The organism is Pseudomonas sp. FP2300 (genome assembly GCF_030687595.1).
Lineage (GTDB): Bacteria > Pseudomonadota > Gammaproteobacteria > Pseudomonadales > Pseudomonadaceae > Aquipseudomonas > Aquipseudomonas bijieensis.
This window is the reverse complement of sequence record NZ_CP117440.1, coordinates 691406-922091: the sequence shown is the minus strand read 5'-3', so window position 1 is coordinate 922091 and position 230686 is coordinate 691406. Positions and strand designations below refer to the sequence as shown.

Genomic DNA, 230686 nt, shown 5'->3' with positions numbered 1-230686 from the left:
CGTACATCAATATTTCGCGCAAGAACATCGAGCACTTCCAACAAAACCCACTGGGGCGCTTCTCTCTTGAGGAAACGGTGAAGCGCTAGCGAGCAGTGGCTTTCATCCGAGTCGGATAGGGCCAGTGGCAACGCCTTGATTACGAGTCGAGGCTTGCCACTTGATGGCCAAGCGACATCGGTCGCTCCCCGGTCATCTCGCACAACAGGGCCGTCACGACGTTGCCTTCGACCATGCCGCGCGCCTGCAGAAGATCCGCCACCGCACACACGGCGGGCCAGTATCGGTGCATCAAGCGGCGGCAACGGGCGATGGCCAGCGCTTGGGCGTCGAGCAGCTTGCGCGGTGGCAGCAGGCTGATCAATTCCTGCCCACGGTCAAGGTCCCCTCGACCGCTGCCCCTGATCAGCCGGTCGGACCTGCGGTGCCGGTAGACCGCTTCGGCCACGGGCCCCGCGAAGCAATGGAGCAGGTCACGCTCAATGGCATCGACCATCGAGGGCAGGTATTCAGCGATCCCCGGCGCGTCGAAGGCCGGGCGTGGGACAAGGTAGTCCGCTTCAACCAATCCTTCTGCGTATTGCGGGTTGCCGCGCAAGTCGAACAGGGGCCCCGTGCAGGCCTCGACCTTGGTACGCACAGTGATGCGTTTTATCGGTTGACCGTTCCACCAAAAGGCCAGGGCATGCCCCGCTTCGTGGAAGGCCGTGCTGCGCGGGCATTTGTTCATTATTGGGTCCGTCACGGCAGGCGCCATTCATATCATCTGCCTCGCCGTTGGGCCTCGATAAAAGATTATCCCTATCGACCGTTAATACTGCGCCTATTAGCTATCTGCCAAAGCGGGACTAGCCTGAATTCAGGCTGGTGTAATCCGGCCCGTGAAACCTGACAAAGAGATACGAAGCGTTCAGAACGTACCGGGCTTGCCGTGGGCCACCGTACTGGCAGCTAGACCGCTCTCTCGCGTTGCCGCGTGGTCATGACGATCAGTTGAGCGAACTGTGAGCCCTGCGCCCTGTGTCATTTATTTCGCCTGTCGCTATTCGGGTCCCGGCCGGGCTGGATAGCTGGATGAATACGACCAAAGGTAGCTTCTCATGGCAAATGAATCGAAATGTCCGTTCAATCACGCCGCTGGCGGTGGCACAACGAACCGTGACTGGTGGCCGAACCAACTGAATCTGAAGATCCTGCACCAGCACTCCTCGCTGTCCGACCCCATGGGCGAGGACTTCAACTACACCCAAGCCTTCAAAAGCCTGGATTTTCAAGCCCTGAAGGAAGATCTGCGGGCGCTGATGACCGACTCCCAGGACTGGTGGCCGGCGGATTTCGGCCACTATGGACCGCTCTTTGTCCGCATGGCCTGGCACAGTGCCGGCACCTATCGCACCGGTGACGGGCGCGGTGGCGCAGGCTCCGGCCAGCAGCGGTTTGCCCCGCTCAACAGCTGGCCCGACAACGTCAGCCTCGACAAGGCCCGTCGGCTGCTGTGGCCGATCAAGCAGAAGTATGGCCGCAACATTTCCTGGGCCGACCTGATCGTCCTTACCGGTAACGTCGCGCTGGAGTCCATGGGCTTCAAGACCTTCGGTTTTTCCGGTGGTCGTCCGGACGTCTGGGAACCGGATGAAGATGTCTATTGGGGGTCCGAAAACAAATGGCTGGGGGGCGATGTCCGCTACGGCAAGCCCGACAAAGCCGCCATGCAGGAGCCCGGCGAAGGCCAATTGGTGGCCGAACCTGGCAATGAAGAAAGCCGTACCGACCTGGGGCGCAACCTGGAGAACCCGCTGGCCGCCGTGCAGATGGGGCTGATCTACGTCAACCCGGAAGGCCCCGAGGGCCAGCCGGACCCGGTTGCCGCCGGGCTGGATATCCGCGAAACCTTCGGCCGCATGGCGATGAACGACGAAGAAACCGTAGCATTGATCGCTGGGGGCCACGCCTTCGGCAAGACCCACGGCGCCGGCCCCGCCGACAATGTCGGTGCCGAGCCCGAAGCCGCTGGCCTGGAGCTGCAAGGCTTGGGCTGGAAGAGCACCTTCGGCACCGGCAAGGGGCCCGACACCATCACCAGTGGCCTGGAAGTCACCTGGACCACCACGCCCACCCGCTGGAGCAACAACTATCTGGAGAACCTGTTTGGCTTTGAGTGGGAACTGACCAAGAGCCCGGCCGGTGCGCACCAGTGGACACCGAAAAACGGCGCCGGCGCGGGCATCATCCCCGATGCCCATGACCCGGCCAAACGGCGCAACCCGACGATGCTGACCACCGACCTGGCGCTGCGCTTCGACCCGATCTACGAGAAGATCTCGCGGCGCTTCCTGGAGAATCCGGACCAATTGGCCGACGCCTTCGCACGCGCCTGGTTCAAGCTGATCCACCGCGACATGGGTCCACTCTCGCGCTATCTGGGCCCGGAACTGCCCAACGAAGAGCTGCTGTGGCAAGACCCTATCCCGGCGGTCGACCATGCCCTAGTCAACGACAGCGACATCGCCGCCCTCAAGGGCAAGCTGTTGGCCTCGGGCCTGTCGGTTTCACAGCTGGTGTCCACTGCGTGGGCTGCGGCATCCACCTTCCGCGGTTCCGACAAGCGCGGCGGTGCCAACGGCGGCCGCCTGCGCCTGGCCCCGCAGAAGGACTGGCCGGCCAACCAGCCGGACCAACTGGCTCAAGTGCTGGCGACCCTGGAAAAGGTCCGGAACGAGTTCAACAGTGCCCAGTCCGGAGGCAAGAAAATCTCCCTGGCGGACCTGATCGTGCTGGGCGGCAGTGCCGGCATCGAACAGGCGGCGAAAAATGCCGGGGTCAACGTGACGGTACCGTTCTCGCCGGGGCGCATGGACGCGAGCCAGGAGCAGACGGATGTCGAGTCGTTCGGTTTTCTCGAGCCCATCGCCGATGGCTTTCGCAACTACCTCAAGGGCCGGTACCGCGTGTCCGCCGAAGCACTATTAATCGACAAGGCACAATTGCTGACCCTCAGCGCACCGCAAATGACGGCGTTGATTGGCGGTCTGCGGGTACTGGATACCAACGTCGGCCACTCGGCGCACGGTGTCTTTACTCAACGGCCCGGGGCATTGACCAATGACTTCTTCGTCAACCTGCTCGACATGGGCGTGGAATGGAAACCGCTCTCCGACACCCAGGAAACCTTCGAAGTCCGTGACCGCAAGACCGGCCAGGTCAAATGGACCGGCACCCGCGTCGACCTGGTCTTCGGCTCCAACGCCCAGCTCCGGGCCTTGGCCGAAGTCTATGCCAGCGCGGATGCGAAGGAGCAGTTCGTCAACGACTTCATCGCGGCGTGGGTCAAGGTGATGAACCTGGATCGGTTTGATCTCAGGTGAGAAGAATCCAGGCATGAGGTCTGGCAAGGAAGCGACCTCATGAACTTTTCTTCACCCCACGCCCCCGCGTGATTGGGTACAGTCGCCTCGCTCATTCAAGAAACTAAGGTTTTAGCCCGCTCTCCCAGCGGGCTTTTTTTTGCCCGGCATTCAGGTTGATGAACGTGCGTTGCCCAACGCAGGCAAAACGGGCGCCAGCGTCTCTTGCGCTGGTTTCGACACCGGTTGTTCCAGGGCCGCTCGCCCATAAAACAGCAGCGCCATCAGCCAACAGCTCAACCAGACGAAAATCCCCGCCCAGAATGTATGGGACATGTAGTGCCAGCCCTGCAGGACTCGCGTGGTGCCATAGACAAACCCCAAGGCCAGCGCCCCATGCATCAAGGCTTTGGAATGACGCCAGCGGTAGCGGCGGGCGACGAAATACAGCGCCAGCATCGTGAACCCGCCGGAGGCATGACCGCCGGGCCAGCAACGACCGTCACCGGCGACATTCAGCAGGTCGAAATTCTGGAACCATTCCTTGTGCTCGATCTTGCCAGCGTACTGGGTGGTTTCCACCGGGCAATACACGCTGGTATGGCCCTTGAGGTAATGGATCACCCCGGTGCTGAGGGAAAAAGCGAAGACCACGTAGAGAAAATCGCGACGGTGCTCGTGGGCAAAACGTAGAGGCTTGCTCAGTCGGGTCCTATCCAGCAGGCGAAGCAGCCCAGGGCGCTTTTGCGGTTTGAAGACCGGCCAGAAAAACGACAACAGCGCACCGACGATGGCCGCCTCGCCGGTCCAGTTCGGAATGACCCGCGCCCATTTGTGGGTGATTTGCTCGAATAGCCGCACGTGTTCCAACGGAAACACTTGGTGCAGCGGATCGTAGAAAAGATTGCTGATGGCGATGTCGATGCGGGTCATGTCGAACAGCAAGAACACCACGGCCGCACAGACCAGCGGAATTCCGAGGTTGAATCCGTAGAAACGGGCGCGAGCAGACGTCAGCATGGGCGGTCCTAATCGTGGGAAAAGTTACGGAAAAGTCATCGAACGCCAGTCAGACGCTTCGATAAAGCCAAGCAGCCGTGGCGCTTGTGGCTGGGCGGTGGAAACGAACAACGAAGCCCCATAGCCAAACGCCGAGGTCGGGCGCTGGAGCGCGGTTTCCATCGCTTGCATGCATTCGCTGTGGGTGACCAGGATCAGGTTGCGCCCGACCACTTTATGGGCCAGGGCATTGCGCAGCAGGTCATGCCGGCAATTGATCAGCCAATCGTCACCGCTGCTCACCTTGTTGAACATGTACCCCGCCGTCTGGGTCGCACGCACCAACGGGCTGTTGTAGAGGTCGGCGTTGTCCAGGCCCAGTTGTTCGAAGCGGGCACCGAGGCCCACCGCGACGGCGCGGGCCCGGTCAGTGATGCCTTCGCGATCGTTCAGGCACGCAGCCTTGGAGTGATCGCAGCGTTCGACATGGCGCACCAGCACAATCATCTCGCCCTTGGCCCAGCCATCGGCCAAGGCCCGGGCGCCAGCGATGTTGCCATGGGCCAGGTCCGGCACCGCCGCCGGGCTGAGCAGCCAGAGGGTCAACGGGATGACCAGCAGCGCCGACGCCAGCACGACTACGGCGTTTCGGTAACGGGCAAACCGGCGCGTATCGATCGAACGCGTCAGGCCGAAAAGGCTCAGTCTCAGTTCCACATCAAGCCGCCCCGACGGCATCCACCCAGTCATTCGATGGCGCGACAGTAGAGAGGCCGACGTGGGCAGGCAGTGAAACCGATGTGAAAAAAAGCTTGGGGTGAACGCGAAGCAGGCACCTCGATGCCCTGAAAGACCGCATCGCCTTTATCGCGGGCAAGCCTTGCTCCCACAGATACCCGGAAAAAAACTTACAGATCTTGAACCCGCCGCCGATATAGCCCTGCTACATGCTCTTGCTGGCTCTTAACAACAACAATCTTCCAGCGTACCGACGATAAGCAGCACAACGTTCCTGGAGGAATTGATGAACAGCTGGTTTGGCAACATTAGCGTCAACATGAAATTGGGTCTGGGCTTCGGCCTGGTGCTGGTATTGACCTGCCTGCTGGCCCTGACCGGCTGGACGAGCCTGGACGGGCTGATCAATCGCAGCAACTGGATGAGCGACATCACCCAGCTCAACGCCGGCCTGACCAAACTGCGTGTCACGCGTCTGCAATACATGCTGACCAACGGTGACGAGACCGCCGCACAAAATGTGCAGACCACCCTCGATGGTTTCGTGGCGCAACAGAACGCCCTGCTCAGCAGCTTCAAGAGCCCGGAAAACGTCAAGCTGCTCAAGGAGCAGAGCGCGGTCATCGGCGCCTATCAGGTGTCCCTGAACAAAATGCGCAGCGCCTACCGCACTGGCAACACCGCCCGCGACACCATGGGCACGAACGCCGACATCGCCTACAAGCTGATCGAGACCATCGACGCCGACGTACGGCAGATGGCCCTCAGCGATGAGCGTTTCGCGCAGTTCCAGGCCATCACCCAGGCCAAGCAAGCCTTCATGCTGGCCCGCTATGAAGTGCGCGGCTACACCGCCAACAGCAACGCCGATACCGAACGCAAGGCCGTCGCCCAACTGGACGCCGCCATCGCTTCGCTCAAGCCGCTGAACGAACACTTCTCCAGCACCCGCCAGGATGAACTGCGCCAACTGGAAAACGCCCTGACCCAATACCGCAGCGCCGTGCAGGCCTTCAAGCTAGCCACTGCCGATGTGGTGCAGGCGCGCAAGGAAATGACCGACCAGGGCGCGACCATCGTGACCTTGAGCGAGCAGCTGTACCAGATCCAACTCGACCGCCGTGACGCCGAAAGCGCCCAGGCGCGCACCCTGCAACTGGTCAGCACCCTGCTGGCGTTGCTGGTGGGGATCATTGCGGCCGTGATCATCACGCGCCAGATTACCCGTCCGCTGCGCGAAACCCTGGCCGTGGTCGAACGCATCGCCAGCGGCGACCTGTCGCACACGGTCATCGTCACCCGCCGCGATGAACTGGGCGTGCTGCAACAAGGCATCGCGCGCATGGGCGTGACGCTGCGCGACCTGATCAGCGGCATCCGCGATGGCGTGACCCAGATCGCCAGCGCCGCCGAAGAACTGTCCGCCGTGACCGAGCAGACCAGCGCCGGGGTCAACAACCAGAAAGTCGAGACCGACCAGGTTGCGACCGCCATGCACGAGATGACCGCCACGGTCCAGGAAGTGGCCCGCAACGCCGAAGAGGCCTCCCAGGCCGCGGCCGCCGCCGACGGCGAAGCCCGTGCCGGCGACCAAGTGGTCAGCGAAGCCATCGCCCAGATCGAACGCCTGGCCAGCGAAGTGGTTCGCTCCACCGACGCCATGACCGTGCTGCAACAGGAAAGCGACAAGATCGGCAGCGTCATGGACGTGATCAAGGCCGTGGCCGAGCAGACCAACCTATTGGCTCTCAACGCCGCCATCGAAGCGGCCCGCGCCGGTGAAGCCGGGCGTGGTTTCGCCGTGGTGGCCGACGAGGTCCGTGGCCTGGCCCAACGCACGCAGAAATCCACCGAAGAAATCGAAGGACTGGTGGCCGGGTTGCAGAACGGCACCCAACAAGTGGCCGCCGTGATGAACAACAGCCGCAGCCTCACCGACAGCAGCGTGGCCCTGACCCGCAAGGCCGGCGCGTCACTGGAAAACATCACCCGCACGGTGTCGAACATCCAGTCGATGAACCAGCAGATCGCGGCCGCCGCCGAGCAGCAAAGCGCCGTGGCCGAGGAGATCAGCCGCAGCATCATCAACGTGCGCGACGTGTCCGAACAGACCGCCGCCGCCAGCGAAGAAACCGCTGCGTCCAGCGTCGAACTGGCGCGGCTGGGTAATCAGTTGCAGATGATGGTGAGCCACTTCCGCGTCTAACGTCCGACGCAATTTTGCATGACCTACTGTGGGAGCGAGCTTGCTCGCGAAGGCGCCGGATCAGCCAGCATTGAAGTTGACTGACCCACCACCTTCGCGAGCAAGCCCTCTCCCACAGGATTTGCATCAGCGCAGCCCACGAATCGCTCTTTCGTACAAATCCCCCGCCCCCAGTCCTACCGCCTTTCTCTGCACGCTCCTGTACGGTTTTCGCTTGAACAAGCACATTGCGCTCGAACAGGAGATGACAACACATGGACGTAAGCAACGACTCGCTGTTGAAAAGGCTCGTTACCTCCCCAGACGGTGAGGACGCCACAAAAGCCGAACTGAAAACCGCCATGCTACGAATGGGGGTGACGTCGGTATTCGACATTGTGCGCATGAGCAAGACGCAGTTCACCGAGAAACTCGCCAGGCATAGCGACGCGGACGGTGAACAGGCCTACGACAATGCTTCGAGCCATGCCCGGCAAATCAGTCGCTTGTACCAGGAACATCAAATATCGTCCGGCGCCAACAAGTCACGTATCAAGCACAGCCTGAAGGCAGGCTCAACGTCAGTGCCCACCGGCTATCAAGCGCTGTTCGAAGAGAATTGGGAGCTGTTCTGCAATGAGGGTGATATCGCCGCAATCGACTCGCCCGTAGCGTATCTGCGGGCGCTGTATCTGTTTGCCGGGGAGCTGGAAAACCTGTCACCGCACGCCAGCAGAGTCACCTTGGCGCAACGGCGCCCGGACCTCGAGACACTCGCGCTCGATCGGCAGAGTGCCTTCGTTACCCGTCCGATGCTCGACATCATCAACGACACCCTGCGCAGGAACATCAAGGCGCACCTGGTCAAAACCGGTGAAAAAAAGACCGTGCGCCAGGTACTCGCCAGCGCACATTTCCCTTTCTCGCTGCCCTACGATCTGCACCATCATCAATGCGTGCTCGGGTTGGGCACGGGCAAGCCGGCGCTGGGCGAACTGAATTATCGGGTCAGCCTGAACCTGCCGTTTTCAGAGGGCCGGAAACATTACGGACAGATATCCGTCAATCCTGAAGAGGCGCAAAAGCTTCTGTCCGGGCTGAGTCCGGCGCAACAGGCGCTGCTCATCGCGCCGACCGCCTCACAAGGCAACCTCGCCACGCTGAAAAAGAGCTACGGCACCGAGGACCTCTTGAGCCTGAGTGAGCTCGAGTTCTTCATGGCGCGCACCGGGCTCACCACGGAACAGGTCGAGCAGTTGCTGGCACAAGGCAAATACAGCCCACGAACGTCAATCAACAGCCCCGCTTCTTCCCTGAACCGTTACGGCGCGGGCTACATCAACGGCGGCGGGGCGATCCCGGCCCTGGCGATCGAAACCCAAGGGAACCGGAAGGTCTTTGCCAACGACGCCCCTGAGCGAATCGACCGTTTGCAACGAATGATCCGCCTGCATCGCTGGACCGGTATTCCCGTTGCCGAACTGGACACGTTGATCACCAATGCCCAGCGCTCGGAGAGGGTCGAGACGTTCAGTGCCAACACCTTGCGCGCCCTGGGCGTCTATCGGTACCTGAACCAGCGCCATGGCATCGCCCCTGAAGAATTCGCTTCATTGCTGCACGACATGCCCATCCATGCGTGCGGTGATCGAGTGCCACTGTTCGATCAAGTGTTCAATCGCACCCGACTGCTCAAAGGTCCCGACTGGAGCACTCAAAAGGGGAACCTGACCGCTACGGACGAGCGGACTTTCAGTTACCTCAGTGCCGGCCTTGGGCTTCCCGTTGCGCCAGATTCACTGTTGCTGCTGGCCAGGCAAGCCAGCCAGCATTTGTCGCAGGGGTACGACCTGCCCACGGTTTCGGCTCTCTATCGCCAGGCCCGTATCGCCCGGATGTTCAAACTCTCCCCTCTTGAATGCATCGAGCTGGCCCGGTCGCTCGGCGGAGAGGATTTTTGCAAGGCGTTGGTGACAGGGGAGCTGAGAACCGCCGGCTCCGCAGAGCTCGACATTCTCGATGTGCTGATGGCAATGGACTGGGCTGTCGACTGGCTCAGGCAAAACGATCGGGACGTGCTGCAATGGTGTCGCCTGTTCGAAGCAAGCAGCAATGACGGGCCGCTGAATCACAACCTGGCAAAGCGATTGGAGAAATTCCAGACGGACATCCACACCACCCACGACCCTCAGCATCGGGTGGAGGTGCTGCTGCATGACATTGCGGACCTGCCTGCCGAATACGTCCCTTGCGTCTTGCAGATGGCCGGCACCGATGCAACGGCGGTCGTCGCGGCCATCGAGGCGGCCCCGGGGGAAATGCCCCGGTTGCTGGCGACGGTATTGCGCACTGCCGAGGCTTGCCAACATCTGCACCTGAGCAGCAGCACGCTGAAGGTCCTGCTGGAAAACCCGACATGGCTGGCCTCGCAACCACCCCGAACATTGACGCCCCAGATGCTGTATCTGCTCGAATGCTTCAGTCATTGCGCCCGCCATCAGGCCCAGTCGGAAGAGAACCTGTTGCACTACCTGCAAGTGGCCAATCAGGGCACGCCTCAATCGAAAGAAGAAGCCAATCGCCTGCTGGCCAAGCTGTTGGATTGGAGCGTCGAAGAGGTGAGTTTCCTGCGGGCGCAACTGCTAACAGGGCAAGACTCAATGGGAACCGTGGATTGGGTCATCCGTTGCCAGGCCTGCTGCCAGAGCACGGGACTGTCGGCGAACCTGCTGATCAAGGCGACCGCACTGAATACCCGAAGCCCCACATCGGATTGGCAAACCGTGGGTGATGCGCTGATCGCCGCCTGCCATTGAGCGGACACCCACTTCAACATTCAAGGACAGAATATGACCGTTGCCCTGAAAAAGCAGCTCGATGAACGCCTGCGCGATGCGCTGCTGGCGTTCTACCTGAACACTGTCGCACCCGACAATGCCACGCCGCTCAAGAGTGCCCAGGATCTCTATGAATACTGGTTGCTCGACGTACTGATCAGCCAGGATGTGCCTACCACGCAGGTGGCCTGTGCCATTGCCAGCCTGCAGCAATACATCAACCGTATCCTGATGAACATGGAGCCCGGTTACGACCCGCAAGACGTTAGCGCCAAGCACCGGCAGACATGGCGCAATGAACTGCACCAGTACGCCACCTGGGCCGCCCATCAAAAGCTGCTGTATTTCCCCTCGACCTATCTGGACCCGACCCTGAGGGCGAACAAGAGCGACAACTTCCAGCAACTGGAAAACGCCCTCAGCCAGAATCGGATTGAACCTCATGCGGTTCAATCGGCGGTCCTGGCCTACCTGGCCCGATTCGAAGAAGTGGCCAACCTGACGATTCTCAACGGCTATATCGATGGCGAGGACTTTGCCAACAGCACCTACTACCTCATCGCCAAATCCCGTACCGAAAACACTTACTTCTGGCGCTCGCTGGACATGGCGCAACGTCCACTGGACGGTCCCTCATCGTCCCCCACCAAACTGGATCAGCCGGATCCGTATGCCTGGTCGGACTGGGAAAAAGCCGACGTACCGATCCCCGAAAGCGCGGTCGAACACTCGATCCGTCCGGTCTGGTTCAACAACCGCCTGTTCGTGGTCTGGGCCGAATGCATCCATCAGGATAAGTCGGCCGCCAGCGCGCACTCGAGCGACGACGCCTCGCCGCCAAGGGCGAGTCATCCGCTGCTGCGTTTGAGCTATTGCTTCAAAAAACAGGATGGCATCTGGAGTACGCCGCGATTGGGCCTGCAAGGGTATTGCGAGGATCAGGCGCTTGCCAGTCAGGGTCTGGAGACGATCATGCCGTTGATAGGTACCGTTGCGGCGCAACATCGCAAGGGCTCGCGAGACTCACTGTATCTTGCCTTATGTGCGCGAAAGCCCAACGCCGGCTCGGGGTCTGCGTCGACCAATACCTTTAGTTTCATCAGAACAATCTACATCGACAAAAATCTTGCCCATAAGCCTGACAGTGCAACGACGATTGAACAGGCGGAAGAACAAAAACCAAAAAAAAAGGAACACACCCTCCTTGATACGACGCTCATCGAACCTCACGACCAGCGCTTTCAAACAAGATTGGCTTTTCTGGAAATCGAGGGTGCTTCAATCCCGCGCCCCAAGAATATTACTAACAGCCTTTTGAATTTCGATGACTATTTCAACGGAGCAATTTACAAACCCGTCGATTCGACACACATACTATCCTTCCATGCCGACGATACGTACCTCCCCCCTGCCGTGAGTGAAATTCGCATCGTATTTCCACGGCTTCAGCTCATGCTGCCTCCAGTCGACGAACACCTGCCCTCCTCTTCTTACATAAAACTTCGTGACAATTCCAAAATCAGCGCCATAACTTTGGTCGACCCCACCAATATGACTTACCAGTTGTCGTTCGATGACCTGAACAACGTGGTCCTGGACAGTGAGGATTCACCTGGATTCACGACTTCAGCAACAAAAAGTCTGGCTGGAAAGCTGATCTCAGTAGCGGCAGTACGCCACTTGATCAAAACCTACAACGACCGCTTCACCGGAGCCCCTCGAGGGAAGGTTACCGTGGCGTTACAAGAGCCTCACGGCCGCAGTCATATCCGGACTCCCTTCTCGTATGAAGAAGAGCTGCTCTACCGAAAATATGTAATTTTGCGCCAACCCGCCGGCATAGAAACCGACTCGTTAACGTATGACAAACTGGAGCCTGTCGCCGCATCCCCCCTGGTGAAACAGCTACCCAGTCGCCATGAGCACCCCTTGCGGGCGGAAGACCTTAATGGGGACGGAGATACGTTATTTTATGGTGTTGCGCTGGCCCGCCCAGACAAACCGGATGAAATAATTTCCTTCGCGCTCAAAGCGTTCAAACTGAGCCTGACGCCCAGGTTCCTCGAACAGCCGAGTATTAGCGCCGTACCGACATCCAACCTGGGCACCACCCAATTCATCGACTTCACCAATTCCTCCATCAAGCACAGCGACAGCAAAAGCCAAAAGCGCCAACCGATCCGATTGAACACCGTATTTGCCGCAGAACTGATCCGGCGAACCGAAAACAGCCTCGACGAACTGTTCGACCGGACCACTCAACAACTGCCGGAACCCGCCCTGCCCGACGCCCCAAACAACAGGATGGACTTCCACGGACCTTACGGCCGCTACTTCACCGAACTGTTTCTTTACTTGCCATGGCTGGTTGCCCACCGCTTGAACGCCGAGCATCGGTATGAGGACGCTGAACGCTGGTTGCACTATGTCTTCGACCCGAGCCGCAGGAAAGCCGAATGCTGGAGAAGCGTCCCTCTGCTCGACGGTGACACACCTTCGTATTCCGCCCAGGCGCCCCATGATCCGCATCAAATTGCCCTCAGTCATCCGGTGCACTTTCGCAAGGCGCTGTATTTCCTCTACCTCGACATCCTGACCAACCGAGGCGATGCCGCGTACCGCGAGCTGACACCGGACAGCCTCAGCGAAGCAAAGCTTTGGTACGTCCGGACCCTGGACTTGTTGGGGCCACGCCCGGCCGTTCAACCGGTCGATCATTGGACGGCTATCAGCCTTCGAGCCCTCAGCCACACGAACAATGATGACCTGCGCACCTTTGAAAACTTGCTGCCCCTGCCTGCCACCAGCCCCCCATCACTTATGCAAGACGGCATTTCGCAAGGGACCCTGGCGGCCATCGATAGCCCATATCTACGCGTGCCGTTCAATCCGCAGTTGCTCAAGTGCTGGGACGTTGCCGAAAGTCGCCTGTACAACTTGCGGCACAACCTCGACATGGCTGGCAAGCCGTTGCATTTGCCGGTATTCGCGGCTGCGTTGGACCCACGCGCCGTGCTCGGCATCAGCGCCCCGAACACCCGCGACGGTGCTACGGCCCCCTTGCCGGCGGTGCACATTCCCAACTATCGCTTCACGGTCATGCACAGTCAGGCTCAGAACGCCGTTGAAAGCATCAGCCAGTTCGGCGCCACGCTGCTGTCGTTGATCGAGCGCAAGGAACAGGCCCAGTTGCAGGAGCTGCAGCAACAACAGGCCTGGGACCTGGCGAAAGTCTCCGTTGACCTGCAACGCCAGGCCCTGAACGTCGACCGTCAAAACCGCCAGGCGCTGCTGGCCAGCCAGGCCATTGTTCAAAACCGCATCACCCATTACCAAAAACTGCTGGACGATGATCTCAGTGCCGTCGAGACAAAAGCCAATTACTTCTACGTGACCAGCGGCACCTTGGAAGCCGGGGCAATGACCTGCCAAATCGTGGCAGGTGGGCTGATGATGGCTCCGAACGTTTTTGGCTTCAGCAATGGCGGCAGCCGTTGGGAGGGCCCGGCGCTCGCATCTTCTGCAGCCTTCCATAGCGCCGCGATCATAAGCCGCACGGTAGCGGCCCAACTCGACCGTCAGGCCACATTCGATCGTCGCCGGGATGAATGGCATCACGCCTACGATCAGTCACGGCTCGAACTGGCCCAGATCGACGCACAACTGACGCAATTCGCCGAGCAGGAAGCCGCCACTCGCCTGCAACTGCGTCTGGCCGAATCAACCCTGAGCCAAGCCAAGGCCAACTACGATTTTCTCAGCAAGCGCTTTACCAAGGCACAACTGTACCAATGGCTGAACAGCCAATTTGCCGCGCTCTATCGCCAGGCCTACGACGCGACACTGGCGCTGTGCCTGGCGGCCGAAGCCGGTTGGCAGTATGAAATTGCCGACTTCGACACGCGTTTCGTCCAGCCCGGTGCCTGGCATACGACCTATCGCGGACTGGGCGCGGGCGAGCTGTTGAAGATGAACCTGTTGAAGATGCACGCCGAGTACCTGCGGCGTCACGAGCGGGAACTGGAGATACGCAAGACAGTGTCGCTGCGCCAGCTCAAACGCCACACCCCGACCAGTACCCTCAACAAGGAATGGCCGCAAATCCATGCCGACTTGAAAAAAGGCACCTACGAATTCGAGCTGACCCAGCAATTGTTCGAAGACGACTACAAGGATCAGCAACATTACCTGCGGCGGATCAAGACCATCAGCGTGTCCTTGCCGGCCCTCGTCGGCCCGTACGAAAACGTTCGAGCCACGCTGACCCAGACCGCCAGCAAGGTATTCCTCTCCCCGGGTGACCGGGGCAAAACCCTGCAGAGCCTGCGCGCCAACCAGCAGATTGCCCTGTCTACGGGCGTCGACGACAACGGCCTGTTCACGCTGAATTTCAATGATGACCGCTACCTGCCTTTCGAACACACCGGCGCCATCTCCACGTGGCAGTTGACCTTCCCAAACCCCGAAGCACAAAAAGACCTGCTTGACTCACTGACTGACGTCATCGTGCATGTGAGCTACACGGCCAGGGTCGGCGGAGGTGCGCAATGACTGAACAACCCCTCCTGCCTGTCACCGCGCCGTCACTGCCCAAGGGCGGTGGCGCCATTCAAAATATCGGCAAAGGATGGGCCGCCATCGGCGCCCACGGTACGGCCTCCTATGAAATTGTCCTGCCGATTTCACCGGGGCGCGGCTTTGCTCCGCCCTTGTCCCTGAGCTATGCCAGCTCGCTCGGCAACGGTGTGTTCGGCATCGGTTGGGGGCTGTCGCTGCCCTGCGTGGCGCGACGCACCGGCAAGGGTGTGCCGGCCTATACCGAAGATGACGAAATCATCGGCCCCAGCGGGGTGGTCTGGCTGCCCGAGCGCGACGCGCAAGGCGTCATCGTCACAACCCGCATCGATCACTACAATGATCTGCACCTGGGGACGACCTACACCGTCACCCGGTATTTGCCCAGAATCGAAAGCCGCTTCGACCGCATCGAACACTGGTCCTCGCCCGACGACAAACCGGGCTTCTGGCTGGTGCACGGTGCCGATGGCAGCCTGCATCTGTTCGGAAAGAACCCTGCGTCCCGTCGAGCCGATTCCCTGGATACGCGCCGTGTCGGCGAGTGGTTGCTGGAGGAGAGCCTGAACCCTTACGGCGAGCACATCCTCTACCAATACAAGGCCGACGCAACGGCCCAACGCTATTTGAGCCGGGTGAGCTATGGCAATTTCAAAGCCGATCCACACCTGTACTTATGGAAAACAGACCGGCTCGCGCCCGTGCAATGGCACTTCGAATTGGTGTTCGACTACGGTGAACGGACCACAGCCTACGAACAGAAACCGCCGTATGAAGGCCAGCAGTGGGCAACCCGTAGCGATGGTTTTGCAAGCTTCGCCTACGGTTTTGAATTACGCACCGAACGCCTGTGCCGCCAGGTCCTGATGTTTCACCGTTTTCCCGAAGAACTGGGGGCTGCCCCCATCCTGGTGAGACGCCTGTTACTCGCTTATCGCCAGACATCCCTGGGTTTGCACCAACTGAGCGCCGCCCATGACCAGGCATTCGGCGATGGGACAACCGTCGACGGCCGGCCCCCCGTCGAGTTCAGCTACAGCGAATTCAAGCCCCGGTTGCAAGCCCGCGCCTGGCAACGCTTTGACGACTTGCCGGGGCTCAACGATGGTCACCGTTATCAACTGGTGGATTTGTACGGCGAAGGCCTGCCGGGCGTGCTCTATCAAAGCGACGCAGGTTGGCTTTACCGCGAACCCGTGCGGGCCAAGGCCAAAAGCGACAAAGTGGCTTATGCCCCGTGGCGGGAGCTGCCCCATATCCCGGTTGCCGACCATGGGAAACCGATGCGTCAGTCATTGAACGACCTGACCGGTGATGGTCGTTTGGACTGGCTCGTTGCCCAACCGGGGCTGAGCGGTTTTTTCTCCCTCGGCGCCGATCGGAGCTGGGCGGATTTCGCCACGTTCAACGCGTTTCCAACAGAGTTTTTCAGCCCACAAGGGCAGTTGGCCGACCTGACGGGCGAAGGGCTCGGCGATCTGGTCTTGATCGGCCCGCGCAGCGTTCGCCTGTACGTCAACCAGCGGGAACACGGTTTTGCCGCCCCGCTGGAAGTCGCCCGCGACGAGCATGAAGATGCCCTGGCGGTATTCAACGCCTCACCCGGCGAACTGGTGGCGTTCAGCGATGTGCTGGGCAGCGGCCAGCAGCACTTGGTGCGCATTCGCCACAACGAAGTGACGTGCTGGCCAAACCTGGGCCACGGGCGTTTTGGCAAGGGCATCGTGCTGGACTTTCCCGGACTTGCCTACGAAACCTTCGATGCCTCGCGTATTCGCCTGGCGGATCTGGATGGCTCCGGCGCCGTCGACCTGATTTATCTGCAAGCAGACCAGGCACTGATCTTCATGAACCGCTGCGGCCAGGGTTTTCGCCCAGCGGTCGCACTGCCCTGGCCTCCCGGACTGCGTTGCGACAACTTATGCCAGGTGAGCATCGCCGACCTGCGGGGGCTCGGCTGCTCCAGCCTGATCCTGAGCGTGCCGCACATCACACCGCAACACTGGCGCTACGATTTCGTCGAGTCGAAACCGTATCTGCTCACTGGCACACACAACAACATGGGTGCCAGCGAAACCATCAGCTACCGCAGCTCGGCGCAGGAATGGCTGGATGAAAAAGCCGCCCATACCAAGGCCGGCACGCCTGCGGTCTGTCATGTGCCCATGGCACTGCATCTGGTTTCGAGCCAGACCCGGGAGGATGAAATCACCGGCAATCGACTGACCCGCAAGTTTGCCTATCGCCAAGGCTACTACGACGGCGTCGAGCGCGAGTTTCGCGGCTTCGGCCTGTTGCTGGAAACCGACAATGAAACCAACCCCGACGATGCCGACGCCCAGGGCTTCACCATGCCCAGCCTGAAGAAGACCTGGTTCCACACCGGAAAAACGGTGGACATGCCCCGTATCGGCTACAACGACGACCCGCAAGCCGTGGCGCTGGGCAAAGCGCTGCTTTGCCAATACCAGGGCGAGGCCGGGCACGACATCCCCGTGGCCGCGCCAACCCCAGCCACCCGCATTGAAATGGCCCGCGCGTTGAGTGGCCATGTGCTGCGAAGCGAAACATTCGGGGTCGACAGGCGCCGGAAAACCCGGACCCTGTACTCGGTCCAGGAACACCGCTATCGCATACGCCTGCTGCAAGCGCCCGACAGCCATCGGTCCTACGCCCGGATGCTACCGCTGCCGCTGGAATCCATCACGTATCAATACGAAGGCACCGTCGATGACCCGCAATGCCAGCACACCTTGAACCTGCAACACGACCAGTACGGCGCGCTCACCCACAGCCTGGACATCCATTACGCCCGCAGGAAAACCGCCGACGATAACCCACCGTTCAGCGATGTCGACCAACAACGATGGTGGCGCGATGCGCATGATCCGGCGCAGCAGTTTTACTACCTGAACGAAACCCGGGCCGAATTCATCCACCTGCAAGCGCCTCAGGCGTGGCGGTTGGGCCTGCCTTATCGCCAGCGTACCCAAGCGTTGCGATGCCCCAAGGCTCCCGAAGCCGGTGGGCTGGCGCCGCAGGACATGACCTTCGAAACCTTCAGCGAACGCGTGAAGCAAATAACCTGGACGAACCAGAGCACGCTGACCGGCCTGACCGTGCAGCGCTACAAAGACGCTTTGAGCCCAGCCACCCTCGCGGATGGCGTCGCGGACTTCCAGGCCCTGGCCGACCATCTGGAAACGGCCGAGCTGGACGAAAACGCCCTCAAGGCCTTCCGTTTGCTGCCCCAGGAAACACGCCCCAAGGGAAGAATGCTCGAACGCAATCACTACCACCGCATGGTCGATTTTCTTCCGGCGAGCAGCCGCCCCGTACGCCTCTGGTCAGTCAAAAGCGGCTTCGCGACCTATGCCCCGTGGGACGGGTTCTACAAAATCCGCACCCTACAGCCGAGCGAAAGCCATGGCGTGATCGAGATCAGCCGCGACAACCGTCACTGTGTGCTCACCCGGTTCCAACTGCCTGATGGTTGTGCCACCGAGGCGACCTATGATTACCGTTCACTCCAGCCCCGGCGCGTCACCGACCCCAACGGCAATGTGCAGGAAGGCCTGCTCGATGCTTTCGGCCAAGTGTTGGCCACCTCCTTTTATGGCAACGAGCACCACGGGCCACGGGGTTTCAAACCGCTTGCGCAGTTCAAACCTCCACCGTTCAGCAGCCCGACAGCGGCCATCAGCCAAAGCCGGGACGCCCTGCAGGACGCCGCCACGGCGCTCTATTACGCGCCCTTCAGCTGGATGGGTTGCGTATCCACGGCGGCCCTGGCGGACACCGACTGGCTGGCGCGTTGCGTGAACAACGGCGACCTGCTTCCTGGCGGGCATATCTGCGCGTCGGCTCGAAACCGGCTGGCGGAGCTTCAGGCACTCTCGGCCGATGACCTCAAGCTGAAAAACGAACTTGAGGCCGCGCTGCGTGAACCGGTGCACATCGCCACACTGGTCGCCGACCGCTACCCCGATGACGACCGAAAACAAATCCGCATCGCCGTCACCTGTTTCGATGGCTTCGGGCGAACCCTGCAAAGCAAGCAACTCGTCGAACCGGGCATGGCTTACGTCGTCGACGCCAGGGGCGACCTGACGCTGACGGATGGAACGCCCAAGGAGCAGATTGCCGCAAGGCGCTGGCGTGTCAGTGAACGGGTGGAATACAACAGCAAAGGCTTGGCGGTGCGCATCTACCGCCCTTACTTTGCCGATCAACATCGCTGCATCAACGACGAGTCCTTGCGTCAATTCGGCCATTACGACCGGCAGTTCTACGACGCCCTCGGACGCCCCACCCTCACGCGCCTGGTCAGGCAAGCCGGCGTCTCCTACATGCGGCGACACACCCGCCATCCTTGGTACACCGTGGACGAAGACGAGAATGACACGCTGCAGGAAGTCGTGTCCGAACACGCCGCCACTGTTGGAGGTGAAGCATGAGCGCACGCCTTCATCACAAGACGCCCTCGATCAACGCCTTCGACAGCCGGGGCCTGGCCGTGCGGCAAGTCGCTTACTACCGGCGCGACGCCCAGGAACAGTCCCTGGCGCGCGTGACCCAGCAAGACTATGACGCGGCGGGACGACAGGTGGCGCAACGCGATCCCCGACTGTTTGCCAGTGCTACGGGGGGCGCCAATCTGCAGACTGTCTACAGCCTGTCCGGCAAGACGCTGTTGCTCGACAGTATCGATGCCGGGTGGCGCCTGTACCTGCCAGGGGATGCCGGGCAGATATTGCACTGCTGGGATCAGCGAGGCAGCTATTGGCAGACCACCTACGACACGCAACTGCGCATGACGGCCGTCCATGAACAAGCGGCAGGCGACGTGCCGCGCAGGGTCGAATGCCTGCAATACGGCGACAATTCGCCGAAGTCCGCGGTGCGCAATCGGTGCGGTGCGTTGATCCGTCACGATGACAGCGCCGGTACCCTGCTGATCCATGACTATGCGCTTTGCGCCAAACCCCTCAGCCAGACCAGACATCTGCTGACCGTCACCGACCGACTGGACTGGCCAGCGGAGGAGAAAGACCGCGATCGCTTGCTGGAAAAGGGCGACGGCTACACGACAAGCTGGCGCTACGACGCACTCGCCGAGTGTATCCAGCAGACCGATGCCGCCCAGCACCAGCAGCGCTACTCGTTCGATGTCGCGGGTCAGCTCAAGTCCGTGGGCCTGCTGATAAGAAACACCTCGACCGAAAAATCCATCGTGAGCGATCTCGTCTACAACCCGTCCGGCCAGATCGAGTCCCAGACGGCCGGCAACGGTGTCGTCAGCCACGCCGTGTACGATCCGGCCAACGGTAGACTGACCGCCCTGCGCACATCGCTGGCTGCCATGACCTTGCAGAATCTGCGCTACACCTGCGACCCGGTGGGTAACGTGACGCACCTCGAGGACAAGGCCCAACCGGTGCAGTTCGGCAGTAACCAACGGGTCGAAGCCAGCAGCACGTTCACTTACGACAGTTTGCATCAATTGATCAGCGCGACGGGGCGCGAGGCCGCTGGATTGACCAGCCCCGCGGACCTTCCAGCCCTCGGCAAACTACCCATCGACCCCGGGCAGTTGTTCAATTTTACCGAACACTACGAGTACGACGCTGGCGGCAACCTGATCGAATTGCGCCATCGTCGCGACGGCAATCACTACACCCGCACACTGGAGGTGGCCGCCGCGAGCAATCGCCTGCGTGCCTGGAACAAAGGCCAGTCTACGTCCGACGTAGCCGTGGACTTCGATGCCAACGGCAACCAGCAGGCGCTCTCCCCGGGCCAGGCGCTGACCTGGAACCTGCGCAATCTGCTCGACAACGTGGTTTTGGTACGGCGCGAAAACGCGCCCGATGACATCGAGCGCTATTACTACGACAGCGGCGGCCAACGCGTACGCAAGATCCAGACAACCCAGGGCGCGGCGAGGGTCCACACCCGGGACGTGCGTTATTTGCCTGGCCTTGAAATTCACACGCGGGATAACGAACGCCTGGAAGTCATTACCCTGCAGGCGGGGCGCTGCAATGTGCGTTATCTGCATTGGACTCAAGGCCGACCGGCCACCATTGCCGCCAACCCACTGCGCTACAGCTTCGGCGACCACCTGGGCTCAAGCTCATTGGAACTGGACGATCAGGGCAACCTGATCAGCCAGGAAAGCTACCTGCCTTACGGGGCCACCGCTTGGGCGGCGTCCCGTTCGGCCGTGGAGGCCGATTACCGGACCCTGCGCTACTCCGGCAAGGAGCGCGATGCCAGTGGCCTGTATTACTACGGGCAGCGCTATTACGCGCCGTGGCTGCAACGCTGGATCAGCCCCGATCCGGCGGGGGCGATCGATGGGTTGAACCTGTATTGCATGGTGGGGAACAATCCGCTGCGGTTCGTCGACCACCAAGGACTGGGAAAAGAGGACGTCATCCAATGGATGAAAGCTGATGGTCACGCCCGCTCCCAGACGATGATGCAGCCCCCACCGGCAAAAAAGGCCCGCCAATCTGCCGGGGATCATCGAGCAGCCGTCAGTTCCGGACCCGCCCCCAGCCCAAGCTTCAGCAAAACGAAACGCAAGGACCTGGTCGTTCACTCCTACGGCGTCGTCCTGGATCGCAAGGGCAACAACGATGTGGGTCTCAACGAGTACTACAACCTTGCCGGGCCCAAATCCGGCCCGGCGGGATACCGCGGCGTGGACAAGGATTATGACGGTACCGCCAAAAGCGACAGGTTCTACCTGGATTTCGGAAGCTACAAGATCGGCAATACCGATGAATACCTGACGGACCTGGCCGAACGGTACAGCGCGACGAAAAACGATCCGGTCCACCAATTTGAGGTAGATCCTGAGGTGCTGAAACTCGAACCGACGCTGAGCAGGACGCTCGAGACCCTCCACGAACTCCAGCAACCCACCCAGAAACTCATTGCAACGCACATCGAGAAATCCAACGGGATCATTCCGGTGCGCACCGGAGGGCCTGGGGCTCATGGAGAAGTGCGTGCGCTCAACTCAGTCGTTGCGCTCTACCCGGGTCAAGTTGAAAGGGTACTTTCGGATACGCATCTGTTCACCGAAAAGTTGACCAGCGTGACGCAACCGGAGCCTTTCATCGCCTGCTTCAACTGCAGCGGCATTATCCCCGAGGAGGTCAACATCCCGACTGGTCGCAACCCTAGAAACTATGGGTTGTACAACTTTCACGTATCGGAAATAAATCGGCCCCGGCGTTCTGGCAGTGCGTCTTGAGTGGGAGTCTTGATGCAGAACTTGATCGGTTCATATCAGGTATATGAACCGAGCATTGACGATCATCCCCTGGATTTCAGGGTATGACCTGAAACGCGTGAATGATCAGATAAAACTCGCTACTCGGACTGCCAAGGATTAATCATCTCGACCCCGGAAAACTCAAAATTCCGAACATTTCGAGTCGCAATCGAAGTGCCGTGGGCTCGGCAAATAGCAGCAATCTGCGCGTCGGCCATCGACATCGCCCGCCCCCTTGCTTCGCAGTTCTCCACCAGCGTCGCGTACTCAACGGCGGCATGGGCGTCAAACGGAAATATTCGCCCGACAAAGTCCTCTTCGAACATCGCCATCGCATGGGCTTCAAATTTCTGTTTACGCTTACCGGATGGGAGTCGGGCAATGCCATGGAGAATTTCCGCCACGGTCACCGCAGTGATCGCAAGATCCATCGCCGGCAGCTCGTCGACCCAAGCCAACACTCTAGGATCGGGCTCAAACCGCATGAACTCTGACAGGACATTGGTATCAAGCACGATCATTCGGAAAGATCCGCCGCCTTCGCCTTCTCCTGCCGCGAAGGCAAATCGAGCTCAACCCCGCCGCTTGCGCTGAACCTGTTGCGGATCCGGCTGCCAAGACCTCCTGCTTGATTAACAGAGGCCAATGCCTTTCCCAAGATCAACCGAGCCTCTTCTTCCATCGAATGCCCATTATGGGCAGCGGCTATTCGCAGTTGTTCTTTGATCTGGTCGTCAAGGTTTCGAATGGTGATGCTGGCCACGATGCCTCCTGCAATCAATGAAATCATTGATTGCAGGCTAACACATCCTGCGTTATCAGGAGGACGGGGTGCCAAACGGTTCAGACATTAATCGCATTGGTAAACACCAACCGATTCCCGAACGGATCACTGATCGCCATGTCCTGGCTACCCCAGGGCATGGCCTGGATCTGTGGGTGGGCATAGCGGTATTGCTTGGCCTGCAATTGCTGCTGGAAGGCTTCCAGCTCATCGGTCTCGATCCGCAACGCCGAGCCCGGTGTGCAATCGCCATGGTGCTCGGACAGGTGCAGCACGCAGTCGCCGCGGGAGACTTGCAGGTACAGCGGGAAGTCGTTACCGAAGCGGTGTTGCCAGTCGACGGTAAAGCCCAGGAAGTCGACGTAGAACGCCAACGCCTTGGCTTCATCGAAGATCCGCAGGATCGGAGTGGTTTTACCGAAGCTCATGGGTTGCTCCCTGGCTGAAAAGACCCAGTGTAGATGGGTTGACTCCAATGCTTCGGCTTTAAACCCGGCTTCTTTAGTGTCGCAGTGCCATTATTGTGACGTCAATTTACACATTTTCAGCCGCTTACATGCCATGGGATGGCCTGAACCCCTGGCGCAGATCGCCCTCGCGCGCCAGGAACCGCCCTTCCCGACGCCCGTTTGCCTGCCCTTCGCGATAGCTCAAGACACCATTGACCCACACGCCATCAATCCCTTCGGCAGCCCGTTGAGGTTCGTTGAAATCGGCCACGTCGCGAACGGTGTGTGGATTGAACAACACCAGGTCCGCCCAATGCCCTTCACGAATTTCGCCACGATCCCTCAGGCCGAAGCGCGCCGCTGAAAGGCCGGTCATTTTGTGCACAGCGGTGTGCAAAGGAAAGAGCCCGATGTCGCGACTGAAATGTCCCAGCACCCGTGGAAATGCGCCCCACAAGCGCGGATGGGGAAACGGGTCCTCGGGCAAGCCGTCGGAGCCGACCATGGACAGCGGGTGGGCAAGGATGCGTCGTACGTCGCCTTCGTCCATGCCGTAGTACACCGCGCCGGCCGGTTGCAAACGACGCGCTGCGTCCAGCAACGACACGCCCCAATCGCTGGCAATGTCGGCGAGATCGCGACCACCCACGTGCGGATGCGGGGTCGACCAGGTGATGGTGATGCGATGGGCGTCGGTCACCTGCTTGAGATCCAGGGTCGAGGAGCTGGCCGCGTAGGGATAACAGTCGCAACCGACCGGATGGTTTTTTGCAGCGTTTTCCAGCGCTGCCAACACCTGTGGACTACGCCCCCAGTTACCGGCACCCGCGCACTTGAGGTGGGAAATGATCACTGGGCTTTGGGCGTGACGGCCAATGCGGAACGCCTCGTCCATGGCTCCGAGCACCGGCTCGAATTCGCTGCGCAGGTGGGTGGTGTAGATCGCACCGAAGGCCTTCAACTCTTCGCTCAGTTGCATGACTTCGTCGGTGGATGCCGAAAACGCGTTGGCATAGGCCAGGCCGGTGGACAGGCCAAGTGCGCCGGCTTCCAGGCTTTCGCGCAGTTGCTGGCGCATGGCGGCGATTTCTCCGACGCTGGCAGTGCGCAACAAATCGTCCATGTGGTTACTGCGCAACGCCGTGTGGCCCACCAGCGCCGCTACGTTGACCGTCGGCATGGCCGCTTCCACCGCCCCGCGATAATCCGCGAAGCGCGGGTAGGCGAACGCCTGGGCCGTGCCGAGCAGGTTCATCGGGTCCGGCGGGTCGCCCCGCAAGCTGACCGGCGCGGCACTGATGCCGCAGTTGCCGACGATGACCGTGGTCACGCCCTGGCTGAGCTTGGGCAGCATTTGCGGTTGGCGAATGACCACCGTGTCGTCGTGGGTGTGCACATCGATAAAACCTGGCGCCAGTACGCGGCCGGCGGCGTCGACTTCTTCAAGCGCCGGGGCATCGCCCAGGTCACCAATGCGCTCGATGCGCCCGGCGCGAATCGCCACGTCGGCGTTGTAGCCGGGGCGGTCGCTGCCATCGATGACCAATGCGTTGCGGATAAGGGTGTCGTAGGGCATGTCAGTCTCCCAGCGGCAAGTCATCGTCGCCGCCGCGGTAATCGTCCAGGGCGAGCTTGACCCGCCGCAGGCGCTCTTGATTGTCTTCAGGGTGAGTCAATGCCAGTTCGGTGGCGAGCACATCGATGGCCAGCAGCATGCCGTAGCGCGCCGCTGTAGGTTTATAGATGAACGAGGTTTCAGCGCCTTGCAGGGGCAACACCACATCCGCCAGGCGGGCCAGCGGCGAGTCGGCACGGGTGATGGCCAGGATCGCCGCGCCGTAGCTGCGAGCCAATTCCACCGCGCCGAGCAATTCCGGAGTGATGCCGGTGAGCGAGCAGGCAATGACCAGGTGATGTTCACTCAGGGATGTGGCCGTGATGCGCATCATCACCGGGTCGCGGCACGCGGAGATCGGGTAGCCGAAACGCACCAGCCGCACCTGCAACTCCTCACTGCACAAGGCCGACCAACCACCGAGGCCGAATGCATGAACCATCCGTGCCTTGCCGATCATCCGTACGGCATCGCCAAACCGTGACTCTACGAACCCCGACAGATGCTGGCGCAAGGTCGACTCGATATCGCCGACGATCTGCCCATAGAACGCCGACTGTTCTGGCGCCCCGGCCGGGTCGAGAAAACGACTGCCGACGCCACTGGCCTGGGCCAGTTGCAGGCGCAAGTCGCGAAGGTCGCGGCAACCGACGGTGCGGGCAAAACGCGACAGCGTGGCACTGCTGACTTCGGCCCGTTGGGCCAGTTCATCGAGGCTGGCGGAGGCGGCAAAGCCTACGTCGTCGAGCATCAGCCGGGCGATTCTTCCTTCGCCAGCGCTGAAAGAATCCTGGCGGGAGCGGATCTGGTAGAGGATGTCCATGGCGGCTCCTGTGGCGTTACGGTGCGCTCAGAGCAAGCGCGAAAGCCCGAGGGTCAAGGCGAACGCGACCACGGAGATCAGCGTTTCCAATACCGTCCAGGTCTTGAAGGTTTGGGCAACGGTCATATTGAAGTATTCCTTGATCAGCCAGAAGCCGCCGTCGTTGACGTGGGAAAAGATCACCGAGCCGGCCCCGGTGGCCAGTACCAGCAGTTCGGGATGGGGATAACCCAGGCCGATCGCCACCGGCGCAACGATGCCCGAGGCCGTGGTCATCGCCACCGTGGCCGAGCCTGTGGCGACGCGCATCAGGGCGGCGAACAGCCAGCCCATGACCAGTGGCGACAGCTGGAATTCCTGGGCCAGGCCGACGATCTGTTGCGTGACACCGGCGTCCACCAGGATCCGATTCAAACCGCCACCGGCGCCCACCAGCAAAGTGATGCTGGCGGTCGGGGCCAGGCATTCGTTGGTGAACTTGAGGATCGATTCACGGCTGAAGCCTTGGGCCAGGCCGAGGGTCCAGAAGCTCAGGATGGTCGCCAGCAGCAAGGCGATCACCGAGTTGCCGATGAACAACAGGAACTGGTTGAAACCGCTGCCCGGCGTGGAGATCAGGTTGGCCCAGCCACCGATCAGCATCAGGATCACCGGCAGCAGGATCGTCCCCAGGGTCACGCCGAAACCTGGCAAGTCGGCACGCGGCTCGCGCTCGAGAAATTGTCGTTCCAGCGGATTGTCGGCCGGTAACTGGATGCGCGGCACGATGAATTTGGCGTACAGGGGCCCGGCGATGATCGCGGTGGGAATGCCAATCAGGATCGCGTACAGCAAGGTCTGCCCCACCGAGGCCTGGAACGCCTGCACCGCCAGCATCGCCGCCGGATGCGGCGGTACCAGCGCATGGACCACCGAAAGCCCGGCGACCATCGGCAGCCCGACCATGAGGATCGACACGCCAACGCGGCGGGCAATGGTGAACGCGATGGGCACCAGCAGCACAAAACCGACTTCGAAGAACAACGGCAGCCCGACCAGGAACGCGATGCACACCATTGCCCAATGGGCGTTGCGCTCGCCAAAACGCTCGATCAGCGTCTGCGCCATTCGCTCCGCCCCGCCGGACTCGGCCATCATCTTGCCGAGCATCGTGCCCAAGGCCACCACCAGCGCGATGTGCCCCAGGGTCTTGCCGACACCGGCCTCGTATGCGCCCACCACACCTGAGGGCGGCATCCCGGCCAGCAACGCCAGGCCAATGGACACCAGGGTGATCACGATGAACGGATTGAGCCGATACCGGGCGATCAGAACGATCAGCGCAATGATCGCGATGGCCGCGTAGACCAGTAGCCAGTAACCGAAAGCAGGTGCCATGCGTTACTCCTCGAATGGGGTCACGTCGATGTGTTGTGAAACTCATAAATCATTTCGACGACGAATCTTCAAACCCACTGAAAGTAATTTTCGCGCACAGATAAAATTTGTCGCTGACGGACATCGCGAAGCAGCGGCTATGAAAATTCACCCCCGGACTTTCATCCCGCAATTGACCTCCTGTGGCGAGGGGATTTATCCCCTCGCCACAGACCGCTGGCCGCTCCGCACTCAATTCCGTACCATCGCCCCCTGTTTTTTTGCACCACTCCCCGGCAGCCGACGCTCCACCGGCGCCCAGTCAGGAAAACCATGAAACCAGCACGCCTTCGCGCCGACGCCCTCGCCGGCCTCACCACTTCTTTCGCCTTGCTCCCCGAGTGCATAGCCTTCGCCCTGGTGGCCCATCTCAACCCATTGATGGGGCTGTACGGCGCGTTCATCCTCTGCACGCTGACCGCGTTGTTTGGCGGTCGGCCCGGGATGGTGTCGGGCGCGGCGGGGTCGATGGCCGTGGTGATCGTCGCGCTGGTGGTGCAGCACGGCGTGCAGTACCTGTTGGCGACCGTGTTGCTGGGTGGGCTGATCATGATGGCGTTCGGGTTGTTGCGGCTGGGCAAACTGGTGCGCATGGTGCCGCACCCGGTGATGCTCGGCTTCGTCAACGGCCTGGCGATCATCATTGCCCTGGCCCAGTTGGAACACTTCAAGAATGGCGAGGCCTGGCTGAGCGGCCCGCCGCTGTACCTGATGGCCGGCCTGGTGGCGCTGACCATGGCCATCGTCTACCTGCTGCCGCGCCTGACCCGCAGCGTGCCGCCGGCGCTGGTGGCCATCCTCGGCGTGGGCCTGGCGGTCGACCTGCTCGGCCTGCCGACCCGGACCCTGGGCGACATGGCCCACATCGCTGGCGGCTTGCCAGCCTTTGCCCTGCCGGACATTCCCTGGAACCTTCAGACTTTGCAGATCGTCGCGCCCTACGCGGTGATCATGGCGATGGTCGGTTTGCTGGAAACCCTGCTGACCCTGAACCTGACCGATGAAATCACCGAAAGCCGTGGTTACCCGGACCGTGAATGCGTGGCGTTGGGCGCGGCCAACATCGCCTCTGGCCTGTTCGGTGGCATGGGCGGTTGCGCCATGATCGGCCAGACGATGATCAACCTCAGTTCGGGCGGGCGCGGGCGGCTGTCGGGTGTGGTGGCCGGGGTGATGGTGTTGCTGTTCGTGTTGTTCCTGTCGCCGCTGATCGAGCGTATCCCGCTGGCGGCGCTGGTGGGTGTGATGTTCGTGGTGTCACAGCAGACCTTTGCCTGGGCTTCGTTGCGGGTGCTCAACAAAGTGCCGGCGAACGACGTGCTAGTCATCATCGCGGTGACTGTCATCACGGTATTCACCGACCTGGCCGTGGCCGTGCTCTGCGGCATCGTGATCGCGGCGCTCAACTTCGCCTGGCAACAGGCACGGGAGCTGTACGCCGACGTGCACCTGGAAGCCGATGGCAGCAAACTCTATCGCTTGCACGGCACGCTGTTCTTCGCCTCGACGACGCCGTTCCTCAACCTGTTCGACCCAGCCAACGACCCGGCCCTGGTGACCCTCGATTGCCGTCACTTGCGCTTCGTCGACTACTCGGCCATTGCCGCGCTCAAGACTCTGCGCGAGCGCTACGGCAAAGCGGGCAAACACCTGCGGGTGTTTCACCTGTCCGAGCGTTGCAAGCAAATGCTCAAGCGGGCGGGCGTGCAGCACGACTGAAGTTGCCACCGACTTTGTAAGACCGCATAAGACCTTGTGGGAGCGAGCCTGCTCGCGATAGCGGTGTGTCGATCGACATCAATACTGACTGATCCGATGCCATCGCGAGCAGGCTCGCTCCCACAAGTCGATGTCTGCCTCACACCATTTCGTCAAGAATCCACTCCACCACCGAAGTGCGCTTGGGCGCCCAACCGAGCAACTCACGGGCATTCTTGCCTCGTACCCGGCTGTTGGAGCCCAGGCCATAGTTGGCCATTTCATAGCCCCACTCGGCTTCGGCATCGGCCAACGGCCAATCCTGCGGTTCGCCAAGCTTCAAGGCGCGGGCCATGGCCGTGGTCATGTCGATGAACGAAGCCTCGCCGCTTTCAACGAAATAGAACGTGCCGGGTACGTTGCGGGTCAGGGCCAATTTGTACAGCTCGACCACGTCTTCGATGTGCACGTTGGACCAGATGTTCTGCCCCGCCCCCACATGCCGCACCACCCCACTTTTACGCGCCTGCTTGAGCAGCCGCGGCAACTGCACACTGTCACGCTTGACGCCCAGGCTGTGGCCGTAGATCAGAGTGTTGCAGATCACCGCCGAGTTCACGCCTTGCTTCGCCGCCGCCAGGACCAGGTTGTCGATCGCGACGCGGGCAGCCTTGTCGACGGTCGGTTGCGGCAGCTTGTTTTCGTAGTAGATGTCCTCGCTGGAACGACCGCCCGAAGCGTCGCCGACGATGCTCGAACCGCTGGTGTGCAACAACACTTTGTTCGAGCCTTTGAGCCCTTCGATCAAGGCTTCGACCGCACCGCGATGGTCGCTGCTGGCGGCATTGATCACGGCGTCGGCGGCACGCGCCTGGGCGGTGAGCAGCGCGCTGTCTTCCAGGGTGCCGATGACCGGCTGGATACCCAGCGCGGTCAGTTCGCTCGCCTGTTCGGGGTTGCGCACCAGACCGGTGACGTGATGCCCGGCGCGTACCAGGCCGGTGGCGATGGAACCGCCGATAAAACCGGCAGCGCCGGTGACGAATACGTTCATGGAAAACCTCTTGGCTGCATCAGTGATTGAACCGAGTATCGAGGACCGCTCCTTGACGAAACAGCCCACATTGCCCAAATCACTCTTGCCTTGAAGTCAAGAATCAGCCTTTGAATTCCCGCGAGGCGTATTCGGCGAGCTTGCCCTGGATGAAGTCCAGGAAGCACTGGATCCGCAGGGCCAGTTGCGAGTTGCGGTAGTACACCGCATTGATCGGTTGGCGATATCCGCTGTTGGCGTCGGCCAGCAGCACCTTCAGCCGACCGGCCTGGATGTCTTCGCGAGTCATGAAATCCGACAGGCAGGCAATGCCTTGCCCTTGCAACACCAAGTGACGCACGGTCTCGCCGCTGGAGGCACTGATGGCCGGCTGGATCGCCCAGCGATCGCCGTGCACATGACGCAGCGGCCACTGGTTGAGCCCTTCGTTCTGAGCAAAGCCCAGCAACGCATGGTCCGCCAGTTCGGCGACACTTGTGGGTGTGCCGTGCTGCTTCAAATAGGCCGGACTGGCGAGGATGTGCAACGGACTGCAGCCCAGAGCGCGGGCATGGAGGGTCGAGTCGGAGAGGGTGCCGATGCGAATGGCGATGTCGGTGCTTTGCTCCAGCAGGTCGATGATCAGGTCGTTGCTGTTGAGTTCGAGCTGGATGTCCGGGTAGAGCCTGCGGAATTCTTCGATGTGCGGGACGATGGCGTGCAGCATGAACGGCGAGGCCGCGTTGATCCGCAACCGTCCTGCGGGGTTCTCCTGGCGGGACGACAGGCGCTCTTCCAGCTCGTCCATCTGATCGAGGATACCCTTGGCCTGCTCGAAGAAATACTTGCCCTCTTCGGTCAGGTCCATGCGCCGCGTGGTGCGGTTGATCAGCGTGGTCTCGAGCTTGGCCTCCAGCCGCGACAACGTGCGGCTGACGGCCGACGGTGTCTGCCCGACCTGCTCGGCGGCAGCGGAGATTGATCCGCATTCGATCACGCAGACGAAAATCTGCAATTCGTCGGATCTGGCTTTCACGCATCCCCCTGTCGACTGAGCTTTTGTGGCGAGGGGATTTATCCCCGCTGTGTGGAAGCAGGTTTCCCCACTCGCCACAGGATAGTATCGGGATACGTAGCAAAAGACAGGTCACGCCTTCAGGCCGAACACCTCAATCAAATGCTGCTCATAGCGCGCCACATCGGCTTCGATGTTCGGGCGCTTCATCACGTCCACGCACAGGAAGCTCGGCAGGCCGGTCATGCCCAGGAACTGGTTGGCCTTGTGGAACGGGAAATACACCGCATCCACGCCCTTGGCTTCGAAGAAGTCGGTCGGGTCGTCGAAGGCTTGCTGCGGGGCGTTCCAGGTCAGCGACAACATGTACTGCTTGCCGTGGATCAGGCCGCCGCTGCCGTATTTCTGCGATGCATCGGAACGGGTCCGACCGTCGCTGGCATAGAGGCTGCCGTGGCCTTCGGTGAAGACTTCGTCGATGTATTTCTTCACGGTCCAGGGCGCGCCCATCCACCAACCTGGCATCTGGTAAATGACCACATCGGCCCAGAGGAACTTGGCGACCTCCTCCTTGATGTCGTAGCCGCCGTCGATGAAGGTGGTTTTTACATCGAAACCGCCACGGTCCAGCACGCTGGCCGCCGTGTCGTGGAGGGTGGCGTTGTAGCGACCGTCGGAGTGGGCGAATTGTTTGCCGCCATTGAGCAACAGGACTTTTTTCATGGGGAGCCTCATCGGGTTCCACGGCGCGGGCCATTTGAATGGCGGCCGAATGGAAAGGTTGAAAACGATGGCGGCAGCGTAACGATGAGCGTCGCGCGGAATAAGCACCGCAGCGGCAAAACTCATTTGACCTATACGCACGAATGATCGACCGATTATTGCCGTAGGCTCTTGGCACTTTTATTTCAGGAGCCAGCTCATGAGTGAACTGCACGGTTTCATCCTGCATGCCAAGACCCGTCCGAAAAAAGCCGAAGCCTTCGAAGCACTGTTTCGCGCCTACGTCGAACCGAGCCGCGCCGAGCCCGGTTGCATCGAGTACCACATGCTGCGGGACCAGCAAGATCCGACACTGTTTATCTTTTACGAGATTTGGGCCTCCCAGGCGCACTTGGATGTGCATTCGAACCTGCCGCACATGAAGCAGTTCTTCGAGCGACGCATGGATTACCTGGAGCGCGACTTCGAGATCCGCCGCGTCGACATGCTCAGCCCGTCCTCGGCTAGCCGCTGATCAGCAAATGGCCGCCGAGCACGCCGAGGCCAATGAAAAACACCCGCTTGAACAGCACGGCGCTGATCCGCTGCCGCAGCCATTGCCCCAGCCACATCCCCAGCAGCGCCGGTGCCAGCGCCAGCAACGAAGCGCTCAATTCGCCCCCGCCCAGCTCGCCGCGCCACAACAGGCCGGCGGCCAGGGCCAATGTGGATACGGTGAATGACAGGCCCAAGGCCTGCACCAGTTCATCCTTACTCAAGCCCAGTGCTTGCAGATAGGGCACCGCCGGAATGACGAACACTCCGGTGGCAGACGTGATGAGCCCGGTCAGCAACCCGCAGAGCGGAGCACCCCATGACTCGACGTCGGCGCCGACCCGCAGCGTCGGCAGCAACAGCCCGCTCAACGCATACAGCAGCAGCGCCCCGCCCAAGGCTCGTACCACCCAAGCGCCTCCCGTCATGCCGATCCACAACGTACCGAGACCGGTGCCGAGGAATATCGCCAGCAGCAACGGCCACAGGCGCCGGATCAGGGCTTGCAGATGGCCGCCAAAAGCCAATTGCCAGAGATTGGTCAAGGTTGCCGGAACGATGAGCAACGCCGCAGCCTGCGCCGGAGCCATAGCCAGCCCGAGCAAGCCCATGGAAATGGTCGGCAGGCCGAGGCCGATCACGCCCTTGATGGTGCCGGCCAGCAGGAAGGTGCCGACAACCAGCAGGGAAAGGGCCAGGCCGAGGTTTTGATAGAAAGCGCTGAGTGTGTCCATAGGGGTATCGTGCGCCCCGGGACCTGACTTGAAAATCTGCCATATACTGAGGATGCCTATTGCCTGGCAAGAGGCAGGAATGCGTCGATGCTTCTGGCCCTATCGCGAGCAGGCTCGCTCCCACAGGAGGGTGCACTCTTTCTGGAGAAACTCGGCCCACTGTGGGAGCGAGCCTGCTCGCGATAGCAATGCACCAGCCACCCCAGACCCGGACAGGATCACATCGCCCATGCACTTCGACCTCACCGATCTGCGCCTCTACCTGAACATCCTCGACACCGGCAACATCACCGCCGGTGCGGTCCGCAGCCATTTGTCCCTGGCCGCGGCCAGTGCGCGAGTCCGTGCCATGGAAGCCTCCGTGGGCATCGACCTGCTTGAACGCGGACGGCGAGGTGTAACCCCCACTCCGGCCGGCAAGGCCCTGGCCGAGCACGCCCGGGTCCTGCTGCAACAGGCCGAACGCCTGCAACAGGACATGGCCGAATATGCCAAGGGCGTCAAAGGCCGGGTGCGGCTGCTGTGCAACACCAGCGCCATGACCGAGTACCTGCCCGAACTGCTGGCCGGTTTCCTCTGCACCCATCCCAACCTCGACATCGACCTGCAGGAACTGCCCAGCTCACGAATCACTCATGCCCTGCGCCAGGGCGCGGCGGACCTGGGCATCGTTTCCGACGCCGTGGACACCGATGGCCTTCAGGCCTGGCCGTTTCGCGACGATCCGCTGGTATTGATCCTACCGACCGGGCACCCGCTGGCTGACGGGCGAGCCGTACGGTTCAGCGAGACCCTCAGCCACGACTATGTCGGCCTGAACGCATCCAGTGCCTTGGCGATTTACCTGGAAGAGCAGGCGCTGCACATCGGCTCGCGCATGCAAATCCGTATTCGCGCCGATGGTTTCGACGGGATGATTCGCATGGTGGCCCATGGTGCAGGCGTAGCCATCGTGCCGAAGGCGGCCGTCGAACGGCGCCCGCCCGAACCTTCGTATCAATGTGTGTCGCTGCAAGAGTCCTGGACCCATCGGGCGTTGCTGTTATGCGCCCGCAACTTCGAAGGTTTGCCGGCCTACGCCAGGGCCCTGGCCCGGCATCTTGCCGACTGATGCGCGCTTCTGGATAGGCCGGTGTCGACCACAGGCATCTCCTCGCTCATGTCGCGCGGTAGGGTGCTGTTCTCTTCTGCCCCCTTTCGGAGCTCACATGACCGCACCCATCACCGTCCTGCGCGACACCCATCCGCTGCCCGTCCTCGATGCCTGCAAATGGGAAAAGCTCGAGGGCGACCCGCACACCGTCAACCTCAACGCCTACACCAGCGAAGACGGCAGCAAGATCATGGGCACCTGGATCTGCACACCTGGCAAATGGTATGTGGAGTATGTGAAATGGGAGTACTGCCATTTCCAGGAAGGCTACTGCATCATCACCCCGGAAGGCATGGAGCCGATCCATCTGCGGGCCGGTGATATCTTCGTCATCGAGCCAGGCATGAAAGGCACGTGGGAAGTGGTCGAGACCGTGCGCAAATATTTCGTGTTTGCCTGAAGCAAAAAACCGAGAGACCACCCGACATGGTCTCTCGGAAAACAACCTAGATTGCACAACCTCTGTAGCGAGGAAGTCATCTGTGGGAGCAAGGCTTGCCCGCGATGCAGGCACCTCGTTACCTCAGAGACAGCATCGCCTGTAATCGCGGGCAAGCCTTGCTCCCACAATTCCCCTCGCCATAAAAGCTCGTCGATATCGTCGCGCTTATTGCGGCTTGCGATAGCTGTTAACAATCGCCGAAAAGTCCTTGCCGCCCTCGCCCCGCTGGCTCATAGCCTGATACAACTGTTGCGCCACCGCCCCCAGCACCACCGGCTGATGGGCCTGCCGCGCGGCTTCGGTCGCCAGGCCCAGGTCCTTGAGCATCAGGTCGGCGCCAAAGCCACCCGTGTAGCCACGGGACGCCGGCGCCGTTTCGATCACGCCGGGCCATGGGTTGTAGGTGTCCGAACTCCAGCAACGGCCCGTTGAACTGTTGATGATGCCGGCCAGCACCTGGGTGTCGATCCCCAAGGCATCGCCCAGGGCCATGGCTTCGCTGACGCCGACCATGGAAATCCCCAGCAGCAGGTTGTTGCAGATCTTGGCGATCTGCCCGGTGCCCACTTCACCGCAGTGCACGATGTTACGGCCCATTTGCGCCAGCACCGGTTGCAAGGTGGCGAACAGCTCAGCCGTGGCGCCAACCATGAACGTCAACGTGCCCGCCGCCGCACCGCCGGTGCCGCCGGAGACTGGCGCATCGGCCATCGCCACCCCTTGCTTCGCAGCGGCAGCCGCCACGTCGCGGGCGGTTTGCGGATCGATGGTGCTGCAATCCACAGCCGGCGTACCGGCGGCAATGCCGGCCAGCACGCCGTCCTCACCCAGCCAGACACTGCGCACATGGGCAGCGGCCGGCAACATGGTGATCACCAACCCGGCGCCCTGGGCCGCATCGCGCGGCGATGCGCTGATCGTGCCGCCCAGCGCCGCCAGCTCGGCCAATACCGTCTGGTTCAGGTCGAACAGATTCAACGAATGGCCAGCCTTGAGCAGGTTGCGCGCCATGGGCGCGCCCATGTTGCCCAGGCCGATAAATGCGATCTTCATGTCCGGCTCCTTAACGCAGGTTGATGGTGGTGTTCACACCGTCATTGACGCTGTCATCATCGAACCAGCGCGCGGTCACGGTCTTGGTTTGAGTGTAGAACTGCACCACCTGTTTGCCGTACGGACCGAGGTCGCCGAGTTTCGAACCGCGGGAACCGGTGAAGCTGAAAAACGGCACGGGTACCGGGATCGGGATGTTGATGCCCACCTGGCCGACGTCGATTTCGCTCTGGAACTTGCGCGCCGCCGCGCCACTCTGGGTGAACAGGCCAGTGCCGTTGCCAAACGGGTTGGCATTGACCAGGGCAATCGCCTGGTCCAGGGTGTCGACTTCCAGCACCACCAGCACCGGGCCGAAGATTTCTTCGGTGTAGATGCGCATGTCGGTAGTCACGCCGGAAAACAGGGTCGGGCCGACGAAGTTGCCTTGCTCGAAGCCCGGCACGCTGACGCCACGGCCATCGAGCTCCAGCTTCGCACCTTGCTGCACGCCACTCTCGATCAACTCGAGAATCCGCGCCTTGGCCCGCTTGGAAATCACCGGGCCGACGTCCGTGCCCGGCTCGCTGCCGGCATTGACCTTGAGCTTCTGTGCCAGGGCCTTGAGCTCCGGCAGCCACTGCCTGGCCGCGCCCACCATCACCACCACGGAAGTGGCCATGCAACGCTGGCCCGCCGCGCCGAAACCGGCCCCGACCAGAGCGTTGAGGGTCTGTTCACGATTGGCGTCGGGCAGCACCACCGCGTGGTTCTTGGCGCCCATCATCGATTGCACGCGCTTGCCATGGCGACCCGCCAGGTCATACACGTGGGTGCCGACGGCCGTCGAGCCGACGAAGGAAACCGCCTTGATGTCCTTGTGGGTGCAGAGCGCATCCACCACGTCCTTGCCACCGTGCACCACGTTGAGCACACCGGCTGGTACGCCGGCCTCGATGGCCAGTTCCACCAGCAGCATGGTCGACAATGGGTCCTGTTCCGAGGGCTTGAGCACGAAGGTGTTGCCGCAGGCGATGGCCATCGGGAACATCCACAGCGGAATCATCGCCGGGAAATTGAACGGGGTAATGCCCGCACACACACCGATCGGCTGGCGCAGCGTGTAGGTGTCGACGCCACCGGCAACGTTCTCGGCGAACTCACCCATCTGCAGGGTGCCGATGGAGCAGGCGTGCTCGACCACTTCCAGGCCACGGAAAATATCACCCTCGGCGTCCGCGATGGTCTTGCCCTGCTCGGCGCTCAGTACGGCGGCGATGCGCTTGGAATGCTCGCGGATCAACGCCTGGAGCTTGAGCATGATGCGCATCCGCGCGCCGATGGGGGTCAGTTTCCAGGTCTGGAAAGCACGCTGGGCAGCGGCAATGGCGGCATCGACTTCCGAGGCTGTGGCGAACGGAACCTTTGCCAGCACTTGCTGGGTAGCCGGGTTGACGATGTCGTGCCATTCGCTGGATTGGGACTCGACCCACTCGCCATCGATCAGCAGTCTGACGGTTTGCAGGGTGGTGTCGCTGGGCGTAAGGGAAACGTTCATGCTGGCCTCCGGGATTGTTCTTATAGAGAGCGCTGGTTCAGCAAAGACCAAGATGCAGGAGCACGTTGGTGATGAGACGGTTTTTGGAGTATAGATGTGCAAACTTCTAATAAGAATGCACATAAAAGCCGGTCCATCATGCAAAAAAACATCACCTCCCTGGGGTCGCTGAATTGGGACGACCTCAAGTTCTTCCTCGAAGTGGCCCGCACCCGCAAGGCCAGCACGGCGGCCAAGCGCCTGGCCGTCGACTACACCACGGTGTCGCGCCGCATCAGTTCGCTGGAGGCTTCGTTGGGCACGTTGCTGTTCGAAAAGTCCCGGACCAACGGCTTTGTCCTGACCGCCGAAGGCCAGCGCCTGCTGGGTTACGCCGAATCGATCGAGAGCACCCTGCACATGGCCTGCGAACAGGTTTCAGGATCGGGGGTCGCGCTGTCCGGCCACGTGCGCATGGGTTGCACCGAAGGCTTCGGCAGCTTCTTCATCACTCCGCAGCTGAGCCACTTCGTCGACGCCTACCCGGCCATTTCAGTAGACATCCTGCCGCTGCCGCACTTCATCAGCCTGTCCAAGCGCGAGGCCGACATCGTCATCGCCCTCGAACGCCCCGAACATGGTCCATACGTGTGCTGCAAACTGTGCGACTACCGACTGCAGCTCTACGCCACCCAGCCATACCTGGACAACCACCCGCCCATCCAGCACCCGGCCGATCTGAGCCAGCACTCATTCATCAGCTACGTAGACGACCTGGCGTTCAGTTCCGAGCTGCTCTACCTGGCCAACGTCCTGCCCGGCGCCCACGCCCACCTGCGCAGTACCAGCGTGATCGCGCAATTCGTCGCAGCCCAGCAAGGCCGCTCGCTGGCGATCCTGCCGTGCTTCCTCGCCGCCCAGGATCCACGGCTGCTGCCGGTGTTGCCGGAGGAAATCACCGTCACCCGGCAGTTCTGGATGTATTGCCGGGAGGACTTGAGGAAGCTCAAGCGGATTACGTTGTTGTGGGATTACATTCGCGAGGTGACTGAACAGAATCAGCCACTGCTGATGGGCGAAAGCCGGGAGATGGTGTTCGCCGATTAATCGGCGATGACCACGATGGCGACGCGGCGGTTTTCGGTGCGGCCGCTGGCAGTGTCGTTGGAGGCGACGGGTTTGCTGCTGCCCAGGCCGCGCAGTTGGACGTTTTCTTCGCGCATGCCAACGCCGGTCAGCACCTTGCCGACGCTGGCGGCCCGGCGCATCGACAGTTGTTCGTTGTAGGCCTGGGAGCCCGACGCATCGGTATGGCCATCGACGCGTACCCGTTGGATTCCCGCACCCAGCAGCGCCTTGCCAATGCGCTCGACGATTTCGGTGCTGGCCGGGTTGAGATTTTCCACATCGCTGCCAAACAACACCTTGCCCGACAGACCAAAGGCCCAGCCATCGTCAGTCAATTCGAAGCCTTGCTGTTTGAGCACAGTAATCTGCGCCGGCGTCAGGCCTTTCTGCGGTGCCGTCTGGCAACCGCCCAGTGCCAGGAGGGCGAGCAAGAAAAACGCCGCGAACCAGCGCAGGGAAAATTGAGGATATGAACGCACGAGTCAGCTCCTGGTTTGAAGATCAGCGACGGGATGATCCGAGCCCGCCGTATGTTGTCCGCCTCGGGCGAGGCGTTTGGCTTGGTACATCGCCGCATCGGCGGCGTGGAGCAAGGTACCCGGGGTGGCACCATGATCGGGATAAACGGCAATGCCGATACTGAGGGAGGTCAGCACTGAAGCATTACCGGGCAATTGAATCGGCATTTCCATGCTGGCGATGATCTTTTCAGCGATCAGCTCGGCGTCCTCGGCCTTGTGCAAGGGCGCCAGCAACACGGCGAATTCATCGCCCCCCAGGCGCGCGACCAAGTCGTCTTCACGCAACTGTGCCCGGACTCGGGTCGCCACGGCCGTCAACACCGCGTCACCGGCGGCGTGACCGAAGTTGTCATTGATCCCCTTGAACCGGTCGCTGTCCAGGTAAAGCACGGCCACTTGCTCGTTGAGCTTGCTGGCATTGCGCAAGGCGCGAATCAGCCGGCCCTCGAAAAACGCCCGGTTCGGCAAGCCGGTCAAGCTGTCGTGACTGGCCTGGTGGGCCAGGCTTTCATTTTCACTTTGCAGGTGGGTCTGCCAGGACTCCAGTTCATCGAGCAGGGCGTTGAAGTCATTGGCCAGGTTATCCAGTTCGGCGATCGCGGCCGGCGGCACGCGCCGTTCCAGGGCTCGCTCGCTGCGTGCCGCGTGGGCCACCTCGGCCAGGCTGCGCAGCGGCCCGGTGATCGCACGCAACTGGCGCCGCGCCAGATAAAGCGCCACCCAGGCACTCACCGCCGTGCACAGGATGATCCCCGCCAGGCCACTGAGCAAAAAGCGCAACAGGCTGCCGCCATGGCCGGCCAACACGATGCGACCTATGCTCTGCCCTTGGTGGACGATCGGCAGGCTGATGGGCTTTTCCAGGAATGCCTTGGCAATGTGCACTTCCAGTTCCGACAACAAGCCGGTTTCCGGTCGTTGCCAGCGCGCCAACAGACGGCCATGTTCATTGAACACCTGGGCATCGGCGACTTCTTCGGTGGTAGCGATCAAGGCCAGAGCTTCGGTGGCCGCGGCCGAGTCATCGAAGACCACGGCGGCTTCCACGGTGTAGTTGATCGAACGGGCGATCAGGTGCAGGTTGTGATCGGCATAGACCCGCAACGCCAGCAGGCCGAGCAAAGTCAGGGAAACACTGGCCATGGTAATGGCCACCAAGGCGACGATCAGATGACCGCGACCGATGACCGAACCCAGGGTGGGACGGACCTTTGGTTTGCGCTGTTTCATGGCGCTGCGGGCCTGCGGCGGGAAAGCTGCAGCACACTCGGATGGATGCGCACGCCACTGCGTGCCACCGAGTCGAGGTTGACCTCGAAAGACACTTGTTCATCGCCGACCCGTAGACAGAACAGGCTCCCCACTGTGCACTGGTCGCCGCCTTCGCTGATGCTCAGCACCGGCTTGCCGATCAAGGACGCAAACAGACGGGTGTGTTCATCGTTGGTCAGCCGGCCGATGTAGACCGCGTTGCACTCAGTGGCGATATCGGGATGATCGGCCAGCAGCCGCTGCACAGTCACCGGCCGCCCCGTGGCCTGGGTAGTGCCCTTGACCAGATCGTCGGTGTATTGGGTGGGTCCGACAATGCACAGTTGCAGCTGGGTTGGCTCCACAGGCCAACGGGCGTAGCTGAGGATTCCCAACACAACCTGGGTTACCGCTTCGGCCCGCTGCTCAGCCTGGGTCGTGGTTGCCTGTTCCTGGGTAAGTGCGACAGGCGACAGCAGACACAAAAGGCCGGCAAGCAGAAAATGCCCCCAGCCCTTGCTGCGCGCTGCCTCCCGTACAGGCACCTTCATGGAAAGTCTCTTGATCCAAGCGATAAGTGCCGGAACGATAGCACAGTGCCAAAAAGCCAGCGAGACAGCGTGTTACGTAGACTTCGGAACGGTACAGCCGAAATTGCGACGGGGGCATGAATCAATAAAAGCTGATGGTTCAGTCAGCCTGCTCCAGCTCCAGCATCAACCCGCTCAAGCGCTTGACCTTGCGCCGGACCGCCTCCTCGAATACACCCGCTCGCGGCTCGATCAGACTGAACCATTGCTTGCCCCGAGTAATGGCGGTGTACACCAGTTCCTTGGTCAATACCGGGTTCAGCGCATCCGGGAGAATCAGCGCAGTATGGGTGAATTCCGAGCCCTGGGATTTGTGCACCGTCATGGCATACACGGTTTCCACATCATTCAGGCGGCTGGGCAGGACGAAACGCACACCGCCCTGGCCGTCGTTGCGCGGGAACGCGACCCGCAAGACCTGTTTGCCGGCATCGGGGCCGTCACGCTCGGGCAACTTGAGGGCAATACCGATATCGCCGTTCATCAATCCCAGCCCATAGTCGTTACGGGTCATCAGCACCGGGCGTCCTTCGTACCACTGGTGATCGCTATCGATAAGACGGGCCTTGAGCAATGCGGCGGTAATGCGCTGGTTCAGTCCTTCGACGCCCCACGGGCCTTTACGCACCGCGCAGAGCAATTGGAATTCGTCGAAAGCCGCCAGGACTTCCCGGGCCCAATCGGCCCAGCAACTGTCTTCCAGCGGGCGAGAATTCGCCGGGCGTCGCTGCCGTAGCAGGCTCAGGTAATGCCGATAGCCTTGCGGCCCTTCTGGCCGGCCTCCGAGCAACAGATTTTCCAGCTTCGCGTCGTGTTCGCCCGTTAACGCCAGGGAAAACAGATCGGCATGCTGCCCCTGCTTGAGCAACTGACGGGCCTTTTCAGGCTGCTGCTGATTGACCCAGCGAGCCAGTTGGCCGATCCCGCTGCCTTCGCCGAAGCGCCGGGAATGCCTGAGCATGACCACTTGCTGTGCCAGGGGATGAGTGCCATCAAGATCCTGCTGCAGGTCACTGGTCGCCAGGTTTTCACCACTGACCGACTCAAGCCAGGCTCGGGTCTGGAGGCTGTACCAGCCGTCCTCGGCGTCTCGACACAAATCCCCCAGCACCGCACCGGCCTCCACAGAGGCCAACTGGTCCTTGTCCCCCAGCAACACCAACCGTGCGTGGGCCGGCAATGCATCCAGCAGATTGGCCATCATCTCCAGGTCGATCATCGACGCCTCATCGACCACCAGCACATCCAATGGCAACCGATTGCCCGCATGGTGGCGAAAATGTCGGGTACCAGGCCGACTGCCCAACAAACGATGGACCGTCGTCACATCACAAGGAATCCGTTCGCGCACAGCGTCGTCCACATCCAGGGTCCGGACCTGCTGGCTGATGGACTCGGTCAGGCGTGCCGCTGCCTTGCCAGTCGGCGCGGCCAGGCGAATCCGCAGCGGCTTCCCGGCCTCGACGGCCGGTGCCTGCAGCAGCGCCAGCAGACGCACCACGGTAGTGGTCTTGCCGGTGCCCGGGCCACCAGTCACGATGCTGAAGGCCCCACGGGTTGCCAGCGCGCAGGCCAGTTTCTGCCAATCGATCGGACCATTGGCATTGGCCGGTCCGAACAGCCCGTCCAAACGCTCGCGCAGGTCACCGGGCGCCGCCTCATTTTCGCTAAGCCGCTGGCGCAACGCCTCATCGATCCGCCGCTCATAACCCCAGTAACGACGTAGATAAAGACGTTTTCCGGACAGCACCAATGGCCGCTGCTGCGCCTCTTCGCTCCCATCCGCAGCCAGGGCCACCAGCCGGCTGGAGGCCAAGGCCTTGCACCAATGGGCGCCGTCCAGGGTCTGCAATATTTGCGACGGCAACAGCATCACGCCAGTCTGCAGGTCACCCTCGGGGGGCAGCGACAGGGCGAAGTCCGGCTCCTTGAGGGTTTCGAACACGTCCAGGCAAACATGCCCGTGGCCCAGTTGATGACTGGTCAGCGCAGCGGCGAGCAGGACCAATGGATCATCGTCAGGCGCCAGCTCATGGAGGAACGCCACGAACGCCTTGTCCAGGGCACGCAACCAGCCGCGCTCGACCCAGCGCGTCAGTAACAACAGCAGGTCGTCTGCGCGGCTCAAGGGCGCCAGCGCCACCAGGCTCTCGTCGTCGGACGACTTGGGGAGCAGGTCGGCAAAAGAACGACTCATAGCAATTCCCCCTGTACCCACGCCGGCTCGGCCTTGGGTTCGGGCGCGCCCTGGAACAGGCGATCCAGTTGTTCGATCAATGCCCGTGGCGGCTTGGTGAAATACACACCCTGGCTGGTTGAGCGGGTGCCGCGAAGGAACAGGTACAACGCGCCGCCGACATGTCGGTCGTAGTCGTAATCGGGAAGCCGCGCCTTGAGCTGGCGATGCAGGGCCAACAGGTAGAGCACGTATTGCAGGTCGTAGCGGTGGTCCAGGATCGACTGTTCCATAGCCTGTACGGTGTAGGCCATGTCATCGACACCCAGCCAGTTGGATTTGTAATCGGCCACGTAATACCGACCGTCGTGCTCGAACGTCAAATCGATGAAGCCCTTGAACATGCCATTGAGCAACACCGGTTCCGCAGCGACGCGAGCCACACCGCCATGGGTGAATCGGCAAACCAGTTGATCGAGCTTTTGCACATCGACCTTGTGGCTGGCGAACCAGAACTCCATCTCGACCTGGAAACGGGTCAGTTGTTCGAGCGCCACTGGCGCCTGGTCGCTGCCGATGTGCATGGGCATTTTGATCAAGTGCTGCAGCCAGTCGCTCAACGTCGGGATCCAGCCTTTCCAGCCTCGGCGATTACAGCGTCGGGCAATGGCATCCTCGATATCCGCCGGCGCAGATGAAAACCCTTCCCCGGCGGCCCACTCCAGCAGGCCATGGAGGAACGTCCCGGGGTTGGGGCCACGGGGGAAACGGTGGATATCGCCACCGACGGCGAGGGTCTCCCTGGGCGCGTCCGGGTCCAGTCGTTCATCGTCGAACAGCTTCTGGGCCTGCGGACTCTCTGGCGCGGTATCGCTGCCTTCGCTCAGGCTTTCGCCGATGCGCAAGGCACTGTAGGAGGCGATCCACCAGTTTTCGCTGGCTTTTCGCAAGGGCACCAAGGGCTCGCGCAACACTGCTTCGTTGCGCGGCGGCCGATAGTGCTCGTCGGTGGCTGCGGGCATTGGCTGGCAACTTACCGCGACGCAACCTTGTTGCAGGTCGGCCAACCAACGCCCCAGTTCCATCGACTCGGCCAACGGCGCACCACCTCCCAACAGATAACCCAGCGCGGACACATGCAGGATCGAGCGGTTGTTGCTGCCCCGCTTGAGATCCGCGACACCTAGCCAGCAGGCATGCTGTGCGCGAGTCAGGGCCACATAGAGAAGCCGCAGATCCTCGGCCAGACGCTCGTCATCGGCCTTGGCGATCAATTCGGCGGTGGGCTTGAGACTGATCTGCGCCTTGCCGGTCTCATCGTGGTAATGCAACGGCAATCGGCTGCCGTCCACCGGTTTCGTCGAACAGATGAAAGGCAAAAAGACCAACGGATACTCAAGCCCCTTGGACTTGTGGATCGTGACCACCTTGACCAGTTGCTCATCGCTTTCCAGGCGCAGGATCTGCTCTTCTCCCGCCTGCCCGGACAAGGCCAGGTGCTCGGACAAATGCCGGATCAAGGCTTGCTCGCCATCCAATTCACCGGCGGCCTGCTGCAACAGTTCGCAAAGGTGCAGCAAGTTGGTCAGCACTCGCTCGCCATCACTGCGTGCCATCAGGGCCTGGGGCAGCTCAAAGTCATGCAACAGGCGCCGCAACATGGGCAACACGCCCTGGCTGCGCCAGACCGTACGATAGCCGCGAAATTGCATGACCCTGGCTTCCCAGGCCAACTCATCCTGATTGAGACGCTCCAGTTCCATCAGCGACAGGTTCAACGTAATGCTGGCCAGGGCTGCCCGGAGCGGTCGTTCGGCATCCGGTTCAGCGCAGGCCCTGAGCCAGATCAGCAGATCCCGCGCTTCCTGCGAGGCAAAGACCGAATCCTTGTCGGACAGATAGACACTGCGTACGCCCCGCGCGGACAACTCGTCTCGCACGGCCTGCGCTTCTTTACCATCGCGCACCAGGATGGCGATATCCGCCGGGCGCAAACCTCGCAGCGTTTCTCCATCGACCGTAAAGCCGTCGCGTCCCGACTGGCCGCCGTTGAGCAACGTCGTGATCTCACTGGCGCAGGCGGCCGCCATCGACTGTCGATACACCGCACCGGAAAGCGGCTGGTCCGACGACAGGTGCCAGATGTTCAGTGCCGCCACCGCCTGTCCCGCAATCTGCAAGGTCTCCTTGCGCCCCTGGGATTCAACGGACAGGAACGGCACCGGGTTCTCGCCCGAAGGTTCACGGAACAGGAAGGCCCCGCGCCCCTTTGGACGGGACTCGGCATTCTGGAAAATATGGTTTACCGCACCCACCATGGCGTGGCTGGAACGGAAATTCCTGCCCAGCGTATGCAGCCTGCCAGCAGTAGCTTCGCGAGCGCGCAGGTAGGTGTAGATGTCGGCACCGCGAAAAGCGTAGATCGCCTGCTTCGGATCGCCGATCAGGAACAGCCCGGTCTCCGGGTCATTGTCTTCGATGCGGTAGATGCTTTCGAAGATCCGGTACTGAACCGGGTCGGTGTCCTGGAACTCATCGATCAGCGCCACCGGAAACTGCTCGCGGATCAGGCTCGCCAGACGCTCGCCACCGTCGGCCTGCAGAGCCGTGTCGAGGCGCAGGAGCATGTCATCGAAGCCCATCTCGGCGCGGCGCCGTTTCTCGGCCTCGAAGCGCGCCCCGACCCATTGCGCGGCATGCTGCAACACCGCGGCATCCGGCGTGGGCAACGCCTCCAGGCTGGCCTTGAGACCGGCCATGGCGTCCAGCCCGGGATGATTGGGCACTTCACCTTTCCAGGCTTCGGCCATGCCCTCGGGGGTCAGCCGTGTGAACCCGGTGCCGATATCCAGCAGTTCAAGGCTTTCGTCATCCACCCAGGCAGTGATCTTCTGAAACCACGGTTCGAAGTAACGCGCCTGCATCTTGCGCCCATCGACAGACTTGCTGGCGACGCCTTGCTGGCAGATCTCCAGCAGTTCCACCGCCCATTGCCGCCACGGCGCCTTGAGATCAAGCAAGGCGGCACTACGTTCCTGCAGGGAGGCAGCGATGAGTTCGGCAGGCTCAAGCTCGTCAGCGTCGCCACGCTCGCTGGAAAACAACCCCCTCACCCGTGGCAACAGCGCCGCCGGCCCGCCCCAATGGGTACGCACCCAGTTCAGCGCCTCGCCTTGCATCGAATAGCAGAACAGCCGCCAATAATCGCGCAACACCTCGCCCAGTAACTCGCTGTGATCGGTTTCCAAGGTCTGGGTGAACAGGCTACCGCTGTCGAAGGCATGCTCACGCAACATGCGCTGGCACCAACTGTGGATGGTCGAGACAGCGGCCTCGTCCATCCATTGCGCGGCGATATCCAACCGATTCGCACAACCGGGCCATTGCCCTGCATCGAATTCGTCACGCAGCTCGGCGATCAGCAAATCCGGGGCTGGAATTTCTTCACGAAAGTAACGTGCAGCTTCGGCCAGACGGGTGCGAATTCGTTCACGCAGCTCTTTGGTGGCGGCGTCCGTAAAGGTCACGACCAGGATTTGCGGTGGAAGCAGCTCGCGGCCAAAACCGGCCGCCGAACCGCCATGCCCCAGTACCAGTCGCAAGTACAGCGCCGAGATGGTAAAGGTCTTGCCGGTCCCGGCGCTGGCCTCGATCAGTTGGCTGCCTCGTAGCGGGAACGCCAGTGCCAATGGTGTCTGCCGGCTCATGAACGGGCCTCCTCGCCGACCAAAGAACGCCATGGAGCTTCGAGCAAGGGTCGGTAAAGCGCATCGCACCAATCGGGGAATGTTTCGTCAGCCATCAAGGCATCGAAATCAGGAAACTGTCGAGCCAGGGCCGGACTTTCCCGCCGCTCGCCTTCAAACGTCTGGCCATCGCCTTCATAGGCTTTGCGAGCCGCCGCTCCGGCCTTGACCGGATCACTCTGGCCGAGCCAGGCGAAAGCCGTCTTCACTGCGATCGGTAGCGGCTGGCGCATACCGGCCTGCCAGGCCTGCAGCATGTCGCCCAACAACTTTTGTGCGACAGGCTCTTCAAAAGGTGCCAGCAGCAAGCTGTCATCACTGGCCACCAGCGCCGTCGTCAACGACAAGCCGTTAGCGCAGGCCACGAGATGATTGACCCAGGGTCGTATCAGGCGATGCCATTTACGGGTCTTGGTAGAACCGATGCTGTTGGGTATGGCGGTGATGGCGAGGACCGCACCGTCGGAGCGTTGGTGCAAGCCGCTGAGCCAACCTTCGACATTCACGCCCTGCAATTGCAGGCTGACTGGCACAGCGCTGGCCGAGGGTGTCGGCCATAACGCCAAAAGCTGCTGGTAACGTTGGAGCAGATCCGGCAAGGGCTCGATCAACTCGCGTTGCAGGCACTCACCAAAACCGGCCATAGGCAACAAGCCACTGTTCTGCAGCCTTTGGGCGTGGGCGGTGAGGGCAAGATCCGGCTGGTCCAGGCGTATCAGGGCCGCTTCAAGCAAGCTGTCACTCAGGCTGTAGCGTTGCAGCGCATCGAGCACAAAAGGTTCGTCATCGGCCAGAGGCGCTTCGATGGCCTCGAAGAACACCTTCAGTCGCTGACTGAAGAAATGGCGGACTGGATTGCGCAGGAAATCCTGCAACTGTCCGAGGCCCAAAGGTTCTTCCTGAACGTAGGGTTCCAGCACCTGGTTCTTGTCGGTGTGATCGCAAGCGTCATGGAGCATCCGCCATTCGCTGGCGTAACTGAACAGCTCATCGCCTTGATGGAAATAACGCGCACTGAACGGTTGCAGCGGGTGCTGCTGGGTCAGGGCATCGAGAAGACTCTTACTGTCATCTGCCAGCCGCCAACCACTGGCGAGATGGTCCCGAAGTTGGCCAATCAACACCGATGCCGGTCGCTCACTGTTGTCGCGAATGCTGCGCCCAACCCAACTGATATACAGTTTTTCCCGGGCCGAAAGCAGGGCCTCCAGCAACAGATAACGATCATCTTCGCGCCGGGAACGATCGCCCGGGCGATAATCGCCGCCCATCAGATCGAAATCCAGGGGTGGCTGGGCGCGTGGGTAATCCCCATCATTCATCCCCAGCAAGCACACCAGTTTGAAGGGGATCGCGCGCATCGGCATCAAGGTACAGAAGTTGACTGCCCCGGCCAGGAAACGTTGGGACAGTCGCCCCTGATCCAGCCCGGCCAACCATGCCTCACGCACCACCGTCAGCGGCAATTCATCGTGCAGCCCCACCGACTCACAGGTTTCCAGCCAGGTTTCACGCAAGTCTTCAAGTTGGGCCAGCAGATAGTCGTCATGCTCGTTGCTCGCCTGGAAAAACAACTGCATCAGGTCTTGCAGGCGTGCCCCCCATTGCTGCGGTGAAGCCGGCCGGGTGAGTTCCTGATGGGCGACTTCCAAGGCATCCAGCAAAGCTACCAGGGGACCGATCAACGCCGCATCCAGGCCTCCGATCTCGTCATAGGGCTCAATGCCTTCATAAGCGTTTGAACTGCCGACGGCATACCCCAGCAACATACGACGCAGGCCGAAATGCCAGCTGTTCTGCTCAAGTTCTGCGGGCAGGCCCAACCCGGCACGGTGTTCGGCGCTCATCCCCCAGCGAATGCCTGCCCCTTCGATCCAACGATGCAGAGTCGGCAGGTCGGCCTCATCAATGCCAAACCGTTCGCGCAACGCGGGGACATCCAGCAGATCAAGGATTTCGCTGACCGGGAAACGACTGTCCGGCAGCTTGAGCAAATGCTCGACGGCGATCAACAGCGGATCACGTCCACGTTGGCCCTGGTCGGTCAGCGTGAATGGAATGAAACGAGGGTCGTTCCTGTCGAGCTGGCCGAACACCGCGCGAATGTGCGGCGCATAACTGTCGATGTCCGGCACCATGACGATGATGTCCCGTGGGCGCAGGGTCGGATCCGCGCTGAAGTGGGCCAGCAATTGGTCGTGGAGAATTTCAACTTCACGCTGGGCACCGTGAGCCACATGAAAACGGATCGAGCCGTCCCGCTCCGTATCGACGACAGGCCAGTGTTCCCGGGTTTCGTTCAGGGGGCGTAGCTCCAGGATGTCATCCTGCAACTGGCTGAGAAGGGTCGTGGGGGTCCCATCAGTGAACAGGTCGATTCGCCCATCGCGAAATACAGAGCGATAACTGTTGGGATCATCGTAGCTGTCGAGCAGGTTGATATAGTCGCGTCCCTGTTTGCCCCAGGCAGCCAGTAACGGATGGGCATGTTGATGCAGGGTTTGCGGATCGAGGACGACGGGCATGCCAGCCTTGCGTGCCTGGCGCTTGTATTGATGACGCAGCAAGTCCTTGTCGGCGACGATGTCGGCCCAATGATGACGACATGGGTTATGCACGCATAGCAGAACCTGGCTGAACCGGGAAAGACCGGCGAGCGCCTCGAGGACTTGGGCAGGCAATGAAGAAATACCAAACACGATGACCCGCGCGGGGAGGCCTTTTGGAGCGACTTCCAGGCTGTTGATACGTTCGATGTAGCGCTGATGAACACCGGCACGACTTTGCGCCATGCCCTGCTCTCCCACATCAAGCAACAAGGCTCGCCACAGTTCCGCTTGCCAGCAATTTGCCGGCGCGAGCGGTTTGATTTCGCCTCGGACATTTCTTGTCTGGTGTCGCCCCTCAGCCCAATCCTCAAGCCAGTCGGCCCGGTACACCTGGTATTGGTCAAACAGATCGGCAAGACGCTCGGACAGTTGATAACGCTTGCGCAAGTCAGTGTCGTGGGTGAGGAATCGTCGCAGAGGTTCGAAATGAGGCTGCTCGATCAACTGCGGCAGCAGCCGCATCAGGCGCCAGGTTAGCGGGGCCTTATCCAGCAGGGACTTGGCCGGAATTTCATCACGTCCCAGGACTGTTCGATAAAGCTGCCACATGAAACTGCCCGGCAGTTGCACATCAATGGCAGCCGCAATACCGCAGCCGCCTGAATCGTCGTCTTCCGGGTCTTCAGCCAGCGCGAGCTTGAGCCATTGAGCAATGCCGTTGCTCTGTACCAGTGCGATTTCATTTTCAAGGGGGGCCAGCGGATAGCGCCGCATCAAGCTGATCACCAGGCTGCGCAATTCATCAAGGCGATTCCCGTGAACCACCATGAAAGCTGGGCTAAGGGACGTTGCGTCCGGCATGAAAGGCATCCTTGAAAATGCAAAAAGCTAGGGCAGAACCTTAGCACTGTCGGTGGGCTATGACAGCCGGGAACTGTCCGCGATGCTCGTACGAACTTTCCTGCGGGCAAAACAAAACCCCTACCTGCGTCAGCAGATAGGGGTTTCGGAATTTAATCTTGACGATGACCTACTCTCACATGGGGAAACCCCACACTACCATCGGCGATGCATCGTTTCACTGCTGAGTTCGGGATGGGATCAGGTGGTTCCAATGCTCTATGGTCGTCAAGAAATTCGGTAGCCGGTGCGTGCCTTGCGGTCACGTGCCAGCGAATGGGTATGCGATAGATTTGTGTGTTGCGTTCGTGAGCGATGCGAACTTTCGGTTCGTGTCGTCTTCACACACCGCAATCTGGTCTCTTGGCCTTTGGCCTGGAGGATACAAATTGCTTGGGTGTTATATGGTCAAGCCTCACGGGCAATTAGTACAGGTTAGCTCAACGCCTCACAGCGCTTACACACCCTGCCTATCAACGTCGTAGTCTTCGACGGCCCTTCAGGGGACTCAAGGTCCCAGTGAGATCTCATCTTGAGGCAAGTTTCCCGCTTAGATGCTTTCAGCGGTTATCTTTTCCGAACATAGCTACCCGGCAATGCCACTGGCGTGACAACCGGAACACCAGAGGTTCGTCCACTCCGGTCCTCTCGTACTAGGAGCAGCCCCTCTCAAATCTCAAACGTCCACGGCAGATAGGGACCGAACTGTCTCACGACGTTCTAAACCCAGCTCGCGTACCACTTTAAATGGCGAACAGCCATACCCTTGGGACCGGCTTCAGCCCCAGGATGTGATGAGCCGACATCGAGGTGCCAAACACCGCCGTCGATATGAACTCTTGGGCGGTATCAGCCTGTTATCCCCGGAGTACCTTTTATCCGTTGAGCGATGGCCCTTCCATACAGAACCACCGGATCACTAAGACCTACTTTCGTACCTGCTCGACGTGTCTGTCTCGCAGTCAAGCGCGCTTTTGCCTTTATACTCTACGACCGATTTCCGACCGGTCTGAGCGCACCTTCGTACTCCTCCGTTACTCTTTAGGAGGAGACCGCCCCAGTCAAACTACCCACCATACACTGTCCTCGATCCGGATAACGGACCTGAGTTAGAACCTCAAAGTTGCCAGGGTGGTATTTCAAGGATGGCTCCACGCGAACTGGCGTCCACGCTTCAAAGCCTCCCACCTATCCTACACAAGCAAATTCAAAGTCCAGTGCAAAGCTATAGTAAAGGTTCACGGGGTCTTTCCGTCTAGCCGCGGATACACTGCATCTTCACAGCGATTTCAATTTCACTGAGTCTCGGGTGGAGACAGCGCCGCCATCGTTACGCCATTCGTGCAGGTCGGAACTTACCCGACAAGGAATTTCGCTACCTTAGGACCGTTATAGTTACGGCCGCCGTTTACCGGGGCTTCGATCAAGAGCTTCGCGTTAGCTAACCCCATCAATTAACCTTCCGGCACCGGGCAGGCGTCACACCCTATACGTCCACTTTCGTGTTTGCAGAGTGCTGTGTTTTTAATAAACAGTCGCAGCGGCCTGGTATCTTCGACCGGCGTGGGCTTACGCAGCAAGTGCTTCACCCTCACCGGCGCACCTTCTCCCGAAGTTACGGTGCCATTTTGCCTAGTTCCTTCACCCGAGTTCTCTCAAGCGCCTTGGTATTCTCTACCCAACCACCTGTGTCGGTTTGGGGTACGGTTCCTGGTTACCTGAAGCTTAGAAGCTTTTCTTGGAAGCATGGCATCAACCACTTCGTCACCCAAAGGGTAACTCGTCATCAGCTCTCGGCCTTAGAATCCCGGATTTACCTAAGATTCCAGCCTACCACCTTAAACTTGGACAACCAACGCCAAGCTGGCCTAGCCTTCTCCGTCCCTCCATCGCAATAACCAGAAGTACAGGAATATTAACCTGTTTTCCATCGACTACGCTTTTCAGCCTCGCCTTAGGGACCGACTAACCCTGCGTCGATTAACGTTGCGCAGGAAACCTTGGTCTTTCGGCGTGGGTGTTTTTCACACCCATTGTCGTTACTCATGTCAGCATTCGCACTTCTGATACCTCCAGCAAGCTTCTCAACTCACCTTCACAGGCTTACAGAACGCTCCTCTACCGCATCACTTGCGTGATACCCGTAGCTTCGGTGTATGGTTTGAGCCCCGTTACATCTTCCGCGCAGGCCGACTCGACTAGTGAGCTATTACGCTTTCTTTAAAGGGTGGCTGCTTCTAAGCCAACCTCCTAGCTGTCTAAGCCTTCCCACATCGTTTCCCACTTAACCATAACTTTGGGACCTTAGCTGACGGTCTGGGTTGTTTCCCTTTTCACGACGGACGTTAGCACCCGCCGTGTGTCTCCCATGCTCGGCACTTGTAGGTATTCGGAGTTTGCATCGGTTTGGTAAGTCGGGATGACCCCCTAGCCGAAACAGTGCTCTACCCCCTACAGTGATACATGAGGCGCTACCTAAATAGCTTTCGAGGAGAACCAGCTATCTCCGAGCTTGATTAGCCTTTCACTCCGATCCACAGGTCATCCGCTAACTTTTCAACGGTAGTCGGTTCGGTCCTCCAGTCAGTGTTACCTAACCTTCAACCTGCCCATGGATAGATCGCCCGGTTTCGGGTCTATTCCCAGCGACTAGACGCCCTATTAAGACTCGCTTTCGCTACGCCTCCCCTATTCGGTTAAGCTCGCCACTGAAAATAAGTCGCTGACCCATTATACAAAAGGTACGCAGTCACCCAACAAAGTGGGCTCCCACTGCTTGTACGCATACGGTTTCAGGATCTATTTCACTCCCCTCTCCGGGGTTCTTTTCGCCTTTCCCTCACGGTACTAGTTCACTATCGGTCAGTCAGTAGTATTTAGCCTTGGAGGATGGTCCCCCCATATTCAGACAAAGTTTCTCGTGCTCCGTCCTACTCGATTTCACTTCTAAGATCCTTTCGCGTACAGGGCTATCACCCACTATGGCCGCACTTTCCAGAGCGTTCCGCTAAAATCAAAGAAGCTTAAGGGCTAGTCCCCGTTCGCTCGCCACTACTAAGGGAATCTCGGTTGATTTCTTTTCCTCAGGGTACTTAGATGTTTCAGTTCCCCTGGTTCGCCTCTTGCACCTATGTATTCAGTACAAGATAACCATCTTATGATGGCTGGGTTCCCCCATTCAGACATCTCCGGATCAAAGTCTGTTTGCCGACTCCCCGAAGCTTTTCGCAGGCTACCACGTCTTTCATCGCCTCTGACTGCCAAGGCATCCACCGTATGCGCTTCTTCACTTGACCATATAACCCCAAGCAATCTGGTTATACTGTGAAGACGACATTCGCCGAAAATTCGATCTTGCTCATGAGAGCAACTCACAAATTTTACCTTAGCCTGAGCCGTTACCAGTGAAAGTAACGTTCAGTCTATCTTTCTATCACATACCCAAATTTTTAAAGAACGATCTAATCAAAAGACTAGAAATCAACATTCATCACCCTGGGGTGGAATGCTCATTTCTAAGCTTTAAACGTTGTGCCAATCTGTAATGGTGGAGCCAAGCGGGATCGAACCGCTGACCTCCTGCGTGCAAGGCAGGCGCTCTCCCAGCTGAGCTATGGCCCCGTATCTTTACCGGGGACACCATGAAATTGGTGGGTCTGGGCAGATTCGAACTGCCGACCTCACCCTTATCAGGGGTGCGCTCTAACCAACTGAGCTACAGACCCAATCGTCTTCTTCAATGAATCAAGCAATTCGTGTGGGAGCTCATGGAGCAGCTGAGTCGTCGATTAAGGAGGTGATCCAGCCGCAGGTTCCCCTACGGCTACCTTGTTACGACTTCACCCCAGTCATGAATCACACCGTGGTAACCGTCCCCCCGAAGGTTAGACTAGCTACTTCTGGTGCAACCCACTCCCATGGTGTGACGGGCGGTGTGTACAAGGCCCGGGAACGTATTCACCGCGACATTCTGATTCGCGATTACTAGCGATTCCGACTTCACGCAGTCGAGTTGCAGACTGCGATCCGGACTACGATCGGTTTTGTGGGATTAGCTCCACCTCGCGGCTTGGCAACCCTCTGTACCGACCATTGTAGCACGTGTGTAGCCCAGGCCGTAAGGGCCATGATGACTTGACGTCATCCCCACCTTCCTCCGGTTTGTCACCGGCAGTCTCCTTAGAGTGCCCACCATAACGTGCTGGTAACTAAGGACAAGGGTTGCGCTCGTTACGGGACTTAACCCAACATCTCACGACACGAGCTGACGACAGCCATGCAGCACCTGTCTCAATGCTCCCGAAGGCACCAATCCATCTCTGGAAAGTTCATTGGATGTCAAGGCCTGGTAAGGTTCTTCGCGTTGCTTCGAATTAAACCACATGCTCCACCGCTTGTGCGGGCCCCCGTCAATTCATTTGAGTTTTAACCTTGCGGCCGTACTCCCCAGGCGGTCAACTTAATGCGTTAGCTGCGCCACTAAGAGCTCAAGGCTCCCAACGGCTAGTTGACATCGTTTACGGCGTGGACTACCAGGGTATCTAATCCTGTTTGCTCCCCACGCTTTCGCACCTCAGTGTCAGTATCAGTCCAGGTGGTCGCCTTCGCCACTGGTGTTCCTTCCTATATCTACGCATTTCACCGCTACACAGGAAATTCCACCACCCTCTACCATACTCTAGCTCGACAGTTTTGAATGCAGTTCCCAGGTTGAGCCCGGGGCTTTCACATCCAACTTAACGAACCACCTACGCGCGCTTTACGCCCAGTAATTCCGATTAACGCTTGCACCCTCTGTATTACCGCGGCTGCTGGCACAGAGTTAGCCGGTGCTTATTCTGTCGGTAACGTCAAAACACTAACGTATTAGGTTAATGCCCTTCCTCCCAACTTAAAGTGCTTTACAATCCGAAGACCTTCTTCACACACGCGGCATGGCTGGATCAGGCTTTCGCCCATTGTCCAATATTCCCCACTGCTGCCTCCCGTAGGAGTCTGGACCGTGTCTCAGTTCCAGTGTGACTGATCATCCTCTCAGACCAGTTACGGATCGTCGCCTTGGTGAGCCATTACCTCACCAACTAGCTAATCCGACCTAGGCTCATCTGATAGCGCAAGGCCCGAAGGTCCCCTGCTTTCTCCCGTAGGACGTATGCGGTATTAGCGTCCGTTTCCGAGCGTTATCCCCCACTACCAGGCAGATTCCTAGGCATTACTCACCCGTCCGCCGCTCTCAAGAGGTGCAAGCACCTCTCTACCGCTCGACTTGCATGTGTTAGGCCTGCCGCCAGCGTTCAATCTGAGCCATGATCAAACTCTTCAGTTCAAACATCTTTGGGTTTTGAGAAAACCCTAAACTTGGCTCAGCAATCGTTGGTTACATCTTTGATTTCTCGCGGAGTAACTTGTGATGCTGATAATCTGTTGACTAGCAGTCTGACTCCACAAGCACCCACACGAATTGCTTGATTCAGTTGTTAAAGAGCGGTTGGTTAAGAGCTTTCGTCTCAACCGAGGCGCGCATTCTACAGCGCCCGGTGTATCTGTCAAGCGGTTATTTTCAGAAGTTTTCAAAGTTTCGCTTGGGAAACATCAACAACTTCAACCACTTGCGCTTCCGATCTCTCGTTAGCGGGAGGCGAATTATACAGCGTTACTCGCTGCTGTCAACACCTCTTTTTCACCGCTTTCGACCGAGAAGATCGAACCGCTGAAAAGACCAAACCCACACTGCCTTATCAGCTACTTCCTGGCTTCGATGACCTGAAGCCAGACCCCTTCGAAACCTACTTAACTCATTGAATCTCAAGGAGTTTTCCGTTTCGACTGCGCCGGAAGTGGGGCGAATTATAGACGTCCAGAATCTGCCGTCAACACCTATTTTCACAATTCTGTCACATCAGTCAAAAAGCCCCGCAAAAGCAGAGGCCGGCGCCCCAGGGCGCCGGCCTCTTCTATTACCCGTTACAAGCTGGGGAACGCAAACTGCGAAGCCTCATGGCTTGCACGCTGCGGCCAGCGCTGGGTAATGGCCTTGCGACGGGTGTAGAAACGCACCCCATCCGGGCCATAGGCATGCAGGTCGCCGAACAGCGAACGCTTCCAGCCGCCAAAGCTGTGATAGGCAACCGGCACCGGCAATGGAACGTTGACGCCCACCATGCCGACCTCGATCTCGTCGCAGAACAACCGCGCCGCCTCGCCATCACGGGTAAAGATGCAAGTACCGTTGCCATACTCGTGATCGTTGATCAGTTGCATGGCCTCTTCCAGGCTGTTGACCCGGACGATGCACAGCACCGGCCCGAAGATCTCTTCCTTATAGATGCGCATCTCGGGGGTCACGCGATCGAACAGGCAACCACCCAGGAAGAAGCCCTCCTCGTGCCCTGCCACACTCAAGCCGCGACCATCGACGATCAGCGAAGCACCTGCCGCCACACCGTCTTCTATATAGCCACTGACCTTATCCCGATGCTGCCCCGTCACCAACGGCCCCATGTCCAGTCCGCAAGATGTACCAGCGCCGATCTTCAGCGCCTTGATCTGCGGCACCAGCTTGGCCACCAGCGCATCCGCGACCTGGTCACCGACACACACCGCCACCGAAATCGCCATGCAACGCTCACCGCACGAACCGTACGCCGCGCCCATCAGTGCGCTGACGGCGTTGTCCAGGTCGGCATCGGGCATCAGCACCGCATGGTTCTTCGCACCACCCAGTGCCTGGACGCGCTTGCCACGCCGGGTGCCCTCGGCATAGATGTACTCGGCAATCGGCGTCGAACCAACAAAACTCAGCGCCTTCACTTCCGGCGCCTCGATCAATGCGTCCACAGCAGTCTTGTCGCCATGCACCACGCTCAATACGCCCTTGGGCAAGCCGGCTTCCAACAGTAACTGGGCGATCAGCAATGTCGAACTTGGGTCCCGCTCGGATGGTTTGAGGATGAAGCAGTTGCCGCAAACGATCGCCAGCGGATACATCCACAGCGGCACCATCGCCGGGAAGTTGAACGGTGTGATACCTGCGACCACGCCCAAAGGCTGAAAGTCTGACCAAGCATCGATGTTCGGTCCGACGTTACGGCTGTATTCGCCCTTCAGAATCTCCGGTGCCGCGCAGGCGAACTCGACGTTCTCGATCCCGCGCTTGAGTTCACCGGCCGCGTCCTCCAAGGTCTTGCCGTGTTCTTCGCTGATCAACTGGGCGATTCGCGATTCGTTCTGCTCCAGCAATTGCTTGAAACGAAACATCACCTGCGCACGCTTGGCCGCAGGTGTGCTGCGCCAGGCAGGGAAAGCCGCCTTGGCGGCGTCGATAGCCTGCTGGATGGTCGCGCGATCAGCCAATGGCACCTTATGAATCGCCTGGCCAGTGGACGGGTTGAACACATCGGCGGTGCGAGCGCTGTCGCTCAGCAGTTCGCCGTTGATCAAATGCGGGATGAGGCTCATGGGGACTCCAGAATTATCCACAGGCGCCCATGACCGAACGCCTGTAATTGAAAGCTATATAGAAGAACGGATCAGTCGAGCTTGTTCAGCACTTCACCGACCGCGTCGAACAGACGATCCAGATCCTGCGGCTTGCTGTTGAACGTTGGCCCGAACTGCAAGGTGTCGCCGCCGAACCGCACATAGAACCCGGCTTTCCACAACGCCATGCCGGCCTCGAACGGACGCACGATGGCATCGCCATCCCGCCCGGCGATCTGGATCGCGCCGGCCAGGCCATAGTTGCGAATGTCGATGACGTTCTTCGATCCCTTCAAACCGTGCAGCGCATTCTCGAAATGCGGGGCGATCTCGGCCACGCTCTGCACCAGGTTTTCCTTCTGCAGCAGGTCCAGCGCTGCCAGGCCAGCCGCGCACGCCACCGGGTGCGCCGAGTAGGTGTAGCCGTGGGGAAATTCCACTGCATACTCGGGGGTCGGCTGGTTCATGAAGGTCTGGTAGATCTCGGAACTGGCAATCACCGCGCCCATGGGAATCGCGCCATTGGTGACTTGCTTGGCGATGCACATCAGGTCCGGCGTCACGCCAAAGCTGTCGGCACCGAACATCGAACCGGTGCGACCGAAACCGGTGATCACTTCGTCGAACACCAACAGGATGCTGTGCTGGTCGCAGATTTCCCGCAGACGCTTGAGGTAACCCTCTGGCGGCACCAGCACACCGGCCGACCCAGCCATTGGTTCGACGAACACCGCCGCGATGTTGGACGCGTCGTGCAATTCGATCAGCTTCAACAACTCATCGGCCAGTGCCACCCCGCCCTCCTTCGGCATGCCACGGGAATAGGCATTGCTGGCCAGCAAGGTGTGGGGCAAGTGGTCGACATCCATCATGGCCTGGCCGAACAGCTTGCGGTTGCCGCTGACGCCGCCGAGGCTGGTGCCGGCGATGTTCACACCGTGATAGCCACGGGCACGACCGATCATCTTGGTCTTGGTCGCCTGGCCCTTGAGACGCCAGTAGGCGCGGACCATCTTCACCGCGGTATCGGCGCACTCGGAGCCCGAGTCGGTGAAGAACACATGATTGAGATTGCCCGGGGTCAGGCTGGTGATTTTTTCCGCCAGTTGGAACGACAACGGATGGCCGTACTGGAAACCTGGCGAGTAATCGAGGGTGCCTAACTGCTTGGCGACCGCTTCCTGGATTTCCTTGCGCGTGTGCCCGGCGCCGCAGGTCCACAAGCCCGACAGCGAGTCATAGACCTTGCGCCCCTTGTCATCCGTCAACCAGCTGCCTTCGGCGGCGACGATCAGGCGCGGATCGCGCTGGAAATTGCGGTTGGCGGTGTAAGGCATCCAGTGGGCATCCAGCTTGAGCTGGCTGGCCAGGGAACCGGCAGCGTGTTCGGGCATGTTCATCGACAAAACCTCGCAGGTCATAGGCGGCAGGGATCGAAAGCGTTCTTGCAGCTAAGTTGCCACGGCGATAAAGTCGGTGAAATCCAACTTTTGTAACCTTCAGTCGGTGGATCACTAAACTTATGAGCGCTCGTCGTCCCGATCCACTGGCCCAGGTCAGCGACTTTGATATTCGCCTGCTGCGCATTTTCCGCAGTGTCGTGGAGTGTGGTGGATTCTCCGCCGCTGAAACCGTGCTTGGCATCGGTCGCTCGGCCATCAGCCAGCAGATGAGCGACCTTGAGCAACGCCTCGGCCTGCGTCTGTGCCAGCGTGGGCGCGCGGGCTTTTCCCTGACCGAGGAAGGTCGCGAGGTGTATCAATCAGCATTGCAACTATTGAGCGCACTGGAAAGCTTCCGCACCGAGGTCAACGGCCTGCACCAGCATTTGCGTGGTGAATTGACCATCGGCCTGACCGACAACCTGGTCACCCTGCCCCACATGCGCATCACCCATGCCTTGGCGCAATTGAAAGAACGCGGGCCCGACGTGCAGATCCAGATTCGCATGATCGCCCCCAACGAAGTCGAGCAAGGTGTGCTCGACGGACGCCTGCATGTCGGCGTAGTCCCCCAGGCCAGTGCCCTGTCCGGGCTGGAGTATCAACCGCTGTACAGTGAGCGATCGCTACTGTACTGCGCGGTCGGACATCCGCTGTTCTATGTGGATGACCAGCAACTCGAAGACGCTCGTCTCAATAGCCAGGACGCCATCGCGCCGACCTTCCGGCTGCCAGCCGAGATCCAGGCCCACTACCAGGCACTCAATTGCACCGCGAGCGCATCGGACCGCGAAGGCATGGCGTTCCTGATTCTCACCGGGCGCTACATCGGTTACCTGCCCGATCATTACGCCAGCCTGTGGGTGCAGCAAGGTCGGTTGCGGGCCCTGAAACCTGCGGCACGGTTCTATGATTTGAGCCTGGCATCGGTCACGCGCAAGGGCCGCCGGCCTCACCTGGTGCTGGAGAGTTTTCTCGAGAGCCTTGCGGCGACTCGCTGACCCCTTGTGGGAGCGAGCCTGGCTCCTCCCACATTGGTTGGGGTTGGCCAGACCACTCGCGAAAAGCTTTTAGTGTGATGGCACTTGTCGGATCGTTGCCGGTGCGCTATCAACGCAGTTGCTCGCCCCACAGACCAGCCCGGAAACGTCCATGACCTTTGAAGTCCCTGCCCACGGTGGCAAGCCCACCAGTCGCATTCGTCAGAAGAACGAAGAGACCATCCTCAAGGCCGCCGAAGATGAATTCGCCCGTCACGGATTCAAAGGCACCAGCATGAACACCATCGCCCTGAAGGCCGGTCTGCCCAAGGCGAACCTGCATTACTACTTCACCAATAAACTCGGGTTGTACGTGGCGGTGCTGAGCAACATCATCGAATTGTGGGACAGCACCTTCAATACCCTCACCGCCGAGGATGATCCGGCCGAAGCCTTGACCCGCTATATCCGCGCCAAAATGGAGTTCTCTCGTCGCCAGCCCCAGGCCTCGCGACTGTTTGCCATGGAAGTGATCAGCGGGGGCGAATGCCTGACCGAGTATTTCAACCAGGACTACCGCACCTGGTTCAACGGTCGGGCGGCCGTATTCCAGGCCTGGATCGAGGCTGGCAAGATGGACCCGATCGACCCGGTGCACCTCATTTTCCTGTTGTGGGGCAGTACCCAGCATTACGCCGACTTCGCCACCCAGATCTGTCGTGTGACCGGTCGCAGCAAGTTGACCAAGCAGGACATGGTCGAGGCTGGCGACAACCTGATCCGTATCATTCTCAAGGGCTGCGGCCTGACACCAACCCTCTAAGATCGCCATGCCCTTTACCCTTGCCGGCTTTTGCGAATACCGCGAAGAAATTCGCAAAAGCCGCTTCATCACTTTCGCCGCGCCCATCACCAGCCCCGCTGACGCCCAGGCCTTTATCGAACAGCACAGCGACCTGAATGCCTCGCACAATTGCTGGGCCTGGAAACTCGGTGATCAATACCGCAGCAACGACGATGGCGAGCCGGGGGGCACCGCCGGGCGACCGATCCTGGCAGCGATCGAAGCGCAGGCTTGCGATCAGGTCGCAGTGCTGGTGATCCGCTGGTACGGCGGAATCCAACTGGGCACGGGCGGGTTGGCCCGGGCTTATGGTGGCGGCGCAAACAAATGCCTGCAAAACGCCGAGAAAATCGAACTGATCAGCCGCGTGGCGCTGCACTGCAGCTGTGGGTTCGCCGAACTGGCCCTGGTAAAACTGCGGGTCGCCGAATGTGGCGGACTGGTCAATGAAGAACGCTTTACGGCCAATGGTGTCGACCTGCAGTTGGCCGTGGGTGAAGCGCAGATCGAAACGTTGCAAACGCAACTGGCCGACCTGAGCCGTGGACGGATTCTGTTAGGGCGTTGAGCTCCAACGCTTGCAACCTTTCAGGGCGCCTCGCAATCGTTCAACTTGCCCACATCCACTGTGCACCCGACTGTGGATAACCTGAGCACATCCCCCTGTAACCCTTCTGTCATGCGGGTTTGAGAGGGTTGCTCATTTTTCATCCAAAGTCCTGCCAAAGCGACAAATCCATCCACAAAACAAACGCTTGCGACGGTTTATCACCTTTAGAAGAAAGCCCCGCAGTGCTTATGCCCGAGTTTTCGGCTTGCGCACAATAACTGTGGAGCAACCTGTGGATAACCCGTTCATGGCTCCTTCCACCCCAAGAAAGGCATGGCTCGCAGCCGCTTGTTCAATTTTTAACCACCCATTTCAGGGCAAACCGGTGCCTGCGTCCAACTCTCGCGCTCCAAGCCGGTGCGAAATGTTTCTATGGCCGGTGCCCAGACTTCACGTAGAGCGCTCTAGCGAAAGGGCCAAGGTAATTTCCTGACCTTATGGCCAGGAAATTGCTTTATCCACAGGCATTCCTGTCCTTCGGCCCGAGCTTGTCATGTCCAACCCCGACTCCATCGCGCGCCTGCAATTGCGCAGTATCAGCAAACGCTATCCCGGTTGCCTGGCGAACGACGCCATCGACCTGAGTATCCAGCCCGGCGAGATCCACGCCCTGCTTGGGGAAAACGGCGCGGGTAAAAGTACCCTGATGAAGATTATCTACGGCGTCACCGCTGCCGATTCGGGCGAAGTGATCTGGCAAGGCCAGCGCGTCAACCTGCGCAATCCGGCCCAAGCCCGCAGCCTGGGAATCGGCATGGTGTTCCAGCATTTCTCGCTATTCGAAACTCTCACCGTTGCACAGAACATTGCCCTGGCAATGGGCGCGGCGGCCGGTTCGCCGGCGCAGTTGGGACCGCGGATCCGCGACGTTTCCCAACGCTACGGCATGGCGCTGGAACCGCAGCGGCTGGTTCACAGCCTGTCGATTGGCGAGCGCCAGCGGGTGGAGATCATTCGCTGCCTGATGCAGGACATTCGCTTGCTGATTCTCGATGAACCGACCTCGGTGCTCACCCCTCAGGAAGCCGAAGAACTGTTCGTGACCCTGCGTCGCCTGGCGAGCGAGGGCTGCAGTATTTTGTTCATCAGCCACAAGCTCGGGGAGGTGCGAGCGTTGTGCCACAGCGCCACGGTGCTGCGCGGCGGGCGGGTGTCCGGGCATTGCACTCCGGCGCACTGCTCGGATCGGGAGCTGGCGCAGTTGATGGTTGGCCAAGCGGCCGGATTGATCACGGACTACCCGAAAGTCAGCGCAAACAAGGCCTTCCTGCAAATCGACAAGTTGTCCTGGCATAACCCGGACCCGTTCGGCTGCTCGTTGCGGGACATTGACCTTGAGGTACGCAGCGGCGAAATCGTTGGTATCGCCGGGGTCGCGGGCAATGGGCAGGACGAGTGGCTGGCATTGCTCAGCGGAGAAACGCCACTTCCCCGCCAGCAAGGCGAAACGATCCGATTCGACGGGCAACCCGTGGCGCACCTGCGCCCCGACGCCCGGCGCCGGCTCGGGCTGGCATTTGTCCCCGCCGAACGCCTGGGCCATGGCGCCGTGCCGCAATTGAGCCTGGCGGATAACGCCTTGCTCACTGCTTTCCAACAGGGCCTGGTCAGTCACGGGCTGATTCGACGTGGCAAGGTCGAGCACTTGGCCGAGGAGATCATCCGTCGTTTCGGCGTGAAGACACCTGACACTCGAACCCCGGCACGCAGCCTTTCGGGGGGCAACTTGCAGAAATTCATTCTCGGCCGAGAAATCCTGCAACAGCCGAAGCTGCTGGTGGCCGCTCACCCGACCTGGGGCGTGGACGTCGGCGCGGCCGCGACTATCCATCGCGCACTGATTGCCCTGCGCGATGCCGGCGCGGCCATTCTGGTGATTTCCGAAGACCTCGACGAACTGTTCCAAATCAGCGATCGCCTCGGTGCCTTGTGCGGTGGACGCCTGTCCGCCTTGAGGCCCACGCTCGAGACCCGCCTCAGCGACGTCGGCGGCTGGATGGCCGGCCAGTTCGACGCCCCTCAATCCCCCGCCCCCGCGTCGGCGTAACGGAGTCCTACATGCTGCTTTCTCTCGAACCTCGCGGCCAGCAATCGCGCCTGATGCTCTGGTGCTCGCCGCTGCTGGCCGCCGTGTTGACTCTGGCCTGTGGCTCGCTGCTGTTTATCGCCCTGGGGCACGACCCGTTGCAAACCTTGTACACCTTGTTGATCGCGCCGATCAGCGACCTGTACGGCGTGTCCGAGTGGTTGGTCAAGACCCTGCCGATCCTGCTCTGTGCCCTCGGCCTGGCAGTGGCCTATCAGGCGCGAATCTGGAACATCGGCGCTGAAGGCCAACTGCTGTTGGGCGCCCTGGCCGGCAGCGCCTTGGCGGTGAACATCATCGGCATGCAAAGTCGCTGGGCATTGGTGCTGATCCTGCTGACCGGCACCCTGGCCGGTGCGGCTTGGGCCGGACTGACGGCGTGGCTGCGCACGCGCTTCAATGCCAATGAAATTCTCACAAGCATCATGCTCAATTACATTGCGTTGAACCTGCTGCTGTTTTGCGTTCACGGGCCGTTGAAAGACCCGGCAGGGTTCAACTTTCCGGAGTCGGCGATGTTCGGCGAGGCCAGTCGCCTGCCGTTGTTGCTGGAGGATGGCCGGGTACATGCCGGGTTGTATTTCGCCCTGCTGGCGTTGGTGGCGGTGTGGGTATTGCTGCAGAAAAGCTTTGTCGGCTTTCAGATCAAGGTGCTGGGCCTCGACGCCCGCGCCGCCGGTTTCGCTGGTTTTCGCCAGAAGCCGCTGGTATGGCTGGCGCTGTTGATCAGCGGGGCCCTGGCCGGGCTGGCCGGTGTCTGCGAAGTGACCGGGCCGATCGGCCAACTGGTGCCGCAGGTGTCGCCGGGCTACGGCTATGCGGCAATTACCGTGGCATTCCTGGGACGCCTCAACCCCATCGGCATTCTGTTCTCCAGCCTGTTGATGGCGCTGTTGTACATCGGCGGCGAGAGCGCGCAGATGTCGCTGAACCTTCCCCAAGCGATCACCCAACTGTTCCAGGGGATGATGCTGTTTTTCCTGTTGGCCTGCGACGTACTGATCCTGTACCGGCCACGCCTGAACCTGCGCTGGGCCCGGCGCACCCAGACCACCGCCGTACAGGCAGGAGCGCTGTGATGGATATCGACCTGTTGAGCAACATTTTCTACGCCATGGTCCGCTGCGGCACGCCTTTGCTGCTGGTGGCCCTGGGGGAATTGGTCTGCGAGAAAAGTGGCGTCCTCAATCTGGGCCAGGAAGGCATGATGCTGTTCGGCGCGGTGATCGGTTTCATCGTCGCGTTCAACAGCGGCAACCTGTGGCTCGGCGTACTGCTGGCGATGGCCGCCGGGATGCTGTTGTCGGCGCTGTTCGCCATGGTGGCGCTGGTGTTCAACGCCAATCAGGTGGCCACCGGGTTGGCGCTGACGATTTTCGGCGTGGGCCTGTCGAGTTTTGTAGGGGCGGCCTGGGTCGGCAAACCGCTGGCGGGCTTCGAGCCGCTGGCCATTCCCTACCTGAGTGACATCCCATTGATCGGGCGGATGCTGTTTGCCCAGGATCTGCTGGTTTACCTGTCCTTCGCGCTGTTTGCCCTGGTGGCCTGGGTGATCGTGAAAAGTCGCGCCGGGTTGATCATCCAGGCCGTCGGCGAGAATCCCGATGCCGCCAGCGCCATGGGCCTGCCAGTGTTGCGGGTGCGAACCCTGGCGGTGCTGTTCGGCGGCGCCATGGCCGGGTTGGCCGGCGCCTACCTGTCGCTGGCCTACACGCCGATGTGGGCCGAGAACATGAGCGCCGGACGCGGCTGGATCGCCCTGGCGCTGGTGGTGTTCGCCAGTTGGCGAGTGTGGCGCCTGCTGCTGGGCGCCTACCTGTTCGGCCTCGCCAGCATCCTGCACCTGGTGGCCCAGGGGTTGGGGCTGGCGATTCCATCGAGTCTGCTGGCGATGCTGCCGTACGCCGCGACCATCGTGGTGCTGGTGCTGCTGTCGCGGGATGCCGTGCGCACCCGGCTGTATGCGCCGGTGTCGCTGGGGCAGCCTTGGCAGGCAGGGCATTGAGGTAGACCGCGGCGAGCCTATCGCGAGCAGGCTCGCTCCCACACTTGACCAGAGGCTCAGGTTCGACTCAGGTCCCCCTGTGGAAGCGAGCTTGCTCGTGATGAGTCCCGAACAGGCAATACCTGAACCAAACCCCACGCCAACTCGAGAAACAGGAAAACCCACAACACCGCATTGGCCCCATGAAGCAATGCATACAGCATCCAGGTCGAAAACAAAAACCGCCCCGCCGCGTCATAGCGCCCATACAGCGGCTGCGGATCCCGAATCCGCAGCACCGACCACACGCAGACTATCGAGCCCAGCAAATTCACCATCAGCAGATGCGCCGGCGCAAACGGCGGCAATTCTCCAGGCAGGTCAAGCAGCTGAGTCAGGCTCATCAACACACCATGCAACGCCGCAAAGCTCCACGGCGTCGCCAGCACGGCCGACACGATAAGGTCGTACCAGGCGCTGCCGCGCACCACCCGGCGATATTGCATCGAAGTCCACATACACTTTGCTCCAGATAATTGGGGGGAGCGAAGAGGCTAAAGCCTGGGGTATGCTCCAAGGTCAAGTCCTCTGGAGCTCCACAATGCGCATCGGTGAATTAGCCCAGGCCTGCGCCGTCAGTCGAGACACCCTGCGCTTCTACGAACAGCGCGGCCTGATCGCGGCGCAGCGTAGCGCCAACGGCTATCGCCACTACCCCGCCGATATGGTGCAACTGGTGCTCTACATCAAGACGGCCCAGCGCCTGGGCTTTACCCTGAGCGAAATCGGCGCCAGCGTCGCCGCCCTGTGGCAGGCGCAGGACCCTGACTGCGCCGTGACGCAACTGCTGCAAGACAAGCTGAACCTGATCGAAACCCGCATCACCGAACTCGACGCGTTGCGTCACGAGCTGAAACAACGGCTCGGGCAACGTTGTCCATTAAATCCGTGACCTTTTCACTCAAGGATGCCTTCATGAATTCGGCAAGAAACGCATTGATCATCGGCGCCTCCCGGGGCCTGGGCCTCGGCCTGGTGAAGACACTGCTCAGCGACGGCTGGAACGTGACCGCCACCGTGCGCAACCCGCAGAACGCAGAAACGTTGAAGGCACTGGGCCCGGTGCGGATCGAAAAACTCGACATGGACGACCAGCAAGCCGTCATCGCCCTGAGCCAGCAGCTCAAGGGTGAAACCTTCGACCTGCTGTTCGTCAACGCTGGTGTCAAAGGCCCGGACAACCAAAGCCCGGGCGGCGCGACGCTGGCCGAAGTCGGTCAGTTGTTCTTCACCAACGCCGTGGCTCCGATCAACCTGGCCCAGCGCTTCATCGGCCAGATCCGCGACGGCAGCGGCGTGCTGGCGTTCATGAGTTCGGTGCTGGGCAGCGTGACCATGCCCGACGCGCCGGAACTGGCGCTGTACAAGGCCAGCAAGGCGGCGCTCAACTCCATGACCAACAGCTTTGTCAGCCAACTGGGCGAGCAGGCATTGACCGTGCTGTCGCTGCATCCGGGCTGGGTGAAAACCGACATGGGCGGTGAAGGCGCGGATATCGATGTCGAGACCAGCACCCGCGGGTTGATCGATCAAGTCAACGCCTTCGCCGGCAAGGGCGGGCATCACTTCGTCAACTACAGGGGCGAAACGATTCCCTGGTAACCCAGCCTTCCCCTTGTAGGAGCGAGCCTGCTCGCGATTGCGGTCTAACATTCACCATGACGTTGACTGACACACCGCTATCGCGAGCAGGCTCGCTCCCACATTGAGCCTCAGCGAACTCTGGAAATGTGCCAGGCAACCTGAGTAAACTCCGCACCTCGCCCCCCAACGGGCGACCCTGGATCAGCAGACAGGGCATCACTGAGCTGGCTAACCTGAACCCACTTTCAGAGGAGCCGGCCACCATGCCTGCGACCCGTACCTGGTTAAAAAACCCCCTCGCCATTTTCACCGCCAACGACCTCGACGCCCATGGCGGTCTCGTCCTGCAGGACGGTGTGATCGTCGAGCTGCTGAGCGCCGGCCAGCAACCCGCCCAGCCTTGCGACAACATCTTCGACGCGCGCGAACATGTGATCCTGCCGGGGTTGATCAACACCCATCATCACTTCTACCAGACCCTGACGCGTGCCTGGGCACCGGTGGTGAACCAACCGTTGTTCCCTTGGCTGAAGACCCTCTACCCGGTGTGGGCGCGACTGACCCCGGAGAAACTTGCCCTGGCAAGCAAAGTGGCCTTGGCCGAGTTGTTGCTGTCGGGCTGCACCACGGCGGCCGACCACCATTACCTGTTTCCCCAGGGCCTGGAAAACGCCATCGATGTGCAAGTGCAAAGCGTCCGCGAGCTGGGCATGCGCGCGATGCTGACTCGCGGCTCCATGAGCCTGGGCGAGGCCGACGGTGGCTTGCCGCCGCAGCAGACCGTTCAGCAGGGCGAGGTGATTCTCGCCGACAGCCAGCGCTTGATCGCCGAGTACCACGAGCGCGGCGACGGCGCCCGGATCCAGATTGCCCTGGCGCCCTGCTCGCCGTTTTCGGTCACGCCCCAGATCATGAGCGCCAGTGCCGAACTGGCGGAGAAACTCGACGTACGCTTGCACACGCACCTGGCCGAAACCCTTGATGAAGAAGACTTCTGCCTGCAACGTTTTGGCCTGCGCACGGTGGAATATCTGGACAGCGTCGGCTGGCTCGGCCCGCGCACTTGGCTGGCTCATGGCATCCATTTCAACCCGGATGAAATCACCCGTCTCGGTGCCGCAGGCACCGGCATCTGTCATTGCCCGAGCTCCAACATGCGCCTGGCCTCGGGCATTTGCCCGACCCTGGAACTGAGCACTGCCGGGGCTCCCGTGGGCCTGGGCGTTGACGGTTCTGCGTCCAACGATGCCTCGAACATGATCCTCGAAACCCGCCAGGCGCTGTACATCCAGCGCCTGCGCTATGGCGCGCAAGCGATCACCCCGGAGCGCGTATTAGGCTGGGCGACCCGGGGCTCGGCGCAACTGCTCGGGCGCAGCGATATTGGTGAACTGGCGGTGGGCAAGCAGGCAGACCTGGCGCTGTTCAAGCTCGATGAGCTGCGTTTCTCCGGCAGTCACGACCCGATTTCAGCCCTGCTGCTGTGCGGGGCGGACCGGGCGGATCGGGTGATGGTCGGCGGACAATGGCGGGTGATCGACGGGCAGGTCGAGGGCTTGGACTTGAAGGGCTTGATTGCCGATCACAGCCAGGCGGCGCGGGAACTGATCGCCGGCGCCTGACCGGACGCCATCGCGGGCAAGCCTTGCTCCCACAGGCTCGCGGCGAGGCTGCCTGCATAAACACCCACCCTTCACTGTGGGAGCAAGGCTTGCCCGCGATGCTCTTCTAGAGGCCTAACAGCGACAACATGATAAACGTCGCAAACAGCACAAAGTGGGTCATGCCTTCGATGGCGTTGGTTTCGCCATCGTTGAGGTTGATGGCGCTGACGATCAGGGTGATGAAGATCATCACCGTCTGTACCGGGGTCATTGCCATCTGGAACGGTTGGCCGGTATAGAGCGCCATGGCCTCCATCACCGGCACCGTGAGGATCACGGTCGATAGCGAAGCACCCAGCGCGATGTTCACCACCGATTGCATGCGATTCGCCAGGGCGGCGCGCAGGGCGGTGAGGATTTCCGGTGCCGCGGAGATGGCCGCCACCAGAATCGCAGTGACCACCGGCGGCGCACCCGAACCCTCCAAGCCCAGGTCGATGGCCTTGGACATGACTTCGGCCAGCGCGCCGATCACCACCACGCCAAACACCAGCGCACTGATGGAGAATGTCAGGCTGATGGGTTTCGGCTCGTTTTCCACCGGTTCTTTCTTGCGGCGTTTTTCCGGGTAGCTGTAGCTGAAAAAGTAACTGTGGGGCCCGACCTGCATGCGCAGGAACAGGGTGTACAACACGATCATCGCGCCGATGGTAAATGCCGAATACATTTTCCAGCTCTCGCGGGGAATGAACTCCGGCACCACCATCGATACGCCCATGGCGGTGAGGATCATCACGCTGTAGGTGCGCGCCGAATCGTCGTTGTAAGCCTGCTCGCCATGCTTGATCCCGCCCATCAGCGCCGCGAGCCCGAGAATCCCGTTGATGTCGAGCATCACCGCCGAGTAGATCGTGTCCCGCACCAGGGTCGGCGACGCTTCGTTGCTCATCATGATCGCCAGGATCACTACTTCGACCAGCACCGCCGACAAGGTCAGGATCATGGTGCCGTAGGGATCACCGACTTTTTCCGCGAGCAGTTCGGCGTGATGGGCCACGCGCATGGAAGCCGCGACGATAAAACCGATCAGGACCAAACCGCCAAGCAACGCCACGATCTGCCCGCTGCCCAACAGCCAGTGCTCCAGCGGATAGGCAACAAGCGCGGCGATCAGCGCCAGCAACAGCAGTTTTTCTTGCTTGATCAAAGTGAGCATCGCGGGCCTATCACCGTGGGCGGGGTCATGAGCTACTGACTATGGGGGGACGCGAACGTTTCGTTCGGTGTGATGCACCAGGGGGTGGCAAGCGGAAAGCAGGCGCACCTTAATCGTTCTCAGCGGCCTCGTCGCGGGCAAGCCTTGCTCCCACAAGTGCAAGGCCAAACCCACTCAGTATCTGTGGGAGCAAGGCTTGCCCGCGATGGCGGCATCAGGACATCGAGCATTTGTTGTCCTATTGGTCAGCATTTTGCATTGAAGCCGTACAGCCAACCTCACAACAACACGGAGTTCGAGTTCATGCACAAACGCCCCTTGAAGAAGTTGCTTTGCGCCGTCGTCGCAGCCGTCGGCCTGGGTGCCGGCCTGAATGCCAGTGCCGCCGATCCACTGAAGGTCGGCTTCGTCTACATCGGCCCGATCGGCGACCACGGCTGGACCTATCAGCATGAACAAGGGCGCAAGGAGCTGGCGGCGAAGTTCGGCGAGCAGATCACCACCAACTACGTGGAAAACGTACCGGAAGGCGCCGACGCCGAGCGGGTGATCCGCAACATGGCCAAGGACAACTACGACCTGATCTTCACCACCTCCTTCGGCTACATGAACCCGACGCTGAAGGTCGCCAAGCAATTTCCCAAGGTGATCTTCGAACACGCCACCGGCTACAAGCAGGACAAGAACCTGGGCACCTACCTGGCTCGCACCTACGAGGGCCGCTACGTCGGCGGCTTCCTCGCGGCCAAGATGACCAAGACCAAGAAGATCGGCTACGTTGCCTCCTTTCCGATCCCGGAAGTCATCCGCGACATCAACGCCATCCAACTGGCCCTGAACAAATACAACCCCGGCAGCGAGATCAAAGTGGTGTGGGTCAATTCCTGGTTCGACCCGGGCAAGGAAGCCGATGCCGCCAACGCGCTGATCGACCAGGGCGTGGACGTGGTGTTCCAGCACACCGACAGCCCGGCACCAATCCAGGCCGCCGAGCGTCGCGGCGTCTATGCGGTGGGTTACGCTTCGGACATGGCTCACTTCGGTCCCAAGGCGGTGCTGACCTCCATCGTCAATGACTGGGGCCCGCATTACATCCAGGCGACCCAGAGCGTGATCGACCACAGTTGGAAATCCCAGGACTACTGGGGCGGCCTGAAGGAAGGCACCGTAAAACTGCCGATCAGCGACCTGGTGCCGGCGGCGGTCAAGGGCGAGGCCGAGCAGATCATCGCCGACATCGAGAGCGGCGTGTTCCACCCGTTCACCGGTCCGATCAAGGATCAGGCCGGCGTCGAGAAAATCCCGGCGGGCGTGAGCGCCACCAATGCGGAACTGGCGTCGATGAACTATTACGTCGAAGGCATGAAGGCTGAGATTCCGAAGTAATCCCGGCCTCAACACATGATCCAATGTGGGAGCGAGCCTGCTCGCGATAGCGGACCGACATTCAACAGGCATGTCGACTGACAGATCGCTATCGCGAGCAGGCTCGCTCCCACAGGGATCTTCATTCTTAAGTCAGGAAAGCCGCATGAACAGCCTGCCCATCATCGACATCAGCCCTCTCTACGGCGATGAGCCCAGCGCCTGGCAAACCGTCGCCGAGCAGATCGACAGCGCCTGCCGCCAGTGGGGCTTTTTCTACATCAAGGGTCATCCGATCAGCCCGGCGCGCATCGCCGAGGTACTGGACAACGCCCAACGCTTCTTCGCCCTGCCCGTGGAAGAAAAACTCAAGATCGACATCACCCAGACCCGCCATCATCGTGGCTACGGCGCCGTCGCCACCGAACAACTGGACCCGACCAAGCCCAGCGACCTGAAGGAAACCTTCGACATGGGCCTGCACCTGCCGGCCGATCACCCTGATGTGCTGGCGGAAAAACCTCTGCGTGGTCCCAACCGCCACCCGGACCTGATGGGCTGGGAAAACTTGATGGAGGAGCACTACCGCGACATGCAGGCACTCGCTCAAACCCTGCTAAGGGCCATGACTTTGGCCCTTGGCATCGAGCGGGACTTCTTCGACACACGCTTCAACGCACCAGTGAGCGTACTGCGCCTGATCCACTACCCACCACGCCAGACCGCCAGTAGCGCCGAGCAGCAAGGTGCCGGCGCCCATACCGACTACGGTTGCATCACCCTGCTCTACCAGGACGCCGCCGGCGGCCTGCAAGTGCGCAACGTCAACGGCCAGTGGATCGACGCGCCCCCCATCGACGGCACCTTCGTGGTCAACCTCGGCGACATGATGGCGCGCTGGAGCAACGACCGCTACCTGTCCACGCCGCATCGGGTGATCAGCCCGCTGGGGGTAGACCGGTATTCGATGCCGTTCTTTGCCGAACCACACCCCGACACACTGATCCAGTGCCTGCCCGGTTGCCAGGATGACGCCCATCCGCCGAAGTACCCGACCACCACCTGCGCACAATTCCTGTTGTCACGCTTCGCCGACACCTATGCTTATCGGCGGGAGCAACAGGCGGTGTAGTGGATCAGCCGGTCAGGTTTTACCAGACATTGCGGCCAGCCCCTGTAGAATGCCCGCCATCGATTCGCTGATGAGAAAAGACCATGTACGACTGGCTGAACGCCCTGCCCAAGGCTGAACTGCACCTGCACCTGGAGGGTTCGCTGGAGCCCGAGCTGCTGTTCGCCCTGGCCGAACGCAACAAGATCGCCCTGCCGTGGAGCGACGTCGACACCCTGCGCAAGGCCTATGCCTTCAACAATCTGCAGGAATTTCTCGACCTCTATTATCAAGGCGCCGATGTGCTGCGCACGTCCCAGGACTTCTACGACCTGACCTGGGCCTACCTGCTGCGTTGCAAGGCGCAGAACGTGATCCACACCGAACCGTTCTTCGACCCACAAACCCACACCGACCGTGGCATCCCGTTCGAAGTGGTACTCAACGGCATCGCCGCCGCCCTCAAGGACGGTGAGCAGCAACTGGGTATCACCAGCGGTTTGATCCTGAGCTTCTTGCGTCACTTGAGCGAAGAACAAGCCGAGAAAACCCTCGACCAGGCGCTGCCGTTCCGCGATGCCTTCGTGGCTGTGGGCCTGGACAGTTCGGAAATGGGTCACCCACCGAGCAAGTTCCAGCGCGTATTCGACCGGGCGCGCAACGAAGGCTTCCTGACCGTCGCCCACGCCGGTGAAGAAGGTCCGCCCGAATACATCTGGGAAGCCCTCGACCTGCTGAAAATCCAGCGCATCGACCACGGCGTGCGGGCCATCGAAGATGAGCGACTGATGCAGCGGATCATCGACGAGCAGATTCCGCTGACCGTCTGCCCGTTGTCCAACACCAAGCTGTGCGTGTTCGACGACATGTCGCAGCACAACATCCTCGACATGCTTGAGCGCGGTGTGAAGGTGACAGTGAACTCTGATGACCCTGCGTACTTCGGCGGCTACGTTACCGAGAACTTCCACGCGCTATACACCCACCTGGGCATGACCCAGGACCAGGCCAAGCGCTTGGCGCAGAACAGCCTGGATGCGCGGCTAGTAAAACCCTAAGACTCGTGATGAACCCTTGTGGGAGCGAGCCTGCTCGCGATAGCGGTATGACACTCAACATTGATGTCGACTGACTCATCGCCATCGCGAGCAGGCTCGCTCCCACAAGGGGTTGGTGTTTAACCGGCCACCGTGCCCTCACTCAACTCCTCCAACGTCCTGCCCCGCGTCTCCATCCCGAACAACCAGACCACCCCCGCCGCCACGGCGAAGCACAGCGCGCCGAGGGCGAACACACCGCCCTGCCCAGTGATGGGGAATACCAACCCGGTCACCAGCGGACCGAGCAAAGAGCCGATGCGACCGACCGCCGAAGCAAACCCCGATCCCGTGGCTCGGGCCGAAGTCGGGTACAGCTCCGGCGTGTAGGTGTAGAGCACCGCCCACATGCCGAACAGGAAAAACTGCATCAGCAGCCCGGTGCCGATCAGCAGGCCGACGTTGCCGCCAAACACCGCGCTCTGCCCATACAGAAACGCCATCGCCCCGCCGCCCAGCAACGTGATAATGCACACCGGCTTGCGCCCCCAGCGCTCCACCAGCCAGGCCGCCATCAGGAAACCAGGAATCCCGCCCAGGGAAATCAACACGGTGTAGTACACCGACTGGGTCACGGCGAACCCCGACTGCTGCAGCAGCGCACTGAGCCAGGACGTCAGGCCATAGAAACCGAGCAAGGCAAAGAACCAGACGCTCCAGATCATCATCGTGCGCTGGCGATACAGCGGCGACCAGATCTGCGCCAGGGCCGAAAAGAAATTGCCCGGCGTGCTCTCGACCCTCGGCAAACGGATTGGCTCCGGCAGGTTCTGCTGCCCCAGCGAGGCTCGGACCTTGTCTTCGATTCGCTTGAGCACCGTGTCCGCTTCGTCACCTCGACCGGCCTGTTCGAGCCAGCGCGGCGACTCGGGAATGAAGAAGCGAATCGCCAGGACAAACACCGCCGGCACCGCCAGCACCAGGAAGATGTCGCGCCAGCCGATCACCGGCAGCAGGAAATACGACAGCACCCCCGCCGCCACGAAACCCAGCGGCCAGAAACCATCCATCAAGGCGATGTAGCGGCCACGACGCTTGGCCGGGATCAGCTCCGAGAGCATCGACTGGGCAATCGGAAACTCCATGCCCATGCCGATCCCCAGCAGGATGCGAAACAGCGTCAAGGTCTCGATGTCCTGGGCCGTGGAGCACAGGTAGCTGGCAATGCCCCACAACACGATGCTCCACTGGAACACCGGTTTACGCCCGAAACGATCGGCGAGCATGCCCGACAGTGACGCCCCCACCACCATGCCGAAGAAGCTGGAACTGGCGAGCAAACCGGCCTGGGCGCTGCTCAGGCCGAACTCGGCTTTGATCGATCCCAACAGGAACGTCATCATCGCCAGGTCCATGGAGTCGAAGAAAAACGCCAAGGCGATGATAATGAAGATGACCCGGTGATAACCGCTGATGGGTAACCGTTCCAGGCGTTCCGCCGCGCTGTAGCCGTGAGTGTCCATGCCGCCTCCCCAATCCGATAATTCCCCGGACTGAGTGTGCGCGAACCTTGCAGGTGGCTATTGCTGATTACGACCTGTCGACAGCCCTGAGCGACGCATCGGGAACGTTCCCTAGATCGCCATCTCCACGGTGTCCTGCCGGGCGAACCGGTGGATTTCCTGCTGGCCGAGCGTCGTCACCTGCAGCGCTCGCGAATCGTTGGGCAAGCTCAGCCATCCCGACTGCATGAACAGTTGCAGCAAGGCCGCCCCCAGCGCGCCCCCCAGGTGCGGACGACGCTCGCTCCAGTCCGGGCAGGCGCAGGCGACACGGGCGTTGCGATGGGCCAGGGCCTGGATGAACAGGCCACGCTCGGCCAGTTGATTGGCGCCCTTGTGGGTGACGATCACCCGTTGTTCGAACTGCTCGATCCACCCGGCGTCCAGCAGACGTTGGTAGAGCTCGGCCGCCAGGGTTCCTCCCAGGTGGTCGTCGCAAAGCCTGGCCCGCATCAACGAAGCGGGGGCCGATGGGGCCTTGGTCGGCATGACCCTGCGCCTGAACACGTCCGGAATCTGCCGTGGCGTACTGACCAGCGTCGCGCTGGCCAGCGCTTCGACGGCAGCGCCGATTTCAGGCGCTGCCAGACGGAAAAACCGCTTGCGGCCCCGGGCTTCGATTTTCAACAGGCCACCGGCGGAAAGGCGTCCCAGATGTGCGTTGGCCGAGGACGGCGACAACCCGGCGAGCAACGCCAACTCGTCGGCCTGTCGGGCCGTGCCGTCCATCAAGGCCCACATCATTGCGCTGCGCTTGGGGTCAGCCAGCAACGTGGCGATCTGGCTGATGCAAGGTGCATGTTCCATGTATTCACTCCCTGTTGAATCATTCGTCTACTGCTCTGGCGCAGCCGGTCGCTAGTATAAGCGCGGCGATCGAGCTTTCCTGTCCTCCGGAAACCTTTGGAGGCGATTGTTCATGAGGGAAAAGTCTCTATTTGCCGGCGACTAATGGCCGGCCCCTGTCGAGAATGGAAATCGGGCCGTCAACTGGCCGCAGCGGGCCTGGAGCATGTCCCGCAAAAGGTTGATGGGCTTGCTCAATTGCGCCCGATGGGCGCACAGCAGATTGAGGGGCGCGCGTTCGCATTGCAGGTGCGGCAAGAGGATTTTCAAGCGCCCGGCCAGCACGTCGGTGGACACATCCAGCCACGATTTGTAGGCAATCCCGGCACCCGCCACCGCCCAGCGTCGCACCACATCGGCGTCGTCACTGAAGCGGTCGCCACTGACGGTGAGGCTCACCTCCCGTTTGCCATCATGAAAGCCCCATCGGTCATGGACCCGGCTGCCCAGCATGTACAACAGGCAGTTGTGCTGGGCCAGTTGCTCCAGTTGATGGGGTTCACCCCGACGAGCCAGATAGTCTGGCGATGCGCACAACACCCGGCGGTTATCAGCGGCAATGGGCAGGGCGACCAGGCTCGAATCTTCCGGTTCGCCATAACGCAAGGCAATGTCCACCGGCTGCTTGAACAGATCGGCAATGCGATCGCCCAGCAACAGCCGCACCGTCAGCCCGGGATGCTCGCGCTGGAACGCATCCAGCCAGGGCAGCAGCAGGTTGCGTCCCAGGTCCGACGGTGCGGACAACTGCAACACCCCGCTGACCTGGTCCTGGCCGCTGGTCAATAACCGCCGGCCTTCATCGAGACTGCTCAACGCGGCACGGGCATATTCGAGAAAGCCCTCCCCTTCGGCCGTCAGGCGCAGGCTACGGGTGGAACGGGCCAACAGCCGCGCGCCGAGGTGCTGCTCGATGCGTTTCAACGCGGCACTGGCCACCGCCGCCGACAGGTCCATGACCCTGGCCGCAGCCGAGAGGCTGCCCAGGTCTGCCGCCCGGACAAACAATTGCAAGTCATCGAAGCGAAGCATGACGGCCCCATTATCAAAAAATTATTGAAAGAGCCTGTTCTTTTAGCCGGTTTTATCTCGGTGATAAATAGCTAAACATGGCCTCCATCGAACTCACCTAACGGAGCCGCTTCATGAAAGCCATTGCCTACTACCACTCGTTGCCCATTACCGATCCACAATCGCTCCAGGACGTCGAGCTGCCGGAACCGGTCGCCGGCCCCAGGGACCTGCTGGTAGAGGTCAAGGCCATCTCGGTCAACCCGGTGGACACCAAGGTCCGTCAGAACGTCCAGCCCGAAGGCGGCGTAGCCAAGGTGCTGGGCTGGGACGTGGCCGGCGTGGTCAAGGCGGTGGGCAGCGAGGTCACGCTGTTCAAGGCCGGGGACAAGGTGTTCTACGCCGGCTCCATCGCTCGCGCCGGCGGTAACAGCGAGTTGCACGTGGTGGATGAGCGCATCGTCGGCCACATGCCCAAGACCCTTGGTTTCGCCGAAGCAGCGGCGCTGCCGCTGACGGCGATCACCGCCTGGGAATTGTTGTTCGAGCGCTTGCAAATCCAGGAAGGCCAGGGCGACCAGGGCCAGAGCCTGTTGATCGTCGGCGCGGCGGGAGGCGTGGGTTCGATCCTGACGCAACTGGCCAGCCAACTCACCGGGCTGAAGGTGATTGGTACCGCGTCCCGCGCGCAGACCCAGGATTGGGTGCGCAGCCTGGGTGCGGACTTGGTGATCGACCATAGCCAGCCACTGAGCAAGGTATTGAAAGAATCGGGTCAGCCCCAGGTGACTCACGTCGCCAGCCTGACCCAGACCGACCAGCATCTGGATGAACTCGTCGAAGCCCTTGCGCCCCAAGGCAAACTGGCGCTGATCGACGATCCCAAGGCACTGGACGTGACCAAGCTCAAGCGCAAGAGCCTGTCGTTGCATTGGGAATTCATGTACACCCGCTCACTGTTCGAGACAGCCGACATGCTTGAACAGCACAAGCTGCTCAACCGCGTGGCCGCCCTGATCGATGCCGGCACGCTGAAGACCACCGTCGGCGAGCATTTCGGCGCCATCAACGCCGAGAACCTGCGCCGGGCCCATGCCTTGCTCGAAAGCGGGAAGTCCAAGGGCAAGATTGTGCTCGAAGGCTTCTGACCAGGGCTGAGAGCCAGGCTCTTGTGGGGGCAAAGCTTGCTGCGATAGAGGTAGCGCGGTTCTCTATAGGACCGCGTCATCGTTTATCGCGAGCAAGCTTTGCTCCTACAAGAAAAATCCCGTGCCGTCAGTCTGAGAATTGACTCTTGTCACAATTGCGATCGCATTCGGGTCTACACTCGAGGCCTTTGCAACGTAATCTTTTCGTGAGGAGGTCAGCAATGAAGATCCTGATAAAAGAAGTGGCAAAATCCCAATGGCAAGTGCGTCTTGACCAGCACGTCGTCACCTTCCGTACCGAGGCCGAAGCCCAGGCTTTCGCCACGACCTTGCAAGCGCGGATCCACGCGCCCCATCACTTCCCCGAACAACAACAGCAACGCGCGGCCGGCTGAATCAGCCCTCGCGACTGGCCTGGGCCAGTGCCCGGGCATTTTGCAGGCGACGGGTCAGCATCGCTGCACCCACCACCAACAGCCCGCAAAGGCTGATGACCAGCGCCATCGGCACGGCGGTGCCGTCATGCAGCGCCGCCACCAACGCGGCGGCCCCGGCGGCCACGGAAAACTGCAGGCATCCCAGCATCGCCGAAGCGCTACCGGCGCGGGCGCCCTGCCCGCTCATGGCGCAAGCCGACGCGTTGGGAAGGATGCAACCCAGGCTGGCGATGCAGATGAACAGCGGGACCAGCAGCGGCCACAACTGCACAGGCTGCAATGAACTGACCGCCAACAGGCTCAGGCCGGCGCCCAGGTAGACCCATACCGCGCGGGTCAGCAGGAACGCCGGGCCGCGCTTGGACAGCAGCCGGGCGTTGACCTGGGCAACCAGGATGAAGCCCGCCGCGTTGGTGCCGAACAGCCAACCGAAATGCTCGGCCGGGACACCGTAGAGCTTGATGAAGACGAAAGGCGAACCGGCGATGTAGGCAAACATCCCAGCGATGGCGATGCCCCCCGTCAGCGCATGGCCAAGGTAGACGGCGTCGGTCAATAACCGGCCATATTGGCGCAACGCCCCCGACAAGGGTTGCCGAGGCACATAGTCCGGCAAGCTTTCCGGCAGCCACAAGGCCACTGCCGTCGACGCCAATGCGCTGAACACGGTCAGGGCAATGAAGATCGACTGCCAGCCATGCAGGTTTACCAGCAACCCGCCCAGCATCGGCGCGAGAATCGGCGCCAGGCCCATCACCAGCATCAACTGCGAAAACACCTTGGCCGAACCCACCGCGTCGCATTTATCGCTGACCACCGCCCGGGAAATCACCATCCCGGCGCATCCGCCCAGGGCCTGGATGAAGCGGGCGCCGATCAGCCATTCCAGGCTCGGCGCATAAGCGCAGGCCAGTGAGGCCAGGGTGAACAAGCCGACGCCCGTCAGCAACGGAATGCGCCGCCCGAATCGATCCGCCACCGGCCCGTAGGCCAGTTGCCCGATGGATAAGCCGAGGAAATAAGCCGCCAGGGTCAGTTGGATGTGCTTTTCGTCAGTACCGAAGGCCGAGGCCATCGCCGGAAAGGCCGGCAGGTAGAAGTCGATCGCCAAGGGACCGAAAGCGCTCAAGGCGCCAAGAATCAGAATGGTACGGAGGTTCATCGGGCGTCCAGCTCAGGCGTCGTTCGACAGCCCGACAGTCTAGCCGGGCCGGGCGCTCTTGAACATTCCGATAGGTCGCTAACGATTAAAAAATTTCAAGAGACACTGACCTCATAGCCCTCCTCCTTGATGGCCGCGATCACGGCATCGGCCGGCAACGAACTCTGGACCTGGACGGTCCTGGTGCCCAGGTCGACGTGCACGTCGGCCGCCGGATCCTTGGCCTGGACCGCCTGGGTGATGGCCTTGACGCAATGACCGCAAGACATGCCCTGGACATTGAAAGTTTGCATGAGATGACTCCTTTGGTTGAGGTTGCCGATAGCTTCAAGCTTGCCATCATGACAAGGTCAAGTTCTGACAAAAACTGCCGGGCTGGCAATCGGCATCGCGCTCAGCCAAGCTGCACACATCAAGGATTTCACACCGGAGGTTCAGCCATGCGCTGGTCAGCGTTCAGCCTGTTTTGCATGCTCGGTTTTTCAGCGGTGGCGCCCCAGGCATCGGCCGCCGGCGAAGACTACGGCGTGCTGATCATTTCTCGCGAGCGCCTGGAAGTGGCGACCTCATGCGAAATCGGCATCTACATCCAGGATCAGCTCTCGGCCAGGCTGTTCCAGGAGCAAAGCACCTCCTTCAACCTGCCCCCAGGCCAGTTTTCCTTGCGCCTGAAATTGCTGCCGGGACAGGCGCCGGGTTGCAACCCGGGCATGCTCGCGCCTGGGTCGCAGAACATCACCCTCAAGGCCGGTGACATCTTGAAGTTCCGCATCGCCATGACCCAGGAAGGTATGTACCTCAAGCAGGCTGGGCTCGGTTACTGACACGCCACTTCCCCACCGTGTGAGCGAGCTTTGTGGGAGCAAGGCTTGCCCACGATGAAAGCACCACGGATTTGCGGATGACCGCAGCGCCTGGATCGCGAGCAAGCTTTGCTCCCACAAAACCAGCTCTCATATCAGAGATGCGTTCAAGCTTTTCGATTGGCGCTTGACCTTGCCAGCATGGCAAGGTTGATCCTGTAGGCATTCACTACAGGGAGCCTGACCGATGTCCGAATCCACCACGTTCGATCTACCGATTGCCGGCATGACCTGCGCCAGTTGCGCCGGGCGGGTCGAGCGGGCCTTGAGCAAAGTCACCGGGGCCAGCGCCGTCAGCGTCAACCTGGCTACTGAAGTGGCGCGCGTGCAGGCTCCTGGAGACAGCCTGCCAGCCTTGATGCAGGCCGTCGAACAGGCGGGCTATAGCGTTCCCGTGCAAACCCTGGAGTTGAACATCGAAGGGATGACCTGCGCCTCCTGCGTCGGCCGGGTCGAACGGGCCCTGGGCAAGGTCGACGGCGTGAACAGTGTCAGCGTCAACCTTGCCAACGAGCGCGCCCACCTCGAACTGCTCGGCCAGGTGAATCCACAAACCCTGATCGATGCGGTCAAGCGCGCCGGCTATGACGCCACTGTCTGGCAGGCCGAGCAGCCCGTTGATACGCAGGTCAATCGCCTGAACCGTGAACGCCTGGTACTGGTGCTGGCGATCCTGCTGTCCGTGCCGCTGGTGTTGCCCATGCTGCTGCAGCCGTTCGGCGTGCATTGGATGCTCCCGGCCTGGGTGCAATTCGCCCTGGCGACGCCGGTGCAATTCATCTTCGGCGCGCGCTTTTATGTCGCCGCCTTCAAGGCCGTGCGTGCCGGGGCCGGGAACATGGACCTGCTGGTCGCCCTGGGCACCAGCGCCGGCTACGGCTTGAGCCTTTATGAATGGGTGATCGCCCGTCCCGGCAGCATGCCGCACCTGTATTTCGAGGCCTCGGCCGTAGTGATTGCCCTGGTCTTGCTGGGCAAATACCTGGAAAGCCGCGCCAAACGCCAGACCGCCAGCGCCATCCGCGCCCTCGAAGCCTTGCGACCGGAGCGGGCGATCCAGATGATCGATGGCCAGGAGCGGGACGTTGCCATCAGTGCACTGCGCTTGAATGACCTCGTCCTGGTCAAGCCCGGCGAACGCTTCCCGGTGGACGGCGAAGTGCTGGAAGGCCAGAGCCACGCCGACGAAGCGCTGATCAGCGGCGAGAGCCTGCCGGTCCCCAAACAGCCCGGCGACAAAGTCACCGGCGGCGCCATCAACGGCGAAGGCCGGCTGCTGGTACGCACGCAAGCCCTGGGCACCGAAACCGTCCTGGCGCGCATCATCCGCCTGGTGGAGGACGCCCAGGCCGCCAAGGCCCCGATCCAGAAACTGGTGGATAAAGTCAGCCAGGTTTTCGTTCCGGTCGTGCTGGTGCTGGCCCTGGCGACATTGATCGGCTGGTGGCTGTACGGCGCGCCACTGGAAACCGCGCTGATCAACGCCGTCGCCGTGCTGGTGATCGCCTGCCCCTGCGCCCTGGGCCTGGCGACGCCCACGGCGATCATGGCCGGCACCGGCGTGGCCGCGCGCCACGGGATCCTGATCAAGGACGCAGAGGCCCTGGAACGCGCCCATGAGGTCAAGACCGTAGTGTTCGACAAGACCGGCACCCTGACCTCCGGTACGCCACGCATCGCCCACTTGACGGCCTTGGAGGGTGATGAAGATGCGCTGCTGAAAATGGCCGGCGCATTGCAACGCGGCAGTGAGCACCCTCTCGCCAAAGCCGTGTTGGATACCTGCGCCGAGCGCGGCCTGGACGTGCCGGATATCAGCGACAGCCAGGCCCTGGCCGGACGCGGTATCGCCGGCAGCCTCGGCGGGCGTCACCTGGCCCTGGGCAATCGGCGCCTGCTGGACGAACTGGGCCTGCACCCCGGCTCGCTGGCCGAATCGGCCCAGGCTTGGGAAACCGAAGGCCGCACGTTGTCCTGGCTGATCGAGCAAGGCGCGGCGCCTCGGGTGCTGGGCCTGTTCGCCTTCGGTGACACCCTCAAGCCCGGCGCCCTCGCCGCCGTACAAGCCTTGAATGAACAGCACATCGCCAGCCACCTGCTCACCGGCGACAACCAGGGCAGCGCCCGGGTGGTAGCCCAGGCACTGGGGATCTCCAATGTCCATGCCGAGGTATTGCCCGCGGATAAATCCGCCATCGTCCAGCAATTGAAGCGCGATTCGGTGGTAGCGATGGTGGGCGACGGCATCAACGACGCCCCAGCCCTGGCCGCCGCCGACATCGGCATTGCCATGGGCGGCGGCACCGACGTGGCGATGCACGCCGCGGGCATTACCCTCATGCGCGGCGATCCGCGACTGGTGCCGGCGGCACTGGACATCAGCCGCAAGACCTACGCCAAGATCCGCCAAAACCTGTTCTGGGCGTTCGTCTATAACCTGATCGGTATTCCCCTGGCGGCGTTCGGCTTGCTCAACCCGGTGCTGGCCGGCGCGGCCATGGCCCTGTCGAGCGTCAGCGTGGTGAGCAATGCGTTACTGTTGAAGTTCTGGACACCCCAGCACCTGGAGGACAAGCGATGAACATCGGCCAAGCGGCCCGTCAGAGCGGCCTGAGCGCGAAGATGATCCGTTATTACGAATCCATCGGCCTGCTCAAGGCCGCCCATCGCACCGACAGCGGCTACCGTATCTATGGCACCGACGATCTGCACACCCTGGCGTTCATCAAGCGCTCCCGGGACTTGGGGTTTTCCCTGGAAGAGGTCGGCAAACTGCTGACCCTCTGGCAAGACCGTCAACGCGCCAGCGCCGACGTCAAGGCCCTGGCCCGGCAACACATCGACGAACTGAACCAGAAAATCCGCGAACTGGCCGAACTGCGCGACACCTTGCAAGACCTGGTAGAGCACTGCCACGGCGACCACCGCCCGGATTGTCCGATCCTCAAGGAACTGGCGTCGGGGTGTTGCAAGAATTGATGCCCACCGCCCCCCTGTGGGGTTGAGGGTTTTGGCAGGCACAAGAAACCCGGCCATGGCCGGGTTTCTGGTCAACCGATCACTGCATCCAGGGCGGAGGCGGTTCTTCGGTCTTGCCGGGCGGGGCATCGTCGGCGGCGCGTACGGCCTGGCGACGTTCCTCATCCAGGCGCGCGGCCTCGATCTCGCGCATGATCCCGCCGACATCCGCCAGTTCTTCCGGCTCGTCGAACTCGCCGGTCAGCAGGCTGGCCGGGTGCAAGGTACCGGCTTCATACAGCGCCCACATTTCCTTCGCGTACTTGGTGCGCTTGAGCTCCGGGGCAAACCGGCCGAAGTAGGAGGCCATGTTGCCCACGTCCCGCTCCAGCATGCTGAAAGCATGGTTGTTACCGGCAGCGTCCACCGCTTGCGGCAGGTCGATGATCACAGGTCCCGTCGGCGTGAGCAGGACGTTGAACTCGGACAGGTCGCCGTGCACCAGACCGGTACACAACATCAGCACGATCTGGGAAATCAGATAAGTGTGATATTCACGGGCCTGGTCCGGCTCCAGTACCACATCGTTCAGACGCGGCGCGGCATCGCCATACTCGTCGGCAACCAGTTCCATCAGCAGCACGCCTTCAAGGAAGTCGTACGGCTTGGGCACGCGTACACCGGCGCTAGCCAAGCGGAACAGCGCCGCCACTTCGGCGTTCTGCCAGGCGTCTTCGGTTTCCTTGCGCCCGAACTTCGAGCCCTTGGCCATGGCCCGGGCCTGGCGGCTATTGCGGACCTTGCGGCCTTCCTGGTATTCGGCCGCCTGACGAAAACTTCGCTTGTTCGCCTCCTTGTAGACCTTCGCGCAACGTAGCTCGTTGCCGCAGCGCACCACATAAACAGCTGCTTCTTTACCACTCATGAGTGGGCGCAGCACCTCGTCGACCAGACCGTCCTCGATCAGGGGTTCAATGCGTTTTGGAGTCTTCATCAGCTTTTATTGTGGGTCCTTTATTACCAAACACGCGAATGACAGTCGTTATACGGCAATCCTTCCTCCACGGGGAGGGGTTGCCGACCTATGAACCTGCAATGCACACAATGTGCCGGATTAATCGACCGAGCCGAATCATAGCCGAGACCGGACTTGGCGTTGCCCATTGAATGCACGGGTATTTGCGACAAGAGCTGACAGCCGTGCCTACCGTTGGTTGTAGGCAGTGCGACGACTCAATGCTTGAACAGTTCCCCCGGCGTAAAGCCGAACATTCCCTTGAACGCGGCAATGAACGCCGATGTTGAGTCATACCCACAGGACAACGCGGCGCTGGTGACGCTGTCGCCCTTCTCCAGCGATCCCAGGGACGACAACAAGCGCATGCGTTGGCGCCAGGCGCGAAAGCTCAGGCCGGTCTCGCGCTGGAACAGGCGCATCAGGGTTTTTTCCGACGTACCCAAGCGTTCGGCCCAGGCTTGCAGGGTGACGTTCTGCTCCGGCTGCTCGATCAACTCGTTACACAATCCCAGCAAACGGGCATGCCTAGGCAGCGGCAGGGAGAAGCCCACTTCCGGCAGGGTTGCCAGTTGATCCAGCAACACCTGCACCAGCCGTTCTTCCTGCGTATCGCCCTGTGGGTAATCGACCGGAAGCTGGCAGAACACCTTGATCAACTCACGGGCCAGTGGCGTGACTTCCAGGACCCGACAGCGTTCGTCGGCCCATGGGCAGGCGTGGCGATGCACGTACAGGCTGCGCATTTCCGCCCGGGTGGAGGTGACGACATGGTGCTCCAGGTCGGCCGGGATCCAGATGCCCCGTTGTGGCGGGGCAAAGAAGCTGCCCGCGGCGGTGTGTACACCGAGGACGCCGCTGATGGCGTAGGAAAACTGCACCCAGTCATGCCGATGGGCTTGCGTCCAGGAACCGGCACTCAAGCTTTCGACACGGGCATAAAGCGGCCTGGGCAATTGCACCAGGTCGGGAATGCGGCGTTCTAGCTGTTGGTGTCCGTTAGGCGGCATTGATTGGCCTTATGTCGCAAGACGACTAGTAGGGACGACGTTAGGCTAAGTCGACTTTTCTTACAACTTGCGGTGCCCTATGCACATCTTCAGACACCTCAAACGCATGGCGACCGACTGGTTCCTGTGCGGCATGTTGCTCGCCACGCTGCTGGCGTACTTCTTTCCAACCTTTGGCGCCACGGGCGGGGCCATGCATGCCGAATGGGTGGTCCACATCGGCATCTTCGTGGTGTTCTTCCTGCACGGAGTCAACCTGTCCGGCGAACAGATCCGCCACGGCTTGAAGAACATCCGGCTGCACGTGATGGTGCAGGGCTTCACGTTTGGCGTATTTCCGTTGCTCTGGCTGCTCAGCAACTGGCTCCTGGGCAGCCATGTGCCGGCGCTGCTGATGCTGGGGTTCTTCTACCTGTGCGCCCTACCCTCGACCATTTCTTCCTCGGTGGCCCTGACCGGCAGTGCCGGCGGTAACGTGCCAGCGGCGATTCTCAATGCGAGCCTGTCCAGTGTAATGGGGGTTGTCCTGACGCCATTGCTGGTCAGTTTCGTGGTCGGCAGCGGTGCCGGTGGCATCGACCTGGGTTCGACCTTGCTCGACCTGTGCATGATGTTGCTGCTGCCGCTGGTGCTGGGGCAGTTCCTGCGGCGTTGGCTGGCCGGTTTTTTCGGTCGGTACAAACGCTACACCAGCGTCATCGACAAGCTGGTGATCCTGTTGCTGGTCTACGCGGCGTTCTGCAATTCGATGGTGTCGGGGATCTGGCAGCAGCAGGGCCACGGCGTGTTGCTCAGCGCCGTGATTGGCAGTGCCGTGCTGCTGGCGATCATCTTGTGGGCGACCACCCGCACCGCCCGAGCCCTGGGATTCAACAGTGCCGATGAAGTTGCCGCCGTGTTCTGTGCCAGCAAGAAATCCCTCGCCGCCGGGGTGCCGATGGCGGCGTTGATTTTCGGCAACCATCCCGGCCTGGGGCTGATCCTGCTGCCAATCATGATCTATCACCCGCTGCAGTTGATCGTCTGCTCGATCCTGGCCGAGCGCTACGCCAGCCGTCACCGGGAACTGGCGTCTGGCCAGAACGGCGTCCTCCTCAACGCTCGATAATCGCCGTCACGCCCTGGCCGGCGGCGGCGCAGATGGAAATCAACCCACGACCTCGCCCGGCCGCATCCAGCAACTTGGCGAGGTTGGCGACAATTCGCCCGCCCGTGGCGGCAAACGGGTGCCCGGCGGCCAGGGAACTGCCCTTGACGTTCAACCGGCTGCGGTCGATGGCCCCCAGCGGCGCGTCGAGGCCCAGGCGGGTCTTGCAGTAGTCCGGGTCTTCCCAGGCCTTCAGCGTGCATAACACTTGGGCGGCGAACGCTTCGTGGATTTCGTAGTAATCGAAGTCCTGCAAGGTCAAACCGTTGCGCGCCAGCAAGCGCGGCACGGCATAGACCGGAGCCATCAGCAGCCCTTCGGCGCCATTGACGAAATCCACCGCCGCCGTTTCACCGTCGCGCAGGTACGCCAGGATCGGCAAGCCCCGGGCCTTGGCCCACTCTTCACTGCCTAGCAGCACCAACGAGGCACCATCGGTCAGTGGCGTGGAATTGCCCGCGGTCATCGTGCCCTTGGCGCTTTTTTCGAAGGCGGGCTTGAGGGAGGCGAGTTTTTCCAGGGTCAGGTCCGGGCGCAGGTTGTTGTCCCGGGTCAGGCCGAGAAACGGTGTCATCAGATCGTTCTGCCAGCCTTCGGCGTAGGACGCGGCCAATTTCTGATGGCTTTCCAAGGCCAACTGGTCTTGCGCTTCCCGGGGGATCTGCCAGGTCTGGGCCATCAATTCGCAGTGCTCGCCCATGCTCAGGCCGGTGCGCGGCTCGTTGATGCGCGGTAAGTCCGGCAGCAAGTGCTGGGGGCGCAATTGCAGGAAGACTTTGATTTTCTCGGCAGTGGTCTTGGCGCGATTGGCTTGCAGCAAGATCCTGCGCAACCCTTCATTGACCGCGATCGGCGCATCCGACGTGGTGTCGACGCCGCCGGCAATGCCGCTGTCGATCTGGCCCAGGGCGATTTTGTTGGCCACCAGCAGCACCGTCTCCAGCCCGGTGCCACAGGCCTGTTGCACGTCATAGGCCGGCGTCATCGGTGACAGCCGCGAACCGAGCACGCATTCGCGGGTCATGTTCATATCCCGGGAGTGCTTGAGCACCGCTCCGGCGGCCACTTCGCCGATGTGCAAGCCATGCAGGTCGTAGCGTTCGATCAGCCCCTCGAGGGCAGCCGTCAACATCGCCTTGTTGCTGGCGGTGGCATAGGCGCCGTTGGAACGGGCAAAGGGAATGCGGTTACCACCGATGATCGCGACGCGACGTAGCTGTGCCATGAAGAACTCCCCGTGTAAGTCTGAAGGCGCCAAAGGGCCTGAAAAAGACGCTGTTCCTGCCCAAGCTTAGGCTTTATCTGGCCGATCGAACGACTGATTGCCAATCATGGTCCACACTTGGAACCTCATCAGCCGGAGTGTGTTCCATGTCTGACCGTTATATCGACTTCGCCAATTCGCCCATTGGCCGGCGCATGGTCGGGTCCCTCGGCCTGCCATCGCCGGTACGCCTGGAACGCTGGCAGGCCGGGCGGCTGCGGCCGATCGAAGGCGCATTGCTGCTGGGCGGCGGGCCGTTGATCGAACAGATCGGCACGTTTGCCAAGCGCCTGACCGACAGCATTTTCATCTACGGCGGCGAGCCGACCCTGGCCACCGAGTGGATCCCCGGCCATGGCCCGAAAATCAAGGCGGTGGTGTACGACGCCAGCCATTTGCTGCAGGCCGACCAGCTCAAGCAGCTGCGGGAATTTTTCCAGCCACTGATGAAAAACCTCGATCACAGCGCCCATGTCGTCATCCTCGGTCGCGCGCCAGAGCGTCTTGCCGACCCGTTCGCCGCCAGTGCCCAGCGGGCGTTGGAGGGTTTCAGCCGTTCCCTGGCCAAAGAGCTGCGCCACGGTGGGACGCTGCAACTGCTGTACGTCGGCGACGGCGCCGAAGCTCAGTTGGAAGGCGCATTGCGGTTTTTCCTGTCGCCCAAGAGCGCCTTCATCTCCGGGCAGGTCATTCGCCTCAACGCCTGTGACACCCAGGTCCAGGACTGGACCCGACCGCTGACCGGGCTCAAGGCACTGGTCACCGGTGCCGCCCGCGGGATCGGCGCTTCCATCGCCGAAACCCTGGCCCGTGATGGCGCCGACGTGATCCTGCTGGACGTGCCGCAGGCCAAGACCGACCTCGACGCCCTGGCCGCACGCTTGAGCGGGCGCAGCGTCACGCTGGATATCTGCGCCCAGGACGCCGCCGCACAACTGATCGAGCACCTCCCCGACGGCATCGACATCGTGGTGCACAACGCTGGCATCACTCGGGACAAGACCCTCGCCAACATGACCCCGGAATTCTGGGACGCGGTGCTGGCCGTCAACCTCAATGCCCCGCAAGTGCTGACCAAGGCCCTGCTCGACAGCGGCACCCTGCGCGACAACGGCCGGGTCGTTCTGCTGGCCTCCATCAGCGGCATTGCCGGCAACCGTGGGCAAACCAACTATGCAGCGAGCAAGGCCGGGCTGATCGGCCTGGCCCAGGCCTGGGCGCCGCTGCTGCAACCACGGGGCATCAGCATCAATGCCGTGGCGCCGGGTTTCATCGAAACGCGCATGACCGCCGAGATTCCCTTCGCCTTGCGCGAAGCCGGGCGGCGCATGAGTTCCCTGGGCCAGGGCGGCCTGCCCCAGGATGTCGCCGAAGCCGTGGCCTGGCTCGCGCAACCGGGCACAGGCGCGGTGACAGGACAGGCCCTGCGGGTATGCGGGCAAAGCCTTTTGGGAGCATGAGCATGACGATCCAATGGCATGAGGTCAGCAGCCCGCCATCCATGTCCGGGCTCTATTCAAAAGCGGCGACACGGCGCAAGGTCACTGGAACGACCTTGCCCGAGAAAGGCTTGCGCCAGGTGCTTCAGGTCGACCCGCAACGCCTGGCGGCCTATCGCAAAGTGTGCGGTTTCGTCGATAACGGACTGCTGCCGCCGACCTATCCCCACGTTTTGGCATTTGCCCTGCAGATGCAATTGCTTACGGATCGGGACTTTCCATTTCCGCTGCTGGGGCTGATCCACTTGAGCAACCGCATCCGTGTATTGCGGCCCATGGGCGGGGTCGGCCAGGTGCGGGCCAGCGTCAATGTCGAGAACCTGCAGGCCCACCCCAAGGGCGCGGTATTCGACCTGGTGACAGGCCTCGATGATCAACTGGGGCCGCTGTGGGAGGCCCGCAGCCAGATGCTTTGCAAAGGTGTCCAGCTCGACGGAGCACTCGTGGAGGATTCACCGCAGGCCAGTCTGCCCTTGATCGAAGTCGCCCGCTGGACGGCACCGGCCGACATCGGCCGGCAATATGCCAAGGTGTCCGGCGACTACAACCCGATCCACCTGAGCGGCCTCAGTGCCCGCTTGTTCGGCTTCCCCACTGCCATCGCCCATGGCCTGTGGAACAAGGCCAGGACTCTTGCAGCGTTGGATGATCACTTGCCCGAGGCCAACATCGAGATCGATGTGACCTTCAAGAAACCGGTACGCCTGCCCAGCGAGGTGACGCTGCTGGCGAGTGCGGCGGGGTCCAGTGGGCAACTGCAACTGGTGGGGGCCGGGGCGCTGGAGCATATGGTGGGAGAGTGGCGGCCGGTGGCCTGAGCAGGTCGATGGTGTTCACAGCGAATTCCTGTGGGAGCGAGCCTGCTCGCGATAGCGGTGGATCAGCTTGCCCCAGGGTTGAATGGGCCGCCGTCATCGCGAGCAGGCTCGCTCCCACAGTTTTGTTCCGGGGTGTTCACGGGTCGAGTGTTCGCCACAAAATCCTTGTGGGAGCGAGCCTGCTCGCCTCCATCTTGAATGCACCCTGGTCAGCGCGGTGGATAGTTGGCCAGGATCCGCCCCACTGTCTCGCGCACGGCCGTGTTGCGGTCCGTCGGGTTGGGAGAGTTGCTGAGCAGTTGTTCGTCGCTGCCACGCCACACCAGCTTGCCATCCTTGCCATCGAGCAGGTCGATCTGCACGGTGGCGACCTTGTAGCTGATGTTGCGGGTTTCGTTGTACATCGGCCCACCCCAATAGCCATTCCAAGGGCCGCCCCAACCGCCGCCATAATTAGTCGTGACCTGCTGCTGGCGATCCTCGACGATCAAATAGGTCTGGACCAGCACATCGCCGCGCCCGCCAGCCGCAGCCGGGCGCAGGCCGCGTTGATCGAGTTGATCGGTAACCGCCTGGCGGATTCGCTGCTCGGTCAGGTCGCTCTTGATGCGTGGGTCATCAGGGCGATATTGCAGCGCCGGCTCTTTCCAGCTCCAGCTGCGGTACGCCGCGAAATCGCGGCTGGTGTCGAAGTCATGGTTGACCTGGTTAGAGGCACAAGCGCCCAACAGCAGGGTGAAGGCCAGTAGAGCAAGACGGCGAAACATGGTTTTTCTCCGTTGAGCAATCAACTTGGGGGATACGCCGACAGGGCTTTTTCCACCGCTTCGCGAATGGCGTCGGTACGCTCGCTCTGGCTGCCACGCTGGCCGGTCTCGGCGCTGGCGCTCCACACCGGCTGCCCGGTGCGGGCATCGAACAAGTCCACCCGAACCACCACGACCTGCTCCTGATACGTGCGCACCATCGGCACCGGATGGTACACGCCATACCCCGGGCCATAGCGGTCATAACGGTTATAGCCGCCGTAGTAACCGGCATCGTAGTCGTCCCGGACCTGGCGTACGCGGGTCTCCAGGCGCAGGTCGGCGCTGACGAACAAGTCGGCGGGCCGGTTGTCATGCAGCGGGCGCAGGCCACGCTGGTCCAGGGCATTGCTCACCGCTTCGGCCACCTGGGCCGAATCCGCCCAGGCGGTACCCGAGGGCAGGCGCCCGTCGCGCCAGGCCCAACTGCGATAGCGCCCATAATCACGGGGTGGCGCCGGGTAGGCGCTGCGGTCGAACACCGTGGCGGCCTCGGGCGGCGCCGGTGGCAGCGGGTTGGAAGTGGCGACATAGGGGTTGCTGCCCTGGCAGGCCACCAGCCCCAGGCACAGCACCAACAACCCTGAACGACCTTTCATTTCGCTCTCCGATTGCCCCCTCCGATCAGAGGGGACGGCAGATCCAGTGCAGGTAACGCCCCAACCCGGCAAACGCCGGGTGGCGACGGTGGGCCAGCTCCATTTCCAGCAACTGCGCAAGCTCCACGCGGCCCTGGAATTCCACCGGCATGTAGTCATGGAAAACCCGCACGCCACTCTGGCTTTCGACCTGCCACAGGCCTTCAAGTTGCGCCGCCAATGCTCGCGGATCAAGGGGTTGTTGCGGCGTCAGGCTCTGTTTTTCGCCGGCCATGTCGTTCTTGCGCAACTTGCGGAAATGCCCCTTGAGCAAATTGCGATAGATCAGCGCGTCGCGGTTGTAGAACGCCAGGGACAGCCAACCGCCAGGCGCCGTGAGTTGATGCAGCACCGGCAGGATCGCATGGGGCTCGGCCAGCCACTCCAGCACCGCGTGACACAGCACCAAGTCGTACGGTTCAGTGAGCTGGCCGAGCAGGTCCTGCCACGGCGCCTGGATGAACGTGGCGCTCTGGCCCGCATCGGCAAAGCGCTGGCGGGCGCCTTCGAGCATGGGCTCGGCCGGCTCGGCCAGGGTCACCTGGTGGCCACGCTCGGCCAGCCACAACGACATATGGCCCAGGCCAGCGCCGATATCCAGCACCCGCAGCGGACGTTGGGGCAAGGTTTCCAGCAGATCGGCCTGAAGCACCGCCAGACGGATCGCGCCCTTGGCCCCACCATAGATTTTTTCCGCAAAGCGCGTGGCGAGTTGATCGAAATGCCGGTCGCTCATTGGCCGAACCGCCGCTCGCTGTCGGCCAGTTTGCTGCGCACCACGGCGTCCATGTCCAGGCCCAGCTCGCTGCACAGCAGCAACAGGTACAACACGATGTCACCGACCTCCTGCCCGGCGTGGGCCAGTTTGTCCGCTGGCAACTGGCGCGACTGGTCCTCGGTCAGCCACTGGAAAATTTCCACCAGTTCGGCCATTTCCACACTGGCGGCCATGGCGAGGTTTTTCGGGCTGTGGAATTGCCGCCAGTCGTTACGGTCACGAATGGCATGCAGGCGTTCGGTCAGTTCAACAAGGTTCATCGGGTTCTCCTGAATACGCATAGCTTCAGGGGGATGACCGGGGAAGGCAAGAGTCTCGGTAGGAAGCGACGGTTTACCCCATAATCGAACCAACTCGGCCGCCACAGCTCCTACAATCAGGAGCCAACGGCTCGGCTCAAACTCCCTCCCATCAGGATGCACATATGCAGGTAGAAAGCTTTTTCGAATGGCTCGGCCAGGCGCTCGGTTCGGTGATCCGGTTCATCGTCGACCTGCTCAGCGGTCTCTTCAACACCCTGGCCAATGCCGGCGGCAACTTCGTCGATGGGCTGTCACGCACCCTGGGCATGGACACCTCGATCATCAGCATCATCGCGCTGATCCTCGGGCTGATGCTGCTGTACTCGGCCATCCGCGCCTTCATGCGGGCCTCGATCGTCATGGGCATCATCTGGCTGGTGCTGGGGTTGTGGCTGTTGAGTTGGATCATTCACTAAGGCTGGGATCGATACTGCGCCAACCCCCTTGTGGCGAGGATGCTCTGTGGGAGCAAGGCTTGCCCGCGATGAATATGACGCGGTTTCCCAGGGAACCGAGGCGCCTGGATCGCGAGCAAGCTTTGCTCCCACAGAATGGGGATAAATCCCCTCGCCACAAGGAGTCCAGGATCCCCTGGAGAACGATCAGACCATAACCCGCTACAATCGCGCTCCATCAAGGAGCCCGCATGTCCAACCTGATCACCGACTGGCGCGACCGCCTGACCCATCGTCGGGTCTGGGCGCTGGCTGCGCCGATGATTCTCTCCAACATTTCCGTGCCGCTGGTGGCGCTGGTGGACAGCACCGTCATCGGCCATTTGCCCCATGCTCATCAGTTGGGCGCGGTGGCGGTCGGGGCGAGTCTGTATACGGTGTTGGCCTGGGCCATGGGTTTCTTGCGCATGGGCACCACCGGGTTCGCCGCCCAGGCCGCCGGGCGTGGTGACGGCGCGGCATTGCGGCAAGTGTTACTGCAAGGCCTGCTATTGGCGATGGGGCTGGCGGTGCTGCTCGGTGCCGTCGGCGTGCCATTGAGCGACGTGGCGTTACACTTCATGCAGCCGTCCGCCGAGCTCAACCAATTGACCCGTGACTTCTTCCACACCCGGCTCTTCGGCTTGCCGGCGGCGCTGGCCAGCTATGCGCTGGTGGGCTGGTTTCTCGGTGCCCAGAATGCCCGGGCGCCGTTGGCGATCCTGCTGGTGACCAACCTGGTCAACATCGCCCTGAACCTGTGGTTCGTGATCGGCCTGGACTGGGGTGTGACCGGCTCGGCCCGGGCCTCGGTAATCGCCGAGTGGACCGGCGCGCTGGTCGGCCTGGCGCTGGCCCGCCACACACTGCGCGCCTGGCCCGGACAGGTGGCCTGGGCCGCCCTGGGACTGTGGCAGAACTGGCGCCCGCTGCTGGCCGTGAACCGGGACATTTTCATTCGCAGCCTGGCGCTGCAAGCGGTGTTTTTCCTCATCACCGTGCAAGGCGCGCGCCTGGGGGATGCGACCGTGGCGGCCAATGCCTTGCTGCTCAACGGCCTGTTGCTGACAGCCCATGCCCTGGACGGCCTGGCCCATGCCGTCGAAGCGCTGTGCGGCCATGCCATTGGCGCCCGCGACCGCCTGGCACTGCGCCGCTCGCTGGTGGTGGCGTGTGGCTGGTCGCTGATTGCAAGCCTGGGCTTCGCATTGCTGTTCCTGCTCGCCGGCCACTTGTTCATCGACATGCAGACCAACATCCCCGACGTGCGCGATACCGCTTACCGCTACTTGCCTTACCTCGCGGCCCTGCCACTGATTGCGGTCTGGAGTTACTTGCTCGACGGGCTGTTCATCGGCGCCACCCGCGCCCGGGAAATGCGCAATGGCATGCTGCTGACATTGCTGCTGGTGCTGCCAATCGCTTGGGCGCTGCAAGGGTTGGGCAACCATGGGTTGTGGATCACCTTCCTGCTGTTCATGGCCTTGCGCAGCCTGACCCTCGGCGCTTTCGCCTGGCGCTTGCAGCGACACGACCGCTGGCTCGGCGCGTCAGCCCAGTAACGTTCAATCCTGGCCGTCCTGCCAACGCCGTCGCAACTGATCGAGCCGTTCACGCTGCGAACCGCCCACCAAGTCCGGCACCGGCCGGGCCTCGGGGTATTGCAGGCGCAGCCACAGCCAGTCATCGAGCACTGTCCGCTCGGTAAACCCCAGCGTCAGTCCCTGCTGCAAATCCTCCCAGAGCCGACGGTAATCACGCCCGGTGGCACGGGACCATTGCCAGGCATGACGCTCCAGCAGGCATCGTTGCAACTGGCTCTGCTGTCGATCGCTGAGGCTGTGCTCCGTCTCCAGCGCCGCCACCGGCAGCCCCGGGTTGGACAGTTGTTGCCACCCCTGGCTGCCGATCGCCCGGTCGGCCCAGGTGCCACCAAACCAGCGCAACAGACTGACCGGACCCAGCCAGCAACTGAGCTCCCGAGGGTCGCAGCCGTCGAAGAAATAGCTGGCGATGTGCGGGTTGTAGTAGCTCAACAAGGCTTTGTGATGCAGGCCTAGCGTCACCGTCAGCATGCGCCGCAGATGCGCCAGCAATTGCTCGGCGGGCGATGAGCTGACCAACAGCAGCCCCGGCCAGGAACGTGGGTCCAGGTGACAGAGGCTGACCAGCGCAGGCGATTGACGCAGATCCACCAGCAGCGGGCCGTGCTCTCGCAGCCCATGCAGCTCGGTACCTTCAAACAGGGCAAAGCACCGTGCCTTGGCGAACTGCCCGTGCACCAGCCGTGCGGCTGCAGGCGCACTCGGTACGTCGAGCAACAGCCATTGTGGCGTTGATCCAGGCAGGACGGCGGCACTCATCGAGCAACGCCCGCGCCACGCCCCATGAGCATACGGCAGGTGCACAGCGGTTGGGCGCAGGGGCTGAAAGGCCCGCCTTCGGGCAACAGGCACAACAAGACCAGCGGCTCGGCGTCGCGGATTGCAGACAACAGGAGCGGATCGGCAACAGACTGCACAAATGTTTCGCCTGAGGATGATTCATCCGCAACCTCCCCTGAGACAGGCGCGTCCAGAAATGCACTGATCAATGGCCGATCCGGATCGCCTTCGATAAAGCTCACCAACACCTCGGTGCCGTCACACAGGGCGCCCGCTCCGCCCGCGACCAGTTCGGGCGCCAAGGGTAGCCAGCAATGACTGGGGCTGGAACCTTCGCCCTGGTAGACCCAGTCAAACTGCACCGCCACACGCCCTGCCCCCAGCGCCGGCGGCTCGTCCACTGCCACGACCCAGCCGCGTTGCCGGCTCACCATCCGTGGTTTTGCCGGGATCTTATCCGGCACGAACAGCACGCCCCGGGGAATGGCTTTGAAATGATTGCCGTACACCCCCGCCTGCACCCGGTGCTCGACCTTCGTCAACAGCCAGCGCCGGTTCCAGCCAGCAAAAGGATGAGCCGTCAGCGACAACATTCGACCACCATGCAGGTTCATCAAATCGCTGCGGCCCTGGGCGACCTGCTCCCCCGACACATCGGTCTGCACGCTGAAGGTCCGCACTGCGGCAGTCGCCTCGTCGTCCGCGTAAACCGCTGTACCGACGGGGGGAAAACTGTGGGCATTGTCGGCGAACACCAGGCAGTGTCCGTCCTGGGTGTGTTCGAAATGAAAATGAATGCCTGCCTGGGCGCATACGCGTTGAAGAAACTGCAAGTCCGATTCCCGATACTGGGTACAGAAGTCCTGTGGCGGATAATCACCAATCAAGTCCAGGCACAGGCCGCGGCCGCTGATGCCATGGGCCTTGAGCACCTGGCGAATGATCTGCGGCACCGAGCGGGCGCTGAAGACCCGCTGGCTGAAGCGCTGCGCCAGACAGGCCAGCTTCGGTCCGATACGCACCCGGCAGCCGGCGCCATGAGGGTGTTGGACCAACTCATGAAGCTGCCCATGAATGCCCCGGCCTGGGGCCCCGAAGCTCAGCCAGACGCTGCGGTATAGCAGGCCCGCCAAGTCCAGGTTCGCATCGGGCAACAACAGCTGCGCTTCATAAACGAAGGGTTCGCTGATGGTTTCGCTACCCGTGAAAGCCACGACGTCAACGGGCTCGGGCAGACCGGCTATCTCCAGACGAAATGCTGGTTCGCTGGCTGGATCGGACATCGGCGTTTCTCTACAGGAGGGGCGGTCGGGGATTCTCGCCGAGAGCCATGGCCGAGTAGAGGGGCCAAGTACAAGTTAGGAAAGGGACTACACGAAATAAGGACATCGCCGGTTAAACGCACCGGAGGGAGGAAATAGCCGTGGCGCAAACAAAAACGCCCTCCGGAACTATCCGAAAAAACCCGCAACATGCGGTGTCTTTTCTGACAGCTCCGGAGGGCGTTGCCGATCAGTTAAAAGGGTGAGTCCCTCGCCACAAACTTGCCCATCAAGACGACAGGTAGGACGAACGTGTCAACCCCAGGCGCAAGGCATCGAGGAACTGGGTACGTTCGGCGGCGCTGATGCGGGCGCTGGCGCACTTGTCGCGGTAGTGAGTCATCAACTCCTCCGGCGACAAGTGCACGTAGCGCAGCATGTCTTCGATGGTGTCGTGGGTTTCGATACCGGCGTGATACACGCTGCCATCGGCGTTCTGGTAGATGTTCACCGAGTCGGTGTCACCGAACAGGTTGTGCATGTCACCGAGGATTTCCTGGTAGGCGCCCACCAGGAAAATGCCCAGCAAGTAGTCTTCACCTGGATTGAGACCGTGAACCGGCAGGCTGGTCTCGATGCTCTGTTCGTCGACGTACTGCTTGATCTTGCCGTCGGAATCGCAGGTCAGGTCTTGCAGCACGGCGCGACGCAGCGGCTCTTCGTCCAGGCGATGCAACGGCAGGATCGGCAGCACCTGGCCGATGGCCCAGGTATCCGGCAGGCTCTGGAACACCGAGAAGTTGCAGATGTATTTGTCGGCCAGCTTGTCGTTGAGCTCATCCAGCACTTGCCGATGAGAACGCTGGCGGGCCTTCAACGAGTTGTGCAGGCGACGGCACACCGCGAAGTAGCACTGCTCGGCCAAGGCTTTTTCAGCCAGGGTCAACTTGCCATCGGCATACTGGGTCGCCACATCGCTCATGTAGTGAGTGGCGCGCCAGTAGGTCTCGGTGACCATCTCGATATCGGTCGGGCCCAGCAGGTCAACCAGCCATTGCACGGTTTCCGGCAGGCTTTCCTTGTTTTCGATCACCGGCACGTCATCGTTGTGTTTCTCGACGTCGGTCACCTGCACCACCAGCATGGCGTGGTGGGCGGTCAGCGAGCGGCCGCTTTCGGAGAAGATGTGCGGATGCGGCAAACTCTGGGCATCGCAGAACTCCTTGAGCATGCCGACCACGACACCGGCGTAATCGTCCATGTCGTAGTTGATCGAACTGGCGTTGCGCGAGTGGGTGCCGTCGTAGTCCACGCCGAGGCCACCGCCGACGTCGATGTGATCCACCGGCAGGCCGAGGTTGCGCAGTTCACCGTAGTAACGGATCGCTTCCTTGAAGCCGTGCTGGTAGTCCGCCAGGTTGGCGATCTGCGAGCCCATGTGGAAGTGCAGCAGGCGAATGCCCTGGTCCAGGCCGGCCGCGCGGAAGCGCTCGACCACCGACAACAGTTGCGCGGCAGACAAGCCGAACTTGGATTTCTCGCCACCGGTATCAGCCCACTTGCTCGATGCCAGGGACGACAGGCGCACCCGCAGGCCAACCTGTGGCTTGACCTTGAGCGCCGCAGCCTCTTCGATCACCAGACCGACTTCGGACTCTTTCTCGATGACGATGAATACATTGTGGCCCAGCTTCTGGCCCATCAGCGCCAGGCGGATGAACTCACGATCCTTGTAGCCGTTGCAGACGATGGTGCCGCCCTTCGGCGCCAGGGCCAGCACCGCCAGCAACTCCGGCTTGGAGCCGGCTTCCAGGCCGATGGAGACGTTCTGGGTGGCGATGATGTTCTCGATCACCGCTTCTTGCTGGTTGACCTTGATCGGATAGAGCGCGGTGTACTTGCTCTGGTATTCCAGGCGCGCGATGTTGCTGTCGAAGGCACCGGTGAGCTGGCGTACACGGTCTTGCAGGATGTCGGGAAAGCGCACCAGCAAGGGCAGCGACAGGCCGCTCTGGCGCAACTGATCGACTTGCTCGAACAGGTCGATGGGCGAGCTGCCGGGACCGTTCGGGCGGACTTCGACGCGACCGGCTTCATTGATCGCGAAATACCCGGCCCCCCAATGGCGAATCCCGTAAACACTGCGGCTGTCCGCAACTGTCCATTGGCTGCCATCGTCTTTGCGTGTGCGTCGTACGGACATCGAAGTCCCCTATAAAAAAGTCAAAATGCACCATCCGGTCGGAGGCTGGGGCAGTCTAGAGAGTGAAAATGACGAATTGCCTGTTAGCAAGGTAGACCCTGCTCCCAGCGATGAGTTTAGAAACCCGTTCAGAACAGGCTCTGTGAAAACCATGCGGGCGACCTCGAACGTGGGGTTCGGGTCAAGCCGAGGGTGGTTTTCACAGAGGCTGCTAGCCGCCGGATTTCTTTGCCTTGAAACCGTGCTTGACCAGTTCCGCCAGCAGCAGTTCGACGTGATCACCCTGGATCTCGATGACGCCGTCTTTCAATGCGCCACCGGTGCCACAGCGTTTCTTCAACGTGGTGGCCAGTTCCTTGAGCGCATCTTCGGCCAACGGCACGCCGGTGATCGTGGTCACTGTCTTGCCACCGCGGCCTTTGCTTTCACGGCGCACGCGCGCAATGCCGTCACCTTCAGGGATGGCGGTCTGTTTGCAGATGCAGGCATTCACCGGTTGACGGCAATCAGGACAATGACGACCGGCGTCGGTAGAAAATACCAGGCCGCCCAGGGCGGCGAAGGATGCGGCTTTTTTGGCCACCGGCAATCCTCTTGGGAGGACAAAGACTGGCCGAGGGGGAACGTGCCTCGACCGCGAAACCCCACTCAGGCAGGGGCAGCGCTACTGGACCGCAGAGACGGTTCAGCTTGAAAAGTCGCGCAGTGTAACGGCAAAAAGCCGACTTGCTAAGGGCCAATCAGCGCCAATTTATAGCTTCTTTGCGACGCCGTCGCCATGGACCCGCAAATAGCGTTCGAGCGCCGCCAAAGAGTCCGGGCAGTAGGGCTTGCGCTGGATTTCATCGAGCACCTGTTCGAGCGGCAGGAAACGCGCCTCGAGGACTTCTTCCGGTTGCAGGACCAGCGGGCCGTCCCACACCGCCGAGAACGCCGAGCACCACAGGCGACTGCCGGGGTCTTCGAAATAAAAATGGTCGTGGGCGGTCAGTTCCACGCCGCTCACACCCAATTCCTCCGCTAGCTCACGGGCGGCCGATTCGGCATAGGTCTCATCGGCCTGCACCATGCCACCCGCCGCCACGTCCCAGAAACCGGGGTAAATGGCCTTGCTCAGGGTACGCCGGTGCACGCAGAGCTCACCGGCCGAGTTGAACAGCATGATGTAGGTGCCACGTCCGATCAGGCCGCGTTCGCGCAGCTCTGAACGCACCAGGCTGCCAAGCAGGTTGTCCTGCTCATCGACCCACGCGATCAATTCGGCATCCGAGGCCACTCGGTGAGCGACCTCCCGGGGGCTTTCGCTCATGTATCAGCCCTGGTTCAGCAATTGCCGCAAGTCGATGACCGCTGCGTTGGCCCGGGAAATATAGTTGGCCATGACCAGCGAGTGGTTAGCCAATACACCGAAGCCGCTGCCGTTGAGGATCATCGGGCTCCAGACAGGTTCCTGGGACGCTTCCAGTTCACGAATGATCTGCCGCACGCTGACCGTGGCGTTCTTTTTTGCCAGTACATCGGCGAAGTCCACTTCGATGGCGCGCAGCAGGTGCGACAGCGCCCAAGCCTGACCGCGGGCCTCGTAGAACACGTTATCGATTTGCAGCCACGGGGTCTCGACCACCTCTTCATCCACCTGCGGCACCTGGCCCGGGGCCGGAACTTCGGTTTTCAGCGAGGTGTTGAGCTTGACCCGGCCAACGCTGGCCGACAGGCGCTGGGACAACGAACCCAGGCGAGTGCCGACATCCCCCAGCCAGTTGTTCAGGTTGTCGGCACGGGCGTAGAACAGTGCACTTTTCTGGCTTGGGTCGGACAGGCGCGCCTGATAGCGGCTCAGGGAGTTGATGCCTTCCTGATACTCAGACTCACTGGAGGGCAGCACCCAACTGCGGTTGTCGAAGTTGAAGCGCGGCTCGGCCTTGGCCAGGTCGGCGTCCTCGGCGGACTGGGACTGGGAACGGGCGAAGTCCTTGCGCAGGGCACGGCTCAGGTCGCGGACCTGCACCAGCACGCCATATTCCCAGCTCGGCATGTTGTCCATCCACAGGCCTGGCGGGAAGCGGTCATTGGAGATGTAGCCACCCGGCTTGGTCAGCAGGGTCCCGGCCACCGTCTTGAGCGTCTCGACCGTGGTGTAGCCCACCACCATTTGCCGGCCATCTTTCTCGGCCGCGGCCTGGGCGTTCTGCTGCACCGGGAACAGCGCGGGCTCCTGGCTCCAATACCAGCCGACGGCAATGGTCACCAACAGGTAGAGGCCGATCAGCGTAGCCAGTGCGCGGCTGAAAAAAAGCCCGCCCAGGTAGCTGCGGGCCTCCGATTTCGGCTCGGCGGCACGTTCAGGCGCGCTGCCCGCGCGGTTTTTCCAGTCCAGCATGGCGATATCCCTTCAATCACTTGAGTTCACGGTTCGACCACAACCCTACGCCATCGTGCCTGATTTGAAACGCGATAATGCGCCACCAATCATGCCGGCCACGACAGGGCAGTCGAACCGGCACTATAAAGGAAGCGCTGCCAGCGGCCTATGAGACTGACCGGTCACAAACTGAATTTCGTGCCAGGACAGATTATTGACGTATGACACTCATGTGGGTGAAAAGAGGTGCTAGCATAGAGCCACCAGTCGACCTCAGCATGCACCCTAACTAGTTGTCAGGATATGACCGAGCCAGAAGACCCCAGCCGTGAGCGCCTCAAGCACCACTTTGCCCAGCGGGTAATTCATCAGGCTCGTCAGATCCTGGAGATTTGGCAGCGCCTGCAACGCACTGAGTGGTCAAGCACCGACCTGGCGGAGCTCAGCGAGGCCAATCTGCGCTTGCTGCGCTTTGCCGAGCGCTTCGAACAGCCCGAGCATTCCCAACTGGCCCAAGGCATCAGCCAGTCGTTGCAAGCGGTGGACGCCAATCGCGGACGCCTGAGCAGCCACTTGATCACCGAAATCAACCGCTTGATGCAGCGCTTGTCTCGTACCGGCCTGCGCCACGGCGACCAGCTCGAACAAACCTTCCTGCCACCGCTGCGCAAACCCATCTACGTGTTGCTGCAGGACCATGACCGCGCCGAGCGCCTGGCCAAACAGCTGGAGTTCTTCGGCCTCAGCGCCCAGGCGCTGGACAATGTCGCGGCGTTCCGGGCCGCGATGGTCGAGCGTCTGCCGGCAGCGATCGTCATGGATGTGGATTTCAGCGGCCCCGGCGCCGGCCTGAAACTGGCCGCCGAAGCCCAGGAAGGCCTGGAACAACCGCTGCCACTGTTGTTCTTCAGCCTGTTGGAAACCGACACGCCGACACGCCTGGCCGCGGTGCGCGCCGGTGGCCAGGAATTTCTCACCGGCACCCTCGAAGCCTCGAGCCTGCTGGAAAAGATCGAAGTGCTGACCTGCGTCGCCCAGTACGATCCATACAAAGTGCTGATCATCGATGACTCCCGCGCCCAGGCCATGCACACCGAACGCTTGCTCAACAGCGCCGGCATCATCACTCGCACGCTGATCGAACCCATCCAGGCCATGGCCGAACTGGCGGACTTCCAGCCCGACCTGATCATCCTCGACATGTACATGCCGGCCTGCACCGGCACGGAGCTGGCCAAGGTGATTCGCCATAACGACCGTTATGTCAGCGTGCCGATCATCTACCTGTCCGCCGAAGACGACCTGGACAAACAACTCGACGCCATGAGCGAAGGCGGCGACGACTTCCTGACCAAACCGATCAAGCCCCGGCACCTGATCACCACCGTGCGCAACCGTGCCGCCCGGGCGCGCAACCTCAAGGCGCGGATGGTGCGCGACAGCCTCACCGGCCTGTACAACCACACCCATATCCTCCAGTTGCTCGAGGATTGCAGCTTCCGCGCTCGACGCGAAGGCAAGCCCCTGAGCTTCGCCATGCTCGACATCGACCATTTCAAACGAGTCAATGACAGCCACGGCCATCCCATGGGCGACCGGGTGATCAAGAGCCTGGCGCTGTTTCTCAAGCAGCGCCTGCGCAAGACCGATTTCATCGGCCGTTACGGCGGCGAAGAATTCGCCATCGTCATGCCCGACACCGATATCGACGCCGCCTGCAAGGTGCTGGATGAAATTCGCCAGCGCTTTGCCGAAATCCACTATCCGGCCCAGCCCCAGGATTTGTGGTGCACCTTCAGCGCCGGCGTGGTGGAGATGAGCGATGACTCCGACAGCCTGATGATGGCCAGCCAGGCGGACGAAGCGCTGTATCGCGCCAAGCACGCCGGGCGCAATCGGGTACAGAGCGCCCGGCAATCAAAGCAAAGTGCCACCTTTTCATCGGAATCGACCGATTCGGTCATAAACCTGTAACGCAAGCGCAATAAATTCAGGCACTTACGATTCTGCCCTTGGTAGACCCTTGATGCGCCTGAAGCTGCTGACCAATCTCAACACCCTTCTTCTCGTTACCGTGTGCCTGGGTCTTGGGGCCACGCTATGGTGGTCGCAGATCGCCCTGGAACGACCCTACTTGCTGATGGAGCGCTACCTGGGCCTGTCGCGGCAATTCCAGGGCGACGTGGCGCGCAACATCGAGGACTACCTGGCCAGCGGCGACGCCTTGCGCCTGAGCGCGGCGACCCAGGCCCTGGAGACCCTGCAAAAAGACCTCGATCAGTTCCCCCCGGCACTGGCCAAGACCCTGCGCCCAAGCCTGTCGAACCTCGACGGTTTCAGCAAGACCGACCTGCTGGCCGCCGGCAAACTGGCCGGCGATCCGCAAGCCTTGTTGTTGCAAGCCGAGCGCGAACTGAGTGCCAGCCTCGACCAACTGGCCCAATACGCCAATGGCACCCCTGCCTACTTGCCCGCATTGTTTGCCGCTTCACAGCACCTGGGCCGGTTGTCTCTCACGCGGGACAAACTGGTCAGCAGCGGTCGCAGCGAATTGGCCGCCGACGTCGAGCGGGAACTGGCGAGCATCCGCCTTGAGGCCGAACGCCTCGACAGCCTGCCACTGCTGGGCGTCACTACCAGCAGTGAATCGGGCAGCGATGATTTCGCCGCGCTGATGGGCCTGGAGGCCCAGGAAAAAGCCGCTGCCGAAGATGCCGGCATCGCCCTCAAGCGCGAACTCAACAGCCTGCTGGGTCGCTATCCCGCCGAATTGACCCGCACCCGCGAACTGATCCAGAAACGCACCGAACTGAGCAGCGCCACGCATCTGAAAATCACCGACGTGCAACAGGCGATCGATGCAATGGAACCGGCGGTGCGGGCCCAGCATGGGCAGATCCAGGGCGAGGTTCGCCTGATCCAAGGGGTGATGATTGGCTTGATCCTGCTGATCGCGCTGCTCATCGACACCTTGCAGCGACGCCTGGCCCGCACCTTGACGCACCTCGCTCCGGCCCTGTCGACCTGGGCCGAAGGGGATTTCAGCCGCGATATCCATGTCGGCGCCAGCAATCGCGAGTTGCAAGACATCGAAGCGTCGCTCAATCGTCTGCGCGCTTATCTGGTGGACCTGGTGGGCACCATCCGCGTCAACGCCGAACAGGTCGCCGGCAGCAGCCGGGCCCTGGCCGAGTTGAGCGGCGAGCTACACAGCGGCGCCGAGGATCAGGCCGGCGACACGGCGCTGATCCGTGATTCCCTCAGCGAACTGGAAGCGACGATCCAGCAAGTGGCCGGCGATGCCAGCCAGGCCGCGGATGCCAGCCGCAATGCCGGGCAGGCGGTGGAACAAGGGCAGAAAGTCATCGGCCTGAGCCTCACGGGCCTGCACGCACTGGTGGGGGAAGTGCAGGACAACGCGCAGATGATCGAACAACTGGCCGAGGAATCGGCCACCATCGGCGGCGTGCTGACGGTGATTCGCTCGATTGCCGACCAGACCAACCTGCTGGCCCTCAACGCCGCCATCGAAGCGGCCCGCGCCGGGGAAATGGGCCGAGGCTTCGCGGTAGTGGCCGAGGAGGTCCGCTCCCTGGCCCAACGCACGGCCGGCGCCACCGCCGAAATCCAGACGCTGATCGCCCGCTTGCAACTGGCCGCGCGCCAATCGGTGGACGGCATGCGCGCCCAGGTCGAACACGCCGAAGCCACCGCCAACCAGGCGCAGGCGGCCGACGGCGCGCTGGACGAAATCGTCGGCGCCATCCAGACCATCTCCGCCACGGCGGTACGTATCGCCGACGTCACCGCCCAACAAAGCGGCGCCGTCAGCGAAATCCGCGATCACAGTGAGCGGATTCATCAATTGGGTGGCGATAATCTGCTACGCATCGGCCAAGGGCGGGAACAGGGCGATAACCTGCTGGTGCTGGGCGGGCGGCTGCACACGGCGGTGCAGGCGTTTCGGGTTTAAGCAGCACAGATCCATTGTGGGAGCGAGCCTGCTCGCGATTGCGGTGGGTCAGCGTGCATCGATATTGAATGTGCCGCCGTCTTCGTGAGCAGGCTCGCTCCCACAGGGCTCAGGACAGGCTGGCGAAACCGGGGATGACCGGATTTTGGAGGATGGTCACAAATTTCGCGTAAACATCGGTCATCGTGCTGGCTATTGCCGAGAACTGGACAGTCATTAAGGCTTTGCGGCATAGTCGCCAGGTTCTGATACCTGCTCACAGATAACAAGGAACAGCAGATGGCGACCCTATTGGTCCTGCATGGACCCAACCTGAACCTGCTGGGCACCCGTGAACCGGGCGTCTACGGGGCCGTGACACTGGCCCAGATCAACCAGGACCTTGAGCAGCGGGCCCGCAACGCCGGCCACCATTTGCTCTATCTGCAAAGCAACGCCGAATATGAATTGATCGACCGTATCCATGCCGCCCGTGGCGAAGGCGTGGATTTCATCTTGATCAATCCAGCAGCTTTTACACACACAAGTGTCGCATTACGTGACGCGCTGCTGGCGGTGAGCATCCCATTCATCGAAGTGCATTTGTCCAACGTGCACAAACGCGAATCTTTCCGTCATCACTCCTACTTCTCCGATGTAGCAGTGGGAGTGATTTGCGGCCTCGGCGCCAGTGGTTACCGACTGGCCCTGGAGGCCGCCCTAGAGCAGCTTGAAAGACCGGCAACAGCTTGAACAACAAGCGTTAAACGCCCCTGACCGACCCTTGGGAGTTGATGATTCATGGATATCCGTAAAGTTAAGAAATTGATCGAATTGCTGGAAGAGTCCGGCATCGACGAGCTTGAGATCAAGGAAGGCGAAGAGTCCGTACGCATCAGCCGCCACAGCAAGACCCCGGCCCAGCAGTTCTATGCACCGGCCCCAATGCAGGCTCCGGCCGCCGCGCCCGCTCCAGCCGCCGCCCCGGTTGCCGCCGCAGCGCCAGCCGCACCTGCGGCACCAGCGCTCAACGGCACTGTCGCCCGTTCGCCAATGGTGGGCACGTTCTATCGCAAGTCTTCGCCATCCTCGCCGTCCTTCGTTGAAGTCGGCCAGACCGTGAAGAAAGGCGACACCCTGTGCATCGTCGAAGCCATGAAGATGATGAACCACATCGAAGCTGAAACCAGCGGTGTGATCGAATCCATCCTCGTCGAAGACGGCCAGCCGGTTGAGTACGACCAACCGCTGTTCACCATCGTTTGAACCGCGGAGAGCCTTTGATGACTGCGAAGTTGGAAAAAGTTCTGATCGCTAACCGCGGTGAGATCGCCCTGCGGATTCTGCGTGCCTGCAAAGAGATGGGCATCAAGACCGTCGCCGTTTACTCCAAGGCCGACAAAGAACTGATGCACCTGGGCCTGGCGGACGAATCCGTCTGCATCGGTCCGGCGTCGGCTGCGCACTCCTACCTGCACATCCCGGCGATCATCGCCGCTGCCGAAGTGACCGGCGCCACCGCCATTCACCCTGGCTACGGCTTCCTGGCGGAAAACGCCGACTTCGCCGAGCAGGTCGAAAATTCCGGTTTCGCCTTCATTGGCCCGAAAGCCGAAACCATCCGCCTGATGGGCGACAAGGTATCGGCCAAACACGCCATGATCGCCGCCGGCGTTCCAACCGTTCCGGGTTCCGACGGCCCACTGCCTGAAGACGAAGAAACCGCTCTGCGCATCGGTCGCGAAGTCGGTTATCCGGTGATCATCAAGGCCGCTGGCGGCGGCGGTGGTCGCGGCATGCGCGTGGTACACAAGGAAGAAGACCTGATTTCCTCGGCGAAACTGACCCGCTCCGAAGCTGGCGCGGCGTTCGGCAACCCGATGGTCTACCTGGAAAAATTCCTGACCAACCCACGTCACGTCGAAGTCCAGGTACTGTCCGACGGCCAGGGCCATGCGATCCACCTGGGCGACCGCGATTGCTCGCTGCAACGCCGTCACCAGAAAGTGCTCGAAGAAGCGCCGGCACCGGGCATCGACGAGCAGGCTCGCGAAGAAGTCCTGGCACGTTGCGTCAAGGCCTGTATCGATATTGGCTATCGCGGCGCCGGTACCTTCGAGTTCCTGTACGAGAACGGTCGTTTCTACTTCATCGAAATGAACACCCGTGTTCAGGTGGAGCACCCGGTCTCGGAAATGGTCACCGGTATCGACATCGTCAAGGAGATGCTCAGCATCGCCGCCGGCAACAAGCTGTCGTTCACCCAGGATGACGTGGTCATCCGCGGTCACGCGCTGGAATGCCGGATCAACGCCGAAGACCCGAAAACCTTCATGCCAAGCCCAGGTACGGTCAAGCACTTCCATGCCCCGGGCGGCAATGGCGTTCGCGTCGACTCGCACCTGTACAGCGGTTATGCCGTTCCACCGAACTACGACTCGTTGATCGGCAAGCTGATCACCTACGGCGCGACCCGTGACGAAGCCATGGCGCGCATGCGCAATGCCCTGGACGAAATCGTGGTAGACGGGATCAAGACCAACATCCCGCTGCACCGCGACCTCGTACGTGACGAAGGCTTCTGCAAAGGCGGCGTCAACATCCATTACCTGGAACACAAGCTGGGCAACCAGCACTGATGCTTCAAGTGATGTAGAAAAGACCCCGGTCCATTGGCCGGGGTCTTTTTTTGCCGGCCTTGCGGGATGGCGGCGAACCCAATCAGCTCAGCACCACCGTAGGCAACGCCTGCGCTTCGATCTGCGACGCTGTCGCGACCCTGCCCTGCGGAGTACGGATGGCCCCGCTGGCAGTGGCTACCAACGGTTCGCTGCGCAAGCGCGTCATGAACCCACGGGCACGTACTGATACGGGATCGGTGCTCTTTTTCGCCCTCGCCAGCACCGGTATGTAGTAGCGCTCGACTTGACTGCGTGAGGTCTTGAAGACCGTAGTGACACCACTGCGCAGGTCCAGTGACACGCCGTAGGTATTGCCGAAGCAGGAAGAGTACGACCAGTGATCCCAGGTGGGCTGCAAACCCTGGCGCCTCATCGCCGAGCGGACTCGCCCGCCAATGTCGACCCCCGTCAACCAGTCCCCCCCCACCAGCGTGGCGCGGATGTCTTTGCCCGATCCCCCCAGGCGTTGCATCACGTCGCGAACACTGCGTTCGATGAGCGCGCGGATATTGTGATCGAAATGAATCACCGCCCCCACCCGGGTGGTCGGGTTGTACAACGAAGCGATCACACAGGTCTGCGCGTTCAGCGAGAACAGATAGTTGTCCGCCGCCTCGCTGAACCTTGCCACCACGGCCTCGCCTTGCAACGCGCCCCTCGATACATCCGGGAAGACATGGTTGGGAAACGCCTCCCGCAGATCGCTCACTCGCCCAAGGACAAGCGTTTGCTCATTGCCCCCCTTCAAGCCGACCGAGTTGTGCGTCCACTGACCATTTCCCATTCTGCGGATGGGCAGGTTGTACAGAGCGCCGGGGCGACTGGCGTCCACCAGGCACAAGCCGCCAAAACGAGAATCTTCCTTCACCTGGTAGTACTTGCCCCTGCTGCGTATGAAATATGTATTGAGCGGCTGCGATGCACTGGATGGGCTGCGATAAGTCCCCTGGTAAATGCCCTCCTCGGTCACCCGCTCCAGATTCTCGGGGGTTTTGCTGACCGCCTGTTTCGGCTTGAAGCGTATGGGTTGGACGATCGGTCCGGCTTCCTTGGCAATCAGCGGCGTCATGCGTTTCAAGCGCTGCCCGGACAAGGACATGGACTTCACGACAAGCTTCAGGCTTCTGGCCGCTGGCCCCAGTAACGAAGCAATGGTTCCTGCTCCCAGCGCGGCGAACAGTACCCCCCAGGAGGCCATCAACCAGTGGCCCAGCGCGCGATCCGTGTCCCCCTGCCCATGCGCCTGCGCAGCCTGCTTGACACTGACGGCGATCACGGCCGCATCCAGCAACAGAGCAAAGGGCGGGTAGACCAGGCACACCGGTGCCGATGCAAACAGCAGCCCCTTGATGACCTGTCGCCTGATCACTTCGGCACGGCTCTGGGTGATGTCTTCCACATCGGTGACAGCCCGCTCGATGTAAGCATCGAACTCTGCCTGGATATCGCTCACTCGATTGAACTCGCGCAACGTATCGACGCCGATGCTCGCCGCCGCCAGAGCCACCAGTGAACGCCTGACCGCCGTACGGGCGCCGAGTCCGACCCGCTCCAGCACGTAGTCATGCAGGCGCGCGACGACTTTCCCGGTAAAGTCCCGGTACGGGCGAAACGTGACACCGTCCGGAGCGTCAGGCGTATACAGCCAAGACGAGCCCTTCGGATCGAAGTAGGTGAAGACGTAGACGCCCATCACGACATGACCGCCGACGGAAAACCTGATCACCCCCTCACGCTGGACGACAGCCCCCGAATACACCGGGCCGACCACCGGCACCGCTTCACTCAGGAGGGTGACTTGTCGAGTGAGCCACCAGAATTCGTTCGCGCTCAACTGGAACTGACCCGTTGCGACACGCAGGTCACGGTCCATCCGGGTCAGCACCAGGTTACGGTAGGCGGTGCGACGCAAGATGTAATCAGCGGCACGGGCGTCGAGGAACCGGGCACGGATCTGCCGCGCATACTGCTCACCCACGTACGCCCGTCGAAGATAGGATGCCAGCTCCGCACTGCGGACCTGCCTCAGATCCTGCCCCACCGACGAACGTACGCCTTTTCGCGGATTGTCGATGCCCGAGTTGTCGTCATAGCCGTAGATGGCCAGCTCCAGCAGGCTGGAGACGTTCGTCTTGCCATCGGCCAACCCCGGGTTGTAGTCGATGAGCACCGTTTCGGGATCGACGGGCCCCTGCACACCTTTGCTGCGCATATAAGGGGCAATGGCTTGCGTGACGATACGCTTGGCGAAATCCACAAAGGCTTCGTAGCCTGCCATCTGCTGGCTGAGCACCTCCTGATGAACCAGGAGCTCCTGGCTCAGGCTGCTGATGTTTCGCCGGGAATCAAGCGGCAAGGCGGCGTACCAGCGAGGCGATTCGTCCGCCGCCACCTGTGCCAGATTGTTGTTCAGGCCCATCGCAACGAGGTCTTCCAGGCAAGCCCTGAAACCGCTCACCGTCCCTCGGGGATCCTTGCTCGAATCCCAAGTCGTCGGCTTGTCCACCACGCTGGCAAAGTACTCCCGCGCCCCGCTCCGTTCGACTGGAAAGAGGCGCTGCAGCAAGTACTCGCGACCGACTTCGCTACGGGTCCATGCGCCCATCTCCACGCTGACGGCCCATAACGAGGGCAACTCGATCCACTCCTGCCCATCCGGCTTGTCGGGGGCATACAGCAGCAGGTCACCTTGCAGGTCCTGGCGATAGAACAAGAGAAAATCGGCACAGCGCATAGCGTTCGCAAGCACCACGCAGCTGACCCGCCAAACGCTGGCGGCCTGCGCCGAGGCCTCGCTCTCCCACAAGGCTTTGACCGCCTCATGGTTCGCCTGCTTCAGGTGACCTGCACAGCGGGCAATGAATGCGCTTTGCTGCAACCGTGCCGTGAACCAATCGAGCATGGCGTCTTTCAGATCGCTCCGGCCATACCGGTCCACCAGTGCCCGCAAGTACCCGGCCGGGGCATCGACCTGCGCCAGCATTTGGCTCATGAGTGCTGGTGTAAGCGGCTGGTTGCGCAGCATTGCGCCGTTTTCCACCAGGAACACCGAAACAGCATCCGGCCTGATCGGACCGGCCGCCAGCAACTCACTCAGGCTATGGGTGCGCACTGGCTGGCCCATCACACTTCGCCACTGCAATTGCACCCGAATGCTGTCAGGTTCGACCTCCATGTCCAACTCATGCCTGACATAGTCCTTGGCCAACTGCCGAGCGAACGCCCGCAACGACCCCAAGCCCTCAAGCAACCCGTCCACCAGCACCTGCGCCTGGAAGGTCTGGTCCTGGCAAAGCTCAAGTTGCCTACGGTCAGCTTCGCCCAGCCCCCGCAACCAGTCAGGCAGCTGCGAACGCGCGAGCGCTTGCAGACTCTGACGCTGCGACGCGCTCGCCAACGCGACCGGCTCGCTCATCCGACGCCAGCCCTCCTGGAGCTCTTCAAGCTGGCCCCGTAGCTCATCAACGTCCAGGCCTGCCAGTCCGTCCGGTTGGAAAATCATGACGACGTCGGCCATGTGACCTTCGAGCCGTTGCTCGATCAACTCCATCAAAGCGGCTTCGCCCTCGGCCATTGCCCAATGCCGTTGCAGATAGGCCCGGTAGTGGCTGATAAAACCCGAAGCGCTGCTTTCCACCACCTGGGCGATGACCTCCTGGCGCTCGACCGGCATCCCTCGATCAGCCGCGTCCGGCCAACGGTAAGGTGCGTCCTGCTCTTCGTCGGGCATGACCGGTTGCTGGTCGATCATGCGTTGCAACACCGTATCGAGCAGGGTGCCGATGAAGTGCGGATCGATGTTGTCTTGGTAATAATGGGTGCGCAGTTCGACCAGCAGATACTCCTCCAGCACCTCCAGCACGCTCATCTGGGCTTGCAGTCGAGGGTCGATGACTGCCTGCCAGCGAGTCAGTGTTTCCAGGACCGCTTGTGCCGTTGCCGCCTGCGGGGAAGATATCGGCCCCCTGCCGCTCACGTTTCTTTGTCGCTCGGCCGTGTTATCCATCACATTCCTCCCTGTTGTGTGGACCCGCACCTTATCTGCCCGCCAGTTTCTCCATGTCATACATATATATATCGAAACACCAAGCTGGACGGCGCATGACTCGCTTATCCACTTTGACGGCGACCTGGCGTACACTGCGCGCCTTTGCAGCCCCGTGCTGTCCCCCTGTAGATTTTTTCCAAAGGTGCCCGCCATGCCTTGGCTGCAAGTACGTCTGGCCATCAGCCCGGAACAAGCCGAAACCTACGAAGACGCGTTTCTTGAAGTAGGCGCCGTATCGGTAACCTTCATGGACGCCGAAGACCAGCCGATCTTCGAGCCAGAGCTCAATACCACCCCGCTGTGGTCCCACACCCACCTGCTGGCCCTGTTCGAAGGCGGTACAGAAGCGGCCAGCGTGCTGGCCCACCTCGAACTGCTCACCGGCAGCCCGCTGCCCGAGCATCACAGCGAAGTGATCGAGGACCAGGATTGGGAACGCAGCTGGATGGACAACTTCCAGCCGATGCGTTTCGGCCAGCGCCTGTGGATCGTTCCGAGCTGGCACGCCGCACCGGAGCCGGACGCGGTCAACCTGCTGCTGGACCCGGGCCTGGCGTTCGGCACCGGCACACACCCGACCACCGCACTGTGCCTGGAATGGCTCGACGGCCAGGACCTCAAGGGCTGCGACGTGCTCGACTTCGGCTGTGGCTCGGGGATCCTGGCGATTGCCGCGCTCCTGCTGGGCGCCCGGGAAGCGATCGGCACCGACATCGACGTCCAGGCCCTGGAAGCCTCCCGCGACAACGCCGGACGCAATAATATTGCCGAGGCGCAGTTCCCGCTGTACCTGCCGCAAGACTTGCCAGCGGTCCAGGCTGACGTATTGGTTGCCAACATCCTGGCCGGCCCACTGGTGTCCCTGGCGCCGCAGCTGTCGAGCCTGGTCAAGCCGGGCGGACGCCTGGCGCTGTCGGGCATCCTCGCCGAACAGGGCGAAGAAGTCGCTGGCGCTTATGCCGCGGACTTTGACCTGGACCCGATCGCCAATCGCGATGGCTGGGTGCGCATCACCGGACGTCGGCGCTAGAATGACCGCCTGTATCCACCGGATTGCCGCATGACTGACAGCTTCGTCACCCAGTGCCCGCATTGCCACACCCGTTTTCGCGTCAGCCATGCTCAATTGAGCGTGGCCCGCGGGGTGGTTCGTTGCGGCTCGTGCCTGCAGGTATTCAATGCCGCACGACAGTTGCTGGAACAACGCACTGCCAAGCAAGCGGCTCCTGCCGTCGCGCCGCCCGCCAAGCCTGCCGTCGAAGCCCCGCCCCGGGCGATCAGCCAGAAACAATGGAGCGCCGCCGAGCTGGATCTGGATGACCTGGACAAGGAACTGGCGCGCCTGGAACGACGCGACAATCGCGCCCCGGGAAATACCGGCCGGCGCCGGGAAGACAACCTGAGCGCGCAACGCGACTCGCTCTCCAGCGAGCAGCAAGCCTGGCCCGACAGCCTGTACAGCGAAACCCCGAGCGAGCGCGTCGAAACTGTCCTCGATACCCCGTTCGAACCGTTCGAACCCCACGAACCGGTGCGTCCACCGCGTACCGAGCCGTCCTTGTCCCTGGCCCTTGAACCACTGGAACCGGACGACGAACCTGTCGCCCCGCTCCACCTGGCGCCAGACGACGAGCCCGACGAACACCTCGAGCGCCTGTCCGCCACCGACGACCACGACGACGAACCCGAGCAACCGGCACCGTTGCGCAAGTCACGCGAACGCCAGGAACCCGGGATACGTGCCGAGGCGCTCCACGACCTGGACGACGACCCACTGCAACTGGACTGGCGCAAACGCCGCTCGCCCTGGGGCCGCCGCCTGCTGTGGGGCCTGTTGGTGCTGCTCGCCGCCGCGGCCCTGGGCGGTCAGTACATTGCCTACCATTTCGAGGAGTTGGCCCGCCAGGACCAGTACCGCCCATGGTTCCTGCAAATCTGTCCGACCATCGGTTGCGACGTGCCATCCAAGGTCGACATCGCCAAGATCAAGAGCAGCAACCTGGTGGTGCGCAGCCATCCGGAATTCAGCGGCGCCCTGGTGGTGGACGCGATCATCTATAACCGTGCGCCCTTCTCCCAGCCTTTTCCGCTGCTGGAACTGCGTTTTGCCGACCTCAACGGACACCTGATCGCCAGTCGCCGCTTCAAGCCAGGGGAATACCTGGGTGGCGATCTCGAGGGGCGCGGCGAAATGCCGCCGCAGACGCCCATCCACATCGCGCTGGATATCCTGGACCCTGGTCCCAAAGCGGTGAACTACAGCCTGAGCTTCCATTCTCCCGAATGAAGCCGGCGCGGGTCGGTCGATTGACGGCAGCTTTCTGACTCACCCCACCCAGACCAAACCGCTGGCGATAACAAAATAGCTGTTCAGATTTTATCCAATTCGACCTTTATCCAGTCATCGAGAGCGGGTATCATGCCAACCCTTTTTCGAACTCTCATGATCCGGCCCCACTTCAGGGAAGTCCTATGTCGGCGGTACGCATCGGCCCATATACATTGCAGAACGGCCTGGTTCTCGCCCCTATGGCGGGCGTCACCGACCAGCCCTTTCGTCAGCTGTGCAAACGCTTGGGCGCAGGTCTTGTGGTTTCGGAAATGGTCACCAGCGACATGAGTTTGTGGAACACCCGCAAATCGCGTCTGCGCATGATCCACGAAGGCGATCCCGAGCCGCGCTCGGTACAGATCGCCGGTGGCGATGCACAGATGCTGGCGGAGGCGGCCCGGGCCAATGTGGCGTTGGGCGCGCAGATCATCGATATCAACATGGGCTGCCCGGCAAAGAAGGTCTGCAACAAGGCCGCAGGCTCGGCACTGTTGAAGGATGAAGCCCTGGTCACCGAGATCCTGCAGGCGGTCGTCGCCGCAGTCGATGTGCCGGTGACCCTGAAGATTCGCACCGGATGGGACCGGGAGAACAAGAACGGCCTGACGGTGGCGAAGATCGCCGAACAGGCAGGCATCACGGCGCTGGCGGTCCACGGCCGCACCCGTGCCGACCTGTATACGGGCGAGGCCGAGTACGACACCATCGCCGCGATCAAGCAGGCGGTGTCGATTCCGGTCTTTGCCAATGGCGACGTCGACTCGCCCGAGAAGGCCCGGTACGTGCTGGACGCGACCGGTGCCGATGGCCTGTTGATCGGTCGGGCCGCCCAAGGGCGGCCATGGATTTTTCGTGAGATCGAACACTACCTGCGCACCGGGGAAAAGCTCGCGGCGCCGCAGTTGGCCGAGGTGGAACGTATTCTGCTAGAGCATCTGGCCGCGCTCCATGCCTTCTACGGAGAAGTCATGGGCGTACGCATCGCTCGCAAGCATGTGGGCTGGTATCTCGCAACCCTGCCGGGCGCCAGGGAGTTTCGCGCCCGTTTCAATCGTTTGGATGGTACGCAAGCACAATGCGCCGACGTTCAGGCGTTCTTCGCTGAGCGTTACAAGAGCCTGACAGGGGACGAAGGGGTGGCCGCATGACGATGATGACCGAGACTTTAGTGAGTGGAACAACACCCGTGAGCGACAACGTGAATTTGAAACAGCACCTCAATACGCCCAGCGAAGAAGGCCAGACCCTTCGCGGGAGTGTCGAGAAGGCGCTGCACAATTATTTCGCCCACCTTGAGGGCGCTGCCGTCACGGATGTGTACAACCTGGTGCTTTCCGAAGTCGAGGCGCCTTTGCTCGAAAGCGTGATGAACTACGTCAAGGGCAACCAGACCAAAGCCAGTGAGCTGCTGGGCCTGAACCGCGGCACCCTGCGCAAGAAACTCAAGCAGTACGATCTGCTGTAAGCATTCAATCAAACCAGAAAGGCGCCCGTGTAAAAAACGGTCGCCTTTTTTGCTGACTTCCCTTGCTTTTGATGGAAATTGAAATGACCGACCAGACCACCCGCCTGCCGATCCGCCGCGCCTTGATCAGCGTCTCCGACAAGACCGGGATCCTCGAATTCGCCCGCGAGCTGCAACAGCTGGGCGTCGAGATTCTCTCCACCGGCGGGACCTTCAAGCTGCTGCAGGACAATGGCGTTGCCGCAGTGGAAGTCGCGGACTACACCGGTTTTGCGGAAATGATGGACGGTCGGGTCAAGACCCTGCACCCGAAAATCCATGGCGGGATCCTCGGTCGTCGCGGCATCGACGATGCAATCATGAACGAACACGGCATCAAGCCGATCGACCTGGTGGCCGTCAACCTCTACCCGTTCGAAGCCACCATCAGCAAGCCTGGTTGCGACCTGCCGACCGCCATCGAAAACATCGACATCGGTGGCCCGACCATGGTCCGCTCGGCGGCCAAGAACCACAAGGACGTGGCCATCGTGGTCAACGCCAGCGACTACGCCGGCGTGCTGGAAAACCTCAAGGCCGGTGGCCTGACCTATGCCCAGCGTTTCGACCTGATGCTCAAGGCCTTCGAACACACCGCCGCCTACGACGGCATGATCGCCAACTACATGGGCACCGTGAACCAGGCCGCTGAAACCCTGAGCACAGAAGGCCGCAGTGAATTCCCACGCACCTTCAACACCCAGTTCATCAAGGCCCAGGAAATGCGCTACGGTGAGAACCCGCACCAGAGCGCGGCGTTCTACGTGGAAGCCAAGCCAGCCGAAGTCGGCATTGCCACCGCCACCCAACTGCAAGGCAAGGAACTGTCGTTCAACAACGTGGCCGACACCGACGCCGCGCTGGAGTGCGTGAAGAGCTTCGTCAAGCCGGCCTGCGTGATCGTCAAGCACGCCAACCCGTGCGGCGTGGCCGTAAGCCCGGACGCCGAGGGCGGCATCCGCCAGGCCTACGAACTGGCCTACGCCACCGACACCGAATCGGCTTTCGGCGGCATCATCGCCTTCAACCGTGAACTGGACGCCGCGACCGCCAAGGCCATCGTCGAGCGCCAGTTCGTCGAAGTGATCATCGCCCCTTCGGTCAGCGAAGAAGCCCGCGCCATCGTCGCCGCCAAGGCCAATGTGCGCCTGCTGGCTTGCGGCCAATGGTCGGCCGACCGTGCGCCAGCCTGGGACTACAAGCGCGTCAACGGCGGCCTGCTGGTCCAGAGCCGCGACATCGGCATGATCGGCAGCGAAGACCTGAAAGTGGTGACCAAGCGCGCCCCGAGCGAGCAGGAAATCAACGACCTGATCTTCGCCTGGAAAGTCGCCAAGTACGTCAAGTCCAATGCCATCGTCTACGCCAAGAACCGCCAGACCATCGGCGTTGGCGCCGGCCAGATGAGCCGCGTGAACTCGGCCCGCATCGCCGCCATCAAGGCCGAGCACGCCGGTTTGCAGGTACAAGGCGCGGTCATGGCCTCCGATGCGTTCTTCCCGTTCCGCGACGGCATCGACAATGCGGCCAAGGTCGGCATCACCGCGGTGATCCAGCCGGGTGGCTCGATGCGTGACAGCGAAGTGATCGCTGCTGCTGATGAAGCAGGCATTGCCATGGTATTCACCGGCATGCGCCACTTCCGTCACTAACATCGATCAATGTGGGAGCCGGATTTGTGTGGGAGCAAGGCTCTGTGGGAGCAAGGCTTGCCCGCGATGCAGGCAACTCGGTCCATCAGGCAAACCGAGGTGATGCTATCGCGGGCAAGCCTTGCTCCCACACAAGCCCAGCTCCCACACAAACTCGCTCCCACAGAAAAGCATCTCTGTGGTGCTCAACAGAATCAGCGTCATCCGAGGTTTTTGAAATGAATGTTTTGATCATTGGCAGCGGTGGCCGCGAACACGCCCTGGCCTGGAAAGTGGCTCAGGATCCGCGTGTGCAGAAGGTCTTCGTGGCACCGGGCAATGCCGGCACCGCCATTGAAGCCAAGTGTGAAAACGTCGCCATCGACGTGCTGGCCCTGGAACAACTGGCCGATTTCGCCGAGAAAAACGTCTCGCTGACCATCGTCGGCCCGGAAGTGCCACTGGTCGCCGGCGTGGTCGATCTGTTCCGCTCCCGTGGCCTGGACTGCTTCGGTCCGACCGCCGGTGCCGCGCAACTGGAAGGCTCGAAAGCGTTCACCAAGGACTTCCTGGCGCGTCACAAGATCCCGACCGCCGACTACCAGAACTTCACCGAAATCGAACCGGCCCTGGCCTACCTGCGCGAGAAAGGCGCACCGATCGTGATCAAGGCCGACGGCCTGGCGGCCGGTAAAGGCGTGATCGTCGCCATGACCCTGGCCGAAGCCGAAGACGCCGTGCGCGACATGCTGGCCGGCAATGCCTTCGGTGACGCCGGTTCGCGCGTGGTGATCGAAGAGTTCCTCGACGGCGAGGAAGCCAGCTTCATCGTCATGGTCGATGGCAAGAACGTCCTGCCAATGGCTACCAGCCAGGACCACAAGCGCGTCGGCGATGGCGACAGCGGCCCGAACACCGGTGGCATGGGCGCCTACTCCCCGGCCCCGGTGGTGACCGCCCAAGTGCACCAACGGGTCATGGACCAGGTGATCTGGCCGACCGTGCGCGGCATGGCCGAGGAAGGTAATGTCTACACCGGTTTCCTCTATGCTGGCCTGATGATCGACAAGGCTGGTAACCCAAAAGTCATCGAATTCAACTGCCGTTTCGGCGATCCTGAGACCCAGCCGGTGATGCTGCGCCTGCAATCGAGCCTGGTCCTGCTGGTCGAGGCCGCACTGGCCCAGGCACTGGACAAAGTGGAAGCCCAGTGGGATCCACGCCCAAGCGTCGGTGTCGTATTGGCGGCCGGCGGTTACCCGGGCGACTATGCCAAAGGTAGCGCGATCTTGGGCCTGGACGCCGCGGCCCGGCTGGAAGGCAAGGTCTTCCATGCAGGCACAGCGTTGAAGGATGGACACGTGGTCACCGCCGGCGGTCGTGTGCTTTGCGCCACCGCCATGGGCGCCAGTGTCGACGAAGCTCAGCAGCAGGCCTACAAGCTTGCCGCCGAGATCGACTGGGAAGGTTGTTTCTACCGCAAGGACATTGGCTACCGCGCCATTGCCCGCGAGCGTGGCGAAAATCTGGAATAACCCAGCCATTCAGTCAGGCAAGGGTCTACGGCCCTTGCCTGACTGTTCCGGCGCCGCGCATAGTTATAATCTGGCATCAACCTACGAAGGGATTTCGCCGTGCGCTGGCTCAGGATTGCCATAGGCCTTACCGTCACCCTGCTGACGCTGCTCTGCATGCTCCCGGCCCAGGCCGCGCCAGGCAGTGGCTGGGCGGTATTGCTCGACGAACAGGGCGACCTGACGCTGAGCGACATCCGTTCTGCCCGCTACACCAATCAATTCAGCCCCATCGACCTGGATCGCCTCAAGGCCGCCGAGCCCGGCGGAGCATTGTGGCTGCGTTTCCGCCTGGCCCCCGACAGACACGAACAGATCCTGCGCATCTTCGCGCCCGACCTGTCACGCCTGAACCTCTATGTGCTGGACGGCGACACCCTGGTTGACCAACAAGTCAGCGGCAATGCCACGCCGCACACCGAACCAGCGGTCCCCAGCAGCGACTTCATGCTGCCCCTGCCGCGCAGCGACAAATCACTGGACGTCTACCTGCGACTGGCCTCGCGCCATGAACTGCGCCCCTACGTGACCTTGCAATCGGCGGTCGTGGCGGCGGCCGATCAGAACCAGACGCTGATCTACGGGTTGCTGTTCGGCTGCATCGCCATGCTGATCCTGCACAACCTCACCCGCTATGCCTACACTCGCTCACGCAGTTGCCTGTGGCTGGCAGCCTGTGAAGGGCTGCTGATGCTCAGCCTCGCGTTGCTGCTGAACCTGGCCGGGCCCTGGTTGCCTGACTGGCCTGCGGTCCAGACGCCAGGAGCCTACCTGGCCTTGCTGCTGACGGCGCCCTGCGGCCTGATGTTCGCCTACCGCTTCTTCGCTCCCCTGGGACCGCACCCATTGAACCGGCTGCTGCTGGGGGACATTGTGTTCGTCATGCTGTGCTGCCTGCTGCTGTTGTTCGTCAACACGCTACCGCTCAACATCATGACTTATACCCTGGTGGCCCTGGCCGGCCTGAGCATGCTGTTCGTCAGCGCCTGGCACTGGCAAAAGGGCTACCGCCCGGCCCGGCTGTTCGTCGCGGCCATGGTGGTCTTCAACCTGGGCACGCTGATCATCCTTCCGGCGCTGCAAGGGCTCACGGAAGTTCCTCCCCAGGGCTTGATCATCACCCTGTTGATCTTCATCTGCATCAGCGGCCTGTTGATGAGTGTCGCCCTGGGCGAGCGCCAACGCTCGATCAACGAAAGCCGGTTCAGCATCAGCCGCGACCTCGCGGCGAGCAATGCCGAAATCAATGCCAAGGCCGAGTTCCTGGCCAAGATCAGCCACGAGATCCGCACCCCGATGAACGGCGTGCTGGGCATGACCGAGCTGCTGCTGGGCACGCCGTTGTCGGTCAAGCAGCGCGACTACGTGCAGACGATCCACAGCGCCGGCAATGAACTGCTGACCCTGATCAACGAGATCCTCGACATTTCCCGGCTCGAATCCGGGCAAATCGAGCTGGACGACGTGCAGTTCGACCTCAATGCACTGATCGAGGATTGCCTGAGTATCTTCCGCGCCAAGGCCGAACAGCAGAATGTCGAGCTGATCAGTTTCATCCAGCCCCAGGTGCCGCGAGTGATCAGTGGTGACCCGACACGGCTGCGCCAGGCGCTGCTGAGCCTGTTGGAAAACGCCCTGAAGAAGACTGACGAGGGCGAAGTGCTGATCGTCGTCGCCCTCGACGAGCGCAGCAATCAGCCGCGCCTGCGCATCGCCGTGCAGGACAGTGGGACACCGATGGACGCTGAAGAGCGCGACACGCTGATGCACGCCGAGCTGCACAGCAAGAATTTCCTTTCGGCCACGCGCCTGGGGGGTAACCTGGGCCTGGTCATCGCCCGCCAGTTGATCATCCTGATGCACGGGGAATTCGGCATCAAAAGCGGCAGCAACCAGGGCAGTACCTTATGGCTGACCCTGCCCCTGGACCCGGATCGCCTCGAACATCCGACTTCCGACCTCGATGGCCCGCTGCAAGGAGCGCGCGTGTTGATCGTCGACGACAACGACACCTGCCGCAAAGTGCTGGTGCAACAGTGCAGCGCCTGGGGCCTGAACGTCAGCGCGGTGCCATCGGGCAAGGAAGCCCTGGCGCTGCTGCGTACCAAGGCCCACCTGCGCGATTATTTCGACGTGGTGCTGCTGGACCAGAACATGCCGGGCATGACCGGCATGCAACTGGCGGCCAAGATCAAGGAAGACCCGAGCCTTAACCACGACATCCTGTTGATCATGCTCACCGGTATCAGCAACGCGCCGAGCAAGATCGTGGCGCGCAACAGCGGAGTCAAGCGCATCCTCGCCAAACCGGTGGCCGGTTATACCCTCAAGACTACGCTGGCGGATGAGCTGAACCAGCGCAACAGGGGCCAGGCGACGAATGTACAGGTGAATGCCGGTCCGCCCATGCCGGTGAAGGTACCGAGCGATTTCCGCATCCTGGTGGCCGAGGACAACAGCATTTCCACCAAGGTCATTCGCGGCATGCTCGGTAAGCTCAACCTGCAACCCGACACCGCCAGCAACGGCGAAGAAGCCCTCAAGGCCATGAAGGAACAACGCTACGACCTGGTTCTGATGGACTGTGAAATGCCGATCCTCGACGGGTTTTCCGCCACGCAGCAATTGCGCGCCTGGGAAATGGGCAACCAGCGGACCCGCACCCCCGTCGTGGCGCTCACCGCGCATATCCTGGCCGAACACAAGGAACGCGCCCGCCAGGCCGGAATGGACGGGCACATGGCCAAGCCGGTGGAGCTGTCGCAATTGCGCGAGCTGATCGAGCACTGGGTGGCCCAGCGTGATCAGCAGAACAGGTCGGCGGCGCACACATCCTAGGCGGCGACATGGCTGTCAGCGGGCCCCGCCGCTCTGTTCAAAGTTCCAACGCATGCAGATGTCGGACTGTCTCGCTCATCACCGCGGCGGCGACTTTTTCTCTGAACGTCGCGTAGTGCAGCGTGCTGAATGTAATGACCGCCATTTCCTCCTGGCTGCTTTCCACCACGTCCTCTATCGGCCAGAACAGAAATCTCGAGACCGTTCTGCGGGTGCGGAACTGCTTGTGGTAGAGGCCTATTTCTATTCTCCCGGAAGACTTGGACGTGCAAGGGATCACCTGGAAGCATCCCGTGTCACGCAGCAGGCTTGTCCTTTCGAATACCTCGAGCGCATCGGGATTACGCCTCAGGGTTCCTAACGCCTGGCTCGCCTGCCGGGAAAAACGTTCATCGAATGACCGGGATATTTGCCGCGAAACGCTATCAACCATCAATCCCTGCCCCGCCCGCCCGGCACTGACAGGACGCGCCGAATCCCATCCCAGATACCTGAGTTTATTCTTGTAATAGTCGAACCAGTTGCCGACCAAACCGTCCTTGTAGGCCGAACGTGTTGCCAATTGCGCGTACAGGTTGCTCAGGTAGATATCCTCCCGATCCTGGAAGGACAGCCCCTCATCGAATGACACGATACTCCCGCCCACCACGGCAGCCGCCGATGTGCCGCTGTGGCGAAGCAACTGCCCATCGGTCGATCGCCCCCCCATGTCATTCATAAAGACACAGCCCCCGTTACCTCAGGCTCGACCGCGTCGGAAATATCGATGATGTTCTTGGCGGCCTTATCCCCCAGCTTCTTGATAATGGCATCGCGAACGGGCGCATAAAGCGCATCGGACAAGTTCGCCTGGAAGCAGCGCAGTTGAATATCACCCGGTACAGGACCGGTGGAAAAAAGCGACCCAAGAGGATTGGTCGTAATGTGCCCAGTCTCAAACTCCACGCAAACACTGTTCAGCACAGGCCCCCGCTGGGCCAGGATGACTTGCAGCCTGACCCTGCACGCAGGCTCCGGGGATCTGGTGCCTTGAACCCACTTGCACAATCGTTCAATGGCCGGCAAGGTGCAGGGCAATTGAGCGACACGATTCAACAGGCGCGTGAATTCAGTCACTTTAGTTTGGTCAACATATGTACCCAGTCGTTTTTCCACCCAAGTCATCATGGTGCATGTCGAAGAAGCATCGAGTGTAAAGTTGTCCCACGCTACCGCCTTCTGCAACCAACCCGTCTGTAAGACCTCCCGATATGCCCCGTACCATTCATCCAGTGACGTAAGAGCCGGATACTTCTTGTCGGCTACCAGCTGCGCAAACAATACCGAATTCATTACATCGCACTTCTCCTGCTCCAGCATATCCGCTGATAACAAGACAACAGCCCCGGCGTTGATAAAAACCGAACAATGATCACTCATTATAGTTACCTGATTCGCTAATGGATGGCGACCACTGTGTAGTCGCCAAAAGATCAAACGAGATTAAATCTCGTAGTCTTCGATCTTTTTCTGCGCACGATCACCCAACCTTGCAATGATGGTGGCTCGGGTACGATTAATAATTGACGGCACCATGGTCATATGACATTCGCCGCGATACAGATCGACCGAACTGCTGTCCCAATTCACAAACAGGACTTTGGTCTGATTCGTCCGATTAATGAAACGCACGGCCCCCAATGCCATGATGACTTCACCGTGTGGGGTTTCGTGGCAGGTCGCCACACCAAAACCACCCGCACCGGTCTCCCTGATATTTTGATCAAAGAGTTGAAGTGGCTTGTCACTGCTTTGCAGCGCAGCTATTGCGTCACCTGCCACTTTAAGCATCAGTGCCGACGTTGGCCCAGGAACAGCGGCGGCAGCCACGGCCGAACCCAGGATCCTCAACACCAGTTGATCCATCTTGAAGCTCCTGCCCGACGCCGCGACTGTGTCGTAATAGCGTTGCAGGATCGTCCAGCCGCAGTCTTGCATGACTTGCAGAAAGAATTGATACCACTCTCTACCTTGATCTTCCCGTGGATACGCCCTGTTCGCCGCCAACGATGCATACAGATAGGAATGCTGGATATCCGCCTGATTTTGCTCAGTCATTCCCGAGACGAATGCCAGGATACTTTCCCCGACAATCGAAGCGCGATCCGGCTTTTCCACAGCCGCTTTATACCCGACAGGATTGATTGCAACAGTGCGCGAAGAAACAACTAAATTTTCCGGCATGATTTCATAACTATTCAGCCGATCAAGACGATCAGCCAAGGTTAAAACCGAATCAAACTTAACACTCATAGATATATTCCTTATTTAATTAAGGTCCTCCATGGACCCCGGGGACAACATGACTCAAACCCACTCCGAACAACAACTGCAAAACTGTAACGGCACATAATTTCTGCGACACTTCGCTTCTCACAATAAAGCGAAGTTTTCGGCACTTAAAAATTTCACGTTCACGGGCGAGCCGACAGACACCCCCAGCGCCTGATAAACTCCACGGCAATTTCATTCGTCGTGAGCTTCGACCATGCTCCATGTGCTGTTCAGCGTTTACCTGAAGATGTTGGTGCTCTACAGCCCTTTCTTCGTGTTGTCGTGTTTTATCGGCCTGACTCGCGGCTATTCACGCAAGGAACAACGTCGCCTGGCCTGGAAGGTCGCGACCGCGACGCTGGTATCCAGCGTATTGCTGTACCTGTTCGGGCGAGTGATTTTCAGTGTATTCGGCATCACCGTGGACGCGTTCCGTATTGGCGCCGGCAGCGTGCTGTTCATTTCGGCGCTGGGCATGGCCCAAGGCAAGTCGGCCGTCCAGACCGACAGCGTTCAGCAGGACGTGACCATCGTCCCGCTGACCATTCCGTTGACCGTCGGCCCAGGCACCATCGGCGCCCTGCTGGTGATGGGCGTGAGCCAACCGCACTGGGACGACAAACTCATGGCCATCATCAGCATCGCCCTGGCCAGCTTCACCGTCGGCGTGGTGCTTTACCTGTCCAGCCGCATCGAGCGGATCCTGGGCGACCAGGGCTTGCAGATCGTCAGCCGCCTGATGGGGCTGTTTGTCTGTGCGCTGGCCGCGCAGATCATCTTTACCGGGGTCAAAGGCTATCTGGTGCCGTAATCAACCCACCTCATTGGTTTCCACCGCAGACGACACACTCAGCGCCTTGAGCGTGATACCGCTCTCGGCGTCCTGCAAGGCGTCCAATCGCTCTATCAGGGTCGAAACGGCATAATGTCGATTCCCGCCAAAACTGAGCAGGACTTCCCCACGCATGTTGATATCTGTCGCATACACCTCACGAACAATCACACTGTGCCCACTGACCGGATCAATGATCACCAGGTGTTCCTGGACACGACTGAACAACAACTGATCAGGCTCATCCAGGCTCCAGAGCAATTTGCCGGGGATTGTCACCGCACGGCCCAGGGCATGCCGGCAGTCGAGGATGACCGACTTGACCCGCAACCAGGCCGCTTTTGACAGCCGGTAACTCACCGCACCTTGCCCCATGCGCAAAATCAGGGTCGTGACATCGTCGGGCATCAGCGCCAGCAGATCATCGATCTTCATGTCCTGGCCCTCGACGACCAGCACCTCGCCTTCGCGCTGGACATAACTGAGTGGCCCCACATGCCCCGCCTCCGGCAGGGTCAACAGCTTTCCATTCTCGCTTTCATGAAGTAATACCTGGGTCTGGCGCTGGGTTCCCAATAGCTCGAAAGACTGCGCAATCGCGGCCCTGGGAACTCGGATCATACGTCCGGTCTTGGCGACGAACCACGTCAGGCTACCGGGCTCCTCCACCGACAGCAGTGCGCCGTGAGACGACTGGGCCGCCAATTGCCTGAGCCCCTCTTGCTCCCGGCCATCTTGAGCGACCAGCCATTGATGAGTGACACCAGTAATCGAGGCCGGCTCCTGGTCTCGTAACGCGACCACCACCCCCTCGAATGTCACGCCACGCAGCCCCACACCTTCAGCCGTCAGCTCGACAAACTGCCAGGGCGCCCATTCACGCTGCGCGCTGGGTAGCGCATCGATCTGCAGCAAGCGTGAACCCTGGCCAAAAGCCGCCTCCAGTTTCTGTGGGTCGATAAAGGCCTGGCGATAGACTTCCCCCCTCGAAACATCGAATAACCACGCCGCCTCGCCATCCGGGGTAGCGCCGAGCAGGCGTACTTCCTTTGCAGGGCCCAGCTCAGCCAGTAACAGCCTGTTGCCGACGTACCAGGCACATAATTTGGCGTCGTCGTTGAAGTTGCTCAAACCGATAAGGGCAAATTGCTCGCTCGCCGATCTCCGGGCCAACGACTGCAATGCCAGCCACCAATGCCCCCGATCCTTGAACCATGTCTCGTTCACGCCGCCCAGCTTGAGGTCGCCCTGGCTCGTCAGATTTAAGAACCGGCCATCGGATGTCAGCACCACGTAGCCACTCTCGGCAGCGATCACATTCTCCAGCTTGTCGGATTGCAACCACCGGTTGGACCACTGCCCTTTGCCCGCGACCAAAGTTCGCTGCCTGCGGCACAGCTCCTTTGCAAGCCGGTCATACACAACAAACCTATCGCTGTCGTCCGCCAGCGTGAGCAGCGTCAGGTCCGTCATGTTCTTGATCGAGTCGGCCCAGCCACGGGGACGGCCGCGTCTCGACGAAGGACGAATGATCAAGCCGTCCCTGTGGCGAACCCAGGCCATGTCCCGCAACTGCGGCTCACTCTTCCAGCAGACCGAAACGAAGGGAGCCGGTTGCCAATTGACGGTGACAAAGGTGTCCTCGGTGCGAACAGACGGGACAAAGGGGTAATCGCTGCCCAGCACCTGGGACCAGTCGGCCAGTGTCTCGCTGGCGCTGAAAATGGATTCCAGCGCCGGGTCCAGATCGCGCGTGACCGAACTGAGCAGCAGTTGCCCTTCATGGATCACGTACACCAGCACATCGTCGGTCTGATCCTCGCGAGTGATGCGCTGCACGACATGAATCACCCCTTGCGCATCCGCCTCGACACGCTGGATGGTGGCGGTCGCATTCCTTGTGCTGCGCAACCAGTAACGATGGCTCAGCAACCCGGTGACCGCGTCGGCTTGCCAGATGATCAGGTCCTGTGGGTCATAGAAATAGCAGGCGCCACCTGCCACCGCGCCCAGCACCGCGTCATCGACGCCTGGTAGTTCATCACGAATGAACAGGAAACGGTCATCCTTGGCGTCATACCAGGCCGTGATGTAGCGGGGCTCTTCCGGCTTCTCGAACGGCACCAGGTAACGATGAACCGGCGTATACGGCATCACCAGGCGGTGCTGCCTGGCAAGGCTCTTGAAGTGCTCCTGCAATGCCTGTCGATCCATGCCCGCAGGCACATCCTGCTCGACAACCACAAGCTTGCCCGCCTCCACCTTGAACACTTGATTCTGGCTGATCCGCAGCAGCACGTCGTGACGCCCCGATCCAGTGAGCGCCACCTGAACGTCGCCGATGAACAGTCTCGCGTAACGCTCGAGCCGGATATCACTCTCCTGGGCCCAAGGGGCGTCCAACACCCAACTCGAGTTCAACGGGCGCGCCGTATCCAGGGTCAGGCTCACGCCGGGGTGGAGCACCAATGCACAGCGCTTGCCGGCGCCCTGGATCTCATAGGTGATTTTTCCGTGCCAATCCGGTGGCAACACGGGCACCACCAGCGAGCGATCGATGCCATCGAGCAACACCTTGATCACCGTCGGCCGGTAATCCGGGACCAGGCGATAAAGGATGTAGTCACTGGGGAACGAGTAGAAAGAAAACAGAAACAGCCATCCTCCCTGCGCGGTCTTTTTCTCCAGGCGCCGTGCCGTGTCGAACCCGATGTCATGGCGCAGACCGGCGAAGGGCAATGCCTTGTACTCGTAGCGGTAACAGGTTTGCGGCGTACAGGGCAGGACGATGGCTGCACCTGCCGGTGGCGTGAATCGGGCTCGACCCGGCAGATTCAGCTGGCGACGGATATCGATCGCCCGGTCGTAATCGTCATCAAAGGTAGGCACCCCGAAATGATCGCGCAGCGGATACAGCTTGGGGCTGTCCAGCATCAGCTCGGCGCGGGTCAGGTCCAGTGTATGAACGATCAGCGATGAACGCGGCAACCATGCGCCACCGCGGGCATCAGCCCGATAAGGCTGGAGATGGGCGGTTGCCACCTCATCGAAAAACAGCCCGACCTGCTTGGCTTCTTCGGCAATGGTGGCGAAGCCCTGGGCCAGCGCCGCCACCCCCACCGCCAACCCGCCCAGCATCACCGCAGCGCCGCCCAGCAATGCTCCAGCGGTGGTAGCGCCGGCAGCGTAGGCGCTCACCGACAACATCAGGCTGGCCGAGTCGAACGCCAGTTGGGTACCGAACTGAGCGCGTTCGACGTCGTTTTGTGCAGTCGACAACTGGTAGATGTCGAACCCGACATTCGCCAGTTGCAGCAATCCCCCGGTCGCTTCGCTCACGCTGCTTCCCACTGCGGTCTTGACCACGGGCGCGACGGTTTGGGCAATCAGTTTCTCCTGGGCCAATGCCTGTCGAACCAGGCCGACCAGGCCAGCGATATCGGCCACGTTGCCATGCACCAATTGCGCGTAATTGACATAGGCATGCAACCGGACCGCCAGGCTCAGGGGCCGACCAGGCCCTTCTCGGCCTCGCAAGGCGTTCATCAGCGCTTGTATGGCGAAGCCGGCGTTCAGGGTGTGGACGCTGCCCGCCTCGGTCGGATCGCTCGCTACGGAGGGTCTATTGGCCAAGGCTGAAAAACGTTCCGAGAGGTAGTTTTTTATCCGCAAGAGTCGAGGGTCGTCCGTGATGGCCCGTACCAACTGTTCCGGGTTCCCAGGATCGATCAGGCTTATCCGGTACGACCCGTTCGTCATGACCTCCAGGGTTTCGAACAAAGGCACAAGGTGAGGGGCCAGCTGATTTTTCTGCTGGAGGCCGCTGGTCACGTGCTCGATCTGCTGGCCCCACCAGTGACCATCCAGCGCCAGCAGGCAGTTGCCCAGCCGCGGATTGCTCTGCAGCGACTGCCCACGAGCGTTGATCAACCGCTGCCTGACAGGACGTTGCAATTGGCCGGGCAACGCTCCGGGTTGCAGCAGTTTCGCGACCTGGACGGCACCCGCCAATGTCACCTGTGACACCCGCGCGCCGTCCAGTTCGATCAGGTCGAACGTCGGGCGAACCGCATCGCCATACGCCGCGTAATGACTGGCCATATTCTGCTGGAGGAAGAACTGCTCCAATGCCTGCCTGAACCGAGTCGAATCCTCGAATTCGAATACCCCAAAATTCGGATCGTAGAAGTGGTAAGTACCGCGCTCGCCCTCCCAGGTCTTGGCTACCAGCATGGCGTGATTATCGGAGTTGAGCATCAGTGTGCTGGTGGCTGTCCTGGCTTGCAGAATGTCCACGACTGCATTCAGGTCCGAGCGTGCCAGTGCACTGCCGACATCGCCGATCTGCACCTCGCGCAACGACTCCACGCACTGCACGAAGGTCGCCGAATCGCTGGCCTCTGGCTCGATAACCCCCAAGTAAAAGCGCTCGCGCAGGGTATTGACCGCCGCCTTGCCCTCCGACAAGGCAGCCGCCATTGCCAGGGCCAGGGGATAACAACGTCCGCCGACCCTATCGCCCTCACCCTGGAGCAGTAAATCCTGGGGCACCAGCTTGATCGTGTCGGCTCCGAAATCGTCCAGGACGGTACCGAGGTGCTCCACGATCCGGACACGGTATTCCAGTTTCGCCACCTGCCGGATGCGAGCCACCTGCCGACCCCATTGGCGCAGTGTCAAAGGCTGTTCCAGCGCGGCTTTCTTCAGCCCCAAGGCAGTTTCGTCATGCCCTGGCGGATCATCGGTAGCGCTGGCGAGCCCGGCCAGGAAGGCTGGGGCCTTATGTTGATACAACGCCTGTTCGATCGTCGCGTAACGGCCAGCGGTGCCATGGGCGGCAAGGTTGTTGGCGAGGTTATCCAACTGCGGGCGAACCGCGTCGAAGCTGCGATTATCCAAGGTCTTCGCACCCGTCAAGGCGCCCAGCAGCAAGCGTTGCAGGGGGCTCAATTGCGCGGCTTCGAAACGCCCTTCGGCGAGTTGCTTCAAGAGCTCGGCGATGGGCAACTGCCGCGTCTTCGCGTCACCCAACGAAGCAGGCGGCAACACGTCGACGCCTTGGGCGAGAATCACCTGACGCTCATCAAAGCCCAGCGGTATGGCCTTGTCGAAAGTCACCACGCCGTCATGGCTCCGACTCATGCTCTGCTTGAACGGCTCACCCAGCTCATCGGCCAGGTGCTGCACCAGGTCGGTGGACAGTACATACCGCCCCTCGATCACCGGCCAGCCGTCATCGAATTGGAGAGTGCGGTACTTGAGCAGCTCAGCCAGCTCACCCGCATAACGAACCTTGAACTGGCCCGTTTGCCAACGTTCAATCTCATCGCTGAGCCACTGCCGGGTGTCACTCTGATTCTCTTTCCAGGAGTGATCCAGTTCCTCCTCGGTGGCGCCATTGACGGTGCCGACGGCGGCAATGGCAGCCTCCTCCCGCCACTGCTCAGCGGTTTGAGGCGTAAAGTGCGTGTTCAGGTATTGCGCCATGCCCTCACGCATGGCGCCAGGCCCGGTCAGATAAATCGTCCCTTCGCTCTGCGGACGGATGCCGTCGCTGTAGTAAGTGGCGGCCGCCTCGACCAGAAAAGCCGCGCCCATTTCCGCTTCCGGCGGCAGCTCATGGAACGCACCGAAAACCTGCGTCGCAGCCTGCCGCGCCAGACCACTCATGGCCTCGACATCGGTGAGGGCCACGTTTTGTTCATCCGCCAGGCGAGCGGTGGCATCGACAATTGCATAATTGCGCCTGAAGCGCTCGAGCACGGCGTTGAGCATCGCCGCCCCTGGGTGGGCCATCAGGAAGGCGTTGCTCAACGAATTTCGTACGGTCACGGCTCGCAGCTCGTACGGACGAGCCAGGCGCTGCGCCGGCGGGCAGAAAACGCGGTTCAACTCGGGTCGGCTTTTGGCGAAACGCTCGAGTGCATCGCGATGCTCGGCCGGGATCGCACTGGAATAATCCGTGTACTGGCCCCGCAATGCCTGACGGCCCGGCATCCATTCGGGATTTCGATCGAGCAGCAACTGCAACACGCCCAGGCGTGCGTCGGTCTTGAACCCGCGAATGTCCACCTCGCCCAGCTTGTCCAACAACGGCGGCAGGTGATCGATATCGACGTAGCTGCCACCCTCGCTGAGCAAGGCTTCGACCCGCACGATATCGGAGCCGCCCGCCAACATGCCGCGCAGGCTGATCTCGCGTTCGTAGATATCCCGCAAATGCAAGGGTGCCTCACCAATGGCAACATCGCGCAGTATCAGGTCGCTGTCAGCCACGGCCATGAGACTGAGGCGGTTATCGTTCACCAAGGCCTTCAGCCGTGCCTTATCTTGCCCATAGGCCCGAACCAGCAAATCGATTCTCGCGTCGTCGGCGCTGCCGCCGCTTTCCACCACCTTCTTGATATGGGCGTACATCTGTTGTTTGAGAACAATGGCGCGCTCTTCATAACGGTCGCCCAACGCCAACGCATCGCTACTGGCCTGTGCGCCATTGAGCATGGCATCGGCCTTGGCGGCTTCGACAATGATTCGGTTGGTTTCATGGGCCAGCAGCGCGTCGCTGTCGTACCAGAGGCTGAGACGATAGCCCTCTGCGCCCATTACTTTTTTCCAGACATTGATGTAGTCACGCTGAATCGCCCCGACGCCGCCGCCGAGCCAGACAAAATGCAGGTTCTTCGGCACCTCGGTGGCGGGCAGTTTCAACTGTTCGAAACTGTAGTGCAGACGCGTTTCAAACCCTTCTATCTTGTTATACGTTTGCACCAGGTCCGCAGCCCTGGCGTCCTCTGATTTCAACGGCCCTGTCGCACGACGAGACCGGCTACTTCCCCGCAAAGCGCCTACCGCTTGTTTGAGCAACCCCAACGGTTCCAACATGCGCGGCGAATCCAGCAAGGTGATACAACCGAAGTAATACCGAAGCACCGCATCATATTGTTCGGAGCCCTTGTGGGAAATTAATGCCTGTTCGAGATCCTTGAGTTTTAACAACCCCACAAAATCGACGTAGTTATCCGCCGATGAAAACTTGGATTCACTCATAAACAACACTTCCATTTATTGTATAGAGATAAGAAAAACTTCACGCATCCATGCGCGAACAGGCCATTGGGAGCCTGCGGCCTAACCAAATGATGAGCATCAACTCAGGCAACAATTATTCCCAATGGGCTGGATAAAAACATAACGGTCATTGACGCGCGGCTCAACTAACAAGGAATTCAATAAGTTTCCAACCAGCAGGAGTTCAAACTTTTTTCTTCACCGCTTAATAAGCGCAGCGCTAAAAAGTTTTTATATAAGCAATCATTGAACAGACTTGCCCATGTAGAAGCCAGGGCATCACGAGCTCAGGTGAAGGTGGCCCGAACGGGCCACCGGGTTTGATCAAAGAGGTTTGTTGCCATACCAGCGCGGTGTGTACACCCAGTCGCCACCCTGGGCGCGTGGGAACACGCACGTGGTGGAGGAGCCGATCAGCACCATGGTGCGCATGTCCACTTGATCCGGGGTCAATGCCCCCAGCGTGGTGACACGCAACGTCTGCCCCGGACGACCGATATCGCGCCCCAGCACCACTGGCGTTTGCGCCGTGCGATGTTGCCCGACGATCTCCAGCGCCCGGCCCAACTGCCATGGCCGGGAGCGGGAGATCGGGTTGTAGAAGGCCAGGGCCAGGTCGGCCTCAGCCGCAAGAGCCAGGCGCTTTTCGATGATCGACCAGGGCTTGAGATTGTCCGACAGCGACATCACGCAGAAGTCATGCCCCAATGGCGCACCGGCCTGGGCGGCGGTCGCCAGGGACGCCGAGACACCCGGCAGGATCTGCAGGTCGACGTTGTGCCAATGGGCATCCGTCGACTCATGCAACGCTTCCAACACGGCGGCAGCCATGGCGAACACGCCCGGATCGCCGGACGACACCACCACCACGGAGCGGCCCTCGGCCGCCAGTTCGAAGGCATGTCGGGCCCGCTGCATCTCTTCGCGGTTGTCGGTGCAGTGTTGCACCTGATCGGCCCGAAAGGGCCCGGCCATGCGCATGTAGGTTTCATAACCGAGCACATCGGTGGCACGGTCGAGCTCGGCGCGCACCGCCGGCACCATCAACTCGGCGGCGCCCGGGCCAAGGCCGATCACCGCCAGGCGCCCGCGCGCACGACCAATCTGCTGCGGATCGAGGGGTTGCGCGGTCACGGCGATGGCATGGCTGCCCATGACCTGTAGCGACGCCGGTTGACCGAGGGCATCGCTCAACCACGTTTCGAGGTTGCCATTGGCCGCGGCAAAACGCAGCGGCACCCCCAACGCCGAAGCCGTTTCGTGCAGCTCGGCACGGGCCATGTCACTGTCCGCCGCCAACAGGCACGCCAGCGACTGCGGCGCGAGGCTGGCCTGCTCCAGTATCGCGCCGATGTCCGCCGACGCCCCTGCACTCAACGCCACCAGCACATTGCGCGGATAAATACGCAGTTCATCCGCCGCCGGTTTACCCGCAGCACTGTCGATACGGATCGCCAGCCGTGCCTGTTCATCCTCGGGCAACTGCGCCTGATCCAGCCATGGCGCGGCGCCTTCGATGCGCACCGATTCACCGGCCAGCAGATCGGAGACGAAACGCTTGCCTTGCTCCAGGTCGCCGAGGCTATAGCCACTCGGCGGATTGAGCAGGCAAGTGCCAAAACGCAGTTCACCGCTGGTGGTGATCGCCGGCGCGACTTGCAGCGCTGCGGCGATTTCCCGGGCCATGACATTGACCCCGCCCAGGCCGCCCAACAGCGGGACCACGGCGCTGCCATCCTCGGCCACGGCCAGCACCGGCGGCTCGACGCCTTTTTCCAGCAGCAGCGGCGCCAGGGTGCGGATGACGATACCCGCCGCGCACAGGGCGATGATCGGTGTGTCTTGCTGATAGAGCTCGCGCAACGTGGTGCCGAACTCGAGGTATTGACGATCCACCCCCTCGACCCGCCCAGCCAGGCCGTGGATCAACGCCTCGGGGTAGCGCTGTTGAATCCGTCGGGCGGTTGCCAGGCTGCCGGGGCCGAGGATGACGATGGCCGGCGTCTTGGCGGCCATCAACCCTGCCACCGTTCGCCCGGCACGATGATCAGCGAGAAGTACGGCGACGACATCGGCTCGACTTCATCCAACGGCACGATCTTCTGGTTGGCCATGGTCGCCCGTTCGACGTACAGCGCCCGCCCATCCAGGCCCAGCTCCTGAAGCACTTGGCGAACCTTGGGGAAATTGCGCCCCAGCTTCATGATCACCGCCGCGTCGGCATCGGCCAGGCGTCGCTTGAGCTCGTCATGGGGCAAGACGCCGGAGAGCACCGACAGGCTCTGGTTGCGATAGACCAGCGGCGCACCGAGCACCGAGGCCCCGCCGAGCATCGAGCACACGCCGGGAATGACCTGGGCCTCATAGCGCTCGGCCAGGCGATCGTGCAGGTACATGTAGGAGCCGTAGAAGAACGGATCGCCCTCGCAGATCACCGCTACGTCGCGCCCGGCATCCAGGTGCACGGCCAACTGCTCGGCGGCGGTGTCGTAGAAATCGGCGATCACCTGTTCATAGGACAGCGGCGCCGGCAGCGCTTCTGTGGTAACCGGGTAGACCAGCGGCAGCAACGTCTGCGCGTCCTGCAAATGCGCCTCGATGATGCCGAAGGCATTGCCCTTCTTGCCCTTGGCGACGAAGTACGCCACCACGGGCGATTCGCGCAGCAGGCGCAGGGCCTTGACGGTAATCAGTTCCGGGTCACCAGGGCCCACGCCGAGGCCGATCAGACGTCCAGGCTGCTGCATCATTCGATCTCCGTAGCGAGGGCGTTGACGGCGGCGGCGGCCATGGCACTGCCGCCGAGGCGGCCTTGCATGATCACGAACGGCACACCACGGCTGTTGGCCGCCAGCATCGCCTTGGACTCGGCGGCGCCGACGAAGCCCACCGGGAAACCGAGGATCAAGGCCGGTTTCGGTGCGCCGGCATCGAGCATTTCCAACAGGTAGAACAGCGCGGTCGGCGCGTTGCCGATGACCACGACGCTGCCCTCCAGGTGCGGACGCCACAACTCCAGCGCTGCCGCCGAACGGGTGTTGCCCAGTTCCACGGCCAACGCCGGCACGCGCTCGTCGCGCAAGGTGCAGATCACCGGGTTGTTGGCCGGCAGCCGAGCGCGGGTCACGCCTTCGGACACCATCCGTGCATCGCACAGGATCGGCGCACCGGCGGCCAACGCCTGGCGCCCGGCCGTGCCCGCGCCCTCGGAAAACTGCAGGCCGTCGATGGCCTCGACCATGCCGCAGGCGTGGATTACTCGCACCGCGAGTTTCTCCAGGTCGGCCGGAATGCGCGCCAGGTTGGCTTCGGCGCGGATGATCGCGAAGGAGTTGCGATAGATCTCCTGACCGTCGCGGATGTAATCAAGCATCAAGGGGGCTCCGGGGGCGAGCGTCGAGCCAGTGGCCGAGCGCTTCAATAGTCAGATTGTGTGCCTGCAACGCGCCGAAACCCGGCAGCGTGGCATCGCGAAAATACAGGTCGTAACGACCGGGAGCGACGGCCAGCAAGGTGGCCGGCGCGACATGGGCCGCCGCGCAGGAGCGCGGGCAGCCCGATAGATGAGCCTTCAAGGCATGACCCTGGCCTTGCAGCCGCTCGGCCAGTTGGCGGGCGTCGGCCTTGGTGTCGGCCAGGGCCTTGGCGCAGCCACTGGAACCGGTGCAGGCGATGAGTTGCGCCAGGGGCTGCTCGACCGAGCACAACAGGCCCAACCCCTCGAGCCCCGCCAGCACTTCGTCGGCATCCGCGCGGCGCACATTGGGCAGCAACAGGCTTTGCCAGGGGGTGAAGCGCAGGCTGCCGTCGCCCTTCTCCCGCGCCAACTGCGCCGCACCGCGCAGCATGGCGGTGTCGAGCCGACCAAGGGGCGCAGCGGCACCGACGTAGACGCGGTCATCGTGCTGGGGATGGATACCGATATGCAGTCCGTCGATGGACACGTCCCGCTGCCAATCGAGACAAGGTTGCAGGGGCACACGACGGGCCAACCGGGCCATGAACTCATTCATGGGGATTTCAGCCAGCAGGTGGCGCATGCGGATCTGGTCCGGGCGGGCCAGCTCGAGAAACAACTCCAGCACCGCCACCACCAGCGCATGCCCCTGGGCCAGGGGCACCCTGCCCGCCGGTTTATCCAACGGAACGCCGGCCAAGCCGAAGGCCAGCCAAGGCTCGCCATCGCGAACAAGGGCCGACAGCCATAGGTCGTGGTGATGCTCGAGCATCGCCAACGCTTCTCCACCGTCCAGTTGCACGGCGAACTTGGCCGACAACTCATGGAAGCGTTCATGGGTTTGCAGGGTGACGAGAGTCTGCGCGGCCAACGGGCGGGTGTCGAACAGCATCTGTCGGTCGATCCCGGCCGAGGGGCTGAGCATCAGGTTGCGTACGTCATCGCCGGCCGGTTTGCGAGGGCCAAGCCCGGCGGCCAGCAATGGCTCGATCAGCGCACCGTGCTCAAGGCCGATCCCACGGATTTGCAGGTTGGCCCGGTTGGTCGCCTCGATCACGCCCCCGGCAAATCGCTCGGCCACCGACGCCACGACTTCGGCCTGACCGGCCTGGATGGAACCGCCATCGAGCTTGATCCGGCAGATCCCGCCGTCCAGCGCCTGGACGACACGCAGCAACCCCGGGCAACCGGAAGGGCGTACGACGTTGGAGGATGGACATTCGTTCAAGGGCAGACCGAGATAAGGCACGCCATGACGGCGAAGGAGCGCCATTATGCCTGCTTTGCCGGGGGTCATGAAAAGCTTGCTGGTCGGATTGACGTGAGATTGCTCAAGAACACGGGCGGCCTGTTCCAATGAGGTTGTCTGTTGCTCGCGATAGCGGTCTGTCTGAAAAGCTGATGCTGAATGGACCGACGCCATCGCGAGCAGGCTCGCTCCCACAGTTTTGGTCTGGTGGTGCACAAACTCTGTGGGTCACCCAAAACCCCCTGTGGGAGCGAGCCTGCTCGCGATAGCGGTCTGCCTGAAAAGGTGATGTCGGATGGACCGCCGCCTTCGCGAGCAAGCCCGCTCCCACAGGTTTGGTCAGGTTGTGCGCAAATCCTGTGTTCACCACAAATCCACTGTGGGAGCGGGCTTGCTCGCGAAAGCGGTCTAGCAGCCACAATGATGTTGCGCCAGGCGCCTGATCCGCCGGGGCGCGGTATGATGGCGGCCCGGTTCGCGGCGGCAACGTCCTGTCGATCAACCCCATTCATTCGAGGAACAGAGATGACCCCCTGGCTGACCGTAGTGGGCATCGGTGAAGACGGCTTCAAGGGCCTGGGCCGAATGGCTCGCCATGCCTTGCTGCGGGCGTCGCACATTGTCGGTAGCGATCGGCAACTGGCGCTGCTGCCACTGTGTATCAGCGGCGAACGGGAGCTGTGGCCGAGCCCGTTTTCCCTGGAACCGCTGCTCGCTCGGAAGGGTGAGCCGGTGTGCGTGCTGGCCAGCGGCGATCCGATGTTCTACGGCGTGGGCGCCAGCCTGGCGAAACAGGTGCCGAGTGAGCAAATGCTGGTCATCCCCGCGCCCTCATCCTGCTCGCTGGCCGCGGCGCGCCTGGGTTGGCCACTGCAGGACGTGGTCACGCTGTCGTTGGTGGCACGGCCCCTGGCAGCGCTCAATGTGCATTTATCCACAGGCGTCAGGCTGTTGCTGCTGAGCAATGATCGCCACAGCCCCGCCGCCGTGGCGACATTGCTGCGCGAGCGCGGGTTCGGTCCCAGCCCCATGACCGTCCTGGAACACTTGGGCGGCGCGGCAGAACGACGGATCGAAAGCACGGCGACGCAGTGGTCCGACCCGAGCGTCGCCGACCTGAACCTGATCGCCATCGAATGCCGGGCCGAACCGTCGACACCGCGCCTGTCACGCCTGGCCGGTTTGCCAGACACCGCGTTCGAACATGACGGCCAGTTGACCAAACGCGACGTGCGCGCCATCACCCTGGCCCGCCTCGCCCCGACGCCCGGCGAACTGCTCTGGGATGTCGGCGCCGGCAGCGGCTCCATCGGCATCGAATGGATGCGCACCCACCCCAGTTGCCGAGCCCTGGCCATCGAGGCCGACGAGGGCCGCCAAGCCTTGATCGAACGCAACCGCGACAGCCTCGGCGTGCCCGGCCTGCAACTGATTCGCGGGAAAGCCCCGCAGGCTTTGGAAGGACTGGAGCGCCCGGACGCGGTATTCATCGGCGGCGGCGTCACCCGCGCGGGCGTGCTCGACGCTTGCTGGGCCCAACTCAAGCCCGGCGGTCGGCTTGTCGCCAACGCCGTGACATTGCAAAGCGAAACAACCCTCATGCACTGGCGCGAACGTCACGGCGGCGAACTGACCCGCATCCACATCGCCCAGGCCCAGCCATTGGGCGAATTCGACACCTGGCGCCAGGCCTTGCCGATCACCTTGCTCGACCTGGTCAAACCCCTCGATGCGTGACGAAACCGCCGAACAACCCGCCCCCCTGCGCAGCGGCCTGACCACCGGCAGTTGCGCCACGGCCACCAGCCTGGCGGCCGCTCGATTGCTGCTGCGCGGCACCGAAGCCGACGCCGTGGAAATCGTACTGCCCAAGGGCAAGCAAGTGCAGATGCGCCTGGAGTTCTGTCGACTGACCGAACAGGGTGCCGAGGCCGGGACGATCAAGGACGCGGGCGATGACCCGGACGTGACCCACGGCGCCCTGCTGTTTTCCCAGGTGCGCTTGATCGCCGAGCCCGGCGTGCGCTTCGTCGCCGGTCGCGGCGTGGGAACAGTGACGCGACCGGGGTTGGTGCTGGAAGTCGGTGAGCCGGCGATCAACCCAGTGCCGCGCAAAATGATCAACGACCACCTCGGCCGTCTGGCCGAGGAAAGCGGTTACGCCGGCGGCTTCGAAGTCACGGTCAATGTCGAGGGCGGCGAAGCCCTGGCGCTGAAAACCATGAACCCACGCCTGGGGATTCTCGGCGGCCTGTCGATCCTCGGCACCAGCGGCATCGTCCGGCCGTTCTCCTGCGCGGCCTACATTGCCTCGATCCACCAGGGCATCGACGTGGCGAAAACCAACGGCTACCTGCACATCGCCGCCTGCACCGGCAATGCCAGCGAAGACACCATGCGCCGGGTCTACAACCTGCCGGAAATCGCCCTGATCGAAATGGGCGACTTCGTCGGCGCCGTGCTCAAACATGTGCGCAAGGTACCCGTGGAAAAACTCAGCCTCTGCGGCGGCTTCGGCAAAATCAGCAAACTCGCCGCCGGCCACATGGACCTGCACAGCCGTCACTCCAGCATCGACCTGCCACAACTGGCCGAATGGGCCGCCGCCATCGGTGCCGATGAGGCGTTGCAGCAAGGCATTCGCCAGGCCAACACCAGCCAGCAAGCCCTGGCAATGGCCAGCGCCGCCGGCATCGCCCTCGGCGACGCGGTGTGTGAGCATGCGCTGGCCTTCGCCCGCAGTGTGGTGCCGACCCAGGTCCAGGTCGAAGTCTTCGCCATCGATCGCCAGGGCGGCATCGTTGGCCACGCCGGAGCTTTACGATGAAGAGCCTTGCCACGAAACGGATCCTGCTACTCGGTGGCGTCACCGAAGCCCTGGCCATCGCCCGCACGCTCGGACCCCAGCACATCTACAGCCTGGCCGGCATCGGTCGCATCCCCACCGACCTGACCTGCCAGGTACGCGTCGGCGGCTACGGCGGTGCCGAAGGACTGGCGCAATTCATCCGCGCCGAAGGCATCGACCTGCTGCTGGACGCGACCCACCCCTACGCCGCCCAGATCAGCCACAACGCCGCCCAGGCAGCCAGCGTCTGCGCCATCCCCTGCTGGGCCCTGCGCCGCCCGGCCTGGCAACCCCAGGCCAGCGATGACTGGCGCGAAGTGGCCGACTGGCGCGAACTGATCCAGGCCTTGCAACCCTTTCACCGCCCGCTGTTCACCCTCGGCCGCGAACCACTGCAACACCTGCACGAAATCCCGCCAGAGCAATTCTGGACCCTGCGTGCCCTGGACGTTTACCCCGGTAATGAACGCTGCGAAGTGATCGGTGCCCGTGGGCCGTTTCACATTGAGGGCGAGCGAGAACTGTTCGAACGACGGCGGATCGATGTGCTAGTCAGCAAGAACAGTGGTAGCACGGCCACTGAACCGAAACTGGAGGTGGCGCGGGATCGGGGCGTGCCGGTATTGATTTTGCGGCGACCGGAGTTGGCACGGGTGGACCGGGAGTTTGCGACTGTGGATGAGGTATTGCAGGGTTTGCGACATCTGGCCTGACAGTCTCTGGTTTGATTCCCCTGTCAAATGCTGTATCAGGATTGAGGACCGCTTCGTCGCCCAGCGAGAGTAAGCTCCCCCGTCACAACAGTACCCACTTGAAGAACTGTTGCTACTGTTAACACCAGCCCTGCGACCCTACACCGCACGTGGCCTTTTTACTTCTCAACCCCGATCAGGCTAAATACTGCCACCTGATCGCCCAACCGAGCGGATTGCCCCATGTCCCGACAACGGCTTGCATTTGCCTGGATCGCCTGCTTCGCAGTGCTGTTCAACATGCTTGCCATGCCCCTTTCCGGCAGCGGTGGCGCGATGGCGAGTGCACCGACCGAGCAAGTGCTGTGGGGCAGTTTCTGCTCCTCCAGCGGCATGAAAATGGTGGCGATTTCCCTGGGCAAATTCGAGCAGGGCACGCCGCAAAAGGACAATCATTCGACAATGCAGCATTGCTGGTGCTGCTCAGGTTCGGCGCCATCGGTGGCGCTTACCGGGCAGGCCCCACAGTTGTATCTGGATGCACAGCTGGCGCATCGCAGAATCGCCCATTCGAAACTCGACAGTCCCACACCGCGCCAGCAATGGCCGAGCCTCAACCCCCGCGCCTCGCCTCTGGTCTGATTCCTTCCGCATAACCCTGCGCCTTGAATCGTTCTGGAGAATCACCCATGTTGAACAGACTCATCCTGTTGGCTGCCCTGCTGCTTCCTGTCGGCTTCGCCCAAGCTCACCAGTACAAGGTGGGCGAGCTTGAAATCGCCCATCCGTGGTCCCAGGAATTGCCGCCCAACGCGCCGACCGTGGCCGCGTATTTCGTGATTCACAACAAGGGCACCACCGCCGACAAACTGCTCAGCGTCGATTCGCCGATTGCCGGCAAGGCCGAGCTCCACGAACACGTGATGCAAAACGACCTGATGAAAATGCAACCGGTGCCCGTCGTGGATATCGCCCCCGGTGCCACGGTCACTTTCGCACCGATGGCGTATCACGTGATGCTGCTGGACCTGAACGATCGCAGCCTGCTCAGCGATGGCAAACGCTTTGCCATGACCCTGCATTTCGAAAAGGCGGGGGATGTCACGGTCGACGTCGCGGTGCAGAAAAAAGCCCCCGGCGGCGACAAAAACCAGAAGCACATGCACTAAGCGCGTCTGCCCGTGGCTCTTCCTCGCAACAGGTCCGCCGTGCCCCGCCGTCAGCCCATGAGCCTGACACGCGGCAGCTGGCTCAGCCTGTTCGCCATGCTGATGATCTTTATCGGTCCACTGATTTCTCAGTCGATGCCGATGGATCAGCGCATGTCTTCGTCCATGTCCATGTCCATGAGCATGGAAATGGACATGTCGGCAGGAGCCCACGCCGAGCATGCCGCACCAGCGACCGAACACTGCCAGCCTAAGAGCGAGCATCACGCACTGTGGGAAAAGTGCGGCTATTGCAGCCTGCTGTTCAACTGTCCCGCATTGCCGGGTGGCCACACCTTCGCTGTCTTCGACACACCGTCGGCCAGCACCTACACCAGCCCTTTCCCACGCCTGGGCCATGCCCGGCAACCGTTCTTCCCGGGTGCCCGCACCCGCGCACCGCCCCTCGACGCGTAAGCCCGACACTTACCTCATCCCGGTCGCACAAGACAGCCCCAGGCTGCCCGACCGTGTCGTCTACGTCTGTTCGATGGAATTATCATGTCCAGGTTTTCTGCTGGCACCGCTTTGGGCACTGCCCAGGTTCGCTGCCCCCCGAACGAGCCACGGGTTCGTTTACGTCATTCGGTCGCCGCACTGTGCGGCCTGCTGCTCACGCCCTACGTACTTGCCGATGAGCACGAGCATCACGAGGCTCAGCTCGAAGAACTGAGCCCGACAGTCATCACCGCCATCGCCCCCAGTTCGCCCCTGACCGTCGTCACCAACCCCAAGGATCCGCGCCAACCGGTACCGGCCAGTGATGGCGGCGACTACCTCAAGACCATTCCCGGCTTCGCCCTGGTGCGCAACGGTGGCACCAATGGCGACCCGGTGCTGCGCGGCATGTTCGGCTCGCGGCTGAACATCCTCACCAATGGCAGCATGCTGTTGGGCGCCTGCCCAGGCCGGATGGACGCGCCGACCTCCTACATCTCGCCGGAAACCTACGACAAGCTCACCGTGATCAAGGGCCCGCAAACCGTGCTCTGGGGCCCCGGCTCATCGGCGGGGACCATCCTGTTCGACCGCGAGCCGGAACAGTTCGGCGAGCTCGGCACGCGGGTCAACGCCAGCGTGCTGGCCGGCTCCAACGGCCGTTTCGACAAAGTGGTGGATGCCGCCGCCGGTGGACCGCTGGGTTATGTGCGGGTAATTGGCAACACCGCCCATTCGGACGACTACCGCGACGGCAACAACGACACCGTGCCGTCGCGCTATGACAAGTGGAACGGCGACGTCACCCTCGGCTGGACCCCGGATGCCGACACTCTGCTGGAGCTGACGGCCGGCAAGGGCGACGGCGAAGCACGCTACGCCGGGCGTGGCATGGACGGCTCGCAGTTCAAGCGCGAAAGCCTCGGGTTGCGTTTCGAGCGCTCGAACATCGGTGACGTGCTGGATAAGGTCGAGGCGCAGGTCTACTACAACTACGCCGACCATGTGATGGACAACTACACGCTGCGCACACCCTCCGGCACCGGGATGATGGCCGGGCCCATGGCCTCCAACGTCGACCGCCGCACCCTCGGCGCACGTATCAAGGCCACCTGGCACTGGGCCGATGTGCAATTGATCAGCGGCCTGGACGCCCAGACCAACGAGCATCGCCAACGCAGCAGCATGGGCGTGGACACCTATAAGGACCTGCCCTACACCAAGGACGCCGACTTCCACAATTACGGCGTGTTCAGCGAGCTGACCTGGTACGCCGCCGACCGCGACAGAGTCATCACCGGCGCCCGCCTCGACCGGGCCTCGGCCAAGGATTACCGCCAGAGCATCGGTTCCGGCATGTCGGCCCGGCCCAACCCCACCGCCGACGAGACCCGTGCCGACACCCTGCCCAGCGGCTTCGTGCGCTACGAACACGATCTGGACGACAGCCCCACCACCCTCTACGCAGGCGTGGGTCACGCGCAACGCTTCCCCGACTACTGGGAGCTGTTCTCGGCGAACGCCGGCCCCAGCGGTTCGTTGAATGCCTTCGACGCGATCAAGCCGGAGAAAACCACCCAGCTCGACTTCGGCCTGCAATACAAGACCGAAACCCTCGAAGCCTGGGCATCGGGTTACGTCGGGCAGGTACGCGACTACATTCTGTTCGACTACACCCCAGGGATGATGGGCACCACTTCCCGGGCCGAGAACATCGATGCGCGGATCATGGGCGGTGAGCTGGGCGCAGCCTACAAGCTGACCGAGCGCTGGAAAGCCGACGCCACCCTGGCCTACGCCTGGGGCAAGAACAGCAGCGACGGCAGCGCCCTGGCGCAAATGCCGCCGCTGGACGCACGCCTGGGCCTGACCTACAGCGAAGACCGCTGGAGCGCCGGGGCCTTGTGGCGGGTGGTGGCGGCGCAGCACCGGGTCGATGAGAACAAGGGCAACGTGGTCGGCAAGGACTACGGCAAAAGCTCAGGCTTCGGCGTGTTCTCATTGAACGGCGCCTACCGCATCAATAAACACTGGAAGGTCAGCAGCGGCGTCGACAACCTGTTCGGCAAAGCCTACGCCGAGCACTTGAACCTGGCCGGTAACGCCGGGTTCGGCTACCCGGCGAGCGATCCCCAGGCCATCAACGAACCGGGGCGCACGCTCTGGACCAAGGTGGATATGAGTTTCTAAAAACTTGCCCGAAGCAAACATAAAACCTGTGGGAGCGAGCCTGCTCGCGATGCGATCTATCAGACACATTGGTGCTGAATGTACCGCCGTTATCGCGAGCAGGCTCGCTCCCACAAAGGGTTCCATCGTTCAACCCAATTTGCCCTGCGGAGCGCTTTCTAATGAGCCAACCGAAACCCAATTTCTACAACCTGGCCTGGCGCTGGCATTTCTATGCCGGGCTGTTCGTGGCACCGTTCATGGTGATGCTGGCCCTGACCGGGATCATTTACCTGTTCAAGCCGCAACTCGACCCACTGATGTACGGCAGCCTGCTGAATGTGCCCGCCGGCCATCACACCCTGGCGGCGGACGACTTGCTCAAGCAGGTCCGCCAGGCCTATCCCGAAGGCCAGATCAAACAATATCTGCCGCCGATCAACGCCGAGCGCAGCGCGCAATTCGTGGTGATCGACAAGGGCCGGGAACTGAACGTGTTCATCGACCCGTACCACGGCGATGTCCTCGGCGAGCAGGATGCGAAGAACAACCTGCAAGCCATGGCCCGGGCCATCCACGGCGAGCTGCTGATCGGCACGGTCGGTGACCGCCTGGTGGAAATGGCCGCCGGTTGGGGCGTGGTGCTGGTGGTGTCGGGGCTGTACCTGTGGTGGCCGCGCGGGCAATCGTCGGCCGGGGTGCTGTGGCCACGCTGGAGCGCACGCGGTCGGCTGTTCTGGCGCGACTTGCATGTCGTCGTCGGCTTCTGGGGCGCGGCGTTGCTGTTGGTGATGCTGCTCAGCGGCATGACCTGGACCGGCTTCTGGGGCAAGCAATACGCCAACCTCTGGAACCGCTTTCCGGCGGTGATGTGGAACGACGTGCCCAAGTCCGACGTCGAGGCCGGCAGCCTCAACAACGCCCACCGCCAGACCGTGCCGTGGGCGGTGGAAAATACGCCGATGCCGATGTCCGGCGACCATGCCGAGCACATGGGCCACGGCGGCATGCACGAAGGCCCCGCCGCCCCGACCGTCAGCCTGCAAGCGGTGCAGAACATCGCCACCGAGCGCCAGGTCGAGCCCGGCTACAGCATCACCTTGCCGACCACCTCCACCGGCGTATTCACCATCGCCGTGTTCGCCGACGATCCGCGCAACGACGCCACCCTGCACGTGGACCAATACACCGGCAAGGTCCTGGCCGACGTGCGCTGGGCGCATTACAGCGTCGTCGCCCGCGCCACCGAAACCGGCGTGATGCTCCATGAAGGCAAGATGTTCGGCCCGCTGAACCAGATCATGGTGCTGCTGATTTGCCTGATGATCCTGCTCAGCGCCGTGAGTGGCGTGGTGATCTGGTGGAAGCGCCGGCCCCAGGGCAAGTTCGGCGTGCCGCCGCTGCGTCACGACCTGCCGACCTGGAAGACCGGGGTGTTTATCATGCTGGCCCTGGCGCTGGTGTTCCCGCTGGTGGGGGCTTCGCTGGTGGTGGTGTGGTTGCTGGACCGGCTCGTCAGCCGGCTCAATCGCCAGCCTGAGATCGCTTCATCTTCAAGCTGAAGACGGTGCATTAACGGAAGGCGGCGCGAAACCTCTACAATCGCGCCCGCTATCAAGCTGCAACCACAGTCCGAATGGTGGGAGCGAGCCTGCTCGCGATAGCGGTGGATCAGCCAACAGAGATGTGACTGACTTACCGCTATCGCGAGCAGGCTCGCTCCCACAAGAGGCTGTGTGTCGATCCAATAATTTGAGTAGATGCATGACCTCGCTAACCCTCTCCCACCTCGGCTGGACGCCCCTGGGCCACGGCCACTGCCATCACCAGTTCCAGCTGCGTGACGTGACGTTGCAGGTGGCGCCCGGGGAGTTCGTCGGCTTGATCGGACCCAATGGCAGCGGCAAGACCAGCCTGTTGCGCTGCGCCTACCGCTTCAACCGGCCGGAACACGGCGAGGTCAAACTCGAGCATCACAACGTTTGGAGACAGTCCTCGCGCTGGTGCGCCCAACGCATCGCCGTGGTGCTGCAAGAGTTCCCCGACGCCTTCGGCCTGACGGTGGAGGAGGTGGTCGCCATGGGTCGCACGCCCCACAAAGGCCTGTTCGACGGCGACAATCACGACGACCGCCGGCTGGTGCTCCAGGCATTGGAATCGGCCGGGCTTGCAGGTTTTGGCGAGCATGCATTCGCCACCCTCTCGGGCGGTGAAAAGCAACGGGTGATCCTCGCCCGCGCCCTGGCCCAGCAGCCGCAATTGTTGATCCTCGATGAACCGACCAATCACCTCGACCCCCACTATCAATTGCAATTGCTGCAACTGATCAAGGGCCTGGGCATCAGCACCCTCGCCAGCCTCCACGACCTGAATCTGGCCGCCGCCTTCTGCGACCGCCTGTACGTGATCGAACACGGACGCATCGTCGCCAGCGGCACGCCCAAGGATGTCCTCAGCGCCGAGCTGCTGCGTGAGGTGTTCGGCGTCGACGCCCTGGTGGATGAGCACCCGCTGTCCGGCTACCCACGAATCACCTGGATAACCCAACCATGACCTTGCGTTCCCTGCTGTCGCTCGCCCTGCTGCTGGGCAGTGCCCACGCCCTGGCCGAGGCCACCCGCTACCCGCTGACGATCCAGAGCTGCAACCGCCAGGTGGTGTTCAACGAAGCCCCCCGACATGCCGTCAGCCATGACATCAACATGACCCAGATGATGCTCGCCCTGGGCCTCAAGCCACGCATGGTCGGCTACAGCGGCATCAGTGGCTGGAAGTCGGTGACGCCCGAGATGGCGAAGATCCTCGATGGCCTGCCGGAACTGGCGGCCAAGTACCCGTCGGTGGAAACCCTACTCAGTGCCAACGTCGATTTCTTTTTCGCCGGGTGGGACTACGGCATGCGAGTGGGCGGCGACCTGACGCCGCAGACCCTGCAACCGCTGGGCATCAACGTCTACGAGCTGACCGAGTCCTGCGCGTTCGTGATGAAACGCCCGGCAGCCTCGCTGGAAGACACCTACAACGATCTGCGCAACCTCGGAAAAATCTTCGACGTCCAGGATCGCGCCAACGAACTGATCGCCACGATGCAGGCTCAGGTGGCCGAAGTGCGCAAACACCTGCCTACCGACCAGCCCCGGGTGTTCCTGTATGACAGCGGCGAAGACCGCGCCATGACCTCCGGCCGCCTGGGCATGCCCCAGGCCCTGATCGATGCCGCCGGTGGACGCAACATTCTCGATGACGTGGAAAGCAGTTGGACCCGGGTGAACTGGGAGAACGTGGTCGAGCGCAACCCGCAGGTCATTGTGATCGTCGACTACGGCGAAGTCAGCGCCGAGCAGAAGCAGCAGTTCCTGCTGAACAACCCGGCCCTGCAATCGGTGGAGGCGATCAAGCAGCGGCGCTTCATCGTCATTCCTTACGTGCAGGCCACGCCGGGAATCGATAACGTGCTGGCGGTGCAAACCCTGGCGCGGGGGTTTCACCGCCAATGAACGGTCGTCGTTATGGCGCCCTGTTGGTGCTCCTCGGCGCGCTGATGCTGGTGTCGTGCGTGGTATCCCTGGGCTTCGGTCCGGCGCGGGTGCCGGTGGCGGTGGTCTGGGACATCTTGCTGAACAAGGCTTTCGGCTTGGGCGAGGTGCATTGGACGCCGGGGCAGGAACATATTGTCTGGCTGATCCGCGTGCCGCGCCTGCTGCTCGGTACCCTGGTGGGCGCTGGGTTGGCATTGATCGGCGCGGTGCTGCAAGCGGTCACGCGCAATCCACTGGCCGATCCACACCTGCTGGGCGTGACGTCCGGTGCGACCTTGGGCGCGGTCATCGTGGTGCTGCATATCGGCGAAATCATCGGCCTGCTGACCCTGCCCCTCGCTGCGTTCATTGGCGCACTGCTGAGCATGCTGCTGGTGCTCGCCATCGCTGCCCGCCAGGGCCGCCTGGAGAGTGACCGGTTGTTGCTGTGCGGCGTGGCAGTGTCCTTCGTGATGATGGCGGCGGCCAATCTACTGCTGTTCCTGGGAGATCACCGCGCCAGCTCCGCAGTGATGTTCTGGATGCTCGGTGGCCTGGGCCTGGCACGCTGGGAGCTGCTGGCAGTGCCGGCGGCCAGTGTATCGCTGGGGCTGGTGTTACTGCTGGGCATGGCCCGGCCGCTGAACGCGTTGATGGCTGGTGAACAGACCGCCGTGACTTTGGGTTTGAACGCGGCGCGGGTACGGCTGTGGATCTTCTTGATCGCGTCGCTGATGACCGGGGTGCTGGTGTCCATCAGCGGCTCGATTGGTTTTGTCGGGCTGATGGTGCCGCACATTGCCCGGCGTTTGGTCGGTGCCGAACATCGCCGGTTGCTGCCGGCCTGCGTGCTGTTGGGCAGCCTGTTCCTGGTGTGGGTGGACGTGGCGGCGCGGACGTTGATCGCCCCGGAAGACTTGCCGATTGGAGTCGCTACCGCAGCCATTGGCGGGCTATTCTTCATCGGCCTGATGCGCCGTCGCTGAAAAGATGCTTCTTTTTGTACACGCCGAATAGCTCGGTCCCAAGGCCTCCATTACGAAAATGCTCAAGCTCCGCTCGAACCATATCAATGACCAATTCCTGGTCTTCAGCGTCTTCAAGATGAAAATTTCCACTGTAGGCAAGATTAACCATTCGCCAGAGGAAGCAGTTGGTGCGGTAAACATCTACCGGTTGTAGCCAACGCTCAAGGAGCGCGGTAATTTCCTCGCTTCGAATCCCCTCAAAACACCCAATCGAATGGTCCTTGTCTGGAATGACAGCATCGACAACCTGAGTGTCGGCATTTAATCGGTAGCGCGCTGGCAAGGAAGAGAATGCTGCGTCAGCAGCCATTATTGCGTCGGGCCACAAACGATTGCCATTACGTCCCACGGCCTCCCCCACACTCCAGAACTCCCCATCATTTTTCAAACTACGGGAGATAAAGAGCATTACCTTTTCCAGCTCCACCAAATGATGCAATGCCGAAACACAAATAATGACATCCCACTGTTCACCGGTAGGCACCAGGTTATTCGCATCCGCCACGATCAAATCGAGGCTGATCCCTGGCGGAAACTGCTTTGCCGCGATTTGGAGCAGGTCCTCATTGATATCCAGCAGTGACCATTCGACGCCTTCGGGAATAGCCGCTGACAAACCCGCCTCTATCCGCGCGGCGCCACTGCAGATTGACAAGACCTTTATTGCCCCGTGGTCCGTGACTTTTTGGCGTAGCCTCGCTTGAAAATCAGGCGGTGTTTGCAGGACGTTCGCCCTCAGGAGACGAGTCGCATAAGAGTAGGCAGCCTCTCCTTCAAACGGCTCCGAAATGACAATGTCAGCCTGCGCACCAAACCCTTGCGCCTGAGCCAGTCCGTTTAATTGGCGAACGGTGCGAGCAACGCCCATTGCAGTTTCACTCTGTCGCTCCTGAACGTTTGAGTAAAACGCGTTCCGGTAGACGCTACTGAAGTGTGCTATCTCGTTTTTCATGCGCATCTGATGATGGGTTTTCGCCAGAAGCGCCTTCATCTGTCCCTCCCTGGCGACACACAAGTCAGCTATCGCCAGCCAGTCGGCCGTAGGATCGTTCTGCGCACCAGGCCCGCACTTTATCAAGAGACGGCCACGCATCCCTGCCAACCAAGCCAAGTCCAAATCCACCGTCCTCCATTCCGACGGTGTATATCCTGCGCAAAAATGAAAAGTTCCAAGTTGAAATTCGGCTTGAGCTTTATCATCGAAAAAAGCAACTGAGCATGTGAGCCCATCCAAACTGATGCTGGGTAGAGCAGCCGAAAAACGAATGTGTAACGTTGAATCAGGAAACACCTTCAGCTCACTACTTCGAAGGTGCTCTCCAGCGATGAGAATCAGCGAATATCTTGCTTCTCTCAAGTGCGCCACATGCATCCATGTCGGATGCTCGGCCAGTTTAACGTCAGGCAACACGTCAAAAACCGCCGTCTCATCGAGAAGAAAAAAGCTTGCAACGCCAGCGTCATTCAAACGGATTTCCCCTCTTCAGAATGGCAGAAGAGTCAGCATAGTCGGGCGGTCGAAAATCTCACGTTGAATTAACCCTTATCCACGCCCCAATGCAGAGCGCCACATTGCACCAGCGCCGGTGATACGGTCACTGATGGTGCATTGTCGTTTTCCTCTCCCGCCGCCAACCCCGCATTTCAAAGCCTTCCCCCGACCGGGCACACCCCTTGCAAAAGCACCTTCAGCGTTTGCATCTGCCCTCGAAAAAAAACTCATAAGTCCACGGAGATCGCACAATGAAGCGTCGTAGCTTGATCAAGGCTTTTACACTCTCGGCAAGCATTGCCGCGATGGGCATGGCCTGGACCGTCCAGGCCGCCGAGACCATCAAGGTTGGCATCTTGCATTCGCTGTCCGGCACCATGGCGATCTCCGAGACGTCCCTCAAGGACATGGCGCTGATGACCATCGACGAGATCAACGCCAAGGGTGGTGTGAACGGTAAGAAGCTCGAAGCGGTGGTCGTGGACCCGGCGTCGAACTGGCCGCTGTTCGCGGAAAAGGGCCGTCAGTTACTGACCCAGGACAAGGTCGCGGTGGTGTTCGGCTGCTGGACGTCGGTGTCGCGCAAGTCGGTGTTGCCGGTGTTCGAAGAGCTCAACGGCCTGCTGTTCTACCCGGTGCAATACGAAGGCGAAGAGATGTCGCCAAACGTGTTCTACACCGGTGCCGCGCCGAACCAGCAGGCGATTCCAGCGGTGGAATACCTGATGAGCGAAGAAGGCGGCAGTGCCAAACGCTACTTCCTGCTGGGCACCGACTACGTCTACCCGCGCACCACCAACAAGATCCTGCGCTCGTTCCTGCACTCCAAAGGTGTGGCGGACAAAGACATCGAAGAGGTCTACACCCCGTTCGGCCACAGCGACTACCAGACCATCGTGGCCAACATCAAGAAGTTCTCGGCCGGCGGCAAGACTGCGGTCATTTCCACGGTCAACGGCGACTCCAACGTGCCCTTCTATAAAGAACTGGCGAACCAAGGCCTGAAGGCCACCGACGTACCGGTCGTGGCCTTCTCGGTGGGCGAAGAGGAACTGCGCGGCATCGATACCAAACCGCTGGTGGGCAACCTGGCGGCATGGAACTACTTCGAGTCCGTGGATAACCCGGCAAACAAGAAATTCGTCGACTCCTGGAAAGCCTACGCCAAGGCCAAGAACCTCCCAGGCGCCGATAAAGCGGTGACCAACGACCCGATGGAAGCCACTTATGTCGGCATCCACATGTGGGCACAAGCGGTGGAAAAAGCCAAGTCCACCGACGTCGACAAAGTCCGCGAAGCCCTGGCCGGCCAGACCTTCGCCGCACCGTCGGGCTACACCCTGACCATGGACAAGACCAACCACCACCTGCACAAGCCGGTGATGATCGGCGAGATCCAGGCCGACGGTCAGTTCAACGTGGTCTGGCAGACCGAAGGCCCGATCCGCGCCCAACCGTGGAGCCCCTTCATCGCCGGCAACGACAAGAAGCCTGACTATGCAGTGAAGAGCAACTGAGCCCATGGGTGTCGGTCCCGGATCCCGGAACCGACACACAACCCTTGTGGGAGCGAGCCTGCTCGCGATAGCGGTGGGTCAGCCAGAAAAGATGTGATTGACACACCGCTATCGCGAGCAGGCTCGCTCCCACAGAAAGAAGTTCGCGCAAGGCCTAGCATATGCCCACCGCCCTTTACCGCCTCATCCTCGCCCTGGTGCTGCTGTTGCCACTGGGGGCCCACGCCGGCGACGCCGAAGACTTCGTCGCCGCCAACCCGACCCAGCAGGCCAAGCTCCTGGAAACCTGGGCCGCGCAGCCCGAGCCGGAGCGTGTCGAACTGATCAATGCCTTGCAGCAAGGCCAGTTGACCGTCGATGGCCAGCCCAAGACCCTGCGCCTGAACAACCGCTTGCGCGGGCTGATCGAAACCGCCCTGGCCAGCCATCAACTGCTCGCTGTCGATGCTCGCGTACGCCTGGGCGCCGCGCAGCAATTGCAAAAAAGCGCCCGTCCGGCGCAACTGGCCTTTCTCGATCGGCAACTGGCCGGCGAGCAAGACGAAGACGTGCACGCCGCCCTGAGCCTGGCCCTGGCGAACCTGCAACTGGTGGACGCCAACCCGAGCGTGCGCCTGGCCGCCGTGCGGTTGCTGGGAGAAACCGGCGATCCGCTGGCCCGCACCCGCCTCGAAGGCTTGCTCGAACCCGGCGTCGAAACCGATGCCAGCGTACGCACCGCCGCGGAAACCAGCCTCAGCCAGGTCAAGCGCAAACTGCTGGTGGGCGAGTTGCTGGGCCAGGCCTTCAGCGGCATGTCCCTGGGTTCGATCCTGCTGCTCGCCGCCCTCGGCCTGGCAATCACCTTTGGCCTGCTGGGGGTGATCAACATGGCCCACGGCGAAATGCTCATGCTCGGCGCCTATTCCACGTATGTGGTGCAGATGCTGTTCCAGCGCTTCGCCCCGAACGCCATCGAGTTCTACCCGCTGATCGCCCTGCCGGTGGCGTTTTTCATCACCGCCGCCATCGGCATGGCCCTGGAGCGCACGGTAATTCGCCACCTCTACGGGCGCCCACTGGAAACCCTGCTCGCCACCTGGGGCATCAGCCTGATGCTGATCCAACTGGTGCGCCTGGTGTTCGGCGCGCAGAACGTCGAAGTCGCCAACCCGGCCTGGCTGTCGGGCGGGATCCAGGTGTTGCCCAACCTGGTGCTGCCATACAACCGCATCGTGATCATCGCCTTCGCCCTGTTCGTAGTGGCGCTGACCTGGCTGTTGCTGAACAAGACGCGCCTGGGCCTGAACGTCCGCGCCGTCACCCAGAACCGTAACATGGCTGCCTGCTGTGGCGTGCCCACCGGTCGCGTGGACATGCTCGCCTTCGGCCTCGGCTCGGGCATCGCCGGGCTCGGGGGCGTGGCCCTGAGCCAGATCGGCAACGTCGGCCCCGACCTGGGTCAGAGCTACATCATCGACTCGTTCCTGGTGGTGGTGCTCGGCGGCGTCGGCCAGTTGGCCGGTAGTGTGTTCGCCGCCTTCGGCCTGGGCATCGCCAACAAGATTCTCGAACCGCAGATCGGCGCCGTGCTCGGCAAGATCCTGATCCTCGCGCTGATCATTCTGTTCATCCAGAAGCGTCCGCAAGGCCTCTTCGCGCTCAAAGGACGGGTAATCGACTGATGAACCAGCCCCTGATGCTCACGGCCACGCAAAAGGCCGGCCCCAAAGTCACCCTCGCCGTCGGCTCGGTGATCCTGGCAGTGCTGCTGAGCCTGCCGTTGCTGTCGTTGCTGGCGGCGGACAATCCGTTGCACGTCTCGGCCTATACCCTGACCCTGGTGGGCAAGATTCTCTGCTACGCCATCGTCGCCCTCGCCCTGGACCTGGTCTGGGGCTACGCCGGCCTGCTCTCCCTCGGTCATGGCCTGTTCTTCGCCCTGGGCGGCTACGCCATGGGCATGTACCTGATGCGCCAGGCGGCCGGGGATGGCTTGCCGGCGTTCATGACCTTTTTGTCGTGGACCGAATTGCCCTGGTACTGGGCCGGCACCGACAGCTTCCTCTGGGCCATGTGCCTGGTGGTGCTGGCGCCGGGGTTGCTGGCGCTGGTGTTCGGTTTCTTCGCCTTCCGCTCGCGGATCAAGGGCGTGTATTTCTCGATCATGACCCAGGCCCTGACCTTCGCCGGAATGCTGCTGTTTTTTCGCAACGAAACCGGGTTTGGCGGCAACAACGGCTTCACCAACTTCCGCTCGATCCTGGGGTTTGGCATCACCGAACCGGGCACCCGGGCGGTGTTGTTCCTCGCCACGGTAGTGTTGCTGGTGGCGAGCCTGTTCATCGGCTGGCGCCTGGCCCGCAGTAAATTCGGTCGTGTGCTGACCGCCCTGCGCGACGCGGAAAACCGCCTGATGTTCTGCGGCTACGATCCCCGTGGCTTCAAGCTGTTCGTCTGGGTGTTGAGTGCGGTGTTGTGCGGCCTGGCAGGCGCGTTGTACGTGCCGCAGGTGGGCATCATCAACCCCAGCGAAATGTCGCCGACCAACTCCATCGAGGCGGCCGTGTGGGTCGCACTGGGCGGGCGCGGCACGCTGATCGGACCGCTGCTGGGCGCCGGCGTGGTCAATGGCATGAAGAGCTGGTTCACCGTGGCCTTTCCTGAGTACTGGCTGTTTTTCCTCGGTGCGCTGTTCATCGTCGTGACGCTGTACTTGCCCAAGGGCGTGATCGGCCTGCTGAAGAAAAGAGGTGAACAATGAGAATTACAGCGAGTGCCGAATTCATGCTCGAACCCGCTTTTTTTCCGCCCGAACCCAACCAGGATGCCGGCAGCAGCCGCGACGCCATCGGCCTCGGCCAGGCGGCGGGCGTTGGCCTGAACACCCGTCACGGCACCATCCTGACCCTGGAAGACATCAGCGTCAGCTTCGATGGCTTCAAGGCCTTGAACGATCTGAACCTGTACATCGGCGTCGGCGAATTGCGCTGCATCATCGGCCCCAACGGCGCCGGCAAGACCACGCTGATGGACGTGATCACCGGCAAGACCCGACCCAGCCATGGCAAGGCCTGGTTCGGCGAAACCCTGGACTTGACCAGCATGAGCGAGGTGCAGATCGCCCAGGCCGGTATCGGTCGCAAGTTTCAGAAGCCCACGGTGTTCGAAGCCTTGAGCGTGTTCGAAAACCTGGAGCTGGCGCTCAAGACCGACAAATCGGTGTGGGCCAGCCTGCGGGCCAAACTCACTGGCGAGCAACACACGCGCATCAGCGAAGTGCTGGAAACCATTCGCCTTACCACCTCGGTCAATCGCGCCGCCGGGCTGTTGTCCCACGGACAGAAGCAGTTCCTGGAGATCGGCATGCTGCTGGTGCAGGACCCGCAATTGTTGCTGCTCGACGAACCGGTGGCGGGCATGACCGACGCCGAAACCGAGTTCACCGCCGAGCTGTTCAAGTCCTTGGCGGGCAAGCATTCGCTGATGGTGGTGGAACACGACATGGGCTTCGTCGGCGCGATTGCCGACCACGTCACCGTGCTGCACCAGGGCAGTGTGCTGGCTGAAGGGTCGCTGGAACAGGTGCAGGACAATGAGCGGGTGATCGAGGTGTACCTCGGTCGCTAGCCCTGCAAACACATTCCCCCTGTGGGAGCGGGCCTGTGGGAGCAAAGCTTGCTCGCGATGAACGATAACGCGGTCCTTCCGATGGACCGAGGTGCCGCTGTCGCGAGCAAGCTTTGCTCCCACAGAAAGCCATTGTTCCCACAAGGGACTTGAGGAGAATCTGGAACATGCTGCAAGTCGACAAGCTGCACCAATACTACGGCGGTAGCCACATCCTGCGCGGCCTGTCGTTTGACGTGAAGGTCGGCGAAGTTACGTGCCTGCTGGGGCGCAACGGCGTGGGCAAGACCACCCTGCTCAAATGCCTGATGGGCCTGCTGCCGGCCAAGGAAGGCGCGGTGAATTGGGAAGGCAAGGCCATCACCGCATTCAAACCACACCAACGGGTGCACGCTGGCATCGCCTACGTGCCTCAAGGCCGGGAGATTTTCGGGCGGCTGACAGTGGAAGAAAACCTGCTGATGGGCCTGTCGCGCTTCCCCGGTTCCGAGGCCAAGGAAGTGCCGGCGTTCATCTACGAGCTGTTTCCGGTGCTGTTGCAGATGAAACAACGCCGTGGCGGTGACCTGTCCGGTGGCCAGCAACAGCAGCTCGCCATTGGCCGGGCCCTGGCGAGCCGTCCACGCCTGCTGATTCTCGACGAGCCCACCGAGGGCATCCAGCCCTCGGTGATCAAGGAGATCGGCGCGGTGATCAAGAAACTGGCGGCCCGGGGCGACATGGCGATTTTGCTGGTGGAGCAGTTCTACGACTTCGCCGCCGAACTGGCCGATCAGTACCTGGTGATGTCCCGGGGCGAGATCGTGCAGCAGGGGCGCGGAGAAAATATGGAAGCCGAGGGTGTGCGCGGGCTGGTTACGATCTAGTCTGTAGCGTCCTGACGATAATCAGAAATCATGAATCTACCTGTCTCATTACTGGCCCCTTCTGCGGTGTTCACCCCCAGTTGGCATGCCGAGCTGGATCTGGGTTACGCCCGCTTTGGCGATTGCACGCGCCCGGTCCAGCGGCGGCACAAAGGCCCGCTGCGGGTGCAGAAGCACCTGTACGCCGAAGGCCCCGAGGTGTGCCAGCACATCATCGTCCACCCGCCTGGCGGGATTGCCGGCGGTGACCGCCTGGACATCTCGGCCCACGTCGGCCCTGGCGCCTGGGCGCAACTGACCAGCCCCGGCGCGGCCAAGTGGTATCGCGCCGCCGGCCCGGCGTATCAACAACTGAGCCTCAGCATCGCCCCCGGCGCAACCCTGGAATGGCTGCCCCAGGAAACCATCGTCTTCAGCGCGGCCCAGGCCGAACTGAGCACGAGCATCGACCTGCAGGGCGATGGGCGGCTGTTCTACTGGGACATGGTTGCCCTCGGCCGACCGGCCAGCGGCGAGCGGTTCGACCTGGGGCATTTCCAGTCGCGGCTGGACATTCGCCGCGACGGCCAGTTGCTGTGGCATGAGCGCCAGCGCATTGTGGGCGGTGATGGGTTGTTGGACTCGCCCATCGGCCTGGGCGGTGATCCGGTGTTCGCCACGTTGTTGGTGACCGGCGAAATCGACAGCGAGCTGCTGGAGCAATGCAGATCCCTGGGCCATGACGTGCGTGGGGATTTGACGCAATTGCCCGGGCTGGTCGTGGCCCGCTGCCTGGCGAGCGAGGCGCTGCTGGCGCGGGGATGGTTGATTGAATTGTGGAGGCTTCTGCGCCCGGCAATGCTCGGTCGAGAGGCGGTACCTCCCAGAATCTGGAGCACCTGAATCCGCTGGTCCTGTGGGAGCGAGCCTGCTCGCGATAGCAATGGAACATTCACCATAAATGTTGACTGACACACCGCTATCGCGAGCAGGCTCGCTCCCACAGGGGCAGTATTCAAGGATCTGTAATTTTTACCTGCCTTTATTGGATTGCACATGGACCTGACCCCACGCGAAAAAGACAAGCTGCTGATCTTCACCGCCGGCCTCGTCGCCGAACGGCGATTGGCCCGTGGCTTGAAGCTCAATTACCCTGAGGCCATGGCCTACATTTCCGCAGCCCTGCTCGAAGGCGCCCGTGACGGCCAGACCGTGGCCGAGTTGATGCATTACGGCACCACCCTGCTAAGCCGCGAACAGGTAATGGAAGGCATCCCGGAAATGATCCCGGAAATCCAGGTCGAGGCGACCTTTCCCGACGGAACCAAATTGGTCACCGTCCACCAGCCCATCGCCTGAGGCCGTGTCATGACCTATCACGTTCGTGACGCCCAGCCCGCCGACCTGCCGGCGATCCGTGACATCTACAACGACGCCGTCCTCAACACCACGGCGATCTGGAACGAACAGCCCGTGGACCTGGGCAACCGCCAGGCATGGTTCAGCGCCCGGCAAGCCCAGGGCTACCCGATACTGGTGGTCAGTGACCCCGAGGAGAACATGCTCGGCTACGCTTCATTCGGCGACTGGCGACCGTTCGACGGCTTCCGCCACACCGTGGAGCATTCGGTGTACGTGCGTAGCGACCAGCGCGGCAATGGCCTTGGCCCTCTATTGATGAGCGCTTTGATCGAGCGTGCCAGGGCCTGCGATAAACATGTCATGGTCGCCGCCATCGAAAGCGGTAACGCGGCCTCGATTCGCCTGCACGAGCGGGCCGGTTTCGTGATCACCGGGCAAATGCCCGAAGTGGGAACCAAGTTCGGTCGCTGGCTGGACCTGACCTTCATGCAATTGAACCTCAATCCCGGGGCGCTACCGCCTGCTGTCGATAAGGAGTGAAAAGCCAATGAACCCCGCCCAGTTGCGTCGAGTCCACGCCGAGAGCTTTGCGCATTATCGCCAGGGCCTGATCGATCTGTTGCTCGACGCCGTCGGGTACGGCGCCAGCGTGGGGTTCATGGCCGATCTCGATGCCGTCCAGGCCCGCGCCTATTTCGACGAGGTCCAGGCCAGCCTCAACCAAGGCCACCTGTTGCTGTGGGTGGTGGTCAAGGATGAACAGGTACAAGCCAGTGTCCAACTCGCCTTGTGCCAGAAACCCAACGGCCTCAACCGCGCCGAGGTACAGAAGCTGCTCGTGCGCGGCGAGGCTCGCCGTCGGGGCCTGGGCCAGCAATTGATGAGCGCCCTGGAACTCGGCGCCCGCCAACACAAACGTGGCCTGTTGTACCTCGACACCGAGGCCGGTTCCGAGGCCGAGGCATTCTACCGCGCCATGGGCTATACCCGCGTCGGTGAACTGCCCGACTACTGCCAGAGCCCGGACGGGACTTACACCCCGACCGCCATCTACTACAAGCTTTTGGGGCAACCGCAATGATTCCAGGCCAATACCAGGTCCAACCCGGCGACATCGAACTCAACGTCGGCCGCCGCACGCTCACGCTGAACGTCGCCAACAGCGGTGACCGGCCCATCCAGGTCGGTTCGCACTATCACTTTTTCGAAACCAACGACGCCCTGACCTTCGACCGCGCCGCCAGCCGTGGCATGCGCCTGAACATCCCGGCCGGCACGGCGGTGCGCTTCGAACCGGGCCAGAGCCGCGAGGTGGAACTGGTGGACCTGGCCGGGCATCGGCGGGTGTTCGGGTTTGCCGGGCGCGTCATGGGCGACCTGGACTGAAGCGCCTTTGTGGCGAGGGAGCTTGCTCCCGCTCGGTTGCGCAGCAACCGCCAAAAGCGAGGGCCGCTACGCAGCCCAGCGGGAGCAAGCTCCCTCGCCACAATGGACTGCACACGACTTAAGAACCTCAAGGCAAGCACATGAAGATTTCGAGACAAGCCTACGCCGACATGTTCGGCCCCACCGTCGGCGACAAGGTCCGCCTGGCCGACACCGAGTTGTGGATCGAAGTGGAAAAGGACTTCACCACCTACGGCGAAGAAGTGAAATTCGGCGGCGGCAAGGTGATTCGCGACGGCATGGGCCAGAGCCAGTTGCTGGCCGCCGAGGTCGTCGATACCTTGATCACCAACGCGCTGATCATCGACCACTGGGGCATCGTCAAGGCCGATGTCGGCCTCAAGGACGGGCGCATCGCGGCCATCGGCAAGGCCGGTAACCCGGACATCCAGCCCGACGTGACCATCGCCATCGGCGCCAGCACCGAGGTGATCGCCGGCGAAGGCATGATCCTCACTGCTGGCGGCATCGACACCCACATTCACTTCATCTGCCCGCAGCAGATCGAAGAGGCGCTGATGAGCGGCGTCACCACCATGATCGGCGGCGGCACCGGCCCGGCCACCGGGACCAACGCCACCACGTGCACCTCCGGGCCGTGGCACCTGGCGCGCATGCTCCAGGCCGCCGACGCCTTCCCGATGAACATCGGCTTCACCGGCAAGGGCAACGCCAGCCTGCCGGAGCCGTTGATCGAACAGGTCAAGGCCGGCGCCATCGGCCTGAAGCTGCACGAAGACTGGGGCACCACCCCGGCGGCTATCGATAACTGCCTGAGCGTGGCCGACCAGTACGACGTGCAGGTGGCGATCCACACCGACACCCTCAACGAATCCGGTTTCGTCGAAACCACCCTCGCCGCCTTCAAGGGCCGCACCATCCATACCTACCACACCGAAGGCGCCGGTGGCGGACATGCGCCGGACATCATCAAGGCCTGCGGTTTCCCCAACGTGTTGCCCAGCTCCACCAACCCGACCCGGCCGTTCACCCGCAACACCATCGACGAACACCTCGACATGCTGATGGTCTGCCATCACCTTGACCCGAGCATTGCCGAAGACGTGGCCTTCGCCGAGAGCCGCATCCGCCGCGAGACCATCGCCGCCGAAGACATTCTTCATGACCTGGGCGCGTTCTCGATGATCAGCTCCGACAGCCAGGCCATGGGCCGTGTCGGCGAAGTCATCACCCGCACCTGGCAGACCGCCGACAAGATGAAAAAGCAACGCGGCGCCTTGCCCGGTGACGGCGAAGGCAACGACAACTTCCGCATCAAACGCTACATCGCCAAGTACACCATCAACCCGGCGATCACCCACGGCATCAGCCATGAAGTGGGCTCCATCGAAGTGGGCAAGTGGGCCGACCTGGTGCTGTGGCGCCCGGCGTTCTTCGGCGTCAAACCGACGCTGATCCTCAAGGGCGGGGCCATTGCCGCCAGCCTGATGGGCGACGCCAACGCCTCGATCCCGACACCGCAGCCAGTGCACTACCGGCCGATGTTCGCCAGCTACGGCGGCTCACGACACGCCACCAGCCTCACCTTCATCAGCCAGGCCGCCGCCGAGGCCGGGTTGCCGGAACAGCTCGGGCTGAAGAAGAGAATCGCCGTGGTCAAGGGCTGCCGCGATGTGCAGAAGACCGACCTGATTCACAACGACTACTTGCCGAGCATCGATGTCGATCCGCAGACCTATCAGGTCAAGGCCGATGGGGTGTTGCTGTGGTGCGAACCGGCTGACGTGCTGCCGATGGCGCAGCGCTATTTTCTGTTTTGAATGGGGTGAGGACCTGAAAACAAGACTTGCGGGAGCAAAGCTTGCTCGCGATACAGGCGCCTCAACGCTTGAGGACCGAGTTGAATTCATCGAGGGCAAGCCTTGCTCCCAAAGATGGGCGCTTGCTCATTGATCGATTTTCACTCCACCAACCGCCCCAACCGCTGCTTGAGCATGCGATTTTCGCTGCGCAGTTGCTGCACCTCTTCCAACAGATCCAGCGCCAGGGCGACGCCTTCCCATTCCAACTCCAAGTCGTGCCGCAACTTCGCGGCACGCTTGGCCAAGACCAGTTCGTAATCGGTAAAGCGCCAATCCGTCGGGGCCGCGCCGTGGGGTTCGAGGATGCCATGCTCGACGATCTCGATAACATGGACATCCGCCAACGCGGCGGCCTCGCAGAATTCCGTCAGAGTCAGTTCAATGATCGGGTTGTTCATGGTCTGCTTCTCCCAATGCTTTAACTGTCGAGTCTAGCCCCTCAAGACAATCAGAAGTTCTCCCGCGGATCGAACGCAGCCTTCTTCGCCAGCTCCGCCCACAGCGCCTTGACCGCCTCGTCGTTGGCCTTGGGCATCACGGCCTTGAGCTGCACGAACAGGTAGCCGCGCTCGCCGGTCTTGTTGCGCAGGCCGTGGCCTTTGGCGCGCATGCGCTGGCCGTTCTGGCTGCCGGCCGGGACCTTGAGGTTGATCTTGCCGGTCAGGGTCGGCACCGCCACTTCGGTGCCCAGTGCCAACTCCCACGGCGCCAGGGGCAAGGTGATGATCAGGTCCTGGCCTTCGACGTCGAACTTGGGGTGCGGCGCGAAACGAATGGTCAGGTACAGATCGCCATTGGCACCGCCGCCAATGCCGGGTGCACCCTGGCCTTTGAGGCGGATGCGTTCGCCGTCGGTCACGCCCAGCGGAATCTTCACGTTCAGGCTTTTGCTGGTGTTGCTCACATGCTGGCCGGCCGCGTTGTACTGCGGCACCTGGAAGCTGACTTTCTTCGACTCGCTCGAGAGGGTCTCTTCCAGGAAAATCGGTAGTTCCATTTCCACGTCTTGCCCTCGACGGCCGGCGCTGCGACCTGACTGTCCGCCACCGAAACCCGGCCCGCGATTGCCGAAGATCGAACTGAAGAAGTCCGAGAAATCCCCAGTGTCCTGCCCACCAAAACCGCCACGGCTCTGCCAGCCCGGCGGGCCCTGGAACGGCTGGCCGTGCTGGCCGTAGCGGCGCAGGTCATCGTATTCGGCGCGTTTGTCGGCGCTTTTCAGCGCTTCGTAGGCTTCGGAGACGTCCTTGAACTTGGTCTCGGCGTCCTTTTCCTTACTCACATCCGGGTGGTATTTGCGCGCCAGTTTGCGATAGGCGGCCTTGATCGTGGCGTCGTCAGCCGTCGGCTCCACACCCAGAATCTTGTAATAGTCTTTGAAGTCCATCGAAGGATCACCATCCGTTATCGATATCGCACCGCCACCCGCAGCATGCTCGTGATACAAGTCCTGAGGGTTTGACCGATCTCAAGGTTTGTGACCGGGCGGCGCTTCAGAAGTTTATCGGCAGCCGGTGGCGGTTCTTGCACCGCCCTGTGCTACCAGGCCCATGCCAGCAAGTTTGGGGGTATGAGGGCAGCTTTCAAGGCCAACGTTTACGAATTAGCGGATAACCGGCCTTCGAATCCGCGCCGCACTGACATACACTGCGCGGCCGTTTTTTCAACTGGAACCCGAAAGACATGAAAAACGCATCCCCGGCCCGTGCCTGCGGCATCGACTTTGGCACGTCCAACTCCACTGTCGGCTGGCTGCGCCCCGGCATGGAAACGTTGATCGCGCTGGAGGACGACAAGATCACCCTGCCCTCGGTGGTCTTTTTCAATCTCGAGGAGCGCCGTCCGGTGTATGGCCGCCTGGCCCTGCACGAATACCTGGAAGGCTACGAAGGCCGGCTGATGCGCTCGCTCAAGAGCCTGCTGGGCTCCAAGCTGATCAAGCACGACACCAGCGTGTTGGGCACGGCGATGCCGTTCAAGGATTTGCTGGGGTTGTTCATCGGCCAGTTGAAGAAACGCGCCGAAGCCACCGCCGGTCGGGAATTCGAAGAAGTGGTACTGGGGCGCCCGGTGTTTTTCGTCGACGACGATGAAATGGCCGACCAGGAGGCAGAGAACACCCTGGTGGACGTCGCCCGGGCCATCGGTTTCAAGGAAGTCTCATTCCAGTACGAACCCATCGCGGCGGCCTTCGATTATGAATCGACCATCGAGAAGGAAGAGCTGGTGCTGATCGTCGACATCGGCGGTGGTACCTCGGACTTCTCCCTGGTGCGCCTGTCCCCCGAGCGTCGCACCCACGACAACCGTCACGCCGACATCCTCGCCACTGGCGGCGTGCACATCGGAGGCACCGATTTCGACAAGCAACTCTCGCTGGCCGGCCTGATGCCGCTGTTCGGCTACGGCAGCCGCATGAAAAGCGGCGCCTACATGCCCACCAGCCACCACATGAACCTGGCGACCTGGCACACCATCAACGCGGTGTACTCGCAGAAATCCACCCTGGCCCTGGGCAGCATGCGCTACGACATCGAAGACACTGGCGGCATCGACCGGCTGTTCAAGTTGATCGAACAGCGCGCCGGGCACTGGCTGGCGATGGAAGTGGAAGAAACCAAGATCCAGCTGACTCACAGCGACCAGCGCCACGTGCCACTGGACCGGATCGAGCCGGGCCTGAGCGTGGACCTGAGCAGAGCCTTGTTCGAGTCGGCCATCGACGGCTTGCTGGAACGGGTGCGCGGCAGCGTCTCGCAGTTGCTCAACGATGCCAACGTGCGGGTCGATCAGGTCGACACGGTGTTCTTCACCGGCGGTTCCAGCGGCATCCCAGCGCTGCGCAACAGCGTCTCGGCAATGCTGCCCCAGGCGCGGCATGTGGAAGGCAATATCTTCGGCAGTATTGGCGGCGGGTTGGCGATCGAGGCGATGAAGCGCTACGGCACGCAGGCCTGATCCAAGACCGAGGCGCAGCTATCGCGAGCAGGCTCGCTCCCACACTTGACCGGGTTTCTTCAGAAGGAATGCCGTTGACTGTGGGAGCGAGCCTGCTCGCGATGGCGCCAGATCAGACGCCACACCCACCGGTTCAAACCATCCCCACCTGCTTCAACTCACTCTTCAAGTAAGCGTAGTAAATCGGCCCCGCCACCACCCCCGGCAGACCGAATGCCGCTTCGAACACCAGCATCGCCATGAGCAACTCCCAGGACTTGGCGCTGATCTGCCCGCCGACGATGCGGGCGTTGAGGAAGTATTCGAGCTTGTGGATCACGATCAGGTAACCCAGCGCCGCCACGGCGACCCAGATCGACAGCGACAGGCCGACAATGGTGATCAGCGTGTTGGACATCAGGTTGCCGATAACCGGCAGCAGCCCCAGCAGGAAGGTCATCACGATCAGGGTCTTGGTCAGCGGCAGTTTTATCCCGAATAGCGGCAGCACCACCGCCAGGAAGATCCCGGTGAAAAAGGTGTTGAGCAGGGAAATCTTGATTTGGGCGAAGACAATGTTGCGAAACGCCTTGACCAGCAAATTCAGGCGATCGAACAGCGCTGCGGCCAGGGGTTTGCGCTTGGTCAGGTCGGGGATGCGCTGCAAGGCAACGATGGCCCCCAGGACCATGCCGATCAGCAGCGTCACGAACATGTGGGCCGCGTCCTTGCCCACCAGTTGCAGGTCGCTCAGGTGCTTGCTCACCCAGTCACCGATCGCCACGCGGAACTCGGCGGCGCTGGCTGGCAGGTAAGCGTCGATGAACGGCGGCAACTGTCCGCGGGCACGATCGACCACCGCCATGAACTTGTCCAGGGACGCGCCAGGGTTCTCCGCTTCATGCAGCAGGAAACTGAAGGCACCGGCGAAGATCAACGTCAGCACACTGACCACCAGCGTGCCCAGCAACGCCACCGCCAGCCAGCGAGCGCGGCGGCCTTCGATCAACCGTTGCAACTGCGGGGTGAGCATGTTGACCAGCTCGAACACCAGCAACCCGGCCAGCAGGCTCGGCAACAGGCGCAGCGGCAGCACCAGCAACAGCCCACCAAAAATGATCACCCAACTGATCACCAACAACACATGACGCTGAGAAAACGTTGGCATACAGCCTCAGGACAAAACGGCGTGAAAGGATCGGCAGTCTGCCAGCGATCCGCTGACAGCACTAGGGATTGTGTCGGCCGACCTTGGTCGCAGTTCAGGGGTTTTTTGTAACTTTTGCGCCGGCCATCGCGAGCAGGCTCGCTCCCACGATGGACCGAGCACGACAAATCCACTGTGGGAGCGGGCCTGCTCGCGATGAGGCCCCCGCAGGCGCCACTTACTTGTTCTTCAGGCAATCACTCATGAACGCCTTGCGGGCATCGCCCTTCAGGGCCTGGGTGGTGGCCGTGGCGTTGCAGGTCTTCATGCGTTCCTGGGGCGTGCTCGGCGCAGCAGGAGTGGCCTTGAGGCAGTTACTCATGAAGGCCTTGCGCTCGTCGCCCTTGAGCGCCTTGGCGGAGGCATCGGCGTTGCAGGTGGTCATCTTGGTCTGCTGCGCCGTCGCGGCGAAGCCCTGGGAACACAGCAGCAAACCAATCATCAACAAAGGCACACGAAGCATCTTCATGGTGTTTCTCCTGGCTGCCGCACGAGGGTACGGCGATGAAGTGCAGTGTAGACAAAGCCTGTTACACCTTCACCCGATTGATCCTCAGTGCCTGATATGCCGCTTTCGCGAGCAAGCCCGCTCCCACAGTTGACTGAGTTTCTTCAGGAAGAATGCGATCAACTGTGGGAGCGAGCCTGCTCGCGAAGAACGACAACGCGGTCCAACCAGCTACACCCCGGCAGCCTTCAACCGCTCGGCATGCTCGACAAACAACCGGATCGGCTCGGCCCCCTTGCCCACCAGCCCCAGCGACTGGTTGACGATATCGAAGTGGTCCAACGGATAGTCATCGCGGATGACCGTGCCCAAGTGCGAGCTGTAGCGTCCGACCATGCCGTCGCATTGCCCTACCTCCCTTACAAAGGTGCGGGCGAATAAACGGCAACTGCGGTTGGTGCCGTCGAACAGGTTGCGCCCCTTATCGGTCTTGCCCGGTTGCAAGGTGCCGGACCAGGAGTAATAGCGCACGCCGTTGACTTCTTCCGGGCCATGCCCGCCCCAGGTCACCGGCAGGCCCTGTGGATAACGCTGGTTGAACAGCGTTACCCCGGCGGTGGTCAGGGAGGCATGGGAAGCGTGGATATCCACCGGTAGCTTCGGCCCCCGATAACCAGTATCCAGCAGGCTCATCAGGGCGTTGATCAGTCGCAGCACGGCACTGAGCACGCGCCCCCCGGCACTGTCGGCCGGATAGTGGAGTTGCAGGTAATCAGCCAGCTCGGAGCCGTGGTTGGTGCCGGCCACCGAAGTGACCGACGCCACCAGGTCCGGGCGCTTGGCAGCTGCATAGCGGGCGGTGAGGCTGCCCTGGCTGTGGCCGATCAAATTGACTTTCTGCGCACCGGTTTGCCGCAGGATCTCCTCGATCCGCGCCAGCAATTGCTCGCCGCGAACTTCGGACGAATGCAGCGGCGAAACCTTCACCGCCACCACCACCGCCCCGCCGCGACGCAACGCCGAGACGATCCCATACCAGTACGGGTACAGCACCAGGCGTATGAACCCGAGCATGCCCGGGACCAGCACCAGCGGGTAGCGAGTGGCGCAGCGTTGCGACATGGCGACATCCTTGTGATCAAGAGGTGGTCCAGCATCGGTACCGATGATGACCAGTCTATGACACCCATGTTACTTGTGAGCCATGAAACTGTGAGCGCTTGCTCCCGTTGGGCTGTGCAGCAGGCTTTTCTCAAAAGGTCCGTGCCAACGCCAGCAAGCGCTCCTCGGCCTCGGCACAGGACAAGGCAAAACTGCGCTCGGCCGATTCTTCGCCTTCGGCCGCCACCACCGTCACATCGGTGATACCGATAAACCCCAGCACGGTACGCAACAGCGTATCGGCGTGGTTCATGCTCTCCAATTGGCCGCCGGGCCCGAAACCAAAATCGCCGCGACTGGTCACGATCAGCGCCTTCTTGCCCAACACCAACGGCTCGTAGTGCGACACGCCGTTATCCAGGCGGTGGTTGAACGTCAGCCCGATGCGCACGATCTGGTCGATCCAGGCCTTCACGCCACTGGGCACGCTGAAGTTGTGCATGGGCGCGGAGATCACCAGTCGATCATGGGCTTGCAACTCCTCGACCAAGGTATCGCTCAGGGCCAGGTCCGCTTGCATGATCAATGGTCGCTCCTGAGGCTCGGGGTAGAACGCCGCGGCGATGAAGGCTTCGTTGACCGGTGCGATCACCGTCCGTCCGACTTCGCGACGGGTCAATTGCGATTGTGGATGGGCAGCCTGCCACGCCGAGACAAACGCCTCGGCCAGGCGCCGGGAATGGGAGCGTTCACCACGAGGACTACCGTGCACTACAAGAATCTTGCTCATCTGAATCTCCTTTTATGCAGCTACAATCAACACTGTTCGTGCCTTGCAGCTTGATATCCAGGGCTGCTTCCAGACAAATGAGCGCTAGTTCATCTGGATGAATTAATTTCATCCATTGTGTTTTCAGGAGAGTTCAGATGTTCGCCAGCCTGCCGCTCAATGCCTTGCGCGCCTTCGAATCAGCCGCGCGACTGCTCAGTTTCAAGGCGGCTGCGGCGGAGTTGTCGGTGACGCCGACGGCGGTCTCCCATCAGATTCGAGCCTTGGAGAGCTGGCTGGGGCTGATGCTGTTCGAACGCCTGCCGCGCCAGGTACGCCTCACCGAAGGCGGGCAACGCTTGTTCCACAGCCTGCACGGGGCCTTGCTGGAGGTGGCGCAAAGTGTCGACACCCTGCGCCCGCAACGCAGCACCACCCACCTGACCCTGTCCACCACCGCCGCGTTTGCCGCCCTGTGGCTGGTGCCTCGCCTGGGCCGGTTTTATGCGCGGCACCCGAACATCAACGTGCGCCTGGACACCCATTGCGAAGTGATCGACCTGCATCAGGACGCCAGCGTCGACCTGGTGGTGCGCTACAGCCTGGAGGCCTACCCGAACCTGTACGGCATGTGCCTGTTCGATGAGAGCTTCGGGGTCTATGGCTCGCCTGAGCAGGTAGCCCTGGCGACCCGGCAGGCGCCGACGCTGATCAGCGTGCGCTGGCACAACTCCAAGCTGTACGCCCACGGTTGGGATGCCTGGTGCGCCCAGGCCGGGGAAACCTGGCTGACCCGACAGCCATGCATGCGCGAGTACGATGAGGAGCATTACGCCTTGCAAGCGGCGATTGCCGGGCAGGGCCTGGTGCTGGCGAGCAATATCCTGGCGTCCGAAAGCATCGCCAGCGGCTTGCTGGTGGGCTATCGCCCGGACGTCCAGGTCAATGGCGCCGGCTACAGTGCCCTGTGCGTCCCGGGTCGCGAACGCCATCCGCCGGTGCGGGCATTCTTCCAGTGGCTGGGAGAGGAAGCGCGGCTGTCCGGTCATGCGCTGAAAAACTCGGTAAAACTTTTTCAGGACCGCGTCACTCACATTTAGAGTGATCGCGCCAGCAGAGCGTGACGCCTAAACCGGATCAGCCTCCAGGAGAACGAGATGAGCGACATGCACTTATCCGATGTAACCACCCTGCGCGAACGTGCACGGCAGAACGTGCAGAATGGCGCAGTGACCGAAGGCTACGGCGCCGATCGACAGGAAGTCATCCGCCTGCTCAACGAAGCGCTGGCCACCGAACTGGTCTGCGTGCTGCGTTACAAGCGCCACTACTTCATGGCCGCCGGCCTCAAGGCCAGCGTGGCGGCCAACGAGTTCCTCGAACACGCGAACCAGGAAGCCGAGCACGCCGACAAACTCGCCGAGCGCATCGTGCAACTGGGCGGCGAGCCGGAGTTCAACCCCGACCTGTTGACCCGCAATTCCCACGCCCAGTACGTGGCGGGCAACACCCTCAAGGAAATGGTGTACGAGGACCTGGTGGCCGAACGGATCGCTATCGACAGCTACCGGGAAATCATCCAGTACATCGGTGAAAAAGACCCGACCACCCGGCGCATCTTCGAAGACATCCTGGCCCAGGAAGAAGAGCATGCCGATGATATGGCCGACATTCTGGCCGACCTCTGATACCGCTATCGCGAGCAGGCTCGCTCCCACATTTGATCGGGTTTCTTCAGGAAGAATGCGATCCAGTGTGGGAGCGAGCCTGCTCGCGATAGGGCCAGTAGCCTCACTGCAAGACTTGGCTACCGAGTGGGCTTGACCGTCACCGGCGCCTTGCCCGCCTTCATCTGCTCCAGCAGCGGCGCGCACTGGTTCGGCTCACCGCCGCTGGGCGCCACCAGTGCCAGCAACCCGGCGGCCGGTGCGGCGATCACGCCCAATGCCACCATCCCGGCACCGCGCAGCATCAGCGGTACCGCCTTGACCCCGGCGGCGGGCTTGGCGAACGTGCCTCGTACGTACAATGGCGAGCGCAGGGAAATCAGGCGCCAGCCCTTGGACTCGGGGGTGATGGTCAGGTCCAGCTGTTCACTCGCCATGTTCGCCGTGCCGTCGATGTAGATGATCGCGTTCTCGGTGTCGAACACGAACAGGCGTGTGGTTGCCAGGCCCGTCTTGATGTCGAAGTCCGCCGCCGCACAATTGATCTTCACTTCCTTGTCGCCAAAGATTTTCCCCACCACGTAGTTGCCAACGTTCAGCCCCGCCAGCTCCATCAATTCCCGGCTGATGGCGCCATCGTTGATGAGCATTTTCAGTGTGCCGTTGGAAGTGCCCAGCAACGCCGCCACCGAATTGCCGCGTCCGGAGATATCGGCATCGCCGTTCAATTCACCGAAGCTGGTTTTCATCGGCTCAAAACCCGGAAACAGCTGCTTGAGCTTGAACCCACGCGCCGTCAACTTCGCCTGGCCTTCAAGGGGCTGGGTGTGCCCGTTCAGGCGGATCTGTGCATCGAGCCGGCCACCAGCCACGCCGAAGCGCAGGGGCTCAAGGCTCAACTGCCCATCGTTGAGCACCAGATGGGTGTAAAGGTCGGTGAACGGCAACTGTTCGCTATGGACAATGCGCTTGCCGGTGAACTCCACATCGGCGTCCATCACGCTCCAGCGCTCGGTGCGAAACTCTTCCACGGGCAAGACCTTGTCGGCCGGCTGCTTGCTGGCGCCGCCCCGGGCCTTTTGCTCGGTATTGGAGTCAGCACCGATCAGCGGCGCCAGGTCGCTGAACAGCAGTTGATTGGAGACCAGTGCGCCACTGAGTTTCGGCCTGGGCTGGCTGGCGACGTAGGCCAAGTCACCGTGGATATCGCTGTCGCCGATCTTGCCGTTGAACGCCTCATAGCGAAACAGCGCCCCACCCGGCTCATGCAACTTGGCAATCAAGCGGCCATCGGTGGCATAAGGCGGCGAATCCGGCAGGGTCACGCCGGTCAGCGGGTAGAGATGAGCCAGGCTGTTGCCGGCCAGTTTCAGACGCAAATCCAGGGCCCCGAGGTTCATCGGGTCGGTCAGGGTGCCAGCCAGTTCGACGCGGGTATCGGCGATCTTCGCCTGGGCCTGGAGTGGAAAGGGTCGTGATGCATCCTGCAAGGCCAGCAAGCCGCCGACCTTGCCGGAGCCGCTCAGGTTTTGCCCGTGATACTGCCCGGTGACCTTGAAGGCGAACGCGTAGTCCTGCGGTGTCGCCCCTTGGTCCTGGGCTTTTTTCGCGGCCTTGTCACCGACGATATCGCTGAACGGGATGGGTTTGCCCAGCGGGTCGATCAATAGGTCGAGGCGGGTCTTGAGCGTCTGGTCATCAAGGATGACATGGCCTTTGTCGAAGCCGATGGCGCCAATGTCCACCGCCCAGCTGGACGGCTCGGCGTCCGGGTCTTTCGGGTCGAACTGGAAGATCCAGTTGGCGCGCCCGTCGGCCAGGCGTTGCAGGTTGGCGTCGGGTTCAGTCAGGTCAATGCGCGGGATCGCCACCCGTCGGGCCAGCAGCGCCAGGGGCGAAATACGCAATTCAACACGCTTGAGCGTGACCATTTGCGGGGTTTTCGACCAGTCCGGGTTACCCAGGCTCAAGTCCTCGGCCACCACATGGGGCCAGGGCAACCAGGCTCGCCAACCCCCTTCCTCTGGCTCACGCTGCCAAGCCACCGCCAGGTTGCCGTTGATGGCGAAGGGGCGATGCAGTTCCTCGGAAACCTTGGCATTGAGCGTGGGCTTTATGCGGTTCCAGTCGAAGAAAGCGATGATCAGGACCAGCACCGCCAGCAGGACAACAAGGCTGGCAAAGCTCCAGGCGAGGATTTTCGAGGTGCGCGTCATGCACAAGGCTCCTGATGAACAAATCAGCGTCTCGCAATCGCGACGCCTTGGAAACACGAACCTGCAGTCGGTTCGTTATAAAGGGTTGGACTGGTAGAACGGCCCACAGGTGCCGATGAACGGCGCAAAAAAAGCCAGGATCCTGACCAACCAGCCAACAAACTGTTACCGCACCCGCACATTTGCGAGGCGTCGATGGGTACAAAATACCCACGACAGTGCAAAACCGCACCTCGGAAAAGCCCGTTCTAGAGCCTTCCGCGCAAACAATCAATTCCGTTGATTATTACCATTGTCTTTATGAACTTTTATATCGACTTATCGAGAGTAGCATTGCCCTCGTACCCACTTTATCGCCCTCCCAAGGAGCAACGATCATGAAACGCCAATTACTGATGAGCCTGTCCCTTTCACTGCTGGCCTCTACTGCTTTCGCACTGCCAGCTTCCGAACAAGCCACGCCACAGGTCAAGGACAGCCACTCTGTCTACAGCCAGACGGTTGCTGAAGGTGGTCGTGATCGCCTGGAAGAAAAAGGCCTGGTTCAAGATGGTTCCGACCGCACCCCACAAGGCCAAACCCTGGCAGCCGATGGTTCCGACCGTACGCCACAAGGCCAGACCCTCGCAGCCGACGGTTCCGACCGCACCCCACAGGGCCAGACCCTCGCAGCCGACGGTTCCGACCGCACCCCACAGGGCCAGACCCTCGCAGCCGACGGTTCCGACCGCACCCCACAAGGCCAGACCCTCGCAGCCGACGGTTCCGACCGTACCCCACAAGGCCAGACCCTGGCAGCTGACGGTTCCGATCGCACTCCACTGGGCGAAACCCTGGCCGAAGGTGGTTCTGACCGCACCCCACTGGGCGAAGCCTTGGCAGCAGACGGTGGTGACCGCGTGATCGAACGCAACAGTGCAGTGAGCTGAGCCCATGGTGGCCCGGAAAAAAGCCCGATTCCTCCAATCGGGCTTTTGACTTTTCAAGCCCTTCGTTTTCCCCAATCGATCCCTCTCTACCGTTCGACGTTGGCAAAGCCGATTTGCTAGAGTGCGTCGCTCACATGAATCAGAAGTCAGCTTGCGATGCTGCCCCGCGCCGAACAGAAACAACAGACCCGAATTGCCCTGATGGATGCAGCCCGCCATTTGATGGAGTGTGGCCGGGGATTCGGTAGCCTGAGCCTGCGGGAAGTTGCCAGGACGGCAGGCATCGTGCCCACCGGATTCTACCGGCACTTCGACGACATGGACCAACTGGGCCTGGCACTGGTCTGCGAAGTCGGCCAGACCTTTCGCGAAACCATCCGCCTGGTACGCCACAACGAATTCGTCATGGGCGGCATTATCGATGCCTCGGTGCGGATCTTTCTCGATGTGGTGCAGGCCAACCGCTCACAGTTCCTGTTTCTGGCCCGCGAGCAATACGGCGGCTCCCTGCCGGTGCGCCAGGCCATCGCCCAACTGCGCGAAGACATCAGCTCGGACCTGGCTGCCGACCTGGCCTTGATGCCCAAGCTGCAGCACCTGGACCTCGCAGCCCTGGGGGTGATGGCCGACCTCATCGTCAAGAGCGTGTTCGCCACCCTGCCGGACATCATCGACCCACCCGCCCACGCGCTCCCCGAACACCTCACGCCCCAGGCGAAGATTACCCAGCAACTGCGGTTCATCTTCATTGGCCTCAAGCATTGGCAAGGGCTGGGCAGTACCGAATAACCCACTGTTTTCTTTGCAAAGCCGCAAAATGGTGCGAAATATTTCAGCGCGCACCAATATGGCACGCAATCCGCCCCATCCTGAAACGCCATCCCAGCTATTTCCTACACCTCCTTCGATTGGCAAGCCCCTTGCTCTAAACACAGCACTGTTCATTGCTGGAAGCACTCCGATGCTGGTGATTCACCGCAGAATCGACACTCAACCGCGCTGGGACGCCGAGTTGCACCTGACCTTCGACGCCCGCAGCAAAAGCCGCCTGCGCTGTTTCAGTGCCGAGGGTGAAGACGTGGGGTTGTTCCTTGAGCGAGGCCAGCCGCCGTTATACGACGGCGAATGCCTGCAAGCCGAAGACGGTCGCATCGTGCGCGTCTGTGCCCGCGCCGAGCAATTGCTGCATGTCACCTGCGCCAACGCGTTCGAACTGACCCGCGCCGCCTATCACCTGGGCAATCGTCATGTCGCCCTGCAAGTGGGCGACGGCTGGTTGCGCCTGTTGGACGATTACGTACTCAAGGCGATGCTCGAACAACTGGGGGCCCGCGCCGAATCCATCGAAGCGCCGTTCCAACCGGAACACGGCGCCTATGGTGGCGGCCATCATCATTCCCGGCACGGCGACGAAGATTTCAACTACGCGCCACGCCTGCATCAATTCGGCGTGCGCACATGAACCCGGCCTGGGCGCTGCTGCGTCTGGCCAGCCCACAGTTGCCGATTGGCGGCTACAGCTATTCCCAAGGGCTGGAGATGGCGGTGGACAACGGCCAGGTAAAAAATCCCGACGACGCACGTCGCTGGATCAGCGATCAATTGCTGCTGAACCTGGCCCGCTTCGAAGCGCCCTTGTTGCTGGCTCACTGCACCGCAGCAGCCGCTGACGATTGGGACGCGCTGCTGCAACATTGTGAAGCGCACCGCGCCAGCCGGGAAACCCGTGAGCTGTATCAGGAAAGCCGGCAAATGGGCTACTCGTTGCAGCAACTGCTCGCCGGCCTGCCGGAGCTCGACGCCACCGCACGGGGCTTTCTGGAACAACGCAGCGAGCCGCACCTGGCATTGTGCTGGGCCCTGGCCGCCCGCGCCTGGCATATCGCCCCCCAGGACGCCCTCGCCGCCTGGCTGTGGAGTTGGCTGGAAAACCAACTGGCAGTGCTGATGAAAACCCTGCCCCTGGGCCAGCAAGCCGCCCAGCGCCTGACCAGCGAACTGCTGCCGCTGTTGCAACAGGCCCAGCACAACGCCTCGAACCTCGATCCCGATCATTACGGCAGCGCCGCGTTTGGCCTGTCCCTGGCGTGCATGGCCCATGAGCGCCAGTACAGCCGTCTGTTCCGTTCCTAGGAGACACCCATGAATACACAACCTCTGCGCGTCGGTATCGGCGGCCCGGTGGGTTCCGGCAAGACCGCCCTGACCCTGGCCCTGTGCCTGGCCCTGCGTGAACGCTACAACCTGGCGGTGGTCACCAACGACATCTACACCCGCGAAGACGCCGATTTCCTGGTACGCAACGAGGCCCTGGCGCCGGAGCGGATCATCGGCGTGGAAACCGGCGGCTGCCCGCACACGGCGATTCGCGAAGATGCGTCGATCAACCTTGAGGCGGTGGACCAGTTGAACCGACGCTTCCCGGGCCTGGACCTGATCCTGGTGGAATCGGGCGGTGACAACCTATCAGCGACCTTCAGCCCCGAGCTGTCGGACCTGACGATCTATGTGATCGACGTCTCGGCCGGCGACAAGCTGCCGCGCAAGGGCGGACCGGGCATCTGCAAATCAGACCTGCTGGTGATCAACAAAATCGACCTGGCACCGCTGGTGGGCGCGTCCCTGGAAATGATGGACAGCGACACCCGGCGGATGCGCAACGGCAAGCCCTTCGTGTTCAGCAACCAGAAAACCGGCCAGGGCCTGGACGACATCATCGCCTTCATCGAGCGCCAGGGCCTGCTGACCGCCGCCTGATCTTTACGACTGACCACAAGGAAGCCTATCCATGACCTTCAAACGTATCCTCGGCGCCCTCGCCCTGCTACTGACCCCAGCCCTGGCCTTCGCCCATCCCGGCCACGGCGACAACGGTCTGATCGCCGGCCTCGGCCACCCCATCGGCGGGCTCGACCATTTGCTGGCGATGCTCGCGGTCGGCTTATGGGCCGCACAACAACAGGGTGCCGCACGCTGGGCGCTGCCGTGCACCTTCGTCGGCACGATGCTGCTCGGCGGCCTGCTGGGCTTTGAAGGCCTCGCGCTGCCGGCGCTGGAAGGCGGGATCGCCGCCTCGGTGCTCGCCCTGGGCCTGGCGGTGGCACTGGCGGTGCGTCCGCCGTTGAGCCTGGCAGTCGGTGCGACGGCCCTGTTTGCGCTGTTCCATGGCGTGGCCCATGGCCTGGAACTGCCAGACATGTCGAGCCCCTGGGCCTATGCGGCAGGGTTCGTCGCGGCCACGGCGGCGCTGCACGGCGCAGGTTTTGCCCTGGTGCGGGTGATGCCACGAGCGGCGGCGCCATTGGTTCGGTTGGCTGGGGCGGCTTCTGCGGCGACCGGGGTTTGGTTGTTGGCCGGTTGATTTCAAGCGCCCGTTAAGGCCTCATCGCGAGCAGGCTCGCTCCCACATTAATCGGTGTACACCATACCCTGTGGGAGCGAGCCTGCTCGCGATGGCGGACTCGCAGGCCCCTCATCTCTCGGGCCTGCCACTCTGCTACCATGTCGCGCAATCGCCCCCAGCCGTGACGACGTCCGCCAATGCCTGATGCTTCCCGCCCCGCCCCCCAGCCTGAATTGACCGCCCTGTTCGCCACGGTGCGTGAGCATTTTCACGAGGTGATCGTGCCAATGTGGCAAGGCCCGGGCTGGAATGCCGAACTGGCGTTGCCCTACGAATCCCTGGATGCCAGGCATGCGCCGCTGCCGCCCCAGCGCTACCGCGCCATGGCCTGTGCACGGCAGTTGTATGTGTTCGCCAGCCTGATTGGCGAAGTGCCCCAGGCCGAGGAGCGGGCCAGCGCATTGTTCCGCTCGTTGCAACGGCACTTCCACGATGCCGAACATGGCGGCTGGTTCTACAGCATCGACCCGCAGGGCACACCGCTGGACACCAGCAAGGACCTTTACACCCACGCCTTTATCCTGTTCGCCTGCGCCCATTACTGGGGCAAGGTTCGCGAACCGCTGGTGGAATCGGTGCTCAACGCCAGCCTGGAGGTCATTGCCCAGCGCTTTGCCAGTACAGACGGTCTCTACGAAGCCGGTCTCAAGCGCGACTGGTCGACGAGCGGATCCGGCCCGTTGCAAAACCCGTTGATGCACCTGGCCGAAGCGTTCCTCGCCACCCTCGCGGTCCGCGAAGACGCCAACGTCCGCCAAGCGTTGCTGAGCCTGTGCGACGGGATGGCCAAGCATTTCATCGATCCGCAGCAACGGGTCATGATGGAAAAACCACTCAAGGCTGTGGATAACTGGTTCGAGCCGGGTCACCAGTTCGAATGGTATTACTTGCTGGCCTCATCGCCCCTGTTGCGCAACGGCAAGTTGCACACCGCCCTGGAACACAGCTTCGGCCATACCGAACAACGCGGCGTCGAGCCGGACTCCGGTGCGGTGTGCGCGATGCTGGACCTGGAGCCACAAGCAGGCCCACGCGATGCCACCCAACGAATCTGGGCTCAGGCGGAATACTTGCGGGCGCTGACATTGCGTTCGGGAAGCGAAGGGACTTTGTTGTCTCAACTACGGGCGTTGCAACAGCATTTCCTGCATGCCAAGGGCTGGAACGAATGCCTGGACGCCGATGGCATGGTCAGCCGTCGGGACATGCCGTCCACCACGCCGTATCACCTGCTGACCTGCTATCGCGGGCTGGCCGATTATCTAGGCTGATTGGCAAACCGCTATCGCGGGCAAGCCTTGCTCCCACAGGGATTTGAGCAGCCTTGCTCCCCCAGGGATAGATCAAGCCTGTGGGAACAGCCCTATTTCCCAGAAATGAATCAAAACCTGTGGGAGCAAGGCTTGCCCGCGATGAACGATAACGCGGTCTTATGTTTTGTTGCGCTCAATGGCGAAACCAGCCCAGGTCTGGCTCACCGGCATCAGCTCCAGGCTGTTGATGTTGATGTGCGCGGGAGTGTTGAGCACCCAGAAAATCGTATCGGCGATGTCCTGTGGCTGGATCGGCTCGGCACCGGCGTAGGTGGCGTTGTAGCGCTCCTGGTCGCCACCGAAGCGCACCAGGGAAAACTCGCTTTCGCACAGGCCTGGCTCAATATTGCTCACCCGCACGCCCGTGCCTTGCAAGTCGCAACGCAGGTTCAGGGAAAACTGTTTGACGAACGCCTTGCTCGCGCCATACACGTGGCTGCCCGGATACGGGTAGTTGCCGGCGATGGAACCCAGGTTGACGATCCCGGCCCCTCGGCCGTGGGCGATCAGGCGCGGCAGCAGCAGGCGCGTGCTATAGATCAGCCCTTTCACATTGGTGTCGACCATGGTGTCCCAGTCATCGAGATCACACTTGGGCGCCGGGTCGACGCCCAGGGCCAGGCCGGCGTTGTTGATCAGCCCGCGCAATTTGGCGAAGGACGGCGGCAGGTTGGCGATTGCCTCTTCCATGGCCTTGCGATCACGCACGTCCAGGACCAGGCCATGGACTTCGGTCTGCTTCGACAGCTCTGCACAGAGAGCATTGAGGCGTTCTTCACGACGACCGGTCAGCACCAGTTTCCAACCGGCCTCGGCAAAACGACGGGCACAGGCTTCACCAAAACCGGACGTCGCGCCGGTGATAAACAGGGTGTCAGACATCGTGTTCTCCTTGTTTGAACTTCAAAAGCCGTTGAATGGAAATCGGCACACAGCATGCCCGGCCTGGCACGCTGGGAGCAAGGCTTGCACACGCGCGTTGCCCCACAACTGCTCATAAAACATCCAATCCAGGCCAGGCCTTGTCCAACAAGGCCCGCAGCCGGTTGCCCGCATCTTATCCACAGGCACGTCCACAGTAATCGGGGGCAAGTGCAAATCCCGCAAGCCGCTGTGCATAAGGCTTTGCGAGGTATTTGGAAATTTTTTTCGCTTGACCCTGCAAGTGACGTTGTGCAGCGCAATTTATCTGCTATAAGCCGACACTGGGTGGGCGATGGCTCCAAGCCAGTAACGACGGCCCTCAGCGCGGTCTTTCCAGAGTTTAATCACAGACTTATCCACAGGCTTGCCCACAGAATTTCGAGCCCATTGCAGCGCCCATAAAAGTGTTGACAACAGCTCCTTGAGCTTGACCAAAAACACCTGATCAAAAAATAACCACAGCCCTGCAAGCCACGTATTCAAAGGCTTGCAGCCAGCTACTCCCACGTTACCCACAGCCAGTTCCACAGCAAACGGGGACAAGTCAAAACCGTGACAAAACAACTGTTTGCGGCGACTTTATGTCGCGGTTTCGCAGGGGCTCAGGATTGTTGTCCACAATTCTTCGGCACAGCCAAAATCCCATTGTGGGAGCGGGCTTGCTCGCGAAGGTGGCGGGTCAGTCAACATTGACGTCCCCGGCACTCCGCTTTCGCGAGAAAGCCCGCTCCCACAGGGGTTTTCGGTGGGTTGAAGAATAAAAAAACCCGGCGATCACTCGCCGGGTTTTGTTATTGCTGTACCCGCCTCAGTGCCCGCCCAGATACGCGTTGCGCACTTCCTCGTTGGCCAGCAGTTCCTTGCCCGTGCCGGTCAGGCGGATTTCGCCGTTGACCATCACATAGGCCCGGTCCGACAGCCTGAGGGCGTGGTTGGCGTTCTGCTCCACCAGGAAGATGGTCATCCCGGTGGAGGCCAGCTCACGCAGGGTGGCGAAGATCTGTTTCACCACGATCGGTGCCAGCCCCAGGCTCGGCTCATCGAGCAGCAACAACTTTGGCCGGCTCATCAATGCCCGGGCGATGGCGAGCATTTGCTGCTCGCCACCGGACATGGTCATGGCCCGCTGGTTGCGCCGCTCCTTGAGCCGTGGAAACAGCTCGAACATGCGCTGCATGTCTTCGCTGGCGTATTTGTCACCGATGGGGATGGTGCCCATCAGCAGGTTTTCCTCGACGGTCATGTCGGGGAAGACCCGCCGCCCTTCCGGCGACTGCGCAATGCCGTTGGAGGCAATGTAGTGCGACGACTTGTGGGTGATGTCCACGCCTTGGTAGATGATCTGCCCGCCTGCCGCACGTGGCTGGCCGAAGATCGACATCAGCAGCGTGGACTTGCCGGCCCCGTTGGAGCCGATCAGGCTCACGGTCTCGCCTTCGCCAATGTGCATCGAGACTTTTTTCAGGGCCTGGATCGGCCCGTAGAACACATCCAGCTCCTTGAGTTCGAGGATAGGTCCACTCATACCAGTTCCTCTTCATCGGCACCCAGGTAGGCCGCGATCACCTTCGGATCGTTGCGGATCGCCTCGGGACCGCCCTCGGCGATCACGTTGCCGTGGTCCAGCACCACGATGTGGTCGGAAATGCTCATTACCATGCCCATGTCGTGTTCGATCAGCACCACGGTCAGATCATGCTCGTCACGCAGCAGCCGGATCATCGCGCTCAGCGCTTCGGTTTCCTGAGGGTTGAGGCCGGCGGCCGGTTCATCGAGGCAGATGATCTGCGGGCGGGTGCACATGGCCCGGGCGATTTCCAGGCGCCGCTGCTGGCCATAGGAAAGCTCCCCGGCGAGGCGGTTGGCACAATCCACCAGGTCCACCACTTCCAGCCAGTAGAACGCATGGTCCAGGGCGTCGCTTTCAGCCTTGCGGTAGCCCTTGGTGTTGAGGATGCCCGCCACCAGGCTGCGGTTGACCCACATGTGCTGGGCGACCAGGAGGTTTTCCAGCACCGACATTTCCTTGAACAGGCGAATGTTCTGGAAAGTGCGCGCCAGGCCGGCGCGGTTCACCAGGTGGGTGCCGCCGAACATCTTGTAGTACAGCCGGCTGGCGAAGGATTTCGGCGACACGAAGTCGGTTGGGCGAAACGCTTCGCCCAACAGCTTGATGACGTTGGTTCGCTCGCCACGCACGTTGAGTTCGATCTTGCCGCCCGAGGCCTTGTAGAAACCGGTCAGGCAGTTGAACACCGTGGTTTTGCCCGCGCCGTTGGGGCCGATCAGGGCGAAGATCGAGTTGCGTTTGACTTGCAGGCTGACATCGCTGAGGGCCTTGATGCCGCCGAATTGCATCATCAGGTTTTCAACTTTGAGTACGACTTCGCTCATGGCGCTACCCCCTTGCGCGGCGTCACACCGGTACGGCTGATACGGATCAGGCCGCGAGGACGCCAGATCATCATCAACACCATCAGTACGCCGAACAGCAGCACCCGGTATTCAGAGAAACTGCGCAGCAGCTCCGGTGCCACGGTGAGCACGAACGCGGCAATCACCACGCCGACCGTCGAGCCCATGCCCCCCAGCACCACGATTGCCAGGATCAGCGCCGACTCGAAGAAGGTGAACGACGCCGGGTTGACGAAGCCCTGGTAACTGGCGAAGAACACCCCGGCCAGGCCCGCCGTGGACGCGCCAATAGTGAAGGCCGAGAGCTTGACCAGCACATGATTCAGGCCCATGGAGCGGCAAGCGATTTCATCCTCGCGCAGGGCCTCCCAGGCACGCCCGACTGGCATGCGGGTCAGGCGATGCTTGATGTAGAGCACCAGCAGCACAACGATGAACAGCACGATGTAGATGAACAGGAATTTCAGGTTCGGGTTGTAATCGATGCCGAAGAACTCATGGAACGGCACCCCGCCATCTTTCGCCCTTCGACCGAACTCCAGGCCGAAAAAGGTCGGCGAAGGCACAGGCATGCCGTTCGGTCCGCCGGTGAACGACAGCCAGTTGTTGAGCACCAGGCGAATGATTTCCCCGAAGCCCAAGGTCACGATGGCCAGGTAGTCACCGTGCATTCGCAATACAGGAAAACCCAGTATGCACCCGGCCATCGCCGCCGTAATGGCCGCCAGCGGCAGCACCGTCCAGAAACCCAGCCCCAGGTATTGATAGCCCAGCGCCAGGCCATAGGCGCCGATGGCGTAGAACGCCACGTAACCCAGGTCGAGCAGCCCCGCCAGGCCAACCACGATGTTCAGGCCCAGGCCCAACAGCACATAGATCAGCCCGAGGATGACCACCGTGAGCACATATTTGTTGGCAAAGAACGGAAACACGATGGCAATCACGATCAGCGCCGGGATAATCCAGCGCAGGTTCGACTTGTAGTCCGGTGGCAGTACATGCACGCCGGAACCGGTGCTTTCGAACCCCTGGAGCACCTTCAGGCCCTTGGGTGTTTGCAGGAACAGGCTCAAGGCAAAGCGCCCGATCATCACGATCGCCACCAGCCAGCCGACGCGGGCCGGTTGCAGGTTGAAGCTGTAGCCGTCGAGCACCACGCCGACAATCGGCCCGAACACGATCAGCGAGATCAGGCCGGCCAGGATCGCGTCGATGACGCTCTTTTTGATATCAATCGGTTTATTGGCAGCAGACATACTTATACCTTCGCCACGAGTGGGCGACCCAACAGGCCTTGGGGACGGAAAATCAGAATCAGCACCAGCAGCGAGAAACTGAACACGTCTTTGTAGTCAGAGTTGATCAGACCGGAGAACAGCGACTCGGAGATCCCGAGGATGATCCCGCCAAGCATCGCCCCAGGCAGGGAGCCGATACCGCCGAGTACCGCCGCGGTGAACGCCTTGATGCCGATGATGAAGCCGGCATAGAAGTCGAACGTGCCGTAGTTCATGGTGATCAGCACACCGGCCAGGGCCGCCATGGCTGCACCGATGATGAACACGTAGGAAATCACCCGGTCGGTGTTGATCCCCAGGATCGACGCCATCTTGCGGTCTTGCTGGGTGGCGCGGCACATGCGCCCGAGCTTGGTGTACTTGATGATGTAGGTCAGCAAGGCCATCCCGGCGAATGCGGCGACCAGGATGAAAATCTTGGTGTAGGTGAGCTGGACGAAGCCGCTGCCGATGTCGACGCGCATGGCGCCTTCGAGCAGTGTCGGCACGCCCTGTTGGCGGGCGCCCTGGCTGATCTGCGCGTAGTTCTGCAGGATCAGCGAAATGCCGATGGCACTGATCAGCGGTGCCAGCCGGGTCGAGTTGCGCAGGGGTTTATAGGCGACGCGTTCGATGACCCAGCCATAAACCCCGGTGACCACGACCGTGAACACGAGAGTGCCGAGGATCATAAGCGGAAAGGATTCGATACCGAAGTAAGCCAGCAGAGCCAGACTGATTGCCGCGAGGTAAGCGGAAATCATGTAAACCTCGCCATGGGCGAAGTTGATCATGCCGATGATGCCGTAGACCATTGTGTAGCCGATGGCGATCAGACCATAGACCGACCCGAGGGTCAGGCCATTGATCAGTTGCTGCAGGAAAATACCATCCATAACGCAATCTCACGCAGTGAGAACCTGCACACCCTGGGGTGTGCGGTTCTTCTAAGGAAAATACAGATGTACGTCGGAGCAATGTCAGGCACGACCGCTGCGCATCCCTTGGCAACCGGGGCTTGCCCGGCTCCCAAAGGAGGCCTGGACGGTCGCGTCAGGCCTTACTTCTGTTTTTCCAGCTGGTGGTATTTGCCGTCCTTGTCCCACTGGTAAACCACGTAGTCGGAGACTTTCAAGTCGCCCTTGGCGTCCCATTCCTTCTTGCCCATCACGGTTTGGACAGGGTTGGCCTTGAGCCACTTGGCCGCGTCTTCGCCTTTATTGGACTTGGCGCCATTGAAGCCGGCGGCCAGGGCCTGGACCGAAGCGTAGGCGTACAGGGTGTAGCCTTCAGGCTCGGTGCCATTCTTGCGGAATTCGTCAACCACGGCCTTGCTGTCTGGCAGCAGGCGCGGGTCGGCGCCAAAGGTCATGTACACGCCATCGACGTATTGCGCGCCGCCGGCGGTGGTGACCAGTTCGTCGGTCACGATGCCATCGTCGGACATGAATTTCACGTCCTTGAGGCCTTGTTCACGCAATTGGCGAACCAGCGGGCCGGCTTCCGGGTGCAGGCCGCCGAAATAGACCACATCGGCACCCGTCGAACGGATCTTGGTGACTACGGCGCTGAAGTCTTTTTCGCCACGGGTCAGGCCTTCGTACAGCACTGGCTTCACGCCACGCTCCGTGAGCCGGGCCATGGTTGCATCCGCCAGGCCCTGGCCGTAGGTGTCCTTGTCGTGCAGCACGACGACTTTCTTGCCCTTGAGCACGTCGACAATGTAGTCACCCGCCACGATGCCTTGCTGGTCGTCACGACCGCACATGCGGAACATCGCGCTCAGGCCACGCTCGGTAACCTTCGGGTTGGTCGAGCCCGGGGTGATCGCGATGATGCCGGCTTCGTCATAGACCTCGGAGGCCGGGATGGTATTGGACGAGCAGAAGTGCCCGACCACGCCGATTACCTTGTCCTGTTCGACCAGGCGGTTGGCCACGGCAACGGCCTGCTTGGGTTCGCAGGCGTCGTCGCCCGCAACCAGTACGATTTTCTCGCCGTTGACGCCACCCGCTTTGTTGATGACATCGGCTGCCGCCTGGGCCCCCTTCATGTACTGCTCGCCAAATGCAGCGTTGGCGCCGGTCATCGGCCCCGCCACACCAATTTTCACATCAGCTTGAGCAAACGCAGAAACACCCAGCGCAGCTGCCACTGCGAGGGCCAGGAAACCTTTCTTGTAAAACGTCTGGGACATGAGGTGGTGCTCCAAGGTTTTTTTTAGTTGGCACTGCGACTTCATTTCACTGAAAAGCTCAGAGCAAGGGCCGTGCCATCGGTTTTTTATTCTGAAAAAAGTCGCTGCTTTATTGTTATTTCGACTGTTTCGGGCCCTTTTTCATAGGGCGTGCAACCGTCTAAACCGCACGAGGTGCAACCTTTTACTTAAATGGGTGAAACCCTCCTTGAGCCATCATTGCAACCATCACACGAAACGGCGTGCAACCACTGTGTAACAACCCACGTCACCGAACTGCACACTGTCGGTGCGCGACTGCTACAACCCGCACCATAACAGGCTAGACGCTATGCCGGAAAAACGTGGCTTCCGGCAACATTTTTCAACACTCAAATGACGATCCGCAGGCACTGGCCCGCGTGATACAGCGAAAAGCCCGCCTCATACAAGCAACTGCGCAGGCCCACCCCGGCCAACGGCTGCATGGGTGCGAACGGAATCGGCAGCGCCTGGGCATTGCCGTGGCACAGGTAGTCGGCGAAAGCCTTGCCCACCACTGTACCGGTGGTCACGCCCCGACCGTTGTAGCCGGTCACGGCCACCAGCCCCGGGGCCGGTTCGAACAGACGCATCAGGTGATCAGGGGTGAAGGCAATGCAACCGGTCCAGGTACATTCCCACTCAACCGACTTGAGGTAAGGGAAATAGTGCTGCTGCACCCGGTCGGCCCAAGCCTTGAGGAACCAGGTCGGCTTGCGGTTGCCATTGCCCAGGCTGCCCAGCAGCAAACGGCCATCCTTGTCCCGACGGATGCTGCTTAACACCTGGCGGGTATCCCACGAACCCTGCCCACCCGGCAGAATGCGTCGGGCGGCCTCGTCGGTCAGTGGGGTGGAGGCGACCTGATAGTAATAACCGGGGAAGAAATTTCGCCGCAGCTCGGTCCAGTCGCCTTCGGTATAGGCGTTGGAGGCGATCACTACCTGCTCGGCCAATACCGAACCCTGGGCGGTCTGCACCGACCAGCGCTGGTCTTGGCGTTCCAGGCGCGTCACCGGGGAATGGTCGAACAACTGGCCGCCAAGGTCCGTGGCCGCCTTGGCCAACCCGCTGGTGTAGGCCATCGGATTGAGGGTGCCGGCGCGGCGGTCGAGCAATGCCGCGGCGATTTTCGACGTACCGGTCGCCTCGGCACACGCCTGGCCGGTGAGTAACTCCACCGGGGCACCACGGCGTTTCCATTGTTCTTCGCGACTGCGCAGGTCTGCCTCACCCCGGGCGTTATGGGCCATGTGCAAAGTGCCTTCGCGGCGCAACTGGCAATCAATGTTGTATTTATCGATGAGGCTGAACACCAGGGCCGGCGCGGCCCCCAGCATGCGGTTGAGCTGGCTGCCCACCGCCTCGCCGAACCCGGCCTCGATGTCGTCCGGCGGGATCCACAGGCCGGCGTTCACCAGGCCGACGTTACGCCCCGATCCGCCATGCCCGGCGCGGTGGGCTTCCAGCACGGCAACACGCTTGCCCTGCTCCAACAAGTGAACCGCCGCCGACAGCCCGGTGAAACCGGCACCGATCACACACACATCAACGGTGATTTCGCCCGTCAGCGCGGTGTTTTCAGGCCTTTGCGGCGTCAGCTTTTCCCACAGACATTCTTCGCGTAACGGCATTGCCAGACTCCGAAAAAGAAACCCAACCATCACACACGACTCATTGTGGGAGCGAGCCCGCTCGCGATGGCGGTGTATCTGCCAATATTGATGTCGGCTGATCCGGCGCTATCGCGAGCAGGCTCGCTCCCACAGGGAATTCCGTTGACTCAGCCTCAGTCGAAGGTAATCCCCTGCGCCAACGGCAACTCCAGCGAGTAGTTCACGGTGTTGGTCTGACGACGCATGTAGCCGCGCCATGCGTCGGAACCGGATTCGCGACCGCCGCCGGTTTCTTTCTCACCGCCGAATGCACCGCCGATTTCCGCGCCGCTCGGGCCGATGTTGACGTTGGCGATGCCGCAGTCGCTGCCCACCGCCGACATGAACTGCTCGGCTTCACGCACGTCGGTGGTGAAGATGCAGGACGACAGGCCTTGGGGCACGGCGTTGTTCAGGTGCAGGGCCTCGGCAAAGTCCTTGTAGCCGACCACGTACAGGATCGGGGCGAAGGTTTCGCTACGCACCACATCACTCTGCTCCGGCATCTCGACGATGGCCGGCGAGACGTAATAGGCATTCGGGAACTGGTCTTCGAGCTGGCGCTTGCCACCAAATACTCGCCCGCCTTCGCTCAAGGCCTGCTCCAGCGCATCCTGCATGTTGTCGAAGCTGTGCTTGTCGATCAGCGGCCCAACCAGGTTGCCTTCCAGTGGGTGGCCAATGCGCACTTTCGAATAGGCGGCCTTGAGGCGGGTGACGATTTCTTCCTTCACCGACTCGTGGGCAATCAGCCGGCGCAGGGTGGTGCAACGCTGGCCGGCGGTGCCGACGGCGCTGAACAGGATGGCGCGCACGGCCATATCCAGGTCGGCGCTCGGGGCCAGGATCATGGCGTTGTTGCCGCCCAGCTCCAGAATGCTGCGGGCGAAGCGCGCGGCGACTTTCGGCGCCACTTCACGGCCCATGCGGGTGCTGCCGGTGGCGCTGATCAAGGCCACGCGCGGGTCATCCACCAATGCTTCACCGGCATCGCGACCACCAATGATCACCTGGCTCAGGTACGACGGTGCATCGCTGAAGTTCTTCAGTACACGCTCGAACAACGCCTGGCACGCCAGGGCGGTGAGCGGGGTCTTTTCCGACGGTTTCCAGATCACCGCGTTGCCGCACACCAGGGCCAGCGTAGTGTTCCAGGCCCAGACCGCGACGGGGAAGTTGAAGGCACTGATCACCCCGACCACGCCCAGCGGGTGCCAGGACTCACGCATGTGGTGGCCCGGACGCTCGGAGGCGATGGTCAGGCCGTACAACTGGCGGGACAGGCCGACGGCGAAGTCGCAGATGTCGATCATCTCTTGCACTTCACCCAGGCCTTCCTGGGTGATCTTGCCAGCTTCCCACGACACCAGTTCGCCAAGGTCAGCCTTGTATTCACGCAACAGGTCACCGAATTGACGTACCAGCTCGCCACGACGCGGGGCCGGCACCTGGCGCCACAGGTCGAAAGCGTGTTCGGCACGGCTGACCTGCTGCTCGACTTCAGCCGCGCCTTCCCAGTTCACGGCGCCGATGCGACTGCCATCAATGGGCGAATGCACCGGTTGTGTGCCGTTCTGGTACAGGGCCGAGTCGACGCCCAGGCGATCAAGCAATGCAGCAACCATGGAAAATTTCCTCACACGAAAGACAAAGAATTGGCAGCCGGACGAATACGGCTGATCAGACCTGTAGTTGTAGCTGGCCCGAGACTTGCCAACAAACGACCTTTAAGCGAGATATCATTCCGTTTATTCATGCTGGCCATGACCGGATAAGCAGAGCCACAAGAAATAAGGCCTCATCATGCTCAATAAACGCTATTTGCCGTCGATCACGGCACTGCAGTGCTTCGAAGCGGTGACCCGCCACCTGAGCTTCACCCGCGCCGCCGAAGAGCTGAACCTGACCCAGAGCGCAGTCAGCAAGCAGGTCGCGCAATTGGAAGAGTTGCTGCAGCATTTGCTGTTCCGGCGCATACGCCGCCGCTTGCAACTGACGCCAGCCGGAGACTTGTACCTGGGAGAAGTGCGAAAAATCCTCACGCAGGTGGAGATGTCTACCCATTACCTGCGCTCCTACGGCGGCGATACCGAAGTCCTGCGCGTTTCCACTCCCCCGACCTTCGGTGCCCGCTGGCTGGTCCCGCGCCTGAAGGGCTGGCGACTGCGGCATCCGACGATTCACCTGGACCTGTGCAGCGAGCAGGAGGCCGACGATCTGCTGCAAGGGCGCAGCGACCTGGCGTTCTATTTCGGCCAGGGCTCACGGCCCGGCACCGAATCCCTGAAGCTGTTTGGCGAAGAACTGGTGCCGGTCTGCGCGCCCGGCAGCCTGCCTGAGCAGCCTTTTACCGACCCGACCCAACTGGCCGAGCTGGTGCTTTTGCAAAATGCCTCGCGCCCCCAGGCCTGGCACGACTGGTTCGACAACCAGGGCTATCACACCGAACACAGCTACCACGGGCCGCGCTTCGAAACCTTCTACATGTGCATTCGTGCCGCCCAGGTTGGCTGTGGCGTAGCCTTACTGCCGCGTTTTTTGGTGGAAGAAGAATTGGCCGACGGCAAGTTGGTCATTCCCTGGCCTCATGCGATGCCCAGCACCAACGCCTACTACCTGGCCTACCCGGAACATTCGGCGGAAGTGCCCAAGGTGCGGCTTTTTGTCGAGTGGATGCTGGAGCAGATCGACAACCCGGATGGACTGCAGCAATAAGCCATGGATGACGTTCATGGCCAAAAAAGCTTCAGTGACCAAAAAAAACTGGCAATCATCATGAGTGATATGCGCCACTAACCCCTTCACCAACCGCAGCACCCCGCCGCCTACCGCAGCGGCCTGTCTGGAGATTCCCGTTATGAGCGAGAGCGTATTTGCCGATCGTATCGTGCAGAACCTGCTCGACACCGACTTCTACAAACTGACGATGATGCAGGCAGTGCTGCACAACTACCCCAACGTCGAAGTCGAGTGGGAATTTCGTTGCCGCAACAGCGAGGACTTGCGCCCGTACCTGGCGGAGATCCGCTTCCAGATCGAGCGCCTGGCCGAGTTGAGCCTGAGCGCCGACCAGTTGGGCTTCCTGGAGCGTATCAGCTTCCTCAAACCGGACTTCCTGCGTTTCCTGGGACTGTTTCGCTTCAACCTGCGCTACGTGCATACCGGTATCGACAACGGTGAACTGTTTATCCGCCTGCGTGGGCCGTGGCTGCACGTGATTCTGTTCGAAGTGCCGCTGCTGGCGATTGTCAGCGAGGTACGCAACCGCTATCGCTACCGTGAAATTGTCCTGGAGCAGGCCCGCGAGCAGTTGTATCGCAAGTTCGACTGGCTGAGTGCCAACGCCAGCGCCGAAGAGCTGTCCGAGCTGCAAGTCGCGGACTTCGGCACCCGCCGTCGTTTTTCCTTCCGCGTCCAGGAAGAAGTGGTCAACGTGCTCAAGCACGACTTCCCGGGGCGTTTCGTTGGCACCAGCAACGTGCACCTGTCCCGTGAGCTGGACATGAAACCGCTGGGCACCATGGCCCATGAATGGATCATGGCCCACCAGCAACTGGGCCCGCGACTGATCGACAGCCAGATCGCCGCCCTCGATTGCTGGGTGCGCGAGTACCGCGGTCTGCTGGGGATCGCCCTGACCGACTGCATCACCATGGACGCCTTCCTCAAGGATTTCGATCTGTTCTTCGCCAAGCTGTTCGACGGTTTGCGCCACGACTCCGGCGACCCGGTGATCTGGGCCGAAAAAGCCATCGCCCACTATCACAAGCTCGGCATCGACCCGATGAGCAAGACCCTGGTGTTCTCCGATAGCCTGACATTGCCCAAATGCCTGGAGATTTTTCGGGCATTGCGTGGTCGCATTAATGTCAGCTTCGGTATTGGCACCAACCTGACGTGTGACATTCCAGGTGTAGAGCCGATGAGCATCGTGCTTAAAATGATCAGCTGTGACGGGCAACCCGTGGCCAAGATTTCAGACGAGCCCGGCAAGACCCACTGCAAGGACCCGAATTTCGTCGCCTACATGCGACACGTTTTCCAAGTACCTGCCGCCCTTTCTGACACATCAAGCAAGGAGTGAATTCATGCAAGCCGTACAGCGTGAGATTGCTGAACAGCTCAAGGTCCAGCCGCCGTTCGCCGATGACGCCGCCCTCAAGGCCGAAATCGCCCGCCGAGTGAGCTTTATCCAGGATTGCCTGGTCAACTCCGGGCTCAAGTCCCTTGTACTGGGCATCAGTGGCGGGGTCGACTCGTTGACCGCCGGTCTGCTGGCCCAACGAGCCATGCGCGAACTACGGGAGAAAACCGGCAACACCGCCTACAAGTTCATCGCCGTGCGCCTGCCGTACGAAACCCAGTTCGACGAACATGAAGCGCAAGCCTGTGTCGACTTCATCGATCCGGACGAGCGTCATACCGTCAACATCGGTCCGGCGGTCAAAGCCTTGGCCGAGCAGGTCGCAGCGTTCGAAGGCAAGGCAGCGGTGTCGCGGGATTTCGTGCTGGGCAATACCAAGGCGCGGATGCGCATGGTGGCGCAATACACCATCGCGGGCACCGAGCAAGGCCTGGTGATCGGTACTGATCATGCAGCCGAAGCGGTGATGGGCTTCTTCACCAAGTTCGGTGACGGTGCTTGCGACTTGGCCCCGCTCAGCGGCCTGGTGAAAAACCAGGTCCGGGCCATTGCCCGAGACTTCGGCGCACCGGAATCGCTGGTGGAAAAAGTCCCCACCGCCGATCTCGAAGACCTGTCGCCAGGCAAGCCGGACGAAGCCTCCCACGGTGTGACCTACGCCGAGATCGATGCTTTCCTGCACGGCGAGCCGGTGCGGGACGAGGCGTTCAGGATCATTTGCGACACTTACCGCAAGACCGAGCACAAGCGGGTGATGCCGTACGCGCCGTGACCGGCAGTCCCTGTGGGAGCGAGCCTGCTCGCGATAACGGTGGATCAGTTTGCATTGATGTTGAATGTGCCGCCGCCATCGCGAGCAGGCTCGCTCCCACAGGAGATGCGATTATTGGCCGGACACAAAAAAGCGCCCTGCACGGGGGCGCTTTTTTGATGCCGAAGCGGGTTACTTCAGGGTAACAGTGCCTTTCATCATCGAGATGTGGCCTGGGAACGAGCAGAAGAAGCCGTACTTTTCAGCGGCATCCAGTTTCGATACGTCGAAAGTCACCGAGTCTTTCTCCCCGGCACCAATGATTTTGGTGTGAGCGATGACGCGAGCGTCATTTTCTTTCAGGTAGTTCTTGTCGATACCGGCGGCCAGGCCATCGGTGGCGATCGGCTGCATGTCAGCCTCTTTGCTCAGCACCCAGTTATGGCCCATGACGTTTTTCGGCAAGCTGCCCGAGTGAGTCAGCTCAACGGTGAACGTCTTGCAGCTCTTGTCGATCTCGATGGCCTTGGTGTTGAAGGACATCTGGTCGGTCGAATCGATGGTGGTCTTGCACTCCGCTGCCATCAGTTGGCTGCTGGCCAGCGTCAACAGGGATACTGCAACAAGTTTGGCAAACATCGTGAATCTCCAAGGCATGGTTAACAAAATTCCTTCAAAGGGGAAGAGTGCCTGAATTCCAGACAAGTTCCTATGACCTGAATCAAACATTGTATACAACTTAAGGCTATCAGCCTGATGGACACAATCAACCAGCCAGAGGAATGACACCTCTCTATGATTGGCCCCATCACCTCTCTGGAGCGCCCATCATGAACCTCAACAGCCTGTTGTGCAGCTTGCTCGCCGCCTATGCCTGCGGCGCCAGTGGTACCTACGAAAAACCCCAACGCGAGGTTTAAGTCCTTTGCGCAGCATAGGCCAGGCTTTACTCTGGATCGGTTACTGATCATGGAGTAAAGCATGTCCATAGCATCCGTTTGTGTATTTTGCGGCGCCAGCACCGGCACCGATCCAACGTATCGTGAAGCGGCGCAGGCCCTGGGCCGGGCGTTGGCGGAACGAAAATTGACCCTGGTCTATGGTGGCGGAGCCGTCGGCCTGATGGGCATCGTCGCCGATGCGGCCCTGGCGGCCGGCGGCGAGGTCATCGGTATCATCCCGCAAAGCCTGAAGGACAAGGAAATCGGCCACGGCGGCCTGACCCGCCTGGAAGTGGTGGATGGCATGCATGCCCGCAAGGCGCGCATGGCCGAACTCAGCGATGCCTTCATCGCCCTGCCCGGCGGCCTCGGCACTCTGGAGGAGTTGTTCGAGGTCTGGACCTGGGGCCAGCTCGGCTACCACGGCAAGCCGCTGGGGCTGCTGGAAGTGAACGGTTTCTACAGCAAGCTCACCGGTTTTCTCGATCATATCGTCGGCGAAGGCTTCGTCCGCCCGCCCCATCGTGACATGCTGCAAGTGAGCCAATCACCGCACAACCTGCTCGATGCGCTGGACGAATGGCAACCGTCCGTGCAGCCAAAGTGGGCCGAACAAAAACCCAGCTAACGGCTCGGCCCCGATACAGGGCAGAATACGCGCCGCTCTACCTCACCTTCGACCCCAGAGGATCGCCCATGGCTAAACCCAATTATTCCTTCGCCAAACGTCAGAGAGACCTGGCCAAGGAGCAGAAGAAAGAGGAAAAGCTGCAGCGCAAGAAAGCCACAGCTGAAGAAGAAGCCGCACTGAGCCCGGATACCGAAGGCGAAGTAGCAGTAGAACATGACGTTGATGCACCGAAAGATCAGGCACCCGACGCCTGATACCCCATCTTGTGTCCAGGGCCGACAGCCCCGCTGTCGACCCTTACAATCCCAGCGCCTTGGTAATCGACAGGCGATAACCGACAGGCAGGTTCACCGGCAACCGGCCCGGCGCGAACAGCCCGATCTCTTTGTGCTCATGACTGACGGTCGGCACGAAACCGCCCAGCAACTGGCAGCGGTACGTGGAGATGAAGACGTGCTTGCCGGGAATGACCTCGAACAGGTACGAATCCAACGGCTCCCCTACACTCACCTCAACCGCCAGCTCCTCGGCAATTTCCCGCGCCAGACATTGCGGCGCCGTTTCGCCCAGTTCGATCCGCCCACCGGGCAGTTCCCATTCGTCCCGTTCGTTGAGCATCAGCACAACCAGGCCTTCGGGGGATTGCAGCACGCCTTTGATGGACACCGGGAACATGCACCCTCCTTAGTTCGATACATACTGTGGGAGCGAGCCTGCTCGCGATAGCGTCACGACAGTCAATTACATGCTGGATGTGATGGCCTCATCGCGAGCAGGCTCGCTCCCACAAGGGAACACTTCACGACTCCAGTGGCATCACCGTCACACGCACTTCAGGATCATGGGCACCGCCCCCCAGGATCACTCCCCGCAGCGGCGACACATCGGAAAAATCCCGGCCCCAGGCCAGAGTGATGTGTTCCAGGGCCGGCTGTACGTTGTTGGTCGGGTCGAAGTCCACCCAGCCCAACACCGGGCAATACACCGAGACCCAGGCATGGGACGCATCGGCGCCAATCAGCCGTGGCTGGCCGGGTGGCGGCTGGGTCAGCAGGTAGCCACTGACGTAACGCGCCGCCAAACCGCGAGAGCGCACACAAGCCAGCATCAGGTGAGCAAAGTCCTGGCATACGCCCCGCCGCCGCTCCAGCACCTCCACCAGCGGCGTTGCCACCTGGGTCGCCTCGGCATCGAAGGTGAACTCCTCGAAAATTTTCTCCATCAGCGCTCGAACCCCCACCATCAAGGGTCGCCCCGGCGGGAAGCAGCTTTCGGAAAACTCGACGAAACTGCGCTTGAGGTGCACATACGGTGACTCGAAACGGTAACGGCACGCCTCCAGCAGTGGCGCCGCGAGTGGCCGGCCACTGTAGGTCAGCGCGTTGCAGGTCGACTCCCAGGCCGGGGACAGGTTGAAATCCAGCTCGGGGCGAGCCAGCACCTCGACACTCAAGCGAGCATTGACCAACAGCTCGTCATGGGGCCGTTCAAAGGCCAGGCGCGTCAGCGGGTTGCCGAACACATCCTGCTCATCGCGACGGATCGTCGGCTCCGGGCTGATCAGCAACTGTTGTTCGGTGCACCGCTGCCAGTCACAGGCGCGCGGCCACAAGTGAGCGAGTTGCTGGGCCAGGGACACCGGGCTGTCGTAGTGATAATGAGTGTCGTGGAGGATCTGGTAACGAGCGTTCATCAGACGGACACCGTGCGTTGGCTGACATCATCGACATGGGCGAAATGACGCAACGCCAGGCGATCGGAGACCTGGCCACTGACGTCGGCCACTTCCTGCAACAGGTCGGCCAGACCATCGAGTGCGGCGCGCAGGCTGGCTTCACCAAACAGGGGGTTTTCCAGGCATCGCAGGTCAAAGCGTGACAGGCGTGCGACCAAGTCCGGCAATGCGGTTTCCCTGGGCGCGGCAAAATCATCGTTCAAGCGCTTGAGGGTACGGGCCACCAATTTCAACTGGAAGAGCACCGCGTGGGGGTTCTGCTCGTCCAGTAGCAACAGGTCCAGCACCGGGATCAACTGGGCCACCGCCAAATAGCGCGAGCAGTAGGTGATGCTGCTGTTGCCCAGTTCCAACAACCACTCCAGCCCGGCCTGGTCGAACACCGCCTCGCCCCGCAGGAACGCAGCCAGGCTACTGCTGAGAAACTGCAAGCGCTCCAGGCGCCGGCCCATCATCAAGAAGCGCCAGCCCTCATCGCGGGTCATATCGTCCAGGGCGAACCCGGACAATGCCGCCAGGGACATCACCAATCGGTTGAGGAAATCCAGCAGTTCACCAAAATCCGGCTCCCCGGTTTCCAACTCCATGGCCTCGCGCTGCAATTCCACCAGCGCTTGCCAGTTTTCCCGGGACAACTTGCCGCGCACCTGCGAGGCCGCCCACTGCAAGCGTTGCAGGTTGGCGCGCAGGCTGAACGACCAGTCATCCCCCAACAGTGCCGCCAGCAAACGCTCGGGCAACTCGCCCTCTTCGGGCAGCAGCATCAGGCTTTCGCCCAGGGACACCGCCGATTGCAGGGCCTGTGGGTCGTCGCCATCGACATAGCGCGCCAGCATGATCCGCAGCAGCCGCGCGCTGTCGTCGCAACGCTCGCAGTAGCGACCGAACCAGAACAGGTTTTCCACCACCCGCGAAGGCAAATACGGATCGCGTCGAACCAGGTCGTGGACCCCCACGGTTCGCTGGGCCTTCCATTGTTCACCGCCAGGCGCCTGCTCCCCCAACACCCAGGTGTCCTTGCTGGCGCCACCACGCTGCATCGACACCACTTCGGCGTCGGCCTCGGCGGCCACGCGGGTCAGCCCACCCGGTAGCACCCGGTAATCGTCCTTGCCGGACACGGCATACATGCGCATGCCAATCGCCCTGGGCTGGATCTGGCCATCTTCGGCCTGCCAGACCGGGGCCTGGGACAATTGCGCCAGTTCCTGGGCGACATAGGCATAGGGCCGTGCCTGCATGCGCGCCGCCAGTTGGACGCGCTGCTTCTCGCTCAGGTCGCGGCCGAACACCGGGCTGAAACTCTGGGAAGGAAACGCCGGCTTGATCAACAGCTGCGGCAATTTTTCCAGGGCCTGGGCCAGCACCGGCGGCTCACCGCACCACCAGGTGGCGATGGACGGCAGCAGCAGCTCTTCGCCGAACAGGTACTGGTTGATCTTTGGCAGGAACCCCAGGAGGCCCGGTGATTCCAGCACGCCGCTGCCTAGCGCATTGGCCACCAGTACCCGGCCCTGACGCACCGCTTCCAACAACCCTGGCACGCCGAGGGCTGAATCGGTGCGCAGCTCCAAGGGGTCGCAGAAATCGTCGTCGAGCCGGCGCATGATGGCGTGGACCCGACGCAGGCCGCTGAGGGTCTTGAGGTAGACCGTGGCGTCCCGAACGGTCAGGTCACCCCCTTCTACCAGCGGATAACCCAACTGGCGCGCCAGGTAGAGATGTTCGAAATAACTTTCGTTGAAGCGCCCCGGCGTCAACAGCACCACCAGCGGCGATTCGCCGTCGCTGGGAGCCTGTCGTGCCAGGGTTTCCTGCAAGGTACGGAAAAAGCCGGACAAGTGCCGCACCTTCAGATCACGATACAAATCGGGAAAGGCGCGGGAAACGATCATGCGATTTTCCAACGCGTATCCGGCACCTGAAGGCGCCTGGGTCCGATCCGCCGTGACCCACCAGCGTCCATCGGGCGTGCGCGCCAGATCCACCGCATACAGGTGCAGAAAGCTGCCGTCCGGCGGCGCGATGCCCTGGCAAGGCCAAAGGAAATTGTTGTGCCCATACACCAGTTCTGCCGGCAACAGCCCTTCGCTGATCAGCCGTTGTGGCCCGTACAGGTCGGCCAGCACCGCGTTGAGCAGCCGAGCACGCTGGGCGATTCCGGCCGACAGTTGCTTCCACTCTTGCGGGTCGATCACGTGGGGCAGCAGGTCCAGTTCCCACGGCCGGTCGGCGCCTTTGGGGTCCGCGTAGACGTTATAGGTCACGCCGTTTTCCTGGATCTGCCGGGTCAGCAGGGCCTGGCGCTGGACCAACTGGGCCGGCGTGCTGCGCTGCAACTGGTCGAACAGCCGCCGCCAGTGCGTACGCACGGCACCGCTGTCGTCCAACAGTTCATGATAGGTGCCCGTTGTCAGCGGGTAATGGTCAAGCAGGTCAGGCATGGAAAGCTCGGCAGACGGCAATGAAAGGTGAGACTAGCGCAAGCGCATGACGCCCGGATAGTTGAAATATCCGGGCGTCGCGTAAGACTCAGAACCGTCGCAGATCGAGCGTGAGGGGAAACTCGTCATCCATGGCCAGGCTGGGTATAGGAAGTTTCCCAGGCGTGTGTCCGAGACGGAAGAAACGCGCCATCCGCCGGCTCTCAGCCTCATTGGCATTGACCGGCAGGCTGTCGTAGTTGCGCCCGCCCGGATGAGCCACGTGATACTGGCAACCGCCTATGGAACGTTGCATCCAGGTGTCGAGCAAGTCGAAGACCAGCGGCGCATGCACCGGGATGGTCGGTTGCAAGCAGTTGGCCGGTTGCCAGGCGCGGAAACGCACCCCGGCGACGAACTCGCCAACCCGACCGGTGGGTTGCAACGGCACCGGCACGCCATTGCACGTCAGCAGGTAGCGTTGCGGCGCCAGGCCGCTGAGCTTGACCTGCAAGCGCTCCAGGGAGGAGTCCACATAACGCACAGTGCCGCCCACCGCGCCCTCTTCCCCCAGCACATGCCAAGGCTCGAGGGCCTGGCGCAATTGCAGTTCGATACCGTTGACCGCGTAATCGCCCACTTTGGGGAAGCGGAACTCCAGGTGTGCGGCGAACCACTCGGCCCGCAGCGGGTAACCGGCGGCGTTCAGCTCATGGATGACGTCGGCAAAATCCTGCTCGATAAAGTGCGGCAACAGGAAACGGTCATGCAGCTCCGTGCCCCAGCGCGCCAATTTCGCCGGTGCATAAGGCTCACGCCAGAACCGCGCCACCAGCGCCCTTAGCAATAATTGCTGGGCCAGGCTCATGCGCGCGTGAGGCGGCATTTCGAAAGCACGCAGTTCCAACAGGCCAAGACGGCCCGTGGCGCCGTCCGGTGAGTAGAGCTTGTCGATGCAGAATTCGGCGCGGTGGGTATTGCCTGTCACGTCGATCAACAGGTTGCGCAGCAAGCGATCGACCAACCATGGCGGGCATTCCTCGCCCGGCTGGGGCATTTGCGCGAAAGCGATTTCCAGCTCGTACAACGCGTCGTTGCGCGCCTCATCCACCCGAGGCGCCTGGGAGGTCGGGCCGATGAACAATCCGGAAAACAGGTAGGACAACGACGGGTGGTTATGCCAATAGCTGATCAGGCTGCGCAACAGGTCGGGACGCCGTAGGAACGGTGAGTCAGCCGGTGTCGCGCCACCCAGTACGAAATGGTTACCGCCACCAGTGCCGGTGTGTCGGCCATCGATCATGAATTTCTCGGTGGTCAGCCGAGTCTGTCGCGCCTGCTCGTAGAGGAACTCGGTGCGCTCGACCAACTCATCCCAGGTTGCCGAGGGTTGCACGTTGACCTCGATCACACCGGGGTCGGGGGTGATGCGAAAATTGCTCAGGCGCGGGTCGCTCGGCGGCTCGTAGCCTTCCAACAGCACCGGACAGTGCAACTCCTCAGCCGTCGCCTCGATGGCGCTGACCAGCTCCAGATAATCCTCGACCCGCTCCAGCGGCGGCATGAACAGATAGAGCCGGCCTTCACGGGCCTCGGCACAGAAGGCAGTGCGGGTCAGCCAGTCGGCGGATTGGTCGATCTGTGGGACACGCTCCTGTTCGGTCGCCGACTCGCCGTGACGCGCCAGCGCCTCGGTGCCGGGCAGTTCAGGCAAGTCCTGGTTCGGGTCGGTGGGATGAATGTACGGGTACTCGGCCGCCGTCACCCAAGGCTGGGACGCCAGCGGCAAGCGATAGCCCAGGGGCGAATCCCCCGGCACCAGGCGGCAGTGGTTGTCGCGCAGGTACCAACGACCGCTTTGCCATTGATCGCCCTTGGCGGTGCGGGCCAGCGGCAGGACCTGGCCGATGACCTTGTCCAGGCCCTGGCTGAAGACCTTGCGCAGCCGGGCACGTTCCAAGACGTCCTCCAGACGTGGATCCTCGGCCGTGACATTTGAAGGCAATGCACCTTCGCGCCAGAGGTAATAGAAGTTGTCTTCGTAGGCAGGAAACACGAATCGCGCAGGAATCTTCAAACGCTCGGCGACGCTCGCCAGGAAGCGCCCAGCCAGTTCGCCATCGGCACCGTAATCCTCCTGCTCGTCGGCGATCAACGCGCTGTTGTGCCAGATCGGCACACCATCGCGTCGCCAATAGCAGTTGAGCGACCAGCGCGGCAATTGCTCGCCCGGGTACCACTTGCCCTGGCCAAAGTGCACCAGACCTTGGGGCGCATAGTGCTTGCGCATGCGCTGGAACAGCTCGGCGGAGAGCCGGCGCTTGTCCGGCCCGAGGGCGGCGGTGTTCCACTCGGCGCCGTCCGGGTCATCGATGGAGACAAAGGTCGGTTCGCCGCCCATGGTCAGGCGCACATCGCCCTCCAGCAGGTCGGCGTCGATCTGGCGCCCCAGCGCCTGGATCGCCAGCCATTGCGCTTCGGTGTACGGCTTGGTCACCCGCGGTGCTTCCCAGACCCGTTCGACGGACATTTCGTGGCTGAACTCACACTCGCAAGGCTCCACCAGGCCGCTGATCGGTGCCGCCGAGGACGGATCGGGACTACAGGCCAACGGGATGTGGCCTTCACCAGCGAACAGCCCGGACGTCGCATCCAGGCCGATCCAGCCGGCACCGGGCAGGTAGACCTCGCACCAGGCATGCAGGTCGGTAAAGTCCACCTCGGTGCCGGATGGGCCATCGAGGCTTTTCACATCGGCGGTCAACTGGATCAGGTAACCGGACACGAACCGCGCCGCCAGGCCGAGGTTGCGTAACAACTGCACCAGCAACCAGGCCGAGTCGCGGCAGGAGCCGGACGCGTGCTCCAGGGTGTGCTCCGGCGTCTGCACGCCGGGCTCCATGCGGATCAGGTAGTTGATGTCTTCGCTCAGGCGCTGGTTGAGCGCCACCAGGAAATCCACCGCCGGCAATGGCGTGCGGTCGATGCCATCCAGATACGCCTGGAACCTCGGCGTCAGCGGCAGGGTTTCCAGGTAAGGCGCCAGTTCCTTGCGCTCATCGGCCGCGTAGGCGAACGGAATCTTTTCGGCGTAGGGTTCGAGGAAGAAGTCGAACGGATTGAATACCGCCATTTCCGCCAGCAGGTCGACCTCGATCCGCAGCTCCCGGGTTTTCTCGGGAAACACCAGCCGCGCCAGGTAGTTGCCCTGGGGATCCTGCTGCCAGTTGATGAAATGCTGGTCGGGCGAAACCTTCAGCGCATAGGAAAGAATGCGCGTGCGGCTGTGGGCCGCCGGGCGCAGGCGAACGATCTGCGGGCCGAGCTCGACGGCGCGGTCGTAACGGTAATGCGTGACGTGATGCAATGCGACATGGATCGACACGACGTGCCTCCTGCGAGCCTGGGCGATATCGAAAGCGGCGCAAGACTTATGCCATGCAGGCAGGCCGGACACTTTCTTGATCTACTCAAGGCAGTAGAGCACTAAAAACGCGCGATGCCCGTATTCATCTGCAAAGCAACGCACATAAATGCGGCGCGGGCAGCGCGAATCGACTCAGCGACGCGACCGTGGTGCCTTGGCGGCCTGGGTGATGAGTGAGCGCTGGCGACGGATCTCCACCAGTTTTTTGCGCATTTCCCGGTGGCGCTTGCTGTTGAGCAGCAACAGCCCCAGCAGTGGCAACAGCACCGCGAACAGGTACACCCCCTGATGCGGTCGATAAGCGAGCATAGGCACCACTGCCGCCAGACAGGCCAGGAAATACCCCGCTACCCACCAGACCGCCCAGGCGCGTCCGCGAACGATCAAGAGGTTGCCCAGGACCAGGACGAGCACCAGGGCCAAAGTGCCGAGCCCGATATAGTCGGTCCTGGCTGACGGCTCCAGGGCACGCCAATAAGTGGTCCCGGCCAACACAAGCAGGGTCGACCCGGAAAAGCAGCCCAGCAGGATCGTCCCCATGAAAACCGGAAAATAACGGGCGAGGAATTGCTTGAGCGATCCGCCACCGATCATTCCGTGAATTCCTCATACAGGCCGACGGCAACAGTCTTCACGGCGCCATCGCCGGTATAACTGCCAATGATCCCCAGCGCGCCGCCGAGGGAATCCTTTATCTGCGTCAGCGTCGCGTGCCTGATTTCAGCTGAAGAATAACGCTTGGGCATAGCCCCGGCCCGTTGCTGCAACTTGAGTAGCTTGGCAGTCAGGCTCGGGTCCTTGAGCGTCAACAGTTCCTTGGTCAGCTTGCTTCGCTCTTGCCGATTCAAGCCCTTGAGCAACTGATACCAACTTTTTCCAGTGCCAGCCGCCTTGTTGGCCTTGAGCAGTCGGACAGTCGTCAGGGCCGAGCCACCGACACCCACCAGGGACACTCCGTCAAGGATCGGCGACACGATGTTGTACCAGTCAGCATCATTCATCTCATCGTTGCCAGTCGGATTGGTCAGCTCATTGGCCACCCGCATCCCGCCAATGACACATTGCGCGGTACTGGCCGTCGCGGCAGCAGCGCCCAGGGCAACGACAAAGGCGCTGGCCCCCGCCGTAAAGGGCACCGCGACGCTGCCACTGAACACCACCACCCAACCAATCACCGCGGCGACACAGGACAACCCGGCATTGGTTGCTTCAAGCCCGAGCTTGGATTCACGCGGGCTGCTTTTCACCTGGTCGATGAACTGCTGCGGCGCGATGTATTTTTTCGCCTCGCGCAGAATGATGCGCTTGGGCGCGATGCTGCAAATCGGCTTGAATTCGCGCAGGGTCACAACGTTGTATTCGGAATCGACATAGACCACACCCGCCCCGGCGATGCCAGGATCAGCGTCGATGGCAGCGAACAGGCGTGGCAGGTTGATCTGGCTTTCGATGCGTTTGCGGGCCATGAACTGGGAGAAGCTCAGGTCCATGCCGATGCCCGTTGAAGCGCTGCTCATATGAATCGTCCTTGAGAATCGGAAAGTGAGTCTTTATCCACACACAATACTGTGGCGAGGGGGCTTGCTCCCGCTCGGCGGCGAAGCCGTCGTAAACCGGCCGGCACGGTCTGTCTGAGAACATTGCATGGGATTATTTGGGGCCGCTTCGCAGCCCAGCGGGAGCAAGCTCCCTCGCCACAAAAGGCTATGCATCCGCCATCACGTCGTAAGGCGGTCGCCACGATAACAAACGGCCAGCACCGTCGCTAGAAAGCAAAACGCCAGCACTTAAGGCTGGCGTTTTACGTTGTCGCTCAAGGATCAGCGCGGCACGACAGGCTTGCGCGCCGGTTTCGGGCCCTTGCCCTTGGCGGCGTCCTTGCGTTCCTTGGCGGCCTGCTGGTTGCGGGCGAATGCCGCGGCCTTGGCTTGCTCACGCTTGTCCCATGGGTTGCCACCGTCACTGGCACGCGGTGGCAGCCCAGTGTGCTGGGTCAGGATCTTGGTGGTTTCCTTGCCCACCTTGTGGCTGCCAGCCGGCGTCGAGTTCTTGCGCCGGGCGCTCTGGTAGCTGTCGGTGGCCGGCTGGTGCAACGGAATCAGCTGGTTCTTGCCCGGCCCGATCAGGTCGGCGCGGCCCATGCGGGTCAGCGCTTCACGCAGCATCGGCCAACCCTTGGGGTCGTGATAACGCAGGAAGGCCTTGTGCAGGCGGCGCTGCTCCTCGCTCTTGACGATGGTCACCGCATCGCTCTTGTAGGTGACCTTGCGCAGCGGGTTCTTGCCCGAGTGGTACATGGCGGTCGCGGTAGCCATCGGTGACGGGTAGAACGCCTGCACCTGGTCGGCGCGGAAACCATTGCCCTTGAGCCACAGCGCCAGGTTCATCATGTCTTCGTCGGTGGTGCCCGGGTGGGCGGCGATGAAGTACGGAATCAGGTACTGCTCCTTCCCGGCTTCCTTGGTGTACTTCTCGAACATCCGCTTGAATTTGTCATAGCTGCCAATGCCCGGCTTCATCATCTGGTTGAGCGGGCCTTCCTCGGTGTGCTCCGGGGCGATCTTCAGGTAACCACCGACGTGGTGGGTCACCAATTCCTTGACGTATTCCGGCGACTCGACCGCCAGGTCGTAACGCAGGCCGGAGGCGATCAGGATCTTCTTCACCCCAGGCAAGGCACGGGCGCTGCGGTACAGCTGGATCAGCGAAGAATGGTCGGTATTGAGGTTCGGGCAGATGCCGGGGAATACGCACGACGGCTTGCGGCACGCGGACTCGATTTCCGGGCTCTTGCAGGCGATGCGGTACATGTTCGCGGTCGGGCCGCCGAGGTCGGAAATGACGCCGGTGAAGCCTGGGACCTTGTCGCGGATCTCTTCGATCTCGCGAATGATCGATTCTTCGGAACGGTTCTGGATGATCCGGCCCTCGTGCTCGGTGATCGAGCAGAAGGTGCAGCCGCCGAAGCAGCCACGCATGATGTTCACCGAGAAACGGATCATCTCGTAGGCCGGGATCTTTTCCTTGCCATAAGCCGGGTGCGGAACACGTGCGTAAGGCATACCAAACACGTAGTCCATTTCCTCGGTGGTCATCGGAATGGGCGGCGGGTTGAACCAGACATCGACCTCGCCGTGTTTCTGCACCAGGGCACGGGCGTTACCCGGGTTGGTTTCCAGGTGAAGTACCCGGTTGGCGTGGGCGTACAGCACCGCGTCGCCACGGACCTTTTCCACCGATGGCAGACGAATCACGGTTTTGTCGCGGGTCATCTTCGGGCTCGCCAGGATCTGCACAACCTTGGCTTCGCTCGGATCTTCAACCGGCCCCTTCTCCTGCTCGATGGCGCAAGCAGCAGTGTCCTGGGTATTCACATACGGGTTGATGATCTTGTCGATCTTGCCCGGGCGGTCGATGCGCGTGGAATCGACTTCGTACCAGCCTTGCGGCGTGTCGCGGCGGATGAACGCCGTGCCGCGCACATCGGTGATGTCTTCGATCTTGTGGCCGTAGGACAGGCGCTGGGCGACTTCGACAATCGCCCGCTCGGCGTTGCCGTAGAGCAGGATATCGGCGCAGGCGTCGATCAGGATCGAATTGCGGACCCGGTCCTGCCAGTAATCGTAATGGGCGATACGCCGCAGCGAGGCTTCGATACCGCCAAGCACGATCGGCACATGCTTGTAGGCTTCCTTGCAGCGCTGGCTGTAGACCAGGCTCGCACGGTCCGGACGTTTGCCCGCCAGGCCACCGGGGGTGTAGGCGTCGTCGGAACGGATTTTCTTGTCGGCGGTGTAGCGGTTGATCATCGAGTCCATATTGCCGGCCGCGACACCGAAAAACAGGTTGGGCTCGCCGAGCTTCATGAAGTCGTCTTTGGACTGCCAGTTCGGCTGGGCAATGATCCCGACGCGAAAGCCCTGGGCTTCCAGCAAACGGCCAATGATCGCCATGCCGAACGACGGGTGATCGACGTAGGCATCACCGGTCACGATGATGATGTCGCATGAATCCCAGCCGAGCTGATCCATCTCCTCCCTGCTCATGGGCAGGAACGGCGCCGGGCCGAAACATTCGGCCCAGTACTTGGGATAGTCAAATAACGGCTTGGCTGCTTGCATGTCGATGACCGGTATAAAGGATGAAAAATCGCGGGCGCGGAATATAGCACAAAATTTGACCAATTCCGACGGCTATGGTCGGAAATGGTGACGCCCTCATCGCGAGCAGGCTCGCTCCCACAAAATATCTGCAACACACAGATCCCATGTGGGAGCGAGCCTGCTCGCGATGAGGCCAGATCAGGCGATGAAGAATTTACTCATCGTCATCAAAATTGTAGCTACCCGGCGCCAGGTTCTCGAATCGGGTGTATTTACCGATGAACGCCAGGCGAATGAAGCCGATCGGACCGTTCCGCTGTTTGCCGATGATGATTTCGGCGATGCCCTTGTGTTCCGTCTCAGGGTGATACACCTCGTCACGGTAGACGAACATGATCACGTCGGCGTCCTGCTCAATCGCTCCGGATTCCCGCAAGTCGGAGTTCACCGGGCGTTTGTTCGGGCGCTGTTCCAGGGAACGGTTCAACTGGGAAAGTGCAACCACCGGGCAGTTGAATTCCTTGGCCAGGGCCTTGAGGGACCGGGAGATTTCGGAAATCTCGTTGGTCCGGTTGTCGCCGCTGGAACCCGGGATCTGCATCAATTGCAGGTAGTCGATCATGATCAGCGCGATGTCACCATGCTCACGCACCAGGCGACGGGTCCGGGCACGCATTTCCGACGGGCTGATACCCGCGGTATCGTCGATGAACAGCTTGCGGTCGTTGAGCAGGTTGACCGCCGATGTCAGGCGCGGCCAGTCATCGTCTTCCAATTGGCCGGAACGGACCTTGGTCTGGTCGATACGCCCCAGGGACGAGAGCATACGCATGATCAGCGATTCGCCTGGCATCTCGAGGGAGTACACCAGCACGGCTTTGTCGCTGCGCAGCACGGCGTTTTCCACCAGGTTCATCGCAAAGGTGGTCTTACCCATGGACGGACGGCCGGCGACGATGATCAGGTCGGACGGCTGCAGACCGCTGGTCTTCTCGTCGAGATCGGTGTAGCCAGTGGACAGGCCGGTGATGGCGTTGTCGGTGTTGAACAAGGTGTCGATACGGTCGATGGCCTTGGTCAGCAGGTCGTTGACACTCACCGGGCCGCCGGTTTTCGGCCGGGCCTCGGCGATCTGGAAGATCTGCCGTTCGGCTTCGTCGAGGATCTCGGCGGCGGTGCGGCCTTCCGGGTTGAAGGCGCTGTCGGCGATTTCAGTGCTGATACCGATCAACTGACGCAACGTCGCCCGTTCGCGGACGATCTGCGCATAGGCCTTGATGTTGGCGACAGACGGCGTGTTTTTTGCCAACTCGCCCAGGTAACCGAGGCCACCGACCTGGGACGTCTGCCCTTCCTTGTCCAATTGCTCGGCCAGGGTGACGACGTCGATCGGCATGTTCTGATCGGCAAGCCTGGCGATCGCACGGAAAATCAGGCGATGGTCATGTCGATAGAAATCGCCGTCGGAGACTTGATCGAGCACGCGTTCCCAGGCGTTGTTGTCCAGCATCAGGCCACCGAGCACGGCCTGTTCGGCCTCGATGGAATGCGGAGGCACCTTCAGGGCAGCGGTTTGCAGATCATATTGCTCGGGAGCGGTGATTTCGTTCATGGCCACGTCTGGTTATGAAATTCAGCAATTGCAGAAAGACAAAGGGCACGACCTGTAAACAGGATCGTGCCCGATGTTACCGGCAAGCACCCGAGGGTGCCAGCCGACAGGTGTTGCTTAGGCTGCTACCACGACAACGCGTACGGTGGCTTCAACTTCGGCGTGCAGGTGCACGGCTACGTCGAATTCGCCTACGTTGCGGATGGTGCCGTTCGGCAGACGAACTTCGCTTTTCGCAACTTCAACGCCAGAGGCGGTCAGTGCGTCAGCGATGTCGTGAGTACCGATCGAACCGAACAGCTTGCCTTCGTCGCCAGCGGTGGCAGTGATGGTCACTTCCAGCTCGGCCAGTTGGGCAGCACGGCTTTCAGCCGAGGTTTTACGGTCTGCGGCAGCTTTTTCCAGCTCAGCGCGACGCTCTTCGAACGCAGCCAGGTTGGCAGCGGTCGCAGCGGTGGCTTTGCCGTAAGGCAGCAGGTAGTTACGACCGTAGCCGGCCTTAACGTTTACTTTGTCACCCAGGTTGCCCAGGTTGGTGACTTTTTCCAGAAGGATCAGTTGCATGTGAAAATCCTCTAACTTTTAACCTTCACCGTTCGCGTTGTCGGCGTCTTTCGGCGCCATACGACCGCGAAAATCAATCAGGCTGTCGACGATGGCCAAGACCACGAGCAACGGACCGAGCAAGTGCATGAAAGGCAACAACGTCACGTATATCCCTACCAGCCAGAACGTGGCCAGTCGCTTCTGCGCCACCAGCCCGTGAATCAGGGCCAGGCCGGCGAAGACCAGCGGTACACTGCACAACGGCAACAGGATCAGTGCATGCAGCCCGAAAAACGGGGCAACACACATGACGGCCAGCAGTGACAGCGCCACGCTCTTGGGGAATCGGATGGCGCGAAACTCGCGACCGAAACCACCGGGGTTATACAACGACGCCTGCCAATAGCGCCCAAGAATCAGGCACAGCACGCTAAAGATCTGCAGCGAAGACGCTATCGAGATGATCATCAGCGGAGCGCTCAGCGCGGCGAGAAATGCCTTCTGGTCTGCCGAGAATGTCTCGTAGACCTCACCCATCGCCAGCGGCAGGACGTGTTCGAACGTCTGCGCCAGTGACTCGATGAAGGAACCGAATACGGTCCCCAGGCTCACCGCACACAACAACCCCACGGCCACGCTGCACAGCAGCACGCGGTTCCAGGTATGTCCGGCGCGCAGAACCAACGCCAGGCCACAAGCCCCGAGCAACACCAGGAGTGTTGTCGGGTCCTTCAGGAAATACCAGCTCACCAACGCTGACAGCAACCCGATACCCAGGACGCTCAAGGCGTCCGAACCGCGCCGCAGGAGCACAAGGCACCCAGCGGCGGCACTCAACCAGAACAACAGCGGCAATGCCGCGGATCCGGCCACAACCAACGTGGCCTGCACACGTCCCCGCATGATGAAGTCAGCTAAGGCGCGCATGCATTCAATCCCTTACTACTCGTCGACTGCCCGGTCTCAGCGGCCGTGGCTGTCGGTGTAGGCCAGCAGGGCCAGGAAGCGGGCGCGCTTGATAGCGGTGGCCAGCTGACGCTGATAACGAGCTTTAGTACCGGTGATACGGCTTGGAACGATTTTGCCGGTCTCGGATACGTAGGCTTTCAGAGTGTTGAGATCTTTGTAATCGATCTCTTTCACGTCTTCAGCGGTGAAGCGGCAGAATTTACGACGACGGAAGAAACGTGCCATGTGATTGGCTCCTTAAAAGGTCCGTGGATTACTCGTCAGCGTTATCGCTGTTGTCGCTGTCGCTATCGCTGTCATCGCCATCGGCGCTGTCAGAGTGCTCAGGACGGTCGCGACGCTCACGGCGCTCACTGCGGTTTTCTTCAGCCTTGAGCATCTCGGATTGGCCGGTGACGGCTTCTTCGCGACGGATGACCAGGTTACGGATCACTGCATCGTTGTAGCGGAAGTTGTCTTCCAGCTCGGCCAGGGCCTTGCCAGTGCACTCAACGTTCAGCATCACGTAGTGAGCCTTGTGAACATTGTTGATTGCGTAGGCCAGTTGACGACGGCCCCAATCTTCCAGACGGTGGATTTTGCCGCCGTCTTCTTCGATCAGCTTGGTGTAACGCTCAACCATGCCGCCGACTTGCTCGCTTTGATCCGGGTGGACCAAAAAGATGATTTCGTAATGACGCATGAATGCTCCTTACGGGTTGTAGCCTGCCGCTCAAAAACGGTCAGACAAGGAGTGAATGACACTTATGGACTTGTGGACGCTAGACACATAAGTGCCTGCCATCACAGCAAGGGGCGCAATTGTAGAGAAGGGCCGAGGGAGGCGCAAGGTAATTGGTGATTATTTGAACAGCCACCAATCCATGCCCTTACACAAAACTACTGTGGGAGCGAGCGTGCTCGCGATGAGGGCGCCACATTCAACATTTGCGCTGAATGACACGCCGCTATCGTGAGCAGGCTCGCTCCCACAGGGCTTACAGCAAGATCAGGGCTTTTTGGCGACAGCCTTGACGCTACGCTGGCGCAGCGCTTCGAACAGGCACACCCCAGTCGCCACCGAGACGTTGAGGCTGCTGACGCTGCCAGCCATCGGCAACTTGACCAGGTAATCGCAATGCTCGCGGGTCAGGCGGCGCATGCCCTTGCCTTCGGCCCCCATGATCAGGATCGTCGGGCCGGTCAGGTCCTGGTCATAGATGCTGACCTCGGCCTCGCCCGCCGTGCCGACCACCCACAGGCCGCGCTGCTGGAGTTTTTCCAGGGTGCGCGCCAGGTTGGTCACCGCCACCAACGGAATCACTTCCGCGGCGCCGCAGGCGACTTTACGCACCACTGGCGTCAAGGTGGCCGACTTGTCCTTGGGCACGATCACCGCCAACGCACCGGCGGCATCCGCCGAACGCAGGCAGGCGCCCAGGTTGTGCGGATCGGTCACGCCATCGAGCACCAGCAGCAAGGGCGCGCCCTCGGTGCGATCGAGCAGTTCGTCGAGCATCGCTTCGCCCCAGACCTGGCTCGGACTGACCTCGGCCACGACCCCCTGGTGCACGCCTTCGACCCAGGCATCCATTTCGCGCCGTTCGGCCTGGCCGACCGCGACGCGGCTTTCGTTGGCGAGTTCGACCAGGGTCTGGACCCGCGGATCGCTACGGCCTTCGGCCAACCAGATCTGCTTGACCCGCTTGGGGTGATGACGCAACAACGCTTCCACGGCATGCACGCCGTAGATTTTTTCCAACTGACTCATGACTTGGCCTTGGGTTTACGCGCCCCGCCGCTCTTGGCTGGGGCCGAGCCCGCTTTCAGCGGACCCTTCCGGTGTTTGCTTGGCTTGCTCGACGACTTTTCCGCCCCGTGGGACTTTCCCCCAGACGCCGCTTTACCACCGCTTTTGGCTTCGTTGAGCAACTGCTGCTTCAACTCGCGGCTCTTGCGAAGCTCGGCGTTCTTCGCCGCTGCGTCGCTGGGGCGGTAGGCTTCGGGAGCCTTGTCCTTGACGGACGAACGACGACCGGCCTTGGCTGGCTCAGGCTCTGCGGTTTTGGCAGGAGCACCTTTACCTTTACCCTTGGTCGCAGGCGCTGCGGTCTCGCCGCCACGCTTTTTACGGCCAGTCGGCGCTTCGGCGGGCTTGTCAGACATTCCGAAGTCGATCTTGCGCTCATCGAGGTCGACGCGCATGACCTGCACTTCCACGGTGTCGCCCAGACGGAAGCTGCGACCGGTGCGCTCGCCCGCCAGGCGGTGGTGCACAGGATCAAAGTGATAGTAATCACCCGGCAAGGCGGTGACGTGCACCAGGCCCTCGACGTAGATGTCGGTCAGTTCGACAAACAAACCAAAGCCGGTCACCGCAGTGATCACGCCTGGGAACGACTCGCCCACGCGGTCTTTCATGAACTCGCACTTGAGCCAGTTCACTACGTCACGCGTGGCTTCGTCGGCGCGGCGTTCGCTCATGGAGCATTGCTCGCCCAACTGTTCCAGGGCCGCTTCGTCGTACGGGTAGATCCGCGCCTTTGGAATGGTCATGGCACCGGCGCGCTTGACGTGCGGGGTGTTCAGCTTGGAATGGATCACGCTGCGGATCGCGCGATGCGTGAGCAGGTCCGGATAACGGCGGATCGGCGAGGTGAAGTGGGTGTACGCCTCGTAATTCAGACCAAAGTGGCCCTGGTTGTCGGCGCTGTACACCGCCTGGCTCAGAGAGCGCAGCATCACCGTCTGGATCACATGGTAATCCGGGCGGTCCTTGATGCTGGCCAGCAGTGCCTGGTAGTCCTTCGGCGTCGGACCGTCCTTGCCTTTGTGCAGGGACAGGCCGAGCTCGCCGAGGAAGGCGCGCAGTTTTTCCAGGCGCTCCGGCGGCGGGCCGTCGTGCACGCGATACAACGCAGGAATCTCGTGCTTCTTGAGGAACTCCGCAGTGGCCACGTTGGCCGCCAGCATGCACTCTTCGATCAGCTTGTGCGCATCGTTACGGGTCGTCGGGGTGATTGCGGCGATCTTGCGCTCGGAACCGAAGACAATCCGGGTTTCCTGGGTCTCGAAATCGATCGCGCCGCGCACGTGACGGGCACCCAGCAACACCTTGTACAGCGCGTACAGCTGCTTGAGGTGCGGCACCACGCCAGCGTATTCGGTGCGCAACGCCTTGGCTTCACTGGTCTTCGGCGTTTCCAGGATGGTGCTGACCTTGTTGTAGGTCAGACGCGCCTGGGAGTGGATCACCGCTTCGTAGAACTGGTAGTCGGTCATTTCGCCGGTTTTGGAGATGGTCATCTCGCAAACCATGGCCAAACGGTCGACTTTCGGGTTCAGCGAACACAGGCCGTTGGACAACTGCTCAGGCAGCATCGGGATCACGCGCTCAGGGAAATACACGGAGTTGCCGCGCACCTGGGCTTCGTTATCCAGGGCCGAACCGATCTTCACGTAGCTGGACACGTCGGCAATCGCGACGAACAGCTTCCAGCCGCCGGAGAACAGGCGCAGCTTACCGGGTTTGGCTTCGCAGTAGACCGCATCGTCGAAGTCGCGGGCGTCTTCGCCGTCGATGGTGACGAACGGCAGATGGCGCAGGTCGATGCGTTTTTCTTTATCTTTCTCTTCGACTTCCGGCTTGAGCTTGGCGGCTTCCTTGAGCACAGCCTCGGGCCAGACGTGAGGAATGTCGTAGGTGCGCAGCGCAACGTCGATTTCCATGCCCGGCGCCATGTAGTTGCCGACCACTTCAACGATATCGCCCTGTGGCTGGAAGCGCGCAGTTGGCCAGTGGGTGATTTTCACCTCGACGAACTGACCCACCTTGGCGGCGCCATTACGACCCGGAGTAATCAGCACTTCCTGCTGAACCTTCGGGTTATCCGGCACAACAAAACCGATGCCGCCTTCTTCGAAGTAACGGCCGACAATGCTTTCATGGGCACGGGACACCACTTCGACGATCACGCCTTCACGGCGACCACGACGGTCCAGGCCGGAAACACGGGCCAGGGCCCGGTCGCCATCGAACACCAGACGCATTTGCGCCGGGCTCATGAACAGGTCGTCGCTACCGTCGTCCGGAATCAGGAAACCAAAGCCGTCACGGTGGCCGGCGATGCGGCCCAGGATCAAGTCGAGCTTGTCCACCGGCGCATAGGTGCCGCGCCGGGTGTAGATCAGTTGAGCGTCGCGCTCCATGGCGCGCAGACGGCGGCGCAGGGCTTCGAGCTGGTCCTCGGTGGTGAGACCGAACTCTTCGACCAACTGCTCGCGGCTAGCAGGCGAACCCCGATCGGCGAGATGCGCCAGGATCAGTTCGCGACTAGGAATAGGGTTTTCATATTTTTCCGCTTCACGAGCGGCCTCGGGATCGAGGGACTGCCAATCGGCCATTAGAGAGTTTTCACCTTGTCTATATGCGGGTTAGTTTGGCATAGGCTTAATGAAACGGGAAATTTCAAACATGCGATGGCTTTTCCAGATCGATTTGGCCTGCCTTTGAAGCCCCGGAAAAGCACCGCTCGTGAAATTTAGCGGTTTTTTTCTCAGGAGGGGTTTACAGTTAAAAACACGCTCCGTATAGTGCGCGCCATCGACGACGTACACACGTTGCCGATACTGCCCAGATGGTGAAATTGGTAGACACGCCAGCTTCAGGTGCTGGTGACCGCAAGGTCGTGGAAGTTCGAGTCTTCTTCTGGGCACCAATTTCGAGCAACAGGTCAATGACCTGCAAGCCCAACAAAAACCCGCGAAAGCGGGTTTTTGCATTTCTATCTCCCTGAAATTGCGTTTGGCAATTACTAAAACAAAAACAGGGGTTTACAGATCAAAACGCGCTCCGTATAGTGCGCCACATCAACAGCGGCAACGCTGAAGATGCTGCCCAGATGGTGAAATTGGTAGACACGCCAGCTTCAGGTGCTGGTGACCGCAAGGTCGTGGAAGTTCGAGTCTTCTTCTGGGCACCAATTCAAGCTTCAAGGTCACGACCTTGAACCTCACAGAAACCCGCGAAAGCGGGTTTTTGCGTTTCTGCCATCTGAACCTTTGCTCCCGCTGGAGGGCAAAGCCCTCCCCGACCGAACCAGGCCTGATGGAGGCACGACCGGAAGAACCGGGTCGGCTGCCAGGCCGCCTTCGCGAGCAAGCTTTGCTCCCACAAAATCTGACTGGTGTACCACCGGGAAGAACTAGGCCGGCTGTCAGGCCGCCTCGCGAGCAAGCTTTGCTCCCACAGATCTGATGGGTGTACGACCGGGAGGACTCAGGTCGGCTGTTAGGCCGCCTTCGCGAGCAAACTCGCACACAGGTTTTGGTCGCGTATAAGCCTGTGAAAACCCGATCAAGCCCTGAACTGCCCCAAACTCGCCTTCAACTGCGCCGCCAAACTATCCAGCACCTTGCCACTGGCCGTGGTCTCAACCACAGCCTGGGCCGCTTTCTCAGCCTGGGCATGAATCGTCTCCACCCGCCCACGCACCGCCTGCGCCCCCTGGGCCTGATGAGCCGCCGCCTGAGTCGCCAGACCAATAGCCGCATGCACCTGCTCTACAGAGGCCTGCACCGACTGCTGCAACCGCGCGCTGTCTCGCAGCACCAACAAACCTTCACTTGCCTGGCGCCCAGCTTGGCCGATGGCGGCCACAGCCTCGCGAGCCCCCTGCTGCAAGGCCACGATATGCGCCTGTATATCGCCCGTCGAGCTTTGGGTCTTGCTCGCCAACGCCCGCACCTCATCCGCTACTACGGCAAACCCGCGCCCGGTTTCCCCAGCCCGCGCCGCCTCGATGGCCGCGTTCAAGGCCAGCAAGTTAGTCTGCTCGGCGATGCCGTGGATCACCGTCAACACCACTTCGATCTGCTCGCTCTGCTGCGCCAGCCGCTCGATCACTTTCGCCCCTGTGTCCACCTGCCCAGCCAGCGCCTCGATCAAGCCACTGACCTTGGCCGAAGTGCGGGTGTTTTCATCGGTGGCCTGGCGAATTTCTACCACCTGCTGCAAAGCCGCCTGCATCGCCTGGCTTTCCGACTGAGCTTCATCAGCCATTTGCGATAGCGCACGCAGGCTCTCGGCCACTTCATCACGCTGCATCCCGGCCGCCGCATCGGCACCGGAGTTACGCAAGGTCATCGCACCGATTTCCACACCGGTACGCTGGGCCACATCACCCGCCTCGCGCACGATGGGCTGCAACTTATCCACAAAGCGATTGACCGCCGAGGCCATGTCGCCAATTTCGTCCTTGCTGTTGATTTGCACACGCTTGGTCAGGTCACCCTCACCCGCCGCCAGGTCGTTCATGGCCGCGATCAGCAACTTCAAGCGATTGACCACCCTACGCCCCAACACCACAGCCAGCAGCGCCAGTACGCCAAAGCCCACCAGCGCCAGGCCCAGGCCGATGCGCCAGCGCAGGGTAGCCGCGGCTTCCTGCACGGTGGTGGCGGTGTTGGTCTGCATCTGCGTGGCGGTGGCCTGGGCCGATTCCAGGCGACCGCGCATGGCGGTGGCGCTGTCGGCTGCCGCCCCCTTGAGGCTGTCGCCGACCAACTGGTCGCTGCTGGCGATCAAGGCCGAGAAGCGCTGGTCCAGCGCCTTCAGATCGGTTTCAACGGCAGCCGTGGAAACCCCCATCAGTACTTTGCCGATCTCCACGCCGTTGGGATTGATCGAGGCTTCAAGGTAATACACGGAAGGGTCGTTCTTCGCCGCATCCAGCACCTTGTCCAAGGCCCGCTCGCCCTTGCCTTTCTCCAGCAGCGCCTTGTTGATCGGGTTTTCCCGGTTCAGGTAGCGGGTGAGGTGCTCACCATTCGCGTCGTCATAAATGACAAACAGCACATTGGGATTACGCTGGGCCCGACGGGCGAATTCGGAGAGCGTGGGCACGTCGCTGTCCCACATGGCGCGAGGAGCGACGGAAGCCAGGAGTTGCGCCATATCATTGGCGGAATCCCTCAAATCCTTTTCCAATGTCCCACGCAGTTGCGCCTGCTCATCCTTCAGGCGAGCCGACAACCCGGCATTGAGCCGCTGGCGGGTATTGGCAGAGAGACTGTCCAGGCTCGACGTGACTTCACGCCCCGCCTGCTCCAGCTCGCCGGAAAGCTTCTGGCTGTCAGCCCCCAGGCGCGCACCGAGGTCGGCTTCCAGCGCCGTGACCGTGCTTCGGGTCAGCGCAACGGCCACCAGTACCTGCACCAAAAGGGCGATACCGAGGGTAATGAACACAGGCCGCAACAAACGGCTTTGTAACAGTGAGAGAACGGCCGACACGTGAAATCCCTCTACCAAACGCCATTAATTTGATGGCACTTATGGAAGCGGTGCCTTAATGAAGATGCATAGCAAGTGTCGTGCCGTGCGGCAACCAGAAACGACAAAGGACCCAAACGAGGGTCCTTTGTGTTTTACATCAATGACTTATCAGGCAAACGGATGACGCAGAACGATGGTTTCGTTGCGGTCCGGCCCCGTCGAAATAATGTCGATCGGCGCACCGACCAACTCTTCGACGCGCTTGATGTAGTTGCGAGCCGCCACAGGCAGTTCTTCCAGGGTCTTGGCACCCACGGTCGATTCAGTCCAGCCAGGCATCTGCTCGTACACCGGCTCCAGGCCAATGTAGCTGTCGGCGTCGGTCGGAGCGTCGATGACGGCGCCGTCCTGGTTCTTGTAGCCCACGCAGATATTGATGGTTTCCAGGCCGTCCAGCACGTCCAGCTTGGTCAGGCACAAGCCCGAGATGCTGTTGACGTCGATGGCGCGACGCAGGATGACGGCATCGAACCAGCCGCAACGACGGGCACGGCCAGTGGTAGCACCGAACTCGTGGCCACGCTTGGCCAGGAAGGCACCGACGTCGTCGAACAGCTCGGTCGGGAACGGACCCGAACCCACGCGAGTGGTGTAGGCCTTGGTGATGCCCAGGATGTAATCCAGGTACATCGGACCGAACCCCGAACCGGTGGCGATACCGCCGGCGGTGGTGTTGGAACTGGTGACGTACGGGTAGGTGCCGTGGTCGATGTCCAGCAAGGAACCCTGGGCACCTTCGAACATGATGTCCTTGCCGGCGCGACGCAGCTCGTGCAGTTCGGCAGTGACGTCGAGCATCATCGGCTTGAGCAGCTCGGCGTACTCCATGCACTCGTCCAGGGTTTTCTGGAAGTCGATGGCCGGTTCTTTGTAGTAATTGACCAGGACAAAGTTGTGGTAGTCCAGCAACTCGCCCAGCTTGGCCGCGAAACGCTCACGGTGGAACAGATCACCGATGCGCAGGCCACGACGGGCCACCTTGTCTTCGTAGGCCGGGCCGATGCCACGACCGGTGGTGCCGATCTTCAGCTCGCCACGGGCCTTTTCACGGGCCTGGTCCAGCGCAACGTGATAGGACAGGATCAGCGGGCAGGACGGGCTGATACGCAGGCGCTCGCGCACCGGTACGCCTTTCTCTTCCAGCTTGATGATTTCCCGCAGCAAGGCGTCGGGAGCAACCACCACACCGTTGCCGATCAGGCACTGGACGCCTTCGCGCAGCACGCCCGAGGGGATCAGGTGCAGGACGGTTTTTTCACCGTCGATCACCAAGGTGTGACCTGCGTTGTGGCCACCCTGGTAGCGCACTACGGCGGCAGCATGTTCGGTCAGCAGATCAACGATCTTGCCTTTGCCCTCATCACCCCACTGGGTGCCCAGGACTACGACATTCTTACCCATAACACTTGTCCTCATTCGCGCAAACTTGGTGCCGGCCGCAGCCGGCAGGAAAACTCAAGAAGCCAGCGGCAATACTTGCCAAAGCCCGTTCTGCTGAATCAATTGCCGGTCGCAGTCCGCTTCACGGGCGGCGGCCAATGGTTGCCCAGGCAAGGCCTGGACGACACGCTGACCCTCACTGCGCAACTGGCAGACTGCTTGCCAGAGTGCCGCATCCGTACTGTCAGGCATCCAGATACCGCCAGACGGTAGCTCGACTTCAGCACGCCCCAGGGTCACCAGGGTTTTCAAATCGGTAGAGAAACCGGTCGCCGGACGGGCACGACCGAAGTCGGCACCGATGTCGTCATAACGACCGCCCTGGGCAATGGACTGGCCCACGCCCGGGACGAACACGGCGAACACCACGCCGGTGTGGTAGTGATAACCGCGCAACTCACCCAGGTCGAAATACAGCGACAACTCGGGGAAGCGCACCGACAGACGCTCGGCAATCGCCAGCAAGTCGTCCAGCGCCGCCAATACAGGCGCCGGCGCACGAGCCAGGCGCTCACGGGCAGCGGTCAACACCTCACGTCCGCCACACAGATCCACCAGCGCCCGCAACATGTCCGACAGATCGGCCGGCAGGCCCTCGGTCAGGCTGATGACCTCGTCGATGGCCTTGCGTTGCAGGGCATCGAACAACTGTTGCTCCACTTCGCCGGACAAACCGGCCGCACGGGCAAGGCCGCGATAGATGCCGACATGCCCCAGGTCCATGTGGACATCCGGCACGTCAGCCAGTTGCAGCATGGCCAACATCAGGCTGATGACTTCTACGTCGCTGCTCGGGCTGGCGTCGCCATACAATTCGGCACCCAGCTGGATCGGGCTGCGCGAAGACGACAAGGCCCGCGGCTGGGCATGCAGCACACTGCCGGCGTAGCACAGGCGGCTCGGACCTTCACGGCGCAGGGTGTGGGCGTCGATGCGCGCCACTTGCGGCGTGATGTCGGCACGAAAGCCCATCTGCCGGCCCGACTGCGGGTCGATAACCTTGAAGGTGCGCAGGTCCAGGTCCTGGCCCGCGCCGGTGAGCAGGGATTCCAGGTACTCGATATGCGGGGTGACGACGAACTCGTAACCCCAACTCTGGAACAGATCCAACACCTGCCGACGCGCTACTTCGATACGCGCAGCTTCCGGTGGCAGTACTTCTTCGATGCCATCTGGCAGCAGCCAGCGGTCTACCGTTGCCATTACGCCATTCCCCTATGGTCCGGGCGGCCAGCCCTCGGGCAAGCCTTGAGTGAAGCAGAAAACACTTGGCCCACACGCAAAACACGCGCATGAGCGACGTGACGAATGGCCCGCAATCGGCCTCGCCCAGCGCTTTCCTCGAAAAACCTGTCGGATCGTTCAACCCGACGCCTGCAACCAAAACCGCAATCAAACGTGCAGACGCAAAAAAGCCGGGAATTTCCCGGCTGCCGCATCATACACACGTTTTCCCAAAGGATCACCCCGCCCGACGCTTTAGCCGCCGGGCGGAGTGTCTCAGGTCAACGTCGCATCAAGGCTTGGACTTTTCCAGGTAGTGGAAGAAGTCGCTGCTTGGGTCCAGGACCAGGACGTCGGATTTGTTCGCGAAGCTTTCACGGTAGGCACGCAGGCTACGGTAGAACGCGTAGAACTCCTGATCCTGCCCGTAGGCCTTGGCATAGATCGAAGCGGCCTGGGCATCACCATCACCACGGACCTCTTCCGATTCACGATAGGCTTCGGCCAGCAGCACACGGCGTTGACGATCGGCGTCGGCACGGATGCCTTCGGCCAGCTCGTTACCCTTGGCACGGTGCTCACGGGCTTCACGCTCACGCTCGGTGCTCATGCGCTCGAACACGCTGCGGTTCACTTCCTTCGGCAGGTCGATGGCCTTGACCCGGACATCGACCACTTCGATACCCAGCTCTTTTTCTGCCATCGAGTTCAGCGAACGGGTGATGTCGGCCATGAGCGCATCACGCTCACCGGACACCACTTCATGCAATGTGCGCTTACCGAACTGGTCACGCAGGCCCGACTCCAGGCGACGGGACAAGCGCTCGTCGGCGATCTGCTTCAAACCCGAGGTCGCGGTGTAGAAGCGCTCGGCATCCTTCACGCGCCACTTGGCATAGGCGTCGACCATCACGGCTTTCTTTTCCAGCGTCAGGAAGCGTTGCGTCGGCGCATCCAGCGTCATCAGACGCGCGTCGAACTTGCGCACCTTGTTGACGTACGGCACCTTCACATGCAGCCCCGGCTGGACATCAGCCTGGACCACGCGACCGAATTGCAGCAACACCGCACGCTCGGTCTGAGCCACGATGTAGAAGCAGTTCCAGGCAGCGATCGCCACGACGACACCGACAATAAGGGCGATCAGCGATTTATTGCTCATCAGCGACTCTCCCTGGTACGTGCTTGCTGTTGCTGCAGATCCGCCGCCGCACGAGCGTTGGCTTCATTGCTGGCGGCCGCCGAACTGGTCGCTGGCGTGCTGGTGTTGCGACCGCTCTCGACCATCTTGTCCAGTGGCAGGTACAGCAGATTGCTCTGGCCGTTCTTGTTGCCGGTCACGAGGACCTTGCTGGTGTTGCTGAAGACTTCCTGCATGGTGTCCAGGTACAGACGCTGGCGGGTCACTTCAGGGGCCTTGCGATACTCGGCCACCAACTTGGTGAAGCGATCAGCCTCACCCTTGGCGCGGGAGACCACTTCGTCACGGTAACCGTTGGCATCCTCGATGATGCGCTGGGCCTGGCCACGGGCTTCCGGCACGACGCCGTTGGCATAGGTTTCGGCCTGGTTGCGCGAACGCTGCTCGTCTTCACGGGCACGGATCACGTCATCGAAGGCTTCCTGGACCTCACGCGGTGCCGCTGCGCTCTGGACGTTGACCTGGGTCACGGTGATCCCGGTGCGATAGGTATCGAGGAACCGTTGCAGGCGTTCCTTGATTTCGCTGGCCATCAGTTCACGACCTTCAGTCAGCACCTGGTCCATGGCGGTGGAACCCACCACATGGCGCAGGGCGCTTTCGGTCGCGTGCTGCAGGCTGATTTCCGGCTGGTCGACGTTCAGCACGAAGTCCTGCAGGTTGGTGATCTTGTATTGCACGGTCAGCGGCACTTCGACGATGTTCTCGTCTTCGGTCAGCATCTGGCCCTGCTTGGTGTACGCCCGCTCACGCGTGACGTTTTCCATGTACTTCTGGTCGATCGGCGGGAAATAGATGTTCAGGCCCGGGCCAACCGTCTCGTAGTACTTGCCGAAGCGCAGCACCACGGCCTGCTCCTGCTCGTCCACGACATAGACCGCGCTGTACAGCCAGACAGCCGCCAGCACGACGAGGCCGATGCCGAGCAGGCCGAAACCGCCGCCCTTGCCCGGACGACCACCACCCTCGTCACCGCGTTTTTTACCACCACCGAACAAACCGTTCAGGCTTTCCTGCAGCTTTCGGAAGGCCTCGTCGAGATCCGGCGGCCCCTTGCGGTCGCCGTTGTTACGACGCTTGCCACCCCAAGGATCCTGATTATTCGAGTTGCCACCCGGCTCATTCCAAGCCATAGCGCTCTCCATCTGATAAAGCAAAGACGCACCCACGGCGCGCCGACCAATGCTACAGAATGCCTGACACAGCTTTCTCAGGCTTTTATTGCAAAGTGTGTTGCTCGATGAATTCCATCGGTTGCAGCCCTTCGCGGCTGACCAGCCGGTTGAGCTCCGACCGAGGCAGGCGAACAGCCAGCAGGCAGACGCCTTCGTCGTCGTGTTCTTCTTTTTGCACGGCCCCCAGCTCGAAAAACTGCGCACGCAGCCGGGCGAAACGTTGCGGCAATTTCAGGGTGCCTACAAACAGATCGTTGCCCAACAGCTCGGCCACGGCCTGCCTGAGCAGGTCCAGGCCGGTGCCATCGCGGGCCGACAGCCAGACCCTTTGCGGCTTGCCATCGGCATCGCGCTGGATCTGCGGCTCCACGCCTTCGAGCAAATCGAGTTTGTTGTATACCTCGAGGATCGGCAAGTCCTGGGCTCCGATCTCACCCAGCACCACCATCACCTGCTCGATCTGCAGCATCCGGTCCGGTTCGGCGGCATCGATCACGTGCAGCAGCAGGTCGGAGTTGCTCGACTCTTCGAGCGTAGCCCGGAAAGCCTCGACCAGCTTGTGCGGCAGGTGACGGATGAAGCCTACGGTGTCGGCCAGCACGATCGGCCCGAGGTCGTCCAGGTCGAGCCGGCGCAGGGTCGGGTCGAGCGTGGCGAACAACTGGTCGGCGGCGTAGACGTCGGATTGGGTGACGTTATTGAACAGGGTCGATTTGCCGGCGTTGGTATAGCCCACCAGTGAAACCGTCGGGATATCCGCGCGCTTGCGGCCACGTCGCGACTGCTCGCGCTGGCTGCGGACCTTTTCCAGCCGCCCCTTGATCTGGCGCAGGCGAACCCGCAACAGGCGCCGGTCGGTTTCCAGCTGGGTTTCACCCGGGCCGCGCAGACCGATACCGCCTTTCTGCCGCTCAAGGTGAGTCCAGCCGCGAACCAGCCGCGTACTCATGTGCTCAAGCTGGGCCAGTTCGACCTGGAGCTTGCCTTCATGGGTGCGGGCACGTTGGGCGAAGATATCGAGGATCAACCCCGTACGGTCGATCACGCGACACTCGAAGACACGTTCGAGGTTACGTTCCTGACTGGGCGTGAGGATGTGATTGAAAATCACCAGGTCGACCTGCTCGGCCTTGACCAGGTCGCGCAACTCCTCGACCTTGCCACTGCCGATCAGGAACTTGGCGGTTGGCCGATGACGCGGCACGTTGAAAAACGCGACGGTCTCGGCGCCGGCCGAAAGTGCCAATTCCTGAAACTCCTGCGGATCTTCGCGCGCCTCAGGGTCCTGTCCATCCAAGTGAACGAGAATGGCCCGTTCACCACCACCGTGGCGCTCAAAGAACAAAGGAGGCTCCTATCAGGCGTTACCCGGTTCAGCGTCACCGCCTTCGGATTCGGTTGCGCTAGGCAGACGAATTGGACGAACTGGCACGACTGTAGAGATCGCGTGCTTGTAGACCATCTGGCTGACGGTGTTTTTCAGAAGGATGACGAACTGGTCGAAAGACTCAATCGTGCCTTGCAGTTTGATCCCGTTGACCAGATAGATGGACACCCCAACTTTCTCTTTACGTAAAGTGTTCAAGTAAGGGTCTTGTAGCGAATGCCCTTTTGACATGTGCCGCACTCCTTTAAGGATCAATTATAAAAATCGGAATCAGATGGCTTGGGCCGTCACACCCCCAAGGATAGACGGCAATTGCAAGGACTCAGCTCAATATGGAGATGGTCCCAAGGTATTTCAAGGCGCGTGGCAGATTGTCGCAATCGAGACTGTCGAGCCAATGCAGGTCAGTCCAGCTGCGCAGCCAGGTGAACTGGCGTTTCGCCAATTGGCGCGTGGCAATGATCCCACGCTCCTGCATCTCGGCTGACGTCAGCTTGCCGTCCAGGTAATCCCAGACTTGTCGATAACCTACCGCACGTATAGACGGCAACCCGGGATGCAGGTCACTTCGCTCACGCAGGGCTACGACCTCGTCTATGAACCCCTGTTCCAACATTAATGTGAATCTTTGTTCAATTCGCCGATGCAGCACTTGCCGGTTCGCCGGAGCGATGGCCAGATTCGCGACAGTATAGGGCAATTGTTGCAGTCCCGAAGCGGCTGCTTCAGTACTTTGCGCAGATTGTCGTTGGCGCAGGGCCGTCATGCTCTGGCCGCTGACCCGATAAACCTCCAGGGCCCGACTGAGCCGCTGCGGGTCATTGGGGTGAATACGCGCCGCCGACTCCGGGTCGATGACCGCCAATTGCTCATGCAGGGCTTGCCAGCCAAGGCGCGCGGCTTCTTCTTCAATCTGCGCGCGCACCTCGGGATCGGCCGCCGGCATGTCCGCCAGCCCGTCGACCAAAGCCTTGTAATACAGCATCGTGCCGCCCACCAGCAGCGGGATCTTGCCTCGCGCGGTGATTTCGGCCATGGCCTGGAGCGCGTCACGGCGGAAGTCGGCCGCTGAATACGCCTCGGCCGGGTCCAGGATGTCGATCAGGCGGTGGGGAAATTCGGCCAGCAGTTCTTTTGACGGCTTGGCAGTGCCGATGTCCATGCCCCGGTAGACCAGGGCCGAATCGACGCTGATCAGCTCGCAGGGCAAAACCTTGGTCAACTCGATCGCCAGGTCGGTCTTGCCGGCGGCGGTCGGGCCCATCAGGAAAATCGCAGGAGGCAACTGGCTCATCAACGACCGCGCAGGAACAGTTTGTCCAGGTCGTCCAGGCCCAGTTGGGTCCAGGTCGGCCGGCCATGGTTGCATTGACCGCTACGCTCGGTGTTTTCCATGTCCCGCAGCAGGCCGTTCATTTCCGGCAGGGCCAGGCGCCGGTTGGCGCGGATCGCGCCGTGGCAGGCCATGGTGCCGAGCAGTTCGTTCAGGTGCGCCTGGATCCGGTCGCTGGTGCCGTATTCCATCAAGTCCGCCAGCACGTCGCTGACCAGGCGATTGGCCTCGGCCTGTTTCAACAACGCCGGAATCTGGCGGATCGCCAGGGTTTCCGGCCCCAGGCGCTGCAATTCGAAGCCCAGGCGCTGGAACCAGGCCACATGTTCCTCGGCACAATCGGCTTCGCGCTGGCTGACGGCCAGGGATTCGGGCACCAACAGCGGCTGGCCGCTCAAGCCTTCGCTGGCCATGGCGATTTTCAACCGCTCGTACATGATCCGTTCGTGGGCGGCGTGCATATCCACCAGGACCAGGCCCTGGGCGTTTTCCGAAAGGATATAGATGCCTTTGAGTTGTGCCAGGGCATAGCCCAGCGGCGGGATATCGCCCTGGCCGTCGGGCAATGCCACCGCACCGGGTTCAGGCAAGGGTTTGAAGAACTCGCGATAGGCTGCCTGAGCCTCGGCCGCCGGCACGTTGGATTGCGGGCGCGGGGTGTATTGATACTGATAGCCGCTGCCGGCACCGCTCCCGGCTGGGTTGTAGCTCGGTTGCGGCGGGGACTGTTCCAGCAGCGCGTTGGCCGCCAGGCGCATTTCGCCCTGCGGGCCGAACTCGCCCGCTTCCAGCCCCGTTGGCCGGACCATGCCAGCCACTGCCGCCGGAGCCGCCAATTGATCTTCCGGGCGCACATCGCCCAAGGCACGGTGCAAGGTGCCATAGAGGAAATCGTGGACCATGCGCCCGTCACGAAAGCGCACTTCGTGCTTGGTCGGGTGCACGTTGACGTCCACCACCGCCGGGTCGACTTCGAAAAACAGCACGAAGGTCGGATGCCGACCGTTGAACAGCACATCGCGATAAGCCTGGCGCACCGCGTGGGCCACCAGCTTGTCGCGCACAGCGCGACCGTTCACGTAGAAATACTGCAAGTCCGCCTGGCTGCGGGAAAACGTCGGCAACCCGACCCAACCCCACAGGTGCAGGCCATTGCGCTCCACCTCGATGGGCAATGCCTGCTCCAGGAAACCGGCACCGCACACCGCGCCGACACGGCGGGCACGGGCCGCATCATCATGGGCCTCGTGCAGGCTGAGAATGGTCTTGCCGTTGTGGCGCAAATGGAACGCCACGTCAAAACGCGCCAGGGCCAGGCGCTTGATGACTTCCTGCAAGTGATCGAATTCAGTCTTCTCGGCCTTGAGGAACTTGCGCCGGGCCGGAGTGTTGAAGAACAGGTCGCGCACTTCCACCGAGGTACCCACCGGATGGGCCGCGGGCTGGACGCGAGAGGCCATGTCCCGGCCCTCGGTCTCGACCTGCCAGGCCTGTTCGGCGTCACGGGTGCGGGAGGTGAGAGTCAGGCGCGACACCGAACTGATGGACGCCAGCGCCTCCCCCCGAAAGCCCAGGCTCATGACCCGCTCAAGGTCTTCCAGGTCGCGAATCTTGCTGGTGGCGTGACGCGCCAGGGCCAGCGGCAGGTCCTCGGAAGAAATACCGCCACCGTCATCGCGTACCCGCAGCAGCTTGACGCCGCCTTGCTCGACATCCACATCGATGCGCCTGGCCCCGGAGTCGAGGCTGTTTTCCAGCAACTCCTTGATGACCGACGCCGGCCGCTCGACCACTTCGCCGGCGGCGATCTGGTTCGCCAGCCGGGGGCTGAGCAGCTCGATGCGGGCGTTGCTGCCGATCACTTCGTCACTCATTGCTGAACCGCCACGTCATTGCCGGGAATGGTCAGGGTCTGGCCGATCTTGAGCTCGTCGCTCTTGAGGTTGTTGGCGCTGCGCAAGGTCGCAGGCGACACCTGGTAACGCACGGCGATCATCGCCAGGGTTTCGCCGGGGTTGACCCGATGGTCCCGCGGGCCCTGGGCAATCTTGCCGGAATCGCGCAGCCAGGCAATGTAGGTACCTGGCGGTGGATTCTGCTGGAAGAACTGCCGCACGCCACTGCTGATGGAACGGGCCAGGGCCTGCTGATGACTGGAGGACGACAGCTTGGACGCCTCGTTGGAGTTGGAGATGAAGCCGGTTTCCACCAGGATCGACGGGATGTCCGGCGACTTGAGCACCATGAACCCGGCCTGTTCGACGCGCTGCTTGTGCAGCGGCGTGACGCGACCGATGTTGCTCAGGACTTTCTGGCCGACGTTGAGGCTGGAGGTCAACGAGGCCGTCATCGACAAATCGAGCAATACACCGGCGAGCATCCGGTCCTTGTCATCGAGGCTGACGTTGCCGGCACCGCCGATCAGGTCGGAACGGTTTTCGCTGTCGGCCAGCCAACGGGCGGTCTCGGAGGTGGCGCCACGGTCGGACAGGGCAAACACCGAGGCCCCGAACGCAGCGGCCGAAGGCGCGGCGTCGGCGTGGATGGAGACGAACAGGTCGGCGCCCTTCTTGCGGGCGATTTCGGTACGCCCGCGCAGGGGAATGAAGTAGTCGCCGGTACGGGTCAGCTCGGCGCGGAAGCCTTTCATGCCATTGACCTGGCGCTGCAATTCGCGGGCAATGGACAGCACCACGTCCTTCTCACGCTGTCCGCGCGAGCCCGAGGCTCCAGGGTCTTCGCCACCGTGACCGGCATCGATCACCACGATGATGTCGCGCTTGCCGGCCGGGGCCGGTGGTAGCTTGAGCGCAGGCTCGGTAGGGGTCACCGGCACCGCTGGGACCGTGGCGACATTGGTCGGCGGCGGTGGAGGTGGCGCCGCATCGGCCGGGTTGTCGAACAGGTCCACCACCAGCCGGTTGCCGTATTGGGCGTTGGGGGCCAGGGTGAAGCTTTTCGGGGTCACGGCTTTTTTCAGGTCGATGACCACCCGCAGGTCGGTCGGCGTACGCTGGGCCGAGCGCATCGCGGTAATCGGCGTGTTGGCGGTCGCCACGTTCAATGGCGCGCCCAGGGTCGCACCATTGATGTCGATCACCAGGCGATCCGGGGCGGTCAGGGTGAATACGCTGTGCTGCACCGGGCCCGTCAGGTCAAACACCAGCCGTGTATTGTCCGGCGCCCGCCAGAGGCGAACGCTGTTGACCTTTGTCTCGGCCACAGCATCGACGGCCAGTGCCGTAAGCAACAGTCCTACGACAGCAACCACCGCGCGAAAGCGCATACCAAACCCCATCATCAATTAGTTTCCAATGCCAAAGCGGCACACCACGACTCGCCACGCGAGCCTTGCGGCATCAGTTTCAGCGAACGCCCGCCGTTCTGCGCGCCAATGGTAATGGTCAGGTCGGGCTTTGGCAAAAAGCCTGCACCCTTCTGGGGCCATTCGATCAGGCACAAGGCGTCATCTTCGAAATAATCGCGGATACCGAGGAATTCCAGCTCTTCAGGATCCACCAGTCGATACAGGTCGAAATGGAAGGCGCGAATGTCGCCGATCTCGTAGGGCTCGACCAGGGTGAACGTAGGGCTTTTGACGGAGCCGACGTGCCCGAGGCCGCGAATGATGCCACGGGACAAGGTAGTTTTCCCCGCGCCAAGGTCGCCTTCGAGAAAAATCAGGCCATGGCCGGCGGTGATCTGCGCGATGCGAGCACCAAATTGTGTCATGGCGTGTTCGTCGGCCACGTACAGGGTTACTTCAGACACGGTGAATGCTCCTCCAACAACTGACGAATGGTCGGGATCAGATCGGTCGCCGCCAACCCCCGCCCCGCACGACCGGCCTGGGCGCCAGCACTGGCATGCAGCCAGACCGCCAGGCTCGCGGCCTCGAAGCTCTCCATGCCCTGGGCGAGCAAGGCACCGACCACGCCGGCCAACACATCCCCCAGGCCCGCCGTGGCCATGGCCGGATGACCCTGGCTGCAAACCGCCAGGCGACCATCCGGGCTGGCAATCAGGCTGCCGGCGCCCTTGAGGATCACCGTGGTGGTGTATTTCTGACTCAATGCATGGGCCGCCGCCGGGCGATCGGCCTGCACCTGGGCTGTGGATATCCCCAGCAATCGCGCCGCCTCGCCCGGGTGTGGGGTGATCACACACTGCTCGGGCAAACCAACGTCACCGTTGCTCAGCAGGTTCAGCGCATCGGCATCCCACACTTGCGGCAGCGACGCATTGGCCGCCGCCGACAACAGGCTACGCCCCCAAGCGGCCTGGCCCAGGCCTGGCCCGACCACCAGCACACTGGCCTGTTGGAGCAAGCCCATCAATTGGTTCGCCGAATGGGTACCCTGCACCATGACTTCAGGTAAACGCGTCAGCGCAGCCGCTACATGCTCGCTGCGGGTCGCCATCGACACCATGCCCGCACCGCAGCGCAGGGCGCTTTCGGCACTCATCTGGATCGCACCGCCAAAACCCCGGTCGCCACCGATCAACAGCACGTGACCGAACTTGCCTTTGTGGGACGTGGCGGCGCGAGGTGTCAGACGTGGCAGATTATGGGGTGAAAGCAGTCGGGCACTGGCCGGTGTGGCTTCAACAATATCTGGGTCGGCGTGCAGATCATTGAATACCAGTTCACCGACCCGGTCCGCCGCTTCGCCGGTAAACAGGCCCAGTTTCAAGCCAATGAAGGTCACGGTCAGGTCAGCCGTCACCGCCGTGCCCAGCACCCGCCCGGTGTCGGCACACAACCCCGAGGGAATATCCACCGCCGCGACCGGCAGGCCGCTGACATTGATCGTATCGATGGCCTGCACATAAGGCTCGCGCACATCGCCACTCAGGCCCGTGCCCAGCAGTGCGTCCAGCAATACGCCACGCAACTCTGCCTCATCCGACCATGGCTCCATCGGCACGCCCACCGCCACGGCTTCGGCATGGGCATTGGCCGCGTCGCCCTGCAATCGCCGGGGCTCGCCCACCGTCAGCACCCGAACCGACCAGCCAGCGCGCCGGGCCAGGGTAGCGACCAGGTAGCCATCACCCGCATTGTTGCCATGCCCGGCCAGCACGGTCAGTTCGCGGGCGTCAGGCCAGCGCCGAACAATCGCTCGCCAGGTGGCGCGGGCAGCACGCTGCATCAATTCGAAACCGGCGGTGCCGGCCGCGATCAGTTGTGCGTCGAGGGCCCGGACCTGCGCAGCACTGTACAGCGCGTCGGGAAAATCATCTTTAGTGTGCGGCATGCGTCTTCGGGCTCCGATGTCTGGCAGAATTATACGCATCTCAGCTCTGGTTTCTCTCGCCTCATGCCTGCCATTCCCACAGACCTCCCCGCCCTCGCCCAATCCATCAAGGAATGGGGCCGCGAGCTGGGTTTCCAGCAGGTCGGCATCAGCGGCCTGGACCTTGCCGAGCATGAGCAACACCTGCAACGCTGGCTCGACGCCGGCTACCACGGCGAAATGGACTACATGGGCGCCCACGGCAGCAAACGCTCACACCCCGAGGAGCTGGTGCCAGGTACGCTGCGGGTGGTGTCCCTGCGCATGGACTACCTGTCGGGCGACACGCACATGGCGCAGATGCTCGGTCAACCGGAGAAAGCCTACGTCTCGCGTTATGCGTTGGGCCGCGATTACCACAAATTGATCCGTAAACGCGTGCAACAACTGGCAGAAAAAATTCAGGCGGTCATCGGCCCCTTCGGTTATCGCGCCTTCGTCGACAGCGCGCCGGTGCTGGAAAAAGCCATCGCCGAACAGGCCGGGCTGGGCTGGATCGGTAAAAACACCTTGGTGCTGAACCGCAAGGCCGGCAGCTATTTCTTCTTGAGCGAGCTATTTGTCGATCTGCCCCTGCCGGTGGACCCGCCCCATGCCAGCGAACATTGCGGAAAATGCACCGCATGCCTGGATATCTGTCCTACGAATGCCTTCGTCGGGCCCTACGTGCTTGACGCCCGACGCTGCATTTCCTACCTGACCATCGAACTGAAAAACGCCATCCCCGAGGAGCTGCGGCCGTTGATCGGCAACCGGGTGTTCGGCTGTGATGACTGCCAGATCGTCTGTCCATGGAACCGCTTCGCCCGACCGTCCGGGGAAAGCGACTTCAAACCACGGCACAACCTGGACAATGCCGGGTTGGCCGAGCTGTTCATGTGGGACGAGGCGACTTTCCTCAGCAGCACCGAAGGTTCACCGCTGCGCCGCGCCGGCTACGAGCGCTGGCTGCGCAACCTGGCGGTGGGCCTGGGTAATGCGCCCTCGACGATTCCCGTGCTGCAAGCTCTGGAGGCCCGGCGCGACTACCCGTCGGAGCTGGTGCGCGAGCACGTGGAGTGGGCGTTGCGCCAACATGCCGAGCGTCAAACTTCGTCGTTGTAGACGAACTTCGGCATTTCCCAGTGGAAGCGAATCGCCAGGAGCCGCAACAGGAAACCACCGAACAAGGTGATGAGGATCGCTTGTTCGTTCGGCAGTTGCAGGAAGACACACAGCAGATAACACCATGCCGCGGCAAACGAGACGCTGGCGTAAAGTTCACGACGGAAGATCAGCGGAATATCGTTGCAGAAGATGTCCCGCAGAATGCCGCCGAACACCCCGGTGATCACCCCACTGACCGACGCCACCAGCATGCCATGACCCATTTCCAGGGCCGTCATGCAGCCGATCAGGGTGAACGCCACCAGGCCCACGGCGTCGAGCACCAGGAACAACGAGCGCAAATGGCGCATCCAGCGCGCCAGGAACACCGTCAGCATCGCCGCTGCCGTGGTCAGCACCAGGTATTCGGGGTGCTTGACCCATGTGAGCGGGTAATGACCGAGCAGCACGTCGCGCACCGAGCCGCCACCCAGCGCCGTGACACAGGCGATCAGCACCACGCCGAACCAGTCCATGCCCCGACGCCCGGCAGACAAGGCGCCGGTCATGGCTTCGGCGGTGATGGCGATCAGATAAAGCATCAGCAACATGATGGCGGTCCGTACGGGAAGGCGCGCAGTCTAGCCAGTTTGGGCAGGCACCAAAAGAGGGCGCAGCAGCGTCTTCTGCCTGAGCGCCATACCGCCAACTACCCCTGTGGCGAGGGAGCTTGCTCCCGCTCGGCTGCGCAGCAGCCGCCAAACCGGACAATTCGGCCTACCTGAAGCTGTTGGGGCCTGCTGCGCAGGCCAGCGGGAGCAAGCTCCCTCGCCACAAAAGCAATCTGGCCAGCCGCTGGGGTGCCGGTTAGAACTTGATGAAGTGCTTACGGTAGTGCTGCAACTCGGCAATGGACTCGCGAATGTCGTCCAGGGCCAGGTGGCTGCCACCCTTCTGGAAGCTGTCGCGCACTTGCGGGGCCCAGCGGGCGGCCAGTTCCTTGAGGGTGGAGACATCCAGGTTGCGGTAGTGGAAGTAGCTTTCCAGGGATTTCATGTGGGTATAGAGGAAGCGACGGTCCTGGCAGATGCTGTTGCCACAGATCGGCGACTTGCCCTTTGGCACCCACTGTTCCAGGAAGGCGATGGTCTGGGCCTCGGCCTCGGCCATGCTGATCTTGCTTTCGCGCACCCGCTGGGTCAGGCCCGAGCCGCCGTGCTGGCGGGTGTTCCATTCGTCCATGCCGGCCAGGATCTCGTCGCTGTGATGGATTGCGATCACCGGGCCCTCGGCCAAGGTGTTGAGGTCGCTGTCGGTGACGATGGTGGCCATTTCGATGATGACGTCGGTATCAGGGTTCAGACCGGTCATTTCCAGGTCGATCCAGATCAGGTTCTGCGGGTTTTGCATAGGGAGGCTCCTCGGCGTAGCCACGCAGTTTAGCCTAGGCCGGCCTTTGGGCGTGCTAAACTCGCGGCCGTTTTACCCTATTCGCTGTATTTCTTCATACGGAACACCCATGGCCAAACGCCAACTCAATCGTCGTCAGAACTGGCGCATCGAAAAGATCCAGGGCGAGCGCGCCGCCCGCGCCGCCAAACGCGAATCCAGTGCTGTCGAAGCCCTGGAGGGTGGCGACCTGGGCCCTGAACAGACCGGCCTGGTAATCGCCCACTTCGGCGTGCAGGTCGAGGTCGAGGCCCGGGAAGGCGAATTGGCCGGCCAGGTATTCCGCTGCCACCTGCGCGCCAACCTGCCGGCGCTGGTGACGGGCGACCAGGTCGTCTGGCGTGCCGGCAACCAGGGCATCGGCGTGATCGTCGCACAATTGCCGCGCCACACCGAGCTGTGCCGTCCAGACAGTCGGGGCCAGCTCAAGCCCGTGGCCGCCAACGTCGACATGATCGTCATCGTGTTCGCCCCGCTGCCCGAACCCCACGCCAACCTGATCGACCGTTACCTGGTAGCCGCCGAGCATGCTGGCATCCGACCGTTATTGCTGCTCAACAAGTTCGACCTGATCGACGAACACAACGCTCCGGCGCTGAACGCCTTGCTGTCGGTCTATCGGGACTTGGGTTACCCGGTGCTGGAAGTCTCGGCCCATCACGGCAACGGCATGGAGCAATTGCAGCAGCAACTGGACGGGCGCATCAGTGTGTTCGTCGGCCAGTCCGGTGTCGGCAAGTCGTCGCTGGTCAACAGCCTGCTGCCGGACGTCGAGACCCGTGTCGGGCCACTGTCCGAGCTGTCCGGCCAGGGCACCCACACCACCACCACCGCGCGACTGTTCCACTTCCCCGGCGGCGGTGAATTGATTGACTCACCGGGCATCCGTGAGTTTGGCTTGGGTCACGTGAGCCGGGCCGATGTCGAAGCCGGATTCATCGAGTTCAACGAGCTGATCGGCACCTGCCGCTTCCGCGACTGCAAGCACGATCGCGAACCCGGCTGCGCCCTGCTCAAGGCCTTGGAAGAAGGTCGTGTGCATCAGCAACGGATGAACAGCTACCGCTCGATCATCGCCAGCCTGCCGGAAAGCAGTTACTGACCCGACCGGACACCTTTGTGGCGAGGGGATCCGTGGGAGCAAAGCTTGCTCGCGAAACAGGCACCTCGGTCTCTGAAAGACCGCATCGCCTTCATCGCGGGCAAGCCTTGCTCCCACAGGTCTGTATCGGCTCTTAGGTCACTGCGCCGGCGGTTCGGCCGGTTTCGGCGCAGCATCGTCGAACAGGTTCAGACGTTCGCGCAGCTCATGGGCCGGCACCGGTTGCTTATCCGCCGGCAAGGCGTTCGGATCAACCGCAGCACCAGGCGTCGCCGGGACTTCACCCGGTGCGCCCTGGCCCTGGGCCGGATCCGGCGCC

The 230686-nt window shown here is 61.5% G+C and carries 184 protein-coding genes, 4 tRNA genes, 3 rRNA genes and 1 pseudogene (2 of these 192 cut by a window edge); 88 read left to right on the top strand and 104 right to left on the bottom strand.

Annotation, left to right across the window (positions count from 1 at the left end):
- Positions 1–89 carry the 3' end of an ABC transporter substrate-binding protein gene (locus tag PSH86_RS03885; RefSeq protein WP_176688668.1) on the top strand. 1426 nt of this gene lie to the left of the window's left edge, so the window shows 89 of its 1515 coding nt (coding positions 1427–1515); its start codon lies off the left edge, out of view; it ends in the stop codon at positions 87–89.
- 50 nt (positions 90–139) lie between these two features.
- On the opposite strand, the gene PSH86_RS03880 is transcribed toward PSH86_RS03885, so the two are convergent.
- Positions 140–730, bottom strand: a complete 591-nt coding sequence (locus PSH86_RS03880) for a hypothetical protein (RefSeq protein ID WP_305487980.1) — start codon at positions 728–730, stop codon at positions 140–142.
- Between the two features lie 370 nt (positions 731–1100).
- Here PSH86_RS03880 and katG point away from each other — a divergent pair, with 370 nt between their 5' ends.
- Positions 1101–3365: a catalase/peroxidase HPI gene (katG, locus tag PSH86_RS03875; RefSeq protein ID WP_305487977.1), complete on the top strand. Its 2265-nt coding sequence runs from the start codon at positions 1101–1103 to the stop codon at positions 3363–3365.
- Positions 3366–3515: 150 nt separating this feature from the next.
- Here katG and PSH86_RS03870 read toward each other — a convergent pair whose 3' ends face one another.
- Together PSH86_RS03870 and PSH86_RS03865 are read right to left on the bottom strand one after the other, a co-directional pair.
- Positions 3516–4364, bottom strand: a complete 849-nt coding sequence (locus PSH86_RS03870) for a phosphatase PAP2 family protein (protein ID WP_176688670.1) — start codon at positions 4362–4364, stop codon at positions 3516–3518.
- Positions 4365–4388: 24 nt separating this feature from the next.
- Complete coding sequence (locus PSH86_RS03865) at positions 4389–5060, bottom strand: histidine phosphatase family protein (RefSeq protein ID WP_370873732.1); 672 nt, start codon at positions 5058–5060, stop codon at positions 4389–4391.
- Between the two features lie 307 nt (positions 5061–5367).
- On the opposite strand from PSH86_RS03865, the gene PSH86_RS03860 reads away from it, so the two are divergent.
- From PSH86_RS03860 to PSH86_RS03840, 5 genes are all read left to right on the top strand, one after another.
- Positions 5368–7287: a methyl-accepting chemotaxis protein gene (locus tag PSH86_RS03860; RefSeq protein WP_232200541.1), complete on the top strand. Its 1920-nt coding sequence runs from the start codon at positions 5368–5370 to the stop codon at positions 7285–7287.
- 254 nt (positions 7288–7541) lie between these two features.
- Positions 7542–10082, top strand: coding sequence for a Tc toxin subunit A (locus PSH86_RS03855; RefSeq protein ID WP_305487972.1), 2541 nt, complete (start codon positions 7542–7544; stop codon positions 10080–10082).
- A 33-nt stretch (positions 10083–10115) separates the two neighbouring features.
- Complete coding sequence (locus PSH86_RS03850) at positions 10116–14654, top strand: neuraminidase-like domain-containing protein (RefSeq protein WP_305487969.1); 4539 nt, start codon at positions 10116–10118, stop codon at positions 14652–14654.
- Positions 14651–19135: a SpvB/TcaC N-terminal domain-containing protein gene (locus tag PSH86_RS03845; protein WP_305487966.1), complete on the top strand. Its 4485-nt coding sequence runs from the start codon at positions 14651–14653 to the stop codon at positions 19133–19135. The genes PSH86_RS03850 and PSH86_RS03845 overlap by 4 nt, the downstream gene beginning before the upstream one ends.
- Complete coding sequence (locus tag PSH86_RS03840; protein WP_305487963.1) at positions 19132–21945, top strand: RHS repeat-associated core domain-containing protein; 2814 nt, start codon at positions 19132–19134, stop codon at positions 21943–21945. The genes PSH86_RS03845 and PSH86_RS03840 overlap by 4 nt, the downstream gene beginning before the upstream one ends.
- A gap of 119 nt (positions 21946–22064) precedes the next feature.
- On the opposite strand, the gene PSH86_RS03835 is transcribed toward PSH86_RS03840, so the two are convergent.
- From PSH86_RS03835 to PSH86_RS03810, 6 genes are all read right to left on the bottom strand, one after another.
- Entirely contained in the window at positions 22065–22487 is a 423-nt protein-coding gene (locus PSH86_RS03835; protein ID WP_109753417.1) for a type II toxin-antitoxin system VapC family toxin, read from the bottom strand.
- A complete protein-coding gene (locus tag PSH86_RS03830) occupies positions 22484–22729 on the bottom strand; it encodes a plasmid stabilization protein (protein WP_109753715.1) in 246 nt (81 codons plus the stop codon). The genes PSH86_RS03835 and PSH86_RS03830 overlap by 4 nt, the downstream gene beginning before the upstream one ends.
- Positions 22730–22809: 80 nt before the next feature.
- Positions 22810–23178 carry a glyoxalase superfamily protein gene (locus PSH86_RS03825; RefSeq protein ID WP_109753416.1) on the bottom strand — a complete coding sequence of 123 codons (369 nt, stop codon included), beginning with the start codon at positions 23176–23178 and terminating at the stop codon, positions 22810–22812.
- A 124-nt stretch (positions 23179–23302) separates the two neighbouring features.
- Entirely contained in the window at positions 23303–24775 is a 1473-nt protein-coding gene (locus tag PSH86_RS03820; protein ID WP_305487957.1) for an amidohydrolase family protein, read from the bottom strand.
- A gap of 1 nt (position 24776) precedes the next feature.
- Positions 24777–25637: a MurR/RpiR family transcriptional regulator gene (locus PSH86_RS03815; RefSeq protein WP_109753414.1), complete on the bottom strand. Its 861-nt coding sequence runs from the start codon at positions 25635–25637 to the stop codon at positions 24777–24779.
- A gap of 27 nt (positions 25638–25664) precedes the next feature.
- On the bottom strand, positions 25665–27014 hold the full coding sequence (locus PSH86_RS03810) for a gluconate:H+ symporter (protein WP_109753413.1): 1350 nt from the start codon (positions 27012–27014) through the stop codon (positions 25665–25667).
- 312 nt (positions 27015–27326) lie between these two features.
- Between PSH86_RS03810 and PSH86_RS03805 the strand changes: the two genes are divergently transcribed.
- Positions 27327–28772 (top strand): SulP family inorganic anion transporter, encoded by a 1446-nt coding sequence (locus tag PSH86_RS03805; RefSeq protein ID WP_305487950.1) that lies wholly within the window; start codon positions 27327–27329, stop codon positions 28770–28772.
- 139 nt (positions 28773–28911) lie between these two features.
- On the opposite strand, the gene PSH86_RS03800 is transcribed toward PSH86_RS03805, so the two are convergent.
- The 3 genes from PSH86_RS03800 to PSH86_RS03790 all read right to left on the bottom strand — a co-directional run bounded on the left by PSH86_RS03800 (position 28912) and on the right by PSH86_RS03790 (position 31522).
- On the bottom strand, positions 28912–29805 hold the full coding sequence (locus PSH86_RS03800; RefSeq protein ID WP_305487947.1) for an NAD-dependent epimerase/dehydratase family protein: 894 nt from the start codon (positions 29803–29805) through the stop codon (positions 28912–28914).
- Between the two features lie 103 nt (positions 29806–29908).
- Entirely contained in the window at positions 29909–30820 is a 912-nt protein-coding gene (locus PSH86_RS03795; RefSeq protein WP_305487946.1) for a LysR family transcriptional regulator, read from the bottom strand.
- 111 nt (positions 30821–30931) lie between these two features.
- Positions 30932–31522 (bottom strand): NAD(P)H-dependent oxidoreductase, encoded by a 591-nt coding sequence (locus tag PSH86_RS03790; RefSeq protein ID WP_305487944.1) that lies wholly within the window; start codon positions 31520–31522, stop codon positions 30932–30934.
- Positions 31523–31721: 199 nt separating this feature from the next.
- Between PSH86_RS03790 and PSH86_RS03785 the strand changes: the two genes are divergently transcribed.
- Entirely contained in the window at positions 31722–32036 is a 315-nt protein-coding gene (locus PSH86_RS03785) for a putative quinol monooxygenase (RefSeq protein WP_305487942.1), read from the top strand.
- Here the strand turns inward: PSH86_RS03785 and PSH86_RS03780 are convergent.
- Positions 32026–32790 (bottom strand): sulfite exporter TauE/SafE family protein, encoded by a 765-nt coding sequence (locus PSH86_RS03780; protein ID WP_305487939.1) that lies wholly within the window; start codon positions 32788–32790, stop codon positions 32026–32028. The genes PSH86_RS03785 and PSH86_RS03780 overlap by 11 nt on opposite strands.
- Before the next feature lie 229 nt (positions 32791–33019).
- Here PSH86_RS03780 and PSH86_RS03775 point away from each other — a divergent pair, with 229 nt between their 5' ends.
- Both PSH86_RS03775 and PSH86_RS03770 read left to right on the top strand, forming a co-directional pair.
- Complete coding sequence (locus PSH86_RS03775; protein WP_109753406.1) at positions 33020–33901, top strand: LysR substrate-binding domain-containing protein; 882 nt, start codon at positions 33020–33022, stop codon at positions 33899–33901.
- Between the two features lie 97 nt (positions 33902–33998).
- Entirely contained in the window at positions 33999–34343 is a 345-nt protein-coding gene (locus tag PSH86_RS03770; RefSeq protein ID WP_024781087.1) for a cupin domain-containing protein, read from the top strand.
- Between the two features lie 207 nt (positions 34344–34550).
- On the opposite strand, the gene mmsB is transcribed toward PSH86_RS03770, so the two are convergent.
- Positions 34551–35438: a 3-hydroxyisobutyrate dehydrogenase gene (mmsB, locus tag PSH86_RS03765; RefSeq protein WP_109753405.1), complete on the bottom strand. Its 888-nt coding sequence runs from the start codon at positions 35436–35438 to the stop codon at positions 34551–34553.
- Positions 35439–35448: 10 nt separating this feature from the next.
- Positions 35449–36975, bottom strand: coding sequence for a CoA-acylating methylmalonate-semialdehyde dehydrogenase (locus PSH86_RS03760; RefSeq protein WP_163855442.1), 1527 nt, complete (start codon positions 36973–36975; stop codon positions 35449–35451).
- Positions 36976–37113: 138 nt separating this feature from the next.
- Here PSH86_RS03760 and PSH86_RS03755 point away from each other — a divergent pair, with 138 nt between their 5' ends.
- Entirely contained in the window at positions 37114–38061 is a 948-nt protein-coding gene (locus PSH86_RS03755) for a LysR family transcriptional regulator (RefSeq protein WP_176688684.1), read from the top strand.
- On the opposite strand, the gene PSH86_RS03750 is transcribed toward PSH86_RS03755, so the two are convergent.
- The 13 genes from PSH86_RS03750 to PSH86_RS03690 all read right to left on the bottom strand — a co-directional run bounded on the left by PSH86_RS03750 (position 38058) and on the right by PSH86_RS03690 (position 58694).
- Complete coding sequence (locus PSH86_RS03750; protein WP_116834102.1) at positions 38058–38561, bottom strand: OmpA family protein; 504 nt, start codon at positions 38559–38561, stop codon at positions 38058–38060. The two genes, PSH86_RS03755 and PSH86_RS03750, sit on opposite strands and share 4 nt — an antisense overlap.
- 3 nt (positions 38562–38564) lie before the next feature.
- Positions 38565–39833 carry a diguanylate cyclase domain-containing protein gene (locus PSH86_RS03745; RefSeq protein ID WP_305487934.1) on the bottom strand — a complete coding sequence of 423 codons (1269 nt, stop codon included), beginning with the start codon at positions 39831–39833 and terminating at the stop codon, positions 38565–38567.
- Positions 39830–40405: a YfiR family protein gene (locus tag PSH86_RS03740; protein ID WP_305487932.1), complete on the bottom strand. Its 576-nt coding sequence runs from the start codon at positions 40403–40405 to the stop codon at positions 39830–39832. The genes PSH86_RS03745 and PSH86_RS03740 overlap by 4 nt, the downstream gene beginning before the upstream one ends.
- Positions 40406–40544: 139 nt before the next feature.
- Entirely contained in the window at positions 40545–42641 is a 2097-nt protein-coding gene (gene recD / locus PSH86_RS03735) for an exodeoxyribonuclease V subunit alpha (RefSeq protein WP_163855446.1), read from the bottom strand.
- Positions 42638–46327: an exodeoxyribonuclease V subunit beta gene (recB, locus tag PSH86_RS03730; protein WP_305487929.1), complete on the bottom strand. Its 3690-nt coding sequence runs from the start codon at positions 46325–46327 to the stop codon at positions 42638–42640. Before recB ends, recD begins: the two co-directional genes overlap by 4 nt.
- On the bottom strand, positions 46324–49776 hold the full coding sequence (gene recC, locus PSH86_RS03725) for an exodeoxyribonuclease V subunit gamma (protein WP_249015910.1): 3453 nt from the start codon (positions 49774–49776) through the stop codon (positions 46324–46326). Before recC ends, recB begins: the two co-directional genes overlap by 4 nt.
- Before the next feature lie 156 nt (positions 49777–49932).
- A 5S ribosomal RNA gene (gene rrf / locus PSH86_RS03720) occupies positions 49933–50048 on the bottom strand.
- Positions 50049–50219: 171 nt separating this feature from the next.
- A 23S ribosomal RNA gene (locus tag PSH86_RS03715) occupies positions 50220–53111 on the bottom strand.
- Between the two features lie 249 nt (positions 53112–53360).
- Positions 53361–53436 (bottom strand) — tRNA-Ala (locus PSH86_RS03710).
- A 27-nt stretch (positions 53437–53463) separates the two neighbouring features.
- Positions 53464–53540 (bottom strand) — tRNA-Ile (locus PSH86_RS03705).
- 64 nt (positions 53541–53604) lie between these two features.
- A 16S ribosomal RNA gene (locus tag PSH86_RS03700) occupies positions 53605–55141 on the bottom strand.
- Together the 16S, 23S and 5S rRNA genes with 2 tRNA genes alongside form the textbook arrangement of a ribosomal RNA operon.
- Positions 55142–55779: 638 nt before the next feature.
- The gene (locus PSH86_RS03695; protein WP_109752336.1) at positions 55780–57273 is read right to left on the bottom strand and encodes a CoA-acylating methylmalonate-semialdehyde dehydrogenase; all 1494 of its coding nucleotides are present in this window, start codon (positions 57271–57273) and stop codon (positions 55780–55782) included.
- A gap of 71 nt (positions 57274–57344) precedes the next feature.
- Positions 57345–58694: an aspartate aminotransferase family protein gene (locus PSH86_RS03690; RefSeq protein ID WP_109752369.1), complete on the bottom strand. Its 1350-nt coding sequence runs from the start codon at positions 58692–58694 to the stop codon at positions 57345–57347.
- 122 nt (positions 58695–58816) lie between these two features.
- Here PSH86_RS03690 and PSH86_RS03685 point away from each other — a divergent pair, with 122 nt between their 5' ends.
- The 6 genes from PSH86_RS03685 (at position 58817) to PSH86_RS03660 (ending at position 65261) form a co-directional block, all read left to right on the top strand.
- On the top strand, positions 58817–59737 hold the full coding sequence (locus tag PSH86_RS03685) for a LysR family transcriptional regulator (protein WP_109752334.1): 921 nt from the start codon (positions 58817–58819) through the stop codon (positions 59735–59737).
- A gap of 151 nt (positions 59738–59888) precedes the next feature.
- On the top strand, positions 59889–60539 hold the full coding sequence (locus tag PSH86_RS03680; protein ID WP_109752332.1) for a TetR/AcrR family transcriptional regulator: 651 nt from the start codon (positions 59889–59891) through the stop codon (positions 60537–60539).
- A gap of 7 nt (positions 60540–60546) precedes the next feature.
- A complete protein-coding gene (locus PSH86_RS03675) occupies positions 60547–61128 on the top strand; it encodes a YigZ family protein (protein WP_109752330.1) in 582 nt (193 codons plus the stop codon).
- 535 nt (positions 61129–61663) lie between these two features.
- Positions 61664–63217 (top strand): ABC transporter ATP-binding protein, encoded by a 1554-nt coding sequence (locus tag PSH86_RS03670; protein ID WP_109752329.1) that lies wholly within the window; start codon positions 61664–61666, stop codon positions 63215–63217.
- 11 nt (positions 63218–63228) lie between these two features.
- Positions 63229–64335: an ABC transporter permease gene (locus PSH86_RS03665; protein WP_109752327.1), complete on the top strand. Its 1107-nt coding sequence runs from the start codon at positions 63229–63231 to the stop codon at positions 64333–64335.
- Positions 64335–65261, top strand: coding sequence for an ABC transporter permease (locus PSH86_RS03660; protein WP_109752325.1), 927 nt, complete (start codon positions 64335–64337; stop codon positions 65259–65261). The genes PSH86_RS03665 and PSH86_RS03660 overlap by 1 nt, the downstream gene beginning before the upstream one ends.
- 56 nt (positions 65262–65317) lie before the next feature.
- On the opposite strand, the gene PSH86_RS03655 is transcribed toward PSH86_RS03660, so the two are convergent.
- Positions 65318–65758 (bottom strand): hypothetical protein, encoded by a 441-nt coding sequence (locus PSH86_RS03655; protein WP_109752324.1) that lies wholly within the window; start codon positions 65756–65758, stop codon positions 65318–65320.
- A gap of 83 nt (positions 65759–65841) precedes the next feature.
- Here PSH86_RS03655 and PSH86_RS03650 point away from each other — a divergent pair, with 83 nt between their 5' ends.
- The 3 genes from PSH86_RS03650 (at position 65842) to PSH86_RS03640 (ending at position 68506) form a co-directional block, all read left to right on the top strand.
- The gene (locus PSH86_RS03650; protein ID WP_109752322.1) at positions 65842–66192 is read left to right on the top strand and encodes a MerR family transcriptional regulator; all 351 of its coding nucleotides are present in this window, start codon (positions 65842–65844) and stop codon (positions 66190–66192) included.
- A gap of 23 nt (positions 66193–66215) precedes the next feature.
- Complete coding sequence (locus PSH86_RS03645; RefSeq protein WP_109752320.1) at positions 66216–66902, top strand: SDR family oxidoreductase; 687 nt, start codon at positions 66216–66218, stop codon at positions 66900–66902.
- Positions 66903–67147: 245 nt separating this feature from the next.
- Positions 67148–68506 carry an 8-oxoguanine deaminase gene (locus PSH86_RS03640; protein WP_305487912.1) on the top strand — a complete coding sequence of 453 codons (1359 nt, stop codon included), beginning with the start codon at positions 67148–67150 and terminating at the stop codon, positions 68504–68506.
- Positions 68507–68612: 106 nt separating this feature from the next.
- Here the strand turns inward: PSH86_RS03640 and PSH86_RS03635 are convergent, their stop codons facing one another.
- Positions 68613–69704: a calcium:proton antiporter gene (locus PSH86_RS03635; RefSeq protein WP_109752316.1), complete on the bottom strand. Its 1092-nt coding sequence runs from the start codon at positions 69702–69704 to the stop codon at positions 68613–68615.
- A 303-nt stretch (positions 69705–70007) separates the two neighbouring features.
- Here PSH86_RS03635 and PSH86_RS03630 point away from each other — a divergent pair, with 303 nt between their 5' ends.
- The 3 genes from PSH86_RS03630 to PSH86_RS03620 all read left to right on the top strand — a co-directional run bounded on the left by PSH86_RS03630 (position 70008) and on the right by PSH86_RS03620 (position 73238).
- Entirely contained in the window at positions 70008–71090 is a 1083-nt protein-coding gene (locus tag PSH86_RS03630) for a BMP family ABC transporter substrate-binding protein (protein WP_305487909.1), read from the top strand.
- Between the two features lie 145 nt (positions 71091–71235).
- Positions 71236–72201 carry a 2-oxoglutarate and iron-dependent oxygenase domain-containing protein gene (locus tag PSH86_RS03625; protein WP_163855464.1) on the top strand — a complete coding sequence of 322 codons (966 nt, stop codon included), beginning with the start codon at positions 71236–71238 and terminating at the stop codon, positions 72199–72201.
- A gap of 83 nt (positions 72202–72284) precedes the next feature.
- Complete coding sequence (locus tag PSH86_RS03620) at positions 72285–73238, top strand: adenosine deaminase (protein ID WP_163855466.1); 954 nt, start codon at positions 72285–72287, stop codon at positions 73236–73238.
- Between the two features lie 119 nt (positions 73239–73357).
- Here PSH86_RS03620 and PSH86_RS03615 read toward each other — a convergent pair whose 3' ends face one another.
- The 3 genes from PSH86_RS03615 to PSH86_RS03605 all read right to left on the bottom strand — a co-directional run bounded on the left by PSH86_RS03615 (position 73358) and on the right by PSH86_RS03605 (position 76657).
- Positions 73358–74740 (bottom strand): MFS transporter, encoded by a 1383-nt coding sequence (locus PSH86_RS03615; protein WP_116834095.1) that lies wholly within the window; start codon positions 74738–74740, stop codon positions 73358–73360.
- A 111-nt stretch (positions 74741–74851) separates the two neighbouring features.
- Positions 74852–75586: a helix-turn-helix transcriptional regulator gene (locus PSH86_RS03610; RefSeq protein ID WP_109752305.1), complete on the bottom strand. Its 735-nt coding sequence runs from the start codon at positions 75584–75586 to the stop codon at positions 74852–74854.
- A gap of 141 nt (positions 75587–75727) precedes the next feature.
- Positions 75728–76657 (bottom strand): LysR family transcriptional regulator, encoded by a 930-nt coding sequence (locus tag PSH86_RS03605; RefSeq protein WP_109752303.1) that lies wholly within the window; start codon positions 76655–76657, stop codon positions 75728–75730.
- Positions 76658–76770: 113 nt separating this feature from the next.
- Between PSH86_RS03605 and PSH86_RS03600 the strand changes: the two genes are divergently transcribed.
- Positions 76771–77784 (top strand): zinc-binding alcohol dehydrogenase family protein, encoded by a 1014-nt coding sequence (locus tag PSH86_RS03600; RefSeq protein ID WP_305487902.1) that lies wholly within the window; start codon positions 76771–76773, stop codon positions 77782–77784.
- Between the two features lie 221 nt (positions 77785–78005).
- Positions 78006–78179, top strand: a complete 174-nt coding sequence (locus PSH86_RS03595) for a hypothetical protein (protein WP_162893890.1) — start codon at positions 78006–78008, stop codon at positions 78177–78179.
- A gap of 1 nt (position 78180) precedes the next feature.
- Here the strand turns inward: PSH86_RS03595 and PSH86_RS03590 are convergent, their stop codons facing one another.
- Entirely contained in the window at positions 78181–79383 is a 1203-nt protein-coding gene (locus PSH86_RS03590; RefSeq protein WP_109752300.1) for a multidrug effflux MFS transporter, read from the bottom strand.
- A gap of 95 nt (positions 79384–79478) precedes the next feature.
- Entirely contained in the window at positions 79479–79676 is a 198-nt protein-coding gene (locus PSH86_RS03585) for a heavy-metal-associated domain-containing protein (protein ID WP_109752298.1), read from the bottom strand.
- 147 nt (positions 79677–79823) lie between these two features.
- On the opposite strand from PSH86_RS03585, the gene PSH86_RS03580 reads away from it, so the two are divergent.
- The 3 genes from PSH86_RS03580 (at position 79824) to cueR (ending at position 83225) form a co-directional block, all read left to right on the top strand.
- Entirely contained in the window at positions 79824–80207 is a 384-nt protein-coding gene (locus PSH86_RS03580) for a hypothetical protein (RefSeq protein WP_109752296.1), read from the top strand.
- Between the two features lie 226 nt (positions 80208–80433).
- Complete coding sequence (locus tag PSH86_RS03575) at positions 80434–82827, top strand: heavy metal translocating P-type ATPase (protein ID WP_305487897.1); 2394 nt, start codon at positions 80434–80436, stop codon at positions 82825–82827.
- Entirely contained in the window at positions 82824–83225 is a 402-nt protein-coding gene (gene cueR / locus PSH86_RS03570) for a Cu(I)-responsive transcriptional regulator (RefSeq protein WP_109752292.1), read from the top strand. Before PSH86_RS03575 ends, cueR begins: the two co-directional genes overlap by 4 nt.
- Before the next feature lie 79 nt (positions 83226–83304).
- Here the strand turns inward: cueR and PSH86_RS03565 are convergent, their stop codons facing one another.
- Positions 83305–84198 carry a PA4780 family RIO1-like protein kinase gene (locus tag PSH86_RS03565; RefSeq protein ID WP_305487893.1) on the bottom strand — a complete coding sequence of 298 codons (894 nt, stop codon included), beginning with the start codon at positions 84196–84198 and terminating at the stop codon, positions 83305–83307.
- 239 nt (positions 84199–84437) lie between these two features.
- The gene (locus PSH86_RS03560; RefSeq protein ID WP_109752288.1) at positions 84438–85229 is read right to left on the bottom strand and encodes a helix-turn-helix transcriptional regulator; all 792 of its coding nucleotides are present in this window, start codon (positions 85227–85229) and stop codon (positions 84438–84440) included.
- Positions 85230–85308: 79 nt separating this feature from the next.
- Here PSH86_RS03560 and PSH86_RS03555 point away from each other — a divergent pair, with 79 nt between their 5' ends.
- A complete protein-coding gene (locus tag PSH86_RS03555; RefSeq protein ID WP_305487890.1) occupies positions 85309–86337 on the top strand; it encodes a bile acid:sodium symporter family protein in 1029 nt (342 codons plus the stop codon).
- Here PSH86_RS03555 and PSH86_RS03550 read toward each other — a convergent pair.
- Positions 86324–87601, bottom strand: a complete 1278-nt coding sequence (locus PSH86_RS03550; protein WP_109752284.1) for an acetyl-CoA C-acetyltransferase — start codon at positions 87599–87601, stop codon at positions 86324–86326. The genes PSH86_RS03555 and PSH86_RS03550 overlap by 14 nt on opposite strands.
- Positions 87602–87747: 146 nt before the next feature.
- Here PSH86_RS03550 and PSH86_RS03545 point away from each other — a divergent pair, with 146 nt between their 5' ends.
- Together PSH86_RS03545 and PSH86_RS03540 are read left to right on the top strand one after the other, a co-directional pair.
- Positions 87748–89100: a 3-oxoacyl-ACP reductase gene (locus tag PSH86_RS03545; protein WP_109752282.1), complete on the top strand. Its 1353-nt coding sequence runs from the start codon at positions 87748–87750 to the stop codon at positions 89098–89100.
- Between the two features lie 2 nt (positions 89101–89102).
- Positions 89103–89957, top strand: a complete 855-nt coding sequence (locus PSH86_RS03540; protein ID WP_116834090.1) for a MaoC family dehydratase — start codon at positions 89103–89105, stop codon at positions 89955–89957.
- A gap of 209 nt (positions 89958–90166) precedes the next feature.
- Here PSH86_RS03540 and PSH86_RS03535 read toward each other — a convergent pair whose 3' ends face one another.
- From PSH86_RS03535 to PSH86_RS03520, 4 genes are read right to left on the bottom strand one after another with little or no spacing between them, the layout of a single operon-like run.
- On the bottom strand, positions 90167–90724 hold the full coding sequence (locus PSH86_RS03535) for a DUF4136 domain-containing protein (RefSeq protein WP_109752278.1): 558 nt from the start codon (positions 90722–90724) through the stop codon (positions 90167–90169).
- A 20-nt stretch (positions 90725–90744) separates the two neighbouring features.
- A complete protein-coding gene (locus PSH86_RS03530; protein WP_176688703.1) occupies positions 90745–91362 on the bottom strand; it encodes a DUF4136 domain-containing protein in 618 nt (205 codons plus the stop codon).
- A 25-nt stretch (positions 91363–91387) separates the two neighbouring features.
- A complete protein-coding gene (locus tag PSH86_RS03525) occupies positions 91388–92137 on the bottom strand; it encodes a methyltransferase (protein WP_305487880.1) in 750 nt (249 codons plus the stop codon).
- Positions 92134–92439, bottom strand: coding sequence for a MazG-like family protein (locus PSH86_RS03520; protein WP_003186192.1), 306 nt, complete (start codon positions 92437–92439; stop codon positions 92134–92136). The genes PSH86_RS03525 and PSH86_RS03520 overlap by 4 nt, the downstream gene beginning before the upstream one ends.
- A gap of 164 nt (positions 92440–92603) precedes the next feature.
- Here PSH86_RS03520 and PSH86_RS03515 point away from each other — a divergent pair, with 164 nt between their 5' ends.
- The gene (locus PSH86_RS03515; RefSeq protein ID WP_003197447.1) at positions 92604–92897 is read left to right on the top strand and encodes a hypothetical protein; all 294 of its coding nucleotides are present in this window, start codon (positions 92604–92606) and stop codon (positions 92895–92897) included.
- Between the two features lie 230 nt (positions 92898–93127).
- Positions 93128–94477, top strand: a complete 1350-nt coding sequence (locus PSH86_RS03510; protein WP_163855478.1) for an MATE family efflux transporter — start codon at positions 93128–93130, stop codon at positions 94475–94477.
- A 3-nt stretch (positions 94478–94480) separates the two neighbouring features.
- Here the strand turns inward: PSH86_RS03510 and PSH86_RS03505 are convergent, their stop codons facing one another.
- The 6 genes from PSH86_RS03505 to PSH86_RS03480 form a co-directional block, all read right to left on the bottom strand.
- Positions 94481–95278, bottom strand: coding sequence for a DUF4123 domain-containing protein (locus PSH86_RS03505; RefSeq protein WP_305487877.1), 798 nt, complete (start codon positions 95276–95278; stop codon positions 94481–94483).
- A complete protein-coding gene (locus PSH86_RS03500; protein WP_109752269.1) occupies positions 95275–96582 on the bottom strand; it encodes a type VI secretion system Vgr family protein in 1308 nt (435 codons plus the stop codon). The genes PSH86_RS03505 and PSH86_RS03500 overlap by 4 nt, the downstream gene beginning before the upstream one ends.
- A gap of 268 nt (positions 96583–96850) precedes the next feature.
- Positions 96851–98764, bottom strand: coding sequence for an arginine decarboxylase (gene speA / locus PSH86_RS03495; RefSeq protein WP_109752267.1), 1914 nt, complete (start codon positions 98762–98764; stop codon positions 96851–96853).
- Between the two features lie 211 nt (positions 98765–98975).
- Complete coding sequence (locus PSH86_RS03490) at positions 98976–99347, bottom strand: translation initiation factor Sui1 (protein ID WP_109752265.1); 372 nt, start codon at positions 99345–99347, stop codon at positions 98976–98978.
- Positions 99348–99515: 168 nt separating this feature from the next.
- Complete coding sequence (locus tag PSH86_RS03485) at positions 99516–100073, bottom strand: NUDIX hydrolase (protein ID WP_109752263.1); 558 nt, start codon at positions 100071–100073, stop codon at positions 99516–99518.
- A 3-nt stretch (positions 100074–100076) separates the two neighbouring features.
- Positions 100077–101144 (bottom strand): DUF2333 family protein, encoded by a 1068-nt coding sequence (locus PSH86_RS03480; protein ID WP_109752262.1) that lies wholly within the window; start codon positions 101142–101144, stop codon positions 100077–100079.
- 285 nt (positions 101145–101429) lie between these two features.
- Here PSH86_RS03480 and PSH86_RS03475 point away from each other — a divergent pair, with 285 nt between their 5' ends.
- The 5 genes from PSH86_RS03475 to accC all read left to right on the top strand — a co-directional run bounded on the left by PSH86_RS03475 (position 101430) and on the right by accC (position 107717).
- Complete coding sequence (locus tag PSH86_RS03475) at positions 101430–103100, top strand: PleD family two-component system response regulator (RefSeq protein ID WP_116834085.1); 1671 nt, start codon at positions 101430–101432, stop codon at positions 103098–103100.
- Positions 103101–104550: 1450 nt separating this feature from the next.
- Positions 104551–105099 (top strand): methyl-accepting chemotaxis protein, encoded by a 549-nt coding sequence (locus PSH86_RS30515; protein WP_370873795.1) that lies wholly within the window; start codon positions 104551–104553, stop codon positions 105097–105099.
- A gap of 279 nt (positions 105100–105378) precedes the next feature.
- Complete coding sequence (gene aroQ, locus PSH86_RS03465) at positions 105379–105831, top strand: type II 3-dehydroquinate dehydratase (protein ID WP_305487864.1); 453 nt, start codon at positions 105379–105381, stop codon at positions 105829–105831.
- Positions 105832–105879: 48 nt separating this feature from the next.
- A complete protein-coding gene (accB, locus tag PSH86_RS03460) occupies positions 105880–106344 on the top strand; it encodes an acetyl-CoA carboxylase biotin carboxyl carrier protein (RefSeq protein WP_030138029.1) in 465 nt (154 codons plus the stop codon).
- A 17-nt stretch (positions 106345–106361) separates the two neighbouring features.
- A complete protein-coding gene (gene accC / locus PSH86_RS03455) occupies positions 106362–107717 on the top strand; it encodes an acetyl-CoA carboxylase biotin carboxylase subunit (RefSeq protein ID WP_109752255.1) in 1356 nt (451 codons plus the stop codon).
- An 82-nt stretch (positions 107718–107799) separates the two neighbouring features.
- Here the strand turns inward: accC and PSH86_RS03450 are convergent, their stop codons facing one another.
- The gene (locus tag PSH86_RS03450) at positions 107800–111765 is read right to left on the bottom strand and encodes a dermonecrotic toxin domain-containing protein (RefSeq protein ID WP_305487859.1); all 3966 of its coding nucleotides are present in this window, start codon (positions 111763–111765) and stop codon (positions 107800–107802) included.
- Positions 111766–111958: 193 nt separating this feature from the next.
- On the opposite strand from PSH86_RS03450, the gene prmA reads away from it, so the two are divergent.
- The 7 genes from prmA to PSH86_RS03415 all read left to right on the top strand — a co-directional run bounded on the left by prmA (position 111959) and on the right by PSH86_RS03415 (position 121686).
- Positions 111959–112837: a 50S ribosomal protein L11 methyltransferase gene (prmA, locus tag PSH86_RS03445; protein WP_109752251.1), complete on the top strand. Its 879-nt coding sequence runs from the start codon at positions 111959–111961 to the stop codon at positions 112835–112837.
- A gap of 30 nt (positions 112838–112867) precedes the next feature.
- A complete protein-coding gene (locus PSH86_RS03440) occupies positions 112868–114094 on the top strand; it encodes a DUF3426 domain-containing protein (RefSeq protein ID WP_109752249.1) in 1227 nt (408 codons plus the stop codon).
- Positions 114095–114279: 185 nt separating this feature from the next.
- Complete coding sequence (dusB, locus tag PSH86_RS03435) at positions 114280–115287, top strand: tRNA dihydrouridine synthase DusB (protein ID WP_109752247.1); 1008 nt, start codon at positions 114280–114282, stop codon at positions 115285–115287.
- Positions 115284–115604 carry a DNA-binding transcriptional regulator Fis gene (gene fis / locus PSH86_RS03430; RefSeq protein ID WP_003186237.1) on the top strand — a complete coding sequence of 107 codons (321 nt, stop codon included), beginning with the start codon at positions 115284–115286 and terminating at the stop codon, positions 115602–115604. Before dusB ends, fis begins: the two co-directional genes overlap by 4 nt.
- An 83-nt stretch (positions 115605–115687) precedes the next feature.
- Positions 115688–117295, top strand: a complete 1608-nt coding sequence (gene purH / locus PSH86_RS03425; protein ID WP_109752245.1) for a bifunctional phosphoribosylaminoimidazolecarboxamide formyltransferase/IMP cyclohydrolase — start codon at positions 115688–115690, stop codon at positions 117293–117295.
- Between the two features lie 218 nt (positions 117296–117513).
- Positions 117514–118809: a phosphoribosylamine--glycine ligase gene (gene purD / locus PSH86_RS03420; protein ID WP_109752243.1), complete on the top strand. Its 1296-nt coding sequence runs from the start codon at positions 117514–117516 to the stop codon at positions 118807–118809.
- 99 nt (positions 118810–118908) lie between these two features.
- Positions 118909–121686, top strand: coding sequence for a hybrid sensor histidine kinase/response regulator (locus tag PSH86_RS03415; RefSeq protein ID WP_109752242.1), 2778 nt, complete (start codon positions 118909–118911; stop codon positions 121684–121686).
- A gap of 37 nt (positions 121687–121723) precedes the next feature.
- Here PSH86_RS03415 and PSH86_RS03410 read toward each other — a convergent pair whose 3' ends face one another.
- From PSH86_RS03410 to PSH86_RS03400, 3 genes are all read right to left on the bottom strand, one after another.
- Entirely contained in the window at positions 121724–122404 is a 681-nt protein-coding gene (locus PSH86_RS03410) for a hypothetical protein (protein WP_305487851.1), read from the bottom strand.
- Positions 122401–123105 (bottom strand): hypothetical protein, encoded by a 705-nt coding sequence (locus PSH86_RS03405; RefSeq protein ID WP_305487848.1) that lies wholly within the window; start codon positions 123103–123105, stop codon positions 122401–122403. Before PSH86_RS03405 ends, PSH86_RS03410 begins: the two co-directional genes overlap by 4 nt.
- A gap of 63 nt (positions 123106–123168) precedes the next feature.
- Entirely contained in the window at positions 123169–123978 is an 810-nt protein-coding gene (locus PSH86_RS03400; protein ID WP_109752238.1) for a hypothetical protein, read from the bottom strand.
- Positions 123979–124213: 235 nt separating this feature from the next.
- On the opposite strand from PSH86_RS03400, the gene PSH86_RS03395 reads away from it, so the two are divergent.
- The gene (locus PSH86_RS03395; RefSeq protein ID WP_109752236.1) at positions 124214–124810 is read left to right on the top strand and encodes a MarC family protein; all 597 of its coding nucleotides are present in this window, start codon (positions 124214–124216) and stop codon (positions 124808–124810) included.
- On the opposite strand, the gene PSH86_RS03390 is transcribed toward PSH86_RS03395, so the two are convergent.
- From PSH86_RS03390 to cobG, 5 genes are all read right to left on the bottom strand, one after another.
- Positions 124811–131878 (bottom strand): TcdA/TcdB pore-forming domain-containing protein, encoded by a 7068-nt coding sequence (locus tag PSH86_RS03390; RefSeq protein ID WP_305487844.1) that lies wholly within the window; start codon positions 131876–131878, stop codon positions 124811–124813.
- Positions 131879–132223: 345 nt separating this feature from the next.
- Positions 132224–133915: a precorrin-3B C(17)-methyltransferase gene (gene cobJ, locus PSH86_RS03385; RefSeq protein WP_305487841.1), complete on the bottom strand. Its 1692-nt coding sequence runs from the start codon at positions 133913–133915 to the stop codon at positions 132224–132226.
- The gene (locus PSH86_RS03380) at positions 133915–134646 is read right to left on the bottom strand and encodes a precorrin-2 C(20)-methyltransferase (RefSeq protein WP_109752233.1); all 732 of its coding nucleotides are present in this window, start codon (positions 134644–134646) and stop codon (positions 133915–133917) included. Before PSH86_RS03380 ends, cobJ begins: the two co-directional genes overlap by 1 nt.
- Entirely contained in the window at positions 134646–135272 is a 627-nt protein-coding gene (locus PSH86_RS03375) for a precorrin-8X methylmutase (RefSeq protein WP_109752230.1), read from the bottom strand. The genes PSH86_RS03380 and PSH86_RS03375 overlap by 1 nt, the downstream gene beginning before the upstream one ends.
- Positions 135265–136629 (bottom strand): precorrin-3B synthase, encoded by a 1365-nt coding sequence (cobG, locus tag PSH86_RS03370; RefSeq protein ID WP_305487837.1) that lies wholly within the window; start codon positions 136627–136629, stop codon positions 135265–135267. The genes PSH86_RS03375 and cobG overlap by 8 nt, the downstream gene beginning before the upstream one ends.
- 501 nt (positions 136630–137130) lie before the next feature.
- Here cobG and cbiE point away from each other — a divergent pair.
- The 11 genes from cbiE (at position 137131) to PSH86_RS03315 (ending at position 148464) form a co-directional block, all read left to right on the top strand.
- Entirely contained in the window at positions 137131–138342 is a 1212-nt protein-coding gene (gene cbiE, locus PSH86_RS03365) for a precorrin-6y C5,15-methyltransferase (decarboxylating) subunit CbiE (protein ID WP_305487834.1), read from the top strand.
- The gene (locus PSH86_RS03360) at positions 138335–139432 is read left to right on the top strand and encodes a cobalt-precorrin-5B (C(1))-methyltransferase (protein WP_163855497.1); all 1098 of its coding nucleotides are present in this window, start codon (positions 138335–138337) and stop codon (positions 139430–139432) included. The genes cbiE and PSH86_RS03360 overlap by 8 nt, the downstream gene beginning before the upstream one ends.
- Positions 139429–140166 carry a cobalt-precorrin-6A reductase gene (locus tag PSH86_RS03355; protein ID WP_163855499.1) on the top strand — a complete coding sequence of 246 codons (738 nt, stop codon included), beginning with the start codon at positions 139429–139431 and terminating at the stop codon, positions 140164–140166. The genes PSH86_RS03360 and PSH86_RS03355 overlap by 4 nt, the downstream gene beginning before the upstream one ends.
- A 222-nt stretch (positions 140167–140388) precedes the next feature.
- Complete coding sequence (locus tag PSH86_RS03350) at positions 140389–140787, top strand: DUF2946 domain-containing protein (protein WP_116834073.1); 399 nt, start codon at positions 140389–140391, stop codon at positions 140785–140787.
- Between the two features lie 47 nt (positions 140788–140834).
- Positions 140835–141314, top strand: coding sequence for a copper chaperone PCu(A)C (locus PSH86_RS03345; protein ID WP_305487829.1), 480 nt, complete (start codon positions 140835–140837; stop codon positions 141312–141314).
- A 57-nt stretch (positions 141315–141371) separates the two neighbouring features.
- The gene (locus PSH86_RS03340) at positions 141372–141770 is read left to right on the top strand and encodes a DUF2946 domain-containing protein (RefSeq protein ID WP_176688713.1); all 399 of its coding nucleotides are present in this window, start codon (positions 141372–141374) and stop codon (positions 141768–141770) included.
- Positions 141771–141854: 84 nt separating this feature from the next.
- The gene (locus tag PSH86_RS03335; protein WP_176688714.1) at positions 141855–143981 is read left to right on the top strand and encodes a TonB-dependent copper receptor; all 2127 of its coding nucleotides are present in this window, start codon (positions 141855–141857) and stop codon (positions 143979–143981) included.
- 161 nt (positions 143982–144142) lie between these two features.
- A complete protein-coding gene (locus tag PSH86_RS03330; RefSeq protein ID WP_109752218.1) occupies positions 144143–145522 on the top strand; it encodes a PepSY domain-containing protein in 1380 nt (459 codons plus the stop codon).
- 202 nt (positions 145523–145724) lie between these two features.
- Positions 145725–146513, top strand: coding sequence for an ABC transporter ATP-binding protein (locus PSH86_RS03325; protein ID WP_305487821.1), 789 nt, complete (start codon positions 145725–145727; stop codon positions 146511–146513).
- On the top strand, positions 146510–147457 hold the full coding sequence (locus PSH86_RS03320) for an ABC transporter substrate-binding protein (protein ID WP_116834068.1): 948 nt from the start codon (positions 146510–146512) through the stop codon (positions 147455–147457). The genes PSH86_RS03325 and PSH86_RS03320 overlap by 4 nt, the downstream gene beginning before the upstream one ends.
- Positions 147454–148464 carry an iron ABC transporter permease gene (locus PSH86_RS03315; RefSeq protein ID WP_116834067.1) on the top strand — a complete coding sequence of 337 codons (1011 nt, stop codon included), beginning with the start codon at positions 147454–147456 and terminating at the stop codon, positions 148462–148464. Before PSH86_RS03320 ends, PSH86_RS03315 begins: the two co-directional genes overlap by 4 nt.
- Here PSH86_RS03315 and PSH86_RS03310 read toward each other — a convergent pair.
- The gene (locus PSH86_RS03310; RefSeq protein WP_163855506.1) at positions 148439–149974 is read right to left on the bottom strand and encodes a class I SAM-dependent methyltransferase; all 1536 of its coding nucleotides are present in this window, start codon (positions 149972–149974) and stop codon (positions 148439–148441) included. The genes PSH86_RS03315 and PSH86_RS03310 overlap by 26 nt on opposite strands.
- Before the next feature lie 275 nt (positions 149975–150249).
- Here PSH86_RS03310 and urtA point away from each other — a divergent pair, with 275 nt between their 5' ends.
- From urtA to ureC, 11 genes are all read left to right on the top strand, one after another.
- Positions 150250–151515: an urea ABC transporter substrate-binding protein gene (gene urtA / locus PSH86_RS03305; RefSeq protein ID WP_025211599.1), complete on the top strand. Its 1266-nt coding sequence runs from the start codon at positions 150250–150252 to the stop codon at positions 151513–151515.
- A gap of 161 nt (positions 151516–151676) precedes the next feature.
- The gene (gene urtB, locus PSH86_RS03300; protein WP_109752213.1) at positions 151677–153179 is read left to right on the top strand and encodes an urea ABC transporter permease subunit UrtB; all 1503 of its coding nucleotides are present in this window, start codon (positions 151677–151679) and stop codon (positions 153177–153179) included.
- Positions 153179–154258, top strand: a complete 1080-nt coding sequence (urtC, locus tag PSH86_RS03295; RefSeq protein ID WP_232201248.1) for an urea ABC transporter permease subunit UrtC — start codon at positions 153179–153181, stop codon at positions 154256–154258. The genes urtB and urtC overlap by 1 nt, the downstream gene beginning before the upstream one ends.
- Positions 154255–155124 (top strand): urea ABC transporter ATP-binding protein UrtD, encoded by an 870-nt coding sequence (urtD, locus tag PSH86_RS03290; RefSeq protein WP_109752211.1) that lies wholly within the window; start codon positions 154255–154257, stop codon positions 155122–155124. Before urtC ends, urtD begins: the two co-directional genes overlap by 4 nt.
- 167 nt (positions 155125–155291) lie before the next feature.
- Positions 155292–155990: an urea ABC transporter ATP-binding subunit UrtE gene (gene urtE / locus PSH86_RS03285; RefSeq protein ID WP_109752210.1), complete on the top strand. Its 699-nt coding sequence runs from the start codon at positions 155292–155294 to the stop codon at positions 155988–155990.
- 30 nt (positions 155991–156020) lie between these two features.
- Positions 156021–156872, top strand: coding sequence for an urease accessory protein UreD (locus PSH86_RS03280; protein ID WP_305487810.1), 852 nt, complete (start codon positions 156021–156023; stop codon positions 156870–156872).
- A gap of 153 nt (positions 156873–157025) precedes the next feature.
- Positions 157026–157328, top strand: coding sequence for an urease subunit gamma (ureA, locus tag PSH86_RS03275; protein WP_003197350.1), 303 nt, complete (start codon positions 157026–157028; stop codon positions 157326–157328).
- A gap of 9 nt (positions 157329–157337) precedes the next feature.
- Positions 157338–157871, top strand: coding sequence for a GNAT family N-acetyltransferase (locus PSH86_RS03270; protein WP_109752207.1), 534 nt, complete (start codon positions 157338–157340; stop codon positions 157869–157871).
- Positions 157872–157878: 7 nt separating this feature from the next.
- Positions 157879–158412: an N-acetyltransferase gene (locus tag PSH86_RS03265; RefSeq protein ID WP_109752206.1), complete on the top strand. Its 534-nt coding sequence runs from the start codon at positions 157879–157881 to the stop codon at positions 158410–158412.
- Positions 158409–158717, top strand: coding sequence for an urease subunit beta (locus tag PSH86_RS03260; protein ID WP_003186307.1), 309 nt, complete (start codon positions 158409–158411; stop codon positions 158715–158717). Before PSH86_RS03265 ends, PSH86_RS03260 begins: the two co-directional genes overlap by 4 nt.
- A gap of 140 nt (positions 158718–158857) precedes the next feature.
- A complete protein-coding gene (gene ureC / locus PSH86_RS03255) occupies positions 158858–160558 on the top strand; it encodes an urease subunit alpha (protein ID WP_092443963.1) in 1701 nt (566 codons plus the stop codon).
- Between the two features lie 140 nt (positions 160559–160698).
- Here ureC and PSH86_RS03250 read toward each other — a convergent pair whose 3' ends face one another.
- Both PSH86_RS03250 and PSH86_RS03245 read right to left on the bottom strand, forming a co-directional pair.
- On the bottom strand, positions 160699–160998 hold the full coding sequence (locus PSH86_RS03250; protein ID WP_163855514.1) for a chaperone modulator CbpM: 300 nt from the start codon (positions 160996–160998) through the stop codon (positions 160699–160701).
- Positions 160999–161048: 50 nt separating this feature from the next.
- A complete protein-coding gene (locus PSH86_RS03245) occupies positions 161049–161987 on the bottom strand; it encodes a DnaJ C-terminal domain-containing protein (protein ID WP_163855516.1) in 939 nt (312 codons plus the stop codon).
- Between the two features lie 296 nt (positions 161988–162283).
- Here PSH86_RS03245 and PSH86_RS03240 point away from each other — a divergent pair, with 296 nt between their 5' ends.
- Complete coding sequence (locus PSH86_RS03240) at positions 162284–163558, top strand: Hsp70 family protein (RefSeq protein WP_305487799.1); 1275 nt, start codon at positions 162284–162286, stop codon at positions 163556–163558.
- A gap of 133 nt (positions 163559–163691) precedes the next feature.
- Here the strand turns inward: PSH86_RS03240 and PSH86_RS03235 are convergent, their stop codons facing one another.
- The 4 genes from PSH86_RS03235 to PSH86_RS03220 all read right to left on the bottom strand — a co-directional run bounded on the left by PSH86_RS03235 (position 163692) and on the right by PSH86_RS03220 (position 167083).
- The gene (locus tag PSH86_RS03235; RefSeq protein WP_109752201.1) at positions 163692–164705 is read right to left on the bottom strand and encodes an AI-2E family transporter; all 1014 of its coding nucleotides are present in this window, start codon (positions 164703–164705) and stop codon (positions 163692–163694) included.
- 217 nt (positions 164706–164922) lie between these two features.
- Positions 164923–165213: a PsiF family protein gene (locus PSH86_RS03230; RefSeq protein WP_116834059.1), complete on the bottom strand. Its 291-nt coding sequence runs from the start codon at positions 165211–165213 to the stop codon at positions 164923–164925.
- Positions 165214–165423: 210 nt separating this feature from the next.
- Positions 165424–166314, bottom strand: a complete 891-nt coding sequence (locus PSH86_RS03225; RefSeq protein ID WP_109752199.1) for a triacylglycerol lipase — start codon at positions 166312–166314, stop codon at positions 165424–165426.
- Between the two features lie 130 nt (positions 166315–166444).
- Positions 166445–167083, bottom strand: a complete 639-nt coding sequence (locus PSH86_RS03220) for an FMN-dependent NADH-azoreductase (RefSeq protein ID WP_109752198.1) — start codon at positions 167081–167083, stop codon at positions 166445–166447.
- Positions 167084–167220: 137 nt separating this feature from the next.
- On the opposite strand from PSH86_RS03220, the gene PSH86_RS03215 reads away from it, so the two are divergent.
- Entirely contained in the window at positions 167221–168162 is a 942-nt protein-coding gene (locus PSH86_RS03215) for a LysR substrate-binding domain-containing protein (protein WP_116834057.1), read from the top strand.
- Positions 168163–168219: 57 nt separating this feature from the next.
- Positions 168220–168750: a bacterioferritin gene (locus PSH86_RS03210; protein ID WP_109752196.1), complete on the top strand. Its 531-nt coding sequence runs from the start codon at positions 168220–168222 to the stop codon at positions 168748–168750.
- Between the two features lie 119 nt (positions 168751–168869).
- Here PSH86_RS03210 and PSH86_RS03205 read toward each other — a convergent pair whose 3' ends face one another.
- Positions 168870–170945, bottom strand: coding sequence for an AsmA family protein (locus PSH86_RS03205; protein ID WP_305487787.1), 2076 nt, complete (start codon positions 170943–170945; stop codon positions 168870–168872).
- A 377-nt stretch (positions 170946–171322) separates the two neighbouring features.
- On the opposite strand from PSH86_RS03205, the gene PSH86_RS03200 reads away from it, so the two are divergent.
- From PSH86_RS03200 to PSH86_RS03170, 7 genes are all read left to right on the top strand, one after another.
- Complete coding sequence (locus PSH86_RS03200; RefSeq protein ID WP_249015895.1) at positions 171323–171874, top strand: hypothetical protein; 552 nt, start codon at positions 171323–171325, stop codon at positions 171872–171874.
- A gap of 156 nt (positions 171875–172030) precedes the next feature.
- Positions 172031–172663 carry a TetR family transcriptional regulator gene (locus tag PSH86_RS03195; RefSeq protein WP_109752193.1) on the top strand — a complete coding sequence of 211 codons (633 nt, stop codon included), beginning with the start codon at positions 172031–172033 and terminating at the stop codon, positions 172661–172663.
- A gap of 172 nt (positions 172664–172835) precedes the next feature.
- Complete coding sequence (gene ureE, locus PSH86_RS03190; RefSeq protein ID WP_063323158.1) at positions 172836–173336, top strand: urease accessory protein UreE; 501 nt, start codon at positions 172836–172838, stop codon at positions 173334–173336.
- Complete coding sequence (locus PSH86_RS03185; protein WP_116834055.1) at positions 173333–174007, top strand: urease accessory protein UreF; 675 nt, start codon at positions 173333–173335, stop codon at positions 174005–174007. The genes ureE and PSH86_RS03185 overlap by 4 nt, the downstream gene beginning before the upstream one ends.
- A 9-nt stretch (positions 174008–174016) precedes the next feature.
- On the top strand, positions 174017–174631 hold the full coding sequence (ureG, locus tag PSH86_RS03180; RefSeq protein ID WP_003197309.1) for an urease accessory protein UreG: 615 nt from the start codon (positions 174017–174019) through the stop codon (positions 174629–174631).
- 31 nt (positions 174632–174662) lie between these two features.
- Positions 174663–175235, top strand: coding sequence for a HupE/UreJ family protein (locus PSH86_RS03175; protein WP_305487778.1), 573 nt, complete (start codon positions 174663–174665; stop codon positions 175233–175235).
- 179 nt (positions 175236–175414) lie between these two features.
- Complete coding sequence (locus PSH86_RS03170; protein WP_232201256.1) at positions 175415–176548, top strand: AGE family epimerase/isomerase; 1134 nt, start codon at positions 175415–175417, stop codon at positions 176546–176548.
- Between the two features lie 159 nt (positions 176549–176707).
- Here PSH86_RS03170 and PSH86_RS03165 read toward each other — a convergent pair whose 3' ends face one another.
- The 8 genes from PSH86_RS03165 to PSH86_RS03130 all read right to left on the bottom strand — a co-directional run bounded on the left by PSH86_RS03165 (position 176708) and on the right by PSH86_RS03130 (position 186704).
- Positions 176708–177472, bottom strand: coding sequence for an SDR family oxidoreductase (locus PSH86_RS03165; RefSeq protein ID WP_103310938.1), 765 nt, complete (start codon positions 177470–177472; stop codon positions 176708–176710).
- 850 nt (positions 177473–178322) lie between these two features.
- Positions 178323–179039: an ABC transporter ATP-binding protein gene (locus PSH86_RS03160; protein WP_018606262.1), complete on the bottom strand. Its 717-nt coding sequence runs from the start codon at positions 179037–179039 to the stop codon at positions 178323–178325.
- Positions 179036–179908 carry an ABC transporter ATP-binding protein gene (locus PSH86_RS03155; RefSeq protein WP_109752188.1) on the bottom strand — a complete coding sequence of 291 codons (873 nt, stop codon included), beginning with the start codon at positions 179906–179908 and terminating at the stop codon, positions 179036–179038. The genes PSH86_RS03160 and PSH86_RS03155 overlap by 4 nt, the downstream gene beginning before the upstream one ends.
- Positions 179905–181185: a high-affinity branched-chain amino acid ABC transporter permease LivM gene (livM, locus tag PSH86_RS03150; protein ID WP_163855533.1), complete on the bottom strand. Its 1281-nt coding sequence runs from the start codon at positions 181183–181185 to the stop codon at positions 179905–179907. The genes PSH86_RS03155 and livM overlap by 4 nt, the downstream gene beginning before the upstream one ends.
- A 2-nt stretch (positions 181186–181187) precedes the next feature.
- Entirely contained in the window at positions 181188–182102 is a 915-nt protein-coding gene (locus PSH86_RS03145) for a branched-chain amino acid ABC transporter permease (protein WP_042732182.1), read from the bottom strand.
- 164 nt (positions 182103–182266) lie between these two features.
- The gene (locus tag PSH86_RS03140) at positions 182267–183403 is read right to left on the bottom strand and encodes a branched-chain amino acid ABC transporter substrate-binding protein (RefSeq protein WP_109752186.1); all 1137 of its coding nucleotides are present in this window, start codon (positions 183401–183403) and stop codon (positions 182267–182269) included.
- Between the two features lie 371 nt (positions 183404–183774).
- Positions 183775–185058, bottom strand: a complete 1284-nt coding sequence (locus PSH86_RS03135) for an FAD-binding oxidoreductase (RefSeq protein WP_163855535.1) — start codon at positions 185056–185058, stop codon at positions 183775–183777.
- Positions 185059–185213: 155 nt separating this feature from the next.
- Entirely contained in the window at positions 185214–186704 is a 1491-nt protein-coding gene (locus PSH86_RS03130; protein ID WP_305487764.1) for an aldehyde dehydrogenase family protein, read from the bottom strand.
- A 178-nt stretch (positions 186705–186882) separates the two neighbouring features.
- Between PSH86_RS03130 and PSH86_RS03125 the strand changes: the two genes are divergently transcribed.
- From PSH86_RS03125 to nadE, 3 genes are all read left to right on the top strand, one after another.
- Complete coding sequence (locus PSH86_RS03125; RefSeq protein WP_109752183.1) at positions 186883–187794, top strand: LysR family transcriptional regulator; 912 nt, start codon at positions 186883–186885, stop codon at positions 187792–187794.
- Positions 187795–187936: 142 nt separating this feature from the next.
- Positions 187937–189163 (top strand): nicotinate phosphoribosyltransferase, encoded by a 1227-nt coding sequence (gene pncB / locus PSH86_RS03120; protein ID WP_109752182.1) that lies wholly within the window; start codon positions 187937–187939, stop codon positions 189161–189163.
- A 4-nt stretch (positions 189164–189167) separates the two neighbouring features.
- A complete protein-coding gene (gene nadE, locus PSH86_RS03115) occupies positions 189168–189995 on the top strand; it encodes an ammonia-dependent NAD(+) synthetase (protein ID WP_163855539.1) in 828 nt (275 codons plus the stop codon).
- Between the two features lie 171 nt (positions 189996–190166).
- On the opposite strand, the gene azu is transcribed toward nadE, so the two are convergent.
- Complete coding sequence (azu, locus tag PSH86_RS03110) at positions 190167–190613, bottom strand: azurin (RefSeq protein ID WP_109752180.1); 447 nt, start codon at positions 190611–190613, stop codon at positions 190167–190169.
- A 342-nt stretch (positions 190614–190955) separates the two neighbouring features.
- Between azu and PSH86_RS03105 the strand changes: the two genes are divergently transcribed.
- Entirely contained in the window at positions 190956–191543 is a 588-nt protein-coding gene (locus tag PSH86_RS03105) for a TIGR00730 family Rossman fold protein (RefSeq protein WP_116834050.1), read from the top strand.
- A gap of 68 nt (positions 191544–191611) precedes the next feature.
- The gene (locus PSH86_RS03100) at positions 191612–191800 is read left to right on the top strand and encodes a hypothetical protein (protein ID WP_116834049.1); all 189 of its coding nucleotides are present in this window, start codon (positions 191612–191614) and stop codon (positions 191798–191800) included.
- Positions 191801–191843: 43 nt separating this feature from the next.
- On the opposite strand, the gene PSH86_RS03095 is transcribed toward PSH86_RS03100, so the two are convergent.
- From PSH86_RS03095 to rnr, 14 genes are all read right to left on the bottom strand, one after another.
- Entirely contained in the window at positions 191844–192221 is a 378-nt protein-coding gene (locus tag PSH86_RS03095; protein ID WP_116834048.1) for an NUDIX domain-containing protein, read from the bottom strand.
- Between the two features lie 124 nt (positions 192222–192345).
- Entirely contained in the window at positions 192346–193239 is an 894-nt protein-coding gene (locus PSH86_RS03090) for a transglutaminase family protein (RefSeq protein ID WP_116834047.1), read from the bottom strand.
- Complete coding sequence (locus PSH86_RS03085; RefSeq protein ID WP_305487754.1) at positions 193239–195725, bottom strand: circularly permuted type 2 ATP-grasp protein; 2487 nt, start codon at positions 195723–195725, stop codon at positions 193239–193241. The genes PSH86_RS03090 and PSH86_RS03085 overlap by 1 nt, the downstream gene beginning before the upstream one ends.
- A gap of 88 nt (positions 195726–195813) precedes the next feature.
- Positions 195814–199089 carry a DUF2126 domain-containing protein gene (locus PSH86_RS03080; RefSeq protein WP_176688724.1) on the bottom strand — a complete coding sequence of 1092 codons (3276 nt, stop codon included), beginning with the start codon at positions 199087–199089 and terminating at the stop codon, positions 195814–195816.
- A 174-nt stretch (positions 199090–199263) separates the two neighbouring features.
- Positions 199264–199725, bottom strand: a complete 462-nt coding sequence (locus tag PSH86_RS03075) for a hypothetical protein (protein ID WP_109752173.1) — start codon at positions 199723–199725, stop codon at positions 199264–199266.
- Positions 199722–200648 (bottom strand): NAD synthetase, encoded by a 927-nt coding sequence (locus PSH86_RS03070; RefSeq protein ID WP_109752172.1) that lies wholly within the window; start codon positions 200646–200648, stop codon positions 199722–199724. The genes PSH86_RS03075 and PSH86_RS03070 overlap by 4 nt, the downstream gene beginning before the upstream one ends.
- A gap of 303 nt (positions 200649–200951) precedes the next feature.
- Positions 200952–203252, bottom strand: coding sequence for a YgiQ family radical SAM protein (locus PSH86_RS03065; RefSeq protein ID WP_176688725.1), 2301 nt, complete (start codon positions 203250–203252; stop codon positions 200952–200954).
- Positions 203253–203448: 196 nt separating this feature from the next.
- Positions 203449–204846 carry a replicative DNA helicase gene (gene dnaB, locus PSH86_RS03060; RefSeq protein ID WP_027911801.1) on the bottom strand — a complete coding sequence of 466 codons (1398 nt, stop codon included), beginning with the start codon at positions 204844–204846 and terminating at the stop codon, positions 203449–203451.
- Positions 204847–204963: 117 nt separating this feature from the next.
- Complete coding sequence (gene rplI / locus PSH86_RS03055; RefSeq protein WP_003197251.1) at positions 204964–205410, bottom strand: 50S ribosomal protein L9; 447 nt, start codon at positions 205408–205410, stop codon at positions 204964–204966.
- Between the two features lie 18 nt (positions 205411–205428).
- Positions 205429–206319 (bottom strand): hypothetical protein, encoded by an 891-nt coding sequence (locus tag PSH86_RS03050; protein ID WP_109752170.1) that lies wholly within the window; start codon positions 206317–206319, stop codon positions 205429–205431.
- 36 nt (positions 206320–206355) lie between these two features.
- Positions 206356–206586, bottom strand: a complete 231-nt coding sequence (rpsR, locus tag PSH86_RS03045) for a 30S ribosomal protein S18 (protein ID WP_002551829.1) — start codon at positions 206584–206586, stop codon at positions 206356–206358.
- A gap of 28 nt (positions 206587–206614) precedes the next feature.
- On the bottom strand, positions 206615–207043 hold the full coding sequence (gene rpsF, locus PSH86_RS03040; protein ID WP_003186395.1) for a 30S ribosomal protein S6: 429 nt from the start codon (positions 207041–207043) through the stop codon (positions 206615–206617).
- A gap of 306 nt (positions 207044–207349) precedes the next feature.
- Complete coding sequence (gene rlmB, locus PSH86_RS03035; RefSeq protein WP_109752169.1) at positions 207350–208111, bottom strand: 23S rRNA (guanosine(2251)-2'-O)-methyltransferase RlmB; 762 nt, start codon at positions 208109–208111, stop codon at positions 207350–207352.
- Positions 208108–210744, bottom strand: coding sequence for a ribonuclease R (gene rnr / locus PSH86_RS03030; RefSeq protein ID WP_305487744.1), 2637 nt, complete (start codon positions 210742–210744; stop codon positions 208108–208110). The genes rlmB and rnr overlap by 4 nt, the downstream gene beginning before the upstream one ends.
- Positions 210745–210971: 227 nt before the next feature.
- On the opposite strand from rnr, the gene PSH86_RS03025 reads away from it, so the two are divergent.
- Together PSH86_RS03025 and PSH86_RS03020 are read left to right on the top strand one after the other, a co-directional pair.
- Positions 210972–211058, top strand: a tRNA-Leu gene (locus PSH86_RS03025).
- A gap of 177 nt (positions 211059–211235) precedes the next feature.
- Positions 211236–211322 (top strand) — tRNA-Leu (locus PSH86_RS03020).
- 374 nt (positions 211323–211696) lie between these two features.
- Here the strand turns inward: PSH86_RS03020 and PSH86_RS30510 are convergent.
- The 13 genes and pseudogenes from PSH86_RS30510 to PSH86_RS02960 all read right to left on the bottom strand — a co-directional run bounded on the left by PSH86_RS30510 (position 211697) and on the right by PSH86_RS02960 (position 226691).
- Entirely contained in the window at positions 211697–212401 is a 705-nt protein-coding gene (locus PSH86_RS30510) for a methyl-accepting chemotaxis protein (protein ID WP_370873794.1), read from the bottom strand.
- A gap of 201 nt (positions 212402–212602) precedes the next feature.
- Positions 212603–212656: pseudogene (locus PSH86_RS30505) on the bottom strand (hypothetical protein); the annotation flags it as partial.
- A gap of 1125 nt (positions 212657–213781) precedes the next feature.
- Entirely contained in the window at positions 213782–215074 is a 1293-nt protein-coding gene (locus tag PSH86_RS03010; protein WP_003186407.1) for an adenylosuccinate synthase, read from the bottom strand.
- A gap of 54 nt (positions 215075–215128) precedes the next feature.
- On the bottom strand, positions 215129–216316 hold the full coding sequence (locus PSH86_RS03005) for an ATP phosphoribosyltransferase regulatory subunit (protein ID WP_109752166.1): 1188 nt from the start codon (positions 216314–216316) through the stop codon (positions 215129–215131).
- A gap of 313 nt (positions 216317–216629) precedes the next feature.
- A complete protein-coding gene (gene hflC / locus PSH86_RS03000; RefSeq protein ID WP_109752165.1) occupies positions 216630–217499 on the bottom strand; it encodes a protease modulator HflC in 870 nt (289 codons plus the stop codon).
- Entirely contained in the window at positions 217499–218671 is a 1173-nt protein-coding gene (gene hflK / locus PSH86_RS02995) for an FtsH protease activity modulator HflK (protein ID WP_109752164.1), read from the bottom strand. Before hflK ends, hflC begins: the two co-directional genes overlap by 1 nt.
- Positions 218672–218756: 85 nt before the next feature.
- Positions 218757–220058: a ribosome rescue GTPase HflX gene (gene hflX / locus PSH86_RS02990; RefSeq protein ID WP_109752163.1), complete on the bottom strand. Its 1302-nt coding sequence runs from the start codon at positions 220056–220058 to the stop codon at positions 218757–218759.
- A 12-nt stretch (positions 220059–220070) separates the two neighbouring features.
- Positions 220071–220331, bottom strand: coding sequence for an RNA chaperone Hfq (hfq, locus tag PSH86_RS02985; RefSeq protein WP_003186419.1), 261 nt, complete (start codon positions 220329–220331; stop codon positions 220071–220073).
- 91 nt (positions 220332–220422) lie between these two features.
- Positions 220423–221394 carry a tRNA (adenosine(37)-N6)-dimethylallyltransferase MiaA gene (miaA, locus tag PSH86_RS02980; RefSeq protein WP_109752162.1) on the bottom strand — a complete coding sequence of 324 codons (972 nt, stop codon included), beginning with the start codon at positions 221392–221394 and terminating at the stop codon, positions 220423–220425.
- Complete coding sequence (gene mutL / locus PSH86_RS02975; RefSeq protein WP_116834041.1) at positions 221394–223307, bottom strand: DNA mismatch repair endonuclease MutL; 1914 nt, start codon at positions 223305–223307, stop codon at positions 221394–221396. The genes miaA and mutL overlap by 1 nt, the downstream gene beginning before the upstream one ends.
- Positions 223304–224734, bottom strand: a complete 1431-nt coding sequence (locus PSH86_RS02970) for an N-acetylmuramoyl-L-alanine amidase (RefSeq protein WP_109752160.1) — start codon at positions 224732–224734, stop codon at positions 223304–223306. The genes mutL and PSH86_RS02970 overlap by 4 nt, the downstream gene beginning before the upstream one ends.
- The gene (gene tsaE, locus PSH86_RS02965; RefSeq protein WP_305487734.1) at positions 224734–225204 is read right to left on the bottom strand and encodes a tRNA (adenosine(37)-N6)-threonylcarbamoyltransferase complex ATPase subunit type 1 TsaE; all 471 of its coding nucleotides are present in this window, start codon (positions 225202–225204) and stop codon (positions 224734–224736) included. The genes PSH86_RS02970 and tsaE overlap by 1 nt, the downstream gene beginning before the upstream one ends.
- Positions 225192–226691 (bottom strand): NAD(P)H-hydrate dehydratase, encoded by a 1500-nt coding sequence (locus PSH86_RS02960; RefSeq protein WP_305487731.1) that lies wholly within the window; start codon positions 226689–226691, stop codon positions 225192–225194. The genes tsaE and PSH86_RS02960 overlap by 13 nt, the downstream gene beginning before the upstream one ends.
- Before the next feature lie 63 nt (positions 226692–226754).
- Here PSH86_RS02960 and queG point away from each other — a divergent pair, with 63 nt between their 5' ends.
- Complete coding sequence (gene queG, locus PSH86_RS02955) at positions 226755–227834, top strand: tRNA epoxyqueuosine(34) reductase QueG (RefSeq protein WP_109752157.1); 1080 nt, start codon at positions 226755–226757, stop codon at positions 227832–227834.
- Here queG and PSH86_RS02950 read toward each other — a convergent pair.
- Both PSH86_RS02950 and orn read right to left on the bottom strand, forming a co-directional pair.
- Positions 227816–228430 carry a trimeric intracellular cation channel family protein gene (locus PSH86_RS02950; protein ID WP_170866829.1) on the bottom strand — a complete coding sequence of 205 codons (615 nt, stop codon included), beginning with the start codon at positions 228428–228430 and terminating at the stop codon, positions 227816–227818. The two genes, queG and PSH86_RS02950, sit on opposite strands and share 19 nt — an antisense overlap.
- Before the next feature lie 253 nt (positions 228431–228683).
- The gene (gene orn, locus PSH86_RS02945; RefSeq protein ID WP_003197208.1) at positions 228684–229226 is read right to left on the bottom strand and encodes an oligoribonuclease; all 543 of its coding nucleotides are present in this window, start codon (positions 229224–229226) and stop codon (positions 228684–228686) included.
- Positions 229227–229335: 109 nt separating this feature from the next.
- Between orn and rsgA the strand changes: the two genes are divergently transcribed.
- The gene (gene rsgA, locus PSH86_RS02940; protein WP_028237543.1) at positions 229336–230367 is read left to right on the top strand and encodes a small ribosomal subunit biogenesis GTPase RsgA; all 1032 of its coding nucleotides are present in this window, start codon (positions 229336–229338) and stop codon (positions 230365–230367) included.
- 138 nt (positions 230368–230505) lie between these two features.
- Here the strand turns inward: rsgA and motB are convergent, their stop codons facing one another.
- A protein-coding gene (gene motB, locus PSH86_RS02935; protein WP_109752156.1) for a flagellar motor protein MotB crosses the window boundary here: on the bottom strand, positions 230506–230686 show its 3' portion. Its footprint extends 857 nt past the window's final position; only the last 181 of its 1038 coding nucleotides appear in the window; its start codon lies off the right edge, out of view; its stop codon occupies positions 230506–230508.

Coding starts and splice junctions, on each gene's coding strand:
- PSH86_RS03880 (WP_305487980.1), bottom strand. CDS start 730: ATGAACAAATGCCCGCGCAGCACGGCCTTCCACGAAGCGGGGCATGCC.
- katG (WP_305487977.1), top strand. CDS start 1,101: ATGGCAAATGAATCGAAATGTCCGTTCAATCACGCCGCTGGCGGTGGC.
- PSH86_RS03870 (WP_176688670.1), bottom strand. CDS start 4,364: ATGCTGACGTCTGCTCGCGCCCGTTTCTACGGATTCAACCTCGGAATT.
- PSH86_RS03860 (WP_232200541.1), top strand. CDS start 5,368: ATGAACAGCTGGTTTGGCAACATTAGCGTCAACATGAAATTGGGTCTG.
- PSH86_RS03855 (WP_305487972.1), top strand. CDS start 7,542: ATGGACGTAAGCAACGACTCGCTGTTGAAAAGGCTCGTTACCTCCCCA.
- PSH86_RS03850 (WP_305487969.1), top strand. CDS start 10,116: ATGACCGTTGCCCTGAAAAAGCAGCTCGATGAACGCCTGCGCGATGCG.
- PSH86_RS03845 (WP_305487966.1), top strand. CDS start 14,651: ATGACTGAACAACCCCTCCTGCCTGTCACCGCGCCGTCACTGCCCAAG.
- PSH86_RS03840 (WP_305487963.1), top strand. CDS start 19,132: ATGAGCGCACGCCTTCATCACAAGACGCCCTCGATCAACGCCTTCGAC.
- PSH86_RS03835 (WP_109753417.1), bottom strand. CDS start 22,487: ATGATCGTGCTTGATACCAATGTCCTGTCAGAGTTCATGCGGTTTGAG.
- PSH86_RS03825 (WP_109753416.1), bottom strand. CDS start 23,178: ATGAGCTTCGGTAAAACCACTCCGATCCTGCGGATCTTCGATGAAGCC.
- PSH86_RS03820 (WP_305487957.1), bottom strand. CDS start 24,775: ATGCCCTACGACACCCTTATCCGCAACGCATTGGTCATCGATGGCAGC.
- PSH86_RS03815 (WP_109753414.1), bottom strand. CDS start 25,637: ATGGACATCCTCTACCAGATCCGCTCCCGCCAGGATTCTTTCAGCGCT.
- PSH86_RS03810 (WP_109753413.1), bottom strand. CDS start 27,014: ATGGCACCTGCTTTCGGTTACTGGCTACTGGTCTACGCGGCCATCGCG.
- PSH86_RS03805 (WP_305487950.1), top strand. CDS start 27,327: ATGAAACCAGCACGCCTTCGCGCCGACGCCCTCGCCGGCCTCACCACT.
- PSH86_RS03800 (WP_305487947.1), bottom strand. CDS start 29,805: ATGAACGTATTCGTCACCGGCGCTGCCGGTTTTATCGGCGGTTCCATC.
- PSH86_RS03790 (WP_305487944.1), bottom strand. CDS start 31,522: ATGAAAAAAGTCCTGTTGCTCAATGGCGGCAAACAATTCGCCCACTCC.
- PSH86_RS03785 (WP_305487942.1), top strand. CDS start 31,722: ATGAGTGAACTGCACGGTTTCATCCTGCATGCCAAGACCCGTCCGAAA.
- PSH86_RS03780 (WP_305487939.1), bottom strand. CDS start 32,790: ATGGACACACTCAGCGCTTTCTATCAAAACCTCGGCCTGGCCCTTTCC.
- PSH86_RS03775 (WP_109753406.1), top strand. CDS start 33,020: ATGCACTTCGACCTCACCGATCTGCGCCTCTACCTGAACATCCTCGAC.
- PSH86_RS03770 (WP_024781087.1), top strand. CDS start 33,999: ATGACCGCACCCATCACCGTCCTGCGCGACACCCATCCGCTGCCCGTC.
- mmsB (WP_109753405.1), bottom strand. CDS start 35,438: ATGAAGATCGCATTTATCGGCCTGGGCAACATGGGCGCGCCCATGGCG.
- PSH86_RS03760 (WP_163855442.1), bottom strand. CDS start 36,975: ATGAACGTTTCCCTTACGCCCAGCGACACCACCCTGCAAACCGTCAGA.
- PSH86_RS03755 (WP_176688684.1), top strand. CDS start 37,114: ATGCAAAAAAACATCACCTCCCTGGGGTCGCTGAATTGGGACGACCTC.
- PSH86_RS03745 (WP_305487934.1), bottom strand. CDS start 39,833: ATGAAACAGCGCAAACCAAAGGTCCGTCCCACCCTGGGTTCGGTCATC.
- PSH86_RS03740 (WP_305487932.1), bottom strand. CDS start 40,405: ATGAAGGTGCCTGTACGGGAGGCAGCGCGCAGCAAGGGCTGGGGGCAT.
- recD (WP_163855446.1), bottom strand. CDS start 42,641: ATGAGTCGTTCTTTTGCCGACCTGCTCCCCAAGTCGTCCGACGACGAG.
- recB (WP_305487929.1), bottom strand. CDS start 46,327: ATGAGCCGGCAGACACCATTGGCACTGGCGTTCCCGCTACGAGGCAGC.
- recC (WP_249015910.1), bottom strand. CDS start 49,776: ATGCCGGACGCAACGTCCCTTAGCCCAGCTTTCATGGTGGTTCACGGG.
- PSH86_RS03695 (WP_109752336.1), bottom strand. CDS start 57,273: ATGAGCCTCATCCCGCATTTGATCAACGGCGAACTGCTGAGCGACAGC.
- PSH86_RS03690 (WP_109752369.1), bottom strand. CDS start 58,694: ATGAACATGCCCGAACACGCTGCCGGTTCCCTGGCCAGCCAGCTCAAG.
- PSH86_RS03685 (WP_109752334.1), top strand. CDS start 58,817: ATGAGCGCTCGTCGTCCCGATCCACTGGCCCAGGTCAGCGACTTTGAT.
- PSH86_RS03680 (WP_109752332.1), top strand. CDS start 59,889: ATGACCTTTGAAGTCCCTGCCCACGGTGGCAAGCCCACCAGTCGCATT.
- PSH86_RS03675 (WP_109752330.1), top strand. CDS start 60,547: ATGCCCTTTACCCTTGCCGGCTTTTGCGAATACCGCGAAGAAATTCGC.
- PSH86_RS03670 (WP_109752329.1), top strand. CDS start 61,664: ATGTCCAACCCCGACTCCATCGCGCGCCTGCAATTGCGCAGTATCAGC.
- PSH86_RS03665 (WP_109752327.1), top strand. CDS start 63,229: ATGCTGCTTTCTCTCGAACCTCGCGGCCAGCAATCGCGCCTGATGCTC.
- PSH86_RS03660 (WP_109752325.1), top strand. CDS start 64,335: ATGGATATCGACCTGTTGAGCAACATTTTCTACGCCATGGTCCGCTGC.
- PSH86_RS03655 (WP_109752324.1), bottom strand. CDS start 65,758: ATGTGGACTTCGATGCAATATCGCCGGGTGGTGCGCGGCAGCGCCTGG.
- PSH86_RS03650 (WP_109752322.1), top strand. CDS start 65,842: ATGCGCATCGGTGAATTAGCCCAGGCCTGCGCCGTCAGTCGAGACACC.
- PSH86_RS03645 (WP_109752320.1), top strand. CDS start 66,216: ATGAATTCGGCAAGAAACGCATTGATCATCGGCGCCTCCCGGGGCCTG.
- PSH86_RS03640 (WP_305487912.1), top strand. CDS start 67,148: ATGCCTGCGACCCGTACCTGGTTAAAAAACCCCCTCGCCATTTTCACC.
- PSH86_RS03635 (WP_109752316.1), bottom strand. CDS start 69,704: ATGCTCACTTTGATCAAGCAAGAAAAACTGCTGTTGCTGGCGCTGATC.
- PSH86_RS03630 (WP_305487909.1), top strand. CDS start 70,008: ATGCACAAACGCCCCTTGAAGAAGTTGCTTTGCGCCGTCGTCGCAGCC.
- PSH86_RS03625 (WP_163855464.1), top strand. CDS start 71,236: ATGAACAGCCTGCCCATCATCGACATCAGCCCTCTCTACGGCGATGAG.
- PSH86_RS03620 (WP_163855466.1), top strand. CDS start 72,285: ATGTACGACTGGCTGAACGCCCTGCCCAAGGCTGAACTGCACCTGCAC.
- PSH86_RS03615 (WP_116834095.1), bottom strand. CDS start 74,740: ATGGACACTCACGGCTACAGCGCGGCGGAACGCCTGGAACGGTTACCC.
- PSH86_RS03610 (WP_109752305.1), bottom strand. CDS start 75,586: ATGGAACATGCACCTTGCATCAGCCAGATCGCCACGTTGCTGGCTGAC.
- PSH86_RS03605 (WP_109752303.1), bottom strand. CDS start 76,657: ATGCTTCGCTTCGATGACTTGCAATTGTTTGTCCGGGCGGCAGACCTG.
- PSH86_RS03600 (WP_305487902.1), top strand. CDS start 76,771: ATGAAAGCCATTGCCTACTACCACTCGTTGCCCATTACCGATCCACAA.
- PSH86_RS03595 (WP_162893890.1), top strand. CDS start 78,006: ATGAAGATCCTGATAAAAGAAGTGGCAAAATCCCAATGGCAAGTGCGT.
- PSH86_RS03590 (WP_109752300.1), bottom strand. CDS start 79,383: ATGAACCTCCGTACCATTCTGATTCTTGGCGCCTTGAGCGCTTTCGGT.
- PSH86_RS03585 (WP_109752298.1), bottom strand. CDS start 79,676: ATGCAAACTTTCAATGTCCAGGGCATGTCTTGCGGTCATTGCGTCAAG.
- PSH86_RS03580 (WP_109752296.1), top strand. CDS start 79,824: ATGCGCTGGTCAGCGTTCAGCCTGTTTTGCATGCTCGGTTTTTCAGCG.
- PSH86_RS03575 (WP_305487897.1), top strand. CDS start 80,434: ATGTCCGAATCCACCACGTTCGATCTACCGATTGCCGGCATGACCTGC.
- cueR (WP_109752292.1), top strand. CDS start 82,824: ATGAACATCGGCCAAGCGGCCCGTCAGAGCGGCCTGAGCGCGAAGATG.
- PSH86_RS03565 (WP_305487893.1), bottom strand. CDS start 84,198: ATGAAGACTCCAAAACGCATTGAACCCCTGATCGAGGACGGTCTGGTC.
- PSH86_RS03560 (WP_109752288.1), bottom strand. CDS start 85,229: ATGCCGCCTAACGGACACCAACAGCTAGAACGCCGCATTCCCGACCTG.
- PSH86_RS03555 (WP_305487890.1), top strand. CDS start 85,309: ATGCACATCTTCAGACACCTCAAACGCATGGCGACCGACTGGTTCCTG.
- PSH86_RS03550 (WP_109752284.1), bottom strand. CDS start 87,601: ATGGCACAGCTACGTCGCGTCGCGATCATCGGTGGTAACCGCATTCCC.
- PSH86_RS03545 (WP_109752282.1), top strand. CDS start 87,748: ATGTCTGACCGTTATATCGACTTCGCCAATTCGCCCATTGGCCGGCGC.
- PSH86_RS03540 (WP_116834090.1), top strand. CDS start 89,103: ATGACGATCCAATGGCATGAGGTCAGCAGCCCGCCATCCATGTCCGGG.
- PSH86_RS03535 (WP_109752278.1), bottom strand. CDS start 90,724: ATGTTTCGCCGTCTTGCTCTACTGGCCTTCACCCTGCTGTTGGGCGCT.
- PSH86_RS03530 (WP_176688703.1), bottom strand. CDS start 91,362: ATGAAAGGTCGTTCAGGGTTGTTGGTGCTGTGCCTGGGGCTGGTGGCC.
- PSH86_RS03525 (WP_305487880.1), bottom strand. CDS start 92,137: ATGAGCGACCGGCATTTCGATCAACTCGCCACGCGCTTTGCGGAAAAA.
- PSH86_RS03520 (WP_003186192.1), bottom strand. CDS start 92,439: ATGAACCTTGTTGAACTGACCGAACGCCTGCATGCCATTCGTGACCGT.
- PSH86_RS03515 (WP_003197447.1), top strand. CDS start 92,604: ATGCAGGTAGAAAGCTTTTTCGAATGGCTCGGCCAGGCGCTCGGTTCG.
- PSH86_RS03510 (WP_163855478.1), top strand. CDS start 93,128: ATGTCCAACCTGATCACCGACTGGCGCGACCGCCTGACCCATCGTCGG.
- PSH86_RS03505 (WP_305487877.1), bottom strand. CDS start 95,278: ATGAGTGCCGCCGTCCTGCCTGGATCAACGCCACAATGGCTGTTGCTC.
- PSH86_RS03500 (WP_109752269.1), bottom strand. CDS start 96,582: ATGTCCGATCCAGCCAGCGAACCAGCATTTCGTCTGGAGATAGCCGGT.
- speA (WP_109752267.1), bottom strand. CDS start 98,764: ATGTCCGTACGACGCACACGCAAAGACGATGGCAGCCAATGGACAGTT.
- PSH86_RS03485 (WP_109752263.1), bottom strand. CDS start 100,073: ATGAGCGAAAGCCCCCGGGAGGTCGCTCACCGAGTGGCCTCGGATGCC.
- PSH86_RS03480 (WP_109752262.1), bottom strand. CDS start 101,144: ATGCTGGACTGGAAAAACCGCGCGGGCAGCGCGCCTGAACGTGCCGCC.
- PSH86_RS03475 (WP_116834085.1), top strand. CDS start 101,430: ATGACCGAGCCAGAAGACCCCAGCCGTGAGCGCCTCAAGCACCACTTT.
- PSH86_RS30515 (WP_370873795.1), top strand. CDS start 104,551: ATGATCGAACAACTGGCCGAGGAATCGGCCACCATCGGCGGCGTGCTG.
- aroQ (WP_305487864.1), top strand. CDS start 105,379: ATGGCGACCCTATTGGTCCTGCATGGACCCAACCTGAACCTGCTGGGC.
- accB (WP_030138029.1), top strand. CDS start 105,880: ATGGATATCCGTAAAGTTAAGAAATTGATCGAATTGCTGGAAGAGTCC.
- accC (WP_109752255.1), top strand. CDS start 106,362: ATGACTGCGAAGTTGGAAAAAGTTCTGATCGCTAACCGCGGTGAGATC.
- PSH86_RS03450 (WP_305487859.1), bottom strand. CDS start 111,765: ATGGATAACACGGCCGAGCGACAAAGAAACGTGAGCGGCAGGGGGCCG.
- prmA (WP_109752251.1), top strand. CDS start 111,959: ATGCCTTGGCTGCAAGTACGTCTGGCCATCAGCCCGGAACAAGCCGAA.
- PSH86_RS03440 (WP_109752249.1), top strand. CDS start 112,868: ATGACTGACAGCTTCGTCACCCAGTGCCCGCATTGCCACACCCGTTTT.
- dusB (WP_109752247.1), top strand. CDS start 114,280: ATGTCGGCGGTACGCATCGGCCCATATACATTGCAGAACGGCCTGGTT.
- fis (WP_003186237.1), top strand. CDS start 115,284: ATGACGATGATGACCGAGACTTTAGTGAGTGGAACAACACCCGTGAGC.
- purH (WP_109752245.1), top strand. CDS start 115,688: ATGACCGACCAGACCACCCGCCTGCCGATCCGCCGCGCCTTGATCAGC.
- purD (WP_109752243.1), top strand. CDS start 117,514: ATGAATGTTTTGATCATTGGCAGCGGTGGCCGCGAACACGCCCTGGCC.
- PSH86_RS03410 (WP_305487851.1), bottom strand. CDS start 122,404: ATGAATGACATGGGGGGGCGATCGACCGATGGGCAGTTGCTTCGCCAC.
- PSH86_RS03405 (WP_305487848.1), bottom strand. CDS start 123,105: ATGAGTGATCATTGTTCGGTTTTTATCAACGCCGGGGCTGTTGTCTTG.
- PSH86_RS03400 (WP_109752238.1), bottom strand. CDS start 123,978: ATGAGTGTTAAGTTTGATTCGGTTTTAACCTTGGCTGATCGTCTTGAT.
- PSH86_RS03395 (WP_109752236.1), top strand. CDS start 124,214: ATGCTCCATGTGCTGTTCAGCGTTTACCTGAAGATGTTGGTGCTCTAC.
- PSH86_RS03390 (WP_305487844.1), bottom strand. CDS start 131,878: ATGAGTGAATCCAAGTTTTCATCGGCGGATAACTACGTCGATTTTGTG.
- cobJ (WP_305487841.1), bottom strand. CDS start 133,915: ATGGCCGCCAAGACGCCGGCCATCGTCATCCTCGGCCCCGGCAGCCTG.
- PSH86_RS03380 (WP_109752233.1), bottom strand. CDS start 134,646: ATGCAGCAGCCTGGACGTCTGATCGGCCTCGGCGTGGGCCCTGGTGAC.
- PSH86_RS03375 (WP_109752230.1), bottom strand. CDS start 135,272: ATGCTTGATTACATCCGCGACGGTCAGGAGATCTATCGCAACTCCTTC.
- cobG (WP_305487837.1), bottom strand. CDS start 136,629: ATGGCGCTCCTTCGCCGTCATGGCGTGCCTTATCTCGGTCTGCCCTTG.
- cbiE (WP_305487834.1), top strand. CDS start 137,131: ATGACCCCCTGGCTGACCGTAGTGGGCATCGGTGAAGACGGCTTCAAG.
- PSH86_RS03360 (WP_163855497.1), top strand. CDS start 138,335: ATGCGTGACGAAACCGCCGAACAACCCGCCCCCCTGCGCAGCGGCCTG.
- PSH86_RS03355 (WP_163855499.1), top strand. CDS start 139,429: ATGAAGAGCCTTGCCACGAAACGGATCCTGCTACTCGGTGGCGTCACC.
- PSH86_RS03350 (WP_116834073.1), top strand. CDS start 140,389: ATGTCCCGACAACGGCTTGCATTTGCCTGGATCGCCTGCTTCGCAGTG.
- PSH86_RS03345 (WP_305487829.1), top strand. CDS start 140,835: ATGTTGAACAGACTCATCCTGTTGGCTGCCCTGCTGCTTCCTGTCGGC.
- PSH86_RS03340 (WP_176688713.1), top strand. CDS start 141,372: ATGAGCCTGACACGCGGCAGCTGGCTCAGCCTGTTCGCCATGCTGATG.
- PSH86_RS03335 (WP_176688714.1), top strand. CDS start 141,855: ATGTCCAGGTTTTCTGCTGGCACCGCTTTGGGCACTGCCCAGGTTCGC.
- PSH86_RS03330 (WP_109752218.1), top strand. CDS start 144,143: ATGAGCCAACCGAAACCCAATTTCTACAACCTGGCCTGGCGCTGGCAT.
- PSH86_RS03325 (WP_305487821.1), top strand. CDS start 145,725: ATGACCTCGCTAACCCTCTCCCACCTCGGCTGGACGCCCCTGGGCCAC.
- PSH86_RS03320 (WP_116834068.1), top strand. CDS start 146,510: ATGACCTTGCGTTCCCTGCTGTCGCTCGCCCTGCTGCTGGGCAGTGCC.
- PSH86_RS03315 (WP_116834067.1), top strand. CDS start 147,454: ATGAACGGTCGTCGTTATGGCGCCCTGTTGGTGCTCCTCGGCGCGCTG.
- urtA (WP_025211599.1), top strand. CDS start 150,250: ATGAAGCGTCGTAGCTTGATCAAGGCTTTTACACTCTCGGCAAGCATT.
- urtB (WP_109752213.1), top strand. CDS start 151,677: ATGCCCACCGCCCTTTACCGCCTCATCCTCGCCCTGGTGCTGCTGTTG.
- urtC (WP_232201248.1), top strand. CDS start 153,179: ATGAACCAGCCCCTGATGCTCACGGCCACGCAAAAGGCCGGCCCCAAA.
- urtD (WP_109752211.1), top strand. CDS start 154,255: ATGAGAATTACAGCGAGTGCCGAATTCATGCTCGAACCCGCTTTTTTT.
- urtE (WP_109752210.1), top strand. CDS start 155,292: ATGCTGCAAGTCGACAAGCTGCACCAATACTACGGCGGTAGCCACATC.
- PSH86_RS03280 (WP_305487810.1), top strand. CDS start 156,021: ATGAATCTACCTGTCTCATTACTGGCCCCTTCTGCGGTGTTCACCCCC.
- ureA (WP_003197350.1), top strand. CDS start 157,026: ATGGACCTGACCCCACGCGAAAAAGACAAGCTGCTGATCTTCACCGCC.
- PSH86_RS03270 (WP_109752207.1), top strand. CDS start 157,338: ATGACCTATCACGTTCGTGACGCCCAGCCCGCCGACCTGCCGGCGATC.
- PSH86_RS03265 (WP_109752206.1), top strand. CDS start 157,879: ATGAACCCCGCCCAGTTGCGTCGAGTCCACGCCGAGAGCTTTGCGCAT.
- PSH86_RS03260 (WP_003186307.1), top strand. CDS start 158,409: ATGATTCCAGGCCAATACCAGGTCCAACCCGGCGACATCGAACTCAAC.
- ureC (WP_092443963.1), top strand. CDS start 158,858: ATGAAGATTTCGAGACAAGCCTACGCCGACATGTTCGGCCCCACCGTC.
- PSH86_RS03250 (WP_163855514.1), bottom strand. CDS start 160,998: ATGAACAACCCGATCATTGAACTGACTCTGACGGAATTCTGCGAGGCC.
- PSH86_RS03245 (WP_163855516.1), bottom strand. CDS start 161,987: ATGGACTTCAAAGACTATTACAAGATTCTGGGTGTGGAGCCGACGGCT.
- PSH86_RS03240 (WP_305487799.1), top strand. CDS start 162,284: ATGAAAAACGCATCCCCGGCCCGTGCCTGCGGCATCGACTTTGGCACG.
- PSH86_RS03235 (WP_109752201.1), bottom strand. CDS start 164,705: ATGCCAACGTTTTCTCAGCGTCATGTGTTGTTGGTGATCAGTTGGGTG.
- PSH86_RS03230 (WP_116834059.1), bottom strand. CDS start 165,213: ATGAAGATGCTTCGTGTGCCTTTGTTGATGATTGGTTTGCTGCTGTGT.
- PSH86_RS03225 (WP_109752199.1), bottom strand. CDS start 166,314: ATGTCGCAACGCTGCGCCACTCGCTACCCGCTGGTGCTGGTCCCGGGC.
- PSH86_RS03220 (WP_109752198.1), bottom strand. CDS start 167,083: ATGAGCAAGATTCTTGTAGTGCACGGTAGTCCTCGTGGTGAACGCTCC.
- PSH86_RS03215 (WP_116834057.1), top strand. CDS start 167,221: ATGTTCGCCAGCCTGCCGCTCAATGCCTTGCGCGCCTTCGAATCAGCC.
- PSH86_RS03210 (WP_109752196.1), top strand. CDS start 168,220: ATGAGCGACATGCACTTATCCGATGTAACCACCCTGCGCGAACGTGCA.
- PSH86_RS03205 (WP_305487787.1), bottom strand. CDS start 170,945: ATGACGCGCACCTCGAAAATCCTCGCCTGGAGCTTTGCCAGCCTTGTT.
- PSH86_RS03200 (WP_249015895.1), top strand. CDS start 171,323: ATGAAACGCCAATTACTGATGAGCCTGTCCCTTTCACTGCTGGCCTCT.
- PSH86_RS03195 (WP_109752193.1), top strand. CDS start 172,031: ATGCTGCCCCGCGCCGAACAGAAACAACAGACCCGAATTGCCCTGATG.
- ureE (WP_063323158.1), top strand. CDS start 172,836: ATGCTGGTGATTCACCGCAGAATCGACACTCAACCGCGCTGGGACGCC.
- PSH86_RS03185 (WP_116834055.1), top strand. CDS start 173,333: ATGAACCCGGCCTGGGCGCTGCTGCGTCTGGCCAGCCCACAGTTGCCG.
- ureG (WP_003197309.1), top strand. CDS start 174,017: ATGAATACACAACCTCTGCGCGTCGGTATCGGCGGCCCGGTGGGTTCC.
- PSH86_RS03175 (WP_305487778.1), top strand. CDS start 174,663: ATGACCTTCAAACGTATCCTCGGCGCCCTCGCCCTGCTACTGACCCCA.
- PSH86_RS03170 (WP_232201256.1), top strand. CDS start 175,415: ATGCCTGATGCTTCCCGCCCCGCCCCCCAGCCTGAATTGACCGCCCTG.
- PSH86_RS03165 (WP_103310938.1), bottom strand. CDS start 177,472: ATGTCTGACACCCTGTTTATCACCGGCGCGACGTCCGGTTTTGGTGAA.
- PSH86_RS03160 (WP_018606262.1), bottom strand. CDS start 179,039: ATGAGTGGACCTATCCTCGAACTCAAGGAGCTGGATGTGTTCTACGGG.
- PSH86_RS03155 (WP_109752188.1), bottom strand. CDS start 179,908: ATGAGCGAAGTCGTACTCAAAGTTGAAAACCTGATGATGCAATTCGGC.
- livM (WP_163855533.1), bottom strand. CDS start 181,185: ATGTCTGCTGCCAATAAACCGATTGATATCAAAAAGAGCGTCATCGAC.
- PSH86_RS03145 (WP_042732182.1), bottom strand. CDS start 182,102: ATGGATGGTATTTTCCTGCAGCAACTGATCAATGGCCTGACCCTCGGG.
- PSH86_RS03140 (WP_109752186.1), bottom strand. CDS start 183,403: ATGTCCCAGACGTTTTACAAGAAAGGTTTCCTGGCCCTCGCAGTGGCA.
- PSH86_RS03135 (WP_163855535.1), bottom strand. CDS start 185,058: ATGCCGTTACGCGAAGAATGTCTGTGGGAAAAGCTGACGCCGCAAAGG.
- PSH86_RS03130 (WP_305487764.1), bottom strand. CDS start 186,704: ATGGTTGCTGCATTGCTTGATCGCCTGGGCGTCGACTCGGCCCTGTAC.
- PSH86_RS03125 (WP_109752183.1), top strand. CDS start 186,883: ATGCTCAATAAACGCTATTTGCCGTCGATCACGGCACTGCAGTGCTTC.
- pncB (WP_109752182.1), top strand. CDS start 187,937: ATGAGCGAGAGCGTATTTGCCGATCGTATCGTGCAGAACCTGCTCGAC.
- nadE (WP_163855539.1), top strand. CDS start 189,168: ATGCAAGCCGTACAGCGTGAGATTGCTGAACAGCTCAAGGTCCAGCCG.
- azu (WP_109752180.1), bottom strand. CDS start 190,613: ATGTTTGCCAAACTTGTTGCAGTATCCCTGTTGACGCTGGCCAGCAGC.
- PSH86_RS03105 (WP_116834050.1), top strand. CDS start 190,956: ATGTCCATAGCATCCGTTTGTGTATTTTGCGGCGCCAGCACCGGCACC.
- PSH86_RS03100 (WP_116834049.1), top strand. CDS start 191,612: ATGGCTAAACCCAATTATTCCTTCGCCAAACGTCAGAGAGACCTGGCC.
- PSH86_RS03095 (WP_116834048.1), bottom strand. CDS start 192,221: ATGTTCCCGGTGTCCATCAAAGGCGTGCTGCAATCCCCCGAAGGCCTG.
- PSH86_RS03090 (WP_116834047.1), bottom strand. CDS start 193,239: ATGAACGCTCGTTACCAGATCCTCCACGACACTCATTATCACTACGAC.
- PSH86_RS03085 (WP_305487754.1), bottom strand. CDS start 195,725: ATGCCTGACCTGCTTGACCATTACCCGCTGACAACGGGCACCTATCAT.
- PSH86_RS03075 (WP_109752173.1), bottom strand. CDS start 199,725: ATGATCGGTGGCGGATCGCTCAAGCAATTCCTCGCCCGTTATTTTCCG.
- PSH86_RS03070 (WP_109752172.1), bottom strand. CDS start 200,648: ATGAGCAGCGCTTCAACGGGCATCGGCATGGACCTGAGCTTCTCCCAG.
- PSH86_RS03065 (WP_176688725.1), bottom strand. CDS start 203,252: ATGCAAGCAGCCAAGCCGTTATTTGACTATCCCAAGTACTGGGCCGAA.
- dnaB (WP_027911801.1), bottom strand. CDS start 204,846: ATGAACGAAATCACCGCTCCCGAGCAATATGATCTGCAAACCGCTGCC.
- rplI (WP_003197251.1), bottom strand. CDS start 205,410: ATGCAACTGATCCTTCTGGAAAAAGTCACCAACCTGGGCAACCTGGGT.
- PSH86_RS03050 (WP_109752170.1), bottom strand. CDS start 206,319: ATGCGCGCCTTAGCTGACTTCATCATGCGGGGACGTGTGCAGGCCACG.
- rpsR (WP_002551829.1), bottom strand. CDS start 206,586: ATGGCACGTTTCTTCCGTCGTCGTAAATTCTGCCGCTTCACCGCTGAA.
- rpsF (WP_003186395.1), bottom strand. CDS start 207,043: ATGCGTCATTACGAAATCATCTTTTTGGTCCACCCGGATCAAAGCGAG.
- rlmB (WP_109752169.1), bottom strand. CDS start 208,111: ATGAGTCAGTTGGAAAAAATCTACGGCGTGCATGCCGTGGAAGCGTTG.
- rnr (WP_305487744.1), bottom strand. CDS start 210,744: ATGGCCGATTGGCAGTCCCTCGATCCCGAGGCCGCTCGTGAAGCGGAA.
- PSH86_RS30510 (WP_370873794.1), bottom strand. CDS start 212,401: ATGGCTGATGAAGCTCAGTCGGAAAGCCAGGCGATGCAGGCGGCTTTG.
- PSH86_RS03010 (WP_003186407.1), bottom strand. CDS start 215,074: ATGGGTAAGAATGTCGTAGTCCTGGGCACCCAGTGGGGTGATGAGGGC.
- PSH86_RS03005 (WP_109752166.1), bottom strand. CDS start 216,316: ATGGCAACGGTAGACCGCTGGCTGCTGCCAGATGGCATCGAAGAAGTA.
- hflC (WP_109752165.1), bottom strand. CDS start 217,499: ATGAGCAATAAATCGCTGATCGCCCTTATTGTCGGTGTCGTCGTGGCG.
- hflK (WP_109752164.1), bottom strand. CDS start 218,671: ATGGCTTGGAATGAGCCGGGTGGCAACTCGAATAATCAGGATCCTTGG.
- hfq (WP_003186419.1), bottom strand. CDS start 220,331: ATGTCAAAAGGGCATTCGCTACAAGACCCTTACTTGAACACTTTACGT.
- miaA (WP_109752162.1), bottom strand. CDS start 221,394: ATGAGCCAGTTGCCTCCTGCGATTTTCCTGATGGGCCCGACCGCCGCC.
- mutL (WP_116834041.1), bottom strand. CDS start 223,307: ATGAGTGACGAAGTGATCGGCAGCAACGCCCGCATCGAGCTGCTCAGC.
- PSH86_RS02970 (WP_109752160.1), bottom strand. CDS start 224,734: ATGATGGGGTTTGGTATGCGCTTTCGCGCGGTGGTTGCTGTCGTAGGA.
- PSH86_RS02960 (WP_305487731.1), bottom strand. CDS start 226,691: ATGCCGCACACTAAAGATGATTTTCCCGACGCGCTGTACAGTGCTGCG.
- queG (WP_109752157.1), top strand. CDS start 226,755: ATGCCTGCCATTCCCACAGACCTCCCCGCCCTCGCCCAATCCATCAAG.
- orn (WP_003197208.1), bottom strand. CDS start 229,226: ATGCAAAACCCGCAGAACCTGATCTGGATCGACCTGGAAATGACCGGT.
- rsgA (WP_028237543.1), top strand. CDS start 229,336: ATGGCCAAACGCCAACTCAATCGTCGTCAGAACTGGCGCATCGAAAAG.